208 protein-coding genes, 6 tRNA genes and 1 pseudogene (2 of these 215 cut by a window edge) are annotated in these 230,686 nt (G+C 29.9%); 162 read left to right on the top strand and 53 right to left on the bottom strand.

Annotated elements, in window-relative coordinates; all coding sequences use genetic code 11:
- The 19 genes from ACZ5B9_RS11825 to ACZ5B9_RS11735 all read left to right on the top strand — a co-directional run.
- Positions 1–664: the 3' portion of a transketolase family protein gene (locus ACZ5B9_RS11825; protein WP_464422762.1), read on the top strand. The gene continues 272 nt to the left of window position 1, outside the view; the window shows 664 of its 936 coding nt (coding positions 273–936); the start codon falls outside the window, past its left edge; its stop codon occupies positions 662–664.
- Positions 665–677: 13 nt separating this feature from the next.
- Positions 678–1,625: a glycosyltransferase family 2 protein gene (locus ACZ5B9_RS11820; protein WP_464422761.1), complete on the top strand. Its 948-nt coding sequence runs from the start codon at positions 678–680 to the stop codon at positions 1,623–1,625.
- A complete protein-coding gene (locus tag ACZ5B9_RS11815; RefSeq protein ID WP_464422760.1) occupies positions 1,622–2,023 on the top strand; it encodes a GtrA family protein in 402 nt (133 codons plus the stop codon). The genes ACZ5B9_RS11820 and ACZ5B9_RS11815 overlap by 4 nt, the downstream gene beginning before the upstream one ends.
- 60 nt (positions 2,024–2,083) lie before the next feature.
- A complete protein-coding gene (locus ACZ5B9_RS11810) occupies positions 2,084–3,331 on the top strand; it encodes a nucleotide sugar dehydrogenase (RefSeq protein WP_464422759.1) in 1,248 nt (415 codons plus the stop codon).
- A 24-nt stretch (positions 3,332–3,355) separates the two neighbouring features.
- The gene (locus tag ACZ5B9_RS11805; RefSeq protein ID WP_464422758.1) at positions 3,356–4,300 is read left to right on the top strand and encodes a UDP-glucuronic acid decarboxylase family protein; all 945 of its coding nucleotides are present in this window, start codon (positions 3,356–3,358) and stop codon (positions 4,298–4,300) included.
- A gap of 22 nt (positions 4,301–4,322) precedes the next feature.
- Complete coding sequence (locus ACZ5B9_RS11800) at positions 4,323–5,024, top strand: glycosyltransferase family 2 protein (RefSeq protein ID WP_464422757.1); 702 nt, start codon at positions 4,323–4,325, stop codon at positions 5,022–5,024.
- Between the two features lie 190 nt (positions 5,025–5,214).
- Positions 5,215–6,738, top strand: coding sequence for a hypothetical protein (locus ACZ5B9_RS11795; RefSeq protein ID WP_464422756.1), 1,524 nt, complete (start codon positions 5,215–5,217; stop codon positions 6,736–6,738).
- A gap of 312 nt (positions 6,739–7,050) precedes the next feature.
- Positions 7,051–8,904: a hypothetical protein gene (locus ACZ5B9_RS11790; protein ID WP_464422755.1), complete on the top strand. Its 1,854-nt coding sequence runs from the start codon at positions 7,051–7,053 to the stop codon at positions 8,902–8,904.
- A 64-nt stretch (positions 8,905–8,968) separates the two neighbouring features.
- On the top strand, positions 8,969–10,063 hold the full coding sequence (locus tag ACZ5B9_RS11785; protein ID WP_464422754.1) for an acyltransferase family protein: 1,095 nt from the start codon (positions 8,969–8,971) through the stop codon (positions 10,061–10,063).
- A gap of 40 nt (positions 10,064–10,103) precedes the next feature.
- Positions 10,104–11,207: a glycosyltransferase gene (locus ACZ5B9_RS11780; protein ID WP_464422753.1), complete on the top strand. Its 1,104-nt coding sequence runs from the start codon at positions 10,104–10,106 to the stop codon at positions 11,205–11,207.
- A gap of 38 nt (positions 11,208–11,245) precedes the next feature.
- Entirely contained in the window at positions 11,246–12,301 is a 1,056-nt protein-coding gene (locus tag ACZ5B9_RS11775) for a glycosyltransferase family 4 protein (RefSeq protein WP_464422752.1), read from the top strand.
- A gap of 19 nt (positions 12,302–12,320) precedes the next feature.
- Positions 12,321–13,436, top strand: a complete 1,116-nt coding sequence (locus tag ACZ5B9_RS11770) for a glycosyltransferase family 4 protein (RefSeq protein ID WP_464422751.1) — start codon at positions 12,321–12,323, stop codon at positions 13,434–13,436.
- 26 nt (positions 13,437–13,462) lie between these two features.
- Positions 13,463–14,068: a DapH/DapD/GlmU-related protein gene (locus ACZ5B9_RS11765; RefSeq protein WP_464422750.1), complete on the top strand. Its 606-nt coding sequence runs from the start codon at positions 13,463–13,465 to the stop codon at positions 14,066–14,068.
- An 80-nt stretch (positions 14,069–14,148) separates the two neighbouring features.
- Complete coding sequence (locus ACZ5B9_RS11760) at positions 14,149–14,988, top strand: glycosyltransferase family 2 protein (RefSeq protein ID WP_464422749.1); 840 nt, start codon at positions 14,149–14,151, stop codon at positions 14,986–14,988.
- Positions 14,989–15,021: 33 nt separating this feature from the next.
- Complete coding sequence (locus ACZ5B9_RS11755) at positions 15,022–15,879, top strand: NAD-dependent epimerase/dehydratase family protein (RefSeq protein ID WP_464422748.1); 858 nt, start codon at positions 15,022–15,024, stop codon at positions 15,877–15,879.
- Between the two features lie 364 nt (positions 15,880–16,243).
- Complete coding sequence (locus tag ACZ5B9_RS11750; protein ID WP_464422747.1) at positions 16,244–17,026, top strand: transporter substrate-binding domain-containing protein; 783 nt, start codon at positions 16,244–16,246, stop codon at positions 17,024–17,026.
- Between the two features lie 60 nt (positions 17,027–17,086).
- Positions 17,087–17,878 (top strand): transporter substrate-binding domain-containing protein, encoded by a 792-nt coding sequence (locus ACZ5B9_RS11745; protein WP_021768596.1) that lies wholly within the window; start codon positions 17,087–17,089, stop codon positions 17,876–17,878.
- A 21-nt stretch (positions 17,879–17,899) separates the two neighbouring features.
- Positions 17,900–18,613 (top strand): amino acid ABC transporter permease, encoded by a 714-nt coding sequence (locus ACZ5B9_RS11740; protein WP_012806453.1) that lies wholly within the window; start codon positions 17,900–17,902, stop codon positions 18,611–18,613.
- Position 18,614: 1 nt separating this feature from the next.
- Complete coding sequence (locus tag ACZ5B9_RS11735) at positions 18,615–19,373, top strand: amino acid ABC transporter ATP-binding protein (protein ID WP_464422746.1); 759 nt, start codon at positions 18,615–18,617, stop codon at positions 19,371–19,373.
- A 127-nt stretch (positions 19,374–19,500) separates the two neighbouring features.
- Here the strand turns inward: ACZ5B9_RS11735 and ACZ5B9_RS11730 are convergent, their stop codons facing one another.
- A complete protein-coding gene (locus tag ACZ5B9_RS11730) occupies positions 19,501–20,703 on the bottom strand; it encodes a MalY/PatB family protein (protein WP_464422745.1) in 1,203 nt (400 codons plus the stop codon).
- A gap of 101 nt (positions 20,704–20,804) precedes the next feature.
- On the opposite strand from ACZ5B9_RS11730, the gene ACZ5B9_RS11725 reads away from it, so the two are divergent.
- Positions 20,805–21,710 (top strand): TetR/AcrR family transcriptional regulator, encoded by a 906-nt coding sequence (locus tag ACZ5B9_RS11725; RefSeq protein ID WP_021768600.1) that lies wholly within the window; start codon positions 20,805–20,807, stop codon positions 21,708–21,710.
- A gap of 38 nt (positions 21,711–21,748) precedes the next feature.
- Here ACZ5B9_RS11725 and ACZ5B9_RS11720 read toward each other — a convergent pair whose 3' ends face one another.
- The 7 genes from ACZ5B9_RS11720 to ACZ5B9_RS11690 form a co-directional block, all read right to left on the bottom strand.
- The gene (locus ACZ5B9_RS11720) at positions 21,749–22,051 is read right to left on the bottom strand and encodes a hypothetical protein (RefSeq protein ID WP_021768601.1); all 303 of its coding nucleotides are present in this window, start codon (positions 22,049–22,051) and stop codon (positions 21,749–21,751) included.
- Positions 22,051–22,272 carry a hypothetical protein gene (locus tag ACZ5B9_RS11715; RefSeq protein ID WP_464422744.1) on the bottom strand — a complete coding sequence of 74 codons (222 nt, stop codon included), beginning with the start codon at positions 22,270–22,272 and terminating at the stop codon, positions 22,051–22,053. Before ACZ5B9_RS11715 ends, ACZ5B9_RS11720 begins: the two co-directional genes overlap by 1 nt.
- 54 nt (positions 22,273–22,326) lie before the next feature.
- Entirely contained in the window at positions 22,327–23,343 is a 1,017-nt protein-coding gene (locus ACZ5B9_RS11710; RefSeq protein ID WP_464422743.1) for a DHH family phosphoesterase, read from the bottom strand.
- Positions 23,344–23,372: 29 nt separating this feature from the next.
- The gene (locus tag ACZ5B9_RS11705; protein ID WP_464422742.1) at positions 23,373–24,224 is read right to left on the bottom strand and encodes a cell envelope integrity TolA family protein; all 852 of its coding nucleotides are present in this window, start codon (positions 24,222–24,224) and stop codon (positions 23,373–23,375) included.
- A gap of 85 nt (positions 24,225–24,309) precedes the next feature.
- Positions 24,310–24,984: a 5'-methylthioadenosine/adenosylhomocysteine nucleosidase gene (locus ACZ5B9_RS11700; RefSeq protein WP_464422741.1), complete on the bottom strand. Its 675-nt coding sequence runs from the start codon at positions 24,982–24,984 to the stop codon at positions 24,310–24,312.
- A 15-nt stretch (positions 24,985–24,999) separates the two neighbouring features.
- The gene (locus ACZ5B9_RS11695; RefSeq protein WP_021768606.1) at positions 25,000–25,539 is read right to left on the bottom strand and encodes an FxLYD domain-containing protein; all 540 of its coding nucleotides are present in this window, start codon (positions 25,537–25,539) and stop codon (positions 25,000–25,002) included.
- 243 nt (positions 25,540–25,782) lie between these two features.
- Positions 25,783–26,760, bottom strand: a complete 978-nt coding sequence (locus tag ACZ5B9_RS11690) for a type I phosphomannose isomerase catalytic subunit (RefSeq protein WP_464422740.1) — start codon at positions 26,758–26,760, stop codon at positions 25,783–25,785.
- Positions 26,761–27,238: 478 nt separating this feature from the next.
- On the opposite strand from ACZ5B9_RS11690, the gene ACZ5B9_RS11685 reads away from it, so the two are divergent.
- The 24 genes and pseudogenes from ACZ5B9_RS11685 to ACZ5B9_RS11570 all read left to right on the top strand — a co-directional run bounded on the left by ACZ5B9_RS11685 (position 27,239) and on the right by ACZ5B9_RS11570 (position 52,541).
- The gene (locus tag ACZ5B9_RS11685) at positions 27,239–27,949 is read left to right on the top strand and encodes a hypothetical protein (RefSeq protein ID WP_464422739.1); all 711 of its coding nucleotides are present in this window, start codon (positions 27,239–27,241) and stop codon (positions 27,947–27,949) included.
- Between the two features lie 75 nt (positions 27,950–28,024).
- On the top strand, positions 28,025–28,771 hold the full coding sequence (locus tag ACZ5B9_RS11680; protein WP_464422738.1) for an acyltransferase: 747 nt from the start codon (positions 28,025–28,027) through the stop codon (positions 28,769–28,771).
- A 488-nt stretch (positions 28,772–29,259) separates the two neighbouring features.
- Positions 29,260–29,760: a peptide-methionine (S)-S-oxide reductase MsrA gene (msrA, locus tag ACZ5B9_RS11675; RefSeq protein WP_464422737.1), complete on the top strand. Its 501-nt coding sequence runs from the start codon at positions 29,260–29,262 to the stop codon at positions 29,758–29,760.
- A gap of 159 nt (positions 29,761–29,919) precedes the next feature.
- Entirely contained in the window at positions 29,920–30,981 is a 1,062-nt protein-coding gene (ulaG, locus tag ACZ5B9_RS11670) for an L-ascorbate 6-phosphate lactonase (protein ID WP_464422736.1), read from the top strand.
- Positions 30,982–31,063: 82 nt separating this feature from the next.
- The gene (locus ACZ5B9_RS11665; RefSeq protein WP_464422735.1) at positions 31,064–32,587 is read left to right on the top strand and encodes a PTS ascorbate transporter subunit IIC; all 1,524 of its coding nucleotides are present in this window, start codon (positions 31,064–31,066) and stop codon (positions 32,585–32,587) included.
- Positions 32,588–32,626: 39 nt separating this feature from the next.
- Positions 32,627–32,908: a PTS sugar transporter subunit IIB gene (locus tag ACZ5B9_RS11660; protein ID WP_464422734.1), complete on the top strand. Its 282-nt coding sequence runs from the start codon at positions 32,627–32,629 to the stop codon at positions 32,906–32,908.
- Positions 32,909–32,936: 28 nt separating this feature from the next.
- Positions 32,937–33,386, top strand: coding sequence for a PTS sugar transporter subunit IIA (locus ACZ5B9_RS11655; protein WP_464422733.1), 450 nt, complete (start codon positions 32,937–32,939; stop codon positions 33,384–33,386).
- A 99-nt stretch (positions 33,387–33,485) separates the two neighbouring features.
- Complete coding sequence (locus tag ACZ5B9_RS11650) at positions 33,486–34,145, top strand: 3-keto-L-gulonate-6-phosphate decarboxylase UlaD (RefSeq protein ID WP_299571025.1); 660 nt, start codon at positions 33,486–33,488, stop codon at positions 34,143–34,145.
- Between the two features lie 9 nt (positions 34,146–34,154).
- Positions 34,155–35,030, top strand: coding sequence for an L-ribulose-5-phosphate 3-epimerase (locus ACZ5B9_RS11645; RefSeq protein ID WP_464422732.1), 876 nt, complete (start codon positions 34,155–34,157; stop codon positions 35,028–35,030).
- Positions 35,030–35,731 carry an L-ribulose-5-phosphate 4-epimerase gene (gene araD / locus ACZ5B9_RS11640; RefSeq protein WP_464422731.1) on the top strand — a complete coding sequence of 234 codons (702 nt, stop codon included), beginning with the start codon at positions 35,030–35,032 and terminating at the stop codon, positions 35,729–35,731. The genes ACZ5B9_RS11645 and araD overlap by 1 nt, the downstream gene beginning before the upstream one ends.
- Before the next feature lie 103 nt (positions 35,732–35,834).
- On the top strand, positions 35,835–36,239 hold the full coding sequence (locus tag ACZ5B9_RS11635) for a helix-turn-helix domain-containing protein (RefSeq protein ID WP_464422730.1): 405 nt from the start codon (positions 35,835–35,837) through the stop codon (positions 36,237–36,239).
- 78 nt (positions 36,240–36,317) lie between these two features.
- Positions 36,318–37,136: a transketolase gene (locus tag ACZ5B9_RS11630; RefSeq protein ID WP_464422729.1), complete on the top strand. Its 819-nt coding sequence runs from the start codon at positions 36,318–36,320 to the stop codon at positions 37,134–37,136.
- Between the two features lie 178 nt (positions 37,137–37,314).
- Positions 37,315–38,244 (top strand): annotated as a pseudogene (locus ACZ5B9_RS11625) (transketolase family protein).
- An 89-nt stretch (positions 38,245–38,333) separates the two neighbouring features.
- Positions 38,334–39,827: a phosphohexomutase domain-containing protein gene (locus ACZ5B9_RS11620; RefSeq protein WP_464422728.1), complete on the top strand. Its 1,494-nt coding sequence runs from the start codon at positions 38,334–38,336 to the stop codon at positions 39,825–39,827.
- Between the two features lie 274 nt (positions 39,828–40,101).
- A complete protein-coding gene (locus tag ACZ5B9_RS11615; protein ID WP_464422727.1) occupies positions 40,102–40,731 on the top strand; it encodes an adenylate kinase in 630 nt (209 codons plus the stop codon).
- A 212-nt stretch (positions 40,732–40,943) separates the two neighbouring features.
- Positions 40,944–41,717 carry a type I methionyl aminopeptidase gene (map, locus tag ACZ5B9_RS11610; protein WP_464422726.1) on the top strand — a complete coding sequence of 258 codons (774 nt, stop codon included), beginning with the start codon at positions 40,944–40,946 and terminating at the stop codon, positions 41,715–41,717.
- A gap of 46 nt (positions 41,718–41,763) precedes the next feature.
- On the top strand, positions 41,764–42,141 hold the full coding sequence (locus ACZ5B9_RS11605) for a DUF1304 domain-containing protein (RefSeq protein WP_036071158.1): 378 nt from the start codon (positions 41,764–41,766) through the stop codon (positions 42,139–42,141).
- A gap of 621 nt (positions 42,142–42,762) precedes the next feature.
- On the top strand, positions 42,763–44,088 hold the full coding sequence (der, locus tag ACZ5B9_RS11600) for a ribosome biogenesis GTPase Der (protein WP_314291304.1): 1,326 nt from the start codon (positions 42,763–42,765) through the stop codon (positions 44,086–44,088).
- Positions 44,089–44,126: 38 nt separating this feature from the next.
- Entirely contained in the window at positions 44,127–45,317 is a 1,191-nt protein-coding gene (locus tag ACZ5B9_RS11595) for an AI-2E family transporter (protein WP_464422725.1), read from the top strand.
- A 28-nt stretch (positions 45,318–45,345) separates the two neighbouring features.
- Complete coding sequence (locus tag ACZ5B9_RS11590) at positions 45,346–45,828, top strand: MarR family winged helix-turn-helix transcriptional regulator (RefSeq protein ID WP_021769482.1); 483 nt, start codon at positions 45,346–45,348, stop codon at positions 45,826–45,828.
- A 44-nt stretch (positions 45,829–45,872) separates the two neighbouring features.
- On the top strand, positions 45,873–47,210 hold the full coding sequence (locus tag ACZ5B9_RS11585; RefSeq protein ID WP_314015809.1) for a TrkH family potassium uptake protein: 1,338 nt from the start codon (positions 45,873–45,875) through the stop codon (positions 47,208–47,210).
- A gap of 14 nt (positions 47,211–47,224) precedes the next feature.
- Positions 47,225–47,887 carry a potassium channel family protein gene (locus ACZ5B9_RS11580; protein WP_314291302.1) on the top strand — a complete coding sequence of 221 codons (663 nt, stop codon included), beginning with the start codon at positions 47,225–47,227 and terminating at the stop codon, positions 47,885–47,887.
- A gap of 101 nt (positions 47,888–47,988) precedes the next feature.
- Positions 47,989–51,675, top strand: a complete 3,687-nt coding sequence (locus ACZ5B9_RS11575) for an LPS-assembly protein LptD (protein WP_464422724.1) — start codon at positions 47,989–47,991, stop codon at positions 51,673–51,675.
- 107 nt (positions 51,676–51,782) lie between these two features.
- Positions 51,783–52,541, top strand: coding sequence for a copper homeostasis protein CutC (locus tag ACZ5B9_RS11570; protein WP_464422723.1), 759 nt, complete (start codon positions 51,783–51,785; stop codon positions 52,539–52,541).
- A 191-nt stretch (positions 52,542–52,732) separates the two neighbouring features.
- On the opposite strand, the gene ACZ5B9_RS11565 is transcribed toward ACZ5B9_RS11570, so the two are convergent.
- The 8 genes from ACZ5B9_RS11565 to ACZ5B9_RS11530 all read right to left on the bottom strand — a co-directional run bounded on the left by ACZ5B9_RS11565 (position 52,733) and on the right by ACZ5B9_RS11530 (position 60,108).
- A complete protein-coding gene (locus ACZ5B9_RS11565; protein ID WP_464423964.1) occupies positions 52,733–53,953 on the bottom strand; it encodes an IS91 family transposase in 1,221 nt (406 codons plus the stop codon).
- Positions 53,954–54,010: 57 nt separating this feature from the next.
- On the bottom strand, positions 54,011–54,541 hold the full coding sequence (locus ACZ5B9_RS11560; protein ID WP_464422722.1) for an OmpA family protein: 531 nt from the start codon (positions 54,539–54,541) through the stop codon (positions 54,011–54,013).
- Between the two features lie 249 nt (positions 54,542–54,790).
- A complete protein-coding gene (locus ACZ5B9_RS11555) occupies positions 54,791–55,639 on the bottom strand; it encodes a cysteine ABC transporter substrate-binding protein (protein WP_464422721.1) in 849 nt (282 codons plus the stop codon).
- Between the two features lie 37 nt (positions 55,640–55,676).
- A complete protein-coding gene (locus ACZ5B9_RS11550) occupies positions 55,677–56,624 on the bottom strand; it encodes an ATP-grasp domain-containing protein (protein ID WP_464422720.1) in 948 nt (315 codons plus the stop codon).
- A 32-nt stretch (positions 56,625–56,656) separates the two neighbouring features.
- On the bottom strand, positions 56,657–57,922 hold the full coding sequence (locus ACZ5B9_RS11545; protein WP_464422719.1) for a dicarboxylate/amino acid:cation symporter: 1,266 nt from the start codon (positions 57,920–57,922) through the stop codon (positions 56,657–56,659).
- Between the two features lie 58 nt (positions 57,923–57,980).
- Entirely contained in the window at positions 57,981–58,763 is a 783-nt protein-coding gene (locus ACZ5B9_RS11540; RefSeq protein ID WP_006805538.1) for an amino acid ABC transporter ATP-binding protein, read from the bottom strand.
- A 27-nt stretch (positions 58,764–58,790) separates the two neighbouring features.
- Complete coding sequence (locus ACZ5B9_RS11535; RefSeq protein WP_464422717.1) at positions 58,791–59,468, bottom strand: amino acid ABC transporter permease; 678 nt, start codon at positions 59,466–59,468, stop codon at positions 58,791–58,793.
- Positions 59,449–60,108, bottom strand: a complete 660-nt coding sequence (locus ACZ5B9_RS11530; RefSeq protein WP_464422716.1) for an amino acid ABC transporter permease — start codon at positions 60,106–60,108, stop codon at positions 59,449–59,451. Before ACZ5B9_RS11530 ends, ACZ5B9_RS11535 begins: the two co-directional genes overlap by 20 nt.
- A 519-nt stretch (positions 60,109–60,627) precedes the next feature.
- Here ACZ5B9_RS11530 and ACZ5B9_RS11525 point away from each other — a divergent pair.
- The 8 genes from ACZ5B9_RS11525 (at position 60,628) to ACZ5B9_RS11490 (ending at position 67,319) form a co-directional block, all read left to right on the top strand.
- A complete protein-coding gene (locus tag ACZ5B9_RS11525) occupies positions 60,628–61,212 on the top strand; it encodes an ECF transporter S component (protein WP_071124014.1) in 585 nt (194 codons plus the stop codon).
- A 65-nt stretch (positions 61,213–61,277) separates the two neighbouring features.
- Positions 61,278–62,030 carry an energy-coupling factor transporter transmembrane component T gene (locus tag ACZ5B9_RS11520; protein ID WP_464422714.1) on the top strand — a complete coding sequence of 251 codons (753 nt, stop codon included), beginning with the start codon at positions 61,278–61,280 and terminating at the stop codon, positions 62,028–62,030.
- A complete protein-coding gene (locus tag ACZ5B9_RS11515) occupies positions 62,012–62,851 on the top strand; it encodes an energy-coupling factor ABC transporter ATP-binding protein (RefSeq protein WP_464422713.1) in 840 nt (279 codons plus the stop codon). Before ACZ5B9_RS11520 ends, ACZ5B9_RS11515 begins: the two co-directional genes overlap by 19 nt.
- An 18-nt stretch (positions 62,852–62,869) precedes the next feature.
- Positions 62,870–63,118, top strand: a complete 249-nt coding sequence (locus tag ACZ5B9_RS11510) for a macro domain-containing protein (RefSeq protein ID WP_464422711.1) — start codon at positions 62,870–62,872, stop codon at positions 63,116–63,118.
- Between the two features lie 56 nt (positions 63,119–63,174).
- Positions 63,175–63,978 carry an energy-coupling factor ABC transporter ATP-binding protein gene (locus tag ACZ5B9_RS11505; protein ID WP_464422710.1) on the top strand — a complete coding sequence of 268 codons (804 nt, stop codon included), beginning with the start codon at positions 63,175–63,177 and terminating at the stop codon, positions 63,976–63,978.
- A gap of 229 nt (positions 63,979–64,207) precedes the next feature.
- Complete coding sequence (locus ACZ5B9_RS11500) at positions 64,208–65,626, top strand: NADP-dependent glyceraldehyde-3-phosphate dehydrogenase (RefSeq protein WP_464422709.1); 1,419 nt, start codon at positions 64,208–64,210, stop codon at positions 65,624–65,626.
- A gap of 460 nt (positions 65,627–66,086) precedes the next feature.
- Positions 66,087–66,809: an acid phosphatase AphA gene (gene aphA, locus ACZ5B9_RS11495; protein ID WP_464422708.1), complete on the top strand. Its 723-nt coding sequence runs from the start codon at positions 66,087–66,089 to the stop codon at positions 66,807–66,809.
- A gap of 201 nt (positions 66,810–67,010) precedes the next feature.
- Positions 67,011–67,319 carry a DUF898 family protein gene (locus ACZ5B9_RS11490; RefSeq protein ID WP_021769460.1) on the top strand — a complete coding sequence of 103 codons (309 nt, stop codon included), beginning with the start codon at positions 67,011–67,013 and terminating at the stop codon, positions 67,317–67,319.
- A 236-nt stretch (positions 67,320–67,555) separates the two neighbouring features.
- Here the strand turns inward: ACZ5B9_RS11490 and ACZ5B9_RS11485 are convergent, their stop codons facing one another.
- Positions 67,556–67,825: a hypothetical protein gene (locus ACZ5B9_RS11485; protein ID WP_021769459.1), complete on the bottom strand. Its 270-nt coding sequence runs from the start codon at positions 67,823–67,825 to the stop codon at positions 67,556–67,558.
- A gap of 217 nt (positions 67,826–68,042) precedes the next feature.
- Here ACZ5B9_RS11485 and nadN (ACZ5B9_RS11480) point away from each other — a divergent pair, with 217 nt between their 5' ends.
- From nadN (ACZ5B9_RS11480) to ACZ5B9_RS11435, 10 genes are all read left to right on the top strand, one after another.
- A complete protein-coding gene (gene nadN / locus ACZ5B9_RS11480) occupies positions 68,043–69,833 on the top strand; it encodes an NAD nucleotidase (protein WP_464422706.1) in 1,791 nt (596 codons plus the stop codon).
- 411 nt (positions 69,834–70,244) lie between these two features.
- A complete protein-coding gene (locus ACZ5B9_RS11475) occupies positions 70,245–70,643 on the top strand; it encodes a MazG nucleotide pyrophosphohydrolase domain-containing protein (protein WP_464422704.1) in 399 nt (132 codons plus the stop codon).
- Between the two features lie 134 nt (positions 70,644–70,777).
- The gene (locus ACZ5B9_RS11470) at positions 70,778–72,433 is read left to right on the top strand and encodes a bifunctional metallophosphatase/5'-nucleotidase (RefSeq protein WP_464422703.1); all 1,656 of its coding nucleotides are present in this window, start codon (positions 70,778–70,780) and stop codon (positions 72,431–72,433) included.
- A 53-nt stretch (positions 72,434–72,486) separates the two neighbouring features.
- Positions 72,487–73,365: a hypothetical protein gene (locus ACZ5B9_RS11465; RefSeq protein ID WP_464422702.1), complete on the top strand. Its 879-nt coding sequence runs from the start codon at positions 72,487–72,489 to the stop codon at positions 73,363–73,365.
- A 15-nt stretch (positions 73,366–73,380) separates the two neighbouring features.
- Positions 73,381–73,851 (top strand): hypothetical protein, encoded by a 471-nt coding sequence (locus tag ACZ5B9_RS11460; protein ID WP_464422701.1) that lies wholly within the window; start codon positions 73,381–73,383, stop codon positions 73,849–73,851.
- A gap of 27 nt (positions 73,852–73,878) precedes the next feature.
- Entirely contained in the window at positions 73,879–74,112 is a 234-nt protein-coding gene (locus ACZ5B9_RS11455) for a hypothetical protein (protein ID WP_464422700.1), read from the top strand.
- A 90-nt stretch (positions 74,113–74,202) separates the two neighbouring features.
- A complete protein-coding gene (locus ACZ5B9_RS11450) occupies positions 74,203–74,394 on the top strand; it encodes a hypothetical protein (RefSeq protein ID WP_464422699.1) in 192 nt (63 codons plus the stop codon).
- A 322-nt stretch (positions 74,395–74,716) separates the two neighbouring features.
- Entirely contained in the window at positions 74,717–76,027 is a 1,311-nt protein-coding gene (gene eno / locus ACZ5B9_RS11445) for a phosphopyruvate hydratase (RefSeq protein WP_006805724.1), read from the top strand.
- A 164-nt stretch (positions 76,028–76,191) separates the two neighbouring features.
- Complete coding sequence (locus ACZ5B9_RS11440) at positions 76,192–76,620, top strand: adhesion protein FadA (RefSeq protein WP_464422698.1); 429 nt, start codon at positions 76,192–76,194, stop codon at positions 76,618–76,620.
- A gap of 80 nt (positions 76,621–76,700) precedes the next feature.
- Positions 76,701–77,099 carry an adhesion protein FadA gene (locus ACZ5B9_RS11435; RefSeq protein WP_464422697.1) on the top strand — a complete coding sequence of 133 codons (399 nt, stop codon included), beginning with the start codon at positions 76,701–76,703 and terminating at the stop codon, positions 77,097–77,099.
- Between the two features lie 99 nt (positions 77,100–77,198).
- Here the strand turns inward: ACZ5B9_RS11435 and ACZ5B9_RS11430 are convergent, their stop codons facing one another.
- Positions 77,199–77,243 carry a hypothetical protein gene (locus ACZ5B9_RS11430; protein WP_369750586.1) on the bottom strand — a complete coding sequence of 15 codons (45 nt, stop codon included), beginning with the start codon at positions 77,241–77,243 and terminating at the stop codon, positions 77,199–77,201.
- Here ACZ5B9_RS11430 and ACZ5B9_RS11425 point away from each other — a divergent pair.
- Positions 77,234–78,124, top strand: a complete 891-nt coding sequence (locus ACZ5B9_RS11425) for a DMT family transporter (RefSeq protein WP_464422696.1) — start codon at positions 77,234–77,236, stop codon at positions 78,122–78,124. The genes ACZ5B9_RS11430 and ACZ5B9_RS11425 overlap by 10 nt on opposite strands.
- A gap of 159 nt (positions 78,125–78,283) precedes the next feature.
- On the opposite strand, the gene ACZ5B9_RS11420 is transcribed toward ACZ5B9_RS11425, so the two are convergent.
- Entirely contained in the window at positions 78,284–79,105 is an 822-nt protein-coding gene (locus ACZ5B9_RS11420) for a PhzF family phenazine biosynthesis protein (RefSeq protein ID WP_464422695.1), read from the bottom strand.
- A gap of 246 nt (positions 79,106–79,351) precedes the next feature.
- Here ACZ5B9_RS11420 and ACZ5B9_RS11415 point away from each other — a divergent pair, with 246 nt between their 5' ends.
- The gene (locus ACZ5B9_RS11415) at positions 79,352–79,999 is read left to right on the top strand and encodes a C40 family peptidase (protein WP_464422694.1); all 648 of its coding nucleotides are present in this window, start codon (positions 79,352–79,354) and stop codon (positions 79,997–79,999) included.
- A 17-nt stretch (positions 80,000–80,016) separates the two neighbouring features.
- Complete coding sequence (locus ACZ5B9_RS11410; RefSeq protein WP_464422693.1) at positions 80,017–80,382, top strand: MliC family protein; 366 nt, start codon at positions 80,017–80,019, stop codon at positions 80,380–80,382.
- 60 nt (positions 80,383–80,442) lie between these two features.
- On the opposite strand, the gene ACZ5B9_RS11405 is transcribed toward ACZ5B9_RS11410, so the two are convergent.
- From ACZ5B9_RS11405 to ACZ5B9_RS11390, 4 genes are all read right to left on the bottom strand, one after another.
- The gene (locus ACZ5B9_RS11405; RefSeq protein WP_464422692.1) at positions 80,443–83,535 is read right to left on the bottom strand and encodes an autotransporter domain-containing protein; all 3,093 of its coding nucleotides are present in this window, start codon (positions 83,533–83,535) and stop codon (positions 80,443–80,445) included.
- 223 nt (positions 83,536–83,758) lie between these two features.
- On the bottom strand, positions 83,759–84,217 hold the full coding sequence (locus tag ACZ5B9_RS11400; RefSeq protein ID WP_464422691.1) for a putative hemolysin: 459 nt from the start codon (positions 84,215–84,217) through the stop codon (positions 83,759–83,761).
- 119 nt (positions 84,218–84,336) lie between these two features.
- A complete protein-coding gene (locus ACZ5B9_RS11395; protein WP_021768061.1) occupies positions 84,337–84,858 on the bottom strand; it encodes a hypothetical protein in 522 nt (173 codons plus the stop codon).
- 294 nt (positions 84,859–85,152) lie between these two features.
- Positions 85,153–85,623: a pantothenate kinase gene (locus tag ACZ5B9_RS11390; RefSeq protein ID WP_071123996.1), complete on the bottom strand. Its 471-nt coding sequence runs from the start codon at positions 85,621–85,623 to the stop codon at positions 85,153–85,155.
- A 283-nt stretch (positions 85,624–85,906) separates the two neighbouring features.
- Between ACZ5B9_RS11390 and ACZ5B9_RS11385 the strand changes: the two genes are divergently transcribed.
- The 13 genes from ACZ5B9_RS11385 (at position 85,907) to ACZ5B9_RS11325 (ending at position 103,950) form a co-directional block, all read left to right on the top strand.
- A complete protein-coding gene (locus ACZ5B9_RS11385) occupies positions 85,907–88,030 on the top strand; it encodes a Tex family protein (RefSeq protein ID WP_464423973.1) in 2,124 nt (707 codons plus the stop codon).
- A 126-nt stretch (positions 88,031–88,156) separates the two neighbouring features.
- Positions 88,157–89,746 (top strand): L-lactate permease, encoded by a 1,590-nt coding sequence (locus ACZ5B9_RS11380; protein ID WP_464422690.1) that lies wholly within the window; start codon positions 88,157–88,159, stop codon positions 89,744–89,746.
- 239 nt (positions 89,747–89,985) lie between these two features.
- Positions 89,986–92,778, top strand: a complete 2,793-nt coding sequence (ileS, locus tag ACZ5B9_RS11375; protein WP_464422689.1) for an isoleucine--tRNA ligase — start codon at positions 89,986–89,988, stop codon at positions 92,776–92,778.
- A gap of 107 nt (positions 92,779–92,885) precedes the next feature.
- The gene (lspA, locus tag ACZ5B9_RS11370; protein WP_464422688.1) at positions 92,886–93,353 is read left to right on the top strand and encodes a signal peptidase II; all 468 of its coding nucleotides are present in this window, start codon (positions 92,886–92,888) and stop codon (positions 93,351–93,353) included.
- A gap of 1 nt (position 93,354) precedes the next feature.
- Positions 93,355–94,053, top strand: coding sequence for a hypothetical protein (locus ACZ5B9_RS11365; RefSeq protein WP_464422687.1), 699 nt, complete (start codon positions 93,355–93,357; stop codon positions 94,051–94,053).
- 6 nt (positions 94,054–94,059) lie between these two features.
- Entirely contained in the window at positions 94,060–94,935 is an 876-nt protein-coding gene (gene glyQ, locus ACZ5B9_RS11360) for a glycine--tRNA ligase subunit alpha (protein WP_455035879.1), read from the top strand.
- Between the two features lie 43 nt (positions 94,936–94,978).
- Positions 94,979–96,235 (top strand): AAA family ATPase, encoded by a 1,257-nt coding sequence (locus tag ACZ5B9_RS11355; protein WP_464422685.1) that lies wholly within the window; start codon positions 94,979–94,981, stop codon positions 96,233–96,235.
- Positions 96,228–96,830 carry a hypothetical protein gene (locus ACZ5B9_RS11350; protein WP_464422684.1) on the top strand — a complete coding sequence of 201 codons (603 nt, stop codon included), beginning with the start codon at positions 96,228–96,230 and terminating at the stop codon, positions 96,828–96,830. Before ACZ5B9_RS11355 ends, ACZ5B9_RS11350 begins: the two co-directional genes overlap by 8 nt.
- Before the next feature lie 59 nt (positions 96,831–96,889).
- Complete coding sequence (gene glyS / locus ACZ5B9_RS11345; protein WP_464422683.1) at positions 96,890–98,926, top strand: glycine--tRNA ligase subunit beta; 2,037 nt, start codon at positions 96,890–96,892, stop codon at positions 98,924–98,926.
- Between the two features lie 442 nt (positions 98,927–99,368).
- Positions 99,369–100,466 (top strand): OmpA family protein, encoded by a 1,098-nt coding sequence (locus ACZ5B9_RS11340; protein ID WP_021769409.1) that lies wholly within the window; start codon positions 99,369–99,371, stop codon positions 100,464–100,466.
- Positions 100,467–100,680: 214 nt separating this feature from the next.
- Positions 100,681–100,974 carry an HPr family phosphocarrier protein gene (locus ACZ5B9_RS11335; RefSeq protein ID WP_021769408.1) on the top strand — a complete coding sequence of 98 codons (294 nt, stop codon included), beginning with the start codon at positions 100,681–100,683 and terminating at the stop codon, positions 100,972–100,974.
- Between the two features lie 65 nt (positions 100,975–101,039).
- The gene (locus ACZ5B9_RS11330; protein ID WP_464422682.1) at positions 101,040–102,842 is read left to right on the top strand and encodes a S1 RNA-binding domain-containing protein; all 1,803 of its coding nucleotides are present in this window, start codon (positions 101,040–101,042) and stop codon (positions 102,840–102,842) included.
- 169 nt (positions 102,843–103,011) lie between these two features.
- A complete protein-coding gene (locus ACZ5B9_RS11325) occupies positions 103,012–103,950 on the top strand; it encodes a branched-chain amino acid transaminase (RefSeq protein WP_464422681.1) in 939 nt (312 codons plus the stop codon).
- 642 nt (positions 103,951–104,592) lie between these two features.
- Here ACZ5B9_RS11325 and ACZ5B9_RS11320 read toward each other — a convergent pair.
- The 4 genes from ACZ5B9_RS11320 to ACZ5B9_RS11305 form a co-directional block, all read right to left on the bottom strand.
- On the bottom strand, positions 104,593–105,057 hold the full coding sequence (locus ACZ5B9_RS11320; RefSeq protein WP_464422680.1) for a low molecular weight protein-tyrosine-phosphatase: 465 nt from the start codon (positions 105,055–105,057) through the stop codon (positions 104,593–104,595).
- A gap of 32 nt (positions 105,058–105,089) precedes the next feature.
- On the bottom strand, positions 105,090–105,824 hold the full coding sequence (locus ACZ5B9_RS11315; protein ID WP_464422679.1) for an NAD-dependent protein deacylase: 735 nt from the start codon (positions 105,822–105,824) through the stop codon (positions 105,090–105,092).
- Positions 105,825–105,913: 89 nt separating this feature from the next.
- A complete protein-coding gene (locus ACZ5B9_RS11310) occupies positions 105,914–106,846 on the bottom strand; it encodes a dihydroorotate oxidase (RefSeq protein ID WP_464422678.1) in 933 nt (310 codons plus the stop codon).
- A gap of 36 nt (positions 106,847–106,882) precedes the next feature.
- Positions 106,883–107,923: a tetratricopeptide repeat protein gene (locus tag ACZ5B9_RS11305; RefSeq protein ID WP_464422677.1), complete on the bottom strand. Its 1,041-nt coding sequence runs from the start codon at positions 107,921–107,923 to the stop codon at positions 106,883–106,885.
- A gap of 351 nt (positions 107,924–108,274) precedes the next feature.
- On the opposite strand from ACZ5B9_RS11305, the gene ACZ5B9_RS11300 reads away from it, so the two are divergent.
- Entirely contained in the window at positions 108,275–109,249 is a 975-nt protein-coding gene (locus ACZ5B9_RS11300) for an acyltransferase family protein (RefSeq protein WP_464422676.1), read from the top strand.
- 94 nt (positions 109,250–109,343) lie between these two features.
- Here ACZ5B9_RS11300 and trxB read toward each other — a convergent pair whose 3' ends face one another.
- On the bottom strand, positions 109,344–110,279 hold the full coding sequence (gene trxB / locus ACZ5B9_RS11295; protein WP_464422675.1) for a thioredoxin-disulfide reductase: 936 nt from the start codon (positions 110,277–110,279) through the stop codon (positions 109,344–109,346).
- Positions 110,280–110,431: 152 nt separating this feature from the next.
- Entirely contained in the window at positions 110,432–110,743 is a 312-nt protein-coding gene (trxA, locus tag ACZ5B9_RS11290; protein ID WP_464422674.1) for a thioredoxin, read from the bottom strand.
- Positions 110,744–111,037: 294 nt separating this feature from the next.
- On the opposite strand from trxA, the gene ACZ5B9_RS11285 reads away from it, so the two are divergent.
- A complete protein-coding gene (locus ACZ5B9_RS11285; RefSeq protein WP_464422673.1) occupies positions 111,038–111,694 on the top strand; it encodes a metalloregulator ArsR/SmtB family transcription factor in 657 nt (218 codons plus the stop codon).
- Between the two features lie 63 nt (positions 111,695–111,757).
- Here ACZ5B9_RS11285 and nadN (ACZ5B9_RS11280) read toward each other — a convergent pair whose 3' ends face one another.
- Complete coding sequence (nadN, locus tag ACZ5B9_RS11280; RefSeq protein ID WP_464422672.1) at positions 111,758–113,551, bottom strand: NAD nucleotidase; 1,794 nt, start codon at positions 113,549–113,551, stop codon at positions 111,758–111,760.
- Between the two features lie 187 nt (positions 113,552–113,738).
- Complete coding sequence (locus ACZ5B9_RS11275) at positions 113,739–114,149, bottom strand: hypothetical protein (RefSeq protein WP_464422671.1); 411 nt, start codon at positions 114,147–114,149, stop codon at positions 113,739–113,741.
- A 521-nt stretch (positions 114,150–114,670) separates the two neighbouring features.
- On the opposite strand from ACZ5B9_RS11275, the gene ACZ5B9_RS11270 reads away from it, so the two are divergent.
- Positions 114,671–116,878 carry a PTS sugar transporter subunit IIABC gene (locus ACZ5B9_RS11270; RefSeq protein WP_464422670.1) on the top strand — a complete coding sequence of 736 codons (2,208 nt, stop codon included), beginning with the start codon at positions 114,671–114,673 and terminating at the stop codon, positions 116,876–116,878.
- A 167-nt stretch (positions 116,879–117,045) separates the two neighbouring features.
- Entirely contained in the window at positions 117,046–117,795 is a 750-nt protein-coding gene (locus ACZ5B9_RS11265) for a DeoR/GlpR family DNA-binding transcription regulator (RefSeq protein ID WP_464422669.1), read from the top strand.
- Between the two features lie 124 nt (positions 117,796–117,919).
- Here ACZ5B9_RS11265 and ACZ5B9_RS11260 read toward each other — a convergent pair whose 3' ends face one another.
- Both ACZ5B9_RS11260 and ACZ5B9_RS11255 read right to left on the bottom strand, forming a co-directional pair.
- The gene (locus tag ACZ5B9_RS11260; protein ID WP_464422668.1) at positions 117,920–120,322 is read right to left on the bottom strand and encodes a glycyl radical protein; all 2,403 of its coding nucleotides are present in this window, start codon (positions 120,320–120,322) and stop codon (positions 117,920–117,922) included.
- 48 nt (positions 120,323–120,370) lie between these two features.
- The gene (locus tag ACZ5B9_RS11255) at positions 120,371–121,189 is read right to left on the bottom strand and encodes a glycyl-radical enzyme activating protein (protein ID WP_464422667.1); all 819 of its coding nucleotides are present in this window, start codon (positions 121,187–121,189) and stop codon (positions 120,371–120,373) included.
- Positions 121,190–121,726: 537 nt separating this feature from the next.
- On the opposite strand from ACZ5B9_RS11255, the gene ACZ5B9_RS11250 reads away from it, so the two are divergent.
- The 3 genes from ACZ5B9_RS11250 (at position 121,727) to ACZ5B9_RS11240 (ending at position 125,921) form a co-directional block, all read left to right on the top strand.
- Positions 121,727–122,452, top strand: a complete 726-nt coding sequence (locus ACZ5B9_RS11250) for a transaldolase family protein (RefSeq protein ID WP_464422665.1) — start codon at positions 121,727–121,729, stop codon at positions 122,450–122,452.
- 67 nt (positions 122,453–122,519) lie between these two features.
- On the top strand, positions 122,520–123,290 hold the full coding sequence (locus ACZ5B9_RS11245) for a DeoR/GlpR family DNA-binding transcription regulator (protein WP_464422663.1): 771 nt from the start codon (positions 122,520–122,522) through the stop codon (positions 123,288–123,290).
- A 369-nt stretch (positions 123,291–123,659) separates the two neighbouring features.
- Positions 123,660–125,921 (top strand): RelA/SpoT family protein, encoded by a 2,262-nt coding sequence (locus ACZ5B9_RS11240; protein ID WP_464422662.1) that lies wholly within the window; start codon positions 123,660–123,662, stop codon positions 125,919–125,921.
- 734 nt (positions 125,922–126,655) lie between these two features.
- Here ACZ5B9_RS11240 and ACZ5B9_RS11235 read toward each other — a convergent pair.
- The 5 genes from ACZ5B9_RS11235 to ACZ5B9_RS11215 all read right to left on the bottom strand — a co-directional run bounded on the left by ACZ5B9_RS11235 (position 126,656) and on the right by ACZ5B9_RS11215 (position 131,013).
- Positions 126,656–127,891 carry an aminopeptidase gene (locus tag ACZ5B9_RS11235; RefSeq protein WP_464422661.1) on the bottom strand — a complete coding sequence of 412 codons (1,236 nt, stop codon included), beginning with the start codon at positions 127,889–127,891 and terminating at the stop codon, positions 126,656–126,658.
- 27 nt (positions 127,892–127,918) lie between these two features.
- On the bottom strand, positions 127,919–128,524 hold the full coding sequence (locus ACZ5B9_RS11230) for a hypothetical protein (protein WP_464422660.1): 606 nt from the start codon (positions 128,522–128,524) through the stop codon (positions 127,919–127,921).
- 35 nt (positions 128,525–128,559) lie between these two features.
- A complete protein-coding gene (locus tag ACZ5B9_RS11225) occupies positions 128,560–129,588 on the bottom strand; it encodes a YiiG family protein (RefSeq protein ID WP_464422659.1) in 1,029 nt (342 codons plus the stop codon).
- 18 nt (positions 129,589–129,606) lie between these two features.
- Positions 129,607–130,632 carry a UDP-glucose 4-epimerase GalE gene (galE, locus tag ACZ5B9_RS11220; protein ID WP_464422658.1) on the bottom strand — a complete coding sequence of 342 codons (1,026 nt, stop codon included), beginning with the start codon at positions 130,630–130,632 and terminating at the stop codon, positions 129,607–129,609.
- A 63-nt stretch (positions 130,633–130,695) separates the two neighbouring features.
- Complete coding sequence (locus tag ACZ5B9_RS11215; RefSeq protein WP_464422657.1) at positions 130,696–131,013, bottom strand: thioredoxin family protein; 318 nt, start codon at positions 131,011–131,013, stop codon at positions 130,696–130,698.
- A gap of 473 nt (positions 131,014–131,486) precedes the next feature.
- On the opposite strand from ACZ5B9_RS11215, the gene ACZ5B9_RS11210 reads away from it, so the two are divergent.
- The 5 genes from ACZ5B9_RS11210 to ACZ5B9_RS11190 all read left to right on the top strand — a co-directional run bounded on the left by ACZ5B9_RS11210 (position 131,487) and on the right by ACZ5B9_RS11190 (position 137,361).
- Complete coding sequence (locus ACZ5B9_RS11210; protein ID WP_464422173.1) at positions 131,487–132,407, top strand: DDE-type integrase/transposase/recombinase; 921 nt, start codon at positions 131,487–131,489, stop codon at positions 132,405–132,407.
- A gap of 216 nt (positions 132,408–132,623) precedes the next feature.
- Positions 132,624–133,085 (top strand): hypothetical protein, encoded by a 462-nt coding sequence (locus tag ACZ5B9_RS11205; protein ID WP_464422656.1) that lies wholly within the window; start codon positions 132,624–132,626, stop codon positions 133,083–133,085.
- 175 nt (positions 133,086–133,260) lie between these two features.
- Complete coding sequence (locus ACZ5B9_RS11200) at positions 133,261–134,286, top strand: nitronate monooxygenase (protein WP_051285813.1); 1,026 nt, start codon at positions 133,261–133,263, stop codon at positions 134,284–134,286.
- A 208-nt stretch (positions 134,287–134,494) separates the two neighbouring features.
- On the top strand, positions 134,495–135,868 hold the full coding sequence (rsxC, locus tag ACZ5B9_RS11195; protein WP_464422655.1) for an electron transport complex subunit RsxC: 1,374 nt from the start codon (positions 134,495–134,497) through the stop codon (positions 135,866–135,868).
- Positions 135,868–137,361 (top strand): RnfABCDGE type electron transport complex subunit D, encoded by a 1,494-nt coding sequence (locus ACZ5B9_RS11190; RefSeq protein ID WP_464422654.1) that lies wholly within the window; start codon positions 135,868–135,870, stop codon positions 137,359–137,361. Before rsxC ends, ACZ5B9_RS11190 begins: the two co-directional genes overlap by 1 nt.
- A gap of 92 nt (positions 137,362–137,453) precedes the next feature.
- Here ACZ5B9_RS11190 and ACZ5B9_RS11185 read toward each other — a convergent pair whose 3' ends face one another.
- The 7 genes from ACZ5B9_RS11185 to ACZ5B9_RS11155 all read right to left on the bottom strand — a co-directional run bounded on the left by ACZ5B9_RS11185 (position 137,454) and on the right by ACZ5B9_RS11155 (position 144,033).
- Complete coding sequence (locus ACZ5B9_RS11185) at positions 137,454–138,671, bottom strand: GspE/PulE family protein (protein ID WP_464422653.1); 1,218 nt, start codon at positions 138,669–138,671, stop codon at positions 137,454–137,456.
- 43 nt (positions 138,672–138,714) lie between these two features.
- Positions 138,715–139,188: a hypothetical protein gene (locus ACZ5B9_RS11180; protein ID WP_021768990.1), complete on the bottom strand. Its 474-nt coding sequence runs from the start codon at positions 139,186–139,188 to the stop codon at positions 138,715–138,717.
- A 105-nt stretch (positions 139,189–139,293) separates the two neighbouring features.
- Complete coding sequence (locus ACZ5B9_RS11175; protein WP_464422652.1) at positions 139,294–139,896, bottom strand: L-threonylcarbamoyladenylate synthase; 603 nt, start codon at positions 139,894–139,896, stop codon at positions 139,294–139,296.
- The gene (locus ACZ5B9_RS11170) at positions 139,889–140,881 is read right to left on the bottom strand and encodes a ribose-phosphate diphosphokinase (RefSeq protein WP_464422651.1); all 993 of its coding nucleotides are present in this window, start codon (positions 140,879–140,881) and stop codon (positions 139,889–139,891) included. The genes ACZ5B9_RS11175 and ACZ5B9_RS11170 overlap by 8 nt, the downstream gene beginning before the upstream one ends.
- 133 nt (positions 140,882–141,014) lie before the next feature.
- Positions 141,015–142,352: a bifunctional UDP-N-acetylglucosamine diphosphorylase/glucosamine-1-phosphate N-acetyltransferase GlmU gene (glmU, locus tag ACZ5B9_RS11165; protein WP_464422650.1), complete on the bottom strand. Its 1,338-nt coding sequence runs from the start codon at positions 142,350–142,352 to the stop codon at positions 141,015–141,017.
- 222 nt (positions 142,353–142,574) lie between these two features.
- Complete coding sequence (locus ACZ5B9_RS11160; RefSeq protein ID WP_464422649.1) at positions 142,575–143,522, bottom strand: hypothetical protein; 948 nt, start codon at positions 143,520–143,522, stop codon at positions 142,575–142,577.
- A 103-nt stretch (positions 143,523–143,625) separates the two neighbouring features.
- On the bottom strand, positions 143,626–144,033 hold the full coding sequence (locus ACZ5B9_RS11155) for a DUF2721 domain-containing protein (protein WP_021768995.1): 408 nt from the start codon (positions 144,031–144,033) through the stop codon (positions 143,626–143,628).
- Positions 144,034–144,340: 307 nt separating this feature from the next.
- On the opposite strand from ACZ5B9_RS11155, the gene nifJ reads away from it, so the two are divergent.
- The 29 genes from nifJ to ACZ5B9_RS11010 all read left to right on the top strand — a co-directional run bounded on the left by nifJ (position 144,341) and on the right by ACZ5B9_RS11010 (position 179,947).
- Positions 144,341–147,904, top strand: a complete 3,564-nt coding sequence (nifJ, locus tag ACZ5B9_RS11150) for a pyruvate:ferredoxin (flavodoxin) oxidoreductase (protein ID WP_464422648.1) — start codon at positions 144,341–144,343, stop codon at positions 147,902–147,904.
- A gap of 175 nt (positions 147,905–148,079) precedes the next feature.
- Positions 148,080–151,070, top strand: coding sequence for a single-stranded-DNA-specific exonuclease RecJ (recJ, locus tag ACZ5B9_RS11145; RefSeq protein ID WP_464422647.1), 2,991 nt, complete (start codon positions 148,080–148,082; stop codon positions 151,068–151,070).
- 284 nt (positions 151,071–151,354) lie between these two features.
- Positions 151,355–152,254, top strand: coding sequence for a diacylglycerol/lipid kinase family protein (locus tag ACZ5B9_RS11140; RefSeq protein ID WP_464422646.1), 900 nt, complete (start codon positions 151,355–151,357; stop codon positions 152,252–152,254).
- 903 nt (positions 152,255–153,157) lie between these two features.
- A complete protein-coding gene (locus ACZ5B9_RS11135) occupies positions 153,158–154,747 on the top strand; it encodes a glycoside hydrolase family 57 protein (RefSeq protein WP_464422645.1) in 1,590 nt (529 codons plus the stop codon).
- Positions 154,748–155,399: 652 nt separating this feature from the next.
- Positions 155,400–156,098 (top strand): 23S rRNA (guanosine(2251)-2'-O)-methyltransferase RlmB, encoded by a 699-nt coding sequence (rlmB, locus tag ACZ5B9_RS11130; protein WP_464422644.1) that lies wholly within the window; start codon positions 155,400–155,402, stop codon positions 156,096–156,098.
- A 212-nt stretch (positions 156,099–156,310) separates the two neighbouring features.
- Positions 156,311–156,892, top strand: coding sequence for a hypothetical protein (locus ACZ5B9_RS11125; RefSeq protein ID WP_464422643.1), 582 nt, complete (start codon positions 156,311–156,313; stop codon positions 156,890–156,892).
- Between the two features lie 2 nt (positions 156,893–156,894).
- The gene (locus tag ACZ5B9_RS11120) at positions 156,895–157,200 is read left to right on the top strand and encodes a DUF1871 family protein (protein ID WP_021769003.1); all 306 of its coding nucleotides are present in this window, start codon (positions 156,895–156,897) and stop codon (positions 157,198–157,200) included.
- A 149-nt stretch (positions 157,201–157,349) separates the two neighbouring features.
- Positions 157,350–157,589, top strand: a complete 240-nt coding sequence (locus ACZ5B9_RS11115; RefSeq protein ID WP_006806019.1) for a type B 50S ribosomal protein L31 — start codon at positions 157,350–157,352, stop codon at positions 157,587–157,589.
- 528 nt (positions 157,590–158,117) lie between these two features.
- Positions 158,118–158,438, top strand: coding sequence for a putative heavy metal-binding protein (locus ACZ5B9_RS11110; protein ID WP_315289759.1), 321 nt, complete (start codon positions 158,118–158,120; stop codon positions 158,436–158,438).
- A 65-nt stretch (positions 158,439–158,503) separates the two neighbouring features.
- Positions 158,504–159,523, top strand: a complete 1,020-nt coding sequence (aroF, locus tag ACZ5B9_RS11105) for a 3-deoxy-7-phosphoheptulonate synthase (RefSeq protein WP_464423971.1) — start codon at positions 158,504–158,506, stop codon at positions 159,521–159,523.
- Positions 159,524–159,545: 22 nt separating this feature from the next.
- Positions 159,546–160,547, top strand: coding sequence for a tetratricopeptide repeat protein (locus tag ACZ5B9_RS11100; RefSeq protein WP_464422642.1), 1,002 nt, complete (start codon positions 159,546–159,548; stop codon positions 160,545–160,547).
- 79 nt (positions 160,548–160,626) lie between these two features.
- The gene (locus ACZ5B9_RS11095; protein ID WP_464422641.1) at positions 160,627–161,490 is read left to right on the top strand and encodes a prephenate dehydrogenase; all 864 of its coding nucleotides are present in this window, start codon (positions 160,627–160,629) and stop codon (positions 161,488–161,490) included.
- A 25-nt stretch (positions 161,491–161,515) separates the two neighbouring features.
- Positions 161,516–162,115: a GNAT family N-acetyltransferase gene (locus ACZ5B9_RS11090; protein WP_464422640.1), complete on the top strand. Its 600-nt coding sequence runs from the start codon at positions 161,516–161,518 to the stop codon at positions 162,113–162,115.
- A 37-nt stretch (positions 162,116–162,152) separates the two neighbouring features.
- The gene (locus ACZ5B9_RS11085; RefSeq protein WP_464422639.1) at positions 162,153–162,704 is read left to right on the top strand and encodes a DUF2262 domain-containing protein; all 552 of its coding nucleotides are present in this window, start codon (positions 162,153–162,155) and stop codon (positions 162,702–162,704) included.
- Between the two features lie 103 nt (positions 162,705–162,807).
- Positions 162,808–163,899 carry a 3-dehydroquinate synthase gene (gene aroB / locus ACZ5B9_RS11080; RefSeq protein WP_464422638.1) on the top strand — a complete coding sequence of 364 codons (1,092 nt, stop codon included), beginning with the start codon at positions 162,808–162,810 and terminating at the stop codon, positions 163,897–163,899.
- 228 nt (positions 163,900–164,127) lie between these two features.
- Positions 164,128–165,222, top strand: coding sequence for a GmrSD restriction endonuclease domain-containing protein (locus ACZ5B9_RS11075; RefSeq protein ID WP_464422637.1), 1,095 nt, complete (start codon positions 164,128–164,130; stop codon positions 165,220–165,222).
- Positions 165,215–167,290, top strand: a complete 2,076-nt coding sequence (locus ACZ5B9_RS11070; protein ID WP_464422636.1) for an Eco57I restriction-modification methylase domain-containing protein — start codon at positions 165,215–165,217, stop codon at positions 167,288–167,290. Before ACZ5B9_RS11075 ends, ACZ5B9_RS11070 begins: the two co-directional genes overlap by 8 nt.
- Positions 167,291–167,313: 23 nt before the next feature.
- A complete protein-coding gene (gene aroA, locus ACZ5B9_RS11065) occupies positions 167,314–168,609 on the top strand; it encodes a 3-phosphoshikimate 1-carboxyvinyltransferase (protein WP_464422635.1) in 1,296 nt (431 codons plus the stop codon).
- A gap of 26 nt (positions 168,610–168,635) precedes the next feature.
- Positions 168,636–169,733 carry a chorismate synthase gene (gene aroC / locus ACZ5B9_RS11060; protein ID WP_464422634.1) on the top strand — a complete coding sequence of 366 codons (1,098 nt, stop codon included), beginning with the start codon at positions 168,636–168,638 and terminating at the stop codon, positions 169,731–169,733.
- A 295-nt stretch (positions 169,734–170,028) separates the two neighbouring features.
- On the top strand, positions 170,029–171,753 hold the full coding sequence (argS, locus tag ACZ5B9_RS11055) for an arginine--tRNA ligase (protein WP_464422633.1): 1,725 nt from the start codon (positions 170,029–170,031) through the stop codon (positions 171,751–171,753).
- Between the two features lie 274 nt (positions 171,754–172,027).
- Complete coding sequence (locus ACZ5B9_RS11050) at positions 172,028–172,318, top strand: hypothetical protein (RefSeq protein WP_021769018.1); 291 nt, start codon at positions 172,028–172,030, stop codon at positions 172,316–172,318.
- A gap of 18 nt (positions 172,319–172,336) precedes the next feature.
- Positions 172,337–173,191 (top strand): polysaccharide deacetylase family protein, encoded by an 855-nt coding sequence (locus ACZ5B9_RS11045; RefSeq protein ID WP_464422632.1) that lies wholly within the window; start codon positions 172,337–172,339, stop codon positions 173,189–173,191.
- 130 nt (positions 173,192–173,321) lie between these two features.
- Positions 173,322–173,798, top strand: coding sequence for a septal ring lytic transglycosylase RlpA family protein (locus tag ACZ5B9_RS11040; protein WP_464422631.1), 477 nt, complete (start codon positions 173,322–173,324; stop codon positions 173,796–173,798).
- A gap of 69 nt (positions 173,799–173,867) precedes the next feature.
- The gene (fabG, locus tag ACZ5B9_RS11035; protein WP_374125496.1) at positions 173,868–174,578 is read left to right on the top strand and encodes a 3-oxoacyl-ACP reductase FabG; all 711 of its coding nucleotides are present in this window, start codon (positions 173,868–173,870) and stop codon (positions 174,576–174,578) included.
- Between the two features lie 20 nt (positions 174,579–174,598).
- On the top strand, positions 174,599–175,231 hold the full coding sequence (locus ACZ5B9_RS11030; protein WP_464422630.1) for an RNase H1/viroplasmin domain-containing protein: 633 nt from the start codon (positions 174,599–174,601) through the stop codon (positions 175,229–175,231).
- Between the two features lie 24 nt (positions 175,232–175,255).
- Positions 175,256–175,717 (top strand): hypothetical protein, encoded by a 462-nt coding sequence (locus ACZ5B9_RS11025; RefSeq protein WP_464422629.1) that lies wholly within the window; start codon positions 175,256–175,258, stop codon positions 175,715–175,717.
- 251 nt (positions 175,718–175,968) lie between these two features.
- Positions 175,969–177,153, top strand: coding sequence for an elongation factor Tu (tuf, locus tag ACZ5B9_RS11020; protein ID WP_026745237.1), 1,185 nt, complete (start codon positions 175,969–175,971; stop codon positions 177,151–177,153).
- Positions 177,154–177,738: 585 nt separating this feature from the next.
- A complete protein-coding gene (locus tag ACZ5B9_RS11015) occupies positions 177,739–178,659 on the top strand; it encodes a DDE-type integrase/transposase/recombinase (protein WP_464422627.1) in 921 nt (306 codons plus the stop codon).
- Positions 178,660–178,843: 184 nt separating this feature from the next.
- The gene (locus tag ACZ5B9_RS11010) at positions 178,844–179,947 is read left to right on the top strand and encodes a hypothetical protein (RefSeq protein ID WP_147006123.1); all 1,104 of its coding nucleotides are present in this window, start codon (positions 178,844–178,846) and stop codon (positions 179,945–179,947) included.
- A gap of 78 nt (positions 179,948–180,025) precedes the next feature.
- Here the strand turns inward: ACZ5B9_RS11010 and ACZ5B9_RS11005 are convergent, their stop codons facing one another.
- The 6 genes from ACZ5B9_RS11005 to ppc form a co-directional block, all read right to left on the bottom strand.
- Positions 180,026–181,360 carry a HAMP domain-containing sensor histidine kinase gene (locus ACZ5B9_RS11005; protein WP_455036081.1) on the bottom strand — a complete coding sequence of 445 codons (1,335 nt, stop codon included), beginning with the start codon at positions 181,358–181,360 and terminating at the stop codon, positions 180,026–180,028.
- 53 nt (positions 181,361–181,413) lie between these two features.
- Positions 181,414–182,085, bottom strand: a complete 672-nt coding sequence (locus ACZ5B9_RS11000) for a response regulator transcription factor (RefSeq protein WP_464422626.1) — start codon at positions 182,083–182,085, stop codon at positions 181,414–181,416.
- A 184-nt stretch (positions 182,086–182,269) separates the two neighbouring features.
- Complete coding sequence (locus tag ACZ5B9_RS10995; protein WP_464422625.1) at positions 182,270–182,587, bottom strand: PepSY domain-containing protein; 318 nt, start codon at positions 182,585–182,587, stop codon at positions 182,270–182,272.
- A gap of 78 nt (positions 182,588–182,665) precedes the next feature.
- Positions 182,666–183,241 carry a PepSY domain-containing protein gene (locus ACZ5B9_RS10990; protein WP_464422624.1) on the bottom strand — a complete coding sequence of 192 codons (576 nt, stop codon included), beginning with the start codon at positions 183,239–183,241 and terminating at the stop codon, positions 182,666–182,668.
- Positions 183,242–183,291: 50 nt separating this feature from the next.
- Entirely contained in the window at positions 183,292–183,648 is a 357-nt protein-coding gene (locus ACZ5B9_RS10985; protein WP_464422622.1) for a PepSY domain-containing protein, read from the bottom strand.
- Positions 183,649–183,807: 159 nt separating this feature from the next.
- A complete protein-coding gene (gene ppc / locus ACZ5B9_RS10980; RefSeq protein WP_464422621.1) occupies positions 183,808–186,609 on the bottom strand; it encodes a phosphoenolpyruvate carboxylase in 2,802 nt (933 codons plus the stop codon).
- A gap of 756 nt (positions 186,610–187,365) precedes the next feature.
- Here ppc and ACZ5B9_RS10975 point away from each other — a divergent pair.
- The 35 genes from ACZ5B9_RS10975 to dnaJ all read left to right on the top strand — a co-directional run bounded on the left by ACZ5B9_RS10975 (position 187,366) and on the right by dnaJ (position 216,624).
- On the top strand, positions 187,366–189,705 hold the full coding sequence (locus ACZ5B9_RS10975) for an endonuclease MutS2 (protein WP_464422619.1): 2,340 nt from the start codon (positions 187,366–187,368) through the stop codon (positions 189,703–189,705).
- Positions 189,706–189,735: 30 nt separating this feature from the next.
- A complete protein-coding gene (locus ACZ5B9_RS10970) occupies positions 189,736–190,935 on the top strand; it encodes an AAA family ATPase (protein WP_464422617.1) in 1,200 nt (399 codons plus the stop codon).
- Entirely contained in the window at positions 190,919–191,533 is a 615-nt protein-coding gene (locus ACZ5B9_RS10965) for a retron system putative HNH endonuclease (protein ID WP_464422615.1), read from the top strand. The genes ACZ5B9_RS10970 and ACZ5B9_RS10965 overlap by 17 nt, the downstream gene beginning before the upstream one ends.
- A gap of 21 nt (positions 191,534–191,554) precedes the next feature.
- A complete protein-coding gene (locus ACZ5B9_RS10960; protein ID WP_464422614.1) occupies positions 191,555–192,049 on the top strand; it encodes a hypothetical protein in 495 nt (164 codons plus the stop codon).
- A gap of 57 nt (positions 192,050–192,106) precedes the next feature.
- Positions 192,107–193,555: a cysteine--tRNA ligase gene (gene cysS / locus ACZ5B9_RS10955; protein ID WP_464422613.1), complete on the top strand. Its 1,449-nt coding sequence runs from the start codon at positions 192,107–192,109 to the stop codon at positions 193,553–193,555.
- A gap of 36 nt (positions 193,556–193,591) precedes the next feature.
- Positions 193,592–194,440, top strand: a complete 849-nt coding sequence (locus ACZ5B9_RS10950; protein WP_464422612.1) for an NgoPII family restriction endonuclease — start codon at positions 193,592–193,594, stop codon at positions 194,438–194,440.
- A gap of 11 nt (positions 194,441–194,451) precedes the next feature.
- Positions 194,452–195,438: a DNA cytosine methyltransferase gene (locus ACZ5B9_RS10945; protein WP_464422610.1), complete on the top strand. Its 987-nt coding sequence runs from the start codon at positions 194,452–194,454 to the stop codon at positions 195,436–195,438.
- Between the two features lie 42 nt (positions 195,439–195,480).
- Complete coding sequence (gene coaBC, locus ACZ5B9_RS10940; RefSeq protein ID WP_464422609.1) at positions 195,481–196,686, top strand: bifunctional phosphopantothenoylcysteine decarboxylase/phosphopantothenate--cysteine ligase CoaBC; 1,206 nt, start codon at positions 195,481–195,483, stop codon at positions 196,684–196,686.
- 68 nt (positions 196,687–196,754) lie between these two features.
- Positions 196,755–196,988: a DUF7336 domain-containing protein gene (locus ACZ5B9_RS10935; RefSeq protein WP_464422608.1), complete on the top strand. Its 234-nt coding sequence runs from the start codon at positions 196,755–196,757 to the stop codon at positions 196,986–196,988.
- A 12-nt stretch (positions 196,989–197,000) separates the two neighbouring features.
- The gene (locus ACZ5B9_RS10930) at positions 197,001–197,471 is read left to right on the top strand and encodes a DUF7336 domain-containing protein (RefSeq protein WP_464422606.1); all 471 of its coding nucleotides are present in this window, start codon (positions 197,001–197,003) and stop codon (positions 197,469–197,471) included.
- 39 nt (positions 197,472–197,510) lie between these two features.
- The gene (locus ACZ5B9_RS10925) at positions 197,511–198,470 is read left to right on the top strand and encodes a M23 family metallopeptidase (RefSeq protein WP_464422605.1); all 960 of its coding nucleotides are present in this window, start codon (positions 197,511–197,513) and stop codon (positions 198,468–198,470) included.
- Positions 198,471–198,936: 466 nt separating this feature from the next.
- Entirely contained in the window at positions 198,937–199,857 is a 921-nt protein-coding gene (locus ACZ5B9_RS10920) for a DDE-type integrase/transposase/recombinase (RefSeq protein WP_464422173.1), read from the top strand.
- Positions 199,858–200,006: 149 nt separating this feature from the next.
- Positions 200,007–200,092, top strand: a tRNA-Leu gene (locus tag ACZ5B9_RS10915).
- 478 nt (positions 200,093–200,570) lie between these two features.
- Positions 200,571–201,860: a tRNA (N6-isopentenyl adenosine(37)-C2)-methylthiotransferase MiaB gene (gene miaB, locus ACZ5B9_RS10910; protein ID WP_464423968.1), complete on the top strand. Its 1,290-nt coding sequence runs from the start codon at positions 200,571–200,573 to the stop codon at positions 201,858–201,860.
- A gap of 213 nt (positions 201,861–202,073) precedes the next feature.
- Positions 202,074–203,318, top strand: a complete 1,245-nt coding sequence (gene rho, locus ACZ5B9_RS10905; RefSeq protein WP_464423966.1) for a transcription termination factor Rho — start codon at positions 202,074–202,076, stop codon at positions 203,316–203,318.
- A 24-nt stretch (positions 203,319–203,342) separates the two neighbouring features.
- A complete protein-coding gene (locus ACZ5B9_RS10900; protein ID WP_314294235.1) occupies positions 203,343–203,624 on the top strand; it encodes a cupin domain-containing protein in 282 nt (93 codons plus the stop codon).
- Positions 203,625–203,819: 195 nt separating this feature from the next.
- Positions 203,820–203,896: transfer RNA gene (locus tag ACZ5B9_RS10895), tRNA-Pro, on the top strand.
- 11 nt (positions 203,897–203,907) lie between these two features.
- Positions 203,908–203,983 (top strand) — tRNA-Gly (locus tag ACZ5B9_RS10890).
- A 36-nt stretch (positions 203,984–204,019) separates the two neighbouring features.
- Positions 204,020–204,095, top strand: a tRNA-His gene (locus ACZ5B9_RS10885).
- Positions 204,096–204,102: 7 nt separating this feature from the next.
- A tRNA-Lys gene (locus tag ACZ5B9_RS10880) sits at positions 204,103–204,178 on the top strand.
- 24 nt (positions 204,179–204,202) lie between these two features.
- Positions 204,203–204,286: transfer RNA gene (locus ACZ5B9_RS10875), tRNA-Leu, on the top strand.
- A 116-nt stretch (positions 204,287–204,402) separates the two neighbouring features.
- Positions 204,403–205,155 (top strand): tRNA pseudouridine(38-40) synthase TruA, encoded by a 753-nt coding sequence (gene truA / locus ACZ5B9_RS10870; RefSeq protein ID WP_464422603.1) that lies wholly within the window; start codon positions 204,403–204,405, stop codon positions 205,153–205,155.
- Between the two features lie 146 nt (positions 205,156–205,301).
- Positions 205,302–205,772 carry a GNAT family N-acetyltransferase gene (locus tag ACZ5B9_RS10865; protein ID WP_006805782.1) on the top strand — a complete coding sequence of 157 codons (471 nt, stop codon included), beginning with the start codon at positions 205,302–205,304 and terminating at the stop codon, positions 205,770–205,772.
- Positions 205,773–206,062: 290 nt separating this feature from the next.
- Positions 206,063–206,299 (top strand): hypothetical protein, encoded by a 237-nt coding sequence (locus tag ACZ5B9_RS10860; protein WP_026745314.1) that lies wholly within the window; start codon positions 206,063–206,065, stop codon positions 206,297–206,299.
- Positions 206,300–206,441: 142 nt separating this feature from the next.
- Positions 206,442–207,128 (top strand): N-acetylmuramoyl-L-alanine amidase, encoded by a 687-nt coding sequence (locus ACZ5B9_RS10855; RefSeq protein ID WP_314294009.1) that lies wholly within the window; start codon positions 206,442–206,444, stop codon positions 207,126–207,128.
- 564 nt (positions 207,129–207,692) lie between these two features.
- The gene (locus ACZ5B9_RS10850; protein WP_464422600.1) at positions 207,693–208,298 is read left to right on the top strand and encodes a lysozyme inhibitor LprI family protein; all 606 of its coding nucleotides are present in this window, start codon (positions 207,693–207,695) and stop codon (positions 208,296–208,298) included.
- A gap of 53 nt (positions 208,299–208,351) precedes the next feature.
- The gene (locus ACZ5B9_RS10845) at positions 208,352–208,870 is read left to right on the top strand and encodes a hypothetical protein (protein WP_464422599.1); all 519 of its coding nucleotides are present in this window, start codon (positions 208,352–208,354) and stop codon (positions 208,868–208,870) included.
- A gap of 234 nt (positions 208,871–209,104) precedes the next feature.
- Positions 209,105–210,115, top strand: coding sequence for a heat-inducible transcriptional repressor HrcA (hrcA, locus tag ACZ5B9_RS10840; RefSeq protein ID WP_464422597.1), 1,011 nt, complete (start codon positions 209,105–209,107; stop codon positions 210,113–210,115).
- 24 nt (positions 210,116–210,139) lie between these two features.
- On the top strand, positions 210,140–210,727 hold the full coding sequence (gene grpE, locus ACZ5B9_RS10835) for a nucleotide exchange factor GrpE (protein ID WP_464422596.1): 588 nt from the start codon (positions 210,140–210,142) through the stop codon (positions 210,725–210,727).
- 65 nt (positions 210,728–210,792) lie between these two features.
- Positions 210,793–212,619 carry a molecular chaperone DnaK gene (gene dnaK / locus ACZ5B9_RS10830; protein WP_464422594.1) on the top strand — a complete coding sequence of 609 codons (1,827 nt, stop codon included), beginning with the start codon at positions 210,793–210,795 and terminating at the stop codon, positions 212,617–212,619.
- 215 nt (positions 212,620–212,834) lie between these two features.
- A complete protein-coding gene (locus ACZ5B9_RS10825; protein ID WP_464422592.1) occupies positions 212,835–213,584 on the top strand; it encodes a hypothetical protein in 750 nt (249 codons plus the stop codon).
- A gap of 46 nt (positions 213,585–213,630) precedes the next feature.
- Complete coding sequence (locus tag ACZ5B9_RS10820) at positions 213,631–213,777, top strand: hypothetical protein (RefSeq protein ID WP_464422591.1); 147 nt, start codon at positions 213,631–213,633, stop codon at positions 213,775–213,777.
- Positions 213,778–213,804: 27 nt separating this feature from the next.
- On the top strand, positions 213,805–214,686 hold the full coding sequence (locus ACZ5B9_RS10815; protein ID WP_464422589.1) for an aldose 1-epimerase family protein: 882 nt from the start codon (positions 213,805–213,807) through the stop codon (positions 214,684–214,686).
- Between the two features lie 196 nt (positions 214,687–214,882).
- Positions 214,883–215,371, top strand: a complete 489-nt coding sequence (locus ACZ5B9_RS10810) for a phosphatidate cytidylyltransferase (RefSeq protein WP_464422588.1) — start codon at positions 214,883–214,885, stop codon at positions 215,369–215,371.
- Positions 215,372–215,454: 83 nt separating this feature from the next.
- Positions 215,455–216,624 carry a molecular chaperone DnaJ gene (gene dnaJ / locus ACZ5B9_RS10805; RefSeq protein ID WP_464422586.1) on the top strand — a complete coding sequence of 390 codons (1,170 nt, stop codon included), beginning with the start codon at positions 215,455–215,457 and terminating at the stop codon, positions 216,622–216,624.
- A gap of 293 nt (positions 216,625–216,917) precedes the next feature.
- Here dnaJ and ACZ5B9_RS10800 read toward each other — a convergent pair whose 3' ends face one another.
- Positions 216,918–218,138, bottom strand: a complete 1,221-nt coding sequence (locus ACZ5B9_RS10800) for an IS91 family transposase (RefSeq protein ID WP_464423964.1) — start codon at positions 218,136–218,138, stop codon at positions 216,918–216,920.
- Positions 218,139–218,338: 200 nt separating this feature from the next.
- On the bottom strand, positions 218,339–219,559 hold the full coding sequence (locus tag ACZ5B9_RS10795) for an IS91 family transposase (protein ID WP_464423964.1): 1,221 nt from the start codon (positions 219,557–219,559) through the stop codon (positions 218,339–218,341).
- A 179-nt stretch (positions 219,560–219,738) separates the two neighbouring features.
- Here ACZ5B9_RS10795 and ACZ5B9_RS10790 point away from each other — a divergent pair, with 179 nt between their 5' ends.
- The 8 genes from ACZ5B9_RS10790 to ACZ5B9_RS10755 form a co-directional block, all read left to right on the top strand.
- Positions 219,739–220,311 (top strand): biotin transporter BioY, encoded by a 573-nt coding sequence (locus tag ACZ5B9_RS10790; RefSeq protein WP_021769882.1) that lies wholly within the window; start codon positions 219,739–219,741, stop codon positions 220,309–220,311.
- A 470-nt stretch (positions 220,312–220,781) separates the two neighbouring features.
- Positions 220,782–221,456 carry a metal-dependent transcriptional regulator gene (locus ACZ5B9_RS10785; RefSeq protein WP_315288941.1) on the top strand — a complete coding sequence of 225 codons (675 nt, stop codon included), beginning with the start codon at positions 220,782–220,784 and terminating at the stop codon, positions 221,454–221,456.
- Positions 221,449–222,384 (top strand): metal ABC transporter solute-binding protein, Zn/Mn family, encoded by a 936-nt coding sequence (locus ACZ5B9_RS10780; protein WP_315288940.1) that lies wholly within the window; start codon positions 221,449–221,451, stop codon positions 222,382–222,384. The genes ACZ5B9_RS10785 and ACZ5B9_RS10780 overlap by 8 nt, the downstream gene beginning before the upstream one ends.
- A 157-nt stretch (positions 222,385–222,541) precedes the next feature.
- Positions 222,542–223,318 (top strand): metal ABC transporter ATP-binding protein, encoded by a 777-nt coding sequence (locus ACZ5B9_RS10775; protein ID WP_021769879.1) that lies wholly within the window; start codon positions 222,542–222,544, stop codon positions 223,316–223,318.
- A gap of 1 nt (position 223,319) precedes the next feature.
- On the top strand, positions 223,320–224,276 hold the full coding sequence (locus tag ACZ5B9_RS10770; protein ID WP_021769878.1) for a metal ABC transporter permease: 957 nt from the start codon (positions 223,320–223,322) through the stop codon (positions 224,274–224,276).
- Positions 224,277–224,279: 3 nt separating this feature from the next.
- Positions 224,280–225,383, top strand: a complete 1,104-nt coding sequence (locus ACZ5B9_RS10765) for a metal ABC transporter permease (RefSeq protein WP_464422585.1) — start codon at positions 224,280–224,282, stop codon at positions 225,381–225,383.
- A 131-nt stretch (positions 225,384–225,514) separates the two neighbouring features.
- Positions 225,515–225,934: a hypothetical protein gene (locus ACZ5B9_RS10760; protein WP_464422584.1), complete on the top strand. Its 420-nt coding sequence runs from the start codon at positions 225,515–225,517 to the stop codon at positions 225,932–225,934.
- Positions 225,935–226,079: 145 nt separating this feature from the next.
- Positions 226,080–230,686: the 5' portion of a DUF5724 domain-containing protein gene (locus ACZ5B9_RS10755; RefSeq protein ID WP_464422583.1), read on the top strand. It continues 403 nt past the right edge of the window; only the first 4,607 of its 5,010 coding nucleotides appear in the window; the start codon lies at positions 226,080–226,082; the stop codon falls past the right edge of the window.

Genomic DNA, 230,686 nt, shown 5'->3' with positions numbered 1-230,686 from the left:
ATTGGATGTTAAATTTATAGGTTCTGGTGGAGGCGTATCATATGGTCATTTAGGTGCAACTCATCATGCAACAGAGGATATAAATTTAATGAGAGGGCTTCCTAACATGGAAATAATTGCACCTGGAGATCCTTATGAAGCTAAAAATGCAGTTATTAAATCATATTTAAATAAAAAACCTACATACATAAGATTGTCAAAAAATAAAGATCCTTTTTTACATAAAAATTTAAAGGATAAAGATTTTGAAATAGGAAAGTCAATCTGTATGAAAAAATCAGAAAATATTGCAATAATAGCAACAAGCAATATGCTAAATCAAGCTTTAGAAGTATCGAATGAATTGGATAATTTAGGAATAAAAAATTCTCTTTATAGTTTTCATACTATAAAACCATTAGATTCAAAAACATTGAAAGAAATTTTTAGAAATTATAATTATATAGTAACAATGGAAGAACATAATATAATAGGTGGTCTATATGGAGCAGTAATGGAAGAATACGGCAAAGGGAATTTTATAGAATATTCTGTAAAAAAAATATTACCGATTGCTATTAATGATAGATTTTCTCATCATGTAGGAGATCAAGAAAATATAAGAAAATACTTTAAAATAGATGAGTTGTCAGTTCTAAATAAAATACAAAATATGTTAGATTGAAGGTGAAATAATTATGAAAAAACTAAGCATATTAATTCCAACTTATAATGAAATAGATAATATTGAGCCTTTGACTAAGGAAATAATTGCTGTTATTACGCAACAGTTATCAAATTATCTTTATGAGATAATAATAATAGATAATTACTCAACAGATGGAACTAGAGAGAAAATAAAAGAACTATGTGAAAAGAATAAGAATATAAAAGGGATATTAAATGCTAAAAATTTTGGACAATTAAATTCTCCATTTTATGGCTTAACTCAAACTACTGGCGATGGAGTAATTTTAATGTGTGCTGATTTCCAGGATCCGCCTGAAATGATTATTAAGTTTGTAAAGGAATGGGAAAAAGGTTATAAAATTGTTATTGGAATAAAAAATAAGAGCAAAGAAAGTAAACTAATGTATTTTATAAGGACTTTATATTATAAAATGATAAAAAAAATAGCAAATATTGAGCACATAGAACATTTTACTGGATTTGGTCTTTATGATCAAGATTTTATAGAAGTACTAAGAAAATTAGATGATCCAACACCTTATTTACGGGGAATAGTTGCTGAATTAGGATTTACTAGGAAAGAAATAAATTATGAACAGGCTCAAAGAAAATTTGGAAAAACAAAAAATAACCTATATTCTTTGTATGATATAGGAATGTTAGGAATAACTTCTTATTCCAAAATAATATTACGATTAGCAACATTTGTTGGCACAATGATTGGATTAATTAGTTTTTTTATTTCTATAATTTATTTAATATTAAAGTTAATGTTTTGGAATTCTTTTCCTGCAGGAACAGCTCCAATATTGATAGGAATGTTTTTTTTAGGGAGCATACAGTTATTTTTTATAGGAATTCTAGGAGAGTATATTATGAATATCAATTCCAAAATATTAAAAAGACCTTTAGTTATTGAAGAAGAAAGAATTAATTTTAATGAGGAAATAAAATGATTAATTTAATAAAAAAATTACTTTTTAAATATGAAAAATTTATAAAATTTGCAATAGTAGGTTTTGGAAATTTATTTGTATCTCTAATAACTTATTATATTCTTGTATATTTTTCTGTAAATTATCAAATTGCAAATATAGGTGGATTTATAACAGGAAGCATTAATGGATATATTTGGAATAAAATATGGGTATTTAAAAATTCTAAAAGAGATGTGATTTCTATAATAAAATTTTATTTAACATATTTAAGTACTTGGTTATTAAGTGCATTATTACTATATATCTGGGTAGAAAAAATGAAAATTTCAGATAAAATAGCACCAGTTATAAATGTTTTTATAACAACACCAATCAATTATTTATTGAATAAATATTGGGTATTTAAAAGAAATTAGATTTATTGAAAAATAAAATATATATTATTTAAAATTTAATATAAAGGAAGGAATTTAATTATGAAAAAAGAAAATTTAAAAATTGCAGTTGCAGGAACAGGATATGTAGGATTGAGTATAGCAACATTATTATCACAAAAACATGAAGTAGTTGCCTTGGACATAGTCCCTGAAAAGGTAGAAATGATAAATAATAGGATTTCTCCGATTGAAGATGCTGAAATAGAAGATTTTTTTAAAAATAGAGAACTTAATTTAAGAGCAACTTTAAATGCTAAAGAGGCTTACTCTGATGCTGATTTTGTAGTAGTGGCAGCTCCAACTAACTATGATAGTAAAAAACATTATTTTGATACATCAGCTGTAGAGTCAGTTATTAAGCTGGTTATGATGTATAATCCTGAAGCAATAGTAGTAATTAAATCAACAATACCAGTAGGTTATACAAGACATGTCCGTGAGATGTTAAATTTTGAAAATATATTATTCAGTCCTGAATTTTTAAGAGAAAGTAAGGCATTGTATGATAATTTGCATCCTAGTAGAATAATTGTTGGAACGGATTTGAATAATAAAAAATTGGTAGAAGCTGCTCATACTTTTGCTGAATTGTTAGAAGAAGGTGCGATAGATGAAAATGTGGATACTTTCTTTATGGATTTTACTGAGGCAGAAGCTGTAAAATTATTTGCTAATACATATTTAGCGATGAGAGTAGCGTACTTTAATGAATTAGATACTTATGCGGAAATGAAAGAACTCAATGCTGAAAATATTATAAAAGGAGTGTCTGGAGATCCAAGAATAGGGTATCATTACAACAATCCAAGTTTTGGATTTGGAGGATATTGTTTACCAAAAGATACAAAACAATTGTTAGCAAATTTTGAAGGTGTTCCACAAAATATTATATCTGCAATAGTTGCTTCTAATACTACGAGAAAAGATTATGTGGCTGATAAAGTTTTGAGAATGGCAGGATATGTTGAAGCTGATAGCGAGGGATATGTGAGTAAAAAGAAAAATCCTACTGTAGGGATATTTAGATTAACAATGAAAAGTAATTCAGATAATTTTAGGCAAAGTTCAATACAAGGTGTAATGAAAAGAGTGCATGCAGAAGGGGTAAATATAGTAATATATGAACCAGTTCTTGAAGATGGAGACGAATTTTTTGGTGCGAAAGTGATAAATGATTTAGAAAAATTTAAAGAAATTTCTGATGTAATTGTAGCCAATAGATTTGATGATAAATTAGAAGATGTGAAAGAAAAGGTTTATACAAGAGATTTATTTAACAGAGATTAATAAAAATAAAAGGAGTGAAAAATATTGAAAAATAAGATTCTGATTACAGGAGGAGCAGGTTTCATAGGTTCAAATTTATCTGAAAGGTTAGTAAAAAATGAAAATAATTATGTTGTGGCATTAGATAATCTTTTTACAGGAAGAATGGAAAACATTGAAAAATTATTAGAATTACCAAATTTTGAATTTATTAATCATGATATACAAAATCCTATAGATATTGAAATAAATCAAATTTATAATGCTGCATGTCCAGCGAGTCCTCCAGCTTATCAAAAAAGTCCTACAGATACGACAAAAACGTGTGTATTAGGGATGATTAATATGTTGGAACTAGCTAAAAAATATAAGGCTAGAATAATGCAATTTTCTACAAGTGAAGTGTATGGTGATCCTATTCAACATCCACAGCCTGAAAGTTATAGAGGTAATGTAAATCCTATTGGGATTAGAGCTTGTTATGATGAAGGAAAAAGGTGTTCTGAAACCTTATGTTTTGATTACAATCGTGAATTTGGAGTAGATATAAAAGTAATAAGAATATTCAACACATATGGAGTGAATATGGATCCAAAAGACGGAAGAGTTGTATCAAATTTCATCATGCAAGCTTTAAGAAATGAAGATATAACTATTTATGGAGATGGAAATCAAACTCGAAGTTTTCAGTATATAGATGATTTGATAGAAGGAATTATACGAATGATGAATGTTTCTAGAAAGAATTTTTTAGGGCCTGTAAATTTAGGAAATCCTGGAGAATTTACAGTTTTGGAATTAGCAAATAAAGTTATAGAAATGACAAATAGTAAATCAAAAATAGTGTATTTACCATTGCCCTCCGATGACCCAACTCAAAGAAGACCTGATATTTCAGTTGCATATAAAGAACTAAATGGATGGAAACCTGAAATAGAGCTTGAAGAAGGACTGGTAAAAACAATAGAATATTTTAAAAAATTTAAATAATAATTAGGAGAATTAAATAATAATGAAAAAATCAATAGATGAAGTTGTATTGTCGGTAGTAATACCTTGTTATAATGAAAAAAATAGTATTGAAGAAATAGTAAAAAAAGTTATTAAAGCACCTGTAAAAAATAAAGAAATAATAATTGTAGATGATTGTTCTATAGATGGAACATCTGATTTACTAGATAAAAAAATTGCACCAATGGTATCTAAAATTATCCATCAGGAAAAAAATGCTGGGAAAGGTGCAGCATTAAGAACAGGATTTAAAGCAGCAACAGGAGATATTGTTATAATTCAAGATGCAGATATGGAGTATGATCCAAATGAATATTCAAAAGTTGTTACTCCTATTTGTAATGATGAAGCAGATGTAGTATATGGAAGTAGGTTCTCTAAGGGAGTAAAATATGAAAAAGCCTATAAGAAAAACATAATTGCAAATAAATTTTTGACTTGGTTATCAAATTTATTTACAGGATTAAAAATAACAGATATGGAAACTTGTTATAAGGCTTTTCGTAGAGAGATAATTCAGTCTATAGATATAAAAGAAAATAGATTTGGATTTGAACCAGAAATCACAGCCAAAGTAGCTGCTAAAAAAGTTAGAGTTAAAGAAGTTCCAATTAGTTATTATCCAAGAAGTATAGAAGAAGGGAAAAAAATAAATTGGAAAGATGGTATGAGAGCTATAATTTGTATAGTTAAGTATCATTAAGAAATATTTAAAGAAAGGTAAATATTTTAATAATATTTAAAATAATATGATAGTATATAAATTAAAAAACAAAAAAAACTTAGTATGGATATTAATTTGCTTTATACTTCTTTTTAGTGAATATTTTTTCTTTAGAAATATTATAGGAAGCAATAAATTAATTGGAGATAGAGGAGATGGAAGATTAACAATGTTAATTACAGAACATTGGTTTAATTTTTTTAAAGGTAAGGAAAAGTTTGGTGAGTTAGTAATATTTTATCCAGCTGCGAATGTATTAGCTTACTCTGATATGCTTTTCTTTTATGGAATAATACATAGCCTTTTTAGATTTATAGGTATAGATATTTTTAACGCTTATAAATATACAATAATATCTATACATTTTATAGGAACATTATCAATGTACTATTTATTATTTCATAAATTAAAATTAAATATAATTTGGAGTTTATTTGGTGTAACAGCATTTTCTTTTTCCTCTACATATGCAACACATTTAGCACATACACAGTTATGTGCTTGCAGTATGTTGCCAATATTGTTAATATTTTTAATTAATTTTTTTGAAAATTTAAATAAAAGAAAAAAGAGAAATGTATATGCTTTTTTGACAATAACTTGGTATTTATTGATATTGTATAATTCATGGTACATAGCTTTTTTTACAGTTGTATTTATTTTAATTTTTACAATAATATGTATAATTGGATTACTTATGCAAAAGAAAAAAATTTTAAAAATATTATATGATTTTATAATAAAAGTTAATACAGATATTATAATTTATGTTGTATACATAACAATTTTATTAATACCATTTGTTAAATTGTATCTTCCTTTATTAAAAAAGGGAGGATATGATTTTAGTAATATAAAAAGTATATATATTCCTAAATTAATTGCTTTGATAAATATAGGAGAAGATAATTGGTTATTAGGAAACTTTATGAGATATTTACAATCACTGCAAAAACCAACTAGTGAGTGGAATATGGGTTTTTCATTAATACTATTAAGTACATTTATTATTTTTTCAATATTCTATACAAATAAAAAAAGAAAAACAACTTTTGAATACATTATATCTTATCTAATAATAGCAGTTTTCGTTGGAATGTTATTTTCTATTAAAGTATCATCTAAAAAAATTTCTTTATGGTATTTTATCTATAAATTAATTCCTGGAGCTTCATCAGTAAGGGCAGTAAGTAGATATTTATTATATTTAAGTTTTCCAATGGCTATTTTGAGTTCTATTGTAGGGAATTTTTTATTTAATACCTATAATTTTAAAAATACTAACTATAAAAAATATATACCAATATGCTTATTTATATTTTTATGGATATCAAATATCAGAAATGAAGGGGTATACAGTACTTGGAACAGCAGCTTTGAAAAAGAATATCTATCTGGAGTTAGTAAACCTGACATCCAATGTAAAGTTTTTTATATGTCTAATACTAATTCAGAAGTACCACAATACATATATCAATTGGATGCATTTGAAATAGCAAATAAATTTGAATTAAAAACTATAAATGGATATTCAGGGAATATTCCTGATAGTTGGCAAGATATATGGGAAGTATCAAATGAAAATTATGAAAACGGTGTTTCTAATTGGATAATTTTAAATAATTTAAAAAATGTTTGTAGATATGATGTAGCAAATAATAAATGGTTTATTTATAATAAAACTGGATTTTAAATACTTTATAATATAAAGATAAAATAATATTAAAAAGTTATAACATTTTATTTGAATCTTAAGTTTAATTAGTTTTAAATAATTTGATTTCAAAAGAACTGTGAATGTATGATTGGAAAATCTTAGTTTTTTAACTTTTATTAACAACAACTAAAAATTTATTGGGAGGAGAAATACTTTCTACAGTATTAATAAAATAAAATGATTAATAAATTCAAAAGTAAAAAAGTGATAGCAGGAATCTTAATTTTTTTAATTCTTATTTTTAGTGAATATTTTTTCTTTAGAAATATTATAGGTACAAATAATTTAATGGGAGCAGGAGATACAAAACTTGCAACTTTGATTGCAGAACATTGGTATAATTTTCTGAGAGGACAAGAAAAATTTGGAGAATTATCAATGTTTTATCCTGCAAAAAACGTGCTAGGTTATACCGATATGTTTTTATTTTTTGGTTTAATACACAGTTGTTTCAGATTTGTAGGAATAGATATGTTTATTGCTTATAAATATACAGCTTTATTTGTGCATTTATTAGGAACAATTTTTATGTTTTTTTTATTATACAAGAAATTAAAATTAAAAATTACATGGGGGTTATTTGGAACAATAGGTTTTTCATTTTCAACTGCATTAGCAGTTAATATGGGACATACACAATTAGTAGCAATTAGTATGTTACCTATTTTGTTGATTTTTATAATTAAATTTTTTGAAAATTTAAAAAACAAAAAAAGAATAAAATATGCTTTTTTTTCAATGACTTGGTATATGTTATTATTATATAATTCTTGGTATATTGCTTTTTTCACAATTTTATTTTTTTTATCTTTTTCAATAGTATATTTAATAGGTGAACTTATACAGAAAAGAAATCCTTTTATGCAAATATACAATTTTATAAAACATATTTGGATAGAATCGGTAGCATATATATTGTATATCTCTATCTTATCAATTCCATTTTTTAGGGTATATATTCCAGCTAGTCATAGATATTATGAATATAATACATACGATATTCCAGATATTTTATCTTTAGTGATTATTGATGAACGTAATTGGTTATTAGGAAATTTTATAAAAGCAATGAAATTAACTAATAAAGCAAATATGGGATTATCAATTGTTTTGTTACTAACATTTATAGTTTTTTCAATAATTTTTATCTTTAAAAAAGAGAAAAAGATGTATAATAATATATTGTATTATATTATTATAACAGTAATATTCAGCATAGTGTATACAATGAAAATTACTTCTAAAGAGTTTTCATTATGGTATTTTATATATAAATTAGTTCCTGGAGCTAATGCAATAAGAGTAGTGAGCAGATATTTTTTATATTTAAGTTTTCCTATAGCAATTATAACTTCTATTATAGGAAATATATTGTTTGAGAAAAAAAAATTTAAGAGTTCCTATATAAAAGGTATTATCTTATCTTTTTTATTAATTTTATTATGGATTTCAAATATTACTAATAAAGGTATTTATTCTGAATGGAATTCAACAGAAGCAAAAAGTTTTTTATTCTCTGTTAGTGAACCGCCTAAAAAATGTGAAAGTTTTTATATTATAGCAGATGAAAGACAAAATTTAGATCCTCCGGAATATAATTTACATGCATTTGAAATAGCAAATAATTATAAAATAAAAACAATTAATGGATATTCAGGTAATCATCCTGATAATTGGGAAGGAGTTATGTCTCCTTTAAATAAAGAGTATGAAATAAGTGTTTATGTGTGGGCAACACTTAATAAACTAAAAAATGTTTGTAAATATGATATGAAAGATAATGAATGGTCTCTAGTTCAAACTAATAAATTTTTAAAATTTCAAGCGTATAATGATAAATTATTTAATGAGGGCAATAAAATAAAAGTTTTTACAGGAGGATTAATTTTTGGACCGTATATTAAATTACCAGCTGGAAAATATAAAGTAAAATTTGTAAATGAAATTACTGAAGATTCAATAGGAGAATTTAGAATAGCTAGTGATGAAGGAACTAAAGAAATAGCAAAAACGATAAGTAGGGAAAATGAAGTTTTAATAGAATTTGAATTAAGTAAAGAAACCAAAAATATTGAATTTACAGTTTTTAATGGAAGTCCTAACTTTTTTTTGGTTAAAGATATAGAACTTTATAAAATGTAATCTAGGGAGGATAAATGAAACAAAATAATTTAAGTTTTTTCAATTTATTAAAAATAATTAGTGCATGTATAATTTCATTTTTTTTCATTGGGAGCATTTATTTGTTAGGCCTTTGAAAATGAATATAAATAGTTCTATTTTATCATTAAGAATTTTTCAATTTTTACTGCATGGTCCAATAGGAACTTTAGTAGTAGAACTATTTTTTATAATGTCAGGATTTTTATTTGCTTATGTATATATTCCTAAAATTAAGAAAAAAGAATATTCATTTGATAAGTTTATTTTTAAAAGATATGTTAGGATTATGCCGTTAGTAGTATTAACCTCAAGTATTTGTTATATTTTAACATTTATTATGAGAATTAATAGTATAGAATGTTGGGCAACATTTTGCGGAAATAATGTAAATATAGTATCTCTATTTTTTGATTTTATATTTTCTGGAACTTATATTTTTATTGATAATTTTTCGCTAAATTCTCCAATTTGGTATATAAATGTTTTATTAGTTTGCTATATTTTAGCTTATATTATTACTCAAATATACATTCGATTTCCTAATAAAAGTTTTTTTATTATGCCTATTATATTAGGGATTATAATTTTTCTCAAAGAATGGAAGCAGCCTTTGTTAACTCCAAATACAGCAAGAGGATATGTAGCATTTTTTGTAGGAATTATATTGCAATTTGTGATTAATAAAACAGATGAATTTAGCCCTCAAATAAAAAATATTTTGGTTTATATTTCGTTGTTTATACTTACTATATCATTTGGATATATATTTTTTCATTTTGGAGATTATTCTACTTTAAAATATTCTGATTTTATAAGTAATCTACATGTATTTTTTGATTTTGTTGTTTATCCTCCTTTGATGTACCTTCTTTATAATTTTAAAGGAATTAATAGTATTTGTAACACAAAATTTATAAAAAATTTAGGAAAAATATCTTATGGAATTTATCTATGGAATTTCCCAATACTTGGAGGAATGTATTTTTTGATAAAGTTTTTTAAATTAACTAACGAAACTATCGTGAAGTATTATTTTTTGATATGGATAACTATAGTAATATTACATTTTATTCTTTCGATATTGTCTTATAATTTTGTAGAAAAAAATTTTATTATTGAAAAGTACAATAAAAGATAGTGATCTAATATTTATTAAAAATTAAAAGATGAGGAAAAATATGAATAAAAAAACAATAATAATTTCCGCTATCAATTTCAGTGAAGGCGGACCCTTAACAATTTACAAAGAATGCTTAAAATATCTTGAAGAAAACTTCCTGGAAGAATATAGAATAATAGCATTAGTTCACGACAGAAATTTATTTTCAGAGTATGAATCAAAAATAGAATTTATAGAATTTAAGGACTCTAAAAAAAGTTACTTAAAAAGAATGTATTATGAATATTTTTATTTTAAGAAACTGTCAGAAAAATGGAAACCCTATTTATGGCTTTCATTACATGATATGACACCGAATGTAACAGCTGATAAAAGAGTTGTTTATTGTCACAATCCGATGATGTTTTATAAAATGACAAAAGAAGAAAGAAAAAAATCATTTAAATTATTTCTTTTTTCAAAATTTTATAAATACATTTATAAAATAAACATAAAGAAAAATAATTATGTTATTGTTCAGCAGGACTGGATAAGAAAAGAATTTAAGAAAGCTTTTGGAATAGAAAATGTTATTGTTGCACATCCTGAGGTTAATCTGGAAGATTTAAAGATAGATACAGATATGGAAGTTGAGAAAAATAGCTTCATTTATCCCAGCTTTCCAAGAGTTTTTAAAAATTTTGAGGTGATTTGTAAAGCTGCTGAAATTCTGGAGAGTAAAAATATTAAAAATTTTAAGGTTTATTTGACAATAGATGGCAGTGAAAATATTTATTCAAAAGAAATAACTGAAAAATATAATAAACTGGAATGTATTAAATTTATTGGACTTCAGTCAAGAGAAAATTTAATGAAGTATTATAGTAAGACAGAAACAGTTATATTTCCCTCTAAAATTGAAACATGGGGATTACCAATTACTGAAGCAAAAGAGTTTAAGAAAAAGCTGATTTTAGCTGATTTGCCTTATGCACATGAAACATTGGGAAATTATCAAAATGTTTTTTTCTTTAATCCTGATTCAGCTGAAGAACTGGCTGCAAAAATGGAATCAGTTATTATAGAAAAGAATATTAATTTTGATGGGAATATCTGTAAAAATATAGAACAGCCTTACTGTAATAACTGGAAAGAACTTTTTGAGATAGTTTTAAAAAAGTAATACAGAAAAAATATAAATAATTTTTGAAAGGATAAAAAATGAAAATGAGGAAATGTGTGATATATTTCGGATTTAATAATCCTTTGAAATTTAAAAGAGGAGTCGAAAATGTGATTTTATTTCAGGCTCAATCCTTAGGAGAAAATATAGAAAAATATTATATTTTTTTTGATGATGAAAATGTCGAATTTAACTGGAATGGAATAAATTGCATCGGAATAAAGAAAAATAAATTCAGATTTATCAGTTTGAATAAATTAATAAATAGAAAGTTTAAAAATAAAAAATATATTATACATTCTCATAATTATCTTATGAGCTTTTTTCTTTTAAAAAAAACAGATATCTTCACAGTACATGATGGACTTTATTACCAATCTAATGCAGTAAATCATAAATTACAAAATTTATTTAAATATATCGAGAAGAAAGTTTATAAAAAATCGAAACTAGTACATTTTATTTCAAAATTTTCAAAAGAAAAATCTTTATATGAAGGAAACAACTTTAAAATTATATATAATACAACGCCTTTTGAACAGACCATTAGCAAAGATATACCAGAAGATAACTGGAAAAAAGGTAAAAGAAAAATTTTTACTGTCCGAAGCATTGAAGAGAGGGCAAACATTGATTTATTAATAGAATTAGCAAAAAGAAAAAGAAATTATGATATTAAAGTAGCTGGTAAAGGGCCGTTATTAGAAAAATACAGGGAAGAAATAAAACAGAATCAGTTAGAAAATATCGAATTGCTGGGATATATTTCAGATGAAGAAGTTGGAAAATATTATGAAAGCACTGATTTGGTGACAGTTTTAGCAAAATATGGTGAAGGTTTTGGATTACCGATAATAGAGGGATACCTCTATAATAAACCGGTTTTTGCTTCAGATGTCTGTGCTATTCCGGAAATTATAATAAATAAGGATTTTTTAGTAAAAAATAATGTTGAAGATTTAGAAAGTAAAATAGAAAAGTATTATGAAGAAATTCCAGCTTATAATTTTAAAAAATACTATGAAGAAAACTTTTCTTATGATAAAATATTAGAAAAATATAGACAAATATATGATAGATTTTTTAAAATTTAAAAAGAAAGTTGAGAAATAAATGAAGAAAATTTCGTTAGAGTTACAATGGGCTGTCGGGAAAAAAACAGGAGTAGGATGGTATATTTATAATATAGTTAAGGAACTGAGCAAATCAGATAGAAATGATTATATAGCTGAATTCATAAATTTTATGGGAAGGCATGATGTAAAAAGTCAGATAGATTACGATATAAAAATAAAGCAGAATAAAATGATTACTTATACAATGTATAATTTTTTAACAAAAAAACTGAATATAAGACATAATCTTATTTTCGGAACAAAGTCAGATATATATCATTTTTTTAATTTTACTATTCCGAAAAACATAAAAGGAAAAGTAATAGTTACTATTCATGATACGGTGTTTGTTTCAGCACCTGAAACAATGGGAAATAGGAAAGCTTTAGAAGAATATAGATATAGTGCTAAAAAATCAGATTTAATTATTACAGTATCTAAAAGTGCAAAAAATGATATTATAAAAAATCTTGGTGTTATTGAAGATAAGATCGAGATAGTACATCCTGGGATAGATATAGAAAGCTATTCTAAAAAATATGAGAAAAAATATCTGGAAAAAATAAGAAAAAAGTATAAATTACCTTTAGAATATATTTTATATTTAGGAACAATTGAACCACGAAAAAATATCGAAAGAATTGTTAAAGCTTTTAAAAACTATAAAAAAGAAGTTAAAGATGATTTAAAACTTGTAATTGTAGGAAATAAAGGATGGAAATATGATAATATTATGAAATTAATAGAATCAATGGGAACAGATATTATACTGACAGGTTATATTGATGAAGAAGATAAAATTCCTATTTATAAACTTGCACAGATTTTTGTATTTCCATCACTCTACGAAGGCTTTGGAATGCCAGTTTTGGAAGCTATGGCAGCTGGAGTACCTGTGATTACTTCCAATGTATCATCTTTACCTGAAGTTGCAGGAGATGCCGCAATTTTAGTTAATCCTTTAAATGAAGATGAAATTTTTGAAGCATATAAAAAAATTTTATCAGATAAAAATTTACGAAAAGATATGATAGAAAAAGGTTTAGAACAGGCAAAAAAATTTCAATGGAAAAATTCTGTAGAAGTTCTTGAACAAATTTATGAAAAAATGTAACAAACATAGATACAGAAAGGTAAAATATGGAAAAATCAGTTTATGAGTTGTGTAAATTGGGGATTAATTTGATTAAAACAAAAATATTTTTTCCAAAAGCTAGATTAATTCGTTTCCCATTCGATATAAGGGGCAAAAAGTATATAAAATATGGAAAAAATTTTACTACTGGTGTTGGATGTCGAATAGAGGCTTATAATTTTAATAATAGAATTTCAGATGGAAAAAATCCTCAATTAATTATTGGAAATAATGTTCAAATTAATGACTATGTTCACTTATCTTGTGCAGAGTCAGTTATTATAGAAGATAACGTATTAATTGCTAGTAAAGTTTATGTTTCTGATTTGAATCATGGAAATTATTCTTCGTTAAAGAACCCTGAACATTCATGTCCTGATGAAATTGTAAAAGAGAGAAAAATTTTTACAAAACCAGTAAAAATTTGTCAAAATGCTTGGTTGGGAGAAAATGTTGCAGTTTTATCGGGAGTAACTATTGGAAAAAATTCTATAATTGGTGCAAATTCTGTTATTTCTAAAAATATCCCAGAAAATTGTATTGCTGTTGGAAATCCTGCAAAAGTAATAAAAAAATATAATTTTGAAACAAGAAGATGGGAAAAAATATAAAATTTTTTTAAAATATTTAACTTGTTTGATTAAACTTAAGATGTTATAATCTTACTAAGTAAAAAAGTGGAGGATTTCGTATGTATGACTTTACAGCTTGTATAGTGACTTATAATACTGATCAAAAGGAATTAGCTCAAATCATAAGTTGTTTTCAAAAAACAAAATTGAAATTTAAATTATGGATTTCAGATAATTCTGAAGAGGATAGTTTGAGAAATTTTATAAACAATCTTTCAGATGATCGAATCGAATATATTTTTAATAATTCAAATAATGGATTTGGATCAGGACATAATGTTATATTAGAAAAATTAATGGATACTAATTGCAAAGAAAAAGCAGAATTTCATTTAATATTAAATGCTGATATAATTTTTGAAGAAAATACAATTGAGAAAATAGTTGATTATATGAGAAAAAATTCTGATATTGGGCAGATAGGGCCTAAAATATATGAATCTAATGGAGAGGTAAACAAATCTTGCAGACTATTACCCACACCTTTAAATTTAATATTTAGAAGATTTTGTCCAATAAAATCGGTTGTAGATAAAATGGATTATGATTATGAAATGAGATGGTGTGATTATAACACAATAATGGAAGTTCCAATTTTATCTGGATGTTTTATGTTCATAAGAACAGATGTTTTGAAAACTGTTGGAATGTTTGATACTAGATATTTTATGTATATGGAAGACTATGATTTATGCAGAAGAATTGGTCAAAAATATAAAGTTATATTTTATCCTGAAGTAACAATAATTCATGAACATGGAAAAGCATCTTATAAAACACGAAAAATGATGATAGCACATATAAATTCAGCTATAAAGTATTTTAATAAATGGGGCTGGTTTTTTGATAAGGAAAGAAAAACAAGAAATAAAGAATGCATGAAAAAATATAAAAAATAATCTAGTTTGGTAAATATTCAATTAGGAGAATAAATGAAACAAAAGGTTTTAGTAACAGGTGCTAATGGTTACATAGGAAGAAACGTTATAGATTATTTGTTAGATAATAATATCGATGTAGTAGCTGTTGATATTTCTTTAAATAAAATAATAAGTGAGAAAGTAAAAAAAATAGAAATCAATATATTTGAAAATACAGACTATCTTTTTTCTAATTTGGAAAATGTAGGGACTTGCATTCATTTAGCATGGCGTAATGGATTTGTACACAATTCTATTACTCATCTTGAAGATATCTCCTTACATTATAAATTTTTAAAGAAAATACATGAATTTGGTATAAAAAATATAAATGTTATAGGAACTATGCACGAAATTGGATATTGGGAAGGAGAAGTTGACAATGATACTACAACTAATCCTATTTCATTTTACGGTATAGCAAAAAATAGTTTGAGACAGTCTTTGAAAATATTAGAAGATAGTGGTAAGGAATTGTTTATAAAATGGCTTAGAGTATTTTATATACAGGGTGACGATAGAAATAATAATTCTATTTTTTCTAAAATATTACAAAAAGAAGAAGAGGGTGCTAAGACTTTTCCGTTTACTACGGGAAAAAACAAATATGATTTTACCAATATAAGTATATTAGCTGAGATGATTTCAAAAGCAGCTTTACAAACTGAAGTAACTGGAATTATAAATTGTTGTTCTGGTAAACCTGTAAGTTTAAAGGAAAAAGTCGAATTATTCTTAAAAGAAAATAATCTTAAAATAAAATTAGAATACGGTGTATTTCCAGACCGTTCTTATGATTCTCCTGCTATATGGGGGAATAATAGTATAATATCTAAAATAATGAATAATAAAGTAAAAAAAGACTTCTGAGAATTTGTTTTTTCTCAAAAGTTTTTTTTATTAACAGGTTATTTTATTTTTCGTAAGAAAATACATGTATATACAAAAATAAAACTTTACAAATAAAATTTTTTATAGTATAATACTTTTATATACAAATGTTATCAGGAAAGTGAGACATAAAAATGAAAAGTATTATGAAAAAAGACAAAAAATTATATATGATAATGTGTATGAATTTGTAGAGTTTATTTTAAAATTAATTGAAAAATAATTTTAGATGTAAACTCATTTTAAAGTGAATAAATTTAAAAAATGAGATTGCATCCTAGAAAGCTGGATAATCTTATTCGGCTTTTTTCTTTAAAAAATATTTATTTTTGGAGGTCTTAGAATGAGAAAAATTAAATTATTGCTAGGAGTCTTATTAGTGCTGATTTTAGCGGTATCTTGCGGAAATAAAGTAAATGCTGGGAAAAAAAGAGTTATAAAAGTAGGGACAGATGGAGTTTATGCACCATTTTCGTTTAAGGATGAAAGCAGTGGGAAATTGACAGGATATGATGTTGAGGTTATTCAGGAAGTCGGAAAAAGAATAAATGCAGATATTGAGTTTACAACTGTTCCTTGGGATAGCATATTTCTGGGATTAGAGTCAAAAAGATATGATATTATTGCCAATGAAATTGAAAAAACTAAGGAAAGAGAAGAAAAATATATTTTTTCTGATAAATATTTAGTTTCAGCTGCTCAGATTATTGTAAAAGAGGGAGAGAATAACATAAAGACTTTGAAGGATCTGGAAGGTAAAAGAGTAATTTCAGCAGTTGGAAGCAATTATTCAAAAACTGTTGAGGAATATAATAAAACAGCTGCTAAAAAAATAGATCTTAATTATTTTGACGGCGGAATTACATTGACATTGGTAGAAATAGCACAAGGAAAGGCAGATGCAACATTGAGTGACAGACTTGTGGTAAGTTACTATAAAAAACAGCAAGGAGATAAAGTTCAGCTAGTAGGGGAGCCTTTGAGTACAACACCAACATTTTTCCTATTTAGAAAAGATAGCGAAGAATTAAGAAATGAAGTGAACAAAGCACTTGCTGAAATGAGGGCTGACGGAACTCTTGCTAAAATATCAGAAAAATGGTTTGGCGGAGATTATACGAAATAGTGGAAAATTTAATTTTACGAGAATATAAATAAAAAATATAAAAATTTTGGGAGGAAAATCATGAAAAATATTTTGAAATTAACAGGAATTTTATTGATAGGACTATTTCTTATTAGTTGTGGAGGGAAACAGGAAAATGGTAAAAGTGGGAGTAGTGAAGGAAAACAAAAAGTGAAAGTTGGAACAGAAGGAGTTTATGCACCATTTACGTTCACTGATGGAAGTGGGAAATTAACTGGATACGATGTGGAAGTTGTTGAAGAAATTGGGAAAAGGGCAAATTTAGATATAGAGTTTGTGCCTACACCTTGGGATAGTATGTTTTTAGGACTGGAATCGAAAAAATTTGACTTTATTGCAAATGAAATTGCTAAAAATCCTGAAAGAGAGAAAAAATATACTTTTTCTGATGATTATTTAGTATCAGCCGCTCAAATTATCGTTAAAAAGGGAAGAACTGACATTAAGACACTTGAGGACTTAAAAGGTAAAAGAGTTATGACAGGAGTAGGAAGTAATTATAACAAGACTCTGACTGATTTTGACAAAAATAAGGAAATAAATTATGCTTATTTTGACGGAAATGTTTCAATTGCACTAGAAGAAATTGCACAAGGAAAGGCAGACGCTACTTTAAATGACAGATTGACAGTAGGATATTTCACAAAGCAAAGAGGAAATCTTGTAGAAATCGTGGGAGAGCCTGTAACAAAAACGCCTGTATATTTCACATTTAGAAAAGATAGTGAAGAATTGAAAAATAAAGTAAATAAAGCACTAGCTGAAATGAAAGCTGATGGAACGCTTGCCAAAATATCAGAAAAATGGTTTGGCGGAGATTATACGAAATAATTTATAAACAGGAGAAAAGTAATGAATAATAATGTACCTTTTTTAAACTGGGGCTTTATGGTAAGAGCTATTCCAGAAATATTAAAAGCATTGCCGATGACTCTGAATATTGCCATTGTTACGATGATATTTTCACTAATACTCAGTTTTTTTATCGCACTTGTAAGAATAAATAAAATTCCTGTGTTAACAAGACTTGCTACAATTTATGTGTCCTTTATAAGAGGAACACCTCTTTTAGTTCAAATTTACCTTGCCTATTATGGATTGCCTAAAATATTGGATTACATACATTTGAAGTATGGATTTAATATAGATGTGAATAATATTCCTGCGATTATCTTTGTTTACGTGGCATTTATTTTAAATGTATCAGGTTATTTGTCGGAAACATTCAGGGCGGCAATTCAGTCGGTGGATAAAGGACAAGTTGAAGCCGCATTGTCTATTGGAATGACAAAATGGCAGGCAATGAGAAGAATTGTACTTCCGCAGGCGATTATAATAACTTTTCCTAATTTTGGAAATACTTTTATAAGTCTGATAAAGGATTCCTCACTTGCTTTTACAGTTTCAATTGTGGAAATGATGGGAAAAGCGAAAATAATATCGGCTTCGGGGTTGGATATTTTTGAGGCATATATTGTTGTTGCTGGAATTTACTGGGTTGTTTGTATAATTGTGGAAAAAGTTATGGGAATTGTGGAAAAGAAATTGAGAGTAGGTGGACTGTAAAATGATAAAGGTTGAAAATCTAAAATTGTCTTTTGGAAAAAATGAAGTTTTGAAAGGAATAAACTTTAAAATAGAAAGAGGACAGGTAATAAGCATCATAGGACCGAGTGGATCGGGAAAATCAACATTTTTACGAAGCCTTAATTTTCTTGAAACAGCTTCATCTGGAACAATAACTTTTGGAAATGAAACTTTTGACTTAAGTAAAATAAATAAAAAAGATATAAATAGGCTTAGAAAAAATACGACAATGGTTTTTCAGAATTATAATTTATTCAAAAACAAAACTGCTTTGGAAAATGTAATTGAAGGTCTTTTAATTGTGAAAAAAATGAATAGGAACGAAGCAACAGAAATCGGATTGAAAATGCTTGAAAAAGTGGGGTTAAAAGATAAAGCCGAATTTTACCCAAATCAGCTTTCTGGAGGGCAGCAGCAAAGAGTGGGAATCGCAAGGGCGGCTGCAATGAGTCCAGAGGTAATTTTGCTTGATGAGCCAACTTCGGCACTTGATCCTGAACTTATTGGAGAAGTTCTAAAAGTTATAAAGGATATGGTAAAAGAAAATATGACAATGATAATTGTTACCCATGAAATGCAGTTTGCAAGGGAAGTTTCAGATTATATAGTATTTGTTGATGGTGGAACAATTATAGCAGAAGGTAGGCCAGAAGAAATTTTTGTTAATTCAAAAAATCAACGGTTGCAAAATTTTCTTAAAAGATATTCGGAAAGTGAAACAGATATTTACTCAATATAGAAAGTAAAAAAAATTATAAAAAAAGCCTCTAAATAAGAATATTTGGAGGTTTTCATTTTTTACATATAAAAAATAGACATGAGATTTCACTTTACATTTGTAACAATTGATTCATTTAGCTCTAATATCAGACTAATTCGTTACAAGCAGTTTCTAATTGTTTTAATGCTCTTTCTAACACACTTCTAGGACAAGCGGTGTTAATACGCATAAATCCGCTCGAACCATGATTAAATGCACGACAAGAATTCAATCCTATTCTTGCTTTTTGATAAATAAATTTTTCTAGTTCGTCTTGATTAAAATTATATTTTTTCATTAATTCACGGCAATCTAGCCAAACTAAATAAGTCGCTTGTGGAACATTTGGTTTAATTAATGGAATATTTTCTTTCATAAAAGTATTTAAGAAAAGGATATTTTGTTCTAAGTAATCGATTAACTGAGTCAAATATTCTTCACCTTCTGTATAAGCGGCAATAGTTGCAACCAAATTGAAAGGATTATTTCTGTGAACTTCCAAATCTTTCCAAAATCTATCAAATTTCGTTTTGTTTTCAATATTATTAAATACAATTGTCGCACATTGTAAACCAGCTAAATTAAATGCTTTTCCAGTAGCAGTACAAGTTATTGTGTTTTGTCTGATTTCTTCTGAAATGCTTGCCATTGGAATGTGCTTGTTCCCCCAAAGTGTTAAATCAGCGTGAATTTCATCAGAAATAATAGGCACATTATATTTTACACATAAATCTCCGATCGTTTTTAATTCTTCATAAGTCCAAACATGTCCCAAAGGGTTATGTGGATTACAAAAGATGAATAATTTAGGCTGTTGTTTTAATTTTTCTTCCAAGTCTTCCAAATCGATAGTGAAAGTACCATCTTTTTCTTTGAATTTGTTTTCTAAAACAATTCTTTTGTTATCAGTATTAATATCATAAAATTCTGAATAGACAGGAGGTTGAATCAAAACAGTTTCCCCTTCTTCAGAAAATAATTTTATCAATGTTCCAAGAGTAGGCACAACACCGATACTAAAACTCAAAAGTTCTTTTTTAGGTTCCCAGCCAAATCTTTTCTTTTGCCAGTTAATAAAAGATTCGAAATATTCTTCAGGTCGATAAACGTATCCAAAAACCCCATGTTGAACCTTTTTTTCAAGAGCATCAATAATTGGTTGGGCAGTTTTAAAATCCATATCTGCAATCCATAATGGAATAAAGTCTTCAGGCTCCTTTCCATGCTCAAATCCAAATCTAGTCAATTCATTGTATTTAACAGAATGATTATTTTTTCTGTCGATAATTTCATCAAAATTATATTTCATAGAATCACATCCTTTTATTTATGTTTTTTAATTAATTTAGTTGACAATCTTCGAATTAAATTATAAAATATACTCAAAATACTTTTAAAGAGGTAAATTTAATGACTAAAGAATACAATAAAAACTTTATAATTCAACAAAGTGCAAAACTTTTTTATTATAAAGGCTATAAAAATACAGAATTAACGGATATTTTTAAAGCATGCGACATGCCAAATGATATTTTTTACAAATTTTTTTCGAGTAAAGAAGAGTTACTTAGTTCTGTAATCAAATATCATACTGAAAATCTGATAAATTTCTTCAATAATAATGTAGATGACTTATCAATTGATAAATTTCATTACTTTTTTGAAAAATATTTTGAAAACATTGTAAATAATAGATTTCATGGTGGGAGTCCACTTGGAAATTTGGCATTGGAGCTGTCTGACTTAAATAATAGTATACGTGAAGAACTTGTAAAATCATATAAAAAAATAGAACTTAGGTTTTCTTTTTTTATAACAACTTTAAAATATGCCTTTCCTAAAAAATACGATGATATTGTTCCTGAAACAACTGCAAGGCTTTTAATTGCTTTACTCGAAGGAACAATACTTATGTTAAAAACTGAAAAAGAAAGTTTTGCAATTAATGATTTTTTTGTTTTCTTTGATAGTCTTTTCAAACTTGACGAAGATAAAAAAGCAGAAGAACAGTTAAATAAAGAAACTCAAGAAACATCAGATGCAGAAAAAAAATATATTTCAGATTCTATTAAAAGCGAAATCATAGATTCCAAAAGCCATGAGTTCAATATGCAAACTGATATTAAAATTTCTGAAGACATATTAAATAAAGGGATTGAGGAAACTAATCAGGAAAATATAGAAATCGAAGTTTTAGAACATGAAAGTAGCAGTCTTGATGATAATATGTATTATGAACTTGATTCAGACAGTTTAATTAATGTTTTTGATGATTTGGAAAATTATCAAAAAAATGAAACTGAAGATGATGAATAAAAAAATTTAGGGAGAATGAAAAAACTCCCTTTTTTATTTTATTTATATTCAAGTCTTTCACTTGAAACAATTTTACCATCTTCTGTCACAATTACCTGATAATACGCCTGTGCTCCATACAAAATAACTTTCCAGTTTCTAAAGCCTTTTTTGTATAATCCAACGTGCTGAGTTCCTACTGTTTCACTAAATTTTTTTTTCACTTCTTCAATACTGTTATTCATAATAACATCTCGTGACACCACTGCTGAGTTTGGGACAACTCTTTTTCCAACAGATGAACAACTTATTATCATTCCAAAGCATAAAATTATTATTATTTTTTGTATTTTCTTTTCCACTAATTATTCACTACCTCTATTTTAATATCAAATTGTAAATGTTTTTTTTCCTTATCTGAATATGCATATTTTATTTTTCGTAAAACAGCGTTTGGATTACTACCTAAAATTTCATTAATATTCTGGTTAGCTTTTTCAATGCACTGAAAATTATTTGCAAGTTCAGTATTTGAAAGGCCCTTCATTTTCAAATAATTGAACATATTAAAAGTTTCAAACATAAAATTCTCCTTTCCACATCAAATCTCAAACCTTTTGATGTATAATTAATAAAATTATTTTCCCAATTCTTCATAAGTTTTTTCTAAAATTTTCTCAAAAGATAAATTTGTTTTAAATCCAGCAGCTTTTATGTGTCCACCACCACCAAAAATTGAAGCTATATTATTTACATTGTACTTATCATTTGATCGAAAACTTCCTTTTAATAAACCATCTTCCTGTTCCCGTACGAAAAGTGAAATTTCCATTCCTTCGATTTTTAAAAGCATTTCTGATGTACTGTTTGTGTCATCCTTTTCAATGCCTAGTTCTTTCATTTTTTCTTGTGTCAGATAATAGCTGACGAATTTATATTTTTCATCAACTTTTTTATTTTTATAAACTTCACCAATAAAATCAACTTGTTTTTCACTCACTGCAAAAATAATATTAGCAATTTTGTGATTATTCATACCTGCCTCGATTAATTTGGAACATACGAGAAAAGTATGCGACGTAACGTTATCATGCCTAAAGTTTCCAGTATCATTAATTATTCCAAGATACATATATTCAGCAATTTTCTTTGTCAGTTCAATGTCAAAAATCTTCAAAAACTGATATAAAAGCTCTCCTGTACTGCAAATATCTTCTACATAGTTAAAATCCGCATGTTCAGTATTGCTGACATGATGATCAATATTTATTGATTTTTTACTCAATTTTTTGATTTCTACAGCTCTTTCATACCTTTCCTGATTTGCACAGTCCAGACTTATAAACAAATCAAATTTTTCATTATCCTGAAAATTTTTTTTAAATTTTTCACTAAATTTTTCATAATCCCAGATAAGCCCTGTATCTTCAAAATGCCTCATATATTTAGGCAGTTTATCATCGACCACAATCTTTATCATTTTTTCCATATTATTTTTTTTACAATATTCGTCTATCATAAAATAAAATGCCAAAAGTGAGCCTAGTGCATCTCCATCTGGATTAATATGTGCTGTTAGAATAATACTTTTAGACAATTTTATTTCATTTACGATTTCTTTTGGAAGAATATTTCCTCTGTAATTTTTATTCATAAATTTTATTCTCACTTCTATTCTAAATTTTAATTAGTAGAACGTATCATATACCCGCTACCAGCTTTTTTAGCTTGATTTTCCATTGTTTTTAAAGTATTTGGATTATCAGTCATATTTGACATTACCACATAGACTGTTCTACCGTTTACAGATGTTTTTTTGTAGTAAAAATTTCCACCTAATTTTTTTGTTATTTCTCTAGCTGAGGCTTCTGAGCCTACTGAAGCAACTTGAATGTACTTTTTGTGACCTTTAGATTGTCGATTTTTCGCATCTTCCCTAGCTTTTTTTGTTGCTTCCTCTTTAGCTTTTCTAGCTGCCTCTTCTTTTGCACGTTGTCTAGCTGCTTCTGCCCTTGCTTGTGCTGCTGCCTGTTCTTTTCTAGCTGCTGCTTCTTGCTGCTGTTTTTTTAGTTCAGCGTGTCTTGCTTCAGCTCTTTCCTCTTCCTGACGTCTTTGTTCAGCCAATTTTTTCTGTTCTTTTTGTCTTTTCTGTTCCAGTTTTTGAGCTTCTAATTTTTTCTGCTCTTCTTTTTTCTTATCTTCCTTAGCTGTCTTTGGATTATTTTGAGGCTGTGTCTGCTGGTTATTTACTGTAGGGTTTTGTAAGTCTACTGTTTCAGCAGATTTCGTCTGTTCAAGCTCCTTTGCAACTGTTTCATTATTATTTTCAATAACCTGATTTGGCAAAGTTAGATTATTTTTATAGTCCTTGGAATTGTAAAAGTCCTTATTTCGAACTTTCATTTCCTTTGTAACACTTTCGGTCGTAGTTACCTTTGATTTCTTGTAGCCTGTTGCAAGTACTACACCATAAGCAACAATTGCAACAATTCCAACTGCTCTCATTACTTTAAATGGATTTAATCGAAAACTCATTTTTTCTCCCTTCTTTTCCCTGTTTTATTTTTATTGAAACATCTTTTATTTATTAGATAATTGTCCAATAATTATAACTATTTCGTTAAATAATTTGTTTTAATATTTTTTTAGAATTTTCCGCTGCCAGTTTCACAAAAGTTTTATATTCCATATCAGATTCGTCTGTAATTGAATCTGAAATTGAACGGATTATCAAAAATTTTACACCTAACCTTGTACAGACTTGAGCCACAGCTCCACTTTCCATATCCACGCAAAGTGCTTCAAAATCTTTTCCAAGTTGAATTTTTACATTTTTTTTACTAACAAACTGATCTCCAGTCAAAATTCTTCCAAGCAAAATCTGATGCTCAAAATTTGTTATACTTCCAGTTTTTTCAATTAGATTTTTATCTGATTCAAATGCCCATTCCTTCATTTGAGGGATTTGTCCCATCTTATAGCCAAAGGCTGTAGCATCAACATCGTGCTGAACAATGTCCCGCCCAACAACAACATCTCCAACTTTCAGCCTTTCATCCAGTGATCCAGCTACTCCAGAAAAAATAACTTCTTTTACATCAAATTTTTCAATTAGTAAAGTTGCTGTAATTGCAGCATTTACCTTCCCAATTCCAGATTGCACAAAAACAACATCTTTATCATTAAATTTTCCAGTAAAAAATGATATTCCGTTTATTGTGTTTTCCTTAATATCATTAATTTCCTTTTTAATTGCTTCAGCCTCTTCAATTACTGCTCCAATAATTCCTATCATTATTTCCTCCGATTTTTATTTTTCATTTTCAATATTATTAGTGTTTTCATTATTAACATTTTCAGTATTACTATCTTTATTTTCAATAGTTGTATTTATATTTCCTTCATAAATATACGTATCTTTAAGTTTACAAGTTTTTGTTTCATTTGTATTAAGAACTGCCTGAAATTCCCATTTTTCATTTTTTCCAAGCGAACTTATGTTGTCAACAGCATCTCCAATTTTTGCTCCATTTTCATCAAAACAAGGAATTTCTATTGTCAAATTTCTCTTAGTTACTCCATTATGAGTCAAAATTCCTGTAACAATAGTTTTTCCTCCAGTTATTTCCACTTCCGCATTTGCAAATTTGTATTTTGTATTTTTGGCCTTTATTTCTCCATCTTTTCCACCAATAATACCTCCTATCAATTTACCAGTTGTCCCGATAACCGCTCCAGTAATTCCACCTGCAGCTTTTATAGTTCCTCCGACGACACTTCCAACACCGCCAACAATTCCACAAGATGAAATTCCAAACATTATTCCAATCAATAAAATCCTTTTTTTCACTGTTCTTAATCCCTATTCCTTTTTTATTTTTTATAAAATTATCTTTCGTTATGTCTATTTAATAATCTAACTTTTTATATATTTATTAAAAATAATACATTTTTCGAAAATTCGATATATTATACAATATATGATTATAAAACGATATTAGTATAACATTAGAATATCATATTCCAACTAAAAAAACAAGGCAAATCATCTAATTTGCCTAAAAAATAAACTAGAATCATTGCCCACATTTATTTAAATTACAGTTCTCAAAATTTCAAAGTTTCCAATAGTTTTTGTGTTGATGCCAACAGGGATTAAAATTGTTTCGCCTTTTTTTATTGCAAGCTCTTCATTTTCTCCCCATACAATTTTTCCTTCTCCTTCCAGTACCGAATAAATTGTCATACTTTCATTGTTCACATCTTCAAAGGAATCAGCGAATTTTACTTTATCAATTGAGTAGTATTCTTTTTTTATAATATGTTTTCTCAAAATATCTTTCCCATTTTCAGAATCATTAAAATCAGTATTTTTAATTTCTACTTCTTTTCCAAAATCAATTACATCAGCAGAATCCTGTAAATGCAGTTCTCTTTTTTTCCCATTTTCATCAATTCTGTCAAAATCATAGATTCTATAAGTTACATCTGAGTTTTGCTGAACTTCTGCAAAAAGTACGCTTCCTTTTAACGAGGCGTGAACTGTTCCTGGTGTAATATCAATAAAATCACCTTTTTTAACAGTTTTTTCTTCAAATAATCCATCAAAATCATTTTTTTCTACTTTTTCCAAGAATTTTTCTTTTGTGATACCAGGCTTCATTCCCATGATTAAAGTCGCATCATCACTTGCCTCCATTATATACCAAGATTCGCTTTTTCCAAATTCATTGTGTTTTTTTAAGGCAACTTCATCGCTTGGATGCACCTGAATAGAAAGTCTATCATTTACGTCCAGATATTTTATAAGAAGCGGAAATTTGTTTGGATATTTTTCATAAACTTTTTTTCCAGCAAGTTCTCCTTTATACTCCTTGTAAATATCATCCAGTCTTTGTCCAGCCAAAGCACCATTTTCGACGATTCCCATTCCATGCGGATGTGCCGATACTTCCCAAGATTCTCCAATTTTTTTGCTTTCAGGCAATTTCATTCCTAATTTTGTTTCAAATTCACGTCCACCCCACACTTTTTCCACAAAAAATTTTTTAAACTTCATTGGATATAACATAAAAAATCTCTCCTTTATTTATATAATTAATTTTCAATAATTTCTTTAGTTCATGATAACATTTTGAATTAAATTTTACAATAACATAATGAAGAAATTTTGCAAAAAAAACCTGCAAATAATATCTGCAGGGGAAAAATATTTTTCATTTTTGGGGTGTTATCCTCTACTTAAAAAATAGTAGACAACTACAATTTGAATTATGATATAAATTATATCACGCTCCATGACAGTTTCACCCCCAATCATGGTATATTAAGGTTTTTGACGAAAACCCAAATAATTATATCAAATTATAATACAAAAAGCCAGCTTAAATCAAACTGGCTTCTGTCGTCAAATTTTTAATATACACATGATTGCTTTTTACAAAATAATTATACCATAAAAAAAAATTTTTATCAATTAATTTGAAAAAATTTTGTTAATATTGTAAAATGTTTAAAAGGTGATTTTTAATGTTAAGAGGTTAAAAAATATGTATGTCTACGATGAGCAGAAAATTGAAAAGGAAAAGAGAAAAAGACAACTATTTATTTTGATGAATAGCTTAATGTATGTGATTATTCCGATTATAATAGGATTTTTGAAAATTAATAAAAATATTATATCTATTTGGTTAATAATTATTTTTGGAATTTTGAAGTTTTATTTGGAAACAAAAAAGGATTTTGTAAATGATTATGAAAAAGAAGATGAAGAAACTGGAGATTTTGAGGAAACTTTGCGAAAAGAGAAGTTAAAAAAGAAAATTTTTTATTTAAAGATGGGCTGTGTATCAGTTTGTTTAATTGTAATAATTCTAATTAATATAAATATATTTCAGTTGCCAAGTTATGTTAGGGATTTAAAAGAAATTAGGAAAATTATTTCAAATAGCAAAGAACTTTATGTAAATGGGAAAAAACTTGAAAATACAGAAGATGTGAAAAAATGGATTTGGGACTCTACAAATTATTTTGAGATTTTGTGGGATTACAAGAGGACAGACAATGTAGAAGAACCTAAAATAAAGGCAATTTTATCCAATGAGAAAGGACAGTATCTAGTAATTGAGAAAAAAGATTACGGATGGAGTTTTTTGAAAATGAAAGAAAATCATTACTACAAGTTAGGTATTACTTACAAAAAATATGTTGACAGAACAATTGAAATGGAAAAATCTTTGGGACTTATTCCTCAAGATTAAATGTTTTATTTATAACAATTTTTATTTTTAGACAAAATTTTATGATTATTACAAAGGTTAGGAGTTTTAAAATTAATGGCTATTGATATTATAAGAATTTTTGGGTTTATTTTTATTGTGCTTTTGCACACATTGAACAGGCAGTATGGGATAAATGTTTGGATGGGAGGATATGCGGTTATTTCAATCGGAGTTAATCTTTTTGTGATGATTAGCGGATATTTGCTGTTGTATAAATCAGAAAATACAGCATTATTTTTTAAAAAGAGAATTTTAAACATTTTACCACTTTTTATTGTTTTTAATGTGATTTATATTTATTTTTTCAAAGTTCCGATTGTACCAATTTTAAAGGGGAAAGCATTTGCAGCTCCACATTTTTGGTATATTTATATGATTCTGGGGCTGTATTTTCTCACACCTTGGCTTCAAAAGGTTCTTAAATATGCTGAAAAAGAAACATTTTTTGTGACTTTTCTATGGTTTTTATGTAATATTTTAAATCCTTATTTACGTTATTTCAACTTTGCCGAAATTCCATTTTCAAATTTTCCAATAACAGGTTTTATTGGTTATTATATTTTAGGATATTTTATAAAAAAATACGAAGAAAAAATAAAAGATTTTTCATTTGTTTGGATAATAATTATTTATTTTATAGGGTTTTTCATAAGTTTTTTTTCTACAAAATATGTTTTAATTACAACAGGTAACCGTGTATCCAATTTTTTTGATAAAAATTCACTTGGAACTTTCATAATGACGATTTCCTTTTTTTATTCTGGTGTAAATTTAATTTTGTCAACAGAAATAATTTTATAAAAATAATTGCAAACTCTACATATTTTGCATTTTTAATTCATCTAATTGTTCTTCACTTTGTAATAAAAATAAGTGATGAAATGGTTTTCAAATCGGTTCTGACTATTGTAATAAGTATAAGTTTAGGGGTTTTGTATAATTTTTTGAAAGAGAGGAAATTAATACGGAAATATACTATTCACAGATGAATAATAATAGTTTTTGTATATAAAAAACTCACAAAAAAATAATCTAATTAAAAGAAATTGTTAAATAATTTCTATTCATAAACTTGTATAATGAGATTATAATAATATGATTTAAAATTATACTAAAAATAATTACAAAATGAATTATATTAGTAGATATTTTCTATAAAAATATTTAATAATTGGGGTTTTGATATACAAGTAATATAATCATAATTACCTATTAGATTTTGTTTTAAGTAAATTTTGGGTGACAGTATAATTTTAGTGTTATTTAAAAATTTAAAGGAGGTGTGAGTTATGACTGATATTAGAGAAATTTATCTAGCCGGAGGATGTTTTTGGGGCGTAGAGAAATTCTTTAAAATGGCTCCTGGTGTTATTGAAACAACCGTTGGCTACGCTAATGGTCAAACTCTTGATACAAGCTATGATATTTTGAAAATGACAGATCACGCTGAAACAGTGCATATAAAATATGATAATGAAATAGTTTCATTAGATAAACTTTTGGATTACTATTTTTCAATAATTGATCCTACAAGTATTAATAGACAGGGGCTTGATGAAGGACGGCAATATCGGACAGGGATCTATTATGTAGATAGTGATGAAGTTCATACAATAAAATCAAAAATTGATAGTGAACAAAATAAATATTCAAAAGAAATTCAAGTGGAAGTAAGACCATTAAAGCATTATATTATGGCTGAGGATTATCATCAAAATTATTTGGAGAAAAATCCAAATGGTTATTGTCATATTGATTTGGATAATGCAACAAAAATATTTCAACAATAATATAAAATAATAATTCATGATTAAGTCGGTTTTATCCGGCTTTTTTTTGTAAATTTTAAAAAAAATGCTATTGACTTTGGAAAAAAGTAAGGTATACTATTGTTAGCAAATAGAAAACAATTTATACAATTTAATAACATTTTTTAGGAGGGACAAATTATGTCAAAAGTAGATGAAATCACAAGAGAATCTTGGATTTTGGGAACATTCCCTGAATGGGGAACTTGGTTAAATGAGGAAATAGCTGAAACAGTAGTAAAACCAAATACTGTAGCAATGTGGTGGCTTGGAAACATGGGACTTTGGATCAAAACAGAAGGAAATGCAAATATTGCAATGGATATCTGGGTAGCAACAGGTAAAAGAAGTCAAAAAAATAAATTAATGAAACCTAAGCATCAGCATCAAAGAGCAGTCGGATGTGTAGCTTTACAGCCAAACTTGAGACTTACTCCGTGCGTAATAGATCCTTTTGCAATAGAAGGTCTTGATGCATTGCTTGCAACACATTCACATAGTGACCATATAGATGTAAATGTTGCGGCGGCAGTTGTAAAAAATTGTCCAGAAGCAAAATTCGTAGGACCAAAAACATGTATTGAAATTTGGAGAAAATGGGGAGTGCCTGAAGATAGACTGGTACAAGTAAAACCAGGAGATGAAATTACAATAAAAGATGCAAAAATAAAAGCATTGGAATCATTTGACAGAACTATGCTTTTAACAGTTGCTGAAGATGTAACATTAAAAGGAAATTTACCGCCTGATATGGATGAAATGGCAGTAAACTATTTAGTTGAAACAACAGGTGGAAATATTTACAATGCAGGGGATTCCCACCATTCAAACTATTTTGTAAAACATGGAGATGAAAATAAAGTAGATGTGGCATTTGTAGGATATGGAGATAATCCAAGAGGAATGACAGATAAATTAACTTCTTCAGATGTGCTAAGAGTGGCTGAAGAATTAAAGACACGAGTAGTTATTCCATTACACCATGACATCTGGTCTAACTTTATGGCTGATCCGAAAGAAATCACTTTATTGTGGAATTACAGAAAAGACAGAATGAAGTACGAATTTAAGCCATATATATGGCAGCCTGGAGGGAAATTTGTATTCCCCGACAATAAAGATGATATGGAATACATGTACAGAAGAGGATTTGAAGATGCATTCACAATAGAGCCTGATTTGCCGTTCAAATCGTTCTTATAGAAATGTTGAAACTTTATTTAAAAATAAATTTAAAGTATTTAAGCAATAAAACTATTTTAAGAAAGCACAAAGGAGAAAAGTAATGAATTTTTTTATGGGAATTGGAACATGGTTCGGACAGAATATTTTGACTAAACCAGAATTTTTTGTAGGATTATTAGTTTTTGTAGGTTATTTATTTTTAGGGAAAAAAATATACGAGGCAGTTGGAGGATTTATTAAGGCAACTGTAGGATATATGATATTAAATGTTGGTGCAGGAGGGCTAGTAACAACATTTAGACCAATCTTGGCAGCATTAAAGACTAAATTTGAATTAAATGCAGCGGTTATAGATCCTTACTTTGGATTGCAGGCTGTGGATGAAGCAATAAAAAATATTATTGAACAAGATCCATCTAAGTCTAATTTGGCAGCATCTGTTATGATGGCACTTCTTATAGGATTTATTATAAATATAATATTAGTATTATTTAGAAAATTTACTAAAGTGAGAACGTTGTTTATAACAGGACATATTATGCAGCAACAAGCTTCAACAGCATCTTGGATGATATTCTTCCTGTTTCCTCAATTCCAAAATATAAAAGGAGTAATATTAATAGGAATTTTTGCAGGAATATATTGGGCAGTTGGATCAAACTTATCAGTGGAACCAACTCAGAGATTAACAGAAAATGCTGGATTTGCAATAGGGCATCAACAAATGTTTGCTATATGGGTGGCAGATAAATTGGCACCAAAAATAGGAAATCCTAAAAAGAAACTGGATGATTTGAAATTGCCTAAATGGTTATCAATGCTTCACGATGATATTATTGCAACAGGACTTATAATGATAGTGTTCTTTGGAATAATAATGTGGGTGCTAGGGCCTGAATTCTTTACTGCGAAATTTGGAAAATGTGTGATTGAAAATGGCGTACAAACTTGTCCAGTTATAAATCCTCATGGAGTTGCAGCAGGAGCATTTGATCCTAAAAAACTTTCATTTGGTACTTACATTGTTTCAACAACATTATTATTTGCAGTATATTTAACAATTTTGAAAACAGGAGTTAGAATGTTCGTATCAGAATTGACAGTATCATTCCAAGGTATTTCGAATAAAATATTACCTGGATCATTACCTGCAGTAGACTGTGCGGCTTCTTATGGATTTGGATCGCCAAGTGCAGTATTATTCGGATTTTTAGTAGGAACAATAGCTCAATTTATTTCAATAGCAGGATTACTAATATTCAAATCGCCTGTATTTATTATAACAGGATTCGTTCCAGTGTTCTTTGATAATGCAACTATTGCTGTGTATGCTGATAAACGTGGGGGAGCAAGAGCTGCATTCATATTGTCAGCTGTATCAGGAGTATTGCAGGTACTATGCGGAGCTGTAGCTGTAGCGTTATTCCAGTTAAAAGGTGGATGGCACGGAAATATCGACCAAAGTACGGTATGGCTAGCGCAAGGATTTGTAATGAAATATTTAGGAATAATAGGATATGTATTGGTAATTGCTGCAATGCTAATAATTCCTCAAATTCAATATGCAAAATCTAAAAATAAAGAGCAGTATTATGAAGGAACTGTAGATTTGGAAGAAAATTAGAAATTTTGATAAAAAAATAAAAAGAAAGAAGTGATAATAATGATTAAAGTACTAGCAGTTTGTGGAAGTGGAATGGGAACAAGTATGATTATGAAGTTAAAAGTTGGAAAAGTATTACAAAAATTAGGAGTACAGGCTGATGTTAATTCATGCAGTTTGGGAGAAGCTAAATCAGGGCTTGCAAATTATGACTTAGTTATTGCATCGACTCATATTGCACCTGAATTAAAAGGTGGACCGAATACAAAAATAGTTGGACTTTTAAATTTACTTGATGAAAAAGAGCTTGAAAGTAAATTGACAGAAGTTGGAATAGCTTAAAAGATAAAAGTTGGAAGGAGATTTTTTTATGAATTTGCTGGATTCTTTGAAAGAAAATAATTCTGTTGTACTGCAGCAAGAGGCAAACAATTGGGAAGAAGCGATAAATGTGTGCATGAAACCTCTTCTGGAAAATAATTCAATAGAAGAAAAATATATAGAAAATATAATAAAAAGAACAAAGGAATTAGGGCCTTTCTATATATTGGCTCCGGGATTGGCAATGCCACATGAACGTCCTGACATGGGAGTTAATAAAAATTCTTTCAGTCTTGTTACTTTGAAAAATCCTGTATTATTTCCAGATGGACAAGAAGTAGATATACTAATTGGACTGGCAGCTGAAAATGATGAAGTTCATGCAGGAGAAGCTATACCTCAGATAGTAATGCTTTTCGATGATGAGGATGTTTTTTCAAAAATAAGGGAAGCTAGAGAGCCTCAAGATATTTATAAACTGATAGAAGAAAAAGCATAGTACTAAAAAACTTTAAATTGCTCAAGCTCCTTTTTAAATAATTTTTTAGGAGTTTGAGTATATTTCAAAAATGTATGAATATGAAATGGAGGAAAAACTATGGCAAAACCATTATTACAAGTAGCACTTGATCATTCTGACTTAAAAGGTGCGATAAAAGCGGCAGTATCAGTTGGGGAAGAAGTTGATGTTATAGAAGCTGGAACAGTTTGTCTGTTGCAAGTTGGAAGTGAATTGGTTGAAGTTTTAAGAAATTTATTTCCTGATAAAATAATAGTGGCAGATACAAAATGTGCGGATGCAGGAGGAACGGTTGCTAAAAATAATGCAGTTCGTGGAGCAGACTGGATGACTTGTATCTGTTCTGCAACAATTCCTACAATGAAAGCAGCTTTAAAAGCTATAAAGGAAGAGCGTGGAGAACGTGGTGAAATTCAAGTGGAACTGTATGGCGACTGGACTTACGAACAAGCTCAGCTTTGGTTAGATGCAGGAATTAATCAGGCTATTTACCACCAAAGCAGGGATGCCTTGCTGGCTGGAGAAACTTGGGGAGAAAAGGACTTGAATAAAGTCAAGAAATTAATTGAAATGGGATTCAAGGTCTCTGTAACAGGTGGACTTAATACTGATACATTAAAACTGTTTGAAGGTGTAGATGTGTTTACGTTTATTGCAGGGCGTGGAATTACTGAAGCAGAAGATCCTGCAGCAGCTGCAAGGGCTTTTAAAGCAGAAATTGATAAATATTGGAAATAGAGGAATAATATGAAAGATCTTAATAAATTAAATTTGGGAATATATGAAAAGGCTCTTCCTAAGGATATTGACTGGGTTGAGAGAATAAAGCTGGTTAAGAAATGCGGATATGATTTTGTTGAAATTTCGATAGATGAAACTGATGAAAGATTGGCAAGATTGGACTGGACTGATGATGAAATAAACAGAATTCATAAGGCTTTAATAGATACAGGAGTTAGAATTCCGTCAATGTGCTTTAGCGGACATAGAAGATTTCCTATGGGAAGCATGGATGAAAAGACCAGAGAAAAGGCTATGGAGCTTATGCAAAAGGCAATAATTTTTGCAGATAAAATGGGAATTAGAACGATTCAGATGGCTGGATACGATGTTTATTACGAAGAAGGCAGCGAGCAGACTAAAAAATATTTTACTGAAAATTTGAAAAAGGCAGTAGAATGGGCATCTTCGTACAACGTAACACTATCAATAGAAATTATGGATCACCCATTTATCAATTCCATTACAAAATATATGGAATATGCCAATATAATTAAATCTCCATGGCTAAAGGTTTATCCCGATGTAGGAAATTTGACAGCATGGCCTGAAAATGACACGCTGAAAGAATTGGAACTTGGAATAAAAAATGGAGAAATAACAGGAATCCATTTGAAAGATACTTTAGCAGTAACTGACACTTTTGAAGGGAAATTTAAGGAAGTGCCTTTTGGAGAAGGATGTGTAGATTTTCCAAAAGTATTTAAAAAATTAAAGGAATTAAATTATAAAGGACCTTTTTTGATTGAAATGTGGACTGAAAAATCAGATAACCCAATTGAGGAAGTAAAAAAGGCAAAGCAATGGATGCTGGATAAAATGAAGGAAGGTGGATTTATCTAATGCTGGAAAAATTAAAGGAACAAGTATTTAAGGCAAATTTAGAATTGCCAAAAAAAGGGCTAGTATTGTTTACTTGGGGAAATGTGAGCGGAATTGACAGAGAAAAAAATCTAATTGTTATAAAACCTAGCGGTGTGGACTATGAAACAATGAAAGCGGAAGATATGGTAGTGGTAGATCTGGATGGAAATGTTGTAGAAGGTGATTTAAACCCTTCATCAGACACTCCTACACATATTGAACTTTATAAAAAATTTTCTTCAATAGGCGGAATTGTTCATACTCATTCAACAAATGCTACAATATGGGCTCAAAGTGGAAGAGATATACCTGCTTATGGGACAACAAATGCTGACTATTTCTATGGTTCAATACCTTGTACAAGAAAAATGACACCTGAAGAAATTGCTGGAGAATATGAAAAAGAAACAGGAACAGTAATTATAGAAACTTTTGAAAAAAGAAATATAAATCCTGAATATATTCCAGGAGTTCTTGTGAACAGTCATGGGCCTTTTACATGGGGAAAAACCCCTGATAAAGCTGTCTATAATTCTGTTGTGCTGGAGGAAGTAGCAAAAATGGCAATGTTTACTGAAATGGTAAATAAGGATATAAAACCAATGCAGCAGGAATTATTGGATAAGCATTTTCTGAGAAAACACGGAGCTAATGCTTACTATGGACAAAAGAAAAAATAAACTATAGACTGCATTTGTTACGCGCCAAAAAGTTTCAGCAGTTCACAAAATCATAAAATTATGATATTATATTTGCATATGAATAAATTGATAAGGTGAAAAAATGGCTGGAAATGACAGTATAAAAACAAACTCTAATCTTGTAGAAGCATTAGGGTACTATATAAAAAACAAAAGATTACAAAAAAATATAGGGTTAAGAGAGATGGCTGAAATGTTAAAAATAAGTCCAGCCTATTTATCTAATCTAGAATCAGGCAAGCATAATATGACAAATCCGCTTCTGCTAAAAAAAATTGCTAAAATATTGAAGATAGATCATCTGAAACTATTTAAAATAATAGGATATACAGACAAAGATATGTCGGATTTGAAAAAGGAGCTTACTAATGAGATAATCGAAGAATTTTCAGATATAAATATTGGAGAAATAATTCGAAAATTAATGGATATGAATTCGGAAAAAATAGAGTTAGTTAAGCAGTATATAGAACTGTTAAACAGGTAGATGCTGCTTTTGTAAGAATAAAGAGAGTTTCCAGTTTTATGGCCGCTCTCTTTTTAATATTAATTTTAGGAGGTTTTTATGAAAATTGAAGATTTGCAAAAAAAGGCAAAAACATTGAGAAAAGACATTATTGAAATGATTTACAGGGCAAAATCAGGACATCCAGGAGGTTCACTTTCGATTGCTGATATTCTGGCTGTGCTTTACTGGAAGGAAATGAATATTGATCCAAAAAATCCAAAAATGGAAAACAGAGATAGATTAGTTCTTAGTAAAGGGCATGCTGCTCCTGCACTGTATGCGGCTTTGATTGAAAAAGGATTTTTAGGAGATGAAGGAAAAAATCTTATTCCAACACTTAGAAAATGGCACTCTCCGCTTCAAGGACATCCTGATATGAAAAAACTGGCTGGAGTTGAAATGTCAACAGGCTCACTTGGGCAAGGACTGTCCGCGGGAAACGGAATGGCTTTGAGCGCAAAAATTTACAATAACGATTTCAGAGTCTATACAATCTTAGGAGATGGAGAATTGCAGGAAGGTCAAGTTTGGGAAGCGGTTATGACTGCTGCACATTACAAGCTTGACAATTTAGTTGCGATAGTTGACTATAACAATTTGCAAATTGATGGAAAAGTTTCGGATGTAATGGATGTCGCTCCAGTTGGGGAAAAGTTTAAGGCTTTTAAATGGAATGTAATTGAGATTGACGGACACAATTATGAAGAAATCATAAATGCTCTTGACACAGCAAGAACAGTTAAAGGACAGCCGACAGTTATCGTTGCGAATACTGTAAAAGGAAAAGGGGTTTCATTCATGGAGAACAATGCAGGATTCCATGGAGCCGCTCCAAACGATGAAGAATACAAGAAGGCAATGGAAGAGTTGAGCTAATAATAGCAAGGGAAATCAATCGCCATTTCCCTTCATTTCGCAATAATAGTTATTTTAACATATTTAAATAATGGCGTATTAAAGAGAATGGCGAAAGTGCTATGCACTAACCCTGGCTTGTGGAATAGTATGAGAAAGTTTTTAAAAATGATGAAATAAAAAATAGGAGAATATGAGAATGGAAAAAAAATCAACTAGAGTGGCTTATGGAGAAGCGTTAGTTAAATTGGGAAAAGTAAATAAAGATGTGGTGGTACTGGAAGCAGACTTGTCAAAATCAACAATGACTGCGTATTTTAAAAAATAGTTTCCAGAAAGACATATAAATGTTGGGATTGCAGAAGCTGATATGATTGGAACAGCGGCAGGTATTGCAACGACTGGGAAAATACCGTTTGCCTCAACTTTTGCACATTTTGCGGCAGGACGTGCCTTTGACCAGGTTAGAAACTCGGTGGCTTATCCACAGTTAAATGTCAAGATTTGTCCAACTCACGCAGGAGTTTCGCTGGGAGAGGATGGAGGTTCACACCAGTCAGTTGAGGATATGGCTTTAATGCGTGCAATTCCAGGAATGGTAGTGCTGTCGCCAGCAGATGCAGTAGAAACGGAAAAAATGGTCTTTGCGGCGGCTGAATACAAAGGGCCTGTATATGTAAGACTTGGAAGACTCAATATACCAGTATTATTTGATGAAAACTATAAATTTGAAATAGGGAAAGCTGCAACTTTGAGGGAAGGAAACGATGTGGCAATTTTAGCGACTGGCCTTATGGTTTCAGAAGCTCTTGAGGCGGCAAAATTACTGGAAGAAAAAGGAGTAAAGGCAAGAGTGGTAAATGTTTCTACGATAAAACCTTTAGACACAGAAACAGTTCTAAAAGCGGCAAAAGAATGTAAATTTATTGTAACAAGTGAAGAACATTCAGTAATTGGAGGGCTTGGAAGCGCAGTTTCAGAATATTTGTCAGAAGTTCATCCTGCAAAAGTTGTAAAACATGGAATACAGGATGTTTTTGGACAAAGTGCGGATGGAGAGACTATGCTTACGAATTACGGGCTTAGAGCGAAGGATATTGCAGAAACAGTGCTGAATAATTTAAAATAGTAAATTAAGTGAACAATAATAGAAAAGCCATACTAATTTTCATAATGAAGAGAATAGGTATGGCTTTACTTGAAAGGAGAGGTATTTTTATGAATTTAAAAAATATGATAAGTGGAACTGACATTCGGGGAATAGTTTCCAAATATGAGGACAAAGACATCAATTTATCTGAAAAGGAAGTTGAGTTCATAGCAAAAGGCTTTGGGCTTTGGATAACTGAAAAATGCGATGAAATCGCAAAGACTGAAAACAGAAAGGTTAAAGTGGCAGTTGGATATGATGCAAGGCATACAGGACCTAAATTTTCAGAAGTTATAAGAAAGACCTTGATGGAAATGGGAATTGATGTATATGACTGCGGAATGTCAATAACACCATCACTATTTATGACTACGATATTTGAGGATTATAAAGCTGATGGCGCAATGATGATAACTGCCAGCCATTTACCGAGCTGCTACAACGGAATTAAATTTTTTACGAAAAATGGAGGACTTCAAAAAAGTAATGTTAATGAATTTCTAGAAATGGCCGAAAAACAAGAAGAAAATTTGATTAAAGAAGAAAGAGGTGTAGAAATTGTAAAAAATCTGGCAGATGACTATGCTTCATATATATGTGAACTAATAAAAAATAAAATTGGGAAAGGGGATAAACCTCTAAAAAACTTACGGATAGTGATAGATGCAGGAAATGGAGCTGCAGGATTTTTTGCCAAAAAGGTAATAGAAGTTTTAGGTGGAGATACTGCTGGAAGCCAATTTTTAAATCCTGATGGTAACTTTCCAAATCATATTCCAAATCCTGAAGCAAAAGAAGCGATAGAATCAATAAAAAAAGCAGTTCTTGATAACAATGCAGATTTTGGAATAATATTTGATGCAGATGGAGATAGAAGTGCCTTTATAGATAAAAATGGACGTGAAATTAACAGAAATAATCTTATTGCATTGCTTAGTGAAATATTGTTAAAAGAGCATTCTGGCAGGATAATTGTAACAGATTCGGTTACATCGGCAGGGCTAAAAGAGTTTATAGAAAACCGCGGCGGGATTCATCACAGATTCCAGCGAGGATATAAGAACGTAATAAATGAATCTATAAGACTTAATAACGAAGGGAAGTATTCTCCTCTTGCGATAGAAACGTCTGGACATGCGGCATTTAAAGAAAACTATTTTCTTGATGACGGTGCATACATGGCTGCAAGGCTTCTGATTCAGCTTGTAGAGAGCAGGGAAAAAGGCATTGAATTTACAGATGTTCTAAATGAGCTGTATGAGCCTGCTGAGGAAATAGAAATAAGAATTCCTATAAAAGATAAAGATTTTCGAACTCGTGGAGAAAAAATCGTGGAAAACTTTAGGGAATATGCTGGAAAAAAAGAAGGTTGGAGCCTAGAAATGCCTAACTACGAAGGTGTAAGAGTAAATGCCGGTCAAAAAAGCTGGTTTTTAATCAGATTGTCACTGCATGAACCACTTTTGTGTGTTAATATAGAAACGGAAAAAGAAGGAATGGGGAATGAAATTTTAGAAGAATTGAAGGATTATTTTAAAAAATATGAAAAAATGGAAATTTAAGAAAAAATAAAAAATAAAAATTTAAAAAAAGGTATTGATAAAATTTATAAATGTGGTAAAATATAGAAGGGTTTATTACCCACTCTAACTTAAATTAGCTAAAATTCTTTAGCAGAAAAAACTGATTAAATTCAGTTTTTTTTTCTTTATTTCTTATTTTTTAGAAAATTTAAAAAAGAAAATTGAAAAATGGCTTTTAAAATGTTAAAATTAGATGTGAAAAAATAAATTTGGAAAGGAGCGGTATTTAATTTTAAATATCGGATAAATAATTATGAATATAGTGTTATTTGGAGCGCCAGGAGCAGGAAAAGGAACTCAGGCAAAGGAATTAATTCAAAAATATGAAATTCCTCAAATTTCAACAGGAGATATTTTAAGAGCGGCAATTGCGAATAAGACTCCGTTAGGACTGGAAGCAAAAAAATTGATGGATGAAGGGAAATTGGTTTCGGATGAAATCGTAAACGGACTTGTGGAAGCAAGACTTCAGGAGGAAGACTGTAAAAAAGGATTTATTTTGGATGGTTTTCCAAGAACGGTAGCTCAAGCTGAAGAACTTGACAAAATTTTAGAAAAATCAAACAGAGAAATTGAAAAAGTAATTGCACTTGAAGTTAGCGATGAAGAAATTATCGAAAGAATCACAGGAAGAAGAGTATCGAAAAAAACAGGTAAAATTTATCACATAAAATACAATCCGCCAGTTGACGAAAATCCACAAGATTTGGAACAAAGGGCAGACGATAATGAAGAAACAGTAAAAAAACGTTTGGCAGTTTATAACGAGCAGACAGCACCAGTATTGGACTTTTATAAAAAGCAGAATAAAGTTTACAGCGTAGATGGTGCAAAAAAACTGGAAGAAATTACAAAAGATATAATTGATATTTTGGAAAAATAGTAAATATTTTGAATATTATCTAAGGTTAAATTGGTAAAAATTAAGAAAATTTAGAACTTGAATTTAATTTTAAAGTAATATTGCTAAATTTATTTGAGGATTAATAAAATTTTATTTTTAAAAGGATAAGACTTTTTGCAAAAAAGTATTGAACTGTTAAATATATATACTAAAAAATAAAAAAAAGAATTTAGAAAGAAGAAGTACAAAAAATGATAATTTATAAAACATTGGATGAAATAAAAAAAATAAAAAAAGCTAATGAAATAATTGCAAGACTTTTTGAAGATGTATTGCCAAAACACGTAAAAGCTGGAATCAGCACATACGAACTGGACCAGATCGCTGAAGACTACATTAGAAGCCAAGGAGCAATTCCAGGAACTAAGGGTTACGATGTAGGTCGTCCATACCCTCCTTATCCAGCCGCAACTTGTATTTCTGTAAACGAAGTTGTCGTACACGGTATTCCAAGCAAAAAGCAGATACTAAAGGAAGGGGATATTCTGACAGTTGATACGGTTACAGTACTTGATGGATATTTTGGTGATGCTGCGATTACTTATGCTGTAGGAGAAATTGATGAAACTTCTAAAAAACTTATGGAAGTTACTGAAAAGGCAAGAGATATTGGAATTGAAGCGGCACGTGCCGGAAATAGAATTGGAGATATTGGGCATGCTATTCAGGAATATGTGGAAAGTTTTGGATTCTCGCTTGTAAGAGATTTTGCAGGGCATGGAGTAGGGAAGGAAATGCACGAAGATCCAATTATTCCAAATTATGGAAAAGCTGGAACAGGGGCTAAAATTGAAGATGGAATGGTTATTACAGTTGAGCCGATGGTAAATGTCGGTACTTATAAAGTAAAAGTTCTATCGGATATGTGGACTGCAGTTACCAAAGATGGAAAACGTTCAGCCCAATACGAACATAGCCTTGCCATTATTGATGGAAAGCCTGTAATTTTAAGTGTAAGAGATTAAACTAAAAATAAAGAACATGAAAATATAAAGAAGGGAGAGAATTATTTTGAGCATACTGGCACTCATATTAATATTATTTGTGGCAATTGAGCATTACTATATATTAATTCTTGAAATGTATTTCAATGAAAGTGAAACTATACAACGAAATTTTGGACTTGATTCAAAATTCTTAAAAGATGAGCGCGTAAAAAAAATGATGGCAAATCAAGGATTATACAACAGTTTTCTTGCCTCAGGATTAATATGGAGTTTAACTGAAACTGGAGAATTTCAAATTCAAATTGCAGTTTTCTTCCTGATTTGTATTATTTGTGCAGCTGTTTATGGTTCTGTCACAGTTTCCAAAAAAATATTTTTATTGCAGGGACTTCCTGCTTTAATGGCTATTATTGCAGTATTGTTACCGTTAATAGTTTCATAATTTTGATTAGATTTTTAAAAATACGCCTAAACTGGAGAATTGGAGTTTGGGTGTTTTTTTGTGTGAATAAAAAGAGAAATGGAAAATTAATTTTCTTCATTACAAAGTTTGTTTTTATTTTAAGAAGTATTTAGAAATGTATTTATTATGTAGTATAATAAATAAAAAGTACATAAAATTAGATAATTCCATAAAGTTTTGATATTGAAATATTTAAAAAAATTAGAATCAGTTGAAAATCCAAAATCATTTGAAAAATCGTTGTATAATAATTTTAAAAATTTATGGAGATATAGAATTGATAATTTTAGAATAATAGCAGAAATAAAAATGAAGAACTTGTAATATTAGTAATTGAAATAGGAAAAGGAAGTAATGTATATAAAAATTAAAAATATTTACAAAAAGGTTGAAGAAATAATCTCTCAGTGTTTATTTTATTTACATTTTTTCTATAATATCATTAAAAAAGACTAATAAAAATACAAAAAATGTGATAAAATATATTATAATGTTGTATGGTAAAATAATAAATCACATAATTTTGAAATACAAGCAATAAATAATTACAGATAGTTTGAAAAAGTGATGATAATTTAATAAATAAAAAAGGAGGAAGATATGAAACATACAGTAGCGATTGTTGGTAGACCTAATGTGGGAAAATCAACGTTATTTAATAAGCTGGTGGGGGACAGGCTGTCTATCGTAAAAGATGAGCCAGGAGTCACTAGAGATAGACTTTACCGTGAGATGGAGTGGAGCGGAAAAGAATTTATTTTAGTTGATACAGGAGGGCTTGAGCCACGTACAGAAGACTTTATGATGGGGAAAATTAAGCAGCAAGCACAGGTTGCAATTGATGAGGCGGACGTAATTATATTTCTGGTGGATGGAAAAGCTGGAATTACTGGGCTTGATGAGGATGTGGCAACAGTGCTTAGAAGACAGGATAAAAAGGTTGTTGTGGCTGTAAACAAGATTGACAATTATATGCGTGACCAGGAAAATATTTTTGAATTTTATGGACTAGGATTTGAAGAAGTTATTGGAATTTCTGGAGAGCATAAGACGAATCTTGGGGATTTGTTGGATGCTGTAATTAACAAATTTGAAGATAAAAAAATAAAACAAACTGAAAACGGAATTAATATTGCAATTCTTGGAAGACCAAATGCAGGAAAATCTTCACTTGTAAATAAGCTTTTAAACGAAGAACGTTCGATTGTAAGTGATATTGCGGGAACGACTAGAGATTCGATTGATTCAAGCTTGAAATATAATGGAGAAACTTATACATTAATTGATACAGCAGGAATTCGTAGAAAATCCAAAGTGGAAGATGATATTGAGTATTATAGCGTATTACGTGCGATAAAGGCAATAAAGAGAGCAGATGTGTGTGTGCTTATGCTAGATGCGACAGAACTTTTGACAGATCAGGATAAAAGGATTGCTGGAATGATCTATGAGGAGAGAAAACCAATTATAATCGCTGTAAATAAATGGGATCTGATTGAAAAGAATAATAATAGTGTGAAGGAATTTACTGCTTTAGTAAAGGCAGATTTGGCTTTTTTAGATTATGCACCAATTGTAACGATTTCAGCAATGACAGGAAAGAGAACACTGAATATTTTAGAGCAGGCTAAATTTATTAATGAAGAATATCATAAAAAGATAACGACAGGGCTTCTGAATCAGATTTTGGCAGAAATGATAGCACAAAATCCAGTGCCTACAAGAAAAGGAAGAGCAGTGAAAATAAATTATGCAACACAAGTAAGTCAAGCACCGCCAAAATTTGCATTTTTTGCGAATAATCCAGAACTAATACATTTCTCTTACCAAAGATATATTGAAAATAAGTTAAGGGAATATTTTGGATTTGAAGGATGCCCAATTGATATTGTATTTAACAAGAAAAGTGAAAAAACCTTTGGATAGATAAAAAATTGATAGATAGAAAAAGGGAGATTAATCAAATGAAATTTTATGATGAGGAAAAACTGTTAAAAATAAGAAATATTCTGATTGTAGCAGTGTTGATGCTTTTGGCAATTTTGTTGTTTTTTAGAGTTTATGACAATTTTGCAAAACCAATAAGACTTGTTACAAGCACTATTTTTCCATTTATTCTCTCATTTGTAATTGTGTACTGCCTCATGCCTTTTATTGATATGATAAGTGAAAAAGATAGAATTAAGAACAGTAAACTTGATGAGCTTGAAAAAGTGGAAAAAATGAATATAAGCAATTCAGAACGAAGAAAAAGAATGGAATTATTTAATAAAATTTCTCATGAAAATAAGAAAAAAAAAATTCAGTTAAACCGTACATTTGCAATTTTACTTGTATTAACTATGTTTTTTATAATTTTTCTTTATATAGTTTTAACGATTGTTCCGATATTTACAAAGCAAGTATCAAGCCTTATTGACTTTTTACTAAAAAATCAGGAAAAGCTGCAAAATAATTTTTTTGGATTTCTTGAAAGTAATAACATTGATTTAAGAACATCTATAATGAACTCTAAAGATATAATTGTAACAAATATAATAAAAGTGCTAGGTTCAAGTTTTTCATTAATGAGCAGCACATTCAGTTTATTATTTATGACACCTATTTTTACAATAATGTTAATTTTTAGCTATGATAACATTGAAAATGGAGTTAAGCGAATTTTACGAAATATGGGAAGAGAAGACTTAATAGTACTTATAAAGAATATGGATGAAACTATTGAGAAATATATTCTTGTGACAGCTTTGGACAGTATGATAGTAGGCGTAGTATCGTTTGTGATTTTTTATTTTTTGAAAATGGATTACAGTCTTCTTTTTTCAGTAATTATAGGATTTGGAAACGTTATTCCATTTATAGGACCTTTTATTGGTCTAATTCCAGCGATATTGTATGCTTTTACAAAATCATTTAAACTTGTGATTTTGATAATTGTTCTAATTACAATTGTCCAAACAATCGAAGCCAATATTGTGAAACCATGGCTTACAGGGAAATCAGTGGAAATGCATCCAATTACAACTCTTCTGGTAGTTCTTGTGGGAGGAGCTTTGTTCGGAATTGGAGGAGCTTTTGTCGCTATTCCTGTGTACATTATTATCAAACTTACGTGGTTATTCTGCTGGGAAAAATATGTAGTAAAGAATAAATAGCAAACGAAGAAAGGAAGGAAGTGAAAATATGACTAAAGGAAAAATGGAAATTCAGAAATGTATTTATTTTACGATTTCAAAAATGTTTAGAATGATTAATAAAATGGCGGAGGAATCATTTGAAAAGCTGGATATTTATCCAACGCACGGATTTCTTATGATTATATTAAAAGAAGAAGCAGAAGGATTGACTGTAAATCAAATATCAGAAACTTTGGCAATAGCTCCCTCAACAGTTACGAGATTTGTTGATAAGCTAATTTCTAAAGGGTATGTAGCAAGGGAAAAAGCTGGAAAAAACTCCTTTACAAAAATAACAGAGGAAGGCTTAAAAATTATGCCTGAGATTTATAAGGCATGGCATGGAATTTCAGAAAAAGTCGAAGAAGTTGTGGGAAATGAGGAATACTTGAGAAAAGCAGGAGAAGATTTAAGAGAGTTTGCAGATAAAATAGGAAAAGATAAGAAATATGATCAGGTTTGTGAAGATTTTGACTTTTGGATCATTTAAAAATTAAAAATAATTTTATATAAACAGAAAGTTAGGAGATTCTGATGATAGGAAAACAAAAGGAAATTTCCCCTTACACCGTAATTTTAGTATCATTCGTAATAATTATATTAATAGGCGGCTTTTTGCTTTCTTTGCCAATTGCAATAGAAAATGGACAAAAAACAAATTTACTTGAGGGTATGTTTACGGCAACGTCAGCTGTCTGTGTAACAGGACTTACAGTAAATGATGTAAGCAAAGTCTATAATTTATTTGGAAAAACAGTTATTATGGTATTAATTCAGCTTGGTGGAATTGGAATTATCACATTCTCAACAATAGTTGTAACAATGATTTCAAAAAAAGTTGGATATTTTACTAAAAAATTGATACAGGAAGATATAAACACAAATACAACATTTGAGATACAAAAATTTGTAAAAAAAGTTTTGACTACGGTTTTTATAATAGAAATTATCGGGGCTGCAATATTATTTTTAAAATTTATAAAAATATTTGATTATAAGACAGCGGCTTATTATGCTATATTTCATTCTATTTCCGCATTTTGTAATGCCGGGTTTGCATTATTTTCAAATAATTTAAGTGATTTTAAAAATAGTATAATAATAAACACTGTAATTCCTGTCTTAATTTTTTTAGGCGGAATAGGTTTTGCAGCAATTCTTAATATTTATCAATATTTTCTAAAAAAAGATAAAAGGCTTACTACTACTACAAGAATAGCTATAAAAATGTCAATTTTTCTAATCATATTTGGGACAATTATAACATTTATCCTAGAATATTCAAACAATAAAACATTAGGAACATTGCCATTTTTTGAAAAGATAGGAGCTGCCTTTTTTCAAAGTGTAACAACAAGAACGGCTGGATTTAATACAATTTCCATAGCTGAACTGCGGGAACCTACAGTTTTTCTGTTTGTAGTATTAATGTTTATTGGAGCCTCACCTGGCTCAACAGGTGGTGGAATAAAAACTACTACAGCCGGATTGATACTTTTTGGAATAGTTACAACTATAAAAAATAAGGAACATCTAGAATACAACAAGAGAAGAATCAGCTGGAAAATATATAATAAAGCTATGGTTATTGTTTTTATATCAATTATGTATGTTGCTGTAGTATTATTTTTATTAATTTGGCTGGAGGATATAAGAGTTATAGAATTAGGATTTGAACTGGTATCTGCTTTTGGAACGGCGGGATTATCACGGGATTTAACGCCGCAATTATCGAGTATTTCTAAACTGTTAATTATGATTACGATGTTTGTTGGACGAGTCGGGCCACTAACAATAACATTGGCCTTGTCCAGAATGAAAAATCCAAAAGGAAGATATGTTTATCCAAAGGAAGACATTTTGATAGGATAAGGAAGAGGTGAAAAATGGCAGGATATTTAGTAATTGGGCTTGGAACATTTGGTAGAAGTGTAACTCAGACATTATATGAAAATGGTAAAATGGTACTGGCAATAGATCAAAGGGAAGAGCGTGTACAAAAGGTAATTGATGATGAAATCGCAAGTGATGCAATTACATTGGATGTGACAGACGAAAATTCAATCAGGAAAGTAATAAATGATGACTTTGACACTGCTTTTGTCTGCATTGGAGATAATACCCAGTCCAGTGTATTTGTTACGGTAATTTTAAAGGAAATGGGAATAAAAACTATCATTTGTAAGGCAAAAAATGAATTACAGGGGAAAATTTTAAAAAAGATTGGTGCAACTTCCGTTGTTTATCCAGAAGAAACGATGGCCAAGGAAACAGCACTTGGGGTAATAAGGCCCAATATAACGGAACATTTTAAATTTTCAGAAAAATATAGAGTGTTTGAAATAAAAGCACCAAAGGATTTTGATGGAAAAAATCTTATAGAATTAAATTTGAGAAATAAATATGAAATGAATATTATCGGGATAAAAGATGAAAAAGAACTAAATATTATGCCACTTCCAAATACTATAATAAGAGAAAATAATGTACTATTAGTTATCGCAAATATAGAAAAAATGATGTTATTTGGGAAAAAATACGTTTTGTAGTAAAAAACTTAATTAAAGCCTTTCAAATGTAAAATAAATTGTTATAGGTATAAAAGTATGGTATAATTTAGCAAAAATCTAATGTATAAAAGGTTGAAAAAATGAAAAGAATGAGATATAAAATATTGTTTATTTTACTGTTTTATATTATACTTTTTGGCAAGTTAAATGCTGCTGGAGAAGTTATAGAACTGGAAACAGAAAAATCTACAATTAATCTGGAAACAGAAGAAATAAATACCGAAGGTAATGTTACTGTAAAATATGGAGATTTTACAATAAATGCAGATAAATTAAAAAAGATTGCCAATAAAAACATTCTTTCAGGATCTGGAAATGTTGAATTTATTCAAGGTTCTCAAATTATAAAAGCTGATAACCTTATTTTTGATATGGATACAAAATTAGCAAAAATATTTAATTCAGAAAGTTATGATTCAAATGTTAAACTGCGTTATGGTGGAGAAGAAACGCTAGCTCAAGGAAATAAGATAATTTTTATAAAAAATGGTTGGTTTACAACCAGCCCTTATGAAAATCCAAGCTACAAAATAAATGCAGATGAGCTGGAAATTTACCCAAATAGAAAAGCCATTGCAAGAAACATAGGTTTTTTTGCAGGAGGAAAAACTTGGTTTAAATTACCATATTATGTAACTTCGTTAAAACCTGCTTCGCAACGGGCAACATTATTTCCGTATGTTGGGATGGATAGTGACAGAGGGCTTTTTGGAATTATGGGGTTTGATTATGATTTAGGACCTCTTGCACAGGGATTTGTAGATTTTGAGTTAAGTACAAAGCAAAAGCTAGCTTTAAAATTTTCAAATGATTATGCTTTTTGGGGAAATAATTCAGGAAATATATTTGTAAATAGAGTTGTTGTCCCTATCGGAAATCATAAAAAAGAATGGGATTTTAAATGGAATCACAAGGTTAAAAATACTCCTAAAAAAGCTAAGGAAGATAGACAATTTTATGACGCAGGTTATGGAATCTGGAATTTGAATTATCAAAATATTACAACAAATTTAATGTATGCTATTAATGGAAATGAGTTAAAAGATGATTATACAGATTTTGTTGATAAGTATAGTCATATTGGATTTTGGGATTTCAATATTAATCAGGAACTTGGACAAAATGGTGAATTTAATGCGAAATATTACTGGACACAGAATAAACATGCTCTTAAAGCATTGACAGAGATAAATGACAAAATTGTAGAAGCAGATAATTTAGATCCACGTAAAACTGACGTTGATTTATATAAAAGCATAAAGTATACGAATGGAAATTCAAATGTTTCAATAACAATTGACAATGAGGATTTTCGTGATATTAATCCAGGATATATAGGAGATTTGAATTCCTATAGAAAAAAGAGAAGCTATGGAATTGATTTTAGAGGACCTAAATTAAAATTGGATTATTTAGACTCTGACAAGGATGAATATGGAGAACTTCTTGGTATGCGTGATAGAGGTGAAGACAGTACAGTTCATTGGGTTCAGAATGTTGCGTATGACAAAAGAAAAGAATGGGGATTAACTTTTGGAAATTATTATCCATTTAGAGAGAGTGATTTTTTTGGATACCAGCCTAAAACAGGTTATCAAAATTTGACAAATACTCTTTATTTTGGTGCACAAGTAAAACAAGTTGATATAAGAAAAAAAGAATACGAGTATGATTATACACGTGATAATGAAAATTATAATTCGTTATTTTTAAATTCTGCAACAACTGATGAAAGTCGGATTTATAAAATATATCAGGATAATGAAATAATTCGGCGTCCTAAAAAAATTCTTTATGAAAAATATAGATCGCAAAGATTCAATACAGGTAATGATAGAATTGATATTCCACTAAAAAATTCATTTATTGGTTATAATTTGGCATTTGAGAATCGTGATTACAGCAGTTTACCAGTGCCTGAATTTAGAAATGGACGAAAAGTGGAAGATTTAGATTCACAAACTGGTTATAAAGTTGCAAGAGATGCAAGTGGAAAAAGTATAAAACAAAGTCCATCAATGAGAATTTTTACTCTTGATACAAGATTATTTACAACACTTTTTGATAATACATCGAAAAAAAATAATAAATATGATGTGAAAGTTACAAACGATGCAACAGTTACCTTCCAAAAGACTACAGCTGGAGGAGCAATGTATGATGGTTTTGACATTGTAGAAATTCCGACAAATGCATTGGGACTTAGAGATGATTTTAAATATCAAATTGGAAATGTAACATTTAATTATAACTTGACAATGAGGGACGATAGACATTTTAAAGATAATTGGCTAAAAAATAGATATATTAGAAATTATTTTAAGGCTGATATTGCAAATAAAAGGTTTGTAAGTCTTGATTTTTCAAATAATGAGCAGTATGAGTTTGAGAATTTTAAATCTGAAAGAGATTTTAACAGAGAAGTTCAATATGGTTATCTATCTGATGCTGGAGATAATTTTTTATACAGATTTAATGAAAAAAATAAACAACTATTTCCATACAACACAAGTCTTGGATGGAATCAAAAAGTTTATAAGGAATCTTTAAAGGAAAGAACTTTTGGAGTCAACTTTAATGAGTGGGGATTTGAATACACTAATTCAGTAAATAAAGCAAACGATATTTATGGAAATACAGCAACTTTTGGTTTACCAGCATTAAAATTAAAAACGAATTATCATAGATTAGGATTTGTTTATGATACTTCAAAAATGAAAAATAAGAAATTTGAATCAGACCATTATTTTAAAATAAACTTTGGATTTGGTAAAAAGGTATATAGAGATTTAAATAATACTCCGATTATTACTTCGGATGATAGATATATTCGTGGGAATGATTACACAACAATAGGATTTCTATATAAATATGAAAATAATGCCAAACCTAGATATGCAGCTGATTTAGATAAAAAAGAAAAGGAAAAAAATAGAGAAACTGAAATTGATACAACTGAGAATCAAATAAAAAATACAAGTATGGTAAGGAATTCAAATACTCAAGAATTTTCTATTAATAATGCCAATAAAAATTCAATTGATAAAATTTTGGTAGATAGTAACGATAGATTATTTTTGAGCAGTGAGGAAGAAGAAGCATACAAGAGTTATGTAGAAGAAGAAAATTATCGTCAAAATAAATTTAGTCTAAATGATTTTAATTCAAAACTTCAAAATTTAAGAAGCCAGAAAAAATATTTCCAAATTGGGATGGATATGCAAATAGATGGTTCTGATGCAGCTAATCCAAGTGGAATGAAAGGATTTGACAAAATCAATGATTTAACATTTAAGGTTGAAGCAGGATATTTGGAAAAGATGTTTGTTAGATATGCTTTCATAATGGAACGACCTGATCGAATTTATAGAAATAATGCAACTCGTAATAGTACATTTGATTTTAGAAAACATGAATTTGAAGGAAAATACATGTTTTCAAATGATCCTGATAAGCCTTGGTGGGTTGGAGGAAAAATTCAATATGTACAAAATGGAGCACCAAAATCTTCTGATCCAGAGATTTATGAAAGTTCATGGTATGCAACAAAAGTTAATAAATTAACTTTAGGAATGGCAACTTTAAGTCATAGATTTGAAAATATTGAATGGGAAATTGGAGCAGGAATGAAATGGGATAAACCAAGCAATAAAAAGTTAGGATACTATCCAGTAGTTTCATTAAAATTTGGGGTAACACCATTCCCAGAAAAAAATGCACAGTTTAAATATTCTGGAAAAGGATTTGAATTTGGAGCCGGATTATAAAATATACAATACTGAAATAAGCATTAGAAATATTAGGAAACCGATATTTTCTAATGTTTTTTCGTATTTAAATATTCTAAAATCAAATTATTATAGGAGATAAAAAAATGAAAAAATATACTCTTGAAATATGTGTAGATAGTGTGGAATCAGCAATAAATGCTGAACGAGGTAAAGCCACAAGGTTAGAATTATGCAGTAATTTAATAATTGGAGGAACTACACCTACAAAAAGTTTATTTGAAGAAGTAAAAAAGAATGTGGATATTCCAATAAACGTATTAATACGTCCTCGATTTGGAGATTTTTTGTATTCAGATTATGAAGTAAATATTATAAAAAATGAAATAAAAATGTTTAAAAAACTGGGAGTTGATGGAATAGTTGTAGGAATTTTGACTAAAAATGGAGAAATTGATTTGGATAATATGAAAAAATTTATAGAGGGAGCTCAAGATATTCCAATTACATTCCATAGAGCTTTTGATGTGTGTAGAGAACCGTTAAAGGCATTTTATCAGTTACAAGAATTGGGAGTTCAGAATATATTAACATCTGGACAATCACAAGATTGCCTAAGAGGAAAAAAGTTATTAAAAGAATTAGTAAAAATTTCAACTAAAAATAGTAAAAATAAAACTGAAATACTTGTTGGAGCTGGATTAAATATTAAAAATATTGATGAAATAGTAAATTTTACAGGTGCGACTAGTTTCCATTTTTCTGGAAAAAGAATAAAACAAAGCAGTATGAAGTATAGAAAAGAAAATGTAAATATGGGGTTAAAGGAATTTAGTGAATTTGAAATTTTAGAAACAGACGAAAATCTTGTAAGGGAAGTAGCTGATTATTTAAGTAAATTATAGTAAACAAAAAAGCCAGATCTATTAAATTTGGCTTTTTTAATTTATAAGGAAATTAAATTCATATTTTTTAGTTATTTACTGATATATTTGATAATTTTAAAAGAGGCGTCAGCCTCTTTTCCTCTTCTTTTGTCAAACAAATATATAAATGTCTACGACAAAATATCCAACCTAGTTGGATTAATAAAATATTAATAGTATTTTTTGAGGGGCGGATATCTGTAATGATAAAATTCCCATACAATCATTTTAACCTTGCATGCTGGACAGTAAAAAGGATTCATCCCGAAAGTCTTGTACATCTGCCTTTGATAAAATGAATATCTTGACACGACAATATTTTTTCTGAAAGCGTCAATTGTCTCTTTAAGCCTGTCAGAAATATGTCTTGAATAAAATCCGTAGCGGTTTACCATCTTAAAGTTTTTAGGAGGTAGATGAATTAAAATATGGGAAACAAATCTCTCAGAAGGCATAGTAATGTAAGTTTTCTTTTTATTATTAGCTAGGTCGTTAAAAAAGAAAGTAACCTCCTTTTCAGTAATGTCAGTAATCTTGTATTCAGCAATGGGGGAACGTGCAAGGTATCGTCCAAGATATTTAATAATGCCTTTTGTGCTGTTAATATCGCCATTTCCAACGTTAAAGAAAAACCTTCTGTTTTCCTTGTAAAGCTTCGTAGCAGTATTTCTAGCGTCTTTCTCAATCTTCTTGCTGGGATAGCTGCCGTTTTCAATAATTTTAAGGACATGGTATTTCCATTGCCCGGCAATAGTGTCAACGTTGAAGTATCTCATTTTCCTGAACTCAAGATTTTTATTGAAACCTCCTAATGAAACAATGGCATGAACATGAGGGTTCCATTTCAAGTCCCTGCCAAAAGTATGAATGACAGAAATGAGACCGTAATGTACAATATCGGAATCAGTAAAGTAATATTTGGAATGTTCAGAAATTTTGTTTTTTCTTTTTCTTTTCCTGCTGATATTGTGAAAGACGAACTTGAATACCTGGTTAACAGCGGCAGAAAGTTTTGACAGAAGAGATCTGTCATAAAAGAAGAACTTTCTGCATTCTTCAGGGATAGTAAAAAGGACATGTCGGTGTTCAATATCGAGAATATGTTTTTGAATATTTTCAGACCATGTCATAGAATACTTGTAACCACAAGAAGGACAGAGTTTAGACTTACAGGTAATAGGGAATAAATGTGTAACAGGACAGTGAGGACATTTGAACTTGAGAAAACCTTTTGAAATATCCCTGCAGGCAAGAAATTTATCAATGGAAAGTTTAATATATTCAAGGTGACTGTTGCCAATATTATTTTTCTTGCAAAATTTTAAGGAATCTAGTAAAATATTGTTGTCACTGAAAATATATTTCAGTTTATTTTGTGTAATGTTTGTCATAAATATATTATACAAAAAAATCAGCCGAATTTCTATTCGGCTTTTTTTATTATTTTATTAATTGACAAATCGAACTTCAATACGTCTATTGGCTGATCTTCCTTCTTCTGTATCATTTGAAGCAATCGGATTGTTGTCGCCATTTCCTTTTGTTTCAATAATTTTTTCAGGAGAAAGTCCTAATTCGATTAATTTTTCTTCAAGACTTTCAGCTCTTCGTAGGGATAATTCTTTATTATATTCTTTAGTACCTTTAGAATCAGTATATCCGGTAATTGAAATTTTTTCATTCTTAGTTTCTATATAGTTTTTCAATTTTTCTAATATTGGAGTATACTCTTCTTTTATTGTGGCACTGTTAAAATCAAATTTTAATTGATTTGTGTCTAGTACTATAACGTTATTATTATTAGCATCCTTTTCTTCTTTTGCTATCTCTAATTGTTCTATTTCTGTTCCATCAACTTCAACAGCAGCGGTTCTCATCGCATTATCACGTAAATTTGATGTTGTAAGTTTTTTAGCTGTAGTCGGAGCAGAAACTAATAATACAGATAGCATTGCTGTAATTTTTGATTTTTTCTCCATATTTTAACCTCTTTTCCTTTTTTATTTATATTTTTTATTATATTTAAATTATACTTTCCTTTATTGCATTTAATTGTAACATATTTTTTTTAATTTTCATAGTGTTTTTTTAAAATTTTATAAATAATTTTTGAAAATATAGAAGTTTTTATTATGGTAGATAATTTATTAAAAATTCAATCAAAATAATAAAAATACTCTAAAGTAATATTTAGAGCATTTTAAATAAGAAAATTTATATAATCTAGACTATTTATTTTCGATAATTACTGTTTTTGGATCAACTTTATTTCCGTAAACAGGCTCAAGAGTTGCTTTATACGCTTTTTCAAAGAACCCTTCCTTAGTAAGAGCATCTATTTCAGTATTTAGCCAGTCTAATAATTCCTTGTTCCCTTTTCTTACAGCTGGAGCAATGTAGTCCTGTTCCCCTAACTGTTTAATATCCACAACAAATCCCGGATTTTCTGTTGCCCATGCAAATACTAGAGTATTATCGTGTGCAAGCGCAGCTCCCCTTTTATCTAATAATGCGTTAAATGTCTCTGTGTTTTGGTCATATTTCAATAATTCTATATCTGGATGATTTTTAGTAAAGTAAATTTCTGCTGTTGTTCCTTTGTTGACTATTAATTTTTTACCTTTCAGCTCCTTCACATCTTTTATTGGAGCACCTTCTGGCGAAACAATCCCTAATGATACCTTCATATAAGGTTTTGCAAAATCAACTTTTTGTTTTCTTTCGTCTGTTACTGTAAAGTTTGCTAGAATAATGTCAACTTTATTTGATAATAAATATTCCACTCTGTTTGCAGCTTCCAATGTGATAAATTCTATTTTATTTTCGTCACCTAATAAATCTTTCGCAAGTCTTTTTGCCAAATAAACATCATAACCTTGATTTTTCCCATTTTCATCAACAAATCCAAATGGCGGCTTATCTCCAAATACTCCTATTCTTATTTTTCCTGCTTTTTTTATTGCCTCAATTGATCCTGGTTCAGCGCTTCCCTTTCCACCTTTTCCACAGCTTATTGCAAATACTCCTAAAACTAAAATTGCAATAATTTTTACAAGCCCTTCAAAATTCTTTTTCATAATTACCTCCAAGTTTATTTAATATTTCTGTTATTTCTTATCCCAATTTTCCCAATTCATCTTTCAAATATTTAGCTAGTTCCAACATAGCATATTTCCCAGCTATTTTTTCAGCATCGGCGTTGTAGTTAGTATTTGTATTTATGTCATAAACAAAAACTTCGTTGTTTTCATTTATGATAAACTCTATTGCCGCCACATCTATGTGGTTTTCTTTCAAAAATTTCTCATATTTTTCGATTTGATTTTTTGGCAATCTTTCGATAATTCTAAATTTTGTTTTTTCTGCAGCTTCTTCTCCTACAGGACAGAATTTATCATTTATCTGGCACGAATCTGCTGGACACAGTTCAAATCCATCGCTTGAGTCAACTTTTACGGCATAAAGATATTTTCCACCTATAAATTCAGCTCTTATGATATGCCCATCCACAGGCTTCACATATTCCTGAATCAAGCTTATTCCATCGACAGAATCTTCAAAATCATTTCCATTTACATAATTGCCAAGTTCTTCATAACTTCTTATAAGCCTTACCCCAAGCCCTTTTCCAGCTCTGTTGTGCTTTATGATAAAAGGATATGTGTCAAGTTCCTTTGCAGCATTTAAGATTTGCTCTTTTCCCACAGCTCCCAATGTTTTTGGAGTATTTATCCCTGCCTTTTGCAGTAAGATGTATTGTTTCAGCTTGCTCACTTCAAGATTTATTGCAGATGTTCCATTAATTACACGGACTGCTTCTGTTCCTTTGTTTTCCAGCCATGTTAATACTTGCTCGGTTAATTCTGGTGCATATCTGTGCCCTCTTGTATGTGAAGAAGCGCTCATTCTGTTATAATACACGCCTTTTTCAGGCTCTTTTCCTATATTTAATATTCCTTCTGACAAATCCAGTTCTTCATAAGGAACTGACAATTCATCCAGCCTTGCGGTCAGATGCCTTGTCCAATCCATATTTTCATGAATTATATATACTTTTGACATATTTTCATCCTTTCTATTTTTATTTTTAAAGTTTATTCAACTACAGCTGCATTTTCTCGAAGCCCAGCATATACTTCCTCTGTTTCCACAACTTCATATTCTCCAGTTTTTTCAATAATCGCAGGAACAAGCGTGTTTCCAACTACATTTACCGCTGTACGTCCAGCATTTGCCAAAAAGTCAACTGATACAATCAGGGCAATGCCTTCTGCAGGTAAATTAAGCTGCGCCGCAGTTGCAAGCAGTACAACCAATGCTCCGGATGGAACTGCCGCAATTCCCTTTGTAATTATTGTCAAAAATAATATTAACGGTATTAATTGACCCCATGTAAGCGGAGTTGAGTACAAGTTTGTTATAAATGTTACTGATAAACTTATATAAATGCAGGCTCCAATAAGATTAAATGAATATCCAAGCGGTGTAGCAAAAGCTGAAACTGATTCAGATATTCCATTTTCTTCACTACGTTCAAGAAGTGTCGGTAAAACTACTGCAGAACCTCCTGTTGTAAAGGCTATTAGCACCAAATCCTTAATATTTGATAATAATTTTAAATAAGGAACTTTGAATATGTATGCAATAATCGGAAATACGACTAATAAAGCTGCCAAGTATCCAACATAAAGAAGCAGTACAAACTGTCCTAATAAATACAAATCTCCAAGTCCAGTTTTTGCGACATTGCTTGCAATCAGCCCAAACACTCCCACAGGTGCAAATGCAATGGCATAATCTACAATCTTATACATAGCCTTTATCCAAGATTCAAAGAATGCTATAACAGGTTTATTGTCATCTCCAACAGCAATTAAGGCAATTCCTAGAAATACTGCAAAAAATATAACCGGTAAAAGATTTCCATCTGCAAATGCTGTAAATACATTTTTAGGTACAATTGATGTTAAGAAATCGCTCAAATTAATGTTAGAAGCAACATCTTTAATAGCTTCTGTGGAAATGCTTCCAGCTTTTATATTTGCACCAATTCCTGTTACTTTCCCTAAAATAAGGCTAAGCGTGATTACTAACGTTGTAATTGAGAAAAAGTGTAAAAATGTCTTAAATGCAAGATTTCCAAACTTTTTAGTATTTTTCATTGTAACTATTGACAAAACAACTAGCGGGAATACAAGCGGCACAATAACCATCTGAACTAAACTTGTAAACAGCACTCCCAGTAGTTTTAACTCTTTCGCAAACGACGGAAATAATTGTCCAACCAAAATTCCTAATAACGCACCAATCAATATCTGTGCCAATAAATTCAATTTTCTAAATCCTAATAATTTTTTCATACTTTCATTCTCCCTTCAACAATTAGCATTCACTAAATTGTTTTATTAAATTTTTTATTTATATCAACAAAGCTGATTCCACCTTATCTTTCTTTTCAAAATTAAATATATTTAAGAATTTTTTAGCCCTTTCAGTTTTTGGATTCCTAAAAAATTCCAGCGGATAATTTGTTTCAACGATTTCTCCAGAATCCATAAACACTATTCTATCCGCAACCGCTTTAGCAAATTCCATTTCATGAGTAACGATTATCATCGTCATTCCTTCCTTTGCCAATTCCAGCATTACATCCAGCACTTCCCTTACCATTTCAGGATCAAGTGCCGCTGTAACTTCATCAAACAGCATTATTTCTGGATTCATACATAGCGATCTTATAATTGCTATTCTTTGCTTTTGTCCTCCTGACAGTTCTCTTGGATATGAGTTCTTTTTATCCAGAAGCCCTACTCTTTCCAGCAGTTTTTCTGCTTGTTCTGTAACTTCCTTTTTATCCCTCTTCTGTACTTTAAGCGGTCCTAACAGAAGATTTTGCATAACTGTCATGTGATCAAATAATTCGTAACTTTGAAACACCATTCCTATTCTCTGGCGTATTAAGTGCCATTTTGTCTTGTCTTTATTAATAACATTTCCTTGTAATTTTATTTCTCCAGACTGAATTTCTTCAAGTCCGTTTACACATCTTAAAAGCGTACTTTTTCCACATCCAGAAGGTCCTAATATTACTACAACCTCGCTTTTATTTACTGAAAGCGAAACTCCTTTTAGTGCGGGTATGCCTTTTTTATATTCTTTTTTTATATCAGAAAGTTCCAATAAAACTTCCGAATCTGCCATTTTGCTTACCTCCGTTTCCTTTATTTTTTAAACAGCCCATTTTTTCTCCATTTTTTTTGATAATAATGTAATTGGATAACAAATTATGAAATATAGAAAAAATATGAACAGATACACCCAAAATGGTGCCATCGGATTTTTCCTGCTTGAAAACTCTATAATTTGCCGTCCTATTTTTAGAACTTCTGCAACTTCTATAAAAATCGCAAGTGAAGTTGTCTTAATCATTCTTGTTATAAGGTTTACCGCTGCAGGTGCAATTCTTCTTACTGCCTGCGGAAGCAGCACATATCTATAAACCTGAATTGTATCAAGCCCCAAAGCCTTTGCACTTTCTCCTTGAATTTTTGGAAGAGAAATAATTGCTCCTCTCACAATATCCATCATTTCAGCCGTTCCCCATATCACAAACACTATTATTGTCGTAGTTTCTGAGTCAATATGCAAATCAAAGCCTTTTGCAACTCCAAAATAAATTATGAACAGCCACACAAGCAAGGGAATGATTCTCATACTTTCCAGATAAAATTTCAATACTCCATAAATAACCTTATTTTTTGAAGTCATAACTATTCCTAGGATTAATCCGAGCAATATCGAAAACACTATGGAAACAAGGGCAATTTGTCCTGTTACAATAAGCCCGCCCATAAGCCTTTGCAAATTGACTCCTTTAAAAATAACATCAATTCCCGACAGTTGCATATCTTATTCTCCTTTCAATTACTGTTAAAACAAACGAAACTGGTAAAATAATAATCAAATATGCTGCAACAAGCATAAACAGACTTTCATTCGTTTTATAATAAAGCCCTATCAAATCCCGTGTCAAATACATCAGTTCCATTAAAGCCAAAATCCCTATTACTGAAGTTTCTTTCAAAAGAAATATTATATTTGCCGCTATCGCTGGAAACGAAACTGTAAATGCCTGTGGCAATATTACATTAGTTATAAGCTGTGATTCTGTAAGCCCAATGCTTAGCCCAGATTCCCTCTGCCCTTTCGTAACTGACTCCAATCCGCTCCGAAATGCCTCACACATGTAACTTCCACCAAGGAAAGATAACCCAATCACAGCACAAATATGCGAATTAAACGTAATCCCAATTTTTGGAAGCCCAAAATACAGAAAGAACAGCTGTATCACAAGCGGCGTGTTTCTCGAAAGTTCAATATAAATTTCCACAATCTGCCTAGCAGCTGGAACTCTATAATAAAGCACCAATGCACAAACTATTCCAATCAATATTGAAAATATAATTCCAAAAATTCCTATAGTCACAGTCAATTTCATTGCTTCTAAATATTTAGGAATATTTTCTATTATAAAATTAAAGTCCATTTTTGTCTTTCCTTTCTAAGAATGTTGTTGTATATTTTACTTTTTTATCTCTTATATTTGTATATAAAAATATTATACTACAAAAAATTTTATTTGTAAAGATTTATTTTTGTATATACACATATTATTAATTTAACAGAGTAAGAAACCTTTCCTAAGTCTAAAATATTTAAGTCGTTTAATTTTTTATTTGATTGCTACTATAATTTTCAAAATACGTTTCAAAGTTCATAAGGATATTTTTGAATAGAAAATTTTAAACAAGCTATTTTTTAGTGAAAAATTAAAATTCGAGAAGTCAGAGTGTAGGGAGATAGCGTGTAATTTAACTGCTTAAGATAAACTTGAATATATAAAATAAGAAAAAATATCTTTTAACCTGAATAACTGAAATAAAAATTAAGATAAACATTATTTAATAGAGATAGTTAAAAAAATAACAAAACTTTCCTCCAAAGGTTGAAATATTCAAAAATATGTTTTAAAATATAGTAAATAAAATTTTAAGGAGGCAGAAAAATGAAAAGTTTAAAAGAGGATTTTTCTTTAATGTCAAGTTTGTTGATACCAGTAGCGGTAGCTATTAATTTTACAGGTTCATTAATTGTAAGTTCTCTAAAATTACCATTATTTTTAGATGCTATTGGGACAGTATTTATAAGTCTTGTTGCAGGACCATGGGTAGGATCAGTGACTGCAATAATTACAAGTATTGCAACAGGTGGATTTAATCCAGTAAATTTAGCATTTTTACCAGTTGGGATACTTATTGCTATTGTTGTTGGAAATCTGACAAAGTTAAAGATAAAAAACATCGTTATAAAAATTGTGCTGTTAATATTGTCACTAACTATAACGACTGTTATTGCAAATACAGTAATTACAATTTTAGTTTACAAAGGAATTACACCAGATGGAACTGGGTTTGTTGCATCATCTTTAATAAAATTAGGATTTGGAGAAGTTTTTTCTGTAATAATGGCGACTTTTGTGTCAGAAATCATAGACAAATCATTGACAATAATTATTGCTGTTATAATTGTAAAAAGTATGTCAGATAGATACTTGATAAAATTCAAATATGGAGAAAATTATATAAAATAAAAAATTTTATTTTAAAATAGAGAATTTTATCTCTTTAAAAAATTAATGAGAAAAATGGAGAAAATATGAATAATTTTTTAAAAAATTTATATCCTTTGACAAAGTTTTATTTAGTGTTGACACTCATTATATCAGGATTTATCATTCCTTATAATATTTATGGATATTTACTTTTTATAATTTGTGGAATATTTGCCTTTTTATACGGGAAATTAGGAATTTATGTTAAAAGAGCCTTTTTAAGCTTATTTTTATTAACGTTAGTAGTATTTTTAGCTCAAAGTTTATTATTTGTGTCAGAAGAGATATTTGCAAAAATCTGGATTTTTATAATTTACAAAAAAGGTTTATTTAAAGCAATTGCTGTCACATCAAAATTATGGGCTATTGTAACACCAATTACACTACTAATTTTAATTACGCCAGTAAGAGATTTTATAACTGCATTAGAAAAAAAGGGAATAAATCCCAAAATGGCATTCATTTTACTTTTAACTTTACAAATGATACCAGAAATGGGGAAACAGGCTGGCGTAATCTTGGATTCACAGCGTTCAAGAGGTGTGGAAACAGAAGGAAATATTTTTGTGAGAACGAGAGCTTTACTACCAGTATTTGTGCCATTAGTGCTATCTTCTATTTTAAATACTGAAGAAAGAGCGATTACGCTGGAGGCACGTGGGTTTTCGATTGGAGAAAAGCGGACAATATTGAATGATATAGAAGAAACAAAAAATGATAAAATTATGAAAATTATGCTGGCTATTTTTATAGTGCTATGTATTGTGTGGAGGGTTTTATGGGTTATTTCAAAATAGAAAATGTGAACTATAAATATCCGCTTGAAGATAAGCAAGCCTTGAAAAATATTAATATCGAGATAAAAAAAGGCGAATTTTGGGCTGTAATCGGAAAAAATGGGAGCGGGAAAACGACGTTTTGTAATATGTTAAGGAGGTTTGTACCTGATTTTTATAAAGGGGAACTGACAGGGAAAATAATGCTGGAAGATAAAGAACTGAAGGATTATTCTCAAAAGGAACTTGTGCAGAAGATTGGGTTTGTTTTTCAGAATCCGTTTACGCAAATTAGTGGAGTAAAAGATACTGTTTTTGATGAAATTGCTTATGGACTTGAAAATTTAGGTTTATACAAAGAAGAAATAATTTCTAGAGTTGAAAAAATATTGAAACTGCTTGAAATTGAAAAGCTACGTGATAGAAATCCGTACGATTTATCTGGCGGACAAAAGCAGAGAGTGGCACTTGCCTCAATTATCGCAATGGATCCTGATATTCTGGTTATTGACGAGCCAACTTCACAGCTTGATCCAAAAGGAACAGAAGATATTTTCAAAATTATAAATTTAATGGCAAATGAAGGAAAAACAATAATCTTGGTTGAACATAAACTTGAACTTATTGCAGAATATGCCCAAAATATCATTGTTCTTGATGAAGGGGAGATAATTTTAAGTGGAAAAGCGGAAGAAGTTTTAAATAATAAAATCTTGCTAGAAAAGGAAATTGGAATGACACAGTATTCTATACTTGCCTATGAACTTGAAAAAGCAGGAAAAGTTGAGCTTAAAGAAATTCCTATAACCAAGGAAAAGACAGTGGAATTATTGAAAAAATAAAGTAATAAAAAATAAAAATTGTTAAAAAGAGCCTATATTTCAAGTTTAGAATTGGCTGAAAAAAATAAACTGAAAAATATTTCCTTTCCAAATATCTCGACAGGAGTGTACAGATTTCCAAAAGATTTAGCTGCAAAAACGGCTATTAATGCTGTGATAGAATATTTGGAGAAAAATGATTTTATAGAAAAAGTAAATTTTGTATGTTTTGAAAATGAAAATTTTGAGATTTATCAAAAATTACTGGAAGAGAAAGGGATTTTATAAAAAAATAAATATTTAAAGATAAATTGTTTAATAAAATTTTTAAAGGAGACAAAACTATGAGTTTTATTACTGTGAAAAATTTGAATTTTAAATATCCTAATGGTACGGAAAATGTACTTAATGACGTTTCTCTTGAAGTAAAAAAAGGGGAGAAAGTAGCAATTATTGGGCAAAATGGTGCTGGAAAGACGACAATGGTAAAAATGTTAAATGGACTATTGAAGCCAGTAAATGGAGATGTGATTGTAGATGACTGGAATACAAAGAAATATACCGTTGCCAAAATGAGCCAGAAAGTCGGATATGTCTTTCAAAATCCAATGGATCAGATATTTCATAACAATGTTTACGATGAAATAGCCTTTGGAGCAAAAAAATTAAAATATTCTCCTGATGAAACAAAAACAATGGTGGAAAACGCCATAAAATTAACGGAACTTGAAAAATATCAAAAGGAAAATCCGTATAATTTGCCGTATTCCTTGAGAAAATTTGTTACAATAGCCGCAGTAATTGCAATGGGTTCAGACGTTATTGTAATGGATGAGCCGACAGCAGGGCAGGATTTTAGAGGAATGAGAGTTTTGCATAATTTGATTGACGAACTTCAAAAGCAAGGGAAAACTATAATTACAATAACTCATGATATGGAATTTGTAGTAAAAAACTTTGACAGGGTAATCGTAATGACAAATGGAGAAGTTATCGCTGATGGAGATAAACGTGATATTTTCTGGCAATTTGATACATTGGAGAAAAGTATGGTGAAACAGCCATATCTTAGTGATCTGTCTAAGGAAATAGAAATGAATGGAAAGGTTTTGTCTGTGGAGGAATTTGTGGACAATTATAGAAAGTAAATTTTGGTGAATAAATTATTTTTTGAACTAAAATAGAGGATTTTTTCCACTTATTTATTAATATTTTCTTGTAATTAGCATATAATATTTTATTTTAATAATCAGTTAGATTTTTTTAATTTTTTTAAGAAAGTTTAAAATGTAAAATATATGAAAAAAACTATATTAATTATGAAAAATATATGCTAAAATATAAAATATAGAAAAACAAAATAAGGAGGTATATTTGATGAATTATAAAAATTTAGTAAATGGAGAGTGGAAAGACTCTAAAAATACAATAACTATTTATTCGCCTATCAATGGTGAAGAGCTTGGAACTGTGCCGGCTATGTCAAGAGAAGAAGTTGATTTTGCTATGGAATCTGCTAGAAAGGCTTTGCCTGCTTGGAGAGCATTGTCGGCCGTGGAAAGAGCAGCTTATTTGAATAAGGCTGCGGATATTCTTGAAAGAGATAAAGATAAAATTGGGGAAAATTTGGCAAAAGAAGTTGCAAAAGGAATTAAGGCTGCTATTTCAGAAATAGTAAGAACAGCGGATTTGATTAGATATGCTGCAGAAGAAGGACTTAGAATCACAGGTGAATTTGTAAACGGCGGTGGATTTGAAGCTGGAAGCAAGAGAAAATATGGGGCAGTAAAAAGAGAGCCAGTTGGAGTTGTGCTCGCAATCGCACCATTTAACTATCCAGTAAACTTGTCAGCATCTAAAATCGCGCCAGCGTTAATTGGAGGAAATGTAGTAATTTTCAAGCCACCTACACAAGGTTCAATTAGTGGATTGCTATTAACTCAAGTATTTGCAGAAGCTGGAATTCCAGCGGGAGTATTTAACTCTGTAACTGGAAAAGGTTCTGAAATAGGAGATTATTTGATTGAACATGAGGAAGTGAATTTTATAAACTTTACAGGAAGTACACCAATTGGTAAAAAAATTGGAAAACTTGCTGGAATGCGTCCAATTATGCTTGAATTAGGTGGAAAAGACGCTGGAATAGTGTTGGAAGACGCTGATTTAGAAAAAGCTGCAAAAGACATTGTAGCAGGGGCATTCAGCTATTCTGGACAAAGATGTACTGCAATTAAAAGAGTGCTTGTAATGGATTCTGTTGCAGATAAATTAGCCGACTTGATAAAAGCTCAAGTTGAAAAATTAACTGTGGGAGATCCTTTTGATAATGCTGATATTACAACAGTAATTGACACTCCATCAGCAGACTTTATTGAAGGATTGATAAAAGATGCGCAGGAAAAAGGTGCAAAAGCGTTGACAACAGTAAAAAGAGAAAAAAACTTAATATGGCCAGTAGTTTTTGACAATGTAACAACTGATATGAGAATTGCCTGGGAAGAGCCATTTGGACCAGTATTGCCAATTATCAGAGTAAACTCTGCAGATGAAGCAGTAGAAATTGCAAACAAATCAGAATATGGACTTCAATCAGCAGTATTCACAAAAAATTTCCCATTGGCATTTGAAATCGCTGAAAAACTGGAAGTGGGAACAGTACATATAAATAACAAGACTCAAAGAGGGCCTGACAGTTTCCCATTCTTAGGAATCAAAGGCTCAGGAGCAGGAGTTCAAGGAATAAAATATAGTATAGAAAGCATGACAAGGGTTAAATCTATTGTATTTGATATATAGGAATTGGAGAGATGTTTTCTTTTGGGAGAACATCTTTTTTTTGACTTTTAATTTTAAAATTTTAAATAACAAACTATTTTTCAGGAGGTTTTCCTATAAAAAAGTTAAAGATATTTATAATATTGGTTTTATCTACATTAGCATCTGTAAGTTGCTCCTATTTTAAAATTCCCAAAAAAATGGAAGATAAATCAGGGAATATATGCACTTATACAGCAAAGGGAGAATTTATAGGTTGTAAACCTATAAAATAGCAAAAATTTTTTTAAGAATAGGATAATTCAAAGAAAAGACTTGATTTTTGATGTACATTAGACCAGAGGATGTACTTTCTCCAAGAGATAAAGTAAGAAATTTAGAAGTATATTTGGAAAAATTTTTAGAGAAAAAAAAGAGAATGGTTTGAAAAATGGAATAAAATTATATTTAAAAAAATAAAAAATATATAGGAGGAAATGTTATGAAAAAGGCATTATTATTTTTGTTTGCCGCATCTGTAGTATTTGCGGCAGGACCAAAGGTTCCTTATACTCATGAGGGATTTTATTCAACAGATAAAGTTCAGAAGGCTGTTCATTTTGTGTCTGTTGACGACATTAAGAAAAGTCTGGAGGGAAAAGGGCCGATTAATGTAAGTTTTGACATTGACGATACATTGCTTCACTCAAGCGGATATTTTATTTATGGACAGCATTATTTTCAAATTCCGGGAGACAAGAGAGGTGCTGTAAGTTACCTGTACAATCAGAAATTCTGGGATTATGTAGCTGAAAACGGAGATGAACATTCAATTCCAAAACAATCTGCAAAAGATCTTATCAAAATGCACTTGGAAAGAGGAGATAACGTATTTTTCATTACAGGAAGAACTGGGCACTCAAAAGGTAAAAACTACACTTCAACAAAATTATCAAAAACATTGCAAAGATACTTTGAACTACCAAAAGAAGTTTACGTAGAATATACAGCTGACACACCAACAGGTGGTTACAAATATGACAAATCATTCTACATCAAAAAACACAATGTTTCAATCCACTACGGTGACAGTGACGATGATATCCTAGCTGCAAGAGAATTAGGAATAAGAGGAATAAGAGTTCAAAGAGCTTATAACTCTACAAATCCACAAAAAATGAATGGTGGATATGGAGAAGAAGTTCTAATAAATTCTGCATGGTAAAATAAAAAAGTTTATAACAAACATTTTCAGAAGTATAAAAAGATACTTCTGATTTTTATTTTGGAAAAAATATAGGAATGTATGGCTATAATATACACCAAATATATGAATACTGTATCTTTCCTGCTGTTTTTATTTGAATACAAATTTGATAAATTAATATTTTGTGTTATAATTAATTTAAAATTATAAGGAGGAATTATGGAAAATAAAAGTTATTTTGACGGTGGGCTGCTTAGTTACATTGGGTGGATTATTTTAGGCTCTCTTATAACATCTTGTACGTTTGGAATTTGTTATCCGTGGGCATTGTGCATGATTTATGGTTGGAAAATAAATCATACTGTTGTTGAAGGTAAAAGATTAAAATTTAATGGCAATGCAGTAGGTTTGTTTGGTAATTGGATAAAATGGTTATTGCTAATAATAGTAACATTAGGAATATACGGATTTTGGGTTCATATTAAATTAGAACAGTGGAAAGTAAAAAATACAACTTTTTTAAATTAATTTATTAACTTAAGGCGGATTATTTTAGTCTTTTTTCTTGATTTTACTCGAAATTTATTACAAAATATAAACTATATTAAGGACAAAAAGTTTTAATGCTTTACTAGAGTATGTAATTCAAAATTTATTAAACATTCGCTATTTAAAGGCGGAATAGTATTAAAAAAATAATTATAAAAAAACAAGAGGTATAGTTATGGATTGCCTCTTGTTTTATTTTATTAAAAGTTAAAAAATTATCTTCTTCTAGCTGATCTTCTTCTTCCAGCAGCTATTCTTGCTTGTCTTTGTCTACGAGAAGGTTCTTTTTTTACATATACAGTTTTGTTAGTTCTTCTTTTTGGTACTCTTATAAAGATGTATCTTCTTCTTATTACTCTTCTTCTTGGTTCTCTTTTTACATACACAACTTTATTGTTTCTCCTAGTTACTGAAAATGAAGTAACTGAAATACCAAGTATTCCCAGGATTAAAATTAGTTTTTTCATAAAATTTTTGATATTCATTATATCATCTCCTTCTTTTTGATTTGATAAAGTTTATTTCAATGATAATTTTTCCCAAAAATTATATTATAGATTATAACATTATTTTATTTTAAAATGTTGTAAAATTTATTTGAAATCCATGTTTTTATAAAAATTTATTTTTTTAGTGATTTTTTTAGGAAATCAAGTTATAATTATACTGAGAAATACAAATTTTTTTCAAGGAGGAAAAGTTATGAAAAAATTAATGTTATTGGGACTGGCAGTCTCATTATTTTCTACAGCAGGTTTGGAGGCAAAAACAATTCAAAGGGCAAAAAAACAAAGTCCATCAACTTCATTTGAGCTGAATGTAGCTCACATTAACGATCACCATTCACATCTGGAAGAGGAAAAAATGCCTCTTAAACTCAATGGAAAAACTGTTACGGTACATATTGGAGGATTGCCAAGAGTGGCACAGGCAATCAAAAATTTTAGACAAGGCAATAAGAATACTCTTGTACTCCACGCAGGAGACGCGCTGACAGGGACGCTTTATTACACATTATTTGAAGGAAAAGCTGATGCCGAGCTTATGAATGCAATAAATTTTGATGTTTTTACATTGGGAAATCACGAATTTGACGATGGAAACAAACTTTTAAGATCATTTTTAGATGTCTTGAAAATACCAGTAGTTTCTGCAAATGTTGTGCCTGATAAAGGAAGCATTCTGGAAGGAAAATGGAAACCATATATGATAAAAAATGTTGGTGGGCAAAATATCGGAATTATTGGACTGGATGTCGTGAAAAAAACTAAGGAATCTTCTAGTCCGGGAGATGACATTAAATTCCTTGATGAAGTTGAAACAGCGAGAAAATATGTAAATGAGCTGCAAGGCAAAGGAATAAATAAAATAATAATTGTATCCCATTCAGGATACGAAAAAAATGTGGAAATTGGGGAGAAGGTTGACGGAGTTGATTTGATCATAACTGGGGACACTCATTATTTATTAGGGAAAGAATTTGAACAATTTGGATTAGTTCCTGAAAAAGAGGATTACCCTAAAAAAGTAAATTCGCCTAACGGAAATCCAGTTTATATTGCAGAAGCATGGAATTATTCGTATTTATTAGGGCAAATGAAAGCAAAATTTGACAAGAATGGCGTAATTACCGAATTAATCCCAACGCCGAAAGTTCTAATTGGAGATGATTTTTTTGAAGTGAAAAATGCTGAAGGGAAGGCAGTTCAGTTAGATGCAAAAGAAAAAAATGAAATTTTAAATTCAATAAAAAACAATAAAAATATAGCTGCCATCAAAAATGATCCAGCTTTAGCAAAGCTTCTCGAAAGATACCAAAAAGAAAAAACAGAACTTGGAAAACGTACAATTGGTAAAATTACAGAAGAAATTCCAGGAGGTTCAGACAACAGAGTACCAGGACCTCACAATAAAGACGGTTCTTTTGCAACAACACTTGTAGCTGAATCAGTTTTACATAAATTAAGAAATACAGGAACTGGAAACGTTGACTTTGTAATTGGAAACGCAGGTAACGTAAGAATCACATTAAATCCAGGTGTATTCACTTATGATTTGGCATATTCATTACTGCCATTTACTTCAAACACAGTATTTATAACAGACATTACAGGTGCAGAAGTGAAACAGACATTAGAAGACGCAATTGACTATGTTCTAAATGGAGGTTCAAGCGGTGCATTCCCTTATGGTGCAGGAATTAGATACGAAGCTACAAAAGAAGGAACACTTGGTACAAGAGTCAAAAAAATAGAAGTATTCGACTTTAAAGCAAACAAATGGGTGCCAATTGACGCTAAAAAAACATATATGTTAGCTGTAAACTCTTACATCGCCAAAGGAAAAGACGGCTACACAACATTAGGAAAAATCACATCCCAAAAACGTGGAAGAGATACTCATTTAAGCGATACTAAAATATTTATTGACTATTTGAAAGAGAAAAAAGAAATAGGAAAACCAAAATCTACAAACGTAATCTTCAAATACTAATTTTTTAAAAAATTTAAAAACAAATGACACTTTGATTAAAAATTATTTTGATTAATAAATATTTTTTATTTTTATTTAATATTAGTTTTTTTAACGCAGAGGTATCAGACGCCATACCTCTGCACTCCCGCTTTACGCAAAACTTTCTTATAAAGAAAAAATAAAACTCGATTTTGAACTAAGATTATTTTAACTGAAATAACTGTGTATAATTCAAAACATATTTCAAAATCTCAAACAGTTATTTTTTCTTTAACAAAATTTTGCTTGAAATAAAACTATCTTGTTGTAAAAAAAATAAAAACATAAAAATTATAAAAAAAATTCATTAATAACAGTATATTGTGTAAAATAAAAATATTAATTTTAAGTATTTATACCAAAGAATTTAGAAAAGAAGGAAGTAGTTTTATGGATAAAAAAAATAATAACAGTGATGCTATGACACTTAAAGAAGTGCAGTATTTGATAAAAAGAATAGAAAAAGGAACTCTGGATGAAACAAAGGATGATAAAATTAAGCAGAATAAAAAGGAAAATGGACAAAGACTTGTTTTAAAATTAATTGAGGAATTTGGAGAATTAGCTGAAAATATTAGAAAAAATGTGAGATATAATGGAGAAAATATAAAAGGTACTATCGAAGAAGAAGTGTTTGATGTTTTTTATTATATTATTGCGATTGCGAATGACTATGAGATTGATTTGGAAAAGATTTTTTATATTAAAGATGAATTGAATGAAGTAAAATATGGCAGGGAGTTTTCGATTTACGAAGCTAGAGAAAAATGGAAAAATATGAAAAAATGAATGTAAAATGTAGTTCAAAAATCTATAAATAGTTTATTTAACTCTAAAATTTATTTAATTTTACGAGGATTTAGTATGTTTTTTAAAAAATTTAAGTATAGAAAATAAAAAACTGAAAAGGAAATATAGATATTATGACAACAGAAAATACGGATACTGCTTTAATAAAACGAGAAACAAGTATAAAAATATTAGGGACAAGCGATGTTCATGGAAGGGTGCTTGCTTGGAACTATGCGGCTGATGAAGAGGATAAGTCGGGTTCTTATGCACAAATTTCAACGTTAGTCAAAAAAATTAGAGAAAAAAATAAAAATGTGATTTTGGTTGAAGTTGGGGATGCGATTCAGGATAATTGGATAGAAAAATTTTCAATGACGCCAAAACATCCTATTCCTAAAATATTAAATTATATGGGATATGATATTTTTGTGCCAGGAAATCACGAATTTAATTTTGGAATGCCAATACTATCAAATATTTTACGAGATATGAAATGTAAAAAATTAACTGCCAACTTGTATTACAATGAAAATGCTGAAAATGATACTAATTTTTCAAAAGATAAACATAGATATTTAGATGCAACGACAATTATTGAAAAAGATGGTGTGAAAATAGGAATTATTGGATTATCAACTCCAATGTCGGCACAGTTTGAAGAAGATACTGGCTATTTGAAGGATTTTTATTTTGTGTCACCTATAAAGGAAACTCAAAAACAAATAAAAAAACTGAAAGAGGAAGGTGCAAATGCCATTGTTGTCGTGGCACATATGGGCATTGAAAATGAAAATGGAATTCCTGAAACTGGAGTAAGGGATTTAGCAAACGCTGTACCTGAAATTGATGTGATTATAGCAGGACATATGCATCAGAATATACCAAAGGAAATAATTAACGGTGTTCTTATTACAGAGCCTCACAGATACGGAACTTTTGTTTCTGAAGTGGATTTGAAATTTGAAATTACTGGTAAAAATGTTTGCTTGATAGGTAAAAATTCTACAACTGTTTCTGTAAAAAATGAAGAATCTGACAAAAGAATTGAAGAAATTTACAAGCCGTTTCATAATAGGCTTTGCAGAATTGCAGATGAAGAAATTGGCGAAACATTGAATGATATGATTCCGCAGGAAAAACATCACGGCATATCGTCTGCCTTTAGTAAAGACACAGGGATGTCCTCGTTTATAACGGATGTGGAGCTTTATTACAGTGGAGCAGATGTTGTTTCATTTGCATATAATTATGAAAATGTAAAACTGGATAAAGGAGAAATTAAGAGAAAAGACATAGTTTACAACTACCGTTACACAGGTGGAGATGTTACAATTTACGAAATGACTGGAAAACAGTTAAAAGATTATATGGAATGGGCTGCTGATTATTTTGATACAATTCGGCCTGGAGATACCGAATACCATTACAATCAAGAGCGTGCGAACGGCAAATATGTAACATTTGATATTTTTGGCGGAGTGAAATATAAAATTGATCTAAGAAACGAAAAAGGCAATAAAATTACCAACCTAATGTTAGTCAATGGAACTAAAATAACGCCTGAAATGAAATTAAAAGTTGGAATGAATGCCTATAGATTTGAACAGCTGGCTAGAAAAGGCGGTATTTTTGATGGTCAGAAAATTCCAGTCTTATGGGCCTCAAAAGAAATAATTGGAAATATAAAGGGAACCATTCAGAATATGATGATTGACTATATTCGAGATGTAAAAAAAGGTGTAATTGATGGAAAGAGCCATAATAACTGGGAAATAATTGGATTATAATTTAGAATTTCTGAAGGAATAAAAATAAAAAACACAAAAATGGAGAACAATTTATGAGAAAATTAACAATAGCATTTTTACTGTTAAGCAGTCTGAGCTTTGCTTACACAAGAAAGGAGCAAATTCAGGAAAATCTTTCAAAAATGGGAATAAAGCAGGCAATAATTGATGAAACAAAAAAAATTGATTATGAAATAAGAGATATTGTGGCTTTTGAAAATGATGAAACTGTAATTGGAGAAAAATTGAATAAACTGCTTGCTATCTTGAAAAAAGATGAGCGAAATTACATTGTGTCAGAAGATATTATCACAATTTATGAGTCTAAAATCGGAAAAGATTATGAAAAATATTTAGATTTATTCACAAAACACACTCCTTACGAGTATGAAAAATTATTTGCAAACATGGTATATTATCGCGGAATTGGAAAAAAGGATAAAAGCGATAGCTATTATAAAGAAATAGAAAAAAAGTATAATAATACTCCCATTATGGAAATTGTAAAAATATTTAACATTGCAAATGAAGATAATAGACAGATTCAAATAAAAAAAGTTTTAAATTTATTAAAAAGCGAAGATGTAAAAAGACAGGTTGGAATGGCAGATGAAGAAGTACATTCGATGAACTTGACTTACACATTGTCTGAAGTGAGAAAATATTACAATGACGGTAAAATCGAAAAAGCAGTTTCAGAATATATAAACAACATCATAAATGCCAATGTATCAAATGAAGTTCGTGAATATAACCGCCGAAAAGAAACATTGCTATTATTAAATGTTTTGATGATAAATGAAGAAATTGCAAATAAAAAGTTACGTGAACAAAATAAGCAGAAGTTAGAAAGCACCTATATTTCTAAGGAAATAAAGAAAGCAACTGCAAAAGATGCAGATTATCTGGATAAATATTTGAATGAGATGTAGTGAGGAAAATTGAATATGAAAAAAATATTTTTATTTATATGCTTAATCTTGATGTTTATTTCTTGCGGGAAATTCGACAGAAAGAAATACAGCAATAAAGATTTAAAAAAATTGGATTTTAGTAAAAATTATGACTTTAAGCATAAAGAAGCTGTTACAGGAAATTCAGACTATTTTGAGTGGAATCTTGAATGTGAGAAGCTAAATTGTAATGTTTCCTATTTACATGGAGTCAAAAAATATTCAAGAAAAATTGTTTTAAAAGATTATAAACAAAAAAATAATATAATTAAGAAAATAACAAATGGGATGAAAAATCCAAACGAAAATGTAGTAATTGATGATCATTATCCAGAAAGCAAGATTATAATTTATGATAAAAATGAACATTATTCTTTTGATTCAAATGTTGAAAATAACGAGTTTTATAAAATATTAGATAATTTGCTTGGAGAAAATCATGAGAGATTATTGGAAAAATTATAAACAAATTTAAGAAAGGAAATTAAATTTATGAAAAAAATTTTGTTAGTAATGATGCTGGTGTTTTCAACGTTTATGTTTGGAAATCCAGAATTTGAAAAAAGTTATGGAGAAAGTATTACAAGCACTTTAAAATTTGGTATGACAAAACAGGAATTTGCTAAAATTATTCAGAAAAAAGCTCTGTCAAATTCACATGATGAAGGGAATTATGCAGTTTATTACTATGCTAATGTAAAAGATCCGCTGGGAATTGAAAGGTAGCTGAATAGTTTTAATTTTGTCGATGGGAGGCTAGTTTCTTCAGTTTTTGACTCACAAACTACCGATGCCAAACATGAACAAATAATAAAAATGTATATAAAAAACCAAAACAGGCTTTCTAAGGAAAAAATGACAAAACTGGAAGCAAAAGGAAGGCTGCTGCTTTATAACAGTAAAAAAACAATAGAAATTGCAAAAATGATGGACCACACTTTTATTACAGTACAAACTGCAGCGCCAAGGGTATTGGAATATAAAATTAGGTCAATAAAACAAAATTAAAGTAAAAACAGAAAAAAGTCTTTTGCCAGACAAGGACAAAAATAAATGGGAATATATCAAAATATGGATTTATCTGTTAACAGTCCAGCTGTCAGCAGCTAGGAAATTTAAGGAGAAAACTCTTATTTTCAAATTTCTATACTAAAATATAAATAATTAAAAATGAAAAGAACATAAAAATATTTTTATATTATTGAATTTTAATAAATTTTATTAAATTTTTTTGAAAAAATTGAAATTTTGTTTTGAAAATAAGGCCACATTGTGATATAATTATAGTTGAGAAATATTATAATAAATAAATTTACGGAGGTAATTAGAAATGACTAGAATTGAAGATATCTATGCAAGAGAGATACTTGATTCAAGAGGAAATCCAACTGTGGAAGTTGAAGTGTACTTAGAAGGTGGAGCAATGGGAAGAGCTTCTGTGCCATCTGGAGCATCAACTGGAGAACATGAAGCAGTTGAATTAAGAGATGGTGACAAATCTAGATATTTAGGGCAAGGTGTGTTACAAGCAGTAGAAAATGTAAACAAAGTTATTGCTGAACACTTAATCGGATTTGACGCTTTAGACCAAGTAGCTATTGATAAAGCCATGATCGAGTTAGACGGAACACCTAACAAAGGTAAATTAGGAGCTAACGCAATTTTAGGTGTATCATTAGCAGTGGCAAAAGCAGCGGCTAACCAATTAGGTATACCTTTATACAGATATTTAGGTGGAGTAAACGCTAAAGAATTACCAGTACCAATGATGAATATCTTAAATGGTGGATCACATGCTGATTCAGCAGTAGACGTCCAAGAATTCATGGTACAACCTGTAGGAGCTAAAACATACAAAGAAGCATTAAGAATGGGTTCTGAAATTTTCCATCACTTAGGAAAAATCTTAAAAGCAAACGGAGATTCTACTAACGTAGGAAATGAAGGTGGATATGCACCATCTAACATTAATGGAACTGAAGGAGCTTTAGATGTAATTTCTCAAGCTGTAGAAGCTGCTGGATACAAATTAGGAGAAGATATTACATTTGCAATGGATGCCGCTTCATCAGAATTTGCAACTAAAAATGCAGACGGATCTTATACTTATACATTCAAAAGAGAAGGTGGAGTTGTAAGAAACTCAGACGAAATGGTTGAATGGTATAAACATCTAACTTCTAAATACCCAATCGTATCAATTGAAGACGGACTTGCTGAAGATGACTGGGATGGATTCAAAAAATTAACTGATGCAATTGGAAAAGACGTTCAATTAGTAGGAGATGACTTGTTCGTTACTAACACAGTAAGATTAGAAGAAGGAATCAAAAAAGGAATTGCTAATTCAATCTTAATTAAAGTAAACCAAATTGGTACTTTAACAGAAACATTAGATGCAATTGAAATGGCTAAAAAAGCCGGATATACTGCAGTAGTATCTCACAGATCAGGAGAAACTGAAGATGATACAATTGCTGACATCGCAGTTGCTACAAATGCAGGACAAATTAAAACAGGATCTGCATCAAGAACAGACAGAATGGCTAAATATAACCAATTATTAAGAATCGAAGATGACTTGGCAGAAGAAGCTGTTTACGAAGGTAAAAAAGCATTCTACAACATCAACATTAAATAATAATACATAAAATTAATAAAAGTTAAAAGTTAAAAATGTCTCTTTTGAAGGTAATAAAATACATTTAAAAGAGATGTTTTTAAATAAGAATTGACAATTATTAATAAATGATATATAATATAAAAGATAATTAAAACCGATAACTAATTTAGGAGGCAAAAATAATGAAAAAAGTTGGAATTTTATTTGTACTTTTGAGTGCTTTATCATTCTCAGCTGCTTCTGCAAAATCTACAAAACAAGCAAAACAACCATCAAAACAAGTGGCAAATCAAACAGTAACTGGTAGATTTAATCAGCTTGAAGCAGAATATGAAAGACTAGTAAATATGGAGAACCAAGAGTACAGCAAATTAAAAGAAAATGCTGAGGCAGCTGCTAATAGATTAGCTGAAAAACAAGCTCAAAAAGCTCAAATTGAAGAAAGAATCGCTAAAATTGAAGCAGCAGCAGATTCAAAAGCATTTAAAGCTCAATATTCTGAGTTAGCAAAACAATACAAAACTGTAGTTAAAGCATTAGATTCAGAAATCAAGTCTTTAAACACAACAGTTGAAAATTTTGCAGCTATAGAAGCATTAAAAGGTAATTAATCAAATTTAAATTAATGAAAGGAGATACGAGAAATTAAAATAAAATTTAAGGAAGTTTTATTTAGTCTCGTGTATGAAAAATGAAAAAAAAATTAGCAGTATTATTAGGAGTATTAGTATTAAGTAGTGTTTCATTTGCAGCTCCAAAACCAGCAGCAGGTGGATCATCAATCGAAAGCAGCTTAAACAGCTTAGAAAATCAATTAATCAAATTACAACAAATGGAAGATGCAAAATTCAGAGAACAAGAAGCTCAAGCAAATGCAGCATCTCAAAGATTAGCAAACTACACTGCAATGCAAGCTAAAATCGACGAAAGACTTGCTGAAATTGAAGCAAATACAGATACAAGTATTTTCGGAAAAGAATTCAAAGCTAAAGCTACTGAATACAAAAACTTAAGAAATCAATTAGACAAAGAAATCGCTAGAGAACAACAAATTATCGATAACTTTGAATTAATTAAATCTTTAAGATAATAACTAAGTTAATATAAAAAAGGTGCTTTTACAAGTTATTTGCAAAGGCATTTTTTTTTATGTTTATTAGTTTAATAACTAAAAATAAGAATAATACTTTTATTTATGAATTAAATCAAAAGGAGAAATGAAATATGCAAACACAAAAAAAATTACACGGAATGTTATTAGCTAGTTTAGCTTCTAGTCTATGGGCAATTTCAGGGATTTCTGGAGAAATCCTTTTTAAAAAATTTAATTTTTCATCAGACTGGTTAGTCTCGACTAGAACATTAATTTCTGGAATTTTATTGTTTCTAATTGTTATTTTTATTGAAAAAAAATCTGTTTTAAGGCCATTAAAAAATAAAAGAGATTGTGCTGGAATAATTTTATTTGGAACAGCGGGAATGTACTTAGTTCAGTATACATATTTTAAAACAATTGAGCTCAGCAATGTTTCTTTTGCTACAATTTTACAGTTTACCGCACCATTTTTTATATTTATTTATGAATCTATAAAAAATAAAAAAATCCCAGCTGTTTCAACTGTTATTCTATTGTTTATGACAATTTTAGGAGTTGTATTTATTGCCACTAAAGGAAACTTTTCAAATTTATCAATTTCACTAGAAGCATTGCTGTTAGGAGTAATTTCAGCAATTATGATAGCTTTTTATTCAACATATCCAAAAAAACTTTTGAAAAAATATGGAAGTATTACAGTAGTTGGATGGGGAATGATAATAGGTAGCATAATTTCAAATGTTATTCATCCTATTTGGAAAATTGAAGGAAATGTAAATGCAAAATCAATGATTCAGGTAATAATCGTTGTAATTTTAGGAACTTCCATAGCCTATTTAATTTACATTGCAAGCCTGAATTATATTTCCTCTTCCCTTGCAGGAATTTTAACTGCTTTTGAGCCTGTACTTGCAGCGATATTATCAGTTGCTATTTTTGGATTAAAATTTTCTTTTATTGAAATAGTTGGTTTTATATTAGTGTTTGTATCAATTTTTATTTTGGAAAAGAGATTGTAGAAATTATTGAATTCTGATAAAAAAATGCTTTGAGGGGAGAATTTTCCCCTCTTTTATTTTATAAGTAAAATTTGATTTAAATAGAATAGTAAAAAATTATAAAACTTGAGGTTTGAGTAGTCTATCGTAATTTGTGAGTAAAGTTTTAAAAACATTTTTCTATATGAAAATTTCTGAAATTGCAAATAAAGCTGCTTTTCCACTCATTTTTATTCTTCCGTTATCTGCTAGAGTACAATAAAGTGTTCCGCTTCGTTCTGAAGCCTGATAAGCGATTAAATTTTCCTTTTGCAGTTTTGCCATCCAGTAAGGAGCAATATGGCAGTGCCCAGAGCCGCAGACAGGATCTTCGTAAATATTTAATTTAGGAGCAAAGGAACGGGAAATACAGTCTATTTTATCAGTTGTATTTTTTATTTTAGAATTTAAAGAATAATTACTATGTTGAGCAGTAATATGCAGTAATAATCCATCAAGTTTTTTAATTTTTTCCGAATCTAAATCTGCACTTAAAATAAACTCTTCATCGTCAAAGATGCACATTAAATCTCGTCCTAAATATGCTTCAGCTGGTTTTTTCCCAATCAATTCAATCATTTTATCAGTTATTTCAACTTTTTTCAAATCATAAGCAGGGAAATCAAGCTCGTATAAATCTCCATTTTTTCTATTTACAGTCAATTTTCCGCTCAATGTATCAAAAATTACAGTTTTTAAATTTTTTTCATAATAATTCATAATTACAAAAGCACAGGCAAGCGTGGCATGTCCACATAAATCAATTTCACCGCCTGGCGTAAACCAGCGTAATTTATGATGATTTCCTTCTCCTTTTACTGCAAAGGCTGTTTCGGACAAATTGTTCTCTCTTGCTATTAAAAGCATAGTGTCGTCAGAAAGCCATTCGTCCAGAATACAGATTGCAGCTGGATTCCCTGAAAAAACTTTGTCTGTAAAAGCGTCAATTATATATTGCTTCATAATATTGGTTTCCTTTCAAATCAATTTTGTTTATTTTAACAGATTTTAGAATATTTTTATATAAAATTTTTATTTTGGTTAGATAAATTGCAATATTAATTACGATATTTTACTAAATTTTATTGTTTTTTCAAAATTAAATTATATTTTATTTTTAGTTAATTTACTTTTCTTAAAATTAATGTTACAATTGATACACAGAAAATATTACAATTGAAAATTAATTTTGAAAGGAATAAAAAATATATGAGAAAAAACAAGTTTTTAACAGCAGTATGTATGTTATCAGCTTTTGTAGGTTCAAATCTACATGCAAAAACATCAAAAACTAAAAAAGTTGACAAATCAAAAACTTCTCACAAACCTGTAAAGAATAGAAAAAGTCGTAGTGGAAGCAATACTGGAATTTATGGTATTTCTTCAAATAATAAAAGCGAACTTATTGAAACAAAAATGACAGAATTAAGACAAAGACATGCTAAGGCCATGGCTTCAGGTTCAACTCAAGAGAGAAAAAAAGCGGCTGTAGAAAGAAAACTTTTAACTTCATACAGCAGATGGAGAGGGACAAAATATGCTTTAGGAGGAGATTCGAAAAGTGGGATTGACTGTTCAGCCTTAACACGTAGAGTTTATCGTGAAGCTTTTAATAAGGAACTTCCTAGAGTTTCGCAACAGCAGATAAAGCAGGGGACAAGAGTTTCAGCTAAAAATTTAAAATCAGGAGATATTGTTTATTTTACACCAGATAACAGAACGAGCCATACAGCTGTTTACGTTGGTAATTCATTATTTATAAATGCTTCATCTTCAAAAGGTGTTGTGATGTCTTCATTAAAAAGTCCTTATTGGAGAAAATATTTTAAATATGGTGTTAGAGTCCATAATGCATAAGGAGAAAGTAGGAATTTATGAAATTGACTAAAAAATTAACAATAATAGCTATAGGAATACTATTGTTGGGGTGTTCACTAAATGGAATTGCTGCAAATAAACATAAACAGATAAAAAGAAAAAATCCAGTAATAAGCTATAGAAAAAAAGCTATTGTTTCACAAACATTTAATTGTAGTAAGAAGCAATATGTTGTAAACTATATTACAAATGATAAAGTTCAGCTGGTAGATGTTGTATCAAATACTAAATTTCAATTAGATCAAGTTATATCTGCGAGTGGTTCGAGATATAGTAATGGGGAAATTGAAATTCATATAAAAGGAAATGAAGCATTACTTAATCGAGATGGTAAAGATATTTCTTGTAATCTTGTAAAATAGTGATAAAATAAGGACTGTACCTATTTCTAAGTCAGTCCTTTTTATTTTGCTTAAATTAATTTAAAAATTAAATCTAAGTCCTGTTGTAAACACATTGTTATTTCCTTTACCTTTTCCACTATCAATTGAACCATCATAGTTTACATACCATCCAAATTTAGAATTTACTTCAGTCAATGCTCCAACTCCTATCCAAGTTCTATTTTTAGCAAGTCCAATTCCTTTTACCTTGAATGTCGCTCCTGGTAATCCAGTATATCTTGCATCAAAACTTAAATCCTGATCATTAAAAGCTCTTTGATGTGTTACATAACCTTGGAATGTAGTCTTGCTTTCACTATTCCAGTTTACAGCTTTTCCAATTCTAACTCCAAGTAATGCAGCTGTCTGGTTGTAATTTTTCTTGTCAGCAGTCAATCCAAATTGACTCTTTTCTTCTGAGAATGATCCTCTTACAACTGTATCGTGAGTTAATCCTACAAATGGTGTTACAACAAAGTCTCCATTACCATTTTTAATATCATATCCTGTTTCTAAATATCCAGAGTAAACTTTATCATTATGGTTAATTTTAGCTCTTGTGTAATCATTAGTACTTAAAATAATATCTCTTTCAACATCACTGTCAACAAATCCAATTCCAAAACGTCCTTGCAAGTAGAATGGAATATTTTTGTTCCCTAACCTTCCATATAGTGAAACTCCAAAGTTATTAGCATCAGATTTACCACCATATCTGTTAAATTTAACATTAGCTTTTGAATAAGACAATGCAGTACCTAAAATCAAGTTTTCACCAAATTGCTTATCAACTCCAACTTGCCCACCAACGACTTTAGTATCTCCTTTACCATATCCATCTTGTTTTAATGTACCATTAGCTCCCAATCCAGAAATCCATAGTCCAAAATTATCTCCAACATTGTCAAGAGTACCAAGCATAACTAATCTATTTGACAAGTCCTTATTTACAGTTTGTGAATGTTGGAAAGTAAGAGCTTGTGCAGAAGCATAAATTTGTCCAGATAAGCTATCTAAAACAGCAGCTCTGTTAGAAGAAGTAAGAGCTTGTAGAGTAGCAGCTTTTCTTTCAAACTGAGCGACATTTCCAGCAGTACCATTTTCTATATTTTGATCTAATTTTTGGAAGGCAGTTTCCAAGTTTTGTGCAGTATTTTTTTGCATTTCATCAGATTCTGATATTTTTTCTACATAGTCTAATACATTTTTTCTACTTAAATTAACATTCAATTGGTTTCCTTTAACTTCAGTTGAACCATTTACCAATTCAGTTGTTTCAACATTTGCAAAATTTCCTTCAATTCCTTTTCCTGCTTCAATTACAGTCGTTGATAATGGTTTTGCTGTAATGTATCTTCCGTTGCTTAAAGTTTGTAATGTAGTACTTTCTCCATTTAAATTCACTGTTCCATTAACTATAAGTTTAGAACCAATTTCTGCTTTTGTTACAGAACCAGCAGTTGCAGTGTAATCTCCAGTTATGACAGCTCCTGAACCTCTATTTTCCAAAGTTCCACCATTATTATAAACATTTTTCTGTTCATTTATTATAGCTGTTGGATAAGTTACCAATGTTCCTTGCTGGTTTATTGTTATATTAGAGGCATTATTTCCATATATTTCTAATTTTCCTTCATCTATAGTAGTATTTCCAGCATAGCTATTATTCCCTGTTAATATCAATGTTCCATTACCAGATTTTTTTAATCCTGCATCACCTGTAATATCATTTTCAAAAATTGATGTCTTGGAATTTCCGATATTAGCATTAAATTGTCCTTTTAATCCTGCAGCTGAAGCTCTTTCACCAACAATAAGTATGTTATTAAACTCAGAAGGCCCTTTTAAAGCTTTTGTTTCATTAAGTAATCCCCAACCAAAATTTAAACTAAGTTTACCATCTTCAGTCATTAAATCGTATATTCTATCTGCAGTAGTAAGGATTGTTTGCTGTATTTCATGCCCTGTCATCCAAGGAAATTTTTCTTTTAATTTTGCTGCAGTTGCTGTTACTTTAGGTGCAGCAAAAGAGGAACCATGTTTACGGCATTCAGAAAGTTCACAATCACCATTTGCTGCAATAGACCAGTAAGCAGCTCCTCCTGCGTGTGCCAACCTGTTAGGGTAGTCAGTTATTGTTCCATCTGGTTTAACTTTTACTCCTACTACTGCTATCCATCCTTTTTGAAGTTTTCTGTTATAATATGGTAATCCTGCCTCAAAATCTACACCATAAAGTGGCTTATTACCTGCAGCCCATACAAACAATGATCCATTTTCTATTGCTTCTTCATAAAATTTTATAATTTCATCTGCTTTATTTTTTAGTTGTTCCTCAGAGTAATTTCCATCAGGAATATAAACTGTTTGCTGAAATTGTTTTTTATAGTCAAATTCATGAGCTCTATGGGGTTCTATATAAATTCCTTGAGGTTTATCAAATTGAACATTTTCGTGGCCCAATGACTGATTGTATATCCTTACACCATTATTATACATTTGTCTATAATATTCTATATCAACTTGGTATGCTGGACCGTTTGAAATACTTGCTCCATATACTTCTGATTTTTTTGCTCCTTTTCCGTTATTTCCAGCTAAAATAGTTGCTACAATAAGACCGTGATCACTTTTATCAGTGGATTTTGTATTATTTTTTGGAAGTGTAGTCATTCTGTCACCAAATTCATCTTCGATTACCGTATTGAAAGTATCTCCTATTTCAAAACTATTAATTATCTTTGAATGGAAATTTTTTGTTTGTGCATTATTACCACTCAAAAAATCACTATCCAAAACACCTACCTTAACTCCTTGTCCTGTAATTTCTCTTGAATCAACAGGTTTAGTAAAACGATTGTCTACTGATGGTATCTGAGGTATTGTACTAGAACCAGTATTTTGTGGTTGCACTGACGGTGTATTATTGTTTATTCCGCCTGTATTTCCAGAGCCAATATTTACATTCCCAGCATTGGTATTTATATTTCCAGAACTAGTATTTGTATTTTCTGAAGTAGGTGCTATTGGAGTAGTTCCTGATGTTTGAGAAGAACCGCCTCCACCTCCTCCGCCCCCACCACAGCTTGATAATACTGTGATAAGACTAATTAATAATAAGGTTTTCTTCATATTTATATCTCCTTTGTATTTTATTTGTTTAAAATTAATTTTTCATTCGTGATAATTATAGCATATAAAATTAGAAAAAACTTTTAAATATAATTATTTTTTATATCAATTTTTTCATATTTATTTTAAATTTTGATATTTTTTTAAAAATAATAGGTAATTAAAAAATGGCAAATTTTTTAATTTGCCATCTTTATAAATAGTATTATAGAGTTTAAGGTTATTAGTTATTTTGTCTGTAATAATCCCATTCGTCAATTTGTGTACCATTTTTAAATTTACACACATTTTTTTGTTTACCTTTTCTGTCTTTAATAGTAACAGAACTTCCGCCTTTATCTACACAAAATTTTGAAGCAGGATTTGGTGATCCTGTTATTATTTCAGCTTCAAAGCTTTGTGGAGTATTATTTTGTCTGTAATATTCCCATTCTTCAATAGTTGTTCCATCTTTTAATTGACAAACTCCATATTCACCTTTGCTACCTTTTACAATAATAGGTTTTCCACCTTGTTTTTCACAATAAACGGAAGCAGGGTTTGCCATTCCTACAGTTGGTGCAGGTTTTGAAGTATTAGTTTTATTTTTGTTTCTATTTTTTCTGAAACTAAAACTTGCACTCATTCCTATAACAGATATACCAATCATAAGAGTAGTTATAATTACTTTTAAATTTTTCATTTTTATTCTCCTTTTTATTATTCTTTCTATAGTAATATAACACAGAAAAATTTGATTTTCGTGTATTTATTATTATTTTATGTTTAAAAATTGAAAAATTCAAAAAAGTTAAATTGTAATTAATTAACAGGATATACTATTTTATAATTGTTGTATGGATTTATAATTACCACTTTTTTAAGTTTTGTATCATAGGCATAGGCGTAATCATTATTATTATCACCAAGGGCTCTAAGAAATACATTCTTTTCCAATTTTAATCTGATTTTTTCCTCTTTTACTATCGTTTTATCGTCAGGTATATCAGAATATTTGTAGTCTTTCTGAGTGTTGAAATTATCAGAATAGAGACCTTCAGTAACATAGTGTATTAAAAAATATCCTTTGCTGTCTTTCTGAATTTTAAAACCGTCTGATGAATCTGGATAGCCAAATCTCTTGTTCAAAAGCTTTTCTGGATGCAATTTTCCATCTGTAGTAAATTGCTGATCGAATCCTTTTGCTAATCCGCCTAGAGATTCTTCGTCTTGCTGAATGCTTTGTGTATTATTTTCAGTAATAACACTTTCATTTGCATAAGATACAGCACTTATTGCCAACATTGCCATTAGAACACATAATTTTTTTAAATTCTTTTTCATGATAAATTCTCCTTCTTGATTTATTTTTATAGTAAATAATTTTCTGTTTTATTTTAATATAATTATATACTAAATTTTTTAAAATGTCAAGTAACTTTTTTGTTTTTTATTAACAGTAAAAATTATACCGTTAAAATATATTTCAAATAACTTTAAAATTTATAGATAATCAAGCGAATAAAAAAGAGAAAACTAACCACAATAGACAAATAAATTTGCGAAAAGGTTAATTTTCTCCCTGTTTTTAATAAATATAAGTTATAAAGTTCTGAATAAAATCTCAAAATCAGATTTTTAATCAACTATGAACATTATTCTATAGTTGTTGGCTGGATTTATAAGCACGACCTTTTTAAGTTTTGTATCATAAGCATAAGTTAAACCATCACCATCTACTTCTGTCAGAAAAACATTTTTTACTAATTTTAGCCTAATTTTTTCCTCTTTTGTTGGTCCAGAACCATCTTTTTCTTCTGATTCATCAATGTACTGTGTTACAAAGTATCCTTTACTATCTTTTTGAATTTTGAAATTGTCTGATGTATCTGTATAATTAAATAATTTATTCAAAAATTTTTCTGCATGCAACTTTCCATCTGTAGTAAATTTTTGATCTATTCCTTTTGCTAATCCACCTGGAAATTCTTCGTCTTGCTGAATGCTTTGTGTATTATTTTCAGCAATAATACTTTCATTTGCATAAGTTACTGCTCCCATTGTTAATACTGCTATCAACAAACATAATTTTTTTAAATTTTTCTTCATGACAAATTCTCCTTTTTATTTGTTTTCAAAATAGCAAATTTTTTATTCTACTTCTTGATTAATAAAATTATATAATAGAATTTACAGTAAGTCAATACTGTTTTTTTTGCGATTTTTTTGAAATTTTTTTTAGAAAATAGATTGAATAAAATTATTCAACTGGTTATTTTTTATAAATTATGCTAAAATAGATTTTGATAAATTCAAATAAAAAAATCAAACTGTAAATGGAGGAAAGACATTGGATATTGTAGCTAGTGTGGCAAAAGAACTGAACTTTAAAATGCCGCAAGTAGAAAATACGATAAAACTTTTTGATGAAGGGGCAACTGTACCGTTTATTGCTAGGTATCGGAAGGAAGTTACGGGGAATCTGGATGAGGAGCAGATTCGGGATGTAATTGAGAAAATTACGTATTACAGGAATCTGGAAAAGAGGAAAGAGGAAGTTATAAGGCTGATTGAGGAGCAAGGAAAACTAACTGAGGAATTGCATAAAAGTATTGTAAATGCCATGAAACTGCAGGAAGTGGAAGATCTGTACCTGCCTTATAAGAAAAAGAAGAAAACAAAAGCGGATATTGCAAAAGAGCAAGGATTAGAGCCTCTTTCAGAGTTTGCATTAGCCAAAGGGACTACGATGGAGCAGCTGGAGAAAGAAGCTGAGAAATATGTTACGGAAGAAGTGGCAGATGTTAAGGCTGCAATTGAAGGAGTGCATTTGATAATTGCTCAGGATATTTCGGAAAATATTAAAATCAGAGAATTTTTAAGGGATAAAATTGCAAAATTTGGAATTTTAACTTCTAAAGTTATTGAGAAAAATAAGGAAAATGATGAAAAAGGTGTTTATCAGGATTATTATGAATATTCGGAGCAAATTGGGAGAAGTGCTTCAAATAGGATTCTTGCGTTAAATCGTGGAGAAAAGGAAAAAATACTGAAAGTTGACATTGATATTGATGAAAAAACAGAAGAAGTTATAACAAACTTTATTCTGAATACTTTTGAAAATAAAAATTTAACAGAATTTTTTAAGGAAGTTATAAAAGATTCGCTGGACAGACTGGCTTATCCATCCATAAAGAATGAAGTGAGAAATATTTATACAGAAAAAGCGGAAGAAGAAGCAATCAACATTTTTTCTGAAAATCTGGAAAAACTATTGTTACAACCGCCTTTATCGAAAAAAACACTTATGGGATTGGATCCAGGATATAGAACAGGCTGCAAGATGGTAATTATTAATAAAGATGGATTTTACGAAACAAATGACGTACTTTTTCTTGTAGATGGAGTACATAACGAAAGACAGCTTGCTGCTGCAAAGAAAAAAATATTAGATTATATCGCAAAATATGACGTGGATATTATTGCAATTGGAAATGGAACAGCTTCGAGGGAAACGGAGGCTTTTGTTGCCGATCTAATAAAGGACTCTAAGAAAAAAGTTTCGTATCTGATTGCAAATGAGGCTGGGGCTTCAATTTATTCTGCTTCCAAAATTGCTATTGAGGAGTTTCCTAATCTGGATGTTACGGCAAGAGGAGCCATTTCTATTGCAAGAAGAATTCAGGATCCAATGGCAGAACTTGTAAAAATTGATCCAAAATCAATTGGAGTGGGAATGTACCAGCATGATGTAAATCAGAAAAAGCTAAATGAAACTTTGGAACAAACAATTGAGCATGTAGTAAATAACGTAGGAGTAAATATTAATACAGCTTCGTGGGCATTGTTAAGTTTTGTTTCTGGAATCAAGAAGAATGTGGCAAAAAATCTTGTGGACTATAGACACGAAAATGGTGATTTTAAAGACAGAAAACAGCTTAAAAAGGTAAAAGGGCTTGGAGATAAGGCATTTGAGCAGATGGCAGGATTTGTTGTTGTGCCTGATAGTGAAAATCCGCTTGATAATACGATTATCCATCCAGAATCATATCACATTGCAGAAATTATCTTGAAGGAAGCTGGCTGTAAAGTTGAGGACTTAAAAGAAGATTTGGATGTTGTAAGACAAAAATTGCAGAAAATAGACTTGGAAAAAATTATTAAGGAAAATGATTTTGGAAGGGAAACTGCGAAGGATGTATATGAAGCGCTGTTAAAGGATAGACGTGATCCCCGTGATGAATTTGAAAAACCACTTTTACGTTCGGATATTTTGAACATGGATGACTTGACAGAAGGAATGGTTCTGGAAGGAACTGTGAGAAATGTGGCAAAATTTGGAGCATTTGTTGACATAGGGTTAAAAAATGATGCGTTGATTCATATTTCTGAAATAGCAGAAAAATTTGTTTCAGACGCTACAAAGGAACTTTCTGTGGGACAAATTATAAAAGTTAAAATATTGTCGTTGGATAAGGAAAGAGGAAGAGTGGGACTTACGAGAAAAGGACTGTAAAATATAAAGGGCTGTATAAAAATAGCTTGTTTAGAAAAAAATTTGTACTTTTTTAAAAAATTTGATAAGATATAGTATAAGATGTTAATTGTTTTAAGAAAATTATAGAAAGAAGGTTAGGAAGAAATGGAATTTTTAGCAGGTTTAATACCATTTTTTGTGGGATTGATACCAATAATTTTATTTTTGGTATTGTTGGCTGTATTGAAAAAATCGGCTATGTTTAGTGCTTATACAAGTTTAGCGGTGGCTATTATTTTAACATTTGTTGTAAAGAAATGGAATATGCCAATACCGGGAATTATTGCTTCAATATTTGAAGGATTTGCGGTGGCGTGGATGCCAATTGGATTTGTAGTGATAGCTGCGTTATTTGCTTATGATTTATCTGTGAAAACTGGAAAGATTGAAACAGTTAAGAAAATGCTAGGAAACATTTCATCAGATAAAAGAGCACAGGCATTAATACTTGCTTGGGGATTTGGTGGATTTATAGAAGGTATTGCAGGATATGGAACAGCAGTTGCAATTCCAGCGGCAATAATGGTTTCACTTGGATTTAATCCATTAAACGCAGCATTAATTTGTCTGATTGCCAACTCTACACCAACAGCATTTGGTACAGTTGGACTGCCAGTTACAACAATGGTTTCAAAATTAGGTCTAAATCCTACTCAGACAGCATTGTTCACATCATTGTTACTGTTACTATTAACATGTATTATACCATTTATCATTGTTCAAATGGCTAACAAGGAAATAGAAGAAGGGAAAAATCCAGCTTTTGGAAAAGGAATTTTGGCAGTAATCATAGCTTCAGTTTTGGGATATTTGATTCAACCGATTATAGCTGCGACAATGGGAGCTGAATTAACAACAATCTTATCAAGTTTACTTGCGATGGTTTTAATGATTCTTGCAATTAAATTCTTTATTAAGGAAGAAGAAGGGTTTGAAAAAGAGCCAGTTACAGGTAAGGAAGCATTTTTGGCATGGTTACCATACATATTAATGATAATATTAATAATCGGAACAAGTCCAGTTGTGGAACACATTCATTCTTTACTAGAACCTACAACAACTAAATTTAACTTTGCTTTAGGAAATCAGGCTAAATGGTTCAACGAAAATGGAGCAGATCCATCAGTAACATTCAAATGGATTTTGGCACCAGCGGCACCATTATTTGTAGCAACAGTTATCGCAGGATTTATCCAAAGAGCTAAAATTAAAGATATGGGAGAAGTCCTATGGCACACAACAGTTCATAAAATACCATCACTTGTGGTAATTATGGGAATTGTTGCGTTATCAGTAGTTATGAAGCATAGTGGAATGATTCAAAGCATTGCAGATGGATTCGTAAGCCTTACTGGTAAAGGATTTCCTTTAATCTCGCCATTCTTAGGAACAATTGGAACATTTGTTACAGGAAGTGATTTGTCGTCTAACTTGTTATTCGGAGATTTGCAGGCAAGTGTTGCTAATGGACTAAAACCAGGTAGTGATGTATTAAAAGAATTATTTATCGCTGCAAATACTGCGGGAGCTACAGGTGGTAAGATGATTTCACCTCAAAATATAGCGATTGCAGCTTCGACAGTTGGATTAGTTGGAAAAGAAGGGGATATGTTGAAATTCACTATTAAATATTCTGTAGTGTATGCGATAATTTTAGGGGTTTTAACTTTCGTTGGAAGCGGAATGATACATTAAATAAAAATATAAAAAATTTGAATTAAAATTTAGAATTGAAAATATAAAATTTCGGAACAGGTGAAATGAATAAGTCTATCATTCCTTGTTTCGATTTTTAAATATATACTTGAGCATAGCAAAATTATTTTGAAATCAACCTTAAAAACTATGTATATTTTATTAAAATCTTAGTAATATTTAGTATTTTAGGTTAGATATTAAAAAGTTCGAGTATACTTTAAAATATAGGAGGAGAAATGTCAGAAAACAATAACATGGAAGAAAAAGTTGATTATGCAAAAACGCTAAATTTACCAAAGACGAGCTTTAAAATGAAAGCTAATTTGGCACAAAAAGAACCTTTAACATTAAGGGACTGGAAAAAAGCTGAAATTTATGAAAAATCATTGAACGAAGGGGCACCATTTTTTGTGTTGCACGATGGGCCTCCATATGCAAATGGAGATATTCACATTGGGCATGCATTAAATAAAATATTAAAGGATATTATCTTAAAATACAAAAGATTAAGAGGTTATAATGCACCATATATTCCAGGATGGGATACACATGGTCTTCCTATCGAGTGGAAAATAATGGAAGAACTTGGAGAAAAGGCAAAAAATATGACTCCATTGCAAATTAGACAGGAATGTAAAAAATATGCTTTGAAATGGGTAGAAAAACAAAAAGAAGGATTCAAAAGGCTTGGAATTTTAGGGAACTGGGATAATCCCTATATCACCTTAATGCCTGAGTATGAAGCGGAACAGTTAAAAGTATTTAAGGAAATTTATGAAAATGGTTATGTTTATAAAGGGCTAAAACCAGTTTACTGGTCTCCTACTACTGAAACAGCTTTGGCTGAAGCGGAAATCGAGTATAAAGATGTAGAATCTCATTCAATTTATGTAAAATTTGAAGGGACACAGGACTTATTAGATAAATTAGGTGTGGAAGAAGCAAGTATTCTTATCTGGACAACAACACCTTGGACATTACCTGCAAACTTGGGAGTATTTTTACATCCTGAATTTGACTACGGATTATACAAAACAGAAAAAGGGAATTTAGTTTTAGCAAAAGAACTAGCTGAAACTGTATTTAAGACACTTGGAATTTCTTATGAATTATTGAAGGAATTTAAAGGGACTGAACTTGAGAAAACTCATTATAGACATCCGTTCCTGAACAGGGAAGGATTAGTAATGATTGGAGACTATGTTACGGCTGATGCAGGGACTGGAGCGGTACATTCGGCACCTGGACATGGGGCGGACGATTACAATTATTCACGAAAATACGAACTTGGAGTATTGTCGCCAGTTGATGACAGAGGGCATATGACAAAGGAAGCTGGAAAATACGAAGGAATGTTTTATGCAAAAGCAAGTAACGTAATTGTGCAGGACTTGACGGAAAGCGGACATTTACTGCATCACAGCAAATTTGTTCACTCGTATCCGCATGACTGGAGAAGTAAAAAACCTGTAATTTTCAGAGCGACTGAGCAATGGTTCATTAGTGTTGATGAAAGCGATATTAGGGAAAATGCGATAAAAGCACTAGATGATGTGGAATTTGTACCATCTTGGGGTAAAAATAGAATTGGTTCAATGTTAGAAACTCGTCCAGACTGGACTATTTCAAGACAAAGAGTATGGGGTGTACCAATACCATTGTTCTACAACAGAGCGACTGATGAAGTTATCTATGAGCCAGAAATTATGGACAGAGTAATTGAAATGGTAAAAAAAGAAGGAACTGACATTTGGTGGAAATATGAAGCCAAAGAAATTATCGGGGATGAACTTTTGGAAAAATATAACTTGAAAGATGTGGATATTAGAAAAGAAAGAAGTATAATGGACGTTTGGTTTGACTCAGGAGTTTCGCATAGAAGTGTGCTAGTGCCAAGAAACTTGCCAAGACCAGCAGACTTGTACCTTGAAGGAAGTGACCAGCATAGAGGTTGGTTCCAGTCTTCATTATTGACATCAATCGCAAGTACAAAAGATGCACCTTATAAGAGAATCCTAACTCATGGATTCACAATGGACGGTCAAGGAAGAAAAATGTCTAAATCACTTGGAAACACAATACTTCCAAAAGATATTACAGAAAAATATGGAGCAGATATTTTAAGATTGTGGGTATCTTCAGTGGACTATAGAGAAGATGTAAGAATTTCAGAAAATATTTTGCAGCAAATGTCTGATGCTTATAGAAGAATCAGAAATACAGCCAGATTTTTGATGGGTAACTTAAATGACTTTGATTATGCAAATGATAAAGTTGACTATAAGGATATGTTTGAAATTGACAAGTGGGCAATGCACAAACTGGAAGAATTGAAGGCTAAAACAACAGAATTTTATGATAAATACGAATTTTACAGTCTATTCCAGGAAATTACATATTTCTGCTCAATGGAAATGTCTTCATTCTATCTGGACATAGTAAAAGACAGACTTTACTGCGAAGGAACAACTTCAATTGAAAGAAGAAGCACACAGACTGTATTGACAGAAGTTCTGAAAGTGCTAGTAAGAATAATTGCCCCAGTATTGTCGTTTACGGCTGATGAAATTTGGGAAAGAATTCCAGAATCACTAAAAGAAGAAGAAAGTGTACATTTATCAAAATGGATTGAAGCAAGACCTGAATGCTTAAATAAAGAATTAGCACAAAAATGGGATAAAATCGCACGTCTAAGAAGAGAAGTGAACAAAAAGCTGGAAGCAGAAAGACAAAATGGATTAATAGGACATTCTCTTGATGCAAGAGTTCTTTTAAACATTGCCAATGATGAATATTCATTTATAAAAGATTACACAGAAAATGAAGTTTCTGACTTGTTTATCGTATCTCAAGTTAAATTTGCAAATGATAATTTAGCAGAAAGCGAAATCGAAGGAATTAACATCGCTGTGGAAAAAGCATCTGGAGAAAAATGTGAAAGATGCTGGAAATACGATGAGGAAGTTGGACATAATCACAATCATCCAGATGTATGTCCAAGATGTGCAAGCGTTTTGGAAAAAATGTAACATAAAATTTATTTTGTAAAATAGGGCTAAATACAGCTAAATAAAAATAACTTAATTTAGTTCGTTTTTTACAAATATGTGTTAATAAAAAATGTGAGGAGAAAAGAATGCCTTATATAATTATTATTTTGGTTTTAGCTGCATTAGATCAGATTACAAAGCAGCTGATGTTCAATGTATCAGGTGGAGTGCAAGGTTTTTCTATACCAATAATAGATAAATTTTTTCATTTGACTTATGTTGAAAATCACGGCGGAGTTTTCGGTCTATTGCAAGGAAAAATCAATTTATTTACAATAGCAAGTGCAGTTCTAATTATATACGTAATCGCTGTAGAGTACAAAAACTTTAAGAATTACAGCAAATGGACAAAAATAGGCGTAGCAGTAATTGCCGCTGGAGCTACGGGAAATATGATTGACAGAATTCTTCGTGGATATGTAATTGACATGATAGATTTTCGAGGAATCTGGGCTTTCGTATTCAATGTGGCAGATATGTATGTGCATATTGGTATTTATATTATTATAATTGACTATTTGGCGAGAAAATATAAAACAAAAAAAGGTGAATAGCATGATTTTTGCTGCAGTTTATGGTTTTTTACTTCTTTTTGTTATAGTATTAATATTTGTTGTATTTTTGACTATTATTTATTTTTCTAAGAATAAAGTATTGGCAGAACTAATTATTTGTGGATTTATATTGTTTTTTACTATTAATTTTTTCTATATTTGGTTTCCAATTAAAGAAAATACGGAATTAAAAATAGCTAATTATTTGCTCATAACAGAATACAATGGAGCTGTTCCTGAAGTAAGTTTTTCTTTAGGAGATAAAGGATATTTAAAAAAATTAAATAAAATAAAAGATAACTGGATTGGTTATATTTATGATTTTGATGAAGCAATATCTAAATTTTTAGATGAAGAAAAAATTGGAAAAGAAAAAATAGAATACAATAAGAATTCAGGTTATTTTATAATAAATTCACAAAATCAGTTATTTCATTTGACAGAAGAACAAGTAAAAGAAAAACTGAAAGTAAAAAAATTTAATCTGAAAAATCCAGAAAAAATTATAAGAAGATATGGAGAAAAAAAGGAAAAATCTACATTTTATAAAATAATAGATGATTATTTTATACCATTTTCAGACAAAGGAATTGGGATAATAGGTTATGAAATAATAAAATATTTTGCTATTTTAATATTAACTTTAAGAATAATATATTTAAAAAGACTTTTAAGAAAAAGAAATCAAAAGAAAGGATAGAGAAAAATGACTTTTCAGGAAATTATATTAACTCTTCAAAAGTTCTGGGGAGATAAAGGGTGTATAATATCAAATCCGTATGATATTGAAACAGGTGCGGGAACGTTTAATCCAGATACTTTTTTAATGTCGTTAGGTCCTGAGCCTTGGAATGTTGCCTATGTTGAGCCATCACGTCGTCCAAAAGATGGAAGATATGGTGAAAATCCCAACAGAGTGTACCAGCATCATCAGTTTCAGGTAATTATGAAACCATCGCCAGAAAATATTCAGGAACTTTACTTAGAAAGTTTAGTGGCATTAGGAATTAATCCTAAGGAACACGATATAAGATTTGTGGAAGATAACTGGGAAAGCCCTACGCTTGGAGCGTGGGGATTAGGATGGGAAGTTTGGCTGGATGGAATGGAAATTACACAGTTTACATACTTTCAGCAAGTTGGAGGACTGGAAGTTGACATTGTTCCATCTGAAATAACTTACGGACTTGAAAGAATCGCACTTTATTTGCAAAATAAGGACGATGTAAAAGATTTAGAATGGACAAAAGGTGTAAAATATGGAGAAAGAAGATTTCAGTTTGAATACGAATTATCAAAATACAGCTTTGAAGTGGCAGACGTTCCAATGCACTTCCAACTTTTTGATATGTACGAAAAGGAAGCTCAAAACTGTCTAAACAACGACTTAGTATTTCCAGCCTATGAATACGTTCTAAAATGTTCACACACATTCAATAACCTTGACGCAAGAGGAGCAATCAGTACCACAGAAAGAATGTCCTACATTTTAAGAATCAGGGATTTGGCTAAGAAGTGTGCAGAGAAATTTGTGGAGGCAAGGGAGAGATTAGGATTCCCGTTGTTGAATAAAAATAAATAGACATAAAAGAGGGGGATTCTTCTTTTGAAAGGAGGGCTGTGGAATGAAATTGTTGATAAGAAATGTTGGGAAACTGAAGGAAGCTGATGTTGAGATAAATGGGATAACTGTTATTACTGGTGAAAATGATACTGGAAAAAGTACGGTTGGGAAAGTTTTATGGAGTGTTTTTAATGGATTTTATGAAATTGATGAGAAAGTTTATAATGAAAAAGTTTCTGAGTTAGAAAAAATTATAGATGAAATCATAAAAGAAAATGTTTATAAAAATCTTTCAACGGATTATAATTCTTTTTTTGAAATTTTTAACAGTACGGGGGAAAAAATTGCTATAGAATTTTTGAAGGAAAATAAAGATTATTCAGAAGATGAGATAAAAATTATAATTAATAATTATAAAAAAGATTTAAAAATTGAAAATATTTCAAATTTTGTTCAAGAAATAAATGAAACTTTAAAAATTTCAGACAAAGAAATCATAAAAGTTATTGTTTCACGAGTTATGAATAAAGAATTTCATAATCAAATTAATGCCATTTTTTCTAAAGAAAAAATGAATATTGGAGAAATAAGTCTTAAAATAAAAGATAAAGAAATAGATTTAAAAATTGAAAATAATGAAATTTCGGATGTTCAAAATTATTTTTTAATAAATAAAGAAACGATGTATATTGATAATCCATTTATTTTGGATAGTTATGATTTCGATGATGAAAATCACCAAACACATTTAGCAACCAATGTTTTTTCAGAAAACGAAAACAGTGTTATTTCTGAAATAAAAATAAAGAAAAAATTGAATAATATTTATCAAAAATTAAACAGTGTTTTGAGTGGAGAAATTTTGGAAAATAAAAATTCTAAATTTGTTTATAGAAAAAACGGTGAAGATATTGACTTAAAAAATTTATCGACAGGGCTTAAAACTTTTGCAATTATAAAAATGTTATTACAAAATGGAACTTTAGAAGAAAATGGAACAATCATTCTTGATGAACCAGAGATACATTTACATCCTGAATGGCAACTGAAATTTGCTGAGTTAATAGTTTTGTTGCAAAAAGAGTTTAGAATGCATATTTTATTGACAACACATAGTCCGTATTTTTTAAATGCAATTGAAGTTTTTTCAGAACGACATAAAATTGATGATAAATGTAAATATTATGTGGCTGAAAATGAAGGAAATAGTAGTATTATAAAAGATTTAACAGGAAATACAAGAGAAATTTATAGAAAATTAGCAAGACCGATTCAGGATTTAGAAAATATTAGATATAGCAGTGATTTAGATGAGTAAAAAAATTAATTTGAAAATATATAATACTTCTACATTAAAGCAAACTTCAAAAGATGATAACAATGAAGAATATATGACAGAAAGTCAAATTAAAGTAATTAATTTTGATAGTGTTGGAGGAGATAAGTACACTAGAAATAATAATTTGAGCATTCAGCTAAAAACAAATGATGTTTTATTTTTACATAGCGATAGAAGATATACTTTTATTGAATTTAAAAATGGGAAATTACTTGATAAGTCTAATAGAATTGATATAAAAAAATTAAAGGATATAGAGTTAAAAATTCTTAATAGTATGTTTGTTTTAGGAGATATTGAGAAAAAATCTTTAAATACTTTAAAAGAAATTACAAATTATATTTTAGTCTACAATGAAGAAAAAAATTCACCAAATGAAAAGAATTCCATTTCAGAGATTGGAAATTATTTTGTAAATCAAGGAAGTAGTTTATCAGTTGGAGAAAATACTTTTGATAAAGATGAAATCATTTGTTTTGGGCTTGAAAAATTCAAAGGATATTGCTTCAAAAATGTACACACTTACTCAAAAGAAGAATTTGAGGAAAAATTTGTAAAAAAGATGGAAAATTAAGAATATTGTTTAGAAAAATAGTTAAAAAAAATGTAAATTTGTAAAGGAGAGAATTAATTATGAATTTTCTTTTTGAAATAGGATTGGAAGAATTGCCTGCACGATATGTGGATCAGGCAGAAAAAGATCTGAAAAAAATAATAGAAAATGAATTAAAGGCTGAAAGAATCAAGTTTTCAGGCATTGAATCGTTTAGTACACCTAGAAGAGTTACTGCGATTATAAAGGATTTAGCTGAAAAACAAGATGATTTGGATAAAAAAAGCGTAGGGCCTTCGGTCGAGATTGCTTATAAGGATGGGCAGCTTACGAAAGCTGGGGAAGGGTTTGTGAAGTCGCAAGGTGCTACGACTGATGATATAAAGATTATTGAAAATGAAAAGGGAAAATATATTTCGATTGAAAAATTTATTGCAGGAAAAAATACTAAGGAGATTTTACCTGAAATATTGAAAAATGCGATAAAGAAAATAGAGTTTGAAAAGTCAATGAAATGGGCGGACAGAACATTCAGATTTGTAAGACCGATTAAATGGTTTGTAACTTTGTTTGATAATGGAGAAATTTTACCTTTTGAGTTTGAAGGGCTAAAAGGTGGGAATAAGACTCGTGGAATGAGATATTTTGCTTCTCAGGACATTGAGATTAATAATCCGTTTGACTATGAAAAAATATTGCTTGAAAATTTTGTTATTGTAAATGGTGAAAAAAGAAGAGAAGAAATTTTGAAAAGCATAAGGGAAAATGGTGAAAAGGATGGAGATACTGCGATAATCAATAAATACTTATTGGATGAAGTAGTTAATGTAGTAGAGTATCCTTATGCAATAAAAGGTGAATTTAGCAAGGATTATTTAGAGCTTCCAGAAGATATTATCACGATTACATTGGAAACTCATCAAAGATATTTTCCAGTAAAAGATAAAGACGGAAAATTATCAAATAAATTTATTGTTATAAGAAATGCGCCTGAATATTCGGAAACTGTGAAAAAAGGGAACGAAAAGGTTGTAGAGCCGAGGCTTGCGGATGCAAAATTCTTTTTTGACGAGGATTTGAAAAATAAATTTGCAGATAATGTGGAAAAACTAAAGGAAGTTACTTTCCAAAAGGATATGGGAACAATTTTCGAAAAAGTTAAAAGAAGTGAGAAAATTGCTGAATATCTGATTTCAGAGTTAAATTTAAATGATAAGAAGGAAAATATTATAAGAACTGTGGATTTAGCAAAAGCCGATCTTGTTTCAAATGTAATTGGAGAAAAGGAATTTACAAAATTACAAGGGTTTATGGGTTCTGTTTATGCTGAAAAGCAAGGCGAAGATAAAGATGTGGCACTTGGAATTTTTGAACATTACTTGCCTCGTTATCAAGGAGATGAACTACCTACAACTGTGGAAGGCGCTATCGCTGGAATAGCTGATAAGATGGATACAGTAATTGGATGTTTTGCAGTTGGATTAAAACCGACAAGTTCGAAAGATCCTTATGCATTAAGACGTGCTACACAAGGAATTATACAAGTTGTATTAAATTCAAAATTATCCTTTGACTACAAAGAATTAATTGAAAAGGCTTATGAAATTTTTTCAGCTGATAAAAAAGTGTTGGAAAAAGATGTTGTAAAAGATGTTACAGAGTTCTTTAAACAAAGAATAATTAACGTACTTTCTGAAAAATATAAAAAAGATCTTATAAATTATGAGATAAATCTTGAAAGCAATGTTGCGGAACTTGATAAAAAATTATCTGAACTTCTGAAATTATCACAAACTGAAAACTTTGAAATTTTGATAAATCTTTTAAAACGTGTAAAAAATATTGTAAAAGATGAAAAAAATGAAAATCTAAATATTGACAGTACTTTATTTGAACTGGAAGAAGAAAAGACATTGCATAATTTAGCAAATCAATTGGAAAGTATTGAAAATACAGATTTTTCAAATTATATTGAAACATTGCTAAATAATGCCTCTACAATTAATCAATTTTTTGATAATGTAATAATTAATGTTGATAACAAAAAATTGAAAGAAAATCGTATTGCATTATTGAAAAAATTAGAAATTTCTATTGATAAAATGATAAATATATAAAAACTAAAAATAAAATAATAATAGAAAATCTATAGTTTGTTCAGTAAAATAGGCTTAGAAAAGAACTTACAATTTGTTAAAAATTTAGATGTATTTAGTTTTTTTGAGTTTGATTTTAAAGTAATTTTTGCTCAAAAAATCAAAAAAAAAATTTTTTAAAAATGACTTACAAGTCAAGAAAACTAAGAGTTTTACATAGGAAAAAGTACTAAACATAGAGCTTAAAGCAAAGAATTGAAAGATTTTTTTATTGACTTTTTATTAAAAAAATGTTATCATATATATGTAAAACAAAAAGTTTTAGCTAAAGAATGTTTTTAATGTAAAAGCTAAAGTATTGATTTTTCACCTAAAATGTTGTATAATTTATTAAGAGGATTAGGAGAAAACAGTACTAATTTAAAAGTTAGAGAAAATAAAATGAAATTCAGGAGGAATTGAAATGAAAAAATTAGTTATTTTAGGAACAGCTTTATTAGCTTTAAATGCTGTAGCATCTGAAGTCCAAGTTAAAGGTGGATATGATTTCTACAGAAAATTTAAAGCAGGTTCAAGTGAATTTAGTGAAGACTATAGATTTAAAAATGGACCAACACTTGGTTTAGAATATATCGTTGACAACCAAGGTGAATTTGAGTGGGGATTAGGAGCAGAATACAAATTATCAGCTAACTCTGGTAAAATCAAAAGAAGAGATGATAATGCTAAATTAATGAGAAATGTTCCAGTTTATGCTTTAGGTAAATTTAATTTAATCACAACTAACAATGGAAATGACGCATTATACGTATTAGGAAGAGCAGGATATAATTTTGCTAAAGAAACTAAAAATGTAAATAATGATGTTAAAGGTGGATTATATGTAGCTGCAGGATTAGGAACTGAATTTGGACCAGTTTCATTAGAAGCTATTTATGAAAGAGCAAACGTTAAAGTTAAAGGAACTAATACTGTAGGAGATGCATATAGAACAAGAAATTATACTGATTCAGTAGGAGTTAGAGTAGGATATAGATTTGGACAATTGAAAAATGACAGATCACCTAAAATTATAACTCAAACTGTGCAAGTACCTGTACCAACTCCAGTACCTGCACCAGCTCCAGAACCAGCACCAATTGTTAATAATACTGCAACATTACCATTTAGCTGTTCAGTAGAAGATAAAAAATGTGTAATTAGAGGATTTAAAGTTGACGGTAGAGTACCTAATGAAAACGAAGCTGCTGACTTAAGAACTATCGCAGGTGTAATTAACCAATTTGCTGATGGTGGATCAATTGATTTTGTTGGACATACAGATTCAACTGGATCAGATGCTTATAACCAAAAATTATCAGTAGCAAGAGCACAAAATGTTGCTAGATTGTTAAGAGACTATGGATTGAAAAACTCAATATCTTATGGAACAATCACTGGACAAGGAGAAAAAAATCCAGCTGATACTAACGATACTGTTGATGGAAGATACAACAACAGAAGAGTTGAATTATTCTTCCAAAACGTTGACTTTAGTAACGTAAGATTTATTAACCAATAATCTTTTAAATTAAAATAGAAATTTATAAGTATTCAGAGGGACATTTAATTATGTCTCTCTTTTTTTGTTTATATTGATTTTATAAAAAATTTATATAAATATTGATTTTTAATGCAATAAATGATATTATTTACATAGGTTTATATTCGTATTGTTTAAATTTTGATATTAAATATCGTAAAACAAAGCATTTGAACAATCAGGAAGGAAAGTTATGAAGGAAATTGTTGTGGAAATAAAAAATGAACAGGGAGTTCATGCACGTCCTGCAGGGCAAATTGTAAATATTGCAAAACGATACAAAGTAACTTTGGAAATAGAAAAAATTGGAGAAAATGAAATTATTGATGGAAAAAATGTATTTGGAGTGATGACTCTTGGAGCAGCAAAAGGAGAACAATTAAAACTTAGGGCTGTTTCAGAAAATGGAGAGAACCTTGATGAAGAAAGTAAACTATTGGAAGAATTAAGACAAATAATTGAAATTGATAAATTTTTTGAAAAATAATTTTATAAACAAAATATAAAGAAGGGAGAAAGAACTAGCTAATATAAGTAGTTCTAGAGTACAAAATGAACGAAAAAGAATTTGAAGTATTGTTGGAAGATTATTTGCCAGAAGAAAAAAAATCTGGAGATGTAGTGGAAGGAGTAATAACTAGAAAAGAGCTTGATTTCGGATTTCTTGATTTGAATGCAAAAAAAGAAGGAAGAATTTATGCTAGTGAAGTTAAAGATTTTGAAATAGGAGATAAAATTGAAGTAAAAGTTTTAAGAGAAGATGAAGACAATATCATTGTTTCAAAATTTTTATTGGATAAGGCAAAAGAACTAGCCTCATTTAATGTAGACGACATTGTAACAGGAGAAATTATTAAGAAAATTAAAGGTGGATACACTGTAAAAATTGGAAAAAATGAAGCATTTCTACCATTTTCACTTGCCAGATTTGACAAAAATAAAGATTATACAGGACAAAAATTTAAATTTTTAATAAAGGAAAAAAATAAGAGCAACATAACTATTTCAAGAAGCGACTTAATAAAAATTGAAGAAGAAAAATACTTTGAAAAAGTAAATATTGGAGATGTAGTTACTGGTAAAATTAAGGAAGTATTCGATTTTGGTATTATTTTGGACTTGGAAGCAACTAGCGGATTTATCCATATATCTGAAATTTCTTGGGATCAAGTGGATAATTTGACTGAAAAATATGAAATTGGTAATGAAATAAGTGCTAAAATTATTGAAAAGGACGTTGAAAAAAATAGATTGAAATTAAGCATAAAACAATTATCAGAAGACCCTTGGGTTGCATTTGCGGCAAGCCATAATGTAGGAGATGTAGTTGAGGCAGTTGTGAAGGATGTGCTTGATTTTGGGTTAGTTGTAACTGTTGATGGAAATTCTGGATTTGTACATGTGTCAGAGTTGGCTTGGCACAATGGAGCTAAAGAGCTTAAAAACTACAAGGAAGGAGACAAATTTTCTGCAAAAATTATTCAAATTGAAGATGAAAAGAAAAATGTTAAGTTAAGTGTAAAACAATTGTCAGAAAACCCTTGGGATACAGTTAAGGAAAAATATCACATCGGAGATATTATCGAAAAACCAATAACAGAAGTATTTGACTTTGGATTGTTAATTTCATTGGAAAAAGATATTGACGGACTTTTACATGTATCTGACTTGTCGTATAAGAGAGAAACTAACTTGTCTTCAAAATATAAGGCAGGAGACGTAATCAAATTTAAAATAATTGACTTTAATGATGAAAAAAATAGAATTACTTTAAGTGCTAAAGCATTGCTTGATGACAGATGGGAAGTTCTTGAGGAAACTTATGACTTTGATAATGCGTTTAAAGGAAAAGTTATGAATGTTCAAGATTACGGAATTTTTGTAGAACTTGAAAAAGGAATCGAAGTGTTTATTCACAAAAATGAATTTTCATGGGACAGAAAAGAACATAAAGAATATAAAGTTGGCGATGAAGTAGAATTTAAAGTAATAGTAGTTGATAAACTTGATAAAAAACTTTCTGGAAGTATCAAGCAACTTGAAAAATCGCCTTGGAAGGAAGTTACAGAGCAATATAAGAAAGGGAATATTGTAAATACTGAGATTGTGGAAATTCAGGAAAACTTTGTACTTGTTAAATTGACAGACAGATTTAACGGAATTATACCAAAACGGGAATTGGCAGAAGAATTTTTGAAGGATATTTCTGAAAAATTCTCTGTTGGAGATAAAGTTGAGGCTGTAATTACAGATATTAATGATAAGAGAAAATCAATTGCGTTATCTGTAAAAAAAGTTCAGGAAATGGAAGAGAAAAAAGAGATGGATGAACTTATGAAAGTTTATGGAGTCTAATTTTACAAATTCAAAATATAATAAAATTAAGAAAGAATTATAATTTTAGCATTTGAACATATATAATATATATAGTTAATTATAAAAAATAAATTTTACATAATTTTAAAAAAGTGCTAAAATATAAAAGTAAATATTAGAATACTGAAATACATGGAGGTAAAATTAGATGGCAAAGACAGAATTTATGAAATTTGCATATTTCGATAAAGAAATAGTGGAATTTGAAAAAGCAACAGTTAGTATTGCTACACACAGTTTACAATATGGAACAACTTGCTTTGGTGGAATCAGAGGATATTACAGAAATGGGAAAGTAGCGATTTTTAGACTGAAAGATCACTATATAAGATTAATGAATGCGTCAAAAATGTTAGGATTTGAATATTTTATAACTTGGGATGAATTTAAGGATATTGTTACAGATTTAGTTAAGAAAAACGATGTAAAAGAAGATTTTTATATGCGTCCATTTGTATTTTGTAAAGAGCCTAGATTGTCACCTAAAAAAGCAGGATTAGACTTTGATTTGGCAATTTACATGCTGCCGCTTGCAGATTATGTAAGTACAGAAGGCGGACTGAACTTAATGAGTTCGACTTATAGAAAGTATAATGATTCGGCAATTCCTACGAAAGCGAAAGCAGGAGGTTCATACATTAACTCGTTCCTTGCGACAAGTGACGCTCAAAGAAACGGTTATGATGATGCATTAATGTTTGATGATGCTGGAAACGTGGTAGAAGTGTCAGTTGCAAATATAATACTGGTTTACAGAGGGCAAATAATAATCCCTGATACTGGAAATGCAGCTCTTGAAGGAATTACAGTAAGATCAGCATTGGAATTATTAGAACACAATGGATATAAAATAAATCGTGGAAAAATTGACAGATCAATGGTATTCACAGCAGACGAACTGCTAGTAACAGGAACAGCAATGAAAATTACTTATGCAGAATCATTGGACAAACGTCCTATTGGGAAGTTAGACTTTAATGCAAAACCACAAGCAGGTAAATTTCATAAATTGTTAAAATCAGAATATGAAAAAGTAATCAATGGAGAACATGAATTGTCTTCTGAATGGTTATTTATTGTAGAATAAAGGTAAGTACACTGGAAATGTTTGAAAAAGGCATTGAAGGTGTACTTTTTATATTATTATCAATAATTTTTTTATTATTTTGAAAAAAACTTGTATTTAAGATAAATTGAGAGTAAAATATAGTTGAAAGAGAAGTGATGATAAGAAAAAATTATTGAAAAATTATAAAAAACTGAAATTTAGATATAATTTTTTACGTTAATTAATTTAATTGTGAGAGAATTAAGGCATGCCAAAAGATTGAAATTTCTTGGGAAATTAAATAGTAATGTAAAATTTGGGAAGAGAGATGGTTATTTAAAAACGTCTCTCTTTTTGTTATTATAAAAAAATCTGATAAAAAAATTTGGATACAAAACTATAATTTTTTTGTTTTAATTATTAGGATAAACCTTTAATACAAGATAAGGGGTTGTGACAATGAGCAATCTTGCCAAAAAAAGAAAAAAACTAATATTAAATTCCATTATAAAATAGAAACTATATAAAAGTTTTAATTCTTTACTCATTCGTTATTTAAACGGGGAATAGTATTAGAACCTATTAAAAAAAATTATAATAAATTAGTTATTTAAATATTGTTTAGATTAAATCAAAAAAACTTTTAAGAAAATTATTTTCTCAAAAGTCTTATTTATAAATTTAAATATTCAAATCATTTTTTTTAATAAATTCTAACAACGCTTTACAACCTTTTACTACATCATCATAAGTTGTATCAAAATCGCCAGTAAACCACGGATCTTTTATTTCCCGTTTTTCTCCTGCGTATTCTAACAGCATTCTTATTTCGCCTTTATTTTTTCCATTTGTAAAAAGTTTGATATTTTCTATATTGCTTTCGTCCATCCCAATAATATAATCGGCATCCAAATCATCGTTATTTAAAATTCTGGAATACATTCCTTTTACACTTATTCCTTCTTTGGCGAGCCTAGTTTTAGTACCGTGATGAACTGGATTTCCGTGTTCCCATGAACTTGTCGCTGCTGAATCAATAATGATTTTGTCCGAAAGTTTTTCCTTTTTTACCATTTCGCGAAAGACTGCTTCTGCCATTGGGGAACGGCATATATTTCCTAGACAGACAAATAATACTTTTACCATTTTCACCTCTTTATTTTTTTATTTTAATCTAATTATTTTAATTTTTTAAAAACTTCTCCTATGCTTTCGTGTATAACTAAATTTGTAAAATTGTCCTGCTCAGTCTTGGATTTATTTATTAACACAAGATTTTTTCCTTGAAAATAATGTATAAGGGAAGTGGCTGGATACACGATAAGTGAAGTTCCACCTATAATTAGTGTATCAGCTTTGGATATTTCGTTTATTGCTTTTCTAAAAGTATCTGGATCAGGAACTTCTTCATACAAAGTAACATCTGGTTTTATAATTCCGCCACATTTTGAACAATGAGGGATGTTTTCAGTTTCACAGATTTCTAAAAATTCTTCCATATTGTATTTTTTACCGCAAATAACACAAGTATTGCTGTCAACAGTTCCATGCAGTTTCAAGACGTTTTTACTTCCAGCCATTTCATGCAGGCAGTCGATATTTTGAGTAATAACAGCCGCCAATTTTCCATCTTGTTCTAGCTTTGCCAAATATTTATGAGCAAAATTCGGTTTTGCATTTGGATAAACAAGATGTTTTTTATAAAAATCATAAAATTCTTCTGGATATTTTTCATACATTGTGTGAGAAACAAGCTCTTCTGGAGAAAAATTCCTATCAAGTTTTAAATTGTAGACTCCATTTGCACTTCTAAAATCAGGAATGCCTGATTCTGTAGAAACTCCCGCACCTCCAAAAAAGACAACTCTTTTACTTTCATCAATTGTTTTTTGAAGCAAATTTATTTTATCCATTTTTATCACCTTGCTTTTTTTACTTTGTTTTTCTATTATTAAATTCACTATTGAAATAGAGGGATTTAAAAAATTTTATTGTAAAAAAATTATAAATATTTCAGTTTTCCTCTAAAATCTTCAATAGTTTTATATCCTTTTTTATCCATAATATCTTTTAATTCGTTAGTTATTCTTTCAAAAGCGCTAGGACCTTCCTTGTGTAAAGTCGTGCCAATTTGAACCATGCTCGCTCCACATAAAATATGCTCAAAAGCATCTTGTCCTGTAAGAACACCGCCTGTTCCAATAATTTTAATAGATTGGTTCAACCTTTGATAAAAGGCGTGAACATTAGCAAGGGCAGTTGGTTTTATATATTCTCCACCAATACCTCCAAATCCATTTTTAGGCTTTATTACAACACTTTCATCTTCAATTACAAGCCCATTTCCAATGCTGTTTATACAATTTATGAATGTCAATGGAAATTTATTGAATATTGCGGCTGCCTGATCGAAGTGGACAATATCAAAGTAGGGAGGCAATTTTACTCCAAGCGGCTTTTTGAAATATGAAAAAATATCTGCCAGCAGCTTTTCAGTAGTTTCCAGATCATAGGCAATTTGAGGTTTTCCTGGCACATTTGGACAAGATAGGTTAAGTTCTGTTATTCCCTTAAAATCACTTTCCTGAACTTTTTTTAGTAATGCATGAGTGTCTTCTGTTGACATTCCTACAAGCGAGAAAAAGAAAGTTCTGTGAGGATGTGTTTTCTGTAATTCCAGTAAATAATCTAAATAGTAATCAAATCCCAAATTTGGAAGTCCCATTGAATTTATGCTTCCTAGAGCTGTGTCATGATACCTAGGTTCTGGATTTCCAGGACGGGACTGTAATGTGGCAGTTTTCGTGATAAATGTTCCAGCCTCTGAATTTATAACTTGTTCCAATTCATTTCTGTCGTAGCAGTAAACTCCCGCTGCATTCATAAAGCAGTTTTCAAATTCAAAATTACCGATCGATGTTTTTGTAGTTGCCATTTTTCCTCCTAAGATTAATTATTTTATTTTTTTAAATTATAGATGTAAAGCTGATTTGTAGTATTGGATAGCCAATTTTAACTGTTCTGCTTCTTCGTAAAGTTTTGCAACTTCAATTACATTATCAGAAATTTTTAGATATTCGCTACCTTTCAAGTTTTGCTCAGCCACATCGAATTTTCCAAGTTTTATACAGCATTTTCCAAAATTGAATTTAAGTTTTGATTCGTCAATTTTTCTCATGTCAACTTTTGCATTTTCTCGTTTTTTTCCTTCAAAAAAATGTCCATAGTTTGTGTAGGCAAGATTATAGTTTTTCTCATCAGCAAATATATTTCCAAGTAATGCAAAGGCTTCCAAATGGTTTTCATCTGCAAGCAATGTTAAATAGTGTTTTGCAAGAGTCATATTATTTTTGTCGGTATAAAGTTTTGAAAGTACTTCCTGTGCTTTTTTATTATCAAAATCGTCTGCTGCTGTTTTAAGATGTCTTTCAGCAGTTTCGATATCCTGTTTCTCTCCATAAAGCTTTCCAAGTAAATAATATGATTCCCCATTATCTTTAGCTTTGTGTAAATATTCTTCAGCCAAATCGACTTGTCCATTATCATAATAGATTTTGGCAAGTAATACTTGAGCTTCCTGATCTCTTTCATCTGCAACAGGTTTTAAATAATCTATTGCCAAATTTTTCTTTTTATATAGATAATATAAATTTCCTAAATTATATTGAGCTTTTTGATTTCCATTATTTATTGCCAATTTGTAATAATATTCTGCCAATTCAAAGTTCGATTTTCTTTTATAAACAGTCCCAAGTTTATCTTGAAGTTCAAAATCTCCACCATCAGCAATTTTTTTTAAATATTTTTCTGCGAAATTTAATTTATCATATTTCAGATAAATGTCAGCAAGCATAAGAAAGGCCTTTCTATTTCCACCTTTAGCTGCTTCTTTTAAATATTTTTCAGCTAAAATATCAGAGCCACTGTCGTAGTAGCTTTTACCCATTTCATATAATCGACCAGAATCATCATTTTCGATATTATCAAAACCTTCAAATTCCATATTTTCCATAAAACAAACCTCCTATTTTTTATTATTTATTATTTATTGTTTCCAAATTTGAAATTTTACTATTCAAAGTTTGGATATTAAACTTAAACTTATTATATCTAGTAAAATCACTTTAAGTTGAATTTAAAAGTGATAACTATTCTAACCAATCCCTAAGTTTGATTAATTTTTATTAGTGTAATTTTAAATAAGTTTGAACATACTATATTATACTATATTTTTTTATATTTGTCATACTATTTCAGAACAAAAAAAATTATTTTTGAAAATCCTTTGAATTGATAGGAAAGTGTGATATAATCAAAATAAAATTTTTTAAATACAATTTTTGAAAACAGGAAGGGGAAAATTATGAAAAAATACAGTCAATTTGAGATTTTTAGATTTATTGGAGCATTGTCAGTTCTATATTATCATTTAGGGATACACAGTTCATTTTCTCTACCCAAATTGCCTTTTTTAATGGAATATGGAATTGCTTGGGTATTTTTCTTTTTTTTGCTTTCAGGATTTTTTTTAACATATGTTTATTCAACTAAGTTTTTTGATGCAAAAGTATTTTACAAGACAAGATTTTTTAAATTTTATCCAGTTTATTTTTTGTCACTTTTATTAACTTTAAAATTTCGTGGAACAATTATCTACAATCTTCTTTTAGTACAGTCTTGGATATTTAATAGATCCCTAAGTTATAATTCATCAGCTTGGTATTTGTCTGTTTTGACCTTCTTACTGCTTTTGTTTCCTGTATTACTAAAATTTCGTGGAAATAAGTATTTTGTATGGTTTGTTATAATTATTAATTTTTATGTTTATTATTTTTATAATTATCTTTTTCAACAAAATTCCAATAGTGGAACAGTACTTGAATTTATAAAATATAATCCGTTAATGTATATTAGTACTTTTTCTCTTGGTATGTTACTTTACGATAAAATAAAAAATGTAAAAAAGCGAAATATTTATTCATTTTTTACAATAATTTATATTTTGTTTTTATTATTTGTACCATATAATAAATTAATACCTTATAATTCTACTGTTATTGCTTTATTTTTTGTTCCTTTGATTGTATTTTTATATTTAGATAATTATTTTTTCAGTAAATTTTTAAGAAATAAATTTTTTATTTATCTTGGTGGACTAAGTTATTCAATATACGCACTTCATAGACCCTTGTATATTGTATTTGAAAAATTTGTAGGTGAGATTAAAAGTTATACTGATTTTACAATTTACCTTTTTATGGTGTTTTTCATGGCAAATTTAACAAAATATCTAATAGAAAATAAATTTTATAAATATTTGTGTGAAAAATATATATAATAAAAAATGTACCTATAAACTTTGTAATATTTATTATTCAGTTTATCGGTACATATTCTTTTTTATTTAATATTTATTTTTTAGAGATTAAAAATTATAAATCATTTTCTCTTAAATATTCTTCCACATCAAGTCCTGCAATTGCTCCACTTCCTGCCGCAATAATTGCTTGCTGGTATCTGCCATCTTGAACATCTCCTGCTGCAAAGATTCCAGAAGTACTTGTTTTTGAAGATTTTCCTTTTGTTACAATATAGCCTCTTTCGTCAATTTCTATTTTACCTTCAAGAAATTTTGTATTTGGAGTTCTTCCGATTGCTACAAAAATTCCATCTGCTGTTAAAGTTTCAGTTTCGCCTGTTTTGTTATTTATAAGCTCTATTCCTGTAACTTTTTCATCAGCCAGTACTTTTTTTGGAGTGTAGTCTAGTTTCCATTCGATTTTGCTGTTGTCTTTTGCCTTTTTTTGCATAATTGCTGAAGCACGTAACGTATCTCTTCTGTGAATAACTGTAACTTTGTTGGCAAATTTTGTTAAAAAGACAGCTTCTTCCATCGCAGTATCTCCACCACCAATTACAACAACATCTTTTCCACGGTAGAAAAATCCATCACAAGTGGCACATGCACTAACCCCTTTTCCTATATTTTCTTTTTCATTTTCAATTCCAAGGTATTTTGCACTTGCTCCTGTTGATAAAATTACTGTTTTTGCTTCTATTATATTTCCGTTATCTAAATGTAGCTTAAATGTTTTCTTACCATTATTTTCTACATTTTCAATATCTTTTACAACTGCCTGTAGAAATTCAGTTCCAAAATTTTTTGATTGAGCTTTTATATCCTCTATTAGCTGTGGACCTGAAATTCCTTGTGGAAATCCAGGAAAATTTTCAACTTCTGTTGTAGTTATCAATTGTCCACCTGGTTCCATTCCATTTATTATTATATTTTTTAATCCAGCACGGCTTAGATAAATTGAGGCTGTCAGTCCTGCTGGTCCTGATCCGATAATTACTGAATCATACATATTTTTCACCATTCCTTTTTTACAATTTTTCGTTTTATAAATTATAACTTAGTTAAATTTTTTTTAATATTAAAGCCTAGCAGAATTGAAAAATAACCGCTAGACTTTTTTATAAATAAATATTTCTTTAAATAATATATTTTGCTCAAATTCTATAATACTTGGTTTACTTCTTCATAAAGTGCTTCTTTTGAATGTAATCCAACTAATTTTTTTACAGGTTTTCCATCTTTGAATAAAATTAATGTAGGGATGCTTTGAATACCAAAAGATTGTGCTAATTCCAATTCTTCATCTACATTTACTTTTCCAATTGTAGCTTTTCCTTCCATTTCGCTTGAAAATTCTTCAATGATAGGAAGCTGCATTTTACAAGGTCCGCACCATTCTGCCCAGAAATCTACTAGAGCTACTCCACTTGAAATACTTTGCTCAAAATTATCTTTATTTAAATTTAATGCCATTTTACATCAACCTCTTTCTTTAGTCAATTTTATTAAGTTTATAATTTATAGTTCATTTTTTTAAAAAATTGTGTTATACTATTTTTAGAAAATCAACTATTCAATTAAGTAATTGAATACTATCATATTTAAAATAAATTGTCAATACTTTTATTATAAAATTTTGAAAATATATCAAAATTTAATATCCAGCTAGTCAAGGTTAAGTGAATTTGTAGATTAAAATAATAATTTTTAAGTTTGGTTTTAAAGAGCTTTAGTATAAATAAAGAAAGTAAAAAGGAGCTGAATTAAATGGATAAAATATGTCAAAATTATAAAAATAGCTTATATTCAGGATTGTCAAAAATAGGAAAATGCCTGTCCAGTGAAAAAAGAATCGAAATATTGGATTTATTAGTTCAAGGGGCAAAAACTGTGGAAAGTATTTCAAATGAAACAGGGATGAGCATTGCAAACACTTCAAGACATTTACAAATTTTAAAGGATGGAAACTTAGTTATTAGCGAAAAAAAGGGGAATTATGTTGTTTATGAAATCGCAAATACACAAATAATTGACTTGGTGTATCTTCTGATTGGGGTAGGAGAGCAGCAACTGGCAGATATTCAGCGGATACACAATGAATTTAATGATAGCTGTATGAAAATCCGTCCAATTACTTTAGAGCAGGCTTACGAAATGGTAAAAAGTAAAGAAACTTTAATAATAGATTTACGTCCAGAAGATGAATTTAATTCAAGCCATATAGAAAACGCAATAAATATTCCAATGAAAAATCTTGAAGAAAATCTGAAAGAATTACCTAAAAACAAGGAAATAATTGTTTACTGTAGAGGGCGAAACTGTGCTTATGCAAATCTTGCTTCCAAATTTTTGAATGATAATGGATTTCATGCTTACAGCTTGAATCAAAGTTATTATGATTGGAAAAAATATGATAATTTTTGAGTTTGATTTTAAAAAATAAGAAAGAGACTATTTCAAAAAAATTTTGAGACAGTCTCTATTTTTTTAATATTTAAATTTTACATTTGAAGATTCAGGTCTTCCAACTGATTTTTTCTCTTTAACATAGTTTATAAATGCTGTTTCAACACCTAAATGTGTATTTACACCTTCTCTTCCAGGAGTTGAAGTAATTTTACCAAAAGTTGCATATCCGTCTTTTCCTGCCGCAACATATGAATTTGTTCCTACAGTATAAGTTTTTCCTGCATCAATTGGAATCCATTTATTTGTTTTCGCATCAAGTACTTCCACTTTTTTAACTCTTGTTCCTAGAGTTCCCGCCTTAGTTGCCTCAAATCTTATTGCAGCTCCATAAGGGAATGCTCCTGAAGATCCTCCATCAAGTGCAAAATTCAATGCATCTTCGATTACTTGTTTTATTTCTGCACCATTCATTTTCAGAATATAGATTGTATTAGAAGTAAATGGAAGTAATGTATAGGCATCATCATAAGAAATTTTTCCTGGAGTTAAAGATATTCTTGTTCCTCCTGAATTCATTATTACCATATCAATATTCCCTGTTCCCATATTTTTAAGCATATGTAGAACTGTTTCAGATACAAGTGTTGTAGCTAAAGATCCCTCAGGATTTTTATCATTAGGAATTCTGTTTGCTGATCCACCAGGGATTTCCTGTGTTATATTTCCTATTTCCTTTTTACCAAGCTCGTTCTTTTCCTTTTTATATCTTTCAAGAACTTTCTGTGCAGTTGGATCTTCTTTTACAAATTTTATATCTTTACGGCTGTTTACATATTTGATAATATCTTCTCTTTCTTTTCCTTGAAGTTCGCTTTTTTCACCTTTATCATTTTTAACTTCAAATGAGCTATCACCAATAACTATTGTAGGCTCTGCCTTTAGTTCAGTTATTACACCTTTATCATTAAATTTAACCTTCATATTTCCTACCAGATGAGAGTAGCTCCATGCTTCTGCAACATATACAGGTTCTCCTGCTGGAGACATTATTTTTTTAGGATATTCTGCAACAGGTTTTAATCCATATTCTGTATAACTTTCTCCCAATAAATAGTGAGTGTCTCCCGTAATAATAACATCTATTCCAGAAACTTTTTCAGCGATTTCAAGATTTTTTTCGTATCCTGCATGTGATAAGAAAATTATCTTATTAAGTCCTTTGGCTTGGAGTTCTGCTACCATTTTTTTAGCTGTTTCAACTTCATCATGGAATTTTATGTCTTTTCCTGGACTTGAAGATTCGACGGTTTTTCCTACTACGTCTAATCCTACAATAGCAACATCTTGTCCATCTATTTTTCTAATTACATAAGGAGTCCATTTTCCCTCCAAGATGCTTCCCTTATCAGGAACAACATTCGCTGAAACTACTGGTATTTTTAATTCATCAAGAAAGTTTTTTAAGACAGTATTACCATCGTCAAATTCATGATTTCCCAAAGCAAATAAATCAAAATGTCCTACATTCATAAGTGCCGCATCAGCTTTTCCTTTAAATAAAGTGTAATACAATGTTCCAGAAAGAGCATCTCCTGCGTGCAATACTAGATTATTTTTACCAGATTTTTTTAAGTCTATTATTCTTTGAATCATTCTTGGCATTCCACCAACGTTGACAGTAATTTTTTTCCCATTAAGAACTAAGTCCATTTTTTCTTCTTCAAGATGTGAATGGTGATCATTAATGTGTATTAAATTCAGCTCCAATGTTTTAGTAGAAAGTTTGCTTTTTGAAGCAGTTTTTTTTCTAGTTGCTCCCATAGCTGATATGCTTATAGCTGCAGCGAGTCCTAATAAAATTAATTTTTTCATATTTCCTCCTCATAATTTTTTATTTTTCAATATGATTATATCCTGACTTTTAAAAAAATCAAGAATAATTTAATATTTTTAAGTATATTCAAACTTCTTGAAAATTGAATCGGTAAAAATTAAACAAACTTAGGGATCGAGTAAATGATAACTTTTAAATTCAGTTTTAAAGTAGTTTTATTATAATTTATTTATCTAAATAATTTTCTCTTATTAAATCAAAATATTTATTTAATGATGCAGAACCAAAATCATTTAGCCATTCCTGCTTTGGAATCGTGCAGTATTTGGAATAATATTTTGTGGTAACATTTATAGGATTTGTTTCGTTTACAAATAATCCTTCTTCCTGTATTATTCTTCCATAAGTGCTTAAAGACGAATTAAATGTATCTATCATTTTCGTATGTTTATTGTCTTCGTGAAATGAACGAAGTAATACCTGTTTTATAATAAACCTGCACCGAAAGTCTCCTGGAAATATTTCTGGAACATTTTTAAAAGTGTAGTCAAATTTTTTATCTGTAAACGGATCTTTTATATTTCCAAACGAAACTATGCTAATCATTAAAAATAAATACACTGCCCCTTTTTTCATAAATAACCATCCTTTCTTTTTTATTCTAAAAACTATATTCAACTCATTGTAAAATAGAATTTTGTATAATGGATTCATAACTTTTGAATTTAGTTTTAAAATGTTATCATTATATTATAACCTGATTTTAAAAAAATGCACATAAATTTTTTGAAATTAAAAAAAAAATATATTTCTAAAATAAAGGTGTTTATTTTTTAGGTAATTAGAAAAAAGGCAAAAAACAGCATAAATTAATAAAGAAATAAAAAAATTTTGAGATTTTTATGAATTATATGCGGAAAAATGCAAAAAAATGCTTGACTTTGTGAAAATTAAAGTTATAATATTAAAAAGGAATTATGTGAAACTAATTGAAACTAAAAATAATGTTTAGTTAGAAAATAAAAATAGTTGAAAATAATAGATAACTGCTTTAAAATAGATAAAAAATTTTAATAGTGTGGCACAAAATATAGAAATTATATAAATTTTAGAGCAGTTTGAAAAATTTAATATTATAATTTTATTTGGAGGATGTTATGAACAAGAACAAGAAAGAAAATCAGATTTTTCTTACGTTGCAGACAATAGGAAGAGCGTTCTTCCTGCCAGTTTCGATTTTGCCAGTTGCTGGATTATTGCTGGGTTTAGGTGCCTCATTTACAAATCCTAAGACAATAGCATTTTATCATTTAGATGGATTGCTTGCACAAGGGACACCTATGAATTATGTCCTTACTGTAATGAATAACGTTGGACTTGCAGTATTTGCTAATTTACCTTTGATATTTGCGATGGCAGTGGCATTGGGAATGGCGAAAAAGGAAAAAGGGGTTGCAGTGCTCTCTTCTGGGCTTTCGTTTATAATAATGCATACAACTATTAAAACTTTATTGGTATTTAGTGGAAAAATTTTACCTGACGGGACTGTTTCGGAAAAAGTGCTGGATGGTGCGATAAGTTCCGTGCTTGGTATACAAACGCTTGAGATGGGAGTGTTTGGGGGAATTGTAGTAGGACTTGGAGTTGCATTTTTACATAATAGATTTTATAAGACAAAACTTCCTGCGGCAATATCATTTTTTTCAGGAGTTAGATTTGTGCCTATTATATGTACTTTTGCTTATATTGTTGTAGGATTTATTTCCTTTGCGATTTGGCCAGTTATTCAACAGGGAATATTCTCAATTGGAAGAGTTGTAACAGGTTCGGGAGATATTGGAATATTTATTTTTGGATTTATGGAAAGAATATTGATACCTTTCGGCCTTCATCACATCTGGTACATTCCATTCTGGCAAACAGGACTGGGTGGAAGTGCAATGATAGATGGAACAATGGTTTCGGGAGCACAGAACATATTTTTTGCAGAATTAGTATCGCCAAATACTACACGTTTTAGCATAGACGCGGCTAAATTTATGACAGGAAAATATTCATTTATGATGGGTGGACTTCCAGGAGCAGCTCTTGCAATGTATCATTGTGCAAAACCAAATAAAAAGAAAATAGTTGGAGGATTGTTGCTTTCAGCAGCTTTAACAAGTTTTCTTACAGGGATTACGGAGCCTATTGAATTTACATTCTTATTCGTAGCGCCTTTCGTATTTGTTGTTCACTGTATTTTTGCAGGAATTTCATTTGCACTTATGAGAATACTTGATATAGCAATAGGAACAACTTTTTCCTGCGGATTAATAGACTTCACATTATATGGAATTTTGCCGGGAAGTTCAAAAACACACTGGGTTAGATTATTGCCGATATTTGTAATATATTTTGTACTTTACTATTTCTTCTTTAAATTTGTTATACAAAAATGGAATTTAAAAACTCCAGGAAGAGAAGACGATGATGAAGATACAAAATTATACACAAAAGATGATTACAATACTATGAGAGACAGCCGAAAACAAGGGGCAGTAGCAGAAGATACAGTTTCACAAGCAATTATAGATGGACTTGGAGGACTTGATAATTTTGGTGATGTTACGTGCTGTGCAACTAGACTGAGAATGCGTGTAAATAATATGGATTTAGTAAATGAAGTGGCATTAAAGCGTACAGGAGCAATGGGAGTTATCAAAAAAGGCAGTGGAATTCAAGTTGTATATGGACCTACTGTATCAGTTATTAAAAGTAATTTGACAGAATATATTGAAAAAATAAAAGAACACGGTATGGAAGCTTCATTTGCAGAAGAAAAACCAGGAAGAAGTATAGACTTGAATGTATTGAACTTGAGTGAAGACAGCGTAAATGAAAATTATGAGTCTCTTGAAGCAATAAATCAGATAATTGCCCCATATAAAGGTAAAATCTATGATATTGAAAACATTAGTGACAAAATTTTTAATACAAAAGTTCTTGGAGATGGTTTTGCGATAGAAATTGAAGGCGATGAAATAATCGCTCCAACTGATGGAACAGTAGTAAATGTTTATACAACAGAACATGCCTTTATTATACAGGATAAATTTGGACATAATATTTTGATACATGTTGGACTTGGAACATCTGGATTAAACGGTGAAGGCATAAAATTATTTAAGAAAATAGGAGATACAGTTAAAAAAGGCGAAAAAATTGGTACATTAGATAGAAATGCGATAACAAAAGCAGGAATTTCGTTAGTTTCACCTGTAACTTTCTTAAATGTAGACAAGGCAAAATATGGTATAAAAGTTGAAAAAGCTGGAAATGTGGAAGCTGGAGAAGAAACTGTTATATTTATAACTAAAAAATAATCAGTACAATAAACCTCTATATTATTATAGAGGTTTTTTATACATTATTGAATTGTAGTCCGTAATAATTTTAGTGGATATTAATTAAAATTTATAAAAAGTTTTTCTTGAAAAATTTTCTAATATTCGATAGAATAAAAAATAACATAAAGATTGGATATGATAAAATGCTGAAAAATGAAAGACAAGATATAATTTTAATGAAACTTAATAACAAAGGTAAAGTTGTAGTTGGAGAACTTGCGATTGATTTGTCGGTTTCTGAAGATACGATAAGAAGAGATCTCGCTGAAATGGATTCAAAGGGACTGTTAAAAAGAGTTTTTGGAGGAGCATTGCCTTTAAACAGATATGCTTTGAACTACACAGAAAGGGAAAATTTTGAGCCTGAATTAAAATACGAACTGGCATTGAAAGGTATCAAACTTCTAAAAGATGGACAATTAGTAGCAATAGACGGAAGTACTACAAATTTGCAGCTTGCAAGGGCAATTCCTGTAAATTTATCATTAACAGTAATCACAAACAGCCTTACTATAGCAAGTGAACTTTCTAATCATAAAAATATAGAAATAATAATGGTTGGAGGGAATCTTTTTCAAAAGATTATGACCAATGTGGGAGATTTGGCGGTGGAGCAGATAAAGGAATATTATCCAGATATTTGTTTTATGGGAGCCTATGCAATTCATCCAGTTATGGGAATAACAAGCCCTTATGAAAAGGAAGTCAGTGTAAAACGTCAGTTTATAAAGTCTTCAAGTAGAGTTGTGACGTTAATTATACCAAATAAATTTAATGTAATAATGCCTTATAAAGTATGTGATATGGAAGATGTTACGACAATTATAACAGATAAGAGCGTATCGGAAGAGATACTGAAAGAGTATGAAAAAATAGGAATTGAATGCATTTAATTGAGAGGCTGATGCCTCTTTTTTGTATTGAAAAAATTGTAAAAAAATACAAGGAACTGAAAATTACTAGTTCCTTGTATTAAGAGAAAACTTATCTATAAAATTTATCTAAAAATATACATATTTATATTCTTTGTTCAGTTCTCGAAATAATATCATTTTGTGTAGTTCTGTCAAGTGTAACAAATTGAGCGCAGTATCCAGCAACTCTTACTATTATATCTCTATGTTTTTCAGGTTCAACTTGTGCTTGCTTTAATGTTTTTCCTGAAATAATGTTAAATTGTACATGCCATCCTTTTGAACTTATAAATGATTTTATTACATTTACAAATTTTTCAAATTGTTCTGGAGTGTTTACTAATTCTGGCGGATATTTTTGATTCAATAACTGTCCACCTGTAATCATAAGAGTTGGCAATTTGTTTACAGAATTTAGTACTGCTGTTGGTCCATTTGTGTCAGTCCCTTGAGTTGGAGAACCACCTTCAGCTGCTGGTGTGTAGGCATATCTTCCATCTGGAGTGGCACCGCTTACTGTTCCCATTGGTACATTTGATGAAATTCCAGATGTAGAAACTCCGTAACCGCAATTAATAGGGCCTCTTCCATATCTTGTATTATGATATTTTTGAATTTCGTCAATATATGTCCAGTAAATATTTGTAGCAAATACATCTACTTCATCAATATCATTTCCATATTTAGGAACTTCTAATAATATTTTTCTGATTCGTTGCCCATTTTCTCCAGCATAATTTGTCTGAAGGGCGTTGTAAACTTCTTCTTTTGTTAAGATTTTGTTATCAAAAACAGTAGTTTTTAGAGCGTATAGTGAATTTGCAGCATTTGCAATTCCCACTTGAAGTCCTGAAATGATGTCGTAAACTGCTCCGCCTTCTTTTGCAGAAAGTCCTCTGCCGATACAGTCATCAATAAGGCTTGATAATAAAATATCAGGGAATTCTTCCAAATGTGTATCAGACAATGCATCAAGTGCTACTGACAATTTTGTATAGTGTTTCATATATTTTTTCCATGCTTCCCATAAATCCTCATAAGTTTCATAGTCAGTCAGTTTCCCTGCTTTTAATAATTGAAGTCCAGTTCTAGCGTCATAACCGTCATTTAATACAAGTTCAGTTGCTTTTACAAAGTTTAAGAAAGTCATTCCTGTACATCTGTATCCCCATTTTCCAGGAACAGCCACTTCTACACATCCAACCATTGAATAATTATAGGCATCTTCAATTTTTACGCCTTTGTTTAACAATGCAGGAACTATTATTTCATCTGTATGCATTGCAGGCATTCCATAACCTGTTGCTGCTACTTCGGCACATTTTCTAATAAATTTTTCTGGAGAATTTATGTGAAATCTTGCTGACAGGTTTGGCTGTGTAAGTTTATTTTCTCCGACACTTTCTAAAATCAGATAGCTTAATTCATTTGTAGAATCTTTTCCGCTTGGAGTCGATCCTCCTATTGTAACATTTTGATAAGTTGGATAACCTGCACCGTAACCAGAATGCGAAGTTGAACGGACTTTTATTACAGAGTAAAGTTTTACCCATAGACATTGCAGCATTTCTTTTGCAAATTCCCTGTCTAAATCGCCTTCCAGTACATCTTTTTTGTAAAGTGGATACAAATATTGGTCCACTCTTCCAAGAGAAGCTGAATGTCCGTTGCTTTCAATCTGAATTACTAAATGAATAAACCAGATTGCCTGTACTCCTTCCCAAAATGTCTGAGCAGGATTTTCAGGTACGTTTAGACAATTTTTCTGAATTTGAAGTAATTCTTCTTTTCTTTGAGGATCAGTTTCCTTTTCAGCAAGTTCCTTTGCCAAATTTGCAAATCTATGAGCAAAATCAATAGTTGCCTGTGCTACAATTTGTACAGCCTTTAAGAAGTCAATTTTATTGTACCCGCCATAAACTGTAATGTCTACTTTTTCCATAGAAGCCTTAGCTTCTTCAATTACACCTTTTAGCCCTTTTGTCAAAACCTTTTTAAAATCAGGTACAATATGTCCGTCACCAGAAGTCATATTTCCTTCACCGTGAATAATCTTTGCGATTCCAGCTTCTTTTATTTCCTGAGGCATCTGAGCGTGCGCTCTATCTTTTAATGTTTTTCCACGCCACCATTCACATATTTCCAAAAGTTCAGGAATTTCTTCTTCAGGAATTCTGAATTTATCTCCGTCTCTATGGTCAAAGTTTCCTTTTTCCTTAATTTCATCAACAATCCAATCCACTGCATATTCTGGAAAAAGAGGTGCTGTTCTTTCATCAACAGACTGATTTCCTACAATAAGTTCTCCATCTTTTATGTATATTGTCATGTTTTCTAAAATTTCTTTAACTGCATAAGCACGAACAATGTATTTTGATTTTCCTTCATGTTCTTTGTATGCTTTTGTCAAAAGTCTTCCTCTTTCGACACTGACACCAGGAAATTTTGATAAAGCCGATTCTCTTAATTTTTTTACTCTTTCACTTTTTAAAACAAATTCTCTCATTGTTTTTCCTCCATTTTTTTAATATTTTATCTTTATCTTTAATTTTTATTATCCATACAATTTCGCTTTCAATCCATAACTATTCATTATGCTTACAGCATTATTCAGTTCCGCTTGTGTATGTTTTTCCAATGTTTTCATAGGATATTCACGACTTAGTTTTCTATATTTTTCTAATCCCATTGTGTGATAGGGGAGAATGTTTACTTCCAGAAGATTCAGTTTTTTTAGGAATTCTGCTGTTTGGCGGATATTTTTCTCGTCATCATTGATTCCTTTTATAAATGGAAATCGCATAATGATTTTTTTGTGCCATTTTGAAAGTTTTGTAAGATTTTCTAAAATAATTTCATTTGAGACAGAAGTATATTCCTTGTGCTTTTGGCTATTTAAATGCTTTATGTCAAATAATACAGTATCTGTTAGTTTTGCTAAATTTTCAAGATCTTTGTAATTTCCATATCCTGTCGTTTCTATGGCCGTGTTAATGTATTCTTCTTTTAACTTTTCAAAAAGTTTTATTGCAAAAGCTGAATTTACAAGTATTTCTCCGCCACTCAAGGTAACACCGCCACCAGAATTTCTATAAAAGTTTTCATCTTTCATAACGATTTCAAATACTTCTTCCAGTGTCATGTCTTTTGCAACTTGTTTCAATGAATTTGTGGCGGGGCAGCCAGAACATGAATTTTTGTTTCCTTTGTAAAGAGAGCCATCATAATCCCAAAATTCATTTTCCAATTTTTGCGTTTCAGGATTGGAACACCACAGGCATCTAAGCGGACACCCTTTAAAATAAACAACAGTCCTAATTCCCGGTCCGTCAAATGTAGCTCCTCTTTCAATATCTGTGACCAAAGCTTTCACATCCTCTACACCTCTTTTCTTTTAAAAATTGTTTCTGAAGTTTCATTTTGTTTCTTTATATTTCGATTTTACCTTATTTTTGAAAATTTGTCAATAGTTTTATAAAAAAATTTATATAAAATGTGAAAGTTAATTTAATTTATAAATAAGAAATAGATTTGTTAGTTTTGAAGTTGTTTTTAATTTGAAATATTTAGAAGAGAATATAAATTGAAATAGGATAAAAATTATATTATATACGATTTTGATATAGTATTAATTATGTAGAATGATTTAGGAAAATAAACTAAAATATATGTAAATAAAAATAGAAAAAGCCAGTTCAAATTGAACTATCCCTTGTCGTTGTTTTTTCATATCATGATTGTTTCTTTACGTAATAAATACAATATAAAGAAAGTAATTATTCAATCAAAAATTTTTAGAAAAGTTGAAAAAAAGCGTTGACTTTTCTTAAATTATGTATTAAAATAATATCGAAATAAAACGAAACTAATTAAAATATTAAATTATTATTTCAATAAAAAAAGAGAGAGGATGATGAGAGTGCAATATTTTATTGATACAGCGAATTTGGAGAGTATAAAAAAAATCAGTGATATTTTTCCAATAGCAGGTGTAACTACAAATCCTACTATTATTGCAAAGGAAAAAAGAGGTTTTAAAGAGATTATAAACGATATTTTTGATATTATTGGAAAAGATAAGATTGTGCATGCACAGGCTGTGGGAAGTACAGCTGAAATAATGGTAAAAGAAGTACAGCTTTTGCGTGATACTTTTGGAGAAAATTTTTATACAAAAATTCCTGTAACACCTGAAGGAATAAAAGCTATGAAGATTTTATCAGAAGACGGTCATAAAATAACTGCAACAGGTATTTTATCACCACAACAGATAATCATGGCAGCAGAAGCAGGAGCAGAATATATGGCTCCGTATATTAACCGTTCTGACAATATTGGAGAAAATGGAATTGAAATTGTAAAAGATGCCTATAAGATCCTTGAAAAGACTAAAAAGACTGATGAAGAAAAACTGGCACGGTACAAAAGAATCTTTGAACCTAAAATATTAGGAGCTTCGTTTAAGAATGTAAGACAAGTTCACGAAACGATTCTGGCTGGATCAAAATCTGTAACAGTAGCTCCAGATGTTTTTGAAAAATTAATTTATCATCCTTACACAGACTGGAGTATGGATACATTTAATTCAGACTGGGAAAAAGTTTATGGAGAAAAAACATTGCTTGATTTGTTATAAAATTTTGAAATATTAAATGAATTTTGGTATAATTTAGGTAACTATAAAAAAGTATTGGAGAACTTATATGTTTTTGGATGAAAGACTAGAAAAAATACTTGAAATTTTAAAAAATGAAAAAAAAGTAAAAGTTACTGATTTGGCAGAAAAATTTAATGTTTCGGAAGTTATTATAAGAAAAAATTTAAAAAGGCTGGAGCAGGAAGGGAAACTCAAAAGAACCCATGGAGGTGCAATCTTGCTAAAAGAACTTGCACATTCAAGCACTCTTGAAGAAAGAGTTATAAATAGAACAAAGCCAAAGGAAATTATAGCAAGAAAAATAATAGAAAATATTCAAAGCGGGGAAACAGTATTTTTTGATATTACAAGCATAAACTATATTGCAGCAGAATATCTTGCAAACTCTCAAAAAGAGATAACCCTTATCACAAATATGCCTAGCATAACAACACATTTTAATAAAAATTCAAAAATCAGCATAATTATGATAGGTGGTGAATACAACAAGGAAATTGGTGGAAATGTTGGAATAGAAGCAATTAATTACATAAAAAAATATAACGTGGATAAATCCTTTGTTGGAAGTGCGGGAATAGATTTAGAAGCTGGAAAAGTGATGAATTTTGAAGCAAACGACGGAAATACAAAAAAAGAAATAATGAATATTTCAAAAAAGATATTTTTAGCAACTGAATACAGAAAATTAGGGATTTTAGGAAATTATAAATTTAGTAATTTATCTGATTTTGATACATTTATTTGTGAAAAAGATAAAAAAGATTTTTTGGAAAGTTATAAAAAAATATTCGATAAATCTGAAGTGGAAATTTTCTAATTTATTAGAAAGTTTTTAACATATTATCTAGTTTTAAGTAGTTTTTTATACATCATAAATTTTTATATATTTGAAAAAAGCCAGACGTAAAAATTTGGCTTTTTTGTATTACCAGCTGTTTACAATAATTAATACTATTTTACGTTTACATAGTAAATATTTCTAGTTTCTAATAGGGCTTAATATAAAATATAATAAATATTAATAAATTTTAATAATTTAGTTGCTCAAAGCAAAAATAATTAAGAATATTCACACTTTATAATAGATTTTTTTTAAAATGTATAGTAAAATAATTTTAAGAAAAAGTGATTGAATAAAACAATTTAAAAGAGTTTTTTATTTGATACTGAGAGGATGGGATACGAGATGGATGAAAAGAAAGTACCGAAAAATGAATGGAAGATGACGGATGATGATATAGTGGATACCAAAGTACCTGCAATTGTGAATAAGAGCTATGATGAATTGCTTAAACAGCTGACTGACAGGATTAAAGAGAACAGGCTGGATGTGAATATGGATAAAATTGAACATGCTTTTATACTTGCGTATGAGTCACATATAGGACAAAAGAGAAAAAGCGGAGAGGATTATATTTTGCATCCTGTGGAAGTTGCTGAAATACTGGCTGATATGAAAATGGATACAGATACTATTGTGGCTGGGCTTTTGCACGATGTAGTTGAGGATACTCTTATAGTTTTGGAGGATATTGAGGATAATTTTGGAAAAGATGTGAAAAAGTTGGTGGATGGGGTTACAAAACTTAGGAATTTGCCGAGAACTGACAGCAAAAAATTGGAAAATAAAAGAAAAATGGTAATTGCAATGTCAGAGGATATTCGGGTTGTAATTATAAAACTGGCAGACAGGCTTCACAATATGCGAACGTTAAAGTACATGAAACCTGAAAAACAGCAGGAAAAATCAAAGGAAACAATTGAAATTTATGCGCCAATTGCTCACAGAATAGGGATGGCTAGGATAAAATGGGAACTGGAGGACATAAGTTTTAGGTTTTTATATCCAAATGATTATTATGAGATTAAGGAGCTTGTAAATACAAAAAGACGTGAGCGGGAAGAATACACAGCAAAATTTATTGAAAAAATTAAAATAGAGCTTGAAAAAAATAATATAAAAGGCGAAGTTACAGGACGGCCAAAGCATTTGTACAGCATTTATCGGAAAATGAATGAGAAGCAAAAAAGATTTATGGATTTGTATGATTTAATCGCAATAAGAATTATTGTTGAGAAAAAGAATGAATGTTACAATGTGCTGGGAATAATTCACGATTTATTTATACCTGTTTTTGATAGATTCAAAGATTATGTTGCGCAGCCAAAGCCAAATGGCTATCAGTCAATTCACACAACAGTGAAAGGGCCTAATAAACAGAATGTGGAAATTCAAATTAGAACTCAAGAAATGCACGAAATAGCAGAAGAAGGGGTTGCAGCACACTGGAAATATAAAGAAAAAAAATCGAAATCCAAAAATGAAAAATTTTATGCAGATGTAAAAAAATTGAAAGATTCTGTTCAAAATAAAAAGGAAAATGAAAAAAAAGTCGAATTTGCACAGGAAGTTACAGGAGATGTTTTAAAACAAACGATATTTGTATTTACCCCAAAGGACGATATCGTGGAAATGCCAAGAAATTCTACTGCACTTGATTTTGCATTTCAAGTACATACGCAAATTGGATACAGAACAATTGGGGCAAAAGTGGATGGGAAGATTACTCAGCTTAATCAAGTATTAAAAACAGGGGATAAAGTTGAAGTTATAACTTCTAAAAATATGAAAGGGCCGGGAAAAGACTGGATTGAAATGGTAAACAATCACAGTTCTCGAGTGAAAATAAGAAAGTGGTTCAAGGACAAGGAATTTGAAGAAAAATCAAAGGAAGGGGAACAGATTTTAGAAAAAGAATTTGATCGACTTGGACTTAAATTAAAGGATATGCTGGAAGACGAGCGTGTTTTTCTTTATATGAAAAAATATAACATTGGAGATAATAAAACATTATTTTACAGATTTGGAACTGGAGATTTATCACTTGATGGCTTTATGAATAAATTTGAGGTAAAAGAGGAAAAAGCATTAGAAAAGGTGCTTGAGGAGGAAACTGAAAAAGGGCATCGTCAAAAGGAACGAAATCAAGGTGGAGTAAAAATTTCTGGGACAGAAAATACAATGTACCGTTTTGCAAAATGCTGCAGTCCTCTTCCTGGCGATGAAATACGTGGCTATGTGACACGTGGACGTGGAATCGCAATCCATCGTGTTGACTGCGATAATTTTATTTCTCTTATGCAAAAAGAGCCAGAAAGAGAAGTTGATGTCTATTGGGACGAATCTGCAAGTTCATCCAACAGCACATACGAATTTAATTTTACAATCAAAGCCTCAGATAGAAATGGACTGTTGCTGGATATTATCCGAATTTTAAATGAATACAAAATGAATCTAATAACTGTGAATACGAATAACTTTAAAGAAAATGGGAACAAGCGAATTTTTATACATCTAAGAATAACTATTAGAAGCCGAGATGATTTTGACAGATTGGCAAATAACTTAAAATCAATGCCAGAAATAATAGATGTAATAAAGAAATAAAAAGATTAATTTTATAAAAAGGGGAGTCGAAAATGGAATTGAAAATAATAATAGGAATAATTATATTGTTTTTTTTATTGAAGTTTTTTATAAATATTACTAAAAAAGTATTGTTTTTCTTTTTTGTGATTATTATTTTTATGATTGTTATAAATTATTTAAAATTGTAATTTTTGTTATTACAATTTATACAGACAGTGTTTCCTTATTTTATACTTCCTATTACAGATTAAAAGATAAGTTTAATCGGATGGGTTTGCTTAGGACTTAAAAAGTAAATATGAAAAAGAAGGTGTTATTAAAGTAATTTTATTATAATTTTACTAGCCTATAAACTATTTAATTATGAAGAAATAAATATTAAAGTACTAAGTATGTTATTGAAAAACTATTAATGTATCTGATATTGGTTTCACAAAATTAGATTCTTTTAGTAGGAACGTATAATGGATATTCATGTAAAGATTATTGAATAATTCATAAATAAAATTATAAAGTAGACTAATATGAAAAAAATTCAATAAAAATTTATTAAACAGTAAATCAAAAAGGTTTGCTGTTTTTCTTTTATGTTTGTTTTTTTAAATTAAAAAACTGTCTTAATTTAAGACAGTTAATTTTAAATTATAGTAAAAGTTCTTTAGAAACTTAACTCAAAAGCTATGACTATTTTACTCAAACCTTAAATTTATATAATTTTTAGTAGTTCAATTTTAAATGGTTCGAATATATTTCTAAAATGCCCAATTTCCTTTTCTAAATACAGGAATTTTTGTCCCATCTTCCAAAATTCCGTCAATATCCATTTCCGCATCACCAATCATAAAGTCAACGTGAGAAATAGACTGATTAATGTGAGCTTTTTCTAGTTCCTCTTCAGTCATTTTTGTACCATCTTTTAGGGTAGTTGGGTATGCTGCACCCAATGCCAGATGGTTTGAGGCGTTTTCGTCAAACAATGTCTGGTAATAAAGAAGCCCAGAGTTAGAAATAGGGGAATCATTTGGCACAAGGGCAACTTCTCCAATTCTTCTCGAACCTTCATCAGTATCAAGCAGCTGCTTCAAAATCTCATATCCTTGCTCCGCTTCAAAATCCACAACTTTTCCATCTTTAAAAGTCAACTTGAAGTTATCAATAATATTTCCCTGATAAGAAAGCGGCTTTTTATTTGAAACATATCCATCGACACGATCTCTGTCTCCAGCTGTAAACACTTCTTCTGTCGGCATATTTGGCAAGAAATCTGCCCCTTTTGCATTTTTACTTCCAGCCGCTACCCAAATGTGATTTTTAGGAAGTCCTACTGTCAAGTCAGTTCCTTTTGAAGTATAATGAAGTGCTACAAAGTTTTTATTGTTTAGAAATTCAGCTTTTTCAGTCAAGTTTTGTCTATGTTCTTCCCAAGCTTTAACTGGATCAGCCTTGTCAACTCTTACAGTCTTTAATATAGCATCAAGCAGTTTTTCCTGTGCAATGTCGTTATTTTCTTCATCTGGGAATACAAGTTTTGCCCAGTCTGCTGAAGGATAGCTAGCAATTGTCCATGAATTTATGTCTGTCATAATGCATGTTCTGTAATGTTTATAGGCTTCTCCAGTATTTTTTGTCAATGCTCCCAATTTTTCAGCGTCAATTCCAGCAAATAAATTTGGAGAACTGCTTAAAATATGGATAAATACAACATTGTTATCGAGATAATCATTTCTTTCGTCAATTGCCCATTTTGGGATGTGTGAATAGACTTCTTTTGATTGATATTCAGCATGAAGTCTTGATAATTTATCATCTGTCAATTTTACGTGAACATCACTTGCTCCCGCTTGATAAGCTAATTCTGTAACCTTATAAACTAATGGCAAAGCATCAGTTGTACAGTTTACCCAGACTTTCTGCCCTTTCTGTACATTTGCTCCAATTTTTACAATTACTTCTGCATATTTACTTAATTTTTCTTCAAAGTTGTTCATTTAATTTTTCCTTTCAAATTAAAATTTTTAATCTTTATAATTAGGTTGATATCCGAATTCTAGCGAAACTACACTATCTGAGAATTTATCATTATATCTTTTAGTAGGGCTAGAATATTGCCTTTTAAGTCTTGGTGTTACAATACCATTTATTCCGAACGAAAATTTATTTTTTTGAACACCAATACCAATAGCTCCATATCCATTTAATGGCATAGCTTTTATTTTTCCGCTACCACCATTTTTATCAGTCCATTTTACACCCCCATTTGCGACTGATAAACCAAATGAAAATTTAGTATAGATTCCATTGTCTGTTCCTGTTCCCACCATAAAATAAATTGGAACTGAAAACAAATTTCCTGAATTATTATTTATATCTTTTCCTTTAACTTTCAAAGAATTATACATTACTCCCATTCCTAAACCCATTATAACATTATCATCAATACCAGCTTTTCCTTCAAATGAAATTTTAACTCCACTTCCTGTAACACCTTTAACAGGACTATTTTTGTCATTATTGTTTTTTTGTTTACCGTAAATAGGGCTTACAACAATTTCTTCTCTTTCTCCGTATGCCATTACAAACGGTGTTGTTAATAACATAAACATTAAAAATAATTTTTTCATAAAAAAATTCTCCTTGTATAATATTTTTTAATTTACTATTGATAAAATATTTTCATTTTCTCATTTTCCTCATTATCTTTATAAAACTGTAAATTATTATATTTCTCATCTTCAAAAATAATAAATTCATCCTCCTCTGAATTTGGATTGCTATTTTTTAAGTTTTTTAATCCTTTATAAAAATTTTTTATGGATTTTTTTGCTTCTTTTACATAACTTTTATATTTATCAATATCCATTTTTTCATTTTCAATTTCTGAATCTTTTATTTTCTCGGCTTGAGATACTGCTAATTTAAAATCTTTTCCTAGTATTTCCAGTTGATTTATTAAGTTATCATTTTTTTCATCTGCAAACTCATCATCATAAAGTTTTTTATTAATTAGAGAAATAATGAATTTTATTCGGAAAATATTATATGTGGCAGTTTGTCCGTTATTTTTTAAATTATTTAGTAAATATTTTGCTGATAAGGACTCTAAATTTTGAAATTTTGATTCAATGTCATAAGAATCGTATGATATACGGATTTCTTCGTATTCTTTATCTAAAATTCTGCCTTTTTGAAAATTATCTTTCTTATATTCGTTATTTTTATAATAATTCTCAATTTCTTTCATTTTTGAAATTTTCTTTTCAGCATATTCAAAATATTCATTTAATGGTTTTTCAAAATCTTTTAAAACACTATTATTTTGAATCATATTTTTGAAATATTTTTTTGTTTTTAAATATTCTTTTTCTATTGGATTTACTGGATATTTTGCTACAAATTCCCGTATGTTTATTTCTGAAGGAATAAAAAATTCTTCTTTTTTCCCTTTTTTTATCCTAAAATACATGTCATATCTTAATTCATATTCAAAAAATAGATCTTCAAATTGCCTAACATCTTTTAATGAACTTAAAGTTCTTAATTCATTTAACGGCATATTTTGAAATTTTTCAAATTTTATTTTTTCTTCTTCAGTCATTTTATCAGATTGCGTTTCTTTTAAATTAGAACCATTATTACAGCTAAAAATAAAAATAAATGTAAAAATTAACAAAAAAAATTTTTTCATAACACCTCCGTAAAAAAATTAATCTTCAAATCCATTTGGATTTTTTTTCTGCCAGTTCCAAGAATCTCTGCACATATCCTCGATAGTGTATTTTGCTTCCCAGTTTAATAATTTTTTGGCTTTTGAGGCATCAGCATAACAAACAGCAATATCTCCTGCTCTTCGTCCATCAATTACATAAGGAATTTTTTTTCCAACAGCTTTTTCAAAATTATGTAGGATTTCAAGAACGCTGTACCCTTTTTCACTTCCTAAATTTATTGCATCAAAACCAAGATTTTCATTATTAAATAAATAATTTAATGCTGCTGAATGTCCTGCTGCCAAATCATTTACATGAATGAAATCTCTTATACAAGTTCCGTCTAGAGTGTCATAATCGTTTCCAAAAATATGTAATTTATCGAGTTTTCCAACTGCAACTTGAGTTATATAAGGGGAAAGATTATTTGGAATTCCATTTGGATCTTCTCCAATTCTTCCACTTTCATGGGCACCTAATGGATTAAAGTATCTAAGTGCAATAATGTTCCAAGTCTTGTCAGATTTTGCTAAATCCATTAAAATATTCTCGATAATTACTTTTGTACGTCCATAAGGATTTGTAGCTTCTCCCATTGGATCAGTTTCTACGAAAGGGACTTTATCAGAAGTTCCGTAAACCGTAGCCGAAGAACTGAATACAATATTTTTTACATCAAATTCTTTCATTACTTCAAGTAAAGTAACCATACCAAATAAATTATTTTCATAATACATAAGTGGTTTTTCCACAGATTCTCCAACAGCTTTAAATCCAGCAAAATTAATTACAGCATCAATTTTGTTTTCATTAAATATTTTTCTCAAGCCTTCCTTATTTTTTATATCAAGTTCATAAAAAGATATTTTTGTTCCAGAAAGTTCTTCTAAAATTGAAATAACCTTTTTGCTTGAATTGCTAAAATCATCAACTATAATAGGATGAAATCCTTTCTTTATCAAGTCTAAAACCGTGTGAGAGCCGATATATCCTGCTCCTCCTGGAACCAAAATTGTTTTCATAAAAACATCCTTTCTTTCTAAAATTTCTATTTTTGTATGTAAGAAAATTTTAAAATTATTAAATTAACTATGCAAATTAATTTTTTTCATGATTTCATCAAAAGTTTGAAACCCATTTAATGTTTCTACAATTTCTCCATCCTTAAAAAGAATAAGCATAGGAAGTCCTCTTATCTTAAATTTAGTTCCAAACTCAGGATAATCGTCAACATCAACTCTGGCAATCCTGCACTCGGAATTATTAGCCACTTCAGAGAGAACCTTTTCAAGCATTTGGCAAGGTCCACACCAGATAGCATAAAAATCCACAAGTGTAAGTCCAGTATGCGAAATTATTTCCTTTTCAAAGTCTTCTCCAGCATAATTGATGATATTATTCATATAACTTCACCTCTATATTTTAAATTTATATTTTCTATTATTATATCAATTTTAGTTAATTTCTGCAATTTTATTTTTTTCAATTTAGAGTTGTAAAGTGAGTTATCACTAATAAATATTTGTTTTAATGCTTTTTTATTTCAAAAAAATTTGATATTTTTTATTTTAACAGTTAATTTGGTTAAAAATCGGAGACTTATGTAAGATATATAAAAAATTTAACAAGAAGAATTGGATTAACTAAGAAAAAAAGAAGAAGAGAGGGGAAGAAATAAGAATTAGGAAAAATTTTTTAAAAAAAATACTTTGATTATCAAAATAAAAATATTTAATTGTAAAAAGTCCAAAAACATTATATAATTAAAAAATAACGTGTTGTGAGATAATACATATGTGACAAGAATATACAAAAAAAGAAAGGTTTCTGATATAATGTAAGCCAACCAAAACCACATTAAGGAGAAACCTTTCATATGAGTAGTATATCAGAAATATACCGTGTTCGTCAACGGGCAATTGAGTATGCAATAAAACATAATAATAATTCAAAGGCAGCAGTGAAATATAAAACATCACGTCAGCAGATAAAACGTTGGAGAGACAGATACGACGGCACAGTCCAGTCTCTTCTGCCAAAAAGCAGAAGACCTGAAAGCCACCCAAACCAGCACACGCAGGAAGAAATAGAACTGGTTATGAAAAAATACAGGAAATTTGGCTATGAAGGGCTGGCAGAAGTTTATGTCAAAGCGAGAAAGGAAGGCTACAGCCGTACATACGATTCAATGTGCAGGATAATAAGGAAAATGAAGGGCAATGCCAAAGAAAACATTAAAAAGCCGCATAAAAGAAAAAAGAAGGCTGAACAGGCGAAGTACCCTGGGGAAAGAGTACAGATAGACATAAAATATGTTCCGGAAGAATGCATACAGTTTGGCACACGTGACCAGAAGTATTATCAAATAACGGCATTAGATGAATATACAAGAAAAAGAGTGTTAAGGATAGCAGATGAAAAAAGCACCTATCAGACCGCAAAGTTTCTAGAGAACTTGGAAAGGGAGCTGGGATTTGACATAAAGAAAGTTCAGACAGACAATGGGAAAGAGTTCACAAATTCTGAAAGTGATAAGAAAACGCTGTTTGAGGTGAAACTGGAGGAGAAGGGGATAGAGTACGTGACAACCCGTCCATATTCGCCATGGGAGAATGGAAAAGTGGAAAGAAGCCACAGGCTTGACAGCAAGTACTATGGGGACAAGAAATTTAAAAGCAAGGAAGAACTGTTAAGGGCAATAAGGAAATACAATACAAGATACAACAACATATCAAGAAAAGTACTGGGCTTTAAGAGTCCAAATGAAGTATTAAAAGAGTACAAGGAAAATCAGTAGGTTAAAGATACATTAGGAAAGAAATATTTTTTTTAATATATTTTTGTAACAAATGTTTGACATCTATACAAACATTATATAATTAAAAAATAACGTGTGTTATAAGTTTTTTGAGTACATATTAAAATATAAAAAAATCAAGCTAGTTTAAATTAAATAGATACAATTTTTGGGTTTGGTTTTACAGGATTTATCACAAGCAATAAAGGAGGTTTTATGTTTGAAAAATTTCGGTTGAAAAAGTTATCTAAAGTTGTGCAAACAGTTATTACACAGTTTTTTGAACAAGTTACAAAAAAAGATTATTTGGCAACTTTTTCTAAAATAAATTTTTTAAATATTGAAAACGTTGCATTATTATATGAGAAAAATAAAAAAATTGTGATAAATAAAAGTGATGAATTTTTGAAAATGCTGGATAAACATATTTCAAATTCGGGGATTGATTTATCGTTTTTGGAAAATGTTGATTTAAAAAGGCTGGTAGAAAATTTTGAACGGCTTTGTGCCAATGGATATATAAATTTTATTGAAAATGATATTAGAAAAAAAATAATTGAAAAAATAACAAAATTAATATATATTTTGCCTAAACTGCATTTTTGTAATGTAATTTTAAATTACACTTCAGTAAGTGAAAAAAAGAAGATTAGTAGGGCTCCACCATATAATTTTTAAAAATAATCAATGTTAATAATTTAGAAAAATTATAAAATTGGAGGAAATCAAAGTGAACGAAGTAAAGGAAATTAAAGAAGAAAATTCCAAAATTTTAAATGAAAATAAAAAAATCGAATTAAAAGGGATAAAAATTGGGAAATATTTTATTGAAAAGCCGATAGTTCAAGGTGGAATGGGTGTTGGAATAAGCTGGGATCAGCTTGCTGGAAATGTAGCTAAAAATGGATGCCTTGGAACAATAAGTGCTATTTGTACTGGATACTACCAAAATATGAGATTTGTGAAAAAAGCCGTAAATGGTCGTCCTCTTGGGACAGAAAATGCATATAATCGTGAAGCACTTTTTGAAATATTTAAAAATGCAAGAAAAATTTGTGGAGATAAACCGCTTGCGTGCAATATTCTTCATGCAATAAATGATTATGAGAGAGTGGTAAAGGATGCTCTTGAAGCTGGGGCAAATATTATTGTTACAGGAGCAGGGCTTCCGTTGGAACTTCCAAGGCTTGTAAAGGATTATCCGGATGTGGAAATCGTGCCGATAGTTTCATCAGCCAGAGCTTTGAAAATAATCTGCAAAAAATGGAAAGCTGCCGGGAGAATGCCGGGAGCAGTAATTGTGGAAGGGCCAAAAAGTGGTGGACATCAAGGTGCAAAATATGAAGAATTATTTGCTCCTGAACATCAGCTGGAAGCGATTTTGCCGCCAATTAAGGAGGAACGTGATAAATGGGGAGATTTTCCTATTATAGCGGCAGGTGGAATATGGGACAATAACGATATAAAAAATATTATGGCACTTGGAGCTGATGCCGTTCAAATGGGTACAAGATTTATCGGTACTTACGAATGTGATGCAAGCGATGTTCTAAAACAGGTTTTGCTCGATGCAAAAGAAGAGGACATAGTAATTGTAAGTTCGCCAGTTGGCTATCCAGGACGTGCTGTAAAAACGAACTTAGTTCAAACATTAGAGCCTAATACAAAAAAAATAAAATGTATAAGCAACTGTGTATTCCCATGTGAACGTGGAAAAGGTGCAAATAGAGTGGGATACTGTATTGCAGACAGCTTAGGAGATGCCTATTTAGGTAGGCTTCAAAGTGGATTGTTCTTCTCGGGAGCTAACGGATGGAGATTAAAGGAAATTGTCCATGTGAAGGATTTAATAGACGAACTTATGACAGAAAGTAATTAGGATTATAGTAAATAATCAAGAACAAGGGGGATGAAATAATCGAATCCCCTTGTTTTCCGCTTAGTATTTATGTTGATTAATTTAGGTAAAAAAATAATTAAAATTTGAATTTTTTAGTAAAAGTCAAGGATTGTTAAATTTAGAGTATGTCTTTTATTAAAGAATTGAAATATAATTTAAAAAGTTAAAAAATAAATTGGAGAGAGAAATGGCTAGAAATAGAAGTATAAAGAGGATAATCAATATTCTTTTAAACAAAAATGTTGAAGAAACAGAAGAAAAAAAGAAAAAAACAATAAAAAAACATCAGCCGATGAAACCAATGACAAAAAATATGGAATTAAAGGAACTTAAAGATGCAGTTCTTTTATATGTGCCACTTTCGCAACATATAGGAAGTCCTTCCATTCCAATAGTAGAAATTGGAGATTATGTAAAAAAATATGAGAAAATAGGTGAAATTTCAGGTAATATATCTGCTAATATACATTCACCAGTTTCAGGCGATGTTGTTGACGTTGTTGAGCATTTTATTGCTAATGGAAATAAAGTGAAAACTATTATTATTGCAAATGATTTTAAAAATAAGGAAGAAAATCTTGTAAAAAGGGAACTTCGAGATTTAAAATTAATAAAAAAAGATGAAATTTTTAAGATAATAAAAGAGGCAGGAATAGTGGGGCTTGGAGGAGCACAGTTTCCGACTCATATAAAATATGATATAAAATTTAGAAAAGTAGAAACATTTATAATAAATGGAGCTGAATGCGAGCCATATTTGACTTCTGATTATTCTGTTATGAAAAATTACACAAGTGAACTTTTCCGTGGATTGAAAGTTATTCAAAAATTACTAAATCCAAAAGAAATGATAATTGGAATAGAAGAAGAAAATAGCGAACTGATTGAAATTTTTGAAAAAATAGGAAAAGAAGAAGAATTTGATTTAAAAATTCAGTTGTTGCCAACGATTTATCCACAAGGAAGTGAATTGCAGCTAATAAATACTGTTACAGGTAAAAAAGTACGAAAAGGTGAATTACCATTAGAACAAGGTGTAGTTGTAAGTAATGTAAGTACAGTAAAGGCAATTTATGATGCATTTTTTGAAGGGAAACCACTTATAGAAAGAGTTGTTACAGTATCTGGTGAAGAAGCAAGAAATATAGGAAATTACAAAATAAAATTTGGAACCCCGCTTTATCATATTGTAAAAGAATTGGATATTCGGAATGAAGAAAAGGTTATTTTTGGTGGTCCTATGATGGGAATGGAAATTTTTGATTCACGAGTGCCTGTGATTAAAGGGACTTCTGGGATACTATTTTTAAGTCCAGAAGAAATTGAAAGGAAAAATTGTATTTCGTGTGGATATTGTGTAGAAGCCTGTCCTATGAATCTTATGCCTTTTGAATTTGCTGATTATTATGAAAAAGGGAAATACGAACAGATGGTTACAGCGAATATTCAAAATTGCATAGAATGTGGAGCATGTGAGTTTGTATGTCCATCAAGAGTTCCATTAATAGAAAGCATAAAAACAGGAAAAGCAATTTTGTCGGAAATGGAGGCGAATAAATAATGACAGATGAAAAAACGCTGTTAGAAGAAATACTAGATGTAAGAAAAAAAATTAAAAATGGACTTTTGGATAATGATGATACAGTTCACCATTCAGAAACCGAAAATTTGCCTAAAAAAAGGAATATTAATCAGCAAAATTTGCATAATAATGGTAAAATAATAAAGCTGGAAAAAACACGAAATGAAAAAATAAAAAGAGAAGCAGTTAAAAAAGAAACAAATGAAAAAGTAGAAAATGAGAAAAAGAAAAATATAAAAACAATGATAAATACAAAAAATACAAATTTAAATAAACCAAAAGTACAGGAAAAATCAAATATTTTAAATGAAAAAAATTTAGGTAAACAAGATGAAAAAATTAAACGAAGAGAAATAATAAGAAACTTTTTTAAAAAAAGAGAAATGAAAAAAATGTCATTTAATCCATTCGTACGAACAGATGTTGAAGTGAGAGATGTTATGAAAGATGTTATTATATCTTTATTTCCTGCTATAATTGCAGCTGGACTTGTTTATGGGTTAACAGCTTTATTAGTAATAGTAACTTCTATTTTTTCAGCAGTAGTAACTGAAAAATTGTTTTCAAGAATATTTTTGAATGACAAAGATTCTGCACATGATTTATCAGCAGTAATTACAGGGATTTTGATGGCTTTGACTTTAGCGCCTCTGACTTCATTGCCAGTTGTTGCTTTTGGAGCCAGCATGGCTATAATTTTTGGAAAACTGATGTATGGAGGGATTGGGAAAAATGTACTTAATCCAGCGGTAGTAGGACGTGAATTTATGACAGTTTTCTTTCCAGCGGCAATGTCTTCTGGAACTATTTGGTTTAGTCAAGAAGCACTAAGATTATCAAAAATAAATTTCTTTGTAAATTTTCAGAAAACACCTATTATGAGCTATTTAGACGAACTATTGTTAACTTCTTCAGGTTCATTGGGGTCATATTCTGCATTTGCATTAATTCTGGGAGGGCTATACTTATTATTAAAAAACCGTATTTCATGGCATATTCCTGTAACTTTATTTGCCACATCATTTATAGCCACAATGATTTTAAAAGATGGAATTTCTGTTTCAATGGGAGGACTTTTATTAACAGGAATATTTATGGCAACTGATATGCCGACAAGTCCATCATTTGCAGGCGGGAAAATTTATTATGGAATAATGCTGGGTGTTGTGATTGTACTTTTATCAGTACTTGGAGTAAAAAATGAAACATTATCGTATGTATTGTTAATTTTGAATCCGTTTACGAGATATATAAATAAAGTGTTTCGTCCAGTTGTATTCGGTTACGAGGTAAAGGAAGAAGTGGTAAAACAAGTTGGAAAAGGAATATTACTGACACTTGGAATTATCGTTTTTGCATTAATTTTTATAGGGTTACATAAGATAGGGGCTATTCCATATTTAGTTTATTTATATATTTTAGTATTAACATTGCAACTAATAAGAAGTGATAGAAATAAAAAATTTAAGTAAATAAAAAAGGAAATCAGTCAAATAATTAACATAATTTCCTAAAAAATAAATTTGTGCAAGGATAATGGAAATAAAAATCCTTGCATTTTTTGTTAAAAAATAATACTTGTCTTTTCCCTTTCAAAAATCAAATTTTTCTCAATTTTTTCATCTGCATCTTCCATAAAATCAATAAAGTGCTTTTGATTTTTAGATTTTTGATTCAGCATTTTCAGTTTATTTTTAGTTTCAGAACCGAGGTGATTGTCTTCTTTTAAAATATTTCGCACATCCTGATTCAGCACAAGTACTTCATTTATCGAAATTCTGCCACTGTATCCGTTGGAGCATTTATCACAACCTTCTCCCAGACATTTTTGACATTTTTTCCCAACTAGCCTTTGTCCAATTACTCCAATTAACGAATCTAGTATTAAGTATTTGGGAATACCCATATCCACTAACCTGATCAATGTGGAAACAGCGTCGTTTGTGTGAATTGTGGATATAACAAGATGTCCTGTTAATGCAGCTCTTACAGCAATTTCTGCAGTAACTTCATCACGAATTTCTGAAATCACTATAATATCAGGATCGTTTCTTAACGTGGCTTTTAAAACTTCAGCAAATGTTACTCCAATATTCTGATTTACTTGTATTTGAACAATTCCTTCAATTTTACTTTCAACAGGGTCTTCTACAGTTATGATTTTTTTTCTTCCGTCATTTAACATAGTTATTAGAGATTTTAAAGTTGTGGATTTTCCAGATCCTGTCGGACCGCTAACCAAAATCATTCCATATTTTCTAGTTAAAATTTCTTTTAACATTGCTACGCTTTGATTTGAAAATCCAAGTGTTTCAAGATTTATATCTTCCAGATAGTTTTCAAGAATACGTAAAACCATAGTTTCACCACCGATTGTTGGCATGTAGGCAGCTCTTATGTCGTAGCGTTTATTAAGATTTTTTATATTAAATAAAAAAGAAAAGCTGCCATCTTGTGGCTTTCTTTTCTCTGCAACATTCATTCCAGCCAAAATTTTTATTCTGGCAATAATTTCGGTGATATTTTTTTCCAGCACTTTTTTATTCACAGTTTCATATAAGTTTTGGCTTTCCATAAGGTATCCATCAACTCGATACTTTATTTCCATTCCTTCAAGTAAGTCAAATTTTATGTGAATATCACTGGCACGTTCCTTAAATCCAGCTTTTACAATTTCATTTAGATAAGAAATCGTGTCATTTGATAATATATTGTTTTTATTATCTGCAAAGTCTTTAAGTTTTACTTTTTCATTTAACTTTTCGTTTATTTTTTTATTCATTGTCCTCAATTTTCCTTCCCGCTTTTATATTTTTACTTTTTATTTATTTCTTTTTGACACTTCCAGAATTAAATTCTTCCAGCACTACTTCTGTTTGTTTTGTCAATGTTTTAAATAATGCTTTTTTTATCAAATTGTACCATTTTAAAGTAGCACGTTGAGCGTCAATCCCCTTTAATGTTTCTTTTAGCTGCAATTTAAAAAAGTCAACTTCTTCGTAAGAAAGTTTTACATTTTTAGTTTTTTCTTTTTTATTTGCCTTTGTTATTTTTACTTCATTTTCTAAATATTTGAAAAAAGCAAATACATTTGGAAGCTGTTTTTCGTATTGCCCCATCATTTTTCTCATTTCCTCAATCATTCTTGTCAGATAACTTCTTGACATTTTAGAAAACGTAACATTAACCTTTCTTTTTCCTTTTCCAACTTTCTGCACAATCTGCTGCATTTTCGCTTGTGATTTTGCATTTATTAAATCCATATTGCTAACAGTATTTGGATTTACCATTTTTGCCATAAAAGACTCCTTTCCATTTATTATTTTTATATTTATAAAAATTTATTAAAATTATAATTATTCTACTCAAATATTTAACTTTTGTCAATTTAATCTTAAATATTATCATCTAAAATTATTGATTATTTCGTCAAATGCAATATTTCCTTCTCTTAATAATGTCAATTTTCCATCTTCATATTTCACAATTGTAGAAGGTTTTCCTGTCAGTTTCACTTTTTCATTTGAAATAATTATATCTACATTTTTTATTAATTCTTGACTTAGATTTTCTACTTTAGTGACAGCATTTTCGCCTGAAATATTTGCACTTGTGGTTAATAAAACGCCTCCAGATTTTTTTATTATTTCAAGGGCAGTTTCATTTTTTGGAATACGAATTCCAATTGTTTCCATATTTTTATCAAAATGTTTTGTAAAATTCTGATTTGCACGAAAGATAACAGTCAACTCTCCCGGCCAATATTTTTTGAGGATATTTTCAATTTTTTTTATATTTTCATCAGTTTCGTTTATTAATTCTGATAGTTTATTTTTATCACTGATTAAAGCGATTATTTTTTTTGAAAAATCCCTTTTTTTTATTTTATAAAGTTTTTCCATGTATTCTTTTTTTGGAAGAGAGCCTATTCCATAAACAGTGTCTGTTGGAAATATAGCAACTCCTCCCTTTTTTAAAATATTTACTGCATTTTGAATTTTAGTCATCGTTACCATCATCAACCGGCATTTCAAATAAGTCGCTTATTGGATTATTTGTAGCAATTCTTTTTATTATTTCCGCCAACATTTTACTTGTTGATAAAATTTTCAATTTGTCGAATTTTCTGTCTTCGGGCAATTGGATTGTGTCAGTTACCACAACTTCTGTAAAGGCTGAGTTTTTTAATCTTTCGATTGCAGGATCTGAGAATACGGCGTGTGTAGCACATGCGTAAACTTCTATTGCTCCTTTGTCAATTAGAGCCTGTGCCGCATTACATATTGTTCCAGCTGTATCAATCATGTCATCAATTAAGATGGCTTTTTTCCCTTTTATATCTCCAATAATGTTCATAACTTCCGAAACATTCGCCTTCGCACGTCTTTTGTCAATTATCGCAAGCGGTGTATGAAGCCAGTTTGCAAGCCCTCTTGCTCTTTTTACGCCTCCAACGTCAGGTGAAACAACAACAGTGTCTTCTGGGTGAAATCCATATTTTATAAAGTGTTTAGCCAAAATTGGCAATGCTTCCATGTGATCCACTGGAATGTCAAAAAATCCTTGAATTTGTCTTGCATGTAAATCCATTGTGATTACTCTTGTAGCTCCTGCGACAGTAAGCAGGTTTGCAACAAGTTTTGATGTGATTGGCTCACGTGGACTTGCTTTTCTGTCCTGCCTTGCATATCCGTAATAAGGAATTACCGCAATAATTTCTCTGGCTGATGACCTTTTAATCGCATCAATAAAAACTAAAAGCTCCATAATACTTTCATTTACAGGTTTTGAAGTAGATTGGATGATAAACACCTTGCATCCCCGTACACTTTCATTTGACTTTGCAAAAGTTTCTCCATCGGCAAATCTTACAATTTCAGCAGATGATAAATCCATATCCAAATATTTTACAATTTTTTGCGCTAAAACTTCACTTGATGTTCCTGCAAATATTCTTATTCTGCTTTTGTCTTCCTTGGTTAATGTTATCATTTCATTTCCCTTTCTCTCTATATTTTGAATTTTTATTAAAATATTTTTATTTTCCATTAAGTTATAAGGTATTAAATTTACATAATAAATGTTTTATAACATTTTCTGATTTTTTGACATTTTTCAAAATGTTTTACTTATTTTTTTCTTTATTTACCTGTTTTGCCCTTCCAAATGCGAGTGCTTCGTTAGGAATATTCTTTGTAATAACAGAACCTGCGGCAGTTAGCACTTTGTCTCCGATTTCTACAGGTGCTACAATTATTGAATTGCTTCCAATAAAGGCATTTTTTCCAATTTTAGTCTTATGTTTATTTTTCCCGTCATAGTTACAAGTGATTGTTCCTGCGCCAATATTTGTATCTTCCCCAACTTCAGCATCTCCAATATAAGTCAAATGCCCTGTTTTCACACCTTTTTCAAGCGTAGCATTTTTTATTTCCACAAAGTTTCCCACATGTACAGTTTCTTTCAAATGTGCCTTTGGACGTAAATGTGCAAAAGGTCCCACAGTTACCCCTTCCTCAAGAGTAGATTGCTCAACCACAGAAGCCTCTATTTTCACATTATCAGCAATCACAGAATTTTCAATTCTTGTATTTCCCAGGATTTCGCAGTTTTTCCCAATTTTTGTATTTCCTTGAATTGTAACATTTGGATAAATTACAGTATCCTGTCCAATTTCAACATTATCTTCAATATAAGTTGTATCTGGGTCAATCAGAATTACTCCGTTATCCATAAGTTCAGTATTTTTTCTGTTTCTTGAAATTTTACTTGCCTGTGCTAATTGAGCTTTTGAGTTTACTCCTAAGATTTCATCTTCATCTTCAATTTGAAAGCTGTCAACTTTATAACCTTCTGTCGATAAAATTTTTATAGCATCGGTCAAATAATATTCACCTTTTGAATTGTTATTGTCAATTTTTTCTATCGCATAAAGCAGACTTTCATTTTTGAAAATATAGACTCCAGTATTAATTTCATCTATTTTTTTCTCATTTTCATTTGCTTCCTTTTCTTCAATAATGTTTGAAATTTTACCATTTTCCTTAACAATCCGTCCGTATCCAAATGGATTTTTAACTTTACATGAAAGCACGATACAATCAAGATTTTTCTCTTCAAACACTCTTTTTAATTCTTCCAGTGTTTTTTCTTTTAACAACGGTGTATCTCCATAAGTGATAAGAACATTTTCACCGTATTCCTTGATTTTATCCTTTGCAATTAGAATAGCGTGTCCTGTTCCAAGCTGTTCTTCTTGTGTGACATAAACGACATTTCCCATTTCAGCTAGAACATCTTCCTTTTTGTGTCCTAGAATAAAAATATTTTTTTCATTCCCAATATTTTCCAGTACATTGACAACTCTTTTAATCATAGGAACACCATTTACCTTGTGTAAAACCTTCGATTGATCGGACTTCATACGAGTCCCTTTCCCTGCCGCCAAAATTAACGAAATCATCATTCCTCCTTCAATTTAATTATTAACAATAAAATATTTGTTTTCATTTTACTCAAAGCTATAAAAAATCTAATGTTTAAAAAAACTCAAATTTTTGAGTTTAACAAAATTACTTTACGTTTTAATTATATCAATTTTTTCCGATTTATTCAAATGGTATAGAAAAGTTTTTTATTTGTTAAAATGTATTGCAAAAAATTTTAACTTTATCGAAATGTAACCTTATATATAGCAATAATTTGTTATATAAAGAATATGAATATCTAAATAATTTATATTCAAAATTTCAATAAATTGAAAATTTTTATCCAATATTTTTAATTGTAATCTTTTATTTTCCAATTTTGTTACTATCCCAACTTTACTATCTTCAAAATCTTCATTGTCAATAAAAACAAATAAATTATTTTCCTGACAAATTTTTAAAATTGAAAGATAATCTAGACTGTTAATGTTTTCAAAATATTTATTTAAGTTTATTTTGTCAATATATTTAACTTCAGTAAATGGTTTAGATATTTCTTCAATAAATTCTTTTCGGATAACTGTTACAAATTTTTCAGTTGCAAAATCGAAAATTTCTTTTAAAACTAAAAACTTTTCATTTTCCATAACAATATTTCCAATATAGGTTTTTCCAACAAATAATTTAATTTTATGAATCTCAAAATCTTTATTTATTTTTTTCCTGTCAAAAAATTTTATTAAACGGATATAATTTTTAGAAATAATTTCTGTAGAAGTTATATTTAGATTATAATCCAGTATTTCCAAAAAATAGTTTTCTCCAATTTTTTTGGTAATATAGCAAATTTCTGTTGTTTCGTCCTTTAAATGTAAAAAAACTAAAGTTCTAGTCTTTATAATATTTTCTAAAATATCATCAATGGAATTTAAGTTTTTTGTATACAGCCATTCGTAACTGCTTTCCGTTTTATCTAATAAGTTGTTTCCTAAATTTTTTATATAATCTGAATCCAAAATAATTCTTTGAATTTTATCAATTTGATAAATTTTCATTCCATCTTCATTATTTTGAGTATCATAAGACTTTAAAAGCAAGTAATTGTCCCAGATTTTTATTATATTTCCAACAGAAAATCCATCAGTATCAAATCTGTAAATTCCAATTTTATAAATACTTTCCAAATTTAATAAAAATTCTTTCATTTTTTCTCCATCAAAATATTTATTATTTATATATGTTCAATAATTTGAGTTTTTTATTTATTTTATTGTAATTTTAAATACATACAGTTTTTAGACAAATCAATTATTTATTTTTTTCCTCAATTTCAGTATCATTTTCATTATAATTCAAATGAATTCTTAAAGCTTCGAGTGAAATCTGAATTTCTAACAATGAAAATATTAACGAAATTATGAGCGATACCAAACTTATTGCAAAACTGATTTTTCCAATAAAATCTATCTGAAAAAACAGAAATAGCATCGAAACCGCACACATTAACAAACTAAAAACCCCAAAATATTGCATTCTTTTAATGTACTTCAATCTTTTCCTCAGGTTTTTAACCTGATAAAATTCATGTTCTATTTCTCCGCTCGAATCCATCTGTCTAACAATCGCTGTAAGTGCCAAAAATCTGTTAGTATATGCAAGTAAAAGTAGAGATACAGTAGGAAAAAGAACGGCAGGTGTAGTAATTTCTAAAGTCATATTTTTTAGTCTCCTTAATTCATTTTTTTAGTGTTTTTTATTTAATATTATACATAATTTTTTCCAAATTTTAAACCCATTTCATTTTTTAGTTTAGTTACTCTGTAATTTACTTAAAAAATTATAAAAAATATAAAAACAATATTTTGGAACAACGGTTTATTTTATAAAAATAAAAAAGAACAGAAAGAAAAGTTAAAAAGTAATTGCAAATTTGGACTAGAAAATATATAATTATATATAGCTAGAATTTTATAAATGTAAGTTAAGTAAAGAAATTATAAAATTCTTTAATTTGGAGGGAAAAATGACAAAAAATATGAAAACAATGGATGGTAACCAGGCTGCAGCTCATATAGCGTACGCATTTACGGAAGTTGCTGGAATTTATCCAATTACTCCGTCGTCAACTATGTCAGAGCTTGTAGATCAATGGGCATCATACGGAAAGGAAAATTTATTTGGAATGCCGGTAAAGGTTGTGGAAATGCAATCAGAAGCTGGAGCTGCGGGGATTGTACATGGATCGCTTCAGACTGGGGCTTTGACTACTACATTTACTGCTTCTCAAGGATTGTTATTAAAAATACCTAATATGTATAAAATATCTGGGGAATTGCTGCCAGGGGTAATGCATGTTGCGGCAAGGGCAATTTCTACACAGGCGTTGTCAATATTTGGAGATCATCAGGATATTTATGCGGCTAGAATGACAGGATGGGCTATGCTTGCGACAAGTTCGGTTCAGGAAGTTATGGATCTGGCTGGAATTGCACATTTGGCAGCAATTAAGTCGAGAGTGCCTTTTATGCACTTTTTTGATGGATTTAGGACTTCGCATGAGATAAATAAGATAGAAGTTATGGAATATGAATTTTTGGAGAGTCTGCTTGATAAAAAAGCTGTGCAGGAATTTAGGGAAAGAGCATTAAATCCAGAAAACCCTGTAACAAGAGGAACTGCTCAAAATGATGATATTTATTTTCAGGCAAGGGAGGCTCAAAATAGATTTTATGAAGCTGTGCCTGATATTGTAAATGACTATATGAAAAAAATTAGCGAAAAAACAGGACGGAACTATGCACCTTTTGTTTACTACGGTTCAGAAACTGCTGAAAGAGTTATTATTGCAATGGGATCTGTAAATGAAACAATCAAGGAAGTTGTGGATTATCTTAATAAAAATGGCGAAAATGTGGGAGCATTGAATGTTCATTTATATCGTCCATTTTCTAGCAAGTATTTTTTTGATGTGATGCCGAAAAGCGTGAAAAAAATCGCTGTGCTTGACAGGACAAAAGAGCCTGGAGCATTGGGAGAGCCATTGTATATGGATGTAAAGGCGCTTTACTATGGACGTGAAAATGCACCGGAAATTGTTGGTGGAAGATATGGGCTTTCATCAAAGGATACAACGCCTGAACAAATTGTGGCAGTATTCAAAAATCTTGCACAAAAGGAACCTAAAAACAACTTTACAATCGGAATTATTGACGATGTTACATTTACATCCCTGGCACTGGAAGATGAAGTGTTTACTGGAAATGAGGATGTGAAAGGCTGTCTATTTTATGGTCTTGGTTCAGATGGAACAGTTGGGGCAAATAAAAATTCAATAAAAATTATTGGAGATAAGACAGACTTGTATGCACAGGGTTATTTTGCTTATGATTCAAAAAAATCTGGCGGGGTAACACGTTCGCATTTACGATTTAGTAAATATCCAATCCGTTCTACTTACTTAGTTACAAAGCCCAGCTTTGTTGCCTGCTCTGCACCTGCCTATCTGGGAAAATACGACATGATTTCAGGGCTACGTGAGGGTGGAATATTTTTATTAAATACAATTTGGGATAAGGAAAAACTGTTAAAATATGTTCCAAATGAGATAAAAAGGGAACTCGCACGTAAAAAGGCTAAATTTTACTTGATAAATGCAACGGAAATCGCAAAGGAAATTGGGCTTGGAAATAGGACGAATACTATTATGCAATCGGCATTTTTCTATCTTTCGGAAGTAATTCCTCACGATGAGGCGAAGCAATATATGAAGGAATATGCTGAAAAAAGTTATGGAAGAAAAGGACAGGATATTGTGCAAAAAAACTGGGATGCCATTGACAGAGGGATTGATGGGCTGGATGAAGTTGAAGTATTACCTGAATGGGCAGATCTTGAAGTCGATGAAAAAATCATTGACGATGCAAAACCTGAATTTGTAAAAAAGGTGGCTGATCCGATTAACAATCTGAAAGGTGAAGAATTGCCAGTTTCTGCATTTTTAGGACGTGAAGACGGAACATTTGAGCATGGAACGGCAAATTATGAAAAAAGGGGAATAGCAGATGAAGTGCCAGAATGGCAGCCTGATATGTGTATTCAGTGTAACCAATGTGCTTATGTGTGTCCACACGCTGTAATTCGTCCTTTCTTGATTGATGAGGAAGAGATGGCAAAAGCTCCAGAAGGAATGCCAACAATAAAGGCACTGGGACGTGGGATGAACGACTTGAACTATAAAATTCAAGTATCGCCACTGGACTGTACAGGATGCAGTGCGTGTGTAGACGTGTGTCCTGCTCCTCGTGGAAAAGCCATTGTTATGAAACCAATTCAATCTCAAATTGAAAGAAATGAAATTGAATATACAAATTATTTATTTGACAATGTTTCATATAAAGATAAAATTTTAGGAAAAAATACTGTAAAAGGCTCACAATTTGCAAAACCGCTGTTTGAATTTTCGGGAGCGTGTGCAGGCTGTGGAGAAACACCTTATATTAAATTGGTAACACAGCTATTTGGGGAACGTATGATTGTGGCAAATGCGACAGGATGTTCTTCAATTTATGGAGCTTCTGCACCATCTTCACCTTATACAACTGCTGAAAGTGGCTGTGGACCTGCATGGGCCTCTTCGCTATTTGAGGACAATGCTGAATATGGATACGGAATGTTTCAGGCTGTAAACACAATTCGGCACAGAATTTTAAAAAGAATAAATGAAATAAAAGACGATGTTTCAACAGAACTTTCTGATTTGTTTACTTCATTTGCAGAAAACTTTAATAGTGGAGATAAAACTGCAGAAATACGTGATGAACTGGTAGCTTTAATGGAAAAGGAAAAATTGGAAAATACAAATGAAATAGTAAAGAGCAATATAGATGAAATATTAGAATTGAAACAGTATTTAATCAAAAAATCCATCTGGATGTTTGGTGGAGATGGATGGGCTTACGATATTGGATTTGGAGGACTTGATCACGTGCTGGCTTCTGGAGATGATGTGAATATGCTTGTGCTTGATACGGAAGTTTACTCAAATACAGGAGGACAGGCTTCAAAAGCATCAAAAGCAGGAGCAGTAGCAAAATTTTCTGCTTCTGGAAAGCCAACTAAGAAAAAGGATTTGGCTGCAATACTTATGACTTATGGAAATATCTATGTAGCAAAAGTTTCAATGGGTGCAAATCAAAATCAGACATTAAAAGCAATACGAGAAGCCGAAGAATATCCAGGACCATCAATAATTATTGCCTATTCGCCTTGTATTGAGCATGGAATAAAAGCTGGTATGGGTAAATTCCAGACAGAAGAAAAACTAGCAACAGAAGTAGGATACTGGCCAATTTTCAGATTTGATCCAAGACTTGCTGAAAAAGGGAAAAATCCACTTCAACTGGATACAAGAAATCCCGCTTGGGACAAATACGAAGATTTCCTGCTAGGAGAACGAAGATATGCAACCCTAGCCACAGAATTTCCTGAAAAAGCCAAAGAATTGCTTGAAGCAAACTTAAAAAATGCCAAAGACAACTGGAACTACTATAAACGAATGGCAGCAATGGATTATTCAACAGAAGAATAAAATTAGATTAAAATAAAATTTATTTTTTTATAAAAAGAAATTCCCCTTTATTTTAGGGGTTTTTCTTATTTTTTAGAAAAAAATTAGAAAAGTTGGCATTTATTTTGATAAAAAAATGTGGTAAAATTATTAAGTATAAAAATAAAAGGGGAAAATATAAAAGAGGAGATAAAATATGAGAAATACGAAATGGGCTGCAAAAATTATTCCTAATCCACGACAGGAGAGGGAATATATTGAAAGAGACAACAAGCAGAAAAATGATGAAAAAACAAAAAAATTGAAAAAAAGTAAGACTGAAAAACAGAATTTTGAAAATATAAATTTGAGTTCAGTAATTGATAATGATATTTTGAAAATACTTTATTCACGTGGGATAACTACAGAGAAGGAAATAAGAGAATTTTTGAATCCAAAACTTGAAAATATCCAGAATCCTTATGGACTGCAGGATATGGAAAAGACGGTTTTGGAAATTGAAAAGGCGATAAAGGAACAGAAGAATATTTGGATATATGGGGATTATGATGTGGATGGAATTACTTCGACATCTATTTTGTATATGGCATTAAAAGAGCTTGGGGCAGAAAATGTGAACTACTACATTCCTATTCGTGATGAAGGGTATGGATTGAATAATGAAGCATTGAAAAAAATAAAAGAATCTGGGGCAGATTTGGTAATTACTGTGGATTGTGGAATTACAGCATTTCCTGAGGTGGAGTTTGCAAATTCTATAAATTTGCCGATAATTATTACAGATCACCATAATTTACATGGGGATAAAGTTCCAGACGCTATTACGGTTGTAAATCCAAAACGTCCTGAAAATGAATTTTCCTTTGAGTTTCTAGCGGGAGTTGGAACTATTTTTATGGTAATTCTTTGTCTTTATGAAAGAATTGGGAAAAAGGCAAAAGCATATAAATATCTCGATTTAGTGGCAATTGGTACAGTTGCGGATATTGTTCCGCTGGTGGAAGAAAACAGGATTTTGACTAAGTTTGGGCTGGAGCAGCTTAGCCGTTCTAAAAATAAGGGGCTTAGATTTTTGCTGTATAAATTGTTTAGTACGCAAAATTCAGATTTTAATGAGAAAACTGAGTATAATTCATATGATGTGGGCTTTATCATAGCACCTGTCTTTAATGCGGCTGGAAGGCTTAAAGATGCAAAAATGGTGGTAAAATTGCTAATTTCGGATAATGATAGAGAAATTGAGATAATCGTAAAGGAATTGATTAATAAGAATTTTGAGCGTAAAGAATTACAGAATGAAATCGTGGAAAAAGTGGAAAAACACATTGAAGAAAGCGATTTAAAGGAAGATTATGTGATTGTAGACTATTCGCCTGAATATCATCACGGTGTAATTGGTATAGCGGCTTCCAAAATTGTGGATAAATATTACAAGCCTGCGATTATTATTGAAGTGAAGGAAGATGAAGGAATAGCAGTTGGATCATGTCGAAGTATCGGAAATTTTAATATTTTGGAGGCATTGCAGTCAATGCCTGAACTTTTTGTAAAGTTTGGGGGACATTCTGGAGCGGCTGGATTTACGATTGGAATAAAAAATTTGGAATTATTTAGGAAAAAAATAAATAAATTTGCAAAAACAAAACTGAAAGAAGAAGATTTTGTAAAAATAATAGAAATTGATAAGCAAATCCCAATTCAAAAGGTTTCCTACGAATTTTTCCAAATAATAGAACTTTTAAAGCCATTTGGCTTTGGAAATCCAATGCCGACATTCAGAACCAATAACGTACTTTTTGAAAATATAAAGTTTATTGGAGAAAATAAAAATCATATAATGTTTGACATAAAGCAAAAAGGATTTTTTAATAAAAATGCTGTCTGGTTTAATTCTGGCGAGTATTTTAAAGAGCTGAACGAGAATTTGTTTTACGATATTGTTTATAAATTAAAGACGGAAATGTTTCAAGATAGATATTATACGAAAGTGTATGTTGAGGATGTGAAGGTATCGCAGTTGAAGGACGATACTTTATCTTATTATCATTCGCTTTTTAACACATCTTTCCCGATGAAGTCAGTATTTTACACAAATATTGAGCTGGAAATGGAAAAGAAAATTACAATGAAAATGGAATTTGACCAGGTTTCGCTTTTTCAAGGAAGAAAGTTCATTGGACGGCTTGATTACAGCATTTCCAACTTGTTAATACTTTTAAATCGGTATTATAATTGGAATTTTACCGTGAAAATTGAGAATGTAAAGCAGGCTTCAAATCATAATATTGTAAATATACTGATAAAAAGAGATTATAATTTCAAGTGTTATGATCACACACAAATTGGCATTTTTAAGAAGATAAAAGAATTTTTGATTGGAAAAATGGAGTATAATTCACAGACTAAAGAATTGCTGGCACAGTTTTTTAAGCAAAATAAAAACTTGATTATAAAAAATATTTTTGATGAAAATGAAAAATATAAATATAAGATGTCAAATTTTGAAAACTTTTTACTAACAGTTGGAATTTATTATAAAAAAATGACTGATAAAAAAAGTCAGATTGTGATAAGTTCAGATAAAAAGCCAGCTTTTAACAATTTTATAAAATCATATTTTGATATAAATGAAGAATATTCGGAAAACAATTATCCATTTACATTATTTTATAACTACAAGGATACAGAAAAGCTCGAAAATATTATAAAAACAGATTTTTCAATGCAAAACGAAATCAATTATGAAATTGAGGAAAATAGCCAAAATCTTGAAGTTAATGAAGAACCAAAACAGCTGGAATACAAGAAAATTGAAAAAATAGAGTTTAAAAATAATGAAAATGTGGAAAACTCTGAGAATATTGTGGAAAAGCATCAGGAAAATACTGAAAAGTTAAGTGAAGCTGGAAAACAGGAAGTGGAGAAAAGATTTTGCATAATAATAAATTCTGAAGATTTTATGGTAAAAACAGATGATTTGGACAAAAATAATATTGAAGAGATTGATATGAAAATTGAAGTGCCAGAAAATATAATATTTTTAGAAAATTCAACGAAGAAAGAGAGAAAAAATGCAAAAAATATTTTTGTAGAATATTTACCAATTGAAGAAAAAATGAAATTGAAAAAGTTGTTTACTGATGGAGAAAAGATTTATTCTGATTATTCAGTTAATGAGATTTTGTAAATAATATAGTAAAACCGCTTTAAAACAGAACTCAAAAGCTATGACTATTTACTCACCCCCCCTGTTTATATAAATTTTAATAGTTTGATTTTAAAAGGGTTCGAGTATAATTGTAAAAATAAAGACTGTATAAGCGTTTGTGTAGAAAGAAATTAGGATTTCTATCAAAAAATGTAAAAAATATTCAAATAATAGATGTATTCGATAACCTAGTTTTTTTTAAATTCTAAATATTTACAGTTGTCGAACAGGTCTAATGAATTTTCTAAAAAATAGGAGGAAATATGGAAAAACTAAAAAAGGCTATTTTGGTTTACAATCCAAAATCTGGAAATGCCAATATAATTTTAAGCAATTTTGACTTAATCACGACAAAACTGCTTGAAAAAGGGATTACATTGACACTTTATAGCATAAGTTGGGATTATGACTTGCTTACAGAAATTTTGAAAAATGAAAAATATGACATTTTAATTTTATCTGGCGGAGATGGAACTTTGAGCCGTTGTTTAAGCGAACTTTACTCTAAAAATATCGAATTTCCAGAAGTTGCAATATTTCCGACAGGAACATCAAATGACTTTGCAAAAGCATTGAAAATTGAAGAAAATATTGAAAACTGGATAGAGAAAATTACAGATAAAAGTGCCAAAAATATTGATTTTGGGTTAATTAATGGAAAAACTGTGTTCTTGTCTTCGTATGCTGGCGGATTATTTACTAAAATTTCCTACAATACAGACAAAACATTGAAAAAGACGTTTGGAAAAATTGCTTATTATATAAATGGACTTGGAGAACTTACAAATATAAAGACTTTTGACTTGGATATTGTGCTGGATAGGAATGAGAAAGTGAAGGAAAAGGCTATTTTGTACGCAATTCTGAATGGAAAAAGTGTTGGAGGATTTGAAAATGTAATTGATGAAGCCAGTATGAATGATGGATTTATGGATATTCTAATCGTAAAAAACATTGACAATCCGCTGGATATTCCAAAAATCCTAATAGACTTAATGAACAGTAACTTAACAAACAACGATTACATCCGAACTTTACAAGCCAAAAAATGCGAAATAAAAAAAATTACTGAAGAAATTGACGTAAGCATTGATGGAGAAGAGGGGGAAAATATGGATGTGAAAATTGAGTTTATAAGTGGAAAATTAAAAGTTTTTTGCTAAAAAATTTACAATATAAGGGAACTTTACTAAAAAAATAAAACAATCAATTGAAATTTGGGAATTATAAAGGTATAATGTAATAAATGAAATATTGTATAGGAGTTGATTTTTGTGAAGAAATTGATTTTGATTGTAATACTTGTTATGTCTGTGGTAGGCTGTAGCCTGCTTGATAATGAAGCTTATCAAGAAATGAAATAGGAAAGAAGAGAAAGAGGCGTGAGATGTTATAGAAGAGGTAATGGTGAATACTATTGCAAAGATAAATATGGAAGTTTATTAACGTGTGATTTAGGAAGATTGGACTGATGAATGTAGAAGTCGGATTTTTAGGATTCTGCTTCTTTTTGTTTTTTGAAAATTTGAGGATTGAATTTTTTTTGGAAAAATGATATAATAATTTTGAATAAAAAAACCTGTCTGGGTTATGTAGTAAAAATGCGAAAAAGAGGTTCTGTTCTTATTGAATGGGATCTTTTTTTATGTTATAATTTTAATCGTTAAGGCTCGCAACCTTAATAACTACATAAAACAGACAGGGGGTGGTCTCAATGATGAACTGGGATTTGACTGTTTTGACAGTTATAATCATATTGTTTTTGATTTTTAGCAGTCAAAAATAGCAGTTGAATTCTTGTCTTATTGTCCTCACCTTTTGCCTGCCAGTTGAATTTAGCTGGCAGGTTTTTTGTAATTTTAAAATTATGTTGTTCAATGAGATAAAATAGATTGATATGAGAAAATTTTGTTACAAGGTTAAAAATTAAAATATGAAATAGCAGGTTATAATAAAAAAAGAAAGTTCAAAATTTCAGTAAACTTTCTATAAAAAAATTTTGAATTTCTGCGAAAATATGGTATAAATATAATATATAAAAATTTATAAAGTATGGAGGAAAAATTATGAATGGATATTTGAGTCTTGTTTTGCATGCACATTTACCTTATGTAAGACACCCAGAATATAAAGAATTTTTAGAAGAAGATTGGTTATACGAAGCAATTACGGAAACATATGTTCCTCTACTAGAAATGTTTGAAAGTTTGACAAGGGATAATATTCCTTGGAACATGACCATTACGATGTCTGGGACACTTGTTAATATGATGAACGACAGTTTATTAAGGGAAAGATACGTTCGTCACATAGACAAATTGATTGAATTTTGCGAGAAAGAAGTGGAAAGACTTAGTCCATATCCTGATATGCTGAATGTTGCAAAACATAATTTATGGTTTAATACAAGGGCAAAACGAGTATTTGAAGAAAAATACAATAGAGATTTGGTTGGTGCCTTCAGAAAATTCCAAGATCAGGGCAATTTGGAAATCATTCCAGTTACTGCGACACATGGATTTTTGCCAGTTATGAAAGATTATCCAGAAGCAGTGAATGCTCAAGTTTTCATGGCTAAAAAAGATTATATCAAAAACTTTGGAAGAGAGCCAAAAGGAATTTGGCTAGCAGAGTGCGCTTATTATCCAGGACAGGATAAATTCTTGGAAAAACATGGAATAAGATATTTCCTAGTTGATGCCCATGGGATTATGCACAGTGACCCACGTCCAGTTTATGGTATCTACTCGCCAGTTTATACAAAAAACTATGTAGCTGCGTTTGCCAGAGATTTGGAATCATCTGAGCAAGTTTGGAGTTCTGAGTCTGGTTATCCAGGAGATGGAGTTTATAGAGAATTTCACAAGGATGCTGGGTATGAACTTGACTATGAACTTGTAAAGCCATATTTACACAGTGACGGAGTACGAAGAAACATTGGAGTAAAATACCATGCAATAACTGATAAAAAAGGAACTTATAAAGCAGTTTACAATCCAGAAGCGGCAGCGGCCAGAGCCAAAGAGCACGCCTACAACTTTGTATTCAATCGTTCAAAACAAATTGAGTTTCTGGCTTCAAAAATGAAATATAGAAAACCAATTGTAGTATCGCCTTATGATGCCGAATTATACGGACACTGGTGGTATGAAGGGCCAATATTCCTAGAGTGGGTATTCAGAGCTACAGCGGAATCTAATTTTTCTACAATAACACCATACAAATATTTAGAGCAATATCCGACAAATCAAATAGTTGATGTAAGCATGTCAAGCTGGGGAGCAAACGGTTATTACGACGTTTGGATAGACGGCTCAAATGATTACGCCTACAGACATCTACATAAAGCCGCACAAAAAATGATAGAACTGGCAAACGGAAGAGAACCATACAACGAATTAGAATACAGAGCATTAAATCAGGCCGCAAGAGAATTATTAATGGCACAAACTTCATGCTGGGAATTTATAATGTATACAGGAACAATGGTTGGTTATGCTCACAAGAAAATAAGCGATCACGTTCACAGATTATTTAAAATTTATGAAGACTTCAAAAATGGAAGATTGGATGAAGGCTGGATAAATGAAATCGAAAGCAGAGATAATATCTTTCCTGAAATTGAATACAGAATGTATAGAAGTGACTGGTTATAATTTAAATAATAAAAATTAATATAATTTGAGGAGTGTTTTTTATAATTTTTTATAAGAGCATTCCTTTTTAATATTAATTGAATTGGTAAATATTTTTATTTGATTTTAAGGTTAAATTGGTATAAAATATATTTAAAAGAGAAAATTATTTTTTCTAATTTTAAGTTATTTTAAGCAAGGGCATCAGACGCCATGCCCTTGCATCCCCGCTTTTCGAATTTTAATTTTACAGCAAAAGACAAAACTCGCTTTTAACAAAAGTTATTTTAGCCTCATAAAGTTATTATAAATTTAAGTAAGATAGAAAAGCTCAAACAAGTTGCCTTTTACTGAAAAATTAAAATCTCGGAAATTTATAACAGATATTTTTTTTGATTCAAATTTTGTTTAGTTTTTATTTCAAAAAGTGCTTAGACAAGCCAGGGATAATGCATAGCACTTTTAGTATTATGTATTATTTGAATATATCAAAATAACCGTTATTGTGGAACAAAGGGAAATGGCAATTGATTTCCCTTGATTTAGAAAAAATATAAGAATAATTAAAAAAACAGTTATTAATCAAAATAATCTGAAAATAAAAGTTTAATAAATAAAAATCAATATTAGAAAAATTTTTAATAGATAATAATAGAAAGAGAGAGAAAAAAGAATGGAGAAGATAATAGGGATAAATCCAGTGATTGAAGTATTGAAATCGGATAAAAATATTGAGAAACTGGAGGTTTATAAGAAGATAAAGAAGGAAACAATTAAGGAAATATTGAATTTGGCAAGTAGAAGAAATATAAAGATTTTTTATACTGATAGACGGACTGAAAATTCACAGGGTGTTGTGGCACTTGTTTCGGAATTTGATTATTATGTTGATTTTACTGCATTTTTAGAAAAGCTTTTGAAAAAGGAAAAATCTATAGTTGTTGTGTTGGATCAGATTCAGGACCCAAGAAATTTTGGAGCGATTATAAGAAGTGCGGAGTGCTTTGGAGTGGATGGTATTATTATTCAGGATAGAAATAGTGTGAAAGTTACGGAAACAGTTGTAAAATCATCGACAGGAGCAATTGAGCATGTGGATATTGTAAAAGTTACCAATATTTCTGATACGATTGACAAGTTAAAAAAATATGGATATACAGTTTACGGTGCAGAAGCTGATGGGCAGAATTATTATTATGAAGAAAATTATCCAGAAAAAGCGTGTCTTGTACTTGGAAGTGAAGGAAATGGAATGCGTAAAAAAGTCAAAGAACATTGTGACAAGATTGTAAAAATACACTTGAAAGGTCAAATAAACTCGTTGAATGTATCTGTGGCTGGAGGGATAATATTGGCGGAGATGTCGAAATAGTAAAATTTGGAATTTTCTCATTGAAAAAAGTTAGTTAATATAAAAGTAAAAGTTATAAAATTCAGATAAAAAAAGTATTTATAATAATAAGAGGTCAAGATTCTTTAGAAGAGGATAGAGAAAAGTAAGAAAAATAAAAGATATTGTATTTATTAGAAGTTTTAGACTTTTACAAATAATTAACAAAAAATGTTTGGTAGGAGAGAATTTTAATGGAAAAGCAAAAATATATTTTAAATAATACTTATGGAATCAATGGGATAGAAAAAATATCTTTAAAGGAAATAATGAAAATTTTTTCTGTACCTGAAGAAGTAGAAATGAAATTGAGCGATGATAAAATAATAATATCAATAGATTTGATATATAAAGGATTAAAAATATACTATTCGTTGTATTTTTTTGTTGAAAATCTTAAAAAGCCAGAGAATCAATCTTTAACTTTTTGCATGGAAAAATTGTACTTGAATAATTGGGAAAGTATAAAAGTGGGAGATGAAATAAAGACAGTTCTTCCTAAAATAAGAAAATATCTTAAAAGAAATAATAAAAATATAAAATTTGAATATGAAGAAGATAGGTTTTTTGGAGAATATTTATTTGACGATGGAAATATTCATATATTTTTTGAAAAATTTGGGAATAAAAAAGTAATAGATGATATAATGATAAGTTTGCCTTATGAGGATATATTGCCAGAAAATAAGGAAATTTTAGTGGAAATTAGTAAAATAATGGAGATAAAGACTAAAATAGATGAGTTATTTTGGGAAAAATACAAGAGAGTTGATTAATTGTGAAATTCAAAAAGTATAATAAAAAAGAGGAAATATATAAAATAAAAAAACTTGAAAATAATATAAAAGAGATTATTGATTTTTGGGATCCAATCAAGTTATTGTCTTTTGCTCCACAGGATGAATACGATTTTGAAATTAAGCAAATTAGGAATAAAATGCTTATAAATAAAGATATTAAAACTGACGAATTGGCTCTTGTGATACAGACTGTATTTAAAAATGCTTTTGGAGAAGATGTATATTATTCTGATGAAAATATAGAGTTTGATATTGCAAAGAAAATTTTGAAGAAATGTATTTAAATATTTTCAAAATACAAAAAAATAGAATCTTATATATTTCATCTAAATTTTTACCATATGGAGACTTGAAAATTAAAGAAAAATATGGTATTATTATATGAAATATTGAAAATAATCATAGTTATAAATAGAAAGGAGCATAGGCAATTATGAAAAAAGATTTACATCCATCTTACGGATTTGTAGTATTTGAAGATACAAGTAACGGAGAAAAATTCTTAGGAAAATCAACTAAAACTTCTAAAGAAACTACAACTTTTGAAGGTCAAGAATATCCAGTAATAAAAGTTGCAACAAGTTCAACTTCTCACCCATTCTATACTGGAAAATCTAAATTTGTTGATGAAACTGGAAGAGTTGACAAATTTAAGAAAAAATACAACTTATAATCTGAAGATATTGGAAACAGGGATGGTTTATTCTCTGTTTTTTATTTAGCTTAATTTTTCTGTTAATATAATTTTAATGGTTGACAATATATTTAATATTTGTTATGATATATGAAATAATTAGTAGGATAGCAGGATAGTAGGAAATTAAATTTATTGAAAAATGAAGATACAAAAGGTAGTTTAGTAGTTTAGAAAATTAGTAGTGTTGAAGATTTGCGGGATTTACAAAAGAATAGAGACTTATAGTTAATTAATTTTGAATAATTTTGGAAAAATGAGAGATTTGAGGTTAATTAAGTGTAATTACTGGATGTAGAGGTTTGAAGTATAATAATTGCTTATAATGATTAAAAGTATCTTTGATTCGTTTAGGCAAATTTTATAAATTTTGGCTTAAGTAAATAAACTATTAAAGTATCGTAAAATATAGAAATAAATGTTATGTATAAATATTTATATTTATCCTCTCCTAAAGTTATTTTAAGAGAGTTTTTTTTTACAAAAATTTAGAAAAGAGGTAAAAATATGATTATTACAACTACAAATGAAATTCAGGATAAAAAAGTTATGGAATATAAAGGGATTGTTTTTGGAGAGGTTATTTCAGGAATTAATATGTTTAAAGATATGGGGGCAAGCTTGAGAAATATTTTTGGAGGAAGATCTAAAGGCTATGAAGACGAGCTTTTGGCGGCAAGAGAGAATGCTCTGGAGGAAATGAAAACTAGGGCTGCAAATCTTGGTGCAAATGCCATTATTGGTGTAAAAATGGATTACGAAGTATTAGGAGCAGATAATGGGATGCTTATGGTAACTTGCAGCGGAACAGCTGTAGTTGTAGGTTAATTTAATATTGTACAGTGAAATCGTTTTATAATTTACGTAATGAAAATGGAATAGGAGAAAAAATGATGATTATTAAAGTAGATGGCGGAATAAGTCAAAAAATCTTGGAAAAATTGATAAATAGATTGGAAACGGAAAATAATGTAAGCGTTAAATTAATTGCTGGCAAAGAATATTCAATTTTAGGATTGGTTGGAGATATTAGCACAATTGATATAAAACATATTCAGGCGCTAGATTACGTGCTGGATGTACAAAGGGTGCAAGAGCCTTATAAGAGAGCAAGCCGAAAATTTAAGCCAGAAGATACTATTGTAAAAGTGGGAAATGTGGAAATTGGCGGAAATAGCCTTGTGATGATGGCAGGGCCTTGTTCTGTCGAAAATGAGAAGCAGATAATTGATACGGCAAAAGCTGTAAAAGCGGCTGGAGCAAATATTTTAAGAGGTGGAGTTGTAAAACCGAGAACATCTCCTTATGCCTTTCAAGGATTGGGAATGGAAGGTATTGAATTGATGAAAAAAGCAAAAGAAGAAACAGGTCTTCCAATAATATGTGAAGTCATGTCAATCGCTCAGTTGCACGAATTTGGTCCACATCTTGATATGATTCAGTTAGGTGCAAGAAACATGCAGAACTTTGACTTGTTAAAAGAAATTGGGAAAACAAATATTCCAGTCCTGCTGAAAAGAGGATTGAGTGCAACAATCGAAGAATGGCTAATGTCGGCAGAATACATTTTGGCTGGTGGAAATGAAAATGTAGTTCTTTGTGAAAGAGGAATCAGAACTTATGAAACAGCATACAGAAATGTATTGGACTTGAATGCAGTGCCTATGATTAAAAGATTGACACATTTGCCAATAATCGTAGATTCAGCCCATGCGACTGGAAAATACTGGATGGTAAAACCGCTTGCAATGGCAGGAATTGCCGCTGGAGCAGATGGACTTATGGTAGAAGTGCATCCTGAACCAGACAAGGCATTGTCAGATGGGCCTCAATCATTGAAATTTGAGGTGTTTGATGACTTGATGCAGGATGTGGAGAAGATTGCAAATGTGTTAGGGAAGAGTTTTAAATAAATTTATTAAAGGGTTGTAAAAAATGAAAAGAAAATGGCTATTATTATTAATTTTAATTTCTTCAATTAATTCTTTCGCTAAAGAAACTTATACTAAAGAAGAAAAACAATATTTAAAGAAAATTGAAAAAGGAGATAAGGATTCACTATTAAAATTAAGTGATTATTATTTTCGAAATAGAAAATTTGAAGAATCTGAAAAATTATTATTAAAATATGAAAAAGAAAATAATAACTTAGGAAATAGTAGAGAAACAAAAGAAAAAATTATTTCATTCTATAGGTATTGGAGAGATTCAATAGTGCTTTCAGTTTTAAAAGTAAATATAGAGAAAACTAAAGAATTAGAAGAAAAAATTATTGAACGGTATAATGAATTAATAAAATCTGGTGATATAAAAGCGTTAAATGATCTGGGAGAATTTTATATTTGGATAAAACAGGATGAAAAAGGAAATAAATTGTTGAAAGAAGCTGCTGATAAAGGATATAAACCAGCTCAAGAAACTTTAGAAAGACAAAAGAAAGATAAAAGTTTTGGTGAACAAAAATTGCAAGAATATGAAAATAATTATAAGGAAACAGGTGATGTTAGAGATTTGAGAATATTAGCATATTCTTATGTGAGCTTGAAAAAATATGACTTAGCAGAAAAAACTTATTTACGGTTAATCGAATTAGAAGACTATCAGCCTGATTACGCTTCATTAGCTGAAATGTACGATTATAAAACTCAAAATTATGAAAATGCCATAAAGTATTACAAATTGGCAATAGAAAAAATATCGAATAAAACTCAAAAATTTGATGCTAGAGATTATTGGATTAGAATAGGAGATATGTATTTTTTACAAGGTAATTTTATTGAAGCTGAAAAGGCGTATAAAAATTCTATGGCATTTAAGCATGCAACTGATGGTAAAACATACGAGCGAAATATGTTAATAGAAATTTATAAGTCGCAAGGAAGAACAGAGGAAATGAAAAAATTGGAAAAGCAAAATAAAAGCTGGTGGAATAATTAAAATTTTGATATTTTTCATATAATATTTAAATTGAAGTAGCTGTTTATAAGAAAATTTGTAAAAAGGGGTGTTTACAATTTTGAAAAAAATAGAAAATTTAACAGTAACAATAGTAGGACTCGGAGTAATTGGAGCAGCTTTTGCACAAAGTTTTAAGGAAATGGGCATTAAGACTGTTTATGGGATTGATATTGATGAGGAAACGATAAAGAAGGCAGAAGAGAAAAATATTATAAATAAAGGTTTTTTGGAAACAAGAGAGCCCTTGGAAAAGTCGGATTTTGTGGTAATTACTCTTTATCCGAACTTGATGAAGTCGTTTTTTGTAAATAATATTAATTATTTTAAGGAAAATGCGATAATTACTGATGTTGTTGGAATTAAAGAGAAAATTATCAAAGATATTGATCCAATTATTGAAAAGAGTGGAAGAAATATTGACTTTATTTTTGGACATCCTATGGCGGGACGTGAGAAACGTGGGATTGATTTTGCAGATAATCGAGTGTTTAAAGATGCAAATTATATAATTATTAAGGATGAAAAAAATAAAAAAGAAAATCTAGAATTGCTCTCAGAAATTGTAAAATGTATGGGCTTTAAGAAAGTCAGTTTTCTTACGGCACAGGAACATGATGAGATTATTGCTTTTACTAGCCAGCTTACGCATGCGATTGCAGTTTCTCTCGTGAATAGTGATAGTGAAAAGTATGATACAAACCGATTTATTGGGGATTCTTATCGGGATTTGACAAGAATTGCAAAGATAAATGAAGATTTGTGGGCAGAACTGTTTATGGGAAATAAAAAAAATCTTTTGAAAATGATACAGCAATTTGAAAGAGAACTTGATATAATAAAAGATGCCCTGAACAGTAATGATTTAGGAACTTTAAAGGAAAAATTCATAATTTCAACAAAACGGCGAGAAAAGATTGACTAAAGGAAATTGATTCAGGAGGAATAAAATGGAAAATAATTTTGAAAAGAAAAAATATTTAAAGGCATTAGTTGGTGACAATGTTTATCTTTCGCCAATTTCTGTTGATGATGTTGAGGAATATGCTGAAATGGTTAATGATATAAAAGTTTCGGTTGGTTTGGGTTATTTTTCCTATACAAATATTATAGATTTTGAAAGTGAGAAGGAATTTTTAATTTCAGTAAAAAAAGAAAAAAGGTTTGCTGTTAGACTACTTGAAAATGATGAACTTTTGGGAAATGTAGGTTTTAAATCAGTAGGAGAGATACATAGAACAGCTGAAATGGGAATTATGCTTGGAAATCCAAAATATCAGCGAAAAGGTTATGGAATGGAAGCTATAAACTTGCTGCTTGATTACGGCTTTTCATTTTTAAATTTGAGAAATATATCGTTAAATGTATTTGAATATAACGAGGTTGCTTATAATTTATATAAAAAAATTGGCTTTAAGGAAGCTGGAAGATTGCGTAAAGCAGTTGAGATTCTGGGAAAAACTTATGATGTAATTATAATGGATATGTTAAAAGAAGAGTTTCAGTCGGTTTATATAAAAAGGGAACTTGAAAAAAGATATAATTTGTAAAACATTTTTGACAAACAAAAACTTAATGGAGGGCAAAATGGCAGAAGTTATAAAAGATGAATTATTAGGTGAAATTGAATGTGTTGATGGATTTGAAACAGAGGTTAACTGGGTAAATAATAAAAAAATAGATGTGTATTTTGATATATCTGATTACCAGCTGTTAAATGAGAAGGATGAGGAAAAGACTGATAAGGAAAAAATGGAAGGCAGAATTAAAACTTTAAAGGAAATTTTGTCAGATGTGAATGGCTGGAATGAAAAAATTATAAAAAATTCGGCAGAAGTAATGCTGGAATTAGCAAACGACTGGTTTGATGTGGAAGATTATTATGAAGACGATGAAATTGATGAATTTGTTGAAGATATGAAACAAGTGTTATCAGAAGAAAGTGCTGAAAAATTGAGAGATAGTGAAATAACGCAAGAAACAATGGAAAAAATAATGTCTGTGGAAAGACTGACTATTTATGGGGATGGGAATTTCAGTATTTATCTTTCAGATAACGATATGATATTTTCAGGACATATAATAAATGTTCTTGCAAATATTAATGGGGAATTTTCTGAAGGGGATATAATGGGATAGTTTTAAATAAAATTTTATTTATAGTAAAATCATTTTAAATTTTGAATTTAATGGTTTTGCTATATTTTAATATACACATAAAGAAGAGGAAATGGAGAAAATTATGGAAATATTAAATGTTGGATTAGGGGAAAATTCTTATGATATTGTAATTGGAAAGAATTTTTTTGAGAAATTTCCTGAATATATTAAAAAGATTTATAATGGCAAAAAATTATTTGTAATTACTGATTCTAATGTGGATAAAATTTATAGGAATCAATATGAGAAGATGTTTAAAGGATTTGATTATACAATTTATGTACTGGAAGCTGGAGAGAAAAATAAGCATATTGGAATAATGCCTGGAATTTATTCTGCAATGGTAAATGCAGGGCTTACAAGAAAGGATATGGTTGTTGCATTTGGTGGCGGAGTTGTTGGAGATATTGCCGGATTTGCGGCTACCAGTTATATGCGTGGTATTGATTTTATTCAAATTCCTACGACAATTGTTTCGCAAGTTGACAGCAGTGTTGGAGGAAAAGTCGGTGTTGACTTGCCTGAGGGGAAAAATCTTGTTGGGGCGTTTCATCAGCCGAAACTTGTTTTAATTGACAATTATTTTTTGAATACATTGACAGACAGATATTTTTATGACGGATTTGCGGAAATTGTGAAATATGGATGTATTTATGATAAGAAATTTTTTGATAGACTTGTGGAAATAGTGGGAACAGCAGGTATTTCCTATGATGATGAAAATTATAAACAGAAATTGCGTAAGCATCTGATGAAATATGTGAATGAGATTGTTTACCGTTCCTGTGAGATAAAAAAGGAAGTTGTGGAAAAAGACGAGAAGGAAAGTAATTTGAGAATGATATTGAATTTTGGACATACTATCGGACATGCGATAGAGCAGTTTACAAATTATGAGAAATATTCACATGGGGAAGCAATTTCTGCTGGAATGGTTGACATTACAAAAATTGGGGAGAAAAAAGGGTTTACTAAAAAGAATGAATTTTTAAAAATTGAGAAATTGTTGAAGGCATTGAATTTACCGATTGAGATTGAATATCCGAAAGACAAGATTTCTGAAATTATGAAAAGGGATAAGAAAAGTACGAGCGATGGAATTAATTTTGTAATTTTGAAGGAAATTGGGGAAGTTGAAATTAGAAAGATAGGGGAAAAGGAGATTTTTGAGTAAGTAGTAAGTATTAGAAGTTTAGGATATAATGAAAAAATGATTTTAAATAGTTATAGATAATATATTTTTTTTGTAAAATATTATGAAGAATGGAGCATTTTTATTTAATAAGAATTTTAAAATATATAAATAAAAAAGATTCTAGAATGTTGTCTAGAAAATGTGAGTTAAACATAAAAAGCCATAATTTGAATATTATGAATATAACTGAGATTGGAGATGAAAAAGATGAAGAGTAATATAAAAAAAATATATGAAAGCTGGAAAGCAAAAAAACAAGATGCTACAGTAGAAACGGTAATTTTAAGTGTAGCAGAAATAATAAGAAATTATGAACAAGGAAGAATAAACATAACTCCTGAATACCAGAGAGCTTATAAATGGAGTAATGAAAAAAAATCTAGATTCATAGAGTCTTTAATACTTGGAATGCCAGTCCCGGCAATATTTGCTATAAAAGAAGAAGATGAAGATTATAATTTGAAGTATGAAATAATAGATGGATTACAAAGAATTTCTACTATTTTAGAATTTGTAGGGAAATTAAAGGATAATAAAAATTCTGAAAAACTAAAAAAAATAGAGGGAGCTGATATATTATTTGAATTAAATGGATTAAGTTGGGATGATATAGAAAAAACAAATATGGGATTTATATTTGAAAGTTCAACATTGCTATTTATGAATTTAAAAACATTAAAATCACAGATAAAGTATGAAACATTTAAAAGATTAAATACCGGTGGAATAAAATTAGAACCTCAAGAAATAAGAAGTAATATACTATCATTAAGAGGAAATAAAAAGTATAAGGAATTAATAGAAAGATATGATAAAATAGAACTGGATTTTTTACCAGCAAAATATAAAAAAGATAGAAAAGATATGGAGTTATTTTTAGAATTTTCTTTAATTAGTGAATATGAAGAATTTATAGAAATATTTAATAAAAAAGAAGAAAAAAATAATGATAAAAAAACATTTGAATTATTGCTAGATGATTATGTAGAATATGTAGAAATAGAAAAATTAATTAATGTATTAGAGAATTACGAAGAATTTTTGAAATTATGTAAAAAATTTAAATTTAGAAGATATGATAAAGAAAAACAAGAAAATACTGGTGCATTTATAAATCAATATTTTGAAATAGCATCATTTATCTATTTTAAAAATAAAGACTATTTAATAGAAGAAAATTTAGAAAAAATATTTAATAAAACTTATGAACAATTTTATCGTTTAAGAGGATTAAATAATCCACCTGCTTTAAGAAGATTAGAAGAAGCTCACAAATATGTGGAGGAAATTTTAAATGGATAAGGAAATTAGTATTTTACAGGAAATATTAGATTATCAAGAAAAAATATTTAATTTTATTAAAAGAAAAGATTTTTTTTTAGAGACTAGCTTAAATGAAGAAAAGTTATTGAAGTTAATATCTGGACTTGCAATAATAAGCTCGGTATATGAAAAATTTACAACAAAATTGATAACAATATATTGTGATATTTTCATGAAAACTGAAAAGGAAAAAAATGGAATTATTCAAAATAATAAATCAATTGGAAATTTATCAAAGATGATAGAAGAACTAAAATTGGAAGTAGATGAAATGTATAGGTTATTAAAGTTAAATAATGATTTTGAAAAAAATGATATACTTAAAAAAGATTCTAATCTTTTAACATACGGAGATTTAATAGTTCATATGAATAAAATTTATCAAAAAAGAAATAAATATGTTCATGGAGCTTTTGAAATTAATGAAAATATAGATAAAGAAAAATTTGAAAAATATGTTTTAGATACTTTAGATAAAGAAAGTGCAATTTTATTAGTATTAAAAAATGCTTTTATTTCAAAAATACCTTATTATTTAATAGAAAAGGAAGAATTAACAAAAAATTATAAAAAATATGAAGAATTATACAATAATTTTTTTGAAAATATAGATAATGAAATTATAAAAGAAAAATCACAATTTTTTACTCCAATAGCAATATCTCAGAAACTAGTTGATGACTTAAAGCATTTGAATAAAAAGTTTGAAAAAGAAAATATAAAAATATTGGATCCAAGTTGTGGATTTGGAATACTTACAATAAATTTGTTAGAAAAAATAGTTGAGATAAGTAGTGATTCTAATAAGAGAATAAATAAAATAGAAGTGGATATGATAGATATAGATGAAAAATGTATAGAAAATTGTAAAATCATAATGAAAGAATTTTTAGAAAAAAATAATTTAAATGATTTAGTTGAAGTAAATTATATTATTGGGAATTATTTAAATTATGAAATTAAAAGAAAATATGATTTTATTGTACAGAATCCTCCATTTAAAAAAATAAAAAAAGAAGAAAAAGTAAAATATGATGGAGAAATAACAAAATATATTAATGGACAGGCAAATTTATATCACTTATTTATTATAAAAAGTTTAAAATTATTAGATGAAAAAGGTATTTTATTTACGATCTCTCCCAAAAATTTTTTATCAGGAAAGTATACAGAAAATTTAAGAAAATTTTTGTTTAATAATTATAGTTTAACTAGACTTCATTTATTTGATGAAAGAAAGAAAATTTTTAAAAATATTATTCAAGAAATTTGTATAACTCAAATTGAAAAAAGAAAACATAAAAATATAAAAATTTCTTATAATGGTAGTAAGCCCTTCGAATTAGATAGAGAAATATTATTTCTAAAAAGAAAAAATAATATTTTATTATCACCGAGAAATAGAGAAGAAAGTAATTTTATAAAGAGTATCAATGAAATTTTTGTAAAAAATAATGTTTTTTCTTTTCATCCAGGAAAGGTAGTACAATTTAGAGTAGATAAAAAAAATTTAAGTTCAGAAAAATTTAATAAAGAAAAAAAACAAGTTCCTTTACTTGTACCTAAGCATTTAAAAAATGGGAGAATTGAATATGAAGGTTTAGATAAAAAGAAAAATAAGAGCATAAGTATCTTTTGCAATGAAAAAACACAAAATTTATTTTTAAAAAATAAAAGGTATATAATTTTAAATAAAAATTCTGGAAAAGAAGAAAAGAAATTAATAAAACCTGTATTGTATGATGGAATTTTTGATATAGAATATATAGCATTAGATAATAATTTAGCATATATTGAATTTTTTGATAATAATGTCAGTGATTTTATATTTTATGGAGTATTTTGTATCTTAAATTCAGAGCAGTTTGATAATTATTATAGAATGATAAATGGAAGTCATACTTTAAATTCTTACGAATTTCAAAATTTATTATTTCCCAAAGAAGAAATTCTTGAGAAAATAGGACGAGAATATTTAAAAACAGAAGAAAAAAATAGTATTGAAAAATGTTCGGAAATTTTTGAAAAATATATAAAAAATAAATAAAAAAAATTAAAAGGAAATACAATATGAAAATAAAAATAAAACCAAGTGTATTAAACGGAAAAATAGAAATCCCGCCATCTAAAAGTTATTCACACAGGGCGGTAATTGCGGCTGCATTAGCTGAAGGCGGGAAGAAGTCAAAGATTGATAATTTGAAGTTCTCGGTGGATATTACAACAACAACGGATATTATGGAAAACTGGGGAGCGAAAATTAATCGAGAGGAAAGTTCTCTTGAAATTATCGGAAATGGCGGAAAAGTCGTTCCAAAAGATAAATATGTACAATGTAATGAGTCGGGATCTACAATCAGGTTTTTGATACCGATTGGGATTACAGATGAAAATGAACTGATTTTCGACGGAAAAGGGAAACTGGTGGACAGACCGCTTGACTCGTATTATAGGATTTTTGATAAGCAGGGAATTTTTTATAAAAATGAGAATGGAAAATTGCCACTTACAGTGAATGGAAAATTGAAGGCAGGAAATTATGAAATTGACGGGAATATAAGTTCGCAGTTTATTACGGGACTTTTGTATGCCTTGCCACTCTTGGACGGAGATTCAAAGTTGACTATTAATAAGAATCTGGAGTCAAAGGGGTATGTTGATTTAACATTGGAAATATTGAAACTGGCAGGAATTGAGATTATGAACAATGACTATAAGAGTTTCGATATAAGGGGAAATCAGATTTATAAGCCATTTGATTATACTGTTGAGGGGGATTATTCGCAAGTGGCATTCTGGATTGTGGCTGGAATAATTTCGGCAGACAAGGATAATGAAGTGAAATGCCTGCATGTGAATAAGAACTCGCTGCAGGGCGACAGGGAAATAATAGAAATTGTTCAAAGAATGGGGGCAAATCTTGAGATTTTTGATGATTATGTACTTGTGAAGCCTTCTAAAACTCAAGGTACAGTAATTGATATTTCGCAATGTCCTGATATTGGGCCAATTTTGACAGTACTGGCTGCCTTGAGCCAAGGGGAAACAAAGATTATTAATGGGGAAAGACTTAGAATAAAGGAGTCAGATAGAATAACTTCAATAAAGACTGAACTGAATAAACTTGGAGCGAATGTTGCTGAGGAAGGTGACAGCTTGATTATCCAAGGTGTAGAGGGATTTACAGGCGGAGTTGCAGTAAATGCATGGAATGACCATAGGATTGCAATGTCGCTTGCGATTGCTTCAACAAGATGTGAAAAGGAAATAATTCTGGAAGAGGCTGAAAGTGTCAGAAAATCTTATCCGCATTTCTGGGATGATTTTGTGAAAATGGGTGGAGAGATTGAGGTTATTGAGAAGTAGAATTGGAGATTGTAAGGAGCGAAAAAATGGGAGCAAATTTTGGGAAAAACTATAAAATATCAATTTTTGGTGAATCGCATGGTAGCGCATTAGGGATAAATATTGATGGAATTCCGGCAGGAACAGAATTGGATTTAGAATTTATCTCGCAGGAAATGAGAAGAAGAGCACCTGGAAGATCAAAATTGACAACACCTAGAGTTGAGAAGGATGAATTTGAGATTTTGAGCGGATTTTTTGATGGGAAAACAACAGGAACTCCTCTTGCAATGATTATTAGAAATTCAAATCAGCGTTCAAAGGATTATAGCGAATTAAAAAGAAAGCCAAGACCAGGGCATGCAGACTGGAGCGGATTTAACAGATATAACGGATTTAATGATATTCGTGGAAGCGGGCATTTTTCTGGTAGAATAACGGCTTCACTGGTATTTGCTGGAGCGATTGCAAAACAGATTTTGAAGGAGCAGGGGATTTTAATTGCAGCTCATATCAAATCCGTAAAGGATATTGAAGACAGGAACTTTATGGAAAGTGATATTACAGAGGAAAATATTGAAAAATTGAGAAACATGATTTTGCCTGTCTTGAATGAGGAAATTGTGGAAAAAATCGAGAAGGCTGTGGAAAAAACTAGGGAAGAAAAGGATTCACTTGGTGGAATTGTGGAACTTATGGTTACAGGACTTCCTGCGGGAATAGGAGACCCATATTTTGAATCCATGGAAAGCGAGCTTTCTAGAATGATTTTCTCGGTACCAGCCACAAAGGGAATAGAATTTGGAGCAGGCTTTGGAATTACCGAAATGACAGGGTACGAAGCAAATGATGAAATGTTTTATGATGAAAAAGGTAATATAAAATCATTTACAAATAATAACGGTGGAATCATAGGTGGAATAACGACTGGAATGCCAATTTCATTTAAAGTGGCAATAAAACCTACAGCTTCAATCGAGAAAGCGCAAAAAACTGTAAATCTTGAAACAGAGCAAAATGATATTTTGGAAGTTAGAGGAAGACATGATCCAATAATAGTGCCAAGAGTAGTGCCTGTATTGGAAGCGGCTACGGCAATTGTGATTTTGGATAGGGTTTTGGAAAGTAAAAAAAGAGTATTGTAAAAATAATTATTTGATTTCAAAAGAACATTTTAAAATAGAGCTACTAAAAATTATATAAATCTAGTATTGAGTAAAATGGTAATAGCTTTTGAATTGAGTTTTAAGGCAGTTTTACTATACGAAAAAAGAAAAATAAATAGTAGTTACAATTTATATATAAATATTAAATAAACACTTCAAATTTTATTAAATTTATTATATAATAAGCAAGGAAATGTTTTTTATAAAAAAAGGATTATGCGTTATCCGTTAATTAACGTAAATTTGTGAAAGGAAAGGATAAAATGTTTAAATAATGGAATTATTAACAATAAAATTAAAAAAATTGTTTTCAGAAAATATAAATAATATTTTTGGTGCTGATTATGCAGAAAAAGTCGATATTCAGAATTCTACAAAAAAAGAATTTGGGGATTTTCAAACAAATTTTGCGATGGTTAGTTCAAAATTAATTGGTAAAAATCCACGAGAGATTGCAAATACACTTTTAGATAATTTTACAGAAAATGATATTATTGAAAAGTTGGAAATTGCAGGACCAGGGTTTATTAATATTTATTTGAAAAATAGCTTTTTAAATGAAGAGATTAGAAAAGTGGAAAATGAGAAATATGATTTTTCCTTCTTAAATACAGATAAAACTGTCATTATTGATTATTCTTCTCCCAATATTGCCAAAAGAATGCACATTGGACATTTGAGAAGTACGATTATTGGGGATTCTATAAAAAGAATTTTACAATTTTTAGGATTTCATACACTTGCTGACAATCATATTGGTGATTGGGGAACACAGTTTGGAAAACTTATTGTAGCTTATAAGAATTGGCTTGACAAAAAGGCTTATGAAGAAGATCCAATTGGTGAACTGGAAAGAATTTATGTGCAGTTTTCTGATGAAGCTAAAAAAAATCCTGCTTTGGAGGATGAGGCTCGTGAAGAACTGAAAAAATTACAGCTTGGAGATGAAGAAAATCAAAAATTGTGGAAGGAATTTATAGATATTTCACTAAAGGAATACAATAAAATTTACGATAGACTTGATGTAAACTTTGATTATTACTATGGTGAATCATTTTACAATGATATGATGCCATCTGTATTAGAAGAATTAAAGGAAAAAGGCATTGCACGTGAAGATCAGGGAGCATTGGTTGTATTTTTTGAAAATGACAAGCTGCCACCTGCAATTGTACAAAAAAAAGATGGAAGTTTCCTGTATACAACTTCTGACTTGGCTACAATGAAATTTAGAAAAGATGAATTGAACGTGAATGAGGCAGTTTATTTGACAGATGATAGACAGCAAAATCACTTTAAACAGGTTTTTGAAATTGGAGAAATGTTAGGAGAACCTTATAATTACAAAAAGACTCATGTTATATTTGGAATTATGAGATTTGGAGATGGAATTATTTTTTCTTCCAGAAGTGGAAATATAATAAGGCTCGTTGATTTGTTGGATGAAGCAAAGACTCAAGTTAAAAAGATAATTGATGAAAAAAATCCGAATATTCCTGAAGATGAGAAAGAAAATATTGCTGAAATTGTTGGAAGTGGAGCTATAAAATATTTTGATTTAAGCCAAAATAGAATTTCTGATATAACATTTACTTGGGACAAGGTTCTTAGTTTTGAAGGAAATACAGGTCCCTATTTGCAATATACTTATGTTCGAATTATGTCGATTTTTAGAAAATTGAAGGAAGAAAATATTAATGTAGAAAATGAAAACATTATTTTAGAGGATATGACTGGCATTGAACGAGAATTAGCTACAGAGCTTTTAAGATTCCCACAGGCAGTAGTAAAATCCTATGAAAGTTATCGTCCAAATATAATAGCTGACTACTTATTTGATATGGCAAAATTATTTAATAATTTCTATAATTCAAGTTCTATTTTGAAGGAAAAAAATAAAAAAGTTATGGACGCACGAATTTTATTATCAGAAAAAACTGCATTTGTTTTAAAGGAAGGTCTTAGTCTTCTTGGAATTAAGACGGTAGATAGAATGTAAATTCATAAAAATTTTAGTTAAAAAAGAAATAATATAAATTTTACTAAAAAAGAGAAATAAATTAATCAAAAAACAATTTTGATTTAATCGGGATTTAATAGTTATAGTGTATACTATATTTAGATCGATTAAAAGATCTGAAACCTCAATTAACCCCCCCTTTTATGGCCCTCTTTTTTAAGAGGGCTTTTTACTTTTTATACATCTGATGATTTTAGCATAAGAATCAACTGATTAATTAAATAAAAAATTAAATATAGAAAAGAGGAGAACAATGGCAAAACAACAACAATTTCTTTATGATTATAGAAATGATCATAGTGGGGAAAGTAGTAGTAAATTAGTAAAAATTGCATTTATTTTGTTTATTATTTCAGCATTGCTGGTGGCATTTTCACATTTTATTTTAATTGGAAAAAAAGCAAAATTTGAAAAAGATATCCCTGTACTTAAGGAAAATAAACAAAAACTGGAAAAGGAAGTGGAAGCTATTAATAATAGTATCAAACATAGTGAAGACACTTACAAAAAAACGGAAGCATTAGTAAATAAATACAAAAAATAATAAATGAGAGGTAAAAAAATGAAAAAAGTATTATCAATTGTTGGTATATTACTTGCTACGGCAGGATTTTTATACTCAGGAATACAAATTTTTGGAACAACTGGAAAATTTATGGAACATAATGGTTTAGAGTCAAATATAAAAAAATTAACTGAAGAAAAAAATAAAAAAACAGAACAACTTGCGGAGCTTACTAAAAAAAATACAGATATGAAAGCTCAATATGAAAAACTTAAAGCTGATAAAAAAATAAAAACAGTTTATTTAACATTTGATGATGGGCCTTCAGCACATACTGATCAAATACTTGAAATTTTGAAAAAAAATAATATAAAGGCAACATTCTTTGTAATTGGAATTGGAAAAAATTACAATGATTATAAAAAAATAATTGACCATGGACATGTACTTGGATTACATACTTATTCGCATGAATATAAAGAAGTTTATGCAAATGAAGAAAGTTTCTTTAAAGATCTTTATAAAATAAGAGATGCTGTAAAATCAACGACTGGGTTAGATGTAAAAATTACAAGATTTCCTGGTGGGTCAAGTAATGCAAAAGCCTCTAAAGCTCTAAAAACAGCTATAATTAATAGAATGACAAAAGAAGGGTATGTATATTTTGACTGGAACTGTGATTCAACAGATGCTTCTGGAAATAATGTTCCTGTAGAAAAATTGGTTAAATATGGTGTGTGCACAACTCATCCTGATATAAATCTCCTAATGCATGATACAAATGCTAAGAAAACTACTGTTCAAGCATTACAGCAAATTATTGATGGATATAGAAAAGCAGGATATACATTTGAAACTTTAGATGTAAATAGTCCAAAAATTCAGCATATGAAACAGCCTGAACTGAAATAACTAAGTAAAAAATAAGTAATTAAACATTAAAAATATGATATAATGTAGAAGTTGTTTAAATTTGGGAAAATTAATTTTTTAAATATTAGACATCATAAAAAAATTTTATTGTATTAAAGGAGAAAAATTAATGAAAAAAATAGTTACTATAATTGCAGGTTTGGCAATATCACTATCACTAATGGCAGAAACAAATACAAATAGTAATATAATTTACATAAAAAATGAAATGATAAAAGCTGTTGATAGTGGAACGGACTTATATGTTGCAAAAGCAAAGACAACTTCTACGAAAGAAAAAACATCTAATTCAGGAAGCTCACAAAGTGGAATAGCTTCATATTATGGTAAAGGGCTGCACGGAAGTAAAACAGCAAATGGAGAAAGACATAATAGAAATGAAATGGTAGCGGCACACAGATCTCTTCCATTTGGTACAAAGGTAAAAGTTACAAATTTGAGTAATGGAAAAGAAGTTGTTGTAAGAATTAATGATAGAGGTCCTTTTGTTAAGGGACGTGTGATTGATTTGAGTTATGGAGCTTTTTCAAAAATAGAAAATCCTGGAAAAGGGATTACAAAAGTAAAACTTGATGTTTTAAAATAATTACTTATTATTTAAAGTTTTTTATAAAATTCTAAATTAAAAAGAAAAGAAGGAAAGGTGGAAAATACAGTGTTAAGCGGTAAAATTGCATTAATTACAGGTGGTTCAAGAGGAATTGGAAAGGAAATCGCACTAAAATTTGCTGAAAATGGAGCGACAGTAATTTCTGGAGATTTAATAGATCCTGATTATAGCCATGCAAATGTTTCACATGTAAAATTGAATGTTACAGATAGAGAAAATATAAAAGAAATCGCAAACGAAATTAAAGAAAAATACGGAAGATTAGATATTCTTGTAAATAATGCAGGAATTACAAGAGATTCTTTGCTTCAAAGAATGAAGGAAGCAGACTGGGATTTAGTAATTGATATTAACTTAAAAGGTGTTTACAATGTGATGCAAGGTTTTGTTTCTTTATTATTAAAGAGTAAAGCCTCAAGTGTAATAAATATGGCTTCTGTTGTAGGAGTTGATGGAAATGCCGGACAAACTAACTATGCAGCTACAAAAGGTGGAGTAATCGCTATGGCAAAAACTTGGGCAAAAGAGTTTGGTAGAAAAAATCTTAGATCAAATGCAATTGCACCAGGATTCATCGAAACAAATATGACTCATGTATTACCTGAAAAAGTTGTAGAAACTGTGCTTGCAAATACTCCGCTTAGAAAAATGGGAGATGCTGAAGATGTTGCAAATGCTGCATTGTATTTAGCAAGTGACATGTCTAAATTTGTTACAGGGCAAGTTTTAAGAGTTGATGGAGGATTGAATTTATAATTCAATAAATTTATTTAAAAATGTCAAAAAATAAAAAATTCTATGCTTATTTCATTATAGATACAAATGAAAATGGAATACTTGAAAACTGGGCAGATTGTCAAAAAAAAGTAAGCGGTAAAAAAGTTCGTTATAAATCATTTAAAAATTTTTCTGAAGCACAAGAATGGCTAAATTCCGGAGCAAATTATGAAAAAAAAGAGAAAAGTAATTTGACGAAACTGTATTCTGAGCTAGAGCGTGATGCAATTTATTTTGATGCAGGAACAGGGCGTGGTAACGGTGTGGAAGTTAGATTAACTGATTTTGATGGTAATTCACTGCTTTACAAAATTATGAATGAAAAAAATATTAATGAATTTGGAAATTATTATGTTGCTAATACCAGGACAAATAACTTTGGTGAATTAGTTGGAATTTATACTGCTTTTGTCTATGCTAAGAAATACGATACAAAGGTAATTTGTGGGGATAGTTCACTAATTATTGAATATTGGTCAAAGGGACGATATAATAGTTCTAATTTGGAAAATGACACAATTGAACTTATAAAAAAAGTAACTTTAATGAGAAATGAATTTGAAAAAAAAGGTGGAACTGTAAAAAAAATCTCTGGAGATGTTAATCCTGCTGATTTAGGTTTTCACAAATAATACTAAAATAGAAGGAGGATTTTTATGAAAAAAATATTATTAGTAGTAATAATGTTGATAACGTCTGTTATTGGATTGTCTAAAACTAAAATTACAGACAAAACTCTTAAAGGCGAATATACAAGAGGAACAAATACATTTACGTATATAAAAGATAATCTGGTTTTTCCCAATAAAGTTCTTACTTTCACAGTAAAAGATAACTCTGGGTTATTGGATAAAATTTATGAGTTTATGATGAAAAATTACGGTGTAGATGATTCAGATCTTGTTACTTTAGATGTTAAAGGCACAGTGTCTAAAGATGGTGTTTTGACAATAAAAAAAATAGTTAATTATCAAATCCCTGAATATAAATTACATGCAGCAGATTTTGGTATTACACCATCAAGTACAAACACGCCTCAAGAAGATTCAGGAATAACTAATGATTCTTCAAATTTAAATACCCCTGGTTCTTTCTTTAATCAAGAAACTGGAAATTAATTTCTCAAGAATTACAAATAATTTTAAAAACAAGGGACGTTTTGTCTCTTGTTTATTTCTTTAGTTATTAAAAAACAAAATCTTGGAAAATATAAATAAAGTATTTGGATTTAATAAAGAATATGAATTAAATTTTTATCTGTTTACATAATTTTCCGTACTTGCAATTATTATTAAAATATGCTATAATCAAAATGATAAAAATTTATATAAAAAAATAAAAAAATAAAAATAATGGAGGAAAAATTAAAATGGCAAAAGCTAAATTTGAGAGAAGCAAACCACACGTAAACGTAGGAACAATAGGTCACGTTGACCACGGGAAAACAACAACAACAGCAGCAATTTCAAAAGTATTGGCTGAAAAAGGGCTAGCTGAAAAAGTTGATTTTGAAAACATTGACCAAGCGCCTGAAGAAAGAGAAAGAGGGATTACAATCAACACAGCTCACATTGAGTATGAAACAGAAAAAAGACACTATGCCCACGTTGACTGTCCAGGGCATGCGGACTACGTAAAAAACATGATTACAGGAGCAGCTCAAATGGATGGTGCTATCTTAGTAGTATCAGCAGCTGACGGTCCTATGCCTCAAACAAGAGAGCATATCCTACTTGCAAGACAGGTTGGAGTACCTTACATCGTAGTTTACTTGAACAAAGTTGACATGGTAGATGACGAAGAATTATTAGAACTAGTAGAAATGGAAGTAAGAGAATTACTTACAGAATACGGATTCCCTGGAGATGATGTACCAGTAATCAAAGGGTCTTCATTAGGAGCATTAAATGGAGAAGCTCAATGGGTAGACAGAATCATGGAATTAATGGATGCAGTTGATGACTACATTCCAACACCAGAAAGACCAGTAGACCAAGCATTCCTAATGCCGATTGAAGACGTGTTCACAATAACAGGAAGAGGAACAGTTGTAACAGGAAGAGTAGAAAGAGGAGTAATCAATGTTGGTGAAGAAGTAGAAATCGTAGGAATCAAGCCAACAACAAAAACTACTGTAACAGGAGTAGAAATGTTCAGAAAATTATTGGATTCAGGACAAGCTGGAGACAACATTGGAGCATTGTTAAGAGGAACTAAGAAAGAAGAAGTGGAAAGAGGACAAGTACTTGCAAAACCAGGAACAATCAATCCACATACAGGATTCAAGTCAGAAGTATACGTATTGACAAAAGATGAAGGAGGAAGACATACACCATTCTTCACAGGATACAAACCACAATTCTACTTCAGAACGACTGACATTACAGGAGAAGTAAACTTGCCAGAAGGTGTAGAAATGGTAATGCCTGGAGACAACATTGAAATGACAGTTGAACTAATTCACCCAATCGCAATGGAAGAAGGATTAAGATTTGCGATAAGAGAAGGTGGAAGAACAGTAGCTTCAGGAGTAGTAGCAACTATTACTAAATAGTTTTCTGTAAGGAACTTTCTTAAAGATAAAAATAAAAATAATTATTTAAAATTTTTGATAATTTATTTGAAAATTAAAATAGTTATAAGTAAAATATAATCAAATAGCACTTGGTAAATAAAAAGTTTTTTATAAATTTATCATAGTGCTATTGTTTTTTTTGAGATTATAGGGTATACTTAACATAGAATTAATTATATGATGAAATTTTGAAATTAATTATAAAATTTCATATTAATAACTTATATATCTTACATTCAAAAATTTTTTATTACAAAAGTATGACTTTAAATTTAAAAAGCATGATTATATCAATTTTTTTATTTACTAAAATTCAGGTTTTTATCTTTAGTTTTATTGTAAATAAATACAGTTTCATATTTTATTTTAAAGTGCTTTTTATAGTATATAAATAACTTTTTAAAAATTGATTTTAGTTTCTTTATTAAATATTGTTTTACTTTACAAATGCACTTTTTTAAAAATGTTGTGAGATAATACATATGTGACAAGAATATACAAAAAAAGAAAGGTTTCTGATATTAATGTAAATCTACCAAACCACATTAAGGAGAAACCTTTCATATGAGTAGTATATCAGAAATATACCGTGTTCGTCAACGGGCAATTGAGTATGCAATAAAACATAATAATAATTCAAAGGCAGCAGTGAAGTATAAGACATCACGTCAGCAGATAAAACGTTGGAGAGACAGATACGACGGCACAGTCCAATCTCTTCTACCAAAAAGCAGAAGACCTAAAAGCCACCCAAACCAGCACACGCAAGAAGAAATAGAACTGGTTATGAAAAAATACAGGAAATTTGGCTATGAAGGGCTGGCAGAAGTTTATGTCAAAGCAAGAAATGAAGGCTACGGCCGTACATACGATTCAATGTGCAAGATAATAAGGAAAATGAAGGGTAATGCCAAAGAAAAGCTTAAAAAGCTACATAAAAGAAAAAAGAAGGTTGAACAGGCTAAGTACCCTGGGGAAAGAGTACAGATAGACATAAAATATGTTCCGGAAGAATGCATACAGTTTGGTACACGTGACCAGAAGTATTATCAAATAACGGCATTAGATGAATATACAAGAAAAAGAGTGTTAAGAATAGCAGATGAAAAAAGTACCTATCAGACTGCAAAGTTTCTAGAGAACTTGGAAAAGGAGCTGGGATTTGACATAAAGAAAGTTCAGACAGACAACGGGAAAGAGTTCACAAATTCTGAAAGTGATAAGAAAACACTGTTTGAGCTGAAACTGGAGGAGAAGGGGATAGAGTACGTGACAACCCGTCCATATTCGCCATGGGAGAATGGAAAAGTGGAAAGAAGCCACAGGCTTGACAGCAAGTACTATGGGGACAAGAAATTTAAAAGCAAGGAAGAACTGTTAAGGGCAATAAGGAAATACAATACAAGATACAACAACATATCAAGAAAAGTACTAGGCTTTAAGAGTCCAAATGAAGTATTAAAAGAGTACAAGGAAAATCAGTAGGTTAAAGATATATTAGGAAAGAAATATTTTTTTTAATATATTTTTGTAACAAATGTTTGACATCTATACACTTTACAAATGCACTTTTTTAAAAAAAACTTTACAAATTCATATTATTATGCTAAAATTAACTGTGAATTGTTAAGATATATATTTGTTAAAATTATTTTTAGGAGGAAAAACAATGAAAAAAGTATTAGGAGTATTAGCATTAGTATTAAGCGTATCTAGTCTAGCTTTAGCTGATCAAGACCAAGATACAGTAAAAGAAATCCATTTCTCTACAGAATTGAGACAAGGGTATACAGACAAAAAAGAAAATACAGGAAATGGATTAGGAATCGCAGGATTCAAAGGAGCAAATAAAGATAGAACTAGATGGAGAAATATCTTTGGTGGAGATTTACATTTAGTAGATGAAGGAGACTTAGGATTAAAATTTGAATTCCAAAATGATCAAGATAGATACAAAAATGATTTTGATTATGAAACTAAAACAGGTACAAAAGGAACTTATGACAAATCTCAAACTTGGGAAAATAATATTGAATTATATAGAGATATTACATTAGGTTCTTGGACTAATAAATGGACTTTAGGATGGAAAAATAAAAATACAAGTGGTACTGGTAGATACTCAGGACATAGAGGAACATCAAATGAAATTTATGTAGGACCATCATTTGGAATTAACTTCTTCGGACATAACTTTGATGCAACAACTCAATTAGTTTACTTCGATCAATCAGGAAACAAAAGTGCAGATAACGCATGGAGCGGAAATGATTTCACAAAAGGAAAAGTATCTGGATGGGGAATCAACTTTGCTTTAGAAAATAACGGACAAATTTTTGATAATGGAATCGGAACTTTAAACTATAACGTTGGTTTAACTAATAAATTAAGAGATGCAAAAGGTAAATTATCTGAAACAGGAAAAGATGCAAAATCTACTGTTTATTTAGACTATGTTGCAGGGTTAACATATAAAACTCCTGATTTAGCAGGATTCTATGGATTAATCAATGCTGAAAATGAATGGGAAAGACAAACTGCTAGACATGGATTCCAAAACAACTTCTCAGTATGGACTGGATTAGGATACAAAAAAGGTATTGATTTGCCAGTAGGAACATTGACTGTAAACCCTGAAGTTAAATACAGAGTTGTTAACAAAGAAACTGTTAAAGGTGTTTATAACGATGGACGTTACTTCAACAACGATAAATATACAAGAGAATATAATGAATTAAGAGCTGGATTAAAAGTTGGTTTAGAAGTTAAATAATAACAACTTAATATAATTTGATTCATAAAAAGGAAAGAGATGAAATATTTCATCTCTTTTTTGAATATTATTTAATTTTTATAAATTAAATTTTGTAACAAATTTTGTCCCTTTATTCAATTTACTCTCAACCTCAATACTTGCATTATGCTGCTCAATGATTTTTGCAACTAATGAAAGTCCTAGTCCAAAGCCCTTGTTTACTTTTTTGTTTCGGGAATCATTTACTTGGTAAAATCTTCCCCAAATAAGTTTTTTATCTTCATCAGATATTCCAATTCCATTATCTTCAATCTCCATAATGCAGTTTTCATTTTCTGAATACAATTTTACACTTATTTCATCCTTTGTAAATTTCATTGCATTATTAAGCAAATTGTCAAGCAGTCTTTCAATCATTACTTTATCAGCATTTATAAATATATTTTGTTCAATATCTTTTAAAATTTTTATATTTTTTTCACTTAGTAAATTTTTGTAGTCCTCCAATATTTTTTGTACTGTTTCTGAAAAATTCATTTTTTGTAAATCAATCGTTGTCTGCTTTTCTATTTTGGAAAGTTCCATTATTTGATTTATTAATTCTGACATTCTTTTGGCTTGACGCTGAATTACAGAAAAAGAGTCCTTTGCCTCTTCTAAAGTATCTGCATATTCCAAAGAATACTGGCTTTCTGTAAGTATAACGCTAACAGGTGTCCGAAGTTCATGTGAAACGTCTGAACTAAATTGTTTTTCACGTATGTAAGAATTTTCAAGTGAATTTAGCATTTCATTAAAGGCGGTTGCCATCTTGTGAATTTCATCTTTTCCTTCGTCAATTTCAATTCTTTTTGAAAAATCGCCGTTTTTTTGAATTTCTGAGGCTGTATTGGAAATTTTTGATACAGGATTTAGGGCTTTTTTAATGATTTTATATCCTCCATAAATTATTATTAATAATAATAACGGACTTGAAATTAAAATTATTAAAAGCATTCTATTAACTTCATTTGTCAACTTATTTACTGGTATAATTCCCCTAATCCATTCACCTTCAGGGGTATCTATTTTTTTATCAAAATAATAGTATTTTCCTCCATTTTTTTCATAAGTTCTAACTGTGTTTTCTACAAGATTTAACGTCAAATCAAATCCCCTCGGCGACATTCCAGCCATTTCTATTCCAGCATTATTATATTTTACAAAATAAATCCCGTCATCAAAATCATCAAAATCGTTAGGATCAGAGGCCATCTCAACTACTGATTCCATAAGTTCCTTCTGGTTTAAGTCCCCTGTTATCTTGTCTGCAACAGTAAAAGATCCAGCTAGCATAATCGCTATCAAAATAACTATAAAAGCAGTATACCAGAGGGTTATCTTTACAGTTACAGGAAAATTTTCCCAGATTTTATTTACTTTGTCTTTCAAAACTCAATTATTCCTTTCTTTGTACAAATATACCTAATAATTACTTCTTTGGACTAATCCTCCTTTATAACATATCCAAGTCCTCTTTTTGTGTAAATTATTTGTTTTCCATCTTCTACGTCTATTTTTTTTCTAATATTTTTTATCAAAACGTCAATTATATTAGAATCTCCTTCATAATCAAAGTCCCACACATGCTCCTTAATCTGATCTCTGCTTAAAATCCGATTTTTGCTTTGCATAAGGTATTCTAGAACTTCATATTCCTTTCCTGTTAATTCTATCTGCTTTCCAGCTCTTGTTACTGATTTTTCTGAAATATCCAAAATCAAATCTCCTATCACAAGCTTATTTGAACTATTTCCATATTTTCTCCTCACAACTGCTCTAATTCTTGCCATAAGCTCATTAAAGTCAAATGGTTTTACAATATAGTCATCAGCTCCCAAATCAAGCCCTTTTACCTTATCATCTGCACTATCCCTTGCAGTAAGCATAAGAACCGAAGTGTGATTTCCCTTATCCCTAAGTTTTTTTATAACTTCAAATCCATCTACTTTTGGCATCATAATATCTAGAATTACTAAATCATATTCGCCATATTCCAGATAGTCAAGTGCTTCTTCCCCATCAAGTACGCTATCTACACTATATCCATTTTTTTTTAGATACCTTGTTACAACATTATTCAAATCTACTTCATCTTCTGCCAACAAAATTTTCATATTTAATTCTCTCCTGCATTATTTTTTAGCAAATGCTAAAATCCTAATTTTTTATTATTCTAATGTAAAAACTATAGCAATTTTACTATAATATATCATGAATTTAAAAAAATAAAAAGAGAGTAAACTGAAAATAATAAATTTTCAATCAACTCTCTGTAAGAATATTTTTTAATTTATTTTATTAATCTCTGTCTGCTTTCCATTTTACAATTGCACCAGTTACTGCGTCAATATCAAATTCATATTCCCATCCGTTATAATAAATTTCTCCTTCATAAACCATTCTTCCATTTTCTCTGTCCAAGTGGATTTCTTTCACATGGGAACTATTCGCTCCTGGCACTTTTTTCAATGCAATATTCATTGCCCTGTTTACTCCAATATAGCTGTTTGAAGAAACGTTTCTGTTATATTTGTGTTTACTTTTTGCGTTTACAGTTACTGATACTCCTAATACCATTATTCCTAATAATGCGATACTTAAAATTTTCTTTTTCATAATTTTTCTCCTTCTTTTTCATTTAATTTTATTTTTTGATTTAAAAATTTTTGCAAGATTTTTTATTTATATTATATTTTAATAATTTCTATTGTAATGCTTTACTTCAGTTCCAATAATTTCCCCTGTTGAAGCATCTATATCAAATTCATATTTTGAATTATTGTAAAAAATTTCGATTTCATAAACTGCTCTTCCGTGATCATAATCTAAGTCTATCTTTCCAAAATGGCTTTGATTCGCTCCTGGAACTTGTGCAAGTGCAATTGATTTTGCTTTTTCCATTGTTATAGTTTGCGAATTGTTCACATTTCTACTAATGTAAGCAGAATTATTTGAAACTCCGTCTACTTTCCATTTTACAATGTCACCAGTTACAGCATCAATATCAAATTCATACTCCTGTCCGTTATAATAAATTTCTCCTTCATAAACCATTCTTCCATTTTCTCTGTCCAAGTGGATTTTTTTTACGTGGGAATTGCTTGCTCCTGGAACTTTTTTTAACGCAATGTTCATTGCTCTGTTTACTCCAATGTAGCTATTTGAAGCAATGTTTCTGTTGTATTTGTTTCTACTCTTTGCGTTTGCAGTTACTGATACTCCTAATACCATTATTCCTAATAATGTAATACTCAAGATTTTCTTTTTCATAATTTCTCCTTCATTTTTTATTTAACTTTAGTTTTTTGAATTAATAATTCTTAATTATAATGTTTTACTTCAGTTCCAATAATTTCTCCTGTTGAAGCGTCTATATCAAATTCGTATTTTGAATTATTGTAAAAAATTTCGATCTCATAAACTGTTCTTCCGTGATCGTGATCCAAATCTATTTCTCCAAAATGGCTTTCATTTGCTCCTGGCACTTGTGCAAGTGCAATTGATTTTGCTTTTTCCATTGTTACATTTTGTGAACTGCCTACATTGTTGTTAATATAAACTGCATCGTTTGGAACTCTGTTTCTATTTCTATATTTTCTGCTTGCTCCATAAGCAATACCAAGTATTCCTAATAATGCCATTCCAAAAATTACAACTTTTACAGCTTTATTTTTCATTTTTCTCTCTCCTTCAGTATTCATTTGCTTTCTGTCTTTCCCTCTTATCTTGAATACATTATAGAACAGTTTCATGAATATAAAATGAATGGAAAAAAATTTTTGCAAAAAAAAAGGAACAGCCCTAATTTTTAATTAGAATTATTCCTTTTATTTGTATTATCCACTGTTACGAAGTCCTGTTGCAAGTCCGTTTATTGAAATGTGAATAGCTTTTCTCAGTTCTTCTGAATCGTCTCCAGCTCTTGAACGTTTTATTAATTCAATTTGTAAATAATTCATCGAGTCAAAATATGGCAGACGATTTCTTAGACTGCTCACTAACTCTGGATTATCTGCCAGTAAAACATCGTTTCCTGTAATTTTTTTCAAGATATCAATTGTTAAAACCCACTCTTTTTCTATTTCCTTAAAAATTTTCTGTGCGGTTTCCTGATTGCTTGCTAGTTTTACATATTCAGCAAAAATTGACAAATCTGTTTTTGATAGAACCATGTCAACATTTGAAATTGTTGAACGGAAAAATGGCCATTCCTTGTACATTTTCTGCAAAATTTCCAATTTTTTATCATCATTGTCAATCCATTTTGTAAATGCTGTTCCTACACCGTACCATCCCGGAAGCATTATTCTTGCTTGCGACCATGAGAACACCCATGGGATTGCTCTTAGGCTGTCTAGTGATTGTGTTTTTTTACGTGAAGACGGTCTTGAGCCAATATTTAACCCTGCAATAAAGTTTATTGGCGTAACTTCAAAGAAAAAGTCTGAAAATCCGTCTGTATTGTAAACTAAGTCACGGTAGGCATAATAACTTAATTCTGAAACATTTTCTATTATTTTTTCATATTCTTCCCAGTCTGCATCTTCCTCTGTCAATGCACTTGATTCAAGAGCGGCCGAAACCAATGCTTCCAGATTTTTTAATCCTAAATCAGGATTTCCGTATTTTGCACCGATTACTTCTCCCTGTTCTGTAAGCCTTATTGTTCCGTCTGTACTTCCTTCAGGCTGTGCTAAAATAGCTTCGTAACTTGGACCGCCACCACGTCCTACTGTTCCTCCACGTCCATGAAAGAATGAAATTTCCACGTCAAATTCCCGCCCGATTGCAGTCAGTTCTTTTTGCGCCTTGTATAAAGACCAGCTTGAACTTAAATATCCACCATCTTTGTTGCTGTCTGAATATCCTAGCATAACTTCCTGTTTTCGCCCTTTTTTATCCATCCATTTTTTCACTAGCGGCAAATTAAACCATTTTCTCAAAATATCAGGAGCCGCAATTAAATCTTCCACTGTTTCAAAAAGCGGAACAATCTGTAAATCACAAAATTCGTTTCCTTCATTTCCTTTTGCAAGATTGGCTTCTTTTAGTAAAATAGCTATCTCTAGCATATCTGAAACGCTTGTTGCATGAGAAATCAGATTTTTTTCAATAATTTTACTTCCAAAACGTTCTCTCAAAGATTTTGCCTTTCTGTAAATTGCAAGTTCTGAGGCCAGTATTTCGCTTTGTGGAATTGTCGGATCACTTAAAATTCTAGGGTCATGTTCCAATTCCCGCAGTAAAATTTCACATCTTGCGTCTTCTGACAGGCTCAAGTAATCTCCTAGAATGTTTGCATTTTTCAAAAGTTCTGCAACACATACTTCATGAACGCTGGAATCCTGCCTTAAATCAATTGTCGCAAGGTGGAATCCAAATATTTTTGTGGCACTGATTAAATTGTTTAATTTTCCTTGTGTTAAAAATTCGCTGTTGTTCTTTTTAAGAGATTCTGCCACGATTATCAAATCGTTTGTAAATTCATTAGCTGACTTGTAAGGAAGATCAATTCCATTTTTTCTTTTTGGCGGTAATAAGTCACGATTGTAATCACATAATTTGTAGGCTGTTGCAAGCAGTCTATCTGTTATTGTTGTCAATGCACGACGATATGGCTCGTGTGTTCGATGCGGCGAAACTTCTCCCGAAGCTTCTGCCAAGTTTTGCAGTTCTTCAGTCACATTTGTCATTGAAATAGACATTGATAAATCTCTGTAAATTTCACGAACTTCATCCAGATAATGCTGGAATAATTTTATAGCCTGCTCTTGCGCCGACTGCTCTAGTGTATTTACTGTAACATAAGGATTTCCATCCCGATCTCCACCAATCCACATTCCCATAGTAAGAGGAAGCAGAGCTTGAGATTTCACTTCAGAATTTCCCAATGTTTTTGAAATTTCCTGAAATTTATTCATAAGCCTTGGAATTTCATTAAAAAATGTAATGTTGTAATAACTTAGAGCATTGCTTATTTCATCTGCTACACGTAATTTGGTAGCCCGTAACATTGCAGTTTGCCACCAGATTTGAATACCACGGCTTAGGTCGTTAAGCCATTCATTTTCATCAATTTGATGGGATTTTACATTTTCATATTTATCAAGAATATCAGTTAATTTTTTTGTCAAATCCAAAATACTTTTTCTTTGAACTTGTGTCGGGTGTGCTGTTAAGACTGGCACAATTGAGACTTTTTCCATAGCCTTCAATATTTTATCCTGACTGATTCCCTTTTTTTTCAAATTTTTTAGTGATTTTTCAAGAGATCCAATCTGCAGTTTGTTAGAAATCTTTGCATATCGCTGTTCATGAGTCTGGTACACATCTTCAGCAATATTTGCAAGTGCCGAAAAAATCGAAAAACCTCTTATTACACGCAAAATTTCCGCATCAGTAAGATCCGAACAAAAAGACGACAAATTTTTTCTAGCTTCCTGTTTTTGCGTCTTATAGTATTTTCTTGAAGCTTCTTTCAATTTTTCAGTAACCTCATAAATATGTAAACCCGCATATCTAAAAATCGTTTCACCTAGAAGAGTTGCAAAAAGTTCATTATGAACAAGCAAATCCTCCTGATGCTTATCAAGTTTCACTAACGGTAAAGGAGTTATCGGTAAATTTTTTAAATCCATTTATTTCACACTCTCTTTCTTTTTTAACATTTATATATTTATCATTTATTCTCCAAATTTTTTTAAATATTTCATCTGTTAAATTATACCATAAAAAAGGCTTAGATTAAATAGCGATTTCAAATTATTACAAAATGTGATATAATTTTAACAAAATAAGACAAGGCAAGGGGGAATAATCGCCATCCCCCTTGCATCCCGGCTTGTCTAAGTATTTTTTTTGAAATATTTCCAAATTTTATTTGGAAAAGTAGTCTAAACATTTATTATTTGAATAAACCTGAATTACTACGAAATTGAAACTCGCTTTTTAACAAAGGTTATTAAAATTCCTTAAACCAATTATAGTCTAAAAATTTTGAAAAAGCTCAGACAGTTAATTTCATTTCAAAAGAATTACGACGTTTTTAGTTTGATTATAATAATTAATTTGATTAAAATAAATGTCAAAAAATTAAAAAATTATTATAAATTTCAGAGATTTTAATTTTTCAGTAAAAGACAACTTGTTTGAGCTTTTCTAATGTACTTAAATTAATAATAACTTTATGAGATGAAAATAGCTTTTGTTAAAAGCGAGTTTTGTCTTTTGCTGTAAAATTGAAATTCGAGAAGCCGGAGTGCAGAGGTATGGCGACTGATACCTCTGCTTAAAATAAACTTTAATATAAATAAAAAAGAAAAAATTATATAGTATTTTATTGAAAAACTACAAGGATAAGATTTAAAAATAGGAAAGAAAGAAAAGAGGAAAAAATGGAAAAAAATTATGATGTATTGGAATTCTATAAGATAATTAACGAACTTATTGATTTATCAAGATTGGAGAAGACGAAAGAAAAGTTTCTGGATATTGATATTATAAAGGAAAAATCGGTTTTGGATAAAGAACTTATGCTTATGATGGAGATGATTGACTTTTATAAGTATGACGATGGATTGGAACTTGCGGGGCTTGCGGATATTACTAGAATGATGAATTCCATTGATATTATTGGTTCTTATTTGAGTGCTGAGGATTTGGCAGTTCTGAAAAAAAATTTGACGATTTTTAGAATTTCTAAAAGCAGGGCTAAGAATGTTAGGGATAAATATAGAACGATTTGGAATCTGTTTAGCGATATTGAGGAAGTTAAGGATATTGAGAACTTTATTTCAGAAGCGATTAATGATGAAGGGGTATTAAAGGACGAGGCTTCAATTGGACTTCGTGATGTGAGAAGGCAGAAGCAGAATATTAATGCTAATATAAAAGAGAAATTTGATGAGCTTATTTCCAATAAAAGTACCCAAAATGCTATTCAGGAAAGAATAATAACTCAGAGAAATGATAGATACGTAATTGCTGTAAAGACTGATTTTAAAGGGCTTATAAAAGGAATTGAACACGATAGGTCTGCAACAGGAAGTACAGTTTACATTGAGCCTTTAAATGTTGTTTCATTAAATAATAAATTACGTGAATATGAGGCTCGTGAGCGTGAGGAAATTAGAAAAATACTGCTTAGACTTACAGAACTTGTAAAAACGAAAAAGGAAGAAATTCTGGAAATTAAGGAAATTTTGGAAAGACTGGACTTTATTGATGCAAAAACAACTTATTCAGTTAATAAAAAATGTATTGTTCCAAAAATTATTAATAAAGAATATTTGAAACTGGTTGAAGCGAGACATCCACTAATTGATGAAAATACAGTTGTGCCGATTAATTTTGAACTTGGGAATCCTGAAAATATAATGCTTATTACAGGGCCTAATACTGGAGGGAAGACAGTAACATTGAAAGTGGCTGGCCTTCTTACAATTATGGCTTTATCTGGTATTCCAATTCCTGCAAATGAAAAAACTGAAATTGGATATTTTCACAATGTACTGGCTGACATTGGGGACGAACAAAGTCTTGAGCAAAACTTATCATCATTTTCAGGGCATGTAAGCAAAATAAAAGATATAATTGAAAATGCAAACAGTAAATCACTTGTATTAATGGATGAATTGGGAAGTGGAACTGATCCAATGGAAGGGGCCGCTTTTGCAATGGCAATCATTGATTACTTAAACAAAAAACACGTAACTTCAATAATCACAACCCATTACAGCGAAGTAAAAGCCTATGCCTTTAACACAACAGGAATTAAAAGTGCCTCAATGGAATTTAACGTAGAAACTTTATCTCCAACGTACAGACTGCTGGAAGGAATACCGGGAGAAAGTAACGCTCTTATAATTGCAAGAAAATACGGAATTAGTGAAGAAGTGATTGAAAATGCGAAAAGCTACATAAGTGAAGATAATCAGCGTGTCGAAGAAATGCTAAAATCAATAAAGGAAAAAAATGATGAGCTGGAAACAATGCAGGCACAATTAGAAGCAACAAGAACTGAACTTGACAAGCAAAAGAGCATTTATGAGCAAAATATGATAAAACTTGAAAATGAAAAAAATGAAATTATAAAACGTGCCTACGAGGAAGCTGACAATTACTTGAAAAACATGCAGGCAAAAGCTAAAAACCTAATTGACAAAATTAACAGCGAGGAATCTAAAAAAGAAGATGCCAAAAACGCTCAAAGAAGCCTGAATATGCTACGTGAATCATTTATTACGGATAAAAAGAAAAATGTAAAGGAAAAGAAAGTCGTTACTCAAAACATAGATTTTTCGGTTGGGGAAGAAGTGCTTGTAAAAACGATGAACCAAAATGGAAAAATTTTGAAAATAATGCCAAACAATCGTATTCAAGTACAAACTGGAATATTAAAGCTAGTTGTATCAACTGACGACATTGTAAAAATTCAAAAGAAAAAAACAAACAAATTCAAAAACTTCGCCTCATTAAAACGAACTTCCCAAGTACGAGGAGAAATCGACTTACGTGGAATGAATGCCGACGAAGCAATCGCAGAACTAGAAACATACATGGACAGAGCAATGCTAACAGGCTACCACGAAATCTACATAATTCACGGAAAAGGAACAATGGTTCTAAGAAAAAAAATCCACGAATACCTAAGAACTTCAAAATATGTAACAGAATTTAAAGATGCCAATCAGAATGAAGGTGGGATTGGGTGTACGGTGGTTATTTTGAAGTAGGACATTTGATTTAAAGGAGAATGAAAATTTATGAAAATCAAAAATCTTCATATAAAAGAATTTAAAGGATTGAGAGATATATCTATAAATTTTGAAAAAAATGATGAGCCGTTAGATTTAGTAGTTTTAGCAGGTTCAAATGGAAGTGGAAAAACTAGAATATTAGAAAGTATTTTAAGATATTTTCAAGATCATCTTAATTATAAACAGAATAATATTGAAGCAGGAATATTTTATGAAGAAAAAGAAAAAAATTGTATAAGTAATGTTCGAGATTTTTTTTACGGATTAGAATCTTTTAGTTATTGTGAAGCTAATGATCCATTACGTGAAAAACATATTGAAATAAAAAATAAATTAGATATTTTACCTAAAGTAATTTATGTTCCAACAGAAATAAATTTTCAAAAAATGAATACAGCTTCGACTACTTTAGTTCAAGAATATAAATTTATTAATATTGTGAATACAAATTTAATAAAAGATATTCCGTCTTACATAGCTACAAAAATGATTTCAGCAATGCTTAAAAATAAAAATGAAAAAGTTGGAGATGTACAAAAAAAAGTTTTTAATGAAATAAATGAAATATTTGAAATTTTAGATATAGATGTAAAAGTTGAAGATATTTCGCAAGATGGTAAAAATATGCCGATTTTCACAAATTCAACAGGCGATAAATTTGATATAAATGAATTATCTTCTGGGGAAAAGCAGTTATTTTTACGAACATTAGCGATAAAAATGCTAAATCCTGAAAATTCTATTATTTTGATTGACGAGCCAGAACTTTCATTGCATCCTAAGTGGCAACAGAGAATCGTTGATGTTTATAGAAAAATCGGAAAAAACAATCAGATTATTATTGCGACACATTCGCCACATATTTTGGGGAGTGTGAGAAAAGAAAATATTATGTTGCTGGATAAGGATAATGAAGGGAAAATTGTGGTTAGGACTGGGGATGAGTTGTATAATTCTTATGGACAGCCGACAGAGAGAATATTAGAAGATATAATGGGGCTTAAAACAACTAGGAATCAGGAAATATTTGATAAATTGGAAAAAATTAGAGAAATGGTTAATGAGGATAAGTATGAAACTGATGATTTTAAAAAAGAGTATGGTGATTTAAAGGAAATATTGGGGACAATGGATGAGGACGTTATGCTTATAGATATGGAAATTCAAATCAGAAGGAAAGGATTGAAGAATGTTAAAAATAAATAAAACTTCAGAGCCAAACTTTTTGAAAGAATTTAAGAAAAAAGAAAAACCAAAAAATTGGAAAGATTTTGATTTTGGAATAAAAAAAGAATTAAAAAATTATATGTTGGAAAATGAACAGAAAATCGGAAATAATAGTTATTGTCCTTATTGTGAAAGAAAAATAATTGCAAGTAAAAATAGTCAGATAGAACATATTAAACCTAAAGATAGATTTCCAGAATTATTTTCAAACTATGAAAATTTTATTACAGGTTGTCTTAATATTGAGAGTTGTGGTTCAAAGAAAGGTAATAAATGGAGTGAGTTATTTGTAAATCCAGTAATTTATGAACCAAGCAAATATTTTTCATATAATAGAATGACAGGAGAGATAATCCCTAAAAAAGATATTACTGATATAGATTTACAAAAAGCAAATTATACAATTGAAATTTTAAATCTGAATGATGATAAAAGATTGCTTAAAGGAAGAAAAAGTGTAATAAAAATTTTACAAAAATATCAAAAGATATATAAAGATGAGAAAATATTAAAAGAAATATCTGAGGATTTAGACTTTCCAACATTGAGAAATTTTTTAATTGAGAGTTTTAAATAATGTAAAAATCGAGGTTTAATTATGGGAAAAGTAACTATAATATTTTTATTATTTGGAACATTACTTTTTTCAGAAAATTATCCAAAAGAAAAAATAATACGAATTATCGAAAAAAATGAAAAATATGAATGTGTTCCTGATAAAAAAGTAAGGAAAATTGGATGGGAATTAAATGGACAGTCTTTTATTGGGCATTTGCATGAGAATGGGGAACGATATGGGGAGTTTAGGGAAATAGATGACGATACTCTTAGAGAATGCTATTTAGAAGATGGGTACATTAATTATTATAAAAATCGATATTTTTATAAGGAAAATAAAAAAATATCGTTAATTGTCAGTTATGGTGAGAAAAAAGATAACATTCAGTTAATATTAAAAAATGCAAAAGATATAAGGAAAGTATATTTTTTTGAGCGAAAAGGCAAGAAATATAAAAGGAAAAATTTGATAATGACATTTGATCCAGCTATTATTTTTTATCCTAGTGGTTTAATAAAAGAAAAATTGGAATAACTAAAATTAAATGAACCAAAATAAATTAAAAGTTTTCAAAAGCAGGGAGAATAAAAAATGAAACTTTACAACACAATGACAAATAAAATTGAAGAATTTAAGACAATAGAAGAAAATAAGGTGAAAATGTATGTTTGTGGGCCTACTGTCTATAATTACATACATTTGGGGAATGCACGTCCAATTGTGGTTTTTGATACGTTGGCACGGTATTTTAAGCATAAGGGGATGGAAGTTGAGTTTGTACAGAATTTTACGGATGTGGATGATAAGATTATAAATAAGTCTATGGAAGAAGGAACTTCTGCGAGTGAGGTTTCAGAAAAATATATAAAATATTTTTCTGAGGATATCAGCAAGCTGAATATTCTTGAGAGTGTGAAAAGACCTAAGGTTACTGAGAATATGGCGGAAATTATTGAGATTATTCAAAAATTAATTGATAATGGGTTTGCTTATGAGAAAGACGGGGATGTCTATTTTGAGGTAAAAAAATATAAGGATTATGGGAAATTGTCAAATCAGAAAATTGAGGAGCTGGAACTTGGGGCTAGGATTGATGTTTCTGATATTAAGAAAAATCCAGTAGACTTTGCGCTTTGGAAGAAAAAGAAAGATGGAGAACCGTTTTGGGAATCGCCTTGGGGACAGGGACGTCCTGGATGGCATATAGAATGTAGTGCGATGGCAAAAAAATATCTAGGGGATGCATTTGATATTCACGGCGGTGGACAGGATTTAGTTTTCCCACATCATGAAAATGAGATTGCCCAAAGCAAGTGTGCTTATCATGGAAACTTTGCAAATTATTGGCTTCACAACGGATTTATTCAAATAAATGGCGACAAGATGTCAAAATCACTAGGAAATTTCTTTTTGCTTCGTGAAATACTTGAAAAATTTTCTGGGAATGTAGTAAGACTTTTTATTCTAAGTACGCATTACAGAAAACCAATTAACTTTTCATTCGAGAATATGGAGGATACAAAAAAAGCCTTGCAAAATATTGTAAAATCAATGAATAAATTTGAGAATATTGTTGAAAAATATAAAAATGAAAAAATAGAAAATGTTAAAAATTCAGAATTTTCTCAAAAAATTGATGAATTTGATAAAAAATTTGAAGAGGCGATGGATGAGGATATGAACACGCCACAGGCACTAGCAACTATTTTTGATCAGATTAGGGAAACAAATAAATTTATTTCTACAAACGAAAATGAGTTTTCCACAATTTATTATGAAATAAAAAAATCTTATGATTCTTTGAAGGCAAAATTAGAAAATGTGTTCGGAATAGCGATTGAAGCAGAAAATGCTGTGAAGGAGGAAGAAGGGGAAAATATGGAATTGACAAAAAAATTAATTGAATTACTGATAAAATTGCGAAGTGAGGCAAGAAGCGAGAAAAATTTCAAATTATCTGATGAAATTCGGGATGAATTGAAGGTACTTGGAGTAGAAATTAAGGATAATAAGGATGGAAGTACAGATTATAATTTTTAAATGTTATAGATTTTAAAATAAGATGGAGATGAAATAATGGCAAGTATAATAAATGCAATAATAAATTTGATAAATAATCCAATAACTGAGATAAAAGAATATTATACAAGTAAAAATAAAATAAATAGTGTAGGAGATGCTTTAGAAATGTATATAAAGGATTTATTTTCAGATGCTTTTAATTTAAGTGATGAAGAAAAATTAGAAAAATATGATAAAATTTTTTCTTATACTGGAAACAAAAATAATCCACCAGATATCATCTTAAAAAATGGAGATGCTATTGAAGTAAAAAAAATTGAAAGTAGAAATTCATCATTGGCTTTAAATAGTTCGTATCCGAAAGCGAAATTATATTCGAATAGTTCTATGATAACAGAAGCATGTAGAAATTGTGAAAAATGGGAAGAAAAAGATATTATCTATGTAGTAGGGAGTTGTGAAAATAATAAATTAAATTCTCTTATATTTGTATACGGAGAAGACTATGCTGCAGAGAATAAAATATATGAAAAAATAAAAAGTAAAATAAAATCAGGAATTAATGCAATAGATTGCTTAGAATTTGCAGAAACAAACGAAATAGGAAGAGTAAACAGGGTAGATCCTTTAGGAATAACATATTTTAGAATAAGAGGTATGTGGGGAATTGAAAATCCACTAAAAGTATTTGATTATGTATATAAAATAGATGATGAGAAAGAGTTTAACTTAATGTGTGTTATAAATGATGAAAAGTGGGAAAAATTTAGTAAAGTAGAAATAGAAAAACTCAAAACATTAGTAAATTTAACAAAAAATTCTCAAATAAAGAATGTAAAAATAAAAAATCCAAATAATCCATGTAAGTTAAAAAATGCAAAATTGATTACTTTTAAAATATAGGGGGAAAGTTAATGAATATAATAAGTTTATTTTCAGGTGCTGGTGGAATGGATTTAGGATTTGAAAAAGCAGGTTTTAAAATTTTAATGGCAAATGAGATTGACAAAACAATTTGGAGTACGTATGAAAAAAATCATAAAATTCCAATAATAAAAAAAGATATAAGAAAAGTTGATTCAAAGGAATTTCCAGATTGCGACGGAATTATAGGAGGTCCTCCCTGCCAGTCCTGGAGTGAAGCAGGAGCGTTACGCGGAATTGAAGACGACAGAGGGAAATTATTTTTTGATTATATAAGAATTTTAAGAGAAAAAAAACCTAAATTTTTTGTTGCCGAAAATGTTTCAGGAATGTTATCAAAAAGACATTCTGTTGCGGTGAAAAATATTCTTAATTTATTTGATGAATCTGGATATGATGTATATATGGATGTATTAAATGCTAAAGATTATGGAGTTGCTCAAGATAGAAAGAGGGTCTTTTTTATTGGATTTAGAAAAGATATGAAAATTAATAATTTTCAATTTCCAAATCCAGTAGCTGAAAAGAATAGGAAAGTGATGAGAGATATTTTATTGGATTTAGAAAAAACAGCAATTCCAGGAAAGGAAAAAAATAAAAGTAATCATGATAAATGTATAGTAAAGAATCATGAATATTTTACAGGAAACTATTCGACTATCTATATGAGTAGAAATAGAGTCAGAAACTGGAATGAAGTTTCTTTTACAATACAGGCAAGTGGAAGGCAGGCTCCACAGCATCCTAATGCTCCAAAAATGTTAAAGGTAGGAAAGGACAAGTTTGAGTTCATCAAAGGAAAAGAAAGATTATATAGACGTTTGTCAGTTAGAGAATGTGCCAGACTACAAGGATTTCCAGATGAATTTGAATTTATTTATGATAATCTTGATACGGGTTACAAAATGATTGGAAATGCTGTACCAGTAAATTTAGCATACGAAATAGCTAAACATATTAAGCAGTATTTATTGTAAAATTTAGACAAAAAGAAGTAAATAAAAAAGTAAAGGAAAAAAATGAAAAATATTTTAATAGGAGTTACAGGGGGAATTGCGGCATATAAATCGGCTGGGATTGTATCGCTTTTGAAAAAGAAAGGATATAATGTGAAAGTTGTGATGACTGAAAATGCTACAAAAATCATTGGACCTTTGACTCTTGAAACTTTATCAAGAAATAGGATTTATGTGGATATGTGGGACAGTAATCCACATTATGAGGTGGAGCATATTTCACTTGCGGATTGGGCGGATGTAGTTTTGATTGCACCTGCGACTTATAATATAATTGGAAAAGTTGCAAACGGGATTGCAGACGATATGCTTACGACAATTCTTGCTGCTGTTTCGGTAAGAAAGCCAGTATTTTTTGCTTTGGCAATGAATGTGAACATGTATGAAAATCCGATTTTAAAAGAAAGTATTAATAAGCTAAAATCTTTTGGGTATAGGTTTATTGATGCAGAAGAAGGACTGCTTGCCTGCAATTATAGTGCGAAGGGGAGAATGAGCGAGCCAGAAGATATTGTCGATGAAATAGAAAGATACAGTATTTTTTCAAAATTTGAGAATTTTGATATAGCCTTGAAAGGTAAAAAAATTCTTGTAACAAGTGGGCGAACAAAGGAAAATATTGATCCAATCAGATATTTGTCAAATAATTCAAGCGGGAAAATGGGATATTCACTTGCTCAGGCAGCTGCTGATTTAGGAGCAGAAGTAACTTTAATTAGCGGGCCTACGAATTTGAAAGTTCCGAATGTGCTTAAAAATTTTATTTCTGTGGAATCGGCATTGGAAATGTATAAAAAAGTGGATGAGTATTTTAAAAATACTGATATTTTCATAGCTTGTGCTGCAGTTGCTGATTACAGACCAAAGGAATACAAAAAGGAAAAAATAAAGAAGTCTGATTCAGATTTGGTTATAGAATTGGTTAGAAATCCTGATATTTTGCTAGAGATGAGTAAGAAGAAGGAAAAACAGCTATTAGTTGGATTTGCGGCAGAAACTAATGAGATAAAGGAAAATGCCTTAAAAAAGCTGGAAAAGAAAAATTTGGATATTATAGTGGCAAATAACGCTTCTGTAATGGGCAGAGATGAAAATGTGATCGAGATTATTAGAAAAGATAGGACTTCGGTGGAAATTAGTCAGAAAAGTAAGATGGAGCTGGCTTATGATATTTTGAGTGAGGTTATTTGTGAATTGGAAAGAAGATAAAGTTTTTTGAAATTATTAATGTGTTGATTTTTATAAGTTTATTGATTTTGTAAAAGGGAGAATAAATTATGAAATCTGAAAAACAAAAGATAAAAAAAGTGTACATGCTGTATCATAGAGATGAAAAGGATGATGATAAATTAATAGGATTTTTTTCAACAAAGGAAAAGGCATTGGAAATTGTTGATAAATGGAAAGAAATGAAAGGTTTTAGGGATTGTTCTGAAGGATTTAAAATTAGAACCATGATAATTGGGAAAGATTACTACACAAAAGGGTTTAAATCTAAAAGCCTTAAATAATTAGGAGAAACTATGAAAATATGGATTTTATCACATGGATATGATTATGGAGATGTCTATGATAAGTATAAGTGGAATGAAGAAGCAAGGTTTTTAGGTGCCTATTATACAAAGGAAGAAGGATTGAAGGCACTGGAAAAATATAAAAAAATTAAAGGATTTTGTTCACATTTGGATGGGTTCTGGCTAGAAAAATGTCATTTGGATAAATATGCTGGATGGGAAGGTGGTTATGTTACTTATTATAGAGAAGATGATGTAGAAATTGACAATTCCAAAAACCAAAAATTATACGTACTTTCTCATTTTTATTATATTGGTAAAGATAAAGCAAAGGAAAAACATCGAATTTTATCAGTATGTTTGTCAAAATTAGAAGCTAGGAAGAAAATAAAGGAATATCAGAAAATAGAAGGATTTTCTTCACATATTTCTAATTTTTATATTGAAGAATACATTCTGGATGAAGAAAAAAATAAATAAAAGAAGGAGAGGCTATTCAAATTTAGCAAATTGATTATTATGGAAAATGAAAATAAAAATGTAGATGAGGTTTTGGATGAAAAAAAAGAAGAAAAAGTAGAAAAGGAAAATTCAAAATCTGGCAGGAAAACAGGGATAATTATAGGTGTAACAACTTTATTAATTTTAGGAATTATAATTGTTGGAATGATGTTTATTAGGAAAAATATTGATTCTGGAAATAATGGTGTGAATGGAGATGAAGAAGATAAGATTTTCAGAATTGATCCGATAAAGAACCCGCAAGTTACGTATTACAATTTTCGTGGGGAAGTTTATCCTGACTCGGCTAAATTTGGGCTAACTAGAAGTAATGGAGCGAGAGGACATCAAGGAATTGATATTTTTTCGTTGCCAGGAACAGATGTTTATGCTGTGCTGGATGGTAAAATTGTGGATATGTATGTTGATAAAACAGGTTATGGATTGAATTTCTATTTAGAAGTTGATCCAAAAGAATTAGAGAGAATAAAAAGAAAAAACTATCAGCCAAAATTAAGTGCAAGGGAAATGGACTATAGCAGCAACTATGATCCAAACACAATGCAGATAAAGTACATTAGATATTGCCATTTAAGCGAAGTAAATGTAAAAGTTGGAGATACTGTAAAGGCTGGGCAAGTGATAGCTAAATCAGGGGTAACAGGAAATGCAAGCGGAACACGTGCTCCACATCTACATTTTGAAATAGCCTTTGAAATGCGTGGAAAAGGTCTTGTAAATAGGGTAGATCCAGAAATGTATTTTGAGATAAAAAATGGAGATCAAATGACAAAACAAGAAATAAATGCTCAAACTGAAGCAGCTAAAACAGAATGGTTTGAAACAAAAGGATATGATGCTGCTTTTAGAGATGCAAGTGTATTTACTGAAGAAAAGATGAATCCAGATGGTAGTAAAATGAACCAAAATACAAGTAAAGTTAAAAATCTGAGAAGAAGAAGGATTAGGAGAAAATAATTTTTTTACTAATATAAATTAAACATTAGAGTAACATTTAAAGGTAAGAAAAAAAGAATGTAAATAATAAATAACATTCTTTTTTTATTAGTTTACATTAAAGAAACTTGGGAGTAAAGTTTAAAGTTATGATTAGAATACCTAAGTTTCAGTTCTCTCAATTTAATTTTATAGAGAGTTAAATATATACTCAGACCTATTTAAAATTAAACTACTAAAATTATATAAATTTAGGGTTTAAGTAAAATAGTTATAACTTTTTAGTTCCGATTTAAAGCTGTTTTACTATGTTTTTTAATATGTTTTAGGTGTTGCACTTGACTTGAAAATACATCTTTATAAAAAATATCAAAAAAAATTTTAAAATGTTGTGAGATAATACATATGTGACAAGAATATACAAAAAAAGAAAGGTTTCTGATATAATGTAAGCCAACCAAAACCACATTAAGGAGAAACCTTTCATATGAGTAGTATATCAGAAATATACCGTGTTCGTCAACGGGCAATTGAGTATGCAATAAAACATAATAATAATTCAAAGGCAGCAGTGAAATATAAAACATCACGTCAGCAGATAAAACGTTGGAGAGACAGATACGACGGCACAGTCCAGTCTCTTCTGCCAAAAAGCAGAAGACCTGAAAGCCACCCAAACCAGCACACGCAGGAAGAAATAGAACTGGTTATGAAAAAATACAGGAAATTTGGCTATGAAGGGCTGGCAGAAGTTTATGTCAAAGCGAGAAAGGAAGGCTACAGCCGTACATACGATTCAATGTGCAGGATAATAAGGAAAATGAAGGGCAATGCCAAAGAAAACATTAAAAAGCCGCATAAAAGAAAAAAGAAGGCTGAACAGGCGAAGTACCCTGGGGAAAGAGTACAGATAGACATAAAATATGTTCCGGAAGAATGCATACAGTTTGGCACACGTGACCAGAAGTATTATCAAATAACGGCATTAGATGAATATACAAGAAAAAGAGTGTTAAGGATAGCAGATGAAAAAAGCACCTATCAGACCGCAAAGTTTCTAGAGAACTTGGAAAGGGAGCTGGGATTTGACATAAAGAAAGTTCAGACAGACAATGGGAAAGAGTTCACAAATTCTGAAAGTGATAAGAAAACGCTGTTTGAGGTGAAACTGGAGGAGAAGGGGATAGAGTACGTGACAACCCGTCCATATTCGCCATGGGAGAATGGAAAAGTGGAAAGAAGCCACAGGCTTGACAGCAAGTACTATGGGGACAAGAAATTTAAAAGCAAGGAAGAACTGTTAAGGGCAATAAGGAAATACAATACAAGATACAACAACATATCAAGAAAAGTACTGGGCTTTAAGAGTCCAAATGAAGTATTAAAAGAGTACAAGGAAAATCAGTAGGTTAAAGATACATTAGGAAAGAAATATTTTTTTTAATATATTTTTGTAACAAATGTTTGACATCTATACAAAAAATATCAAAAAAAATTTTAAAATTAGTTGACAAAATTTAAAAAATATATTATACTGAGTAGGTAATTTATAAATATGCCCGAGTGGTGAAATTGGTAGACGCAACGGACTCAAAATCCGTCGATTTTATATCGTGCCGGTTCGACTCCGGCCTCGGGCACCAATAATAAATTAAATTTTTTCATAATAAATTGCACTCTACACTCCTAGAGTGTTTTTTATTTTAAAAAATATATTAATTAAAAAGTTCTTTTATTTGAACAGTAATTTCAGATGTTGTGTTTCTTATTTTAGAATAAATTAAGTGATAATAAAGTGACTGTTATTGTGAAATACGAGAAATGATATTTGGTATTATTTTTTTAAATTAAGTGTTAAGAAATAAAATTATTAATTAAAAAAAAGAATAAAAATTTCTTGAAATTCTAAAATAAAAATGATACCATTAGGGCAAGAAAAAATAAACTTGAAAAATAAAGACTTATACTTGGATAGTTAGAACTATCTAAGTGGTAAAAATTTATCATATTTAAGCAATTCAAAAACTGTTTAGGAAAAAATCATAGACTTTTAAGAAATAGAACAAAATTTGGAGGGAAAAAGTGGAAAAGAGAGCAACAATAATAACTTATGGTTGTCAGATGAATGTAAATGAAAGTGCAAAAATGAAACAAATGTTACAAACAATGGGGTACCATATGACAGAAGATATTGAAAATACGGATTTGGTATTTTTGAATACTTGTACAGTAAGAGAAGGAGCCGCTGTTAAGGTGTATGGAAAACTTGGAGATTTGAAAAGAATAAAGGAAGAAAAAGATGGGAAAATGATTATTGGTGTTACAGGATGCCTTGCTCAGGAAGTAAGGGATGAATTTATTAAAAAGACTCCTTATGTGGACTTGGTACTTGGAAATCAGAATATAGGAAGAATTCCTGATATTTTAGAAAGAATAGAATCTGGGGAAGAAACGCACATTGTCATGGTGGATGATGAGGATGAATTGCCGACAAGGGTTGATGCTGACTTTGGGGATGATATTGTAGCTTCAATTTCCATAACTTATGGGTGTAATAATTACTGTACATTTTGCATAGTTCCCTATGTACGTGGAATGGAGCGTTCTGTACCGCTTAACGAAATAGTTAGCGATGTTGAACAATATACAAAAAAAGGATACAAAGAAATATTATTTTTAGGACAGAATGTAAATTCGTATGGAAGCGATTTTGCAAATGGGCAGGATAATTTTGCAGAATTATTGGAGGAAAGTGCAAATGTAGAAGGGGATTTCTGGATAAAATATGTGTCGCCACATCCAAAGGACTTTAGTGATGAAGTAATTGATACAATCGCAAGAAACCCGAAAATAGCAAGAATGCTGCATCTGCCGCTGCAATCCGGTTCTACAAAAATTTTGGATGCAATGAACAGAGGATACACAAAAGAGGAATTTATTGCACTTGCTAAAAAAATTAAGGAGAAAGTACCTGATATTGGGCTTACAACAGATATTATCGTAGGTTTTCCAGGGGAAACAGATGAAGATTTTCAAGACACGATGGATGTTGTGAATGAAGTTGGATTTGAAAATGCGTTTATGTTCATGTATTCAAAGAGAACAGGGACTCCTGCGGCTACGATGGGCGAACAAGTCGATGAGCAAATAAAAAATGAGAGACTGCAGCAGCTTATGAGATTACAGAATATGAAGGCAAAAGAAGAAAGCCAGAAATATCTTGGAAAAATTGTTAAAGTGCTTGTGGAAGGACCGAGCAGAAAAAATCCTGAAATGTTGACAGGAAGAAGTTCTACGCATAAAATAGTTTTATTTAAGAGCGATAGAAAGGATTTGAAAGGGAAATTTGTGAATACAAGAATTTATGATGCAAAAACATGGACATTATATGGAGAGCTGGTGGAGGAGTAAATGAAGAAAAAAGAGACAGAGATAGAAGTCGAGATGGGAAAAAATCAGCACGAGCAGATTGAACCTGTAAAAAAGAAAAGAGGACGTCCGAAAGCGTCGGAAACAAAGGAGATTTCAGGACTTAGCGAAAATTTAGAAGAAAAAAAACAAATTGAAAAAGAAGAAGAAACAGAGAAAAAAAATAGTTCAGAAAATTTGAATCTTGAAGAGGAAATGATAAAGGATATTCTTTCACAAAATGTGACAAAACTAAAGAAAATGGCAAAAGAATATAAAATTGAAAATTTTTCAGGAATGTCAAAACTTGAACTTATAAATGCTATTTTGATAAAAAAAGGGGAAGAAAGAGGAAAAACTTATGGATTTGGGAAACTGGATGTAATTGGAGATGGAAATTATGGATTTTTGAGAAATACTTCAATTGGTCCTGATGTTTATGTTTCAATGTCACAAATAAAAAGATTTTTCCTGAGAAATGAAGACATTGTATTTGGAGAATTAAGAATACCAATTGGCACAGAGAAGAATTATGGAATTTTAAAAGTACTGCTAGTAAATGGAGATTTGCCTGAAAAATCACTCGAACGTCCATATTTTGACGATTTAGTGCCATCATATCCAGATGAGAAGTTAAATTTGGGAAGTGGGGAAATTTCTTCAAGAATTATTGACTTAATTTCACCAATTGGAAAGGGTCAGAGAGGGCTTATAGTTGCACCGCCAAAAGCTGGGAAAACAGTACTTCTTTCTACAATTGCCAATGATATTATAAAATATAATCCAGAAATTGATGTGTGGATTTTACTAATTGATGAAAGGCCGGAAGAAGTTACAGATATTAAGGAAAATGTGAAGGAGGCGGAAGTGTATGCCGCGACTTTTGATGAAGATCCAAGAGTGCATACAGAAGTTACAGAAAATGTGCTTCGAATGGCAAAAAGGCAAGTGGAACGTGGAAAGGACATTTTAATTTTAATGGACAGCTTAACAAGATTGGCACGTTCGTATAACATAACAATCCCATCAAGTGGAAAATTGATTTCAGGAGGAATTGATCCGAATGCCCTTTATTATCCAAAAAGATTTTTAGGTGCCGCAAGAAATATAAAAAATGGCGGAAGCCTTACGATTATTGCAACTGCACTTGTTGAAACTGGAAGCAGAATGGATGAAGTAATTTTTGAAGAATTTAAAGGAACTGGAAATATGGAAATTATTTTAAGCCGAACACTTGAACAGTTAAGAATATTTCCAGCAATTGATGTATTAAAGAGTGGCACAAGACGTGAAGAATTATTAATTCCAAGAGAAAATCTGGAAAAAATCTGGAAGTTGCGAAGAGAACTAAGTGAAATGTCAGAAGTCGAAGGGATGAGAAACTTAATTGAATTAATAAAGAAATACAAGAATAATGATGAATTGTTAGAAGATTTATATAAAGCAAAAAAAGGAAAATAAAAATAAATTATTAAGGAGAAAAAGATGTTTGGAAATGTAAAAAATGAAGCAGGATTGCTATTCAACAAGGGAAATTTTAAATTGGTGAAGAAAATTTTGAAAAAAGATGAAAAAATTGCTAAGCACAATCATGAAGATGAGGAAATTATTTTTACTGTTCTGAAAGGGAAAATGGAAATGTTTTTGAATGAAACTGAAAAGCATGTTTTAGTGCCAGGAGATATTTTACATTTTGACGGAATAAATTTTATTAATGGAAGTGCTTTGGAAGATTCTGAAGTTAGTGTAACATTGATAAAAAAATAATTATATAATGAGGGTATAATTTTTTATACCCTTATTTAGTTGAAATATACTAAAAATAATGGAAAAATGGTATTTTAGCAAAAAAAATCAAGAAAAATTGAAATTATCAGAAAAAAAGTGTTGACATTCATTCTGATTTATGATATTATATTTCTTGTCTGAGAGTATTTGAGAAATTAAAGATATTCTTTAGAACGGTGTATAGCGCAGCTCGGTAGCGCACCTGCCTTGGGAGCAGGGGGTCGTAGGTTCAAATCCTACTACACCGACCATTATAGATTTTGCGGGAGTAGCTCAGTTGGTAGAGCGTCAGCCTTCCAAGCTGAATGTCGCGAGTTCAACCCTCGTCTCCCGCTCCATTTTATTTATAAGAACAATTTGGTTATAAATATATGGTGACCGTAGTTCAGTTGGTAGAGCGCCAGTTTGTGGCACTGGTTGTCGCGGGTTCAAGTCCCGTCGGTCACCCCATAACTGCGAGCCATTAGCTCAGTCGGTAGAGCACTTGACTTTTAATCAAGGTGTCACTGGTTCGATCCCAGTATGGCTCACCACTATAATAATTAAATAGTAGATTTGCGAGAGTGGCGAAATTGGTATACGCACTAGACTTAGGATCTAGCGTCTTCGACATGTGGGTTCGAGTCCCACCTTTCGCACCATTTGAAACTTAAAATTACCGATATATACAAGAGCAGAAATTGCTCTTTTTTTTATAATTAAATCATAAAGTATAAATTCAAAAATAATGTAGGATTGAAAGAAAAAAGAGGAAAAAATGGGAAAAAGAAATATAAAAATGATTTATCAGTATGATGGAAGTAAATTTTGCGGATTTCAGCGGCAAAAAAAGATGAAAACTGTACAAGGAGAAATTGAGAGAGCTGTTTTTAAAACTTTTAATCAAGAAATAAATATGATTTCATCGGGAAGAACTGATAAAGGAGTTCATGCTATGGAGCAGGTTTCTAATTTTGCTATTGATGAAAATATTCCGATAGAAGCGATAAAAAGACAAATTAATAAATGTCTAAAGGGAGAAGTTAAGGTCTTGGAAGTTGAGGAAGTTGAAAAAGATTTTAATGCACGATTTGATGCAAAAAATAGGACTTATCTGTATATTATGAGGAATGAGGAAGATATTACGCCGTTTGAAGCAAATTATGTGACTGGATTGAGGACAAGTGTGAATGTGGAAAAATTTCAGGAAATAATGAATGATTTTGTTGGAAAATATGATTTTAGCAGCTTTATGAAAAAGGACAAGGCTTATAGGAATCCTGTGAGAGAAATTGTCTATATAAAATGCTATTATGATGAAAAAATTGGTAAAAAGCAGTTAAATGTTGAAATTTGTGGAAATGGATTTTTGAAAACGATGGTTAGAATTATGATTGGTTCAGCACTTGCGGTTTATTTTGGAAATGTAGAAGAAGATTACATAAAAAGAAGGCTGGAAAATCCTAATGCTGATGATAAGAAAATTTTGGCAGCTTCGGAAGGTCTGTATTTGTACAAAGTGAATTATTGATAAATTTTAAAAATAAAAAAATGTATATTTTAAAATAGTGTTTAATTTTCTAACTTGTAAGCAATTTAATAAAATTATAAAACTGGCTAAAAGATGTATATTAAAATAAATTTTATAAAAAAATAAATATAGAAAGGAAAATTTTTATGGAAAGAAATTACAAAATAAAAATATTGGATGCAAAAAAGGATTCAGATTTGCTATTTAGGATTGTGGAGCATGAAAATGAGGTTTTTGGAGAGGCGACTGTTGGAAATTGGAACATTAAACCGTTTAGCAAATATGGGAAAGTTTTTGCGATGCTTAGTAATGATGAAAATGAGGAACTGATGTCAGTTATTGAAGTTTTGAGCAGCTTTGATAGGGAAGTGGCTTATGTATACGGAGTTTCCACTGTTCCAAAGTTTGAAAGAAACGGATATGCAAGAATTTTGCTTGAGTATGTAATGAAAAATTTAAAGGAAATTGGTATAAAAAAAATAGAACTTACTGTTGATATGGATAATTTTACAGCGAAAAAAATTTATGAAAATCTAGGATTTGAAATAGTGGGGAATTTGGATAATGAATATGGAGATAATATTGAGCGATATTTAATGAGATATTTAGTGAAGTAATTGTAAAATATAAAATAAATTGTAAGAGTTTTTTTAAAAGAACTTAAATATAATAATAGTTAGTTTTAAAAATATTTGGATATTAAAATCTTATAAAAAATTAATTATTCATTAATGATAAATAAAACATAATCAAATAAACTTAGGGTATAATTTACAATAGTATGGTTTTCGTTTATCGAAAATTTTGATAAAATTTGTGATTGAAGTGTCTGGAAAGTCAACCATAAAATGAAACATTAAACATCTCAATTTTGCATTTCGGAAAACTTATAGAGGAGTGATTAATTATGAAAAAACTAATATTAGCAATATTTTTATTATTTGGTGTACTTGGTTTTTCAAGATATGTAGAACGTTGCAGAATAGTATCAGGTAATACTTGTGTGAGCCTTGAATCTGGAAAAAGATTTAATTTTAGAGGATACCCGTTCTCAGGACTTGGAATTGGGGATGTTTATAGAGTATACTTTGAAGGAAGTGGATACAGAAATTTATACTACACAGGATCATCTTACCTTTATTAGATAAGTTCTATAATTTAATTGTATAAAAAAATTCAATAATTTTTAATTATTTTTCCAGACATGAAAATTAAATTATTATGATAAATTGAGATGTTTAAAAAATTTGAAAAATAAATAAAATATTGGAAAAGAGGAAATAATAATGAAACTGTTATTTAAATTGGCTATTTTATTAAGTAGCGTAACAGGATTAATGAGTGCGGCTGAAAAAGTATGCATTGATCCAGGACATCAAGCTAAGGGAAATATGCAAACGGAAGAGATAGCGCCAGGCTCAAGCAAAAGAAAACCAAAAGTAGCCTATGGAACAAAAGGTGTTGCGACTAAAAAAACTGAGTATCAATTGGCATTAGAAATAGGATTAAAATTAAGAGATGCTTTAAAGGCCAAAGGATATTCTGTATTTATGGTAAGAGAAACAAATAATGTAAATATAAGTAACAAGGAAAGAGCCTTGATGACAAATAAGGCAGGGTGTTCAGTATACTTGAGATTACATGCGGATGCAGGTGGAAGCAGTGCTAGAGGTGCAACTGTACTTACATCATCAGCTAAAAATCCACATACAAGAAGTGTACAAAAGTCAAGCGATAGATTTTCAAGAGCTATTTTGTCAGAATATACAAAAGCAACTGGATTTAAAAGTCGAGGGGTTGCCTATAGAGATGATTTAACAGGAACAAACTGGTCAACAGTTACAAATACATTACTAGAAATGGGATTTATGACAAATCCTGAAGAAGATAGAAAAATGGCTTCTCCAGATTTTCAAAATGTAATGGTAAAAGGAATTGTGAATGGAATTGATAAATATTTTAGAGAAAGATAAAATAAAAAAGTTCTAAATTTCATAAGACAAAAAAATTAAAGTTAATAATGTGTAGATATAAGGACTGTTTTAGTGATTAGGCTAAAATAGTCTTTTTTTTTGAGAAAAATAATTAAAAAATATGAGATTTGATTTTAGATTTAAGGTATTTTTATTCTAAAACATACTTAAAATTATGATAAAATGTGATTTTATTTAGAATTTTGTTTTAAAATATATGAAAAAGTGTAAAAAAAGATTAATTTTCTTTTTAAATTAATTTTTATTTAATTTTATTAAAATAAAAATCAAATGGGGGGGGGTATAATATAAAAGGCTTAGTTTTTTATGTAAAAACATTTGAGAAATATTTGTATTTTTTATTGTTTGGTAGAAATTAAGAGCAAAATTAAGTTTGATAAATATTTTATTTTGATAATTTTATGGTATTTATAAAGGAGTGATTAATTATGAAAAAACTAATGTTAGGAATATTTTTATTAACAGGAATTTTGTTGTTTTCATAAAATCGGATAAATGGAAATTTATTTTAAAGATTGTAAAAAAACAGAAAGGAAAATAATTATGAATAAAAAGACTACGTTAATTATTGTATGTACTGCAATATTTACATTTTTTCTAGGAGGAGCGTTTTTAATATATAGTTCATATATTAAAACACAGGAATTGCAGGCAAAAGTCAAATTAGAACAGGAAAAAACAAAACAGGAAATGATAAAAACACAAAATGAACAACAACAAATGGCACAAGTAACAACTTCACAAGAAACACCTGCATCAGTAGTTGCTAAGAAAAGTACAAATTATGAAGCTGAATTGATGAGTAGAATGAGTTCAGTTCAAGATACAGGATTCGAGGGTTCTGATAGTCAAATGTATTATCAAGCTGAAGTCGCGTATCAAACATGGGATAAAGAATTGAATAAAGTTTATAAACTTCTTATGTCAGAGTTGCCAGACAGTCAAAAAACAAAATTGCGAAATGAGGAAAGAGCTTGGTTAAAAGGAATGGTTAATAAAACCAAAAAAATAATATATGAAGAATGTGGAGAAGAAGGAGAAAATGGATGTGGAAGTATAGTTCAGTTAAAAAAAATTGGAACAAAAATTGATATGGTAAAAGCTCGGACTATAGAACTTGCAAGAATGTATGATAGTTTACATAATTAAGTAAATTATTAAAAATTATAGAATAATAAATAAATTTTAGGAGGAATTAAATTATGAAAAAACTAATTTTAATGCTAATTACATTAATTTTAACAGTAAATGTAGTAAGTTATGGTGCTACAAAAAAGAAGGTGGCAAGTAATAATAGTAATACACCACAAAAAGTGGCAGAAAATTTTGTTAATGGCTATTCTATTAGAATTAGAAATGGTAATAGTGATAATTGGGTTTTGAAAAATTCAAATATTACCGAAAATTTTAGAAACATTTATGAAGAGTTAGTTGAATATCGCAATAATTTTGATTGGGATGGAGGAACAATGCCAATAGAGTATTTAGGGGTTCCTATGGATGGAGAGTGGATATTAACTGGACAAGATCCAGATACAAGTGGTGGATATAAAGCAATATATTACGATGAAGATACAGGATATGTGTTGTTAAGATCTCGAAATGTTCATAATACTTATGTAAAAATAGTAAATATAGATGGTAATTGGTATGTAGATGGAGCAGGTTATGTCAATACTTATGATTTTCCAGATGAACTAAATGAGAGTTTATATAATTAAAATTGATAAAGGTTGTTTTTTTAACAGCCTTATTTTTTTGCAACAATAATTTAAGAATATAAATTTGATAGAATCTAGTATTTATAATACTTATCTCAATATTATAAAAATTTTCTGAAAAAATGAAAAAATTTTTAAAAAAAGTGTTGACAAATTTAAAAAAATGTAATATTATATATCTATAGTTAGCAACCTAACCTAGAGAGTGCTAACAACAAAAAGGAAGGTGCCGAGATGAATGATAGGGAGCAATTGATTTTAAAGGCTATTATCAAGCACTATCTGGAATTTGGTGAGAGTGTGGGATCACGGACACTTGAGAAAAAGTACAATATTGGAGTGTCTTCGGCCACTATTCGAAATACAATGGCAGATTTGGAAGATAAGGGCCTAATTGTAAAAACACATACATCTTCTGGACGTATTCCGACAAGTGAAGGATATAAGCTGTATGTCGATGAGCTTTTGAAAATTAGAGATATTTCTCAGGAGGAAAAGGCGAAGGTTATGCAGGCGTACAATAAGAGGATGAATCAAATTGATACGATATTTGAGGAAACATCCAGATTATTGTCAAAAATTAGTCAATATGCCGGGGTTGTATTAGAGCCGGCGTTTACGCAGGAAGGTGTAAAAAAGGTAAAATTGGTACATATTAATGAAACGACTGTACTTGCTGTAGTTGTAATGGATTCTTCCCTTACAAAAAATTTAAATATCTTTCTAGAAAATCCTGTAACTGAAAATGAAGTGGAAGCGATAAATAGTTTTTTAAATGAAAAAATTGCGAACAGTAAGTATTTTACATTATCTGACTTAAAGGATTTTTTCACGAATACAAATTTATTTATGCAAAGTGATTTTCAGGATAATATAATTTCTGAAGAAGGAAAATTATTTTTTGAAGGCGGAACGAATCTCATTGAAAACAATGCATCTGATGTAATGAACCTTATAAACCGTGTAAAACTGTTTAATAATCCGAATGATTTGCGGAACGTGTTTGCACAGTTTTTACAGATGGAGGAATTTAAGGATAGAGAAGTTAATGTAATTTTCGGAGAAGATTTGAACATTGCAGGGCTTGAAGATTTCTCGTTTGTATTCTCGGTTTATACGCTTAATAATGCGAAGGGAATTATTGGTGTGATTGGACCAAAACGAATGGAATATTCAAAGACGGTTGGACTCGTTGAATATGTAGCAGAAGAAGTAAATCAGTTATTAAATCAAAAAAATAAATAATAAGAAGGAGAGTGGGTTTTTTAAATGGCGGAAAAAGATTTGGAAAAGGAAAATTTGGAAGGTGAAGCTGTACAGAATGAAGCGGTTGAAGAGCAAAATGAAAATGTAGAAAATCAAGAAACTGAAAAAAGTGCAGAAGAAACTTCTGATAATTGTGATGATAAAGTAAAGAAATTAGAAGCTGAACTTGAAGAATGGAAAAATTCATATACAAGAAAGTTAGCTGAATTTCAAAACTTCACAAAAAGAAAAGAAAACGAAGTTGCTGAAATGAGAAAATACGCTTCTGAAGGAATTATCGTAAAATTGCTTGACAATATAGATAATTTGGAAAGAGCGGTTGACGCATCGAAGGAAAGTCAAAACTTTGATTCATTAATCGAAGGAGTTAATATGATTTTGAATAATCTAAAAAATCTGTTGACAGAAGAAGGCGTAGAAGAAATTGAAGCAGCAGGAAAAGAGTACGATCCTTACGAACATAAAGCAATGATTACTGAAAATAAAGAGGAATTAGATGACAACGTGGTTGTGCAAGTTTTCCAAAAAGGGTACAAAATGAAAGGGAAAGTTGTAAGACCTGCGATGGTTACGGTTAATAAGAAACAATAAAAATTGAAATAAAAAATAAATAAATTAAATTTATAAAAAATTGATAATAAAGGAGAATGATAGATATGAGTAAAATAATAGGAATAGATTTAGGGACAACAAACAGCTGCGTGGCAGTTATGGAAGGTGGAAACTTTGCTATAATACCAAATTCTGATGGTGGAAGAACTACTCCGTCAGTAGTAAACATTAAAGATAATGGAGAAATTATTGTAGGAGAAATTGCAAAAAGACAGGCTATTACAAATCCTGATTCAACTGTAATTTCAATTAAAACTCACATGGGAAGCGACTATAAAGTTGATATTAACGGAAAAAGCTATACACCGCAAGAAATTTCAGCAATGATTCTTAAAAAATTGAAAAAAGATGCTGAGGCTTACTTAGGTGAAGAAGTAACAGAAGCTGTAATTACAGTGCCTGCATACTTTACAGATGCACAAAGACAAGCTACAAAAGATGCTGGGGAAATAGCAGGACTTAAAGTTCAAAGAATTATAAATGAGCCAACAGCGGCTGCATTGTCTTATGGATTAGATAAGAAAAAAGAAGAAAAAGTATTAGTATTTGACTTGGGTGGAGGTACATTTGACGTATCTGTGCTTGAAATTGGAGATGGAGTTGTGGAAGTTATTTCAACTTCTGGAAATAACCACTTAGGTGGAGATAATTTTGACCAAAAAATTATTGACTGGTTAGCTGATGAATTTAAAAAAGAAACTGGAATTGACTTGAGAAATGATAAAATGGCAATTCAAAGATTGAAAGACGCAGCAGAAGATGCTAAGAAAAAATTGTCAACTACACTAGAAACACAAATTTCATTACCATTTATCACAATGGACGCAACAGGGCCTAAACATTTGGAGAAAAAATTGACTCGTGCGGCATTTGATGAATTGACAAAAGACTTGGTTGAAGCAACTAAAGGACCAGTAAAACAAGCGTTAGAAGATGCTGATTTAAGTCCTAGCGATATTGATGAAGTATTATTAGTTGGAGGTTCTACAAGAATTCCAGCGGTTCAAGAATGGGTAAAATCTTTCTTAGGAAAAGAACCTAACAAATCAATCAACCCTGATGAAGTAGTTGCGGCAGGAGCGGCAATTCAAGGTGGAGTTTTAATGGGAGATGTTAAAGACGTATTATTATTAGACGTAACTCCATTATCATTAGGAATTGAAACAATGGGAGGAGTATTTACTAAAATTATCGAAAGAAATACTACAGTTCCTGTTAAAAAATCACAAGTATTCTCAACAGCGGCAGATAATCAGCCAGCAGTATCAATAGTTGTATTGCAAGGGGAAAGAGCAAGAGCGGCTGACAACCATAAATTAGGAGAATTTAACTTAAACGATATTCCACCTGCACCAAGAGGAGTGCCTCAAATCGAAGTAACATTCGACATTGATGCAAACGGAATTGTACACGTTTCTGCAAAAGACTTGGGAACTGGAAAAGAAAACACAGTAACAATTTCTGGAAGTTCTAACTTATCTAAAGACGACATCGAAAAAATGAAAAAAGATGCCGAAGCACACGAAGCTGAAGATAAGAAATTCCAAGAATTAGTAGAAGCAAGAAACCAAGCTGACCAATTAGTAATCGCAACAGAAAAAACTATAAAAGAAAACGAAGATAAACTTCAAGGAACTGAAAAAGAAGACATCGAAAAAGCAATCGAAGAATTGAAAAAAGTAAAAGATGGCGACGATGTAGAAGCAATCAGAAAATCAATTGAAGAATTATCAAAAGTTTCTCAAGGTTTCGCAACAAGAATGTACCAAGAAGCAGCTCAAGCACAACAAGCAGCACAAGGCGGAGAAACAGCTGGAGAAAGTAACAACTCTGGTGCTGATGATGTAGAAGATGCAGAAGTTGTGGATTAATTAAGAAATAGAAATTTAAAGTAAAAAATAGGATTGAGAAGGGGAATTAGTTCTCCTTCTTTTGTAAAAAATAATCAAAATACACTTAAACACTTGGAAATAGAGGCTTGTAGAGAATCAAAAAAAATTGCTACTCTCTTGATTAAATGCTATAATAAAGAAAAAATTATAAAAATTGAGATTAACTTTTATAATTTAAGAAAGGAAAATGTAGCATGAAAAAAATTAAAACTTTTAAAAATAGAGTAGCAAAATTTTTAAGGAAATGTTCTGAATGTATAAGAAAACATTTTAAATATATGATGTTAATTATAATTATATTAAGTTTTAGATTTTTAATAATTCAGGAAACTAATAAATTAAAATATATTGAAGAATTAATGGTTTATATAGACAAGATTTGTTTTTTTAGAGAAATTAGTAATTTAAAACTTGTTAATAAAAATGTTTTTTTAGAAATGGTTAATGTTGACAACTTAGAGTTATATAAAACATTATTCGATTTTTCTCTTTCTTTTCTTTGTGTAACAATATTAAAAGATTTTTTGAGAGACTATTTAAAAGGGAAATTTAAAAAATATAAAAATTTTAAAAAGAAGCATTTTAAAATTTTAGTAATTATGTTGCCTGTAATAATACTAATGATGCTTAGAGTTGCTCAATGGTTAGGTAACCTAATTGGATGGATAATAAGTATATTTGGAGGACTTCTTTTGGTTCCTCTGATTATTTCAGCTTTTTTGTCCTGTTTTTCAGATTCAGATAATATGGAAGAGTCATTTGAAAGTTATTTTTTGCTACTTGTAATTAATATTTTAGGAATTTTAATAACAATGCTATTTGTTTACATAAAAATAATACCAGATTTTAGTTTTTTTAAATTTTTTAGTAAATACTTTTTTTTAACATTTGGAGAAATATTTAAATTGACAGATGCTAAAAATAAAAATAGTACTAATGAATAGAGAAAGAAAATAGGTTATTACGATAAAAATTTTAGGAAAAGAACAAATGAATAAAAAAATGAGTAATATTGAAAAATTATTTTCGAATTACAAAAGGGAATATGAAAAAATAAATTTAGACTGGTATAATGAGGTTGGCAAAGAAATTCGGTACAATAATAAAATCAAAAAATTGAAAAATCAAAATAAATAAAAATCTTTAAAAAAGGATGTGTTGAAGATGGAAAGTACAATAAACACTCTAAAATATGGGAATGTTGAAATTTCAGTTGCAGATAGAGGAGCGGAATTACGAAGTTACAAAGTAGATGGAGAAGAGTTTATGTGGGACAGGAATCCTGAGTTTTGGGCTGCCAGCTCGCCTGTACTGTTTCCATTTGTTGGGACTATAAAAAATGGGGCTTATAGTTACAACGGAAAAGAGTATAAAATTTCTACACGGCATGGGTTTGCTCGGACTGAGGATTTTGAACTGGTTGAGAAAACTGAAAATTCTTTGAAATTTAGGTTTTCTTCTAGTAAGGAAACTTTAGAGAAGTATCCGTTTGAGTTTGAACTGTTTATAACTTATACAATTGCTGGAAATACTCTGGAAATTGGGTATAATGTTGTGAATAAGAATGATTCTGATATGTATTTTTCACTTGGAACACATCCTGCATTTGCACTTGATGTAAATGATGATATAAAATTGAGTGATTATTATTTGGAATTTGAGAAAAATGAAACTTCTCAGAAATATGAACTTACTGATAATGGGTTAGTTTTTGATGAAAAAGCTGATTGTTTGAATAATGAAAATAAATTGCATATTACTGAAACTGTGTTTGATAATGATGCGATAGTATTTGATGATTTGAAATCAGAAAAGGTTACGATAAAAAATAGTAAAAATTCTAAGGAACTTAGCGTTGAATATAAAGGGTTTCCTTATATTGCATTTTGGAGCAAGCCAAAAGCTCCGTTTGTGTGCATAGAGCCTTGGTATGGAATTTCGGATTTTGAGAATGCAAGTGGGAAATTGGAAGAAAAAACAGGGATTTTGAAATTGAAAAAAGATGGTGAATTTTTTGCAAAATTAATTGTAAAAGGTAAAAAATAACGAAAAATTGAAAAAACTCAAATTTAGTGTTGGATTTCTTGGGAAATTAGGTTATAATATGTTTAATTAGCTTTAAAACCAATTATTAAATGATTATAATTTTTAGAGGTGTTTAAGGTTTAATATAAACTTAAAAATTATAAATTCCTAATAATTAGAGAATATTTGTGGAATGTTATAATAGAAGGATGTGAAAATGACAGGTACACTTAAGGAAAGAATGAGTAGAATTGCAAATTTGATAGGTGCAATTTCTTTTGGAATATTAGTTTCTAGATATGCATCAAATTTTCCACGAATTCATATATTTATATTTTTTTATTTCATGAGTGTCTTAATAATGTGTTTTCTTATGTATAAGGCAGTGAAACCAGGATTTGAGAATGGCGTTGCAGATGTGGCATTTTTTGCAATAATTCATTTGTTAAGAGTAGGTTCAGGATTAAAATCATTTTTATTCGGAGCTTATATATTTGTTTCAATAAGTTCAATTTTTCATAAAGTAAAGGAAATAGAAAAAGGAAAGGATCCTTTAAGAGGAGTTTTATATGTACTTATTGTGATTGTTGTAGTAATGTTGTTTTTAGAGCGACCAACAATATGGTGGGAATTAACAAGTTTTGAAGCTATTAGTGATAGAATGTGGTTGTTCTTTGGATTAGTAGGTCTTGCAATGAGTATTTGATAGTTTATATTTTTGTATAATTTAAAATAAAAATAATAGATAAAAATAAAATTTGCAGAAGTGGAAAGGATAAAAGATAAAAAATGGCAAAAAGAGATTATTATGAAGTGCTTGGCGTACCTAAAAACGCTTCGGAACAGGATATAAAAAAAGCGTATAGGAGTATGGCAAAAAAATATCATCCAGATAGAAATAAGGATAATCCTGAAGCTGAAGCCAAATTTAAGGAAGTACAGGAAGCAAATGAAGTGTTAAGCGATCCGCAAAAAAAAGCGGCGTATGATCAATATGGACATGCAGCATTTGAAAATGGTGGAGCTGGAGCAGGTGGCTTTGGGGGACAAGGCTTTGGAGGCTTTGGAGGTGCTGGTGGCTTTGAGTTTGAAGGTTTTGGAGATATTTTTGATAGTTTTTTTGGTGGAAGAAGTCGAAGTCAAGAACCAAGAGTGCATCAAGGAGATGATTTAAGATACAATTTAACACTGACTCTTGAGGAAGTGGCTTTTGGTACAGAAAAAGAATTAAAATATAAAAGAAATGGGCAATGTAAAACTTGTCACGGAAGTGGAGCTGAACCAGGACACAGTATGAAAACATGTGATAAATGTAATGGTTCGGGACATGTAAGAGTGCAGCAGAGAACATTGTTTGGTATGACAAGTGGAATACATGAATGTGACAAGTGTCATGGAACAGGAAAAATTCCTGAAAAAGAATGCCATACTTGTCATGGAACAGGATTGGAAAGAGAAATATTTACAAAAAAGGTAAGATTTCCATCAGGACTTCAGACTGGACAAAGATTAGTAGTAAGAGAGTGTGGAGATGCAGGGGCAAATGGTGGAGTCTTTGGGGATTTGCGAGTGCATATAACTGTTGCAAAGCATGATATTTTTGAAAGAATAAGTGAATATGATATTCATTGTGAAGTGCCTTTAAAAATGACAACGGCTATTTTAGGTGGAGAAGTGGAAGTGCCTACACTTAGTGGTAAGAAAAAAATAGTAATTCCTGAAGGGACTCAAAATGGAAAAACATTTAGATTGAGAAATGAAGGAATTAAATATGCTCGAAGTGAAAATAGAGGAGATGAAATTGTCGAAATAAAAGTGGAAACTCCAACAAATCTTACTGATAAACAAAAGGAAATTTTACGTGAATTTGATGGCTCGCTTGACAATAAGAAAAATTACAAAAAGGCACATTCGTTTAAAGATAAAATAAAAAGATTTTTTAGTAAATTTGAAAATTAAAAAAGTTTTCTTAGATTAAAATTTTGAGTTGAAAAAAATAATAATTTGTATATTACACATGTTGTATAAAAAACGAAATACTCAAATTAAATGAAAAAATTCAAAAAAGTACTCTAATCTTAATTGATTAGGGTATTTTTTATTTATAAGGAAATTAAATTCATATTTTTTAGTTATTTACTGATATATTTGATAATTTTAAAAGAGGCGTCAGCCTCTTTTCCTCTTCTTTTGTCAAACAAATATATAAATGTCTACGACAAAATATCCAACCTAGTTGGATTAATAAAATATTAATAGTATTTTTTGAGGGGCGGATATCTGTAATGATAAAATTCCCATACAATCATTTTAACCTTGCATGCTGGACAGTAAAAAGGATTCATCCCGAAAGTCTTGTACATCTGCCTTTGATAAAATGAATATCTTGACACGACAATATTTTTTCTGAAAGCGTCAATTGTCTCTTTAAGCCTGTCAGAAATATGTCTTGAATAAAATCCGTAGCGGTTTACCATCTTAAAGTTTTTAGGAGGTAGATGAATTAAAATATGGGAAACAAATCTCTCAGAAGGCATAGTAATGTAAGTTTTCTTTTTATTATTAGCTAGGTCGTTAAAAAAGAAAGTAACCTCCTTTTCAGTAATGTCAGTAATCTTGTATTCAGCAATGGGGGAACGTGCAAGGTATCGTCCAAGATATTTAATAATGCCTTTTGTGCTGTTAATATCGCCATTTCCAACGTTAAAGAAAAACCTTCTGTTTTCCTTGTAAAGCTTCGTAGCAGTATTTCTAGCGTCTTTCTCAATCTTCTTGCTGGGATAGCTGCCGTTTTCAATAATTTTAAGGACATGGTATTTCCATTGCCCGGCAATAGTGTCAACGTTGAAGTATCTCATTTTCCTGAACTCAAGATTTTTATTGAAACCTCCTAATGAAACAATGGCATGAACATGAGGGTTCCATTTCAAGTCCCTGCCAAAAGTATGAATGACAGAAATGAGACCGTAATGTACAATATCGGAATCAGTAAAGTAATATTTGGAATGTTCAGAAATTTTGTTTTTTCTTTTTCTTTTCCTGCTGATATTGTGAAAGACGAACTTGAATACCTGGTTAACAGCGGCAGAAAGTTTTGACAGAAGAGATCTGTCATAAAAGAAGAACTTTCTGCATTCTTCAGGGATAGTAAAAAGGACATGTCGGTGTTCAATATCGAGAATATGTTTTTGAATATTTTCAGACCATGTCATAGAATACTTGTAACCACAAGAAGGACAGAGTTTAGACTTACAGGTAATAGGGAATAAATGTGTAACAGGACAGTGAGGACATTTGAACTTGAGAAAACCTTTTGAAATATCCCTGCAGGCAAGAAATTTATCAATGGAAAGTTTAATATATTCAAGGTGACTGTTGCCAATATTATTTTTCTTGCAAAATTTTAAGGAATCTAGTAAAATATTGTTGTCACTGAAAATATATTTCAGTTTATTTTGTGTAATGTTTGTCATAAATATATTATACAAAAAAATCAGCCGAATTTCTATTCGGCTTTTTTTATTTATAAGGAAATTAAATTCATATTTTTTAGTTATTTACTGATATATTTGATAATTTTAAAAGAGGCGTCAGCCTCTTTTCCTCTTCTTTTGTCAAACAAATATATAAATGTCTACGACAAAATATCCAACCTAGTTGGATTAATAAAATATTAATAGTATTTTTTGAGGGGCGGATATCTGTAATGATAAAATTCCCATACAATCATTTTAACCTTGCATGCTGGACAGTAAAAAGGATTCATCCCGAAAGTCTTGTACATCTGCCTTTGATAAAATGAATATCTTGACACGACAATATTTTTTCTGAAAGCGTCAATTGTCTCTTTAAGCCTGTCAGAAATATGTCTTGAATAAAATCCGTAGCGGTTTACCATCTTAAAGTTTTTAGGAGGTAGATGAATTAAAATATGGGAAACAAATCTCTCAGAAGGCATAGTAATGTAAGTTTTCTTTTTATTATTAGCTAGGTCGTTAAAAAAGAAAGTAACCTCCTTTTCAGTAATGTCAGTAATCTTGTATTCAGCAATGGGGGAACGTGCAAGGTATCGTCCAAGATATTTAATAATGCCTTTTGTGCTGTTAATATCGCCATTTCCAACGTTAAAGAAAAACCTTCTGTTTTCCTTGTAAAGCTTCGTAGCAGTATTTCTAGCGTCTTTCTCAATCTTCTTGCTGGGATAGCTGCCGTTTTCAATAATTTTAAGGACATGGTATTTCCATTGCCCGGCAATAGTGTCAACGTTGAAGTATCTCATTTTCCTGAACTCAAGATTTTTATTGAAACCTCCTAATGAAACAATGGCATGAACATGAGGGTTCCATTTCAAGTCCCTGCCAAAAGTATGAATGACAGAAATGAGACCGTAATGTACAATATCGGAATCAGTAAAGTAATATTTGGAATGTTCAGAAATTTTGTTTTTTCTTTTTCTTTTCCTGCTGATATTGTGAAAGACGAACTTGAATACCTGGTTAACAGCGGCAGAAAGTTTTGACAGAAGAGATCTGTCATAAAAGAAGAACTTTCTGCATTCTTCAGGGATAGTAAAAAGGACATGTCGGTGTTCAATATCGAGAATATGTTTTTGAATATTTTCAGACCATGTCATAGAATACTTGTAACCACAAGAAGGACAGAGTTTAGACTTACAGGTAATAGGGAATAAATGTGTAACAGGACAGTGAGGACATTTGAACTTGAGAAAACCTTTTGAAATATCCCTGCAGGCAAGAAATTTATCAATGGAAAGTTTAATATATTCAAGGTGACTGTTGCCAATATTATTTTTCTTGCAAAATTTTAAGGAATCTAGTAAAATATTGTTGTCACTGAAAATATATTTCAGTTTATTTTGTGTAATGTTTGTCATAAATATATTATACAAAAAAATCAGCCGAATTTCTATTCGGCTTTTTTTATGACATAATAATTAATAAACTTCACAACTTTAGTTTAACTTTATTTAAAATTATAAAAAATCAGTTTATTGACTTTTGATATTACAAGTGTTACAATAATAATATAAACAAAAAAGATGGAGGTTTTCTTATGAAACAGAATGCATTGATTAACAACATTGTTAAAATTGAAACAAAAGAAAAGGAAATTTTTAGAAATGTTCTTTTAGTATTAGGTGGAGTAGTATTTTTGAGTTTAATGGCTCAAGTTATGATTCCATTACCTTATACTCCAGTACCAATTACACTTGGAACATTTGGAGTCACATTAATGGCGTTGCTATATGGTAGAAAATTAGGAACTGCTACTATACTTTCCTATGTTGCGGCAGGTAGTTTAGGTGCCCCAGTTTTTGCTGGTGCTAAGGCAGGATCTTTATTTTCACCAACAGGAGGGTATATTTTAGGATATATTGTTTCTACAATGCTTTTAGGATATTTAGCTGATAAAGGAGTTACAAAATCTTACGTAAAAACAATTCTTTCATTAATGCTTTCTAGTACAATTATTTTGACATTAGGTGCATTGCAATTATCATTATTTGTAACAGGTAAAAATGTATTCATGATTGGTGTGTTACCTTTCCTTCCAGGAGATGCGTTAAAATCAACAGCTGTAACGTTGCTTGTGCCAACATTATGGAAATTTATTCCAAGAAAATAGTATAATAAAAAGAATTAATTAAATGAGTTATTTAAGAAGTTAAAATTAAAGTAAGAATACTTGATATAAAAAATTCCCGTTTTTAAAAAATTTAAATGGGAGTTTTTTTTTTGTAACCAAAGTTACACTATATTTTTGAAAAATGTTGTACAATATGAATGGAGAAAAATTAATTTGAATTGATTTAGACGAGTTGTATATAAATAGTTTATTATAGCAGCTCCTATCAAACCTTTCAATCAAAGCACGTTTTTTAATATTCAGATAAAAATTCTGGTATTATTAGATGTGCTTTTTATTTTTATGTTTAAATTAATTTTAATTAGTGTGATATTAAAGTATCTTGGTATATTATATAAAAAAATTATTGAAGAAGACTTGACAATCAAAGTATTTAGTGGTAATATAATAACGTTGTTAGGCAAACCTAATTTATAGATTAGGTCAAACTAAAAAAGGAAGGAGTTGGAATGAGCAGAAGTATAGAAGATTATTTAAAAGGAATATATACTTTGAAAAAAAAGAAGGAATATTCCAATAAAAAACTTGCAGAATATTTAAATATATCTCCAGCTTCAGTCAGTGAAATGATAAAAAAGCTGGTAAACGATGATTATTTAACTGTTGACAAAAAAACAGTAAAACTTACTGAAAAGGGGAATAAATTTGCACTTGACATTATACGTAAACATAGGGTTTGGGAAGTTTTTTTGTTTGAAAGGTTAGGATATGATAAAGAGGAAGTACATAAGGAAGCAGAAATTTTGGAGCATGTAACAAGCAATAAGTTACTTCAAAAACTGGAAAAATTCTTATTTTACCCTAAAGAATGTCCACATGGCAGTCCAATTTTTTATGATGTAAAAAACTTCAATGAGGAAAATATTATAAATTTGTCTGAAGCTGAGGAAGATGACGAAGTTGTTATATTAAGTGTCGAAGATAATATCGAATTATATGATTATCTACGAGATTTGAATATAAATTTAAAGGAAAAATATATTGTCGACAAAAAGGATCCATTTGACGGACCAATATATTTAAAAAGCAAAGCAGATCATGAAAAAGCAGTAGCTTTTAAAGCGGCAACTATGATTAAAGTTTACAAAAAAAATGAAGACACGGAGGAAATAGATTATGAGTAAAAATAATATACTTAGAAAATTAAATTTAGTAATTGCAGTATGTGTAGCAATGATGCTACTAATATCTTGCGGTAAAAGTGGAGCTTCGTCAGGTAAAAAAATAAAAGTTACCACAACAACGACAATGCTTACTGACCTTGTAAAAACGATTGGTGGAGATAAAGTCGAAGTTACAGGACTTATGGGAGAAGGAGTAGATCCGCATTTGTATAGTGCCAGTGCAGGTGATATTGAAAAACTTGGAAATGCTGACATTATAGTGTATGGTGGATTGCACTTGGAAGGTAAAATGACAGAAATTTTTGAAAAATTAACTTCTCAAAACAAAAATATATTAAATGTTGGGGACAAACTGGATAAAAGCAAAATTCATCTAGTTGACCAAAATACTCCTGACCCGCATGTATGGTTTAATACAGAATTATGGGAAAAGGAAGCTGAGGCAGTAGAAGCTGAATTAAGTAAATTTGACCCTAAAAATAGCGACTACTACAAAGAAAACCTAAAAAAATATAAAGCCGAACTAAATGAACTTACAACTTATGTAAAAACAAGAATTAATGAAATTCCTGAAAAAAGCAGAGTTCTTGTAACAGCTCACGATGCATTTAACTACTTTGGAGAACAATTTGGACTAGAAGTAAAAGCTATACAAGGTGTTTCTACAGATTCTGAAACTGGTACAAAAAATATAAGTGATTTGGCTAATTTCATAGTTGAAAGAAATATAAAAGCAATATTTGTAGAATCTTCTGTTCCGAAAAAAAGTATAGAAGCACTTCAGGAAGCAGTAAAAGCTAAAGGAAAAGAAGTTAAAATAGGTGGAGAATTGTACTCAGACTCATTGGGGGATGAAGCACATAACACTGAAACTTATATTAAAACAGTTAAAGCAAATGCAGATACAATTGTAAATGCATTAAAATAAAATTGGTAATTATTTTTATTAATTATATATAAAATAATTCAAAAAAACATAGCAGAATAACTTTAATTATCACTCCCCTTTTATTATGTAAAACATAAAAAAATTCCTTAAAGTTGTTTTGCTATGTTATAATTTTTAAATTTAGGAGAGAAGTAAAATGAATCAAAATGTTTCTGATGATGTTATTATAAAAGTTGAAGATTTAACAATAGCATATGAGGATAAACCTGTTTTATGGGATGTTGAGCTGGATATCAAAAAAGGTATTCTTATGGCTATTGTTGGACCGAATGGTGCGGGGAAATCGACTTTGATTAAGGCTATGCTTGATTTGATAAACCCTATTACTGGAGAAGTTAGGTTTTATGATGAAAAATATAGCAAAGTACGTGATAAAATAGCGTATGTGCCTCAAAGAGGTAGTGTTGACTGGGATTTTCCTACTACTGTATTTGATGTTGTGGAAATGGGGCGTTACGGGAAAGTTGGATGGTTAAAGAAAGTTAGAAAAATTGATAAGGAAAAAACAAAGGAAGCTATTCACAAAGTGGAAATGGATGAATTTTCAGATAGACAGATAAGCCAGCTATCTGGTGGGCAGCAACAAAGAGTATTTTTGGCAAGAGCCTTAGTGCAGGATGCAGAGATATACTTTATGGATGAGCCTTTTCAAGGCGTTGACAGCAAAACTGAAAAATCTATTGTGAATATTCTAAAAAAATTACGGGATGAGAAAAAAACTGTAATCGTTGTTCATCATGATTTACAAACAGTAAAGGATTATTTTGACTACGTAACATTTATAAATGTTTCTGTTATAGCTTCTGGTCCTGTAGAGGAAATTTTTACTCCTGAAAATATTGAAAAAACATATAAAAGTAAAAAATTAACTCAAGATAATAAAAATCATCTTGAAATTGAAAAGGAGGATTAAAATGCATATATTAAATCTTCTTGTTTCAGATCATACTTTTAGGACAGTTGCACTTGGCTGTTCATTACTTGGAATGGTTTCTGGAATACTTGGATGTTTTGCTGTTTTACGGAAGCAAAGTTTATTGGGAGATGCGGTTTCTCATGCTTCACTTCCTGGAGTTTGCTTGGCTTTTTTATTTACAAATGTAAAAAATACAGAAGTTTTGTTGCTTGGTGCCTTAATAACAGGAATTGTATGTATCGGTTTGATTCAGTTAATTCAAAATTATACAAAAATAAAATTTGATAGTGCTTTAGCATTGATTTTATCAGTATTTTTTGGATTGGGATTAGTTTTACTTTCTTACTTGAATAAATTGCCGGGTGCGAATAAATCGGGATTAAATAAATTTATTTTTGGACAGGCGTCAACATTTATTAAAAGAGATGTAAATATTATCCTGATTACTGGGATTTTTCTTCTAATTATAATTATTCTTTTCTGGAAGGAATTTAAAATTGTTTCATTTGACTCTGATTTTGCCAAGACATTAGGATTTCCAAGTAAAAAAATTGAAATATTGATTTCCGTATTGATTGTAACTACTGTAATAATCGGTATTCAGGCGGCAGGAGTAATTTTAATAAGTGCAATGCTTATTTCTCCAGCAGTTGCTGCACGGCAATGGACAGACAAACTTTCAATCATGGTAATTTTGGCAGCATTTTTTGGAGGAATATCAGGTTTGTTTGGAACTTTGATTAGTATAAGTGAAAGCAATTTGCCTACCGGGCCTGTTATCGTTATAATTATAAGCATAATCGTGATTATTAGTATTCTTTTTTCAAATAAAAGAGGGATTGTATTTAAAATTATAAGAAATCAGAAAAGAAAAAAAGAATTTAGGGAAAAACTTGAAAATAAAAAAGCTGGATTAAATAATTTTAAAATAAATAATTTGGAAAGGGGGAAATAAATTATGGATTTTTCATTTGAAATACAGTTAATTGCAATAATGGTGGCAAGTGCCTGCTCAATTTTGGGAACATTTCTGGTTTTAAAAAGTATGGCGATGGTTTCAGATGCGATAACACATACTATTTTGCTTGGAATTGTAATAGCATTTTTTGCAGTTCATGATTTGAACTCCCCTTTGCTAATCATAGGTGCGGGAATAGTTGGTGTTTTAACCGTTTACCTTGTGGAACTTCTTAATTCGACAAGGCTTGTCAAGGAAGATTCTGCAATTGGAGTGGTTTTCCCGCTGTTATTCAGTATTGCTGTAATTTTAATTTCAATGTATGCTGGAAATGTACATTTGGACGTTGATTCAGTATTGTTGGGAGAACTAGCATTTGCACCGTTTAATCGGGTACAGATATTTGGCTTCAGTATTGCAAAAGGGCTAGTTACAACTTTTGTAATATTTTTAATAAATGTATCTTTTGTTACTGTTTTTTTCAAGGAGTTAAAAATATCAGTATTTGACAAGGCTCTTGCAATAACGCTTGGAATGAAGCCGGTATTAATTCACTATATGCTAATGTCGCTTGTATCAATGACGGCAGTGGCATCGTTTGAGGCAGTTGGTTCAATACTGGTGGTTGCCTTTATGATTGGGCCTCCAATTACAGCATATTTATTGACAGATAAGTTAAAAGTAATGATTGGATTAAGCATCGTTCTGGGAGCTGTAGCAAGTGTGGCTGGATTTCACTTTGCAAGGCTTTTCGACATTTCAATCGCAGGAAGTATTGCAGTTGCAATTGGTATAATTTTCCTTTTGACATTGATATTTTCTCCGAAAAAAGGGCTTATTTTTACAATAAATCGAAAAAAATCTCAAAAAATGGCATTTTCTGTTAGAATATTGCTAATCCATTTATCAAACCACATAAATACAAAACAGGAAAAAGATGAATGCGGAATTGACACCATTGATAATCATTTACGTTGGAATAAAGGATTTTTAAATAAGGTTATTGAAAAAGCTAAAAAAGAAAAATATATTTATGTAGATAGCACAGTTTATAAACTTTCTGAAAAAGGAGAAAAATATTTACAGCTAAACAATAAGCAATAATTAGTTATCAGTCTTTATATTAAGGCTGATTTTTTATTAAAAATACGGATGTATTTTAAAAGCTTTCACACTGTAAAATAACAGGAATATATGATAAAATATAAAAAAATAATGAAAGTGAATGAAAAAATATGAAAGTTTATGTAAATGTAAAACAAATTGGAAAGAAAAAAAATAAAATTGATAAGAAAGAATACGAAATTAATGAAGGAATAAAGACTGTAAAGGAACTTTTGACAGAATTTGTTACAATAAATGTGGAAAAATTTAATGAAGGCTATACTGAAAACGACATTGTTCCGTATTTGACTGATAAGAAAATTAATGATTTGTCGGATGCTGGAAAAATTTCGTTTGGGGTAGATTATAATGAGCAAAAGCAAGATTTGGAAAAGGCGATTGAAAATACATTACAAAGTTATGAAGATGGAATTTACAGGGTCTTTGTAAATGATGAAGAAATGGGAGAGATTGATTGTGAGATAAATTTAAAAGAGAATGATGAGTTGACATTTGTTAGGCTTACCATGTTGGCGGGGAGAATGTGGTAAGTAATATTTGAAAATTACTAAAATAAAAAATACTATAAAAGCCGTTACTAAATAAAGTAACACAAAACGTAAAAATTAAAAAACATACTTTAAGGTAAATATATAATTAATAAATTAAAAAAATAATTTATAAGGAGAATTTATTATGGTAATAGATTACAACATTCCTGACAAGTTGAAAAACAGTTACAGAACGAAATTGTCAAAGGAAAAGGAAAAATTAAACCCAGAAAGTAGAAAATTTATTGAAAATGCGTTGAAAGGAACTGTCAAAACTGGAGAATATGAATATGAAATTTTTGCAATTGCAGAAATAAAAAAGAAAATTAAAAATATTGAAAATGTTAGGCTTGAAGATATTTTTCCAAAAGAAATTTATCCTGCCTTAGATGCGATGATTGGAAAGAATTTTAGAAAACTTTTTATTGAAGTTTGTGAACAAACTGTACTAACTCCTTATACAAAAGGATATTATAGAAAAATGATACTAAGTTCGAATTACAGAGATCATTTGCGGGATATGTGGGATATTTTGACACGTTTTGTGAAATTCCATATTTTGGAATTGGATATTATGAAAATTTTGAAAAAAGAGTATGATACGAAACAGTATGGGAATATTGACGCAGGATCTTATCTTTTAGCTGAAATTAATAGAGGCAATAAAGAAGTTATTGAGTTTTTGAAAGAAATGATTTTGAGTGATAACAATACATTTGTATTAGATTATACAACTTTTAGGGCAATTTTTTCGTCAAATAATCGCGAGCTTGTAGAATTAGTTGGGAAATTACTATTGGCTGCAAAGCTTCAGGAAGGGCTACGACAGGCTATTTGTGAAACGATGGATGGTGGAACGGTGGAAAACTTTAATTATATGTTTAAAATTGTGTATGATAATAATTTATTACGTTTTTCATCAGTAAAAAGAGCTTTGGCAACATGGACAGGAATTGGAGAAATGTATGCAGACAGGGTTAGTAAAAAGGAAATTGAGATTATAAATAAACTTGTGGAAAATCCAAAGTATGCTGATGAGCTTTTGAAAAGTGATGATAATGTGGAAGTTTTGTTAGGGCTTTGGCAAAAGGGAAGAGAAGATATTTCGGTGGCTGTAAAAGCGATTAAAAAACTTATAAATACTGGAAAACGTCACACTGTTTTGCTTGCTTCCTACTACCTTGATATTATTCAAAATCCAGACTTATCTCAAAAAATTTCAAAAAAAGTTATTCAAAAAAATCCTGATGATTTGGAAATTTATGCATGCTATTCAAGTAATCTTGTGGGAAATGTAAACACTTATCAGATCTTTCAGAGAATAAATAATGGAAAAGTTAAATTGAGTGATTTTTTTGACAATGAAGGTGAGGCAAAAGAATTTTTTGAAATACTTGAAAATTTAGTTAAACAAATGACAAAAGTTAGAAAAGATTTTTCTCCTTGTATTTTCCCATGGTATTCGGTTACGCTTTATAAAGTAGCAATTGTTGATAAAATGGCAATAATATCACTCTTTTTGAAAGGTGAGTATATTGATAAAATTTTAGATTATGCGAAATTTCTTAATTATTATACAAAAGAGGATATTCTACAGCTTGTTGCTCAAAAATTTGAGAATGAAAATCATGAAAAATTTGTGATTGCTAGTTTAAAAGACGGTGCAGTAACTAATAAAGCCTTTGAAATAGCTAAAAAACATAATTTAGTCCAAAAATATTGTAAAGAAATGGAAGAAATGCTAAAGTTAAAAACTCCAGAAGTTCGTAAAAATCTGATTAATTTACTTTATTTGCAGAAAAAAACGGCATTTTATGAAAGTGTTGAAAATCTTATAAAGACAAAGGATGTAAATAAACGGCTGGCCGCATTTGACTTGATTTTGAAGGCTAAAAATGAGAAAAAAGACGATATGAAAACATTGAAGAAGTACGTAAAACTTGTGAAAGAACCTACTTCAAGTGAAATTGTTTTAATTAGTGAAATTAATAGGGAAGAGAAAAAAGCTGTTAATGAGGAACTCAAATATAACATTAATTATGAACCAAGTTTTGAAAATAAAGAATTTTTAGAGAAAAAATTAGATATAAAACAAATATTTACAAAGTCTATTGATGAACTTTTGGAAATTGTAAAAAAATTAAACGATTTGTATGTAAAATACGAAAATTATGAGTACAAAACTGTTTATGGAGAAGAAGCTTTGCTTTCTAATACATTTTCTCCTATTTTTTCTTTGGATAGAAAATACGATTATGGAAATCAGAAATTGGAGGATTATCCGCTGGAGGAAATATGGCGAGAATTTTATGAAACAGAAATTAAGAATTTTGAAACACTGTACCAAGTCTATTTATTTACAAAGGAAAGATTTTCAGCAAAGGAATATTTAAACTATACGAATGAAATGCTTGGATTTGGTGCAAATAACCTAATTGAAAAAATAATATTTGAGCAAAGAAAAAATAATGATTTAAAACATTTTGAGATAAATAAAGGATATTATTATTCAGTTGGAAAAATATCTCAAATTATATATCTGCTTATAAATGAATACAAAAATGAAGAAAAAAATAAAAAATATTGTTATAAATTTGGAAAAACTGTATTTTCTTATGTTTACAATCACTCGGATGAAAGCAAGATTTTGACAAAGCAGGGGAAAAATCATTGGGAAAGAGATGAGGCCAAAGAAATGTATTCAAGCATTTTTGACAATAATCTAATTTTTCGAGAGGCTAAAAATACTATGGAATATTATCCAGATGAGAAAGAATTTTATGAGCAGTTTATCTTAAAATATGAAATTTATAAAAAAATGTATAATTATGTACAAAAGAAAAATGGAGAATTAAATGGTGAGCTGATTTCACTTTATGAATTTGCTCTTGCTGTAACAAAAGGAATTATTGCAAAAGATGAGTTTTACATTGAAGTGCTTAATCGTGGAAATGTAAAGGACAATATAAGAACTTTGTGCAATTTTATTTATAATAATGAAGATTCTAAAAGAAATCAAGATGAACAGAAAGTTATGGAATTCTTTAAAATAGAGGGACAAAAAGTAATTGACTATATTTTGGATTCAGAGTTTAAACGAGGAGAAAATCCTGTTGAATACTCGAATACTATTCATCAGATACCGATTGTAAAAGGTGTTGACAATCTTATCAAGATTTTGATGGCACTGGGGAATGAAAAGCTGGAAAGAGGTGGTTATTATTCCTACTATTACAGCGATGATTCCAAAAAATCAAATTTGAGCCATCTTCTGAAAAATAGCCAGCCTAATAAAAATGACACCAGTGAACTTTTTGCAAAAAAAATAAAAGGAAGCAAAATCAGTCAGCAGCGGCTTATAGAAGTTGCAATGTATGCACCACATTGGATATCACTTATTCAGGGATATTTAGGCTGGAAAGGAATGGAAAGTGCCTGTTACTATTTTCATGCTCATATAAGTGATGTGTCTAAAAATATGGAAAGTCTATTTGCCAAATATACTCCTATTTCAGTTGAAGATTTGGCTGTGGGAGCTTTTGACATTGACTGGTTCAAGTCTGCTTATAAGGAGCTGGGGAAAAAACGATTTGAGATGCTTTATGAGGCGGCAAAATATGTATCAGATGGAGCAAAGCATTCACGGGCAAGAATGTTTGCAGACGCTGTACAAGGAAAGTTAAAATTAAAGGAAACTGAAACAAAGATTCAAGACAAGAGAAATAAAGACTTGGTTGCTAGCTATTCATTAATTCCATTAAAAAAGGCTCGTGACAAAGATTTACTTCATAGGTACAAATTTTTGCAGAAATTTCTAAAAGAAAGTAAGCAGTTTGGAGCTCAGCGTCGGGCAAGCGAGGCAAAAGCATTTGAAATATCGCTTGAAAATTTATCAAGAAATGCTGGATATTCAGATGTAATTCGTTTAATTTGGAGTATGGAAACAGCTTTAATTAATGAAATGCAAAAATATTTTGAGCCAAAAATAATTGACGAAATATCGGTGTTTATAAAAATTGATGAATTTGGGCAAACTAAAACAGTTTTTGAAAAAAATGGAAAAACTTTGAAAACAATGCCAGTAAAACTAAAGAAAAATAAATATATTGAAGAAATTAAGGAAGTTAATAAAAATTTGAAGGAACAATATAGACGTTCTAAAAAAATGCTAGAAGAGGCAATGGAAGACGGTACAGAATTCTACAATTATGAAATAAAAAATCTAATGGAAAATCCTGTAATTTCACCATTGCTGGACACTCTTGTTTTCAAATCTGAAAACAATCTTGGTTACTACAGTGATGGTACTCTTGTAACTGTAAATGGAGAAATTCTTGAACTTGAAGAAAGTCAAGTGTTAAAAATTGCTCATGCTCTTGATTTGTATAACAGTGGAAAATGGAGCGAGTACCAGCAAGACCTATTCACAAAACAGATAAAACAGCCGTTTAAACAGATATTTAGAGAAATTTATATAAAAACTCAGGATGAAAAAGGCAAGGAAAATTCATTAAGATATGCTGGACATCAAATTCAGCCAAATAAAACTGTTGCTGTACTAAAAAATAGAAGATGGGTTGCTGATTATGAAGAAGGGCTGCAAAAAATTTATTATAAAAATAATATTATAGCAAAAATTTATACAATGGCAGACTGGTTTTCTCCATCTGATATTGAAGCTCCAACACTTGAATGGGTTTGTTTTTACGACAGAAAGACCTTTAAACCGATGCTTATAGATGATATTCCTGA

It is taken from the genome of Leptotrichia sp. SK-5 (assembly GCF_055387215.1).
The sequence above is the reverse complement of the archived record's forward strand: the minus strand, read 5'-3'. Positions and strand labels throughout refer to the sequence as shown.

Excerpts from the sequence above, each read along its gene's own strand:
- ACZ5B9_RS11820 (WP_464422761.1), top strand. The coding sequence starts at position 678 with ATGAAAAAACTAAGCATATTAATTCCAACTTATAATGAAATAGATAAT.
- ACZ5B9_RS11815 (WP_464422760.1), top strand. The coding sequence starts at position 1,622 with ATGATTAATTTAATAAAAAAATTACTTTTTAAATATGAAAAATTTATA.
- ACZ5B9_RS11810 (WP_464422759.1), top strand. The coding sequence starts at position 2,084 with ATGAAAAAAGAAAATTTAAAAATTGCAGTTGCAGGAACAGGATATGTA.
- ACZ5B9_RS11800 (WP_464422757.1), top strand. The coding sequence starts at position 4,323 with ATGAAAAAATCAATAGATGAAGTTGTATTGTCGGTAGTAATACCTTGT.
- ACZ5B9_RS11795 (WP_464422756.1), top strand. The coding sequence starts at position 5,215 with ATGTTAATTACAGAACATTGGTTTAATTTTTTTAAAGGTAAGGAAAAG.
- ACZ5B9_RS11790 (WP_464422755.1), top strand. The coding sequence starts at position 7,051 with ATGGGAGCAGGAGATACAAAACTTGCAACTTTGATTGCAGAACATTGG.
- ACZ5B9_RS11785 (WP_464422754.1), top strand. The coding sequence starts at position 8,969 with ATGTATAATTTCATTTTTTTTCATTGGGAGCATTTATTTGTTAGGCCT.
- ACZ5B9_RS11780 (WP_464422753.1), top strand. The coding sequence starts at position 10,104 with ATGAATAAAAAAACAATAATAATTTCCGCTATCAATTTCAGTGAAGGC.
- ACZ5B9_RS11775 (WP_464422752.1), top strand. The coding sequence starts at position 11,246 with ATGAAAATGAGGAAATGTGTGATATATTTCGGATTTAATAATCCTTTG.
- ACZ5B9_RS11770 (WP_464422751.1), top strand. The coding sequence starts at position 12,321 with ATGAAGAAAATTTCGTTAGAGTTACAATGGGCTGTCGGGAAAAAAACA.
- ACZ5B9_RS11765 (WP_464422750.1), top strand. The coding sequence starts at position 13,463 with ATGGAAAAATCAGTTTATGAGTTGTGTAAATTGGGGATTAATTTGATT.
- ACZ5B9_RS11760 (WP_464422749.1), top strand. The coding sequence starts at position 14,149 with ATGTATGACTTTACAGCTTGTATAGTGACTTATAATACTGATCAAAAG.
- ACZ5B9_RS11755 (WP_464422748.1), top strand. The coding sequence starts at position 15,022 with ATGAAACAAAAGGTTTTAGTAACAGGTGCTAATGGTTACATAGGAAGA.
- ACZ5B9_RS11750 (WP_464422747.1), top strand. The coding sequence starts at position 16,244 with ATGAGAAAAATTAAATTATTGCTAGGAGTCTTATTAGTGCTGATTTTA.
- ACZ5B9_RS11745 (WP_021768596.1), top strand. The coding sequence starts at position 17,087 with ATGAAAAATATTTTGAAATTAACAGGAATTTTATTGATAGGACTATTT.
- ACZ5B9_RS11740 (WP_012806453.1), top strand. The coding sequence starts at position 17,900 with ATGAATAATAATGTACCTTTTTTAAACTGGGGCTTTATGGTAAGAGCT.
- ACZ5B9_RS11735 (WP_464422746.1), top strand. The coding sequence starts at position 18,615 with ATGATAAAGGTTGAAAATCTAAAATTGTCTTTTGGAAAAAATGAAGTT.
- ACZ5B9_RS11730 (WP_464422745.1), bottom strand. The coding sequence starts at position 20,703 with ATGAAATATAATTTTGATGAAATTATCGACAGAAAAAATAATCATTCT.
- ACZ5B9_RS11725 (WP_021768600.1), top strand. The coding sequence starts at position 20,805 with ATGACTAAAGAATACAATAAAAACTTTATAATTCAACAAAGTGCAAAA.
- ACZ5B9_RS11715 (WP_464422744.1), bottom strand. The coding sequence starts at position 22,272 with ATGTTTGAAACTTTTAATATGTTCAATTATTTGAAAATGAAGGGCCTT.
- ACZ5B9_RS11710 (WP_464422743.1), bottom strand. The coding sequence starts at position 23,343 with ATGAATAAAAATTACAGAGGAAATATTCTTCCAAAAGAAATCGTAAAT.
- ACZ5B9_RS11705 (WP_464422742.1), bottom strand. The coding sequence starts at position 24,224 with ATGAGTTTTCGATTAAATCCATTTAAAGTAATGAGAGCAGTTGGAATT.
- ACZ5B9_RS11700 (WP_464422741.1), bottom strand. The coding sequence starts at position 24,984 with ATGATAGGAATTATTGGAGCAGTAATTGAAGAGGCTGAAGCAATTAAA.
- ACZ5B9_RS11690 (WP_464422740.1), bottom strand. The coding sequence starts at position 26,760 with ATGTTATATCCAATGAAGTTTAAAAAATTTTTTGTGGAAAAAGTGTGG.
- ACZ5B9_RS11685 (WP_464422739.1), top strand. The coding sequence starts at position 27,239 with ATGTATGTCTACGATGAGCAGAAAATTGAAAAGGAAAAGAGAAAAAGA.
- ACZ5B9_RS11680 (WP_464422738.1), top strand. The coding sequence starts at position 28,025 with ATGGCTATTGATATTATAAGAATTTTTGGGTTTATTTTTATTGTGCTT.
- msrA (WP_464422737.1), top strand. The coding sequence starts at position 29,260 with ATGACTGATATTAGAGAAATTTATCTAGCCGGAGGATGTTTTTGGGGC.
- ulaG (WP_464422736.1), top strand. The coding sequence starts at position 29,920 with ATGTCAAAAGTAGATGAAATCACAAGAGAATCTTGGATTTTGGGAACA.
- ACZ5B9_RS11665 (WP_464422735.1), top strand. The coding sequence starts at position 31,064 with ATGAATTTTTTTATGGGAATTGGAACATGGTTCGGACAGAATATTTTG.
- ACZ5B9_RS11660 (WP_464422734.1), top strand. The coding sequence starts at position 32,627 with ATGATTAAAGTACTAGCAGTTTGTGGAAGTGGAATGGGAACAAGTATG.
- ACZ5B9_RS11655 (WP_464422733.1), top strand. The coding sequence starts at position 32,937 with ATGAATTTGCTGGATTCTTTGAAAGAAAATAATTCTGTTGTACTGCAG.
- ACZ5B9_RS11650 (WP_299571025.1), top strand. The coding sequence starts at position 33,486 with ATGGCAAAACCATTATTACAAGTAGCACTTGATCATTCTGACTTAAAA.
- ACZ5B9_RS11645 (WP_464422732.1), top strand. The coding sequence starts at position 34,155 with ATGAAAGATCTTAATAAATTAAATTTGGGAATATATGAAAAGGCTCTT.
- araD (WP_464422731.1), top strand. The coding sequence starts at position 35,030 with ATGCTGGAAAAATTAAAGGAACAAGTATTTAAGGCAAATTTAGAATTG.
- ACZ5B9_RS11635 (WP_464422730.1), top strand. The coding sequence starts at position 35,835 with ATGGCTGGAAATGACAGTATAAAAACAAACTCTAATCTTGTAGAAGCA.
- ACZ5B9_RS11630 (WP_464422729.1), top strand. The coding sequence starts at position 36,318 with ATGAAAATTGAAGATTTGCAAAAAAAGGCAAAAACATTGAGAAAAGAC.
- ACZ5B9_RS11620 (WP_464422728.1), top strand. The coding sequence starts at position 38,334 with ATGAATTTAAAAAATATGATAAGTGGAACTGACATTCGGGGAATAGTT.
- ACZ5B9_RS11615 (WP_464422727.1), top strand. The coding sequence starts at position 40,102 with ATGAATATAGTGTTATTTGGAGCGCCAGGAGCAGGAAAAGGAACTCAG.
- map (WP_464422726.1), top strand. The coding sequence starts at position 40,944 with ATGATAATTTATAAAACATTGGATGAAATAAAAAAAATAAAAAAAGCT.
- der (WP_314291304.1), top strand. The coding sequence starts at position 42,763 with ATGAAACATACAGTAGCGATTGTTGGTAGACCTAATGTGGGAAAATCA.
- ACZ5B9_RS11595 (WP_464422725.1), top strand. The coding sequence starts at position 44,127 with ATGAAATTTTATGATGAGGAAAAACTGTTAAAAATAAGAAATATTCTG.
- ACZ5B9_RS11590 (WP_021769482.1), top strand. The coding sequence starts at position 45,346 with ATGACTAAAGGAAAAATGGAAATTCAGAAATGTATTTATTTTACGATT.
- ACZ5B9_RS11585 (WP_314015809.1), top strand. The coding sequence starts at position 45,873 with ATGATAGGAAAACAAAAGGAAATTTCCCCTTACACCGTAATTTTAGTA.
- ACZ5B9_RS11580 (WP_314291302.1), top strand. The coding sequence starts at position 47,225 with ATGGCAGGATATTTAGTAATTGGGCTTGGAACATTTGGTAGAAGTGTA.
- ACZ5B9_RS11575 (WP_464422724.1), top strand. The coding sequence starts at position 47,989 with ATGAAAAGAATGAGATATAAAATATTGTTTATTTTACTGTTTTATATT.
- ACZ5B9_RS11570 (WP_464422723.1), top strand. The coding sequence starts at position 51,783 with ATGAAAAAATATACTCTTGAAATATGTGTAGATAGTGTGGAATCAGCA.
- ACZ5B9_RS11565 (WP_464423964.1), bottom strand. The coding sequence starts at position 53,953 with ATGACAAACATTACACAAAATAAACTGAAATATATTTTCAGTGACAAC.
- ACZ5B9_RS11560 (WP_464422722.1), bottom strand. The coding sequence starts at position 54,541 with ATGGAGAAAAAATCAAAAATTACAGCAATGCTATCTGTATTATTAGTT.
- ACZ5B9_RS11555 (WP_464422721.1), bottom strand. The coding sequence starts at position 55,639 with ATGAAAAAGAATTTTGAAGGGCTTGTAAAAATTATTGCAATTTTAGTT.
- ACZ5B9_RS11550 (WP_464422720.1), bottom strand. The coding sequence starts at position 56,624 with ATGTCAAAAGTATATATAATTCATGAAAATATGGATTGGACAAGGCAT.
- ACZ5B9_RS11545 (WP_464422719.1), bottom strand. The coding sequence starts at position 57,922 with ATGAAAAAATTATTAGGATTTAGAAAATTGAATTTATTGGCACAGATA.
- ACZ5B9_RS11540 (WP_006805538.1), bottom strand. The coding sequence starts at position 58,763 with ATGGCAGATTCGGAAGTTTTATTGGAACTTTCTGATATAAAAAAAGAA.
- ACZ5B9_RS11535 (WP_464422717.1), bottom strand. The coding sequence starts at position 59,468 with ATGCAACTGTCGGGAATTGATGTTATTTTTAAAGGAGTCAATTTGCAA.
- ACZ5B9_RS11530 (WP_464422716.1), bottom strand. The coding sequence starts at position 60,108 with ATGGACTTTAATTTTATAATAGAAAATATTCCTAAATATTTAGAAGCA.
- ACZ5B9_RS11525 (WP_071124014.1), top strand. The coding sequence starts at position 60,628 with ATGAAAAGTTTAAAAGAGGATTTTTCTTTAATGTCAAGTTTGTTGATA.
- ACZ5B9_RS11520 (WP_464422714.1), top strand. The coding sequence starts at position 61,278 with ATGAATAATTTTTTAAAAAATTTATATCCTTTGACAAAGTTTTATTTA.
- ACZ5B9_RS11515 (WP_464422713.1), top strand. The coding sequence starts at position 62,012 with ATGGGTTATTTCAAAATAGAAAATGTGAACTATAAATATCCGCTTGAA.
- ACZ5B9_RS11505 (WP_464422710.1), top strand. The coding sequence starts at position 63,175 with ATGAGTTTTATTACTGTGAAAAATTTGAATTTTAAATATCCTAATGGT.
- ACZ5B9_RS11500 (WP_464422709.1), top strand. The coding sequence starts at position 64,208 with ATGAATTATAAAAATTTAGTAAATGGAGAGTGGAAAGACTCTAAAAAT.
- aphA (WP_464422708.1), top strand. The coding sequence starts at position 66,087 with ATGAAAAAGGCATTATTATTTTTGTTTGCCGCATCTGTAGTATTTGCG.
- ACZ5B9_RS11490 (WP_021769460.1), top strand. The coding sequence starts at position 67,011 with ATGGAAAATAAAAGTTATTTTGACGGTGGGCTGCTTAGTTACATTGGG.
- ACZ5B9_RS11485 (WP_021769459.1), bottom strand. The coding sequence starts at position 67,825 with ATGAATATCAAAAATTTTATGAAAAAACTAATTTTAATCCTGGGAATA.
- nadN (WP_464422706.1), top strand. The coding sequence starts at position 68,043 with ATGAAAAAATTAATGTTATTGGGACTGGCAGTCTCATTATTTTCTACA.
- ACZ5B9_RS11475 (WP_464422704.1), top strand. The coding sequence starts at position 70,245 with ATGGATAAAAAAAATAATAACAGTGATGCTATGACACTTAAAGAAGTG.
- ACZ5B9_RS11470 (WP_464422703.1), top strand. The coding sequence starts at position 70,778 with ATGACAACAGAAAATACGGATACTGCTTTAATAAAACGAGAAACAAGT.
- ACZ5B9_RS11465 (WP_464422702.1), top strand. The coding sequence starts at position 72,487 with ATGAGAAAATTAACAATAGCATTTTTACTGTTAAGCAGTCTGAGCTTT.
- ACZ5B9_RS11460 (WP_464422701.1), top strand. The coding sequence starts at position 73,381 with ATGAAAAAAATATTTTTATTTATATGCTTAATCTTGATGTTTATTTCT.
- ACZ5B9_RS11455 (WP_464422700.1), top strand. The coding sequence starts at position 73,879 with ATGAAAAAAATTTTGTTAGTAATGATGCTGGTGTTTTCAACGTTTATG.
- ACZ5B9_RS11450 (WP_464422699.1), top strand. The coding sequence starts at position 74,203 with ATGTATATAAAAAACCAAAACAGGCTTTCTAAGGAAAAAATGACAAAA.
- eno (WP_006805724.1), top strand. The coding sequence starts at position 74,717 with ATGACTAGAATTGAAGATATCTATGCAAGAGAGATACTTGATTCAAGA.
- ACZ5B9_RS11440 (WP_464422698.1), top strand. The coding sequence starts at position 76,192 with ATGAAAAAAGTTGGAATTTTATTTGTACTTTTGAGTGCTTTATCATTC.
- ACZ5B9_RS11435 (WP_464422697.1), top strand. The coding sequence starts at position 76,701 with ATGAAAAAAAAATTAGCAGTATTATTAGGAGTATTAGTATTAAGTAGT.
- ACZ5B9_RS11425 (WP_464422696.1), top strand. The coding sequence starts at position 77,234 with ATGCAAACACAAAAAAAATTACACGGAATGTTATTAGCTAGTTTAGCT.
- ACZ5B9_RS11420 (WP_464422695.1), bottom strand. The coding sequence starts at position 79,105 with ATGAAGCAATATATAATTGACGCTTTTACAGACAAAGTTTTTTCAGGG.
- ACZ5B9_RS11415 (WP_464422694.1), top strand. The coding sequence starts at position 79,352 with ATGAGAAAAAACAAGTTTTTAACAGCAGTATGTATGTTATCAGCTTTT.
- ACZ5B9_RS11410 (WP_464422693.1), top strand. The coding sequence starts at position 80,017 with ATGAAATTGACTAAAAAATTAACAATAATAGCTATAGGAATACTATTG.
- ACZ5B9_RS11405 (WP_464422692.1), bottom strand. The coding sequence starts at position 83,535 with ATGAAGAAAACCTTATTATTAATTAGTCTTATCACAGTATTATCAAGC.
- ACZ5B9_RS11400 (WP_464422691.1), bottom strand. The coding sequence starts at position 84,217 with ATGAAAAATTTAAAAGTAATTATAACTACTCTTATGATTGGTATATCT.
- ACZ5B9_RS11395 (WP_021768061.1), bottom strand. The coding sequence starts at position 84,858 with ATGAAAAAGAATTTAAAAAAATTATGTGTTCTAATGGCAATGTTGGCA.
- ACZ5B9_RS11390 (WP_071123996.1), bottom strand. The coding sequence starts at position 85,623 with ATGAAGAAAAATTTAAAAAAATTATGTTTGTTGATAGCAGTATTAACA.
- ACZ5B9_RS11385 (WP_464423973.1), top strand. The coding sequence starts at position 85,907 with ATGCCGCAAGTAGAAAATACGATAAAACTTTTTGATGAAGGGGCAACT.
- ACZ5B9_RS11380 (WP_464422690.1), top strand. The coding sequence starts at position 88,157 with ATGGAATTTTTAGCAGGTTTAATACCATTTTTTGTGGGATTGATACCA.
- ileS (WP_464422689.1), top strand. The coding sequence starts at position 89,986 with ATGTCAGAAAACAATAACATGGAAGAAAAAGTTGATTATGCAAAAACG.
- lspA (WP_464422688.1), top strand. The coding sequence starts at position 92,886 with ATGCCTTATATAATTATTATTTTGGTTTTAGCTGCATTAGATCAGATT.
- ACZ5B9_RS11365 (WP_464422687.1), top strand. The coding sequence starts at position 93,355 with ATGATTTTTGCTGCAGTTTATGGTTTTTTACTTCTTTTTGTTATAGTA.
- glyQ (WP_455035879.1), top strand. The coding sequence starts at position 94,060 with ATGACTTTTCAGGAAATTATATTAACTCTTCAAAAGTTCTGGGGAGAT.
- ACZ5B9_RS11355 (WP_464422685.1), top strand. The coding sequence starts at position 94,979 with ATGAAATTGTTGATAAGAAATGTTGGGAAACTGAAGGAAGCTGATGTT.
- ACZ5B9_RS11350 (WP_464422684.1), top strand. The coding sequence starts at position 96,228 with ATGAGTAAAAAAATTAATTTGAAAATATATAATACTTCTACATTAAAG.
- glyS (WP_464422683.1), top strand. The coding sequence starts at position 96,890 with ATGAATTTTCTTTTTGAAATAGGATTGGAAGAATTGCCTGCACGATAT.
- ACZ5B9_RS11340 (WP_021769409.1), top strand. The coding sequence starts at position 99,369 with ATGAAAAAATTAGTTATTTTAGGAACAGCTTTATTAGCTTTAAATGCT.
- ACZ5B9_RS11335 (WP_021769408.1), top strand. The coding sequence starts at position 100,681 with ATGAAGGAAATTGTTGTGGAAATAAAAAATGAACAGGGAGTTCATGCA.
- ACZ5B9_RS11330 (WP_464422682.1), top strand. The coding sequence starts at position 101,040 with ATGAACGAAAAAGAATTTGAAGTATTGTTGGAAGATTATTTGCCAGAA.
- ACZ5B9_RS11325 (WP_464422681.1), top strand. The coding sequence starts at position 103,012 with ATGGCAAAGACAGAATTTATGAAATTTGCATATTTCGATAAAGAAATA.
- ACZ5B9_RS11320 (WP_464422680.1), bottom strand. The coding sequence starts at position 105,057 with ATGGTAAAAGTATTATTTGTCTGTCTAGGAAATATATGCCGTTCCCCA.
- ACZ5B9_RS11315 (WP_464422679.1), bottom strand. The coding sequence starts at position 105,824 with ATGGATAAAATAAATTTGCTTCAAAAAACAATTGATGAAAGTAAAAGA.
- ACZ5B9_RS11310 (WP_464422678.1), bottom strand. The coding sequence starts at position 106,846 with ATGGCAACTACAAAAACATCGATCGGTAATTTTGAATTTGAAAACTGC.
- ACZ5B9_RS11305 (WP_464422677.1), bottom strand. The coding sequence starts at position 107,923 with ATGGAAAATATGGAATTTGAAGGTTTTGATAATATCGAAAATGATGAT.
- ACZ5B9_RS11300 (WP_464422676.1), top strand. The coding sequence starts at position 108,275 with ATGAAAAAATACAGTCAATTTGAGATTTTTAGATTTATTGGAGCATTG.
- trxB (WP_464422675.1), bottom strand. The coding sequence starts at position 110,279 with ATGTATGATTCAGTAATTATCGGATCAGGACCAGCAGGACTGACAGCC.
- trxA (WP_464422674.1), bottom strand. The coding sequence starts at position 110,743 with ATGGCATTAAATTTAAATAAAGATAATTTTGAGCAAAGTATTTCAAGT.
- ACZ5B9_RS11285 (WP_464422673.1), top strand. The coding sequence starts at position 111,038 with ATGGATAAAATATGTCAAAATTATAAAAATAGCTTATATTCAGGATTG.
- nadN (WP_464422672.1), bottom strand. The coding sequence starts at position 113,551 with ATGAAAAAATTAATTTTATTAGGACTCGCTGCAGCTATAAGCATATCA.
- ACZ5B9_RS11275 (WP_464422671.1), bottom strand. The coding sequence starts at position 114,149 with ATGAAAAAAGGGGCAGTGTATTTATTTTTAATGATTAGCATAGTTTCG.
- ACZ5B9_RS11270 (WP_464422670.1), top strand. The coding sequence starts at position 114,671 with ATGAACAAGAACAAGAAAGAAAATCAGATTTTTCTTACGTTGCAGACA.
- ACZ5B9_RS11265 (WP_464422669.1), top strand. The coding sequence starts at position 117,046 with ATGCTGAAAAATGAAAGACAAGATATAATTTTAATGAAACTTAATAAC.
- ACZ5B9_RS11260 (WP_464422668.1), bottom strand. The coding sequence starts at position 120,322 with ATGAGAGAATTTGTTTTAAAAAGTGAAAGAGTAAAAAAATTAAGAGAA.
- ACZ5B9_RS11250 (WP_464422665.1), top strand. The coding sequence starts at position 121,727 with ATGATGAGAGTGCAATATTTTATTGATACAGCGAATTTGGAGAGTATA.
- ACZ5B9_RS11245 (WP_464422663.1), top strand. The coding sequence starts at position 122,520 with ATGTTTTTGGATGAAAGACTAGAAAAAATACTTGAAATTTTAAAAAAT.
- ACZ5B9_RS11240 (WP_464422662.1), top strand. The coding sequence starts at position 123,660 with ATGGATGAAAAGAAAGTACCGAAAAATGAATGGAAGATGACGGATGAT.
- ACZ5B9_RS11235 (WP_464422661.1), bottom strand. The coding sequence starts at position 127,891 with ATGAACAACTTTGAAGAAAAATTAAGTAAATATGCAGAAGTAATTGTA.
- ACZ5B9_RS11230 (WP_464422660.1), bottom strand. The coding sequence starts at position 128,524 with ATGAAAAAATTATTTTTAATGTTTATGTTATTAACAACACCGTTTGTA.
- ACZ5B9_RS11225 (WP_464422659.1), bottom strand. The coding sequence starts at position 129,588 with ATGAAAAAATTTTTTTTGTTAATTTTTACATTTATTTTTATTTTTAGC.
- galE (WP_464422658.1), bottom strand. The coding sequence starts at position 130,632 with ATGAAAACAATTTTGGTTCCAGGAGGAGCAGGATATATCGGCTCTCAC.
- ACZ5B9_RS11215 (WP_464422657.1), bottom strand. The coding sequence starts at position 131,013 with ATGAATAATATCATCAATTATGCTGGAGAAGACTTTGAAAAGGAAATA.
- ACZ5B9_RS11210 (WP_464422173.1), top strand. The coding sequence starts at position 131,487 with ATGAGTAGTATATCAGAAATATACCGTGTTCGTCAACGGGCAATTGAG.
- ACZ5B9_RS11205 (WP_464422656.1), top strand. The coding sequence starts at position 132,624 with ATGTTTGAAAAATTTCGGTTGAAAAAGTTATCTAAAGTTGTGCAAACA.
- ACZ5B9_RS11200 (WP_051285813.1), top strand. The coding sequence starts at position 133,261 with ATGGGTGTTGGAATAAGCTGGGATCAGCTTGCTGGAAATGTAGCTAAA.
- rsxC (WP_464422655.1), top strand. The coding sequence starts at position 134,495 with ATGGCTAGAAATAGAAGTATAAAGAGGATAATCAATATTCTTTTAAAC.
- ACZ5B9_RS11190 (WP_464422654.1), top strand. The coding sequence starts at position 135,868 with ATGACAGATGAAAAAACGCTGTTAGAAGAAATACTAGATGTAAGAAAA.
- ACZ5B9_RS11185 (WP_464422653.1), bottom strand. The coding sequence starts at position 138,671 with ATGAATAAAAAAATAAACGAAAAGTTAAATGAAAAAGTAAAACTTAAA.
- ACZ5B9_RS11180 (WP_021768990.1), bottom strand. The coding sequence starts at position 139,188 with ATGGCAAAAATGGTAAATCCAAATACTGTTAGCAATATGGATTTAATA.
- ACZ5B9_RS11175 (WP_464422652.1), bottom strand. The coding sequence starts at position 139,896 with ATGACTAAAATTCAAAATGCAGTAAATATTTTAAAAAAGGGAGGAGTT.
- ACZ5B9_RS11170 (WP_464422651.1), bottom strand. The coding sequence starts at position 140,881 with ATGATAACATTAACCAAGGAAGACAAAAGCAGAATAAGAATATTTGCA.
- glmU (WP_464422650.1), bottom strand. The coding sequence starts at position 142,352 with ATGATTTCGTTAATTTTGGCGGCAGGGAAAGGGACTCGTATGAAGTCC.
- ACZ5B9_RS11160 (WP_464422649.1), bottom strand. The coding sequence starts at position 143,522 with ATGAAAGAATTTTTATTAAATTTGGAAAGTATTTATAAAATTGGAATT.
- ACZ5B9_RS11155 (WP_021768995.1), bottom strand. The coding sequence starts at position 144,033 with ATGACTTTAGAAATTACTACACCTGCCGTTCTTTTTCCTACTGTATCT.
- nifJ (WP_464422648.1), top strand. The coding sequence starts at position 144,341 with ATGACAAAAAATATGAAAACAATGGATGGTAACCAGGCTGCAGCTCAT.
- recJ (WP_464422647.1), top strand. The coding sequence starts at position 148,080 with ATGAGAAATACGAAATGGGCTGCAAAAATTATTCCTAATCCACGACAG.
- ACZ5B9_RS11140 (WP_464422646.1), top strand. The coding sequence starts at position 151,355 with ATGGAAAAACTAAAAAAGGCTATTTTGGTTTACAATCCAAAATCTGGA.
- ACZ5B9_RS11135 (WP_464422645.1), top strand. The coding sequence starts at position 153,158 with ATGAATGGATATTTGAGTCTTGTTTTGCATGCACATTTACCTTATGTA.
- rlmB (WP_464422644.1), top strand. The coding sequence starts at position 155,400 with ATGGAGAAGATAATAGGGATAAATCCAGTGATTGAAGTATTGAAATCG.
- ACZ5B9_RS11125 (WP_464422643.1), top strand. The coding sequence starts at position 156,311 with ATGGAAAAGCAAAAATATATTTTAAATAATACTTATGGAATCAATGGG.
- ACZ5B9_RS11115 (WP_006806019.1), top strand. The coding sequence starts at position 157,350 with ATGAAAAAAGATTTACATCCATCTTACGGATTTGTAGTATTTGAAGAT.
- ACZ5B9_RS11110 (WP_315289759.1), top strand. The coding sequence starts at position 158,118 with ATGATTATTACAACTACAAATGAAATTCAGGATAAAAAAGTTATGGAA.
- aroF (WP_464423971.1), top strand. The coding sequence starts at position 158,504 with ATGATTATTAAAGTAGATGGCGGAATAAGTCAAAAAATCTTGGAAAAA.
- ACZ5B9_RS11100 (WP_464422642.1), top strand. The coding sequence starts at position 159,546 with ATGAAAAGAAAATGGCTATTATTATTAATTTTAATTTCTTCAATTAAT.
- ACZ5B9_RS11090 (WP_464422640.1), top strand. The coding sequence starts at position 161,516 with ATGGAAAATAATTTTGAAAAGAAAAAATATTTAAAGGCATTAGTTGGT.
- ACZ5B9_RS11085 (WP_464422639.1), top strand. The coding sequence starts at position 162,153 with ATGGCAGAAGTTATAAAAGATGAATTATTAGGTGAAATTGAATGTGTT.
- aroB (WP_464422638.1), top strand. The coding sequence starts at position 162,808 with ATGGAAATATTAAATGTTGGATTAGGGGAAAATTCTTATGATATTGTA.
- ACZ5B9_RS11075 (WP_464422637.1), top strand. The coding sequence starts at position 164,128 with ATGAAGAGTAATATAAAAAAAATATATGAAAGCTGGAAAGCAAAAAAA.
- ACZ5B9_RS11070 (WP_464422636.1), top strand. The coding sequence starts at position 165,215 with ATGGATAAGGAAATTAGTATTTTACAGGAAATATTAGATTATCAAGAA.
- aroA (WP_464422635.1), top strand. The coding sequence starts at position 167,314 with ATGAAAATAAAAATAAAACCAAGTGTATTAAACGGAAAAATAGAAATC.
- aroC (WP_464422634.1), top strand. The coding sequence starts at position 168,636 with ATGGGAGCAAATTTTGGGAAAAACTATAAAATATCAATTTTTGGTGAA.
- argS (WP_464422633.1), top strand. The coding sequence starts at position 170,029 with ATGGAATTATTAACAATAAAATTAAAAAAATTGTTTTCAGAAAATATA.
- ACZ5B9_RS11050 (WP_021769018.1), top strand. The coding sequence starts at position 172,028 with ATGGCAAAACAACAACAATTTCTTTATGATTATAGAAATGATCATAGT.
- ACZ5B9_RS11045 (WP_464422632.1), top strand. The coding sequence starts at position 172,337 with ATGAAAAAAGTATTATCAATTGTTGGTATATTACTTGCTACGGCAGGA.
- ACZ5B9_RS11040 (WP_464422631.1), top strand. The coding sequence starts at position 173,322 with ATGAAAAAAATAGTTACTATAATTGCAGGTTTGGCAATATCACTATCA.
- ACZ5B9_RS11030 (WP_464422630.1), top strand. The coding sequence starts at position 174,599 with ATGTCAAAAAATAAAAAATTCTATGCTTATTTCATTATAGATACAAAT.
- ACZ5B9_RS11025 (WP_464422629.1), top strand. The coding sequence starts at position 175,256 with ATGAAAAAAATATTATTAGTAGTAATAATGTTGATAACGTCTGTTATT.
- tuf (WP_026745237.1), top strand. The coding sequence starts at position 175,969 with ATGGCAAAAGCTAAATTTGAGAGAAGCAAACCACACGTAAACGTAGGA.
- ACZ5B9_RS11015 (WP_464422627.1), top strand. The coding sequence starts at position 177,739 with ATGAGTAGTATATCAGAAATATACCGTGTTCGTCAACGGGCAATTGAG.
- ACZ5B9_RS11010 (WP_147006123.1), top strand. The coding sequence starts at position 178,844 with ATGAAAAAAGTATTAGGAGTATTAGCATTAGTATTAAGCGTATCTAGT.
- ACZ5B9_RS11000 (WP_464422626.1), bottom strand. The coding sequence starts at position 182,085 with ATGAAAATTTTGTTGGCAGAAGATGAAGTAGATTTGAATAATGTTGTA.
- ACZ5B9_RS10995 (WP_464422625.1), bottom strand. The coding sequence starts at position 182,587 with ATGAAAAAGAAAATTTTAAGTATCGCATTATTAGGAATAATGGTATTA.
- ACZ5B9_RS10990 (WP_464422624.1), bottom strand. The coding sequence starts at position 183,241 with ATGAAAAAGAAAATCTTGAGTATTACATTATTAGGAATAATGGTATTA.
- ACZ5B9_RS10985 (WP_464422622.1), bottom strand. The coding sequence starts at position 183,648 with ATGAAAAATAAAGCTGTAAAAGTTGTAATTTTTGGAATGGCATTATTA.
- ppc (WP_464422621.1), bottom strand. The coding sequence starts at position 186,609 with ATGGATTTAAAAAATTTACCGATAACTCCTTTACCGTTAGTGAAACTT.
- ACZ5B9_RS10975 (WP_464422619.1), top strand. The coding sequence starts at position 187,366 with ATGGAAAAAAATTATGATGTATTGGAATTCTATAAGATAATTAACGAA.
- ACZ5B9_RS10970 (WP_464422617.1), top strand. The coding sequence starts at position 189,736 with ATGAAAATCAAAAATCTTCATATAAAAGAATTTAAAGGATTGAGAGAT.
- ACZ5B9_RS10965 (WP_464422615.1), top strand. The coding sequence starts at position 190,919 with ATGTTAAAAATAAATAAAACTTCAGAGCCAAACTTTTTGAAAGAATTT.
- ACZ5B9_RS10960 (WP_464422614.1), top strand. The coding sequence starts at position 191,555 with ATGGGAAAAGTAACTATAATATTTTTATTATTTGGAACATTACTTTTT.
- cysS (WP_464422613.1), top strand. The coding sequence starts at position 192,107 with ATGAAACTTTACAACACAATGACAAATAAAATTGAAGAATTTAAGACA.
- ACZ5B9_RS10950 (WP_464422612.1), top strand. The coding sequence starts at position 193,592 with ATGGCAAGTATAATAAATGCAATAATAAATTTGATAAATAATCCAATA.
- ACZ5B9_RS10945 (WP_464422610.1), top strand. The coding sequence starts at position 194,452 with ATGAATATAATAAGTTTATTTTCAGGTGCTGGTGGAATGGATTTAGGA.
- coaBC (WP_464422609.1), top strand. The coding sequence starts at position 195,481 with ATGAAAAATATTTTAATAGGAGTTACAGGGGGAATTGCGGCATATAAA.
- ACZ5B9_RS10935 (WP_464422608.1), top strand. The coding sequence starts at position 196,755 with ATGAAATCTGAAAAACAAAAGATAAAAAAAGTGTACATGCTGTATCAT.
- ACZ5B9_RS10930 (WP_464422606.1), top strand. The coding sequence starts at position 197,001 with ATGAAAATATGGATTTTATCACATGGATATGATTATGGAGATGTCTAT.
- ACZ5B9_RS10925 (WP_464422605.1), top strand. The coding sequence starts at position 197,511 with ATGGAAAATGAAAATAAAAATGTAGATGAGGTTTTGGATGAAAAAAAA.
- ACZ5B9_RS10920 (WP_464422173.1), top strand. The coding sequence starts at position 198,937 with ATGAGTAGTATATCAGAAATATACCGTGTTCGTCAACGGGCAATTGAG.
- miaB (WP_464423968.1), top strand. The coding sequence starts at position 200,571 with ATGAATGTAAATGAAAGTGCAAAAATGAAACAAATGTTACAAACAATG.
- rho (WP_464423966.1), top strand. The coding sequence starts at position 202,074 with ATGATAAAGGATATTCTTTCACAAAATGTGACAAAACTAAAGAAAATG.
- ACZ5B9_RS10900 (WP_314294235.1), top strand. The coding sequence starts at position 203,343 with ATGTTTGGAAATGTAAAAAATGAAGCAGGATTGCTATTCAACAAGGGA.
- truA (WP_464422603.1), top strand. The coding sequence starts at position 204,403 with ATGGGAAAAAGAAATATAAAAATGATTTATCAGTATGATGGAAGTAAA.
- ACZ5B9_RS10865 (WP_006805782.1), top strand. The coding sequence starts at position 205,302 with ATGGAAAGAAATTACAAAATAAAAATATTGGATGCAAAAAAGGATTCA.
- ACZ5B9_RS10860 (WP_026745314.1), top strand. The coding sequence starts at position 206,063 with ATGAAAAAACTAATATTAGCAATATTTTTATTATTTGGTGTACTTGGT.
- ACZ5B9_RS10855 (WP_314294009.1), top strand. The coding sequence starts at position 206,442 with ATGAAACTGTTATTTAAATTGGCTATTTTATTAAGTAGCGTAACAGGA.
- ACZ5B9_RS10850 (WP_464422600.1), top strand. The coding sequence starts at position 207,693 with ATGAATAAAAAGACTACGTTAATTATTGTATGTACTGCAATATTTACA.
- ACZ5B9_RS10845 (WP_464422599.1), top strand. The coding sequence starts at position 208,352 with ATGAAAAAACTAATTTTAATGCTAATTACATTAATTTTAACAGTAAAT.
- hrcA (WP_464422597.1), top strand. The coding sequence starts at position 209,105 with ATGAATGATAGGGAGCAATTGATTTTAAAGGCTATTATCAAGCACTAT.
- grpE (WP_464422596.1), top strand. The coding sequence starts at position 210,140 with ATGGCGGAAAAAGATTTGGAAAAGGAAAATTTGGAAGGTGAAGCTGTA.
- dnaK (WP_464422594.1), top strand. The coding sequence starts at position 210,793 with ATGAGTAAAATAATAGGAATAGATTTAGGGACAACAAACAGCTGCGTG.
- ACZ5B9_RS10825 (WP_464422592.1), top strand. The coding sequence starts at position 212,835 with ATGAAAAAAATTAAAACTTTTAAAAATAGAGTAGCAAAATTTTTAAGG.
- ACZ5B9_RS10820 (WP_464422591.1), top strand. The coding sequence starts at position 213,631 with ATGAATAAAAAAATGAGTAATATTGAAAAATTATTTTCGAATTACAAA.
- ACZ5B9_RS10815 (WP_464422589.1), top strand. The coding sequence starts at position 213,805 with ATGGAAAGTACAATAAACACTCTAAAATATGGGAATGTTGAAATTTCA.
- ACZ5B9_RS10810 (WP_464422588.1), top strand. The coding sequence starts at position 214,883 with ATGACAGGTACACTTAAGGAAAGAATGAGTAGAATTGCAAATTTGATA.
- dnaJ (WP_464422586.1), top strand. The coding sequence starts at position 215,455 with ATGGCAAAAAGAGATTATTATGAAGTGCTTGGCGTACCTAAAAACGCT.
- ACZ5B9_RS10800 (WP_464423964.1), bottom strand. The coding sequence starts at position 218,138 with ATGACAAACATTACACAAAATAAACTGAAATATATTTTCAGTGACAAC.
- ACZ5B9_RS10795 (WP_464423964.1), bottom strand. The coding sequence starts at position 219,559 with ATGACAAACATTACACAAAATAAACTGAAATATATTTTCAGTGACAAC.
- ACZ5B9_RS10790 (WP_021769882.1), top strand. The coding sequence starts at position 219,739 with ATGAAACAGAATGCATTGATTAACAACATTGTTAAAATTGAAACAAAA.
- ACZ5B9_RS10785 (WP_315288941.1), top strand. The coding sequence starts at position 220,782 with ATGAGCAGAAGTATAGAAGATTATTTAAAAGGAATATATACTTTGAAA.
- ACZ5B9_RS10780 (WP_315288940.1), top strand. The coding sequence starts at position 221,449 with ATGAGTAAAAATAATATACTTAGAAAATTAAATTTAGTAATTGCAGTA.
- ACZ5B9_RS10775 (WP_021769879.1), top strand. The coding sequence starts at position 222,542 with ATGAATCAAAATGTTTCTGATGATGTTATTATAAAAGTTGAAGATTTA.
- ACZ5B9_RS10770 (WP_021769878.1), top strand. The coding sequence starts at position 223,320 with ATGCATATATTAAATCTTCTTGTTTCAGATCATACTTTTAGGACAGTT.
- ACZ5B9_RS10765 (WP_464422585.1), top strand. The coding sequence starts at position 224,280 with ATGGATTTTTCATTTGAAATACAGTTAATTGCAATAATGGTGGCAAGT.
- ACZ5B9_RS10760 (WP_464422584.1), top strand. The coding sequence starts at position 225,515 with ATGAAAGTTTATGTAAATGTAAAACAAATTGGAAAGAAAAAAAATAAA.